The following is a 230686-nucleotide window of genomic DNA, read 5'->3' as shown; positions in this document are numbered from 1 at the left end:
GACGACCTGGAAGATATCGGATCAGTGGAGTCCTTCCCCAAGATGGAAGGTCGCCAGATGATCATGATTCTTGCCCCCAAGAAGAAGTGATCCTGCGGCGAAGTAAACGGGCCGGTCCCTTCCCGGGATCGGTCGGCCCTGGGTTTTCTCAACAATATCGAGCGGAGTTTTTCTCATGCCGAAAATCAAGAGCAACAGCGGTGCAGCCAAGCGTTTCAAGAAAACCGCTAACGGCTACAAGCACAAGCAGTCTTTTCGTAGCCACATCCTGACCAAGAAGTCAACCAAGCGCAAGCGTCAGCTGCGGGGTATGCAGCAGGTTCACGGCGCCGACAAGGCACTGATTCAGCGCATGGTTCCGAATCAGTAATTGGTTGAATTTTCTGGATATCGCAACCCTGCGTAGCTCCAGTTCCTAATGTCAGGAGTGTGTTATGACTCGTGTTAAGCGCGGCGTAGTCGCCCGTCGTCGTCACAAGAAAGTCCTCAAGCAGGCCAAAGGGTACTACGGCGCCCGGTCGCGCGTTTTTCGTGTTGCCAAACAGGCCGTCATCAAGGCCGGCCAGTACGCGTATCGTGACCGCCGTAACCGTAAGCGCCAGTTCCGTGCGCTGTGGATTCAGCGGATCAACGCCGGTGCGCGCCAGAACGGCTTGTCGTACAGCCGTTTTGTCGGCGGCCTGAAAAAAGCCGGTATCGAAATTGATCGCAAGGTGCTGGCCGACCTGGCAGTTCACGAAAAAGAGGCGTTTGCCGCTATCGTGGAAAAAGCCAAGGCTGCCCACTAAGAACATTTCCGGCGCCGTGCGCGCTGGCAATGTCAAGGGTCTCGTGTCACAGGTCTCGTTATGTGACCCGTTCTCGTTATATGACCTGTACAGGGGGAGAGCAGCCGCTCTTCCCCTGTTTTTTTGTCAGTCCTATCTTGTCACTCCTGATACTTGTCATTTCTGACGTCAGGGAAAGCCTAATTCGGAGTCAATCGGATGGACCACCTTCCTACTCTGGTCTCTGACGCACGCTCTGCCATCCAGGCAGCACAGAGCGTCGCGGCACTGGACGAGCTGCGTGTCCGCTATTTGGGTAAAAAAGGCCAGGTAACGGCGCTGCTGAAAGAGCTCGGCGGCCTGCCGGCCGAAGAGCGTCCCGCAGCCGGTGAACGTATCAACCAGGCCAAGAAGACGCTTGCCGACGATATCGAGACGCAGCGCCAACAGCTGCAAAAAGCCGCCCTCGAAGCGCGGCTCGCTGAGGAAGAAATCGACGTGACGCTACCCGGACGCGGTCAGCGTCAGGGAGGGCTTCACCCGGTAACGCGCACGCTGGAGCGTATCGAGGGGCTTTTTACCCGTATCGGTTTCGACGTGGCCGTAGGGCCCGAAATCGAGGACGACTATCATAACTTTGAAGCGCTCAATATTCCCGCCGAGCACCCGGCGCGAGGTATGGCGGACACGTTTTATTTCGATGCCACGCGGCTGCTGCGCACCCATACCTCACCGGTACAGGTGCGCACCATGGAGACTACCGAGCCACCGATTCGCATCGTCTGCCCGGGGCGGGTCTATCGTAGCGATTCGGATCTGACCCATACGCCGATGTTTCACCAGATAGAAGGTCTGCTGGTGGATGAAGACATCAGTTTTGCCGACCTGAAAGGCACCATCGAAGATTTTCTTCACGGCTTTTTCGAGCGCAAGGATCTATCCGTGCGCTTTCGTCCGTCCTACTTCCCCTTTACCGAACCGTCAGCCGAAGTGGATATCGAGTGCGTGATATGCAGCGGTGACGGTTGCCGGGTGTGTTCCCACAGCGGCTGGCTGGAGGTCATGGGCTGCGGCATGGTGCATCCGGAAGTCTTCCGCCATTCGGCGATTGACGCTGAGCGCTACAGCGGCTTTGCGTTTGGCATGGGCGCCGAGCGTCTGGCCATGCTGCGATACGGTGTTGATGATCTGCGCTTGTTTTTTGACAACGATCTGCGCTTTTTGCGCCAGTTTGCCTAAGCCCATCGCTGAATACGGAATAGAACATGAAGTTTTCTGAACAATGGCTGCGCGAATGGGTTTCCCCGCAGCTGGATACACAGGCCCTGGCCGATCAGGTCACCATGGCCGGTCTGGAAATCGATGCTATTGACCCGGTTGCCGGAGCGTTTGACGGCGTGGTGGTGGCCGAAGTTCTGACTCGTGACCCCCATCCCGATGCCGACAAGCTGAGTGTTTGTACCGTCAATGACGGCTCGGCTGACCCCGTTCAGGTGGTGTGCGGAGCCCCCAACGTGGCGGCGGGGCAAAAGGTCCCCTTTGCCCGTGTAGGCGGGGTTTTGCCGGGGGATTTCCGCATAAAAAAGGCCAAACTGCGCGGCGTGGAGTCCCGGGGCATGATCTGCGCCGAATCCGAACTGGGACTCGCGGAAGACGCCTCGCCGGGTATTATGGTGCTGTCGACTTCCGCGCCGACAGGCGAGAATTTCCGCGACTACATGGCGCTCGATGACAACGCCATCGAAGTGGATCTGACGCCCAACCGCGGCGACTGCCTGAGCCTGAAAGGCGTGGCCCGGGAAGTCGGTGCGCTGAACCGTGCGGCGGTCACGCCGCCCGACACGCAGCCGGTAGCAGCGAGCCACGATACGCTACTGCCGGTCGACGTTGAGGCCGAGGCGCTTTGCCCTCGCTATGTCGGGCGGCTGATCCGCAACGTCAACGTGACGGCCGCCACGCCGCTGTGGATGGTGGAGCGCCTGCGCCGTAGCGGTATCCGCTCCATCGATCCCGTCGTGGATATTACCAACTATGTGATGCTGGAGCTGGGCCAGCCGCTGCATGCGTTTGACCGCGACAATCTTGCGGGTGGCATTGTGGTTCGTCAGGCCCGGGACGGCGAGCAGCTGACGCTACTCGACGGGCAGACCATCACGCTGCGCCCGGAAACCCTGCTGATCGCCGATCACGACAAACCGCTGGCGATTGCCGGCGTGATGGGCGGCGAGCATTCCGGCGTCAGCTCGTCTACAAGCAGCATTTTTCTCGAATCGGCGTTTTTTACCCCGTTGGCCGTTGCCGGTCAGGCGCGTTCCTACGGGCTGCATACCGACGCTTCCCATCGCTTTGAGCGCGGTGTCGACCCCCAGCTCGCTGCCACAGCCATTGAGCGAGCGACGTCGCTGCTGCTGGAGGTATGCGGCGGTGAGCCGGGCCCGCTCGTCGACAGGACCAGCGCAGCGCACCTGCCCGAGCCATCGCGGATGACCCTGCGCGCTTCCCGGCTGGAGAAGGTGCTGGGCAAGGCGCTGGAGGATCATCACGTCAGTGACATTCTGACCCGCCTGGGCTTTGCGGTAAGCGATGCAGACCACGGCTGGAATGTCACCGCGCCGAGTTGGCGCTTCGATGCCACCATCGAGGAAGACCTGATCGAGGAAGTGGCGCGCATCCACGGCTACAACAACCTGCCGGTACGCCGGCCGGCGGCGCGTCTGGGACTGCGGCCGGACAACGAAGCCGGTGTAACCGGGTCGCAGCTGCGCCGGCAAATGGTGGCGCGCGGCTATCAGGAAGCGATCACCTACAGTTTTGTGGCGCCCGAGTTGCAGGATGTGTTGCTCCCGGACGCGGTGTCGCCAACGCTGGCCAATCCCATTTCCACCGACTTGTCGGTGATGCGTGCGAGTCTCTTCCCCGGACTGGTACGCGCGCTGATGCATAACCTGAACCGCCAGCAGTCCCGGGTGCGTCTGTTCGAAACCGGCCTGGTATTCAACGGCCACCTGGATCATTTGACCCAGACGCCGATGCTGGGTGCGATGGCATGCGGAGCACGCCACCCGGAAAGCTGGAGCGGGCACCCCGAAACGGTGGACTTTTATGACGTCAAGGGCGACCTGGAAAGCCTTTTCGCCCTGGGCGGCTGTCCCGACGACTGGCGCATGGAGTCGGCGCGGCATCCGTCGCTGCATCCCGGGCAATGCGCCCGGATCCTGCACAGGCAGCGTGAAGTCGGCTGGCTGGGAACGCTGCATCCCGACGTGGGGCGCCAGCTGGGGCTCAAGGTCGACGCGGTGGGCTTTGAGGTGAGCCTTGAAGCCTTGAGCGACGGCGGTATCCCCGGTTTCAAACCGTTGTCACGCTATCCCGAAGTGCGTCGTGATCTCGCGTTCATCATCGACCGGGACGTGCCGGTACAAGCGCTGTTGGATACCGCCGTCGCCAACGCCGGTGAACACCTGAGCGATACGCGGCTATTTGACGTCTACGCGGGGCAGGGGGTGGCTGACGGCCACAAGAGCATTGCGCTGGGCTTGACCTGGCAGCACCCGTCGCGCACGCTAAACGATGAAGAAATCAATCAGTTGGTGGCTTCCATCGTGGAGCAGATGCAGCACGAGTTTAACGCCGAATTGCGAGGCTGAGCGCATTGTTCGGCCGGTTGGGCGTTAACCCCGTTTGCCGCCGAGGTTTGGCGCCACTCTTGCGGGTGGCGCCCGGTACAAGGAGAAACCTGATGGGTGCGTTGACCAAGGCAGACCTGGCCGAGCATTTGCACGGCGAGCTTGAGCTGTCCAAACGGGAAGCAAAATCCGTTGTCGAGACCTTTTTTGAAGAAATCCGCACTTGCCTGCGTGAAAACGAGCAGGTCAAACTCTCCGGGTTTGGCAACTTTGACCTGCGCGACAAGCGCGAACGTCCGGGACGCAACCCCAAGACCGGTGAAGAAATTCCCATCTCGGCCCGGCGGGTGGTGACGTTTCGCCCCGGTCAAAAGCTCAAGCAGCAGGTGGAAGACAGCACGAGCCCCGCCAACCGGCGTTAGCACAAAACGTCGTCGGCCCCTGGTTGGCAGGCGCGGGTAACGGCGGCGCGTGCTTCCGGGGTATGCGGTGAAGGCATGCACTTAATACATGCATTGAAGACATGAAGTGAAGAAAAGGGGAGTGCCTGACGGCGCTCCCTTTCCTGGTTGTCGCATCGCGCGCTGCCATCTGCTACCGAGTGGCGGGTGTTTTGTGACAGACCTTTTTCTTCCGAATGTATTTGCCTGCTTCGCCTGCCGGGCGTCACTGACTATCCGAGACCGCCTTCCAGTAGCCAGGTAATCACCACTTTCAGCACATAGCCGAACATGCCGGCTCCCAGCACGATAAACAGCATGATGGTGCCAAAGCGGCCGGCGTTGGACTTTTTCGCCAGATCCCAGATGATAAAGCACATGAAGACGATCAGGCCGCCGATCATCAGCGGCGTGATCCAGGCTTGAAAGGTCTGTTCCAGAGTGGGTTCCATCAGTTACCTCGGTTTGTACGGGCGCGCGATACGGCGGGTCGACGTGCGTCGATGAATGAATACATGGTAATATTTGACCAAATTACTCGGGTATTTGTCGACTTCTTTGTTGGCAATACTCCCATTCAGGTAATGGCGACAGGGGGAGCGGTTCGTGTCTCATTTGAATATTTTCGTTGGAACCATGTATGGCGGTGCGCTGGATGTCGCCGAGCAGGTCAAGCCGCTGTTTGAAGAGGCGGGCTACCAGGTCGAGATCAGAGAGCAGCCCACGCTGGAGGTGCTCACGGAGCATGTCTCCGATCTGGCGCTGTTTTGCGTTTCCACCACGGGAAACGGCGATTTTCCCGGTGACTTTGTGCCCTTTGTGCGCGAGCTGCAGGCGCAAAGTCCATCGCTGGTGGCGCTGTGCTACGGCCTTGTGGCTCTGGGCGACAGTTCCTACGAGACCTTTTGTGGCGCCGGGCGCTCGCTGGATGAACTGCTTGAAGGCCTGGGCGCCACGCGGCTGGGCGAGCGTCTCGAGGTTGACGCCATGGAGACGTTCATGGCCGATGACGACGCCGTCCCCTGGGCGGAACAGTGGATCGAAGCACAGCAGCTAAAGGTGGACTGAATGGGCCAGCGCATGACAACGCCCGAACGCATCAGTCTGGGGGCGGGGCTGGGCCTCATCATGCTGGCGACGCTGCCGCGCTATTTTCTGGGGGGGCACGAGACGCGGCTAACGCTGGTGCTCATGGCCATCGCCGCGATCCTGGTGGTGACGCTCATCCAGTGGCGCCTCTTGCCGTCGGCTGACAGGAAACGTCTGCCGGGGCTGCTGCAGCGCCTCATGGGCCTGCTGGTGCTGGGAACAGCGCTGGGCTTTGCCTGGTACGCGGTGACCGGTACAGGCAATGGCTGGCCCCTGTCGCTGTCGCACGGCGCAACGGCGGGGCTTTTGCTCTTTGCCCTGTCGCTCTGGCATCGCTGAGGCGGCCAGCTGTACCCGAATGGCAGGGCCTTATTCGGTCCTGTCCGCCGTCCGGGGCGAAGGCGCCGCCGGTTTGCGGTCAGCGTTCAGCAGAGTCGCCAGCGAATCCGGCGGCATGGGGCGCGCAGTATAAAATCCCTGAATCAGATCGATGGCATAGTGCCCCAGCTGATCCCACTGCTGTTGGGTTTCGACGCCTTCCGCTATAACGCTGAGGCCCAGCTCGTGGGCCAGGCTGGCAATGGCGGCGATAATGGAACGACTGCTGCGGGTGTTATCGTCCAGCGCGACAATAAAGCTGCGATCGATCTTGAGGCTGTCGGCCGGGATGGTCTGTAGATAGCTCAGCGATGAATACCCCGTGCCGAAGTCGTCAAGTGAGATATGGAAGCCGCGCCGGCTCAGCGAACGCAGAATGGCGATGCCCTGTTCCTGCTTGTTCAGCAGCATGCTTTCGGTCAGCTCGAATATAATCAGCTCGGGTGCTATGCCCGCTGCATCGAGCTTTTCCGCGACGGTTTTGGCAAAACCGGCCTGCCAGAACTGTGCCGCCGAGAGGTTGATGGCGACCGGCACCGGCGTTTGTCCTTCGGCCTGCCACCGGGTCATGTCGCTGATGATGCGATCGAGAATGCGATCGCCCAGCGGCAGTATCAGCCCCGAGCGTTCCGCCAGCGGGATGAAATCCCCCGGCGACACGAGGCCGCGATCAGGATGCTGCCAGCGCACCAGCGCCTCGGCACTTTGAATCGTGCCGTCCCGGCGACTGACAAGCGGCTGGTAGTGCATCACCAGACCGTCGCCCTGCTCCAGCATGTTGCGCAGCTCGGTTTCCAGCGTCAGGTGATCGCGTGCCCGGGCATCCATTTCCGACCGGTACAGGCGATAGGTGTTGCGGCCCTCATCCTTGGCCCGGTACATGGCGGCATCGGCGTTCTGGATAAGCGCCTCGGCCGTTGTGCCGTCATCCGGATAAAGGCTGATGCCCAGGCTGCAGCCGATACGAAACGTATGCCGCTCGATGCAAAAGGGTGCGCTGACGGTCTCGATCAGGCGCTGGGCAATGCGCGTTGCTTCGGAAAACTCGCTGATATCGGGAAGCAGGGCGATAAACTCATCGCCGCCCAGGCGCGCCAGAGTATCGTCCTCGCGCAGGTTTTGTCCCATGCGCTCGGATACCTGCAACAGCAGCTCGTCGCCGAGGGCGTGTCCCAGCGTATCGTTGACCTGCTTGAAATGGTCCAGGTCGATAAATACCAGAGCCAGCGGAGCCTTCGAGCGATGGGCGTGGCGAATGGCCAGGGTGATCCGGTCTTCCAGCAGGCGACGATTGGGCAGCCGTGTCAGGGCGTCGTAGTACGCCAGGTGACGAATTTGCTGCTCGTTTTCCCGCATGTGGGTAATGTCGGTAAACAGACCGGCGTAGTGCTGGGTGTTGCCCTGGTCGTCGGTAATTGCCGTAATGGTCAGCAATTCGAGATACAGCTCGCCGGATTTTTTGCGGTTCCAGACTTCGCCGCGCCAGAAGCCGGTCTGCTGGAGCGTCTCCCACATCTTGCGGTAAAACGCCGCGTTCTGGCGGCCCGACGACAGCACGCCGGGGTTGCGCCCGGCCACGTCTTCAAGGGTATAGCCGGTCAGATGGGTAAACGCCGGGTTGACGAACTCGATGCGTACCTCGGGATCGGTAATGATGATGCCTTCGAGCGACGAGTCGATCACCTTTTCGGCGAGCTGCAGGTGCTGGCGCGATCGGGACAGCGCCGAGTCGCGCTGTTCCAGGGCGTCACGCAGGTCCTTGAGGTAAAACTGCTCGGCGCCTACCAGCATGTCGCGGAAACCCAGCAATCCCTTGATCCGGCCCTCGCCATCCAGCACGGCCAAATGCCGGACGCGATGATTGAGCAGCATGTCGCGCGCTTTCAGCAGCGGCGAATCCTCGTCGATGGTCAGCAGCGGCTGGCTGGCCAACTCCTCGATGGCGGTGTTGCCCGGGTGTCGGGCAATAAAACGTACAAGGTCGCGTTCGGTGAGAATGCCCAGCTCATCGCCGCAGAAGACCACAACGGCCTCGTTCGCCTGGCTGCGCATTCTCACGGCGGCATCGGCCAGCAGAGTCTTGCCGGGCAGGGCGATGGGCGTGGTACGCATCGCGGCCTGAACTTCTCGCAGCCGCAAATACGGTTCGAGGCCCTGGTTCAGGGCAATATCGGTTTGCGAGAGAATGCCCACCGGCTCATCGTCATCGATCACCAGCAGGTGACGGTACCCCAGTGCCTTGAGCGACAGCGCCGCTTCTCCCAGGGTTTCCTGAGCTCCAATGGTGGCGACCGGCGAATTCATGCGCTCACCGATGGGGCAGCGCATTTCCGACTTGTCGCTGAAGTCGATCGCCAGGGCATCGTGCTCAGTCCAGATGCCGGCGGGGCGGCCGTCATCGACAACCAGAATCGAACTGCACTGGCGCTCTGCCATCCGGCTGGCGGCTTCGCTGAGCGGTGTCTGCGGCGAGCACTGGAGCATCCCCGTCTGCATGATGCGCGAAATGGAAAGATCTTGATTCATAGGCGTGATGGCTGGCGTTCGTGGGCACATACTGGAAAACGGCTGGTCTGTCAGCTTAACATGCACGGCCGTATTGCGCAGTGGCGTCGAGAAAAACCGCTGTCGTCAGCCGCCCGGGCTTGTATTTACGCGATAAGCCCCCATCCTTTGCGCATGGCGCTTGCCAGCGCACGACAGGGTTCTTAAAATCGGCTCCTTGTCTTTGTTTTGTGTATCACCACTTTTTCCGTATCACCACAACTGCCCAGCCGCTTAGAGGACATTTCATGCAAGTTTCCGTCGAGACGACCTCCCCGATTGAACGCCGCCTGACCATTCAAGTGCCGGCCGCCGAGATCGACGAGGCTGTCAGTGCTCGCTTGAAAGACACCGCCAAAAACGTGCGCCTGAATGGCTTCCGCCAGGGCAAGGTGCCAATGTCCGTGGTGGAAAAGCGCTACGGCCCGAGCGTGCGCGATGACGTCGTCGGTGAAGTCATGCGCGAGCGCTACGTTCGCGCGATTACCGACGAGTCGCTGAACCCGGCGGGCTATCCCTCCATTGATGCCACCATCAACGAGGCGGGCAAGGACCTGGAATTCGTGGCCACGATGGAAACCTACCCCGAAGTGGAGCTGGCATCCATCGAAGGCACCGATATCGAGCGCCCGGTGGTAGAAATCACCGACGCCGACGTCGAGGAAATGATCGAGACGCTGCGCAAGCAGAACGCTGACTGGCAGACCGTCGAGCGTGCAGCGGCCAATGGCGACCAGGTCAATATCAATTTTCAGGGCTACATCGATGGCGAGCCCTTTGAAGGCGGCAGCGCCGAAGGGCACGAACTGGTGCTGGGTTCAGAGAGCTTCATTCCCGGCTTTGAAGGCCAGCTCGAAGGCGCCGCTGCGGGAGACGAAAAGACGGTCAGCGTCACCTTCCCCGAGGACTACCAGGCCGAGCACCTGGCCGGCCGCGAAGCCACGTTTCAGGTCAAGGTCAACCAGGTCAGCGCCCAGGTGCTACCCGAGCTGGATGCCGAGTTTATCCAGCGCTTTGGCGTGGAGAGTGGCGATGAAGCCGCCTTCCGCGACGAAGTCGGGAAAAACATGCACCGCGAAGCCGACCAGGCAGTCGAGAACCGCGTCAAGCAGCAGGTGCTCGATGCGCTCAAGGCGGCCAACGACATCACCGTGCCGAGCGCGCTGGTACAGCAGGAAACCGACGGCATGAAGCGTCAGGCCGCGCAGCAGTTTGGCCTGGGCGAAGACTTTGACGTCAGCCAGCTGCCCAACGAGCTGTTTGCAGACCAGGCCCGGGGTCGTGTTCAGGTAGGGCTCCTGCTCGCTGAAGTCATCAAGCAGAACGAGCTTGAAGCCAGCGACGACGAGATCAGGGCCAAGGTGCAGGAGCTGGCCGCACAGTACGAAGACCCGCAGGAAGTGGTCGACTATTACATGGACAACGACCAGCTCAAGACCCAGGTACAGTCCGCCATTCTGGAAGAAAAAGCGGTAGACAAGCTGCTTGAACAAACCCAAGTCGCGGATGTCGAAATGAGTTACCAGCAGGCGCTGGCCGCCGCGCAGCAGCAGGCTGAACAGGGCGGGGACGACAGCGAGAGCGAACAGGAAAGCGCCTGATTTGTTTCTTCGAGACGTGCTTTTAAACGGCGGTGCGCTCCAAAAGCGCGCTGCTTCCCTGACCGGACGCGAGGAATCACCCGAATGAGTGAGTTGGATATTCAAAACGCCGGCGGCCTGGTGCCCATGGTAGTTGAGCAAAGCGCCAAGGGGGAAAGGTCCTACGATATCTATTCCCGCCTGCTCAAGGAGCGCGTGATCTTCCTGGTGGGACCGGTGGAAGATTACACGGCCAACCTGATTGTGGCGCAGATGCTGTTTCTTGAGTCGGAGAATCCTGACAAGGATATCCACCTGTATATCAACTCTCCGGGCGGCTCGGTAACCGCCGGCATGTCGATTTATGACACCATGCAGTTTATCAAGCCGGATGTGTCCACGGTCTGTATCGGCCAGGCAGCGAGCATGGGCGCGCTGCTGCTGACCGGCGGCGCAGCCGACAAGCGCTTCTGCCTGCCCAACTCGCGGATGATGATCCATCAGCCGCTGGGCGGTTACCAGGGCCAGGCATCGGATATCGAAATCCATACCCGGGAAATTCTGGGCATCCGTGAGCGCCTGAATCAGATTCTCGCTCATCATACCGGCCAGGAAATCGACACGGTTGCGCGTGATACCGATCGCGATAATTTCATGAATGCGGAACAGGCTCGGGACTACGGGCTGATAGACGCAGTGCTGGAACAGCGCCCGACATCCTGATAGCGTGACGGATTTCCGCTTTTCCAGCGAGCTTTTCAGGCGGCCGCAATGGCCGCCGCAGTGACAGAGGTACGCTAATGGCCGACGGCAAAGGCAATGACGAAGAAGGCAAGCTGCTTTACTGCTCGTTTTGCGGCAAAAACCAGAACGAAGTACGTAAGCTGATTGCCGGTCCGTCCGTGTATATCTGCGATGAGTGTGTCGATCTGTGTAACGACATCATTCGTGAGGAAGTGCTCGAAGCCGATGCCGAGAGCGATGACGAGCGTCTGCCGACGCCTCGCGAGATTCGTACGACCCTGGACGACTATGTCATCGGGCAGGATCGCGCCAAGGTGGTGCTGTCCGTGGCCGTCTACAACCACTACAAGCGGTTGCAGTCCGGCGTGTCCGAAGACGACGTGGAGCTGGGCAAGTCCAACATCCTTCTGATTGGCCCCACGGGTAGCGGCAAGACGCTGCTGGCGGAAACCATGGCACGGCTGTTGAACGTACCCTTCACCATCGCTGATGCGACGACGCTGACGGAAGCCGGCTATGTGGGCGAGGACGTCGAAAACATCATCCAGAAGCTCCTGCAGAAATGCGACTACGATGTCGAAAAGGCAGAGCGCGGGATCGTGTATATCGACGAAATCGACAAGATTTCACGCAAGTCGGAAAATCCCTCGATTACCCGTGACGTTTCCGGGGAAGGCGTGCAGCAGGCGCTGCTCAAACTGATTGAAGGCACTACGGCGTCGATACCGCCCCAGGGCGGACGCAAGCATCCCCAGCAGGAGCTGGTTCAGGTCAATACCGCCAACATGCTGTTTATCGTCGGCGGCGCCTTTGCCGGCCTGGACAAGGTTATCAGCGACCGTTCGGAGAAGGCCGGCATCGGCTTCAATGCCACCGTCAAGAGCAAGGATACCGAGCGCGGCGTGGGTGAAGTGCTGGCCGACGTGGAGCCGGATGATCTGGTCAAGTTCGGCCTGATCCCCGAATTTGTCGGCCGTCTGCCCGTGATTGCCACGCTGACCGAGCTGACCGAAGACGCCCTGATCCAGATTCTGACCGAGCCGAAAAACTCCCTGATCAAGCAGTACGTCAAACTCTTCGAGATGGAAGACGTCACGCTTGATTTTCGTGAGGATGCCCTGCGCGCCGTGGCGGCCAGAGCCATGGAACGCAAGACCGGTGCGCGCGGTCTGCGCTCGATTCTGGAGGCCGTGCTGCTCGACACCATGTATGACCTCCCGTCGCTGGAAAGCGTCAGCAAGGTGGTCATCGACGAGTCGGTAATCGGCCGGGAAAGCGATCCGCTGCTCATCTATGCCCAGCAGGAGCAGGCGCAGAGTGACGGCACCGACGGCTGATCGCCGATCATCATGCCGGCCGGGCTCACGCCGCTGCGCCATCTGAAGGGGTCGCCTTGGCGGCCCCTTTTGCTTAGGTGATTGATCCCCTGGGCGAGTGGTCTTGCCTGTTGAGTGGACATTTTCTGAATGCCCGACAGGGCGGCGCCTGCGCTGCCGACACGCCAACCCGGTAAAGCAACATTCTTACGTATTTCCCGAGTCACGGTTCCCGTGCTCACCCCGATTGTTGAGGAACGGCTGCCATGCAGCAAAACGCTGAAAAGACAGAGTGTTTCCCCTTATTGCCGCTGCGGGACGTAGTGGTTTATCCGCAGATGGTCATGCCGCTGTTCGTCGGACGCGAAAAGTCCATCCAGGCGCTGGAAGCGGCGATGGAAGCCGGCAAGCGCGTGCTTCTGGTCGCCCAGCGAGAAGCGAGCCAGGATGAACCGGACAACGATGACCTCTATAACATGGGCACCGTGGCGGACATCATGCAGCTGCTCAAGCTGCCCGACGGCACGGTCAAGGTGCTGATAGAAGGCAGCTTCCGGGCGGATGTAACCCGTATTGACGAGCATGACGATGGCTATACGCGGGCAGAGGTTGTCGCGCGCGAGAGCGAACCGTTGACCGAGCGTGAGCGCGAGTCGCTGGTGCGAGTGCTGCTGAATCAGTTCGAGCAGTACGTCAAGCTGTCCAGGAAGGTGGCCAGCGAAGTGCTCAATTCGCTCTCGGGTATCGAGGATCCCAGCCGCCTGGTCGATACCATCTGCGCACACCTTTCGCTGAAAATCGGCGACAAGCAGGAACTGCTGGAGATGGATCGCGTGCGCGATCGTATCGAGCACCTGATGGCGCTGATTGAATCGGAAATCGACCTGCTGCAAGTGGAGAAGCGCATCCGCTCGCGGGTCAAGGAGCAAATGGAAAAGACCCAGCGCGAGTACTATCTGAATGAGCAGATGAAAGCGATTCAGAAGGAAATGGGCGAGCTGGACGATGTGCCCAACGAGGTCGAGAAGTACGAAAAGGCCATTGAAGAAGCCGGCATGCCCCGTGAGGCCAGGGAAAAGGCCGACCAGGAGCTGAACAAGCTCAAGATGATGTCGGCCAACTCCGCCGAAGCCACGGTGGTGCGCTCCTATCTGGACTGGCTGGTGGCCGTGCCGTGGAAAAAGCGCACGCGCATCAAGCACGACCTGACCCGGGCCCAGCAAGTGCTGGATGAAGATCACTACGGTCTGGATGAGGTCAAGTCGCGTATTCTTGAATATCTGGCCGTCCACAAGCGCGTGCGCCGGATGAAAGGGCCGGTGCTTTGCTTGGTCGGTCCGCCGGGGGTGGGCAAGACCTCGCTGGGGCATTCCATTGCCCGGGCAACCAACCGCAAGTATGTGCGCCTGGCGTTGGGCGGCGTGCGCGACGAGTCCGAAATCCGCGGTCATCGGCGTACCTATATCGGCTCGCTGCCGGGCAAGCTGATTCAGCGCATGAGTCGTGCCGGCGTCAGGAACCCGCTGTTTCTGCTCGATGAAGTCGACAAGCTGGGTATGGACCATCGCGGCGATCCCTCTTCCGCGCTGCTGGAAGTGCTGGATCCCGAGCAGAACAACAGCTTCAGCGACCACTACCTTGAGCTGGACTACGATCTGTCCGAGACGCTGTTTATCTGTACGGCGAACTCGATGAATATCCCCGAGCCGCTGCTCGACCGCATGGAGATTATCCGCCTTCCCGGCTATACCGAGGACGAAAAGCAGGCGATTGCCAAACGCTACCTGCTGCCCAAGCAGCTGGACGCCAACGGCCTGAAAAAATGGGAGTTGTCCTTCAACGACGATGCCCTGCTCGAGCTGATCCGCTACTACACGCGGGAAGCCGGCGTGCGCGAGCTGGAACGCCAGATCGCCAAGGTGGCGCGCAAGGTGCTGCGTGAGCGGGTCGAGCCGGAGCGCAAGGGGCAGGACCGGCTGCCCGGCTTTGACCTGAAGGCGGAAGATATCGAGACGTATGCCGGCGTACGCCGCTACAGCTACGGCCTGGCCGACCAGAGTGACCAGGTGGGCCGGGTCACCGGGCTGGCCTGGACCTCGGTGGGCGGCGAGCTGCTGACCATCGAATCCGTGGTAACGCCGGGCAAGGGCCGGCTGGACAAGACCGGCTCGCTGGGCGACGTAATGAAGGAATCAGTAAGCGCGGCACAGACGGTGGTGCGTGCCCGTGCAGAAGCGTATGGTATCGATCCCGAGCGTTTTGAGCAGGAAGACCTGCACATTCACGTTCCCGAAGGGGCCACGCCCAAGGACGGGCCAAGCGCCGGCGTTGCCATGGTAACGGCGATGATTTCGGCGTATACCCGGCGCACCGTGCGCTGCGATGTCGCCATGACCGGCGAGGTCAATCTGCGTGGTGAAGTCATGCCCATTGGCGGCCTCAAGGAAAAATTGCTGGCCGCTCGGCGCGGTGGTATAAAGACCGTACTCATACCCGGGGAAAACCGCCGTGACCTCAAGGAGGTGCCGGACAACATCAAGGAGGCGTTGGATATTCGTCCCATGCACTGGGTCGACGACGTCCTTGAGGTTATTCTCAACGAGGCCGGCGAGGACAGCACCGTTGCCGACCAGGGTGACAAGGCGCCGACGCCCGAGGCGGTTGCGCATACGCATTGAACGAAACCGCTCGCCATTGGCTCGAAAAGCCTCCCGAGCCTTGCATGGCGGGCATTTAGCGGCACGGTCGCTTGACAGTCATTTTGCTGCGTTGCTATAAAACGCAGCTATGCTTTGAACGTCTGGCCAAGCGTTAACCGTGCCTTTCAGAGCCATTTTTTGAAACAGTCAAGGGGTGAAGTGTGAATAAGTCCGAGCTGATTGAAGCCATTGCGGCGTCTGCCGATATTCCCAAGGCAGCGGCCAGTCGCGCGCTGGATGCCATGGTGGAATCTGTCACCGATAGCCTCAAGCAAGGCGAAAGTGTGTCTCTGGTGGGCTTTGGTACGTTCACGATCAAGGAACGTGCAGCGCGTACCGGCCGCAATCCGCAAACAGGCCAGCCGATTGAAATCAGCGCGGCCAGGGTGCCGAACTTCAAGGCCGGCAAGGCCCTCAAGGATGCCGTCAACTAGGATGTGTCGGGCGTTGCGGTGATACTTGAGCGCGACTTCGCTGTTCAAAACGCTCTCAAGACATGGTGACATGGGCGCATCGCGGACTGCGGTGCGCCCATGTCATTTTTTTATGCGGAAAAACGCGGAACCGGCCGTGTTGATTTGAGGCAAGCATGCTGCAAAGTATACGAAACGGGGCCAAATCCTGGGCCGCGAAAATCATCATCGGCGTCATGGTCGCGGCCATGGCGCTATTTGGCGTTGAGTCGCTGTTCAGCGTTTTCGGTGAAGATCCCGATCAGGCGGCCAGCGTCAACGGCGAGACCATCACCCGCCAGGAAGTTCAGCTCGAGGTGCAGCGCGCCATGCGTTCCGGCCAGGTGCCACCCGAGCAGGAACGCGCGCTGCGCAGCGACATGCTGGACCAGCTGATCGGCCAGCGCCTGCTGACCCAATACGCTGAAGACGGTCGGTTCAGGGTGTCCGACGAACAGCTGGATCAGCTGATCGTGAGCCTCGACGAGTTCAAGGATGCCGACGGCAACTTTTCGTCCGAGCTGTTTCGTAACCGGCTTTCCAGTGCCGGCTATACCCCGCTGGCGTTTCGCGATGAACTCGCCGGAGACATCATGCGCCGGCAGCTGCAGCAGGGGCTGGCGCTCAGTGAGTTTACCCTGGACGCCGAACAGCAACGGCTCACCGAGCTCCAGCGTCAGGCGCGGAGTTTTCACTACGCCGTGCTCACGCCGGACAATACCGGCATCGATGTCACTCCCGAAGAGGCCGACATCAGGGACTACTACGATTCGCACCAGCAGCAGTTCCGCCGCCCCGAACAGGTCAGGCTCAACTACGTGGTGCTCGATCGCCAGGCGATGGCCGATGAAGCAGACGTCAGCGAGGATGAACTGCGCCAGGCCTGGCGTGAGCAAAACGACAAGGCCGATCGACGTATCTCGCATATCATGATCGGCTTTGGCGACGAACGCAGCCGTGAAGAGGCCGAGACGGTAGCCGGCGAGGCGCTTGAAGACCTCGACGAGGGCAAAAGCTTTGCCGATACCGCCGCGCGCTATTCCGATGATACGGCCAGCGCCCAGAACGGCGGCGACCTCGGTGAAATCAGCCGCGGCTTTTTTGGCGAGGCGTTTGACGAAGCCGCGTTTTCCCTGGATGAAAATGCCGTGTCAGAGCCGGTCGCCATGGACGACGCCCTGCACATCATCAAGGTCACCGATATCCAGCGCCCGGCGTTTGACGAACAGCGCGACCGGCTGCGCCGCCAGGTCGCTCGGCGCCAGGTCGAGGACCGTTTCAACGAGCGTGCCCAGCACCTGATCGATGAGAGCTTTGCCGCCGATGACCTGCAGGAGGTTGCCGACGATATCGATGCCGGGGTAGAGCAAAGCGGCTGGCTGGCCCGCGACGGGGGGCAGGGTGTGCTCTCCGAGCCCGGCGTCATGGACAAGGCCTTCAGCGACGACGTACTGGAAGAAGGTTACAACAGCGACGTCATCGAGCTGGATGAGGATCGCCGGCTGGTACTGCGAGTGGCGGACCACCGCGCCGCGACGACTTTGCCGCTCGCGGATGTGCGCGACGAGGTTGAACAGCGGGTTCGGGCGCAGCAGCAGCAGAAAGCGCTGGCCCGGCGTGCCACCACGCTGATGGATGAACTCGGGGAAGGCGACGGCAGCGAGCAATCCCTGGCCGGCCTTGACGGTAGCCTCGAATGGCGTCAGGCCAACGAGGTGTCGCGTCAGGCGAAAACCTCGGTGTCACGGGAGATTGTCAATGCCGCGTTTCGCCTGCCGAGGCCCGGTGACGGCGACAAGCGCTCGTACGGACAGGTCGGCGTGCCGGACGGTGTAGCCATTATTGCGCTGGATCGTGTATCCCGGGGTGAAGCCAACGACGAGATCGAAGGTTTTGTTAACCGGATGACCGAGCAGTTACGCGCCCAGGCCGCCGTCCAGGGGTTGAGCGAGTATCTTCACAGCGAAGCGGCTATCGATACCCGCGAGTAGAACGCTGGTCGTCAAGCTGCACCCACCGACAAAAGCCGGCCTCTAACGAGGCCGGCTTTTTTCAGGTCTGATTGTCAGAGACTGATTTTCCGAATCTGTTATTCAGGGCCGTTTTCCAGGACCTTTTTTTCCGAGGCTGCGGCAGAGTATCAGGTGTCGGTGGGCGGCTCTGCCAGGGGAAACTGGCGCAGACGTATTTGCGCGCTGTGGGTATCGCCATCCTCTTCGACGATGATATCCCAGCCGTTCTCATCGTCCCAGTCGCCGAGCACATAGCGTTTGGCCGGCACATCTTCCACGGTGAAGTCGTGGACCCCGGGGCGATGGGTATGGCCGTGGATCATGGTGGCAACGCCGCGCTCTCGCATCAGACTGACCACTTCCGAGAGCGTTACGTCCATGATCTCGTTGGTCTTGCCGGCATTGGCCTCACCGGATTGTTGGCGCATTTGCTGCGCCAGCACGGCACGCTCGGTCAGCGGCATGGCCAGCATCTTATTCTGCCACTCGGCACTGCGTGCCTGCCGGCGAAAAGCCATGTAGTCGCTGTCGCGGGTGCAAAGGCTGTCGCCGTGCAGCATCACCACGGGAATGTCGTGCAGTTCGACTTCCTGCACTTCGGGCAGCAGCGTCGCCTGGCAGGCATCGACAAAGCGATTGCCGATGAGAAAATCGCGGTTCCCGTGCATGAAGTAGATGCGCGTACCGCTGTTGGCCAGGTGGCGCAGCGCGGCAATAATCGGGTTGGCCACCTCGGTCAGCGGGTGCGAATGGTCGAGCAGGTCGTCGCCCACCCAGGCGTCGAACAGGTCGCCGAGTATATACAGGGCGCGGGCACCCGGCGCCGTGACTTCCAGGTACCGGATGAACCCCCGGGTCATGGCCGGTGTGTTCTCACTCAGATGCAGATCGGCGACCAGTAGCGTGCGCATGGCAATCTCCGTCTCAGTCGGTATCCTTGTCCGCGTCCCTGAATCGGGCGCGCTCGATAATGACATCCTCGGCGGGCACATCGGCGTGCATGCCGCGGCGCGTTGTGGCCACGGTTCTGATGGTGTCGACCACGTCCATGCCGTCCACGACTTCGCCGAAAACGGCATATCCCCAGCCCTGTGGCGTTTGCCCGGTGTGGTCGAGGAAGCTGTTATCGCCGACGTTGATGAAAAACTGCGAAGTGGCCGAGTGGGGATCCTGGGTGCGCGCCATGGCCAGCGTTCCCTTGACGTTTTTCAGCCCGCTGTCGGCCTCGTTGTCGATGGGAGCATGGGTGGCTTTCTGATTGAAATCCCGGTCGAACCCGCCGCCCTGTACCATGAAGCCGTCGATGACCCGGTGGAACAGCGTGTCGTTGTAGAAGCCTTCGCGCACATAGCGTTCAAAGTTGGCCGCGGTTTTCGGTGCCTTGTCGTGATACAGCGTCAGGGTAATATCCCCCAGGCTGGTTTCCAGTACGATCATGGATAAATTCCTGTTCAATAAAGGCGTTCGCCCGGTGGCCGGGTTTCATGGAATAACGCCATGGGCCTTGGCGCCAGGCAGCAGCGTCACGTTATAATACCGCTTTTGCCCGGCACCGCGAAGTCCGGCACGCCATCGACCATGAGGTTTTTCAAACGCCACCATGACCACTGAGACCACACCGGCGCCCAACTTTATTCGTAACCAGGTACGTGAAGAGCTGGAGGGCGGCCAGGTTGCGAGCATCGTGACGCGCTTTCCCCCGGAGCCGAACGGCTTTCTGCATATTGGGCACGCCAAGTCGATCTGCCTGAACTTCGGCCTTGCCGAGGAGACCGGCGGGCAATGTCATATGCGCTTTGACGATACCAACCCGGCGAAGGAAGAGCAGGTCTACATCGATGCGATCAAGGCGGACGTCAACTGGCTGGGCTTCGAGTGGGCAGGCCCGGTGCGCTTTGCCTCGGATTACTTCGACCAGCTCTACGCCTGGGCGCAGCACCTGGTGCGCGAAGGGTTGGCCTACGTCGATGATCTGTCGCCGGATGAAATCCGCGAATACCGCGGTACGCTTACCGAGCCGGGCACCCCGAGCCCGTACCGCGAGCGTGACGCGGACGAAAGCCTCGACCTGCTGGAGCGCATGCGCCAGGGCGAATTTGCCGAAGGCGGCAGGGTACTGCGGGCCAAAATCGACATGGCCTCGTCCAACATCAACCTGCGCGACCCGATTCTGTATCGCATTCGCCACGCCACCCATCACCAGACCGGCGATAACTGGCACATCTATCCGTCCTACGACTTCACCCACGGCCAGTCCGATGCCATCGAAGGCATCACCCACTCGCTGTGCACCCTGGAGTTCGAGGACCACCGGCCGCTGTATGAATGGTTTTTGCATAACCTGCCGGTTCCCGCCAGGCCGCGGCAGATCGAATTTGCCCGCCTTAACCTCAACTACACCCTGACCTCCAAGCGCAAGCTCAAGCTGCTGGTGGACGAGGGCATCGTCGACGGCTGGGATGACCCGCGCATGCCGACCATTTCGGGCATGCGTCGCCGGGGCTATACGCCGGCCTCGATCCGCAAGTTCTGCGATATGGTCGGCGTCAGCCGCTCGGATAGCGGGCTGGTGGATATCGCCATGCTGACTCACGCTATCCGCTCGGACCTGGAAGACAACGCCCCCCGCGCCATGTGCGTACTGCGGCCGCTGAAGGTGGTGTTGACCAACGTGGCCGATGACTTCGAGGAAACCTACGATGTCGCCGGCCACCCCGCGCGCGACGATATGCCGGTACGCAAGGTGCCACTGACTCGTGAGCTGTACATCGACCACCACGACTTCATGGAAGAGCCGCCGAAGAAGTTCTTCCGCCTGGCGCCGGGCAAGGAAGTGCGCCTGCGCAATAGCTACGTTATCCGCTGCGACGAAGTGATCAAGGATGACGCCGGCGAAGTGGTTGAGCTGCGCTGCTCGGTGGACTTCGACACCCTGGGCAGGAATCCCGAAGGGCGCAAGGTCAAGGGCGTGCTTCACTGGGTCAGCGCGGTGCACGGGATTCCCGTGGAAGTGCGCCTGTACGATAACCTCTTTACGGTGGAGCAGCCCGACCGCGACAAGGATGCCGATTTTTTCGACCACCTGAATCCCGAGTCGCTGATTACCTGCCGCGCGATCGCCGAGCCGAGCCTGGCCGGCACTGCCCCTGAAACCCGCTTCCAGTTCGAGCGCGTGGGCTACTTCTGTACCGATCGCTACGCGTCAACGCCGGAAAAACCGGTATTCAACCGCACGGTCGGGCTCAAGGATACCTGGGCCAAGATCAGGAAAAAGGGTTAGGCAGCAACAGCCGAGGAGACAGCAGTGCAGCTTTACAACACCCTGACCCGGCGCAAGGAACCGCTTGCGCCCCGGGAGCCGGGGCATATCAGCATGTACGTATGCGGCATGACGGTGTACGACTACTGCCATCTGGGCCATGCTCGCGTCATGGTGGCGTTTGACGTGATCAGCCGCTATCTTCGCGAACGCGGCTATAACGTGACCTATGTGCGCAATATCACCGATATTGACGACAAGATTCTCAAGCGTGCCGCTGACAATGGCGAAAGCATCGAGGCGTTGACCGAGCGCATGATTGCCGCCATGCACGAGGATGAAGCCCGACTCGGCGTGCTGCCACCCGACCGGGAGCCCCGGGCGACCGGCCACGTCGACGCCATCATTGCCATGATCCGGGTGCTGATCGACAAGGGATATGCCTATCCGGCGGCCAACGGTGATGTCTATTACCGCGTGCGCGAATTTGCCGATTACGGCAAGCTCAATAATCGCGACCCCGACGACATGCGCTCGGGGGCACGGGTCGACGTGGACGATCACAAGGAAGATCCGCTCGATTTCGTGCTCTGGAAAGCCGCCAAGCCCGACGAAGCCAGGTGGCCGTCTCCCTGGGGAGATGGGCGGCCCGGCTGGCACATTGAATGCTCGGCCATGTCGACCGGGTGCCTGGGCAACACCTTCGATATTCACGGCGGCGGGCCGGATCTGACCTTTCCGCACCATGAAAACGAAATTGCCCAGTCGGAAGCCGCCACCGGCCAAACCTACGTCAATACCTGGATGCACGCCGGCGCGGTTCGCGTGGACGAGGAAAAAATGTCCAAATCGCTGGGCAACTTCTTCACCATTCGCGATGTGCTCGTCGAGCACGATCCGGAAGTGGTGCGTTACCTGCTGGTGGCCAGTCATTACCGCAGTCCGATCAACTATTCGGTAGACTCGCTGAGCGAAGCGCGCCGGTCGCTGACGCGGCTCTACACCGCGCTGGAAAACATCGACCCGGAGCCGGAACCGGTAAGCTTGAGCCTGGCGGAGCCCTCCAGCGGCCATGCTCGACGCTTTGCCGAGGCCATGGACGACGACTTCAATACCCCGGAAGCGCTGGCGGTCCTTTTTGAGCTGACCCGAGAGTTGAATCGCGCCCGGGCCAACGATACCGCCGACGTCCCCCGGCTGGCCGGCGAGCTGCGAGCCCTGGGCGGCGTGTTGGGGCTGCTGTCGCAGTCTCCCGCCACTTTCCTGAAGGGAGAAACGGCGCTGGACGAGGCCAACATTGAAGCGCAGATTGCGCGTCGCGCCGAGGCCAAGGCCGCCAGGGACTTCGCCACGGCCGATAGCATCCGGGACGAACTCGCTGCGCAGGGGATTATCCTGAAAGACTCGCGCGAAGGGACGCGCTGGGTGGTACAGTCGTCATCGGGCTGATACCGAGCGACTGATATCGAGCGATAGAGGGAAGAGAAACAATGCGTTGGCTAAAACACGGGGTGCTGACGGCACTGGTCGTCACGTTGCCGGCGGTTGCCGAGCCGGACGACAGGACGGTTGTCGTGGGCTCCAAGATCGATACCGAAGGCGCGGTGCTCGGCGAGCTGATTCTGCAGACGCTGGCGCGTCAGGACATTCCCGTGGAAAATCGCCTGCAGCTGGGCGTGACCAGCGTGGTACGTGAGGCGCTGGACGCCGGCGAAATCGACCTCTATCCCGAATATACCGGCAACGGGGCGTTTTTTCGACATGGCCGGCAGCCCGGTATGGCAGGATGCATCGAGCGCCTGGCAGACCGTGCACGACAAGGATGCCGCCAACGGCCTTGTCTGGCTTACGCCTGCCAGCGCCAATAACACCTGGGCGATAAGCGTGCGGCAGGATCTGGCGCAGGAGAACGAGCTGGAAAGCCTGGACGACCTCGCGGATTACCTGGCCGACGACGGTGACTTCAAGCTTGCCGCCAGCGCCGAATTTGTCGAATCGAAACAGGCGCTGCCGGCGTTTCAGCAGGCCTACGACTTTACCCTCGGCGAAGACCAACTACTGGTGCTGTCCGGCGGCAATACGGCCGCCACCATGCGCGCCGCGGCTCGCCGCACCAGCGGCGTCAACGCTGCCATGACCTACGGTACCGACGGTGGCCTGGTCGCTCTGGGGCTCAAGGTGCTCGAAGATACCCGCAACGTCCAGCCGGTCTATCAGCCCGCGCCGGTCGCGCGCGAATGGGTGCTGGACGCCTATCCCCGGCTCAAGCCGGCGCTGGCGCGGGTATTTTCCGGCCTTGATCTGACCACACTGCAGCGTCTTAATGCCGAGGTCGCGGTCAAGGGTCGGGCGGCTGACGAGGTCGCCGGCGATTATCTTGACCGGCATTCCGCCAACGCCAGCCTGCCCAACAGCACGGACCCTTGATCCATGGCCTTGATGGATGCTCTTCCCCTGCAATCCGCACGCTGGCGTCCGTGGCAACCCAACCCGGTCCTGCTGTGTCTGGCCGTGGCCATGTTGGCAACGCTTGCGGGGCTGGACGTGGTCAGCGTGGCGCCCAATCGCATTGCCGCTCCCACCGGCTATTCGCTGTGGGGCGCGACAGGCATACCGGGCGCGGCGCTGGCGCTCTTGCTGCTGGGGGCCATGACGGGGCTTGCCGCCTACCCGGGGCGTTACCGCTATCCGGCCTTGTTGACCGTGAGCGGGCTGCTGCTGGCGTTGATCCCGTTTGCCATGATGCTGGCTGCTTTCCGGCTGATAGAGCCCGGCGTGGCCCAGGCACGGCTGGGAATTGGCCCGGCGCTGTGGGTGCTGCTGTTCATGCTGATGCTCTGCCTGGTGGAGCTGCGCCTGCGCATGCAGCTGGCCCGGGGCTGGCTGTTGCTGATGCTTCTGCCCATCGTCGGCGTATGGTGGCTGTGTGCGGCGTTCTGGCTGGACCGGCTGGCGCTGGTGCAGGAGTTTCAGGCGCGCCATGACGCCTTTTATCGCGCGCTGGTCGAGCACCTGGCGCTGGTGGGCATCGCGGTCACCCTCAGCACGGTACTGGGGGTTGCGATTGCCATGCTGATTCGTCGCTTTGCGGCCGGCCGGACCACAGCCTTTGCGATTCTCAACTTTTTTCAGACCATTCCCAGCCTGGCGCTGTTCGGGCTGTTGCTGGCGCCGCTTGCCTGGCTGTCGGCGCGATTTGACGCGCTGGCGGCCATCGGCGTGCAGGGCATTGGCTGGACGCCTGCGCTCATCGCGCTGGTGGCCTACAGCCTGCTGCCCATGGTGCGCAATACGCATGTGGCGCTGGAAGCGGTCAGCCCGGCGGCGTTGGATGCTGCTCGGGGCATGGGGATGCGTCCTGCTCAGCGTTTTCTGCTGGTCCGCCTGCCGTTGGCCCTGCCCATCCTGTTGGAAGGGCTGCGGATCACCACGGTACAGGCCATCGGCCTGACCGCGGTGGCCGCGCTGATCGGCGCCGGCGGGCTGGGAACCCTGATTTTTCAGGGGCTCGGTCAGTCCGCCATGAGCATGGTGCTGCTGGGGGCACTGCCGATTATTGTCATGGCGTTTGTGGCCGACACGGCACTCGGCACCCTGGCCGCCAGGCTGCGCCACGGAGATTCAACCCGCCAGGGAGACAGGGCATGATCGAGTTACGCAACGTCTCGAAGGATTTCGGCGATGTGCAGGCCGTCGACGACATCAGTTTCAGCGTGCCCCGGGGAAAATTCTGCGCGCTGGTGGGGGCCTCCGGCTGCGGCAAGTCCTCCACGCTGCGCATGATCAATCGCCTGACGGAACAGAGTCGTGGCGATATCCTGTTGGATGATCAGGCCATCCAGGACTACGACCCGGTCAAACTGCGCCGGCGCATCGGCTACGCCATTCAGGAGACCGGGCTGTTTCCCCACTGGAACGTCATGCGCAACATTGCCACCGTGCCGAAGCTGTTGAAGTGGCCGGCCACCCGGGTGCATCAGCGCGTTGAAGAGCTGATGCACTTTCTGCACCTGCCCGTGGCCGAGTTTGCGCATAAGTATCCCGGCGAGCTGTCCGGCGGCCAGGCGCAGCGCGTCGGGGTCGCCAGGGCGCTGGCCGCCGACCCTGACATTCTGTTGATGGATGAACCCTTCGGGGCGCTGGACCCGATTACCCGGGGCCAGCTCCAGACCATGCTGGCACGACTCCAGGCGCGTCTGCACAAGACCGTGGTGCTGGTTACGCACGACATGGACGAAGCCCTGCGCCTGGCCGATCACCTTGTGGTCATGCGCGAGGGCGCGATCGTACAGCAGGGCAGCCCCCTGGCGCTGTTGCAGAAACCCGCCAACGACTACGTGGATTCCCTGCTGGGCGGGCTCGAACGCGGGCTGAAACAGGCAGCGCTGACCCGGGTGCGCGATCACATGGCGCCGCTGGGGCCGACGCTGCCCGCCCAGTCCCGGGTACCCGACGGCTATACCCTGCGCCAGACACTGTCGGTGATGCTGCGCGACCACAGCGAGCGTGTCACCGTGGTCGATACCAACGACATGCCCGTGGGCGAGCTATCGCTGCGCAAGCTGGTCAAAGAGGCGCATACCCGGGAGGGCGAGGCGCATGAGTCCTGATCTGCAGCGCCTGCCCGGCAACCCGAATCCGCTACGCTGGCTGATGCCGGTAGTGTGGCTGGTGCTGCTGGGGGTTGCGGTCAAGGCCATGCCGCTGGCCACGCCGGCGCTGGAATGGCTGTCCCCGGACACCGACGGCGTGGTCTATGAGCGCACGGCGTTCACGACCCTGCTGTGGCGCCATGCCTTGACGGTGGGCGTTGCGGCGGTGTTGACCGTTATTGTGGGTATCACCGCGGGCGTGGCCGTGACCCGCCCTCGGGGGCGCGATTTTCTGCCGCTGGTGGGGCAGTGCGCCTCACTGGGGCAGACATTCCCGCCGGTAGCGGTGCTGGCGCTGGCGGTGCCGGTTCTGGGCTTTGGCACGCTGCCGATTGTCTGTGCGCTGGTGCTCTACGGGCTCTTGCCGATTGTGCGCAATACCCTGGCCGGTCTGCAAAACGTCGACGACACCCTGATCGCCACGGCCCGGGGCATGGGCATGACCGGACGGCAGCGGCTGTATCGCGTGGAATTGCCGCTGGCCGCGCCGGTGATTCTGGCAGGCGTGCGTACTTCCATCACCGTGAACATCGCCACGGCGGCACTGGGCGCTACCGTCGGCGCGAGCAACCTCGGCGAGCCGATTATTGCCGGTATCGTCAACGGCAACACCGCCTACGTGGTTCAGGGAGCGGTCATTATCGCGTTGCTGGCGCTCAGTGTGGATAGCCTGCTGGATGTGTGGCAACGGCAACTGACGCAGAGCCGGGAGCGCCATTAAGCAAGCAAAGATTTATACCGTTATCTTTTTTTCATTGAAAATCTGCCTCCCGAAAATCCCTGCCCAAAACACACCTCGAGAACCCCGTTCAACAAAACACCGTGAGCGTCGATGCGTTGACGCAGCGCACCATGAGAAAATTGCGTGAGAAAAGCGGGGCGTGAAAAGCCGGGCACAAATCGGCCCGGTGGTAGCCGTTCAATCGGCAGGGCGGGCCAGCGTCTGCCAGGCGGCATAGGTACTGAGGAAAATCCGCCCGGTGAGCTGGTCGGGAAAATCGCTGCGCTTCAGGCGGTCCATGACCGGCCCCTTGACTTCGGCCAGGTTGAGGGTAACGCCGGAATCCTCGAGGCGGGCGTTAATCGCCTCCAGACTCCCCAGCGCCGAAGCGTCGATGAGGTTGACGGCCGAGCAAACGATTACCACATGGTTCAGCGCCGGGCGGTTGGCTACCAGCTCATAGAGCGTATCTTCCAGGTAGCGCGCATTGGCAAAATAGAGACTTTCGTCAATCCGCAGGAGGGCCAGGTGGTCGCGGGTCTCCACGTTGTGGCGCGTGATATTACGGAAGTGCTCGGTATCGGGAACGCGTCCGATCAGCGCGCTGTGAGGGCGGCTGGTGCGATACAGGTAAAGCGCCAGCGAGACCCCGATGCCGCTGATGATGCCGGTTTCTATCCCCTCGGACAGGGTCAGAATGATGGTGATGGCCATCGCGGTAAAGTCGCTGCGGGAGTAGCGCCAGGTGGCTCGCAGCGTGGCGATATCCACCAGCGTCAGGATTGAAACCGTGATAAACGCGGCCAGGGTGGCAACCGGCAGGTAGTACAGCCAGTCCGTGAGCCGATAGGTCACCAGGCCGATGCCCAGTGCCGCCACAGCGCCGGCCATCGGCGTTTGCGCACCCGCCTGATGATTGGCTACGGTGCGGGAGAGTCCGCCGGTTACCGGCATGGCGCCGGAAACGCCGGCGGCCAGGTTGGCGACGCCCAGCCCGACCAGCTCCTGGTTGGGGGCAATGCGCTGTCGCCGCTTGGCTGCCAGCATCTGACCCATGGAGACCGACTCCACAAACCCCACCAGGCTGATCAGAAAAGCCGGAACCAACAGCGTGTGCCACAGCGACGGGTCCGGCCAGGGCAGGCTCAACGGCGGCAGACCGCCGGGAATGCTCCCCACGATGGCGATCCCCTTGTCCTGCAGCTGCCATTGCCGGGTCATCAGGGTGGTCGCCAGCACGGCGACGATGGGCCCGGCTCGGGCCATCAGCCCGGCGGTCGCGGCGGGCAGGCCACAGCGCTGGAGAAGGGCGCTACCCCGGCGGCGCACACCCACCAGAAAGGCCAGCACGCCCAGGCTCATCAGCAGGGTGGCCGGGTGGATATCGGGCAGGCCGGCCCACAGCGACGACAGGCGCTCAAACAGGGTAAAGCCGCCGCTGGGGATGCCCAGCAGTCCGCCGAGCTGGCTCGCAGCGATCAGCAGACCCGAGGCGGTAAGAAAGCCCGAGATCACCGGATGGCTGAGAAAGTTGCTGAAAAACCCCATTTTCAGCATGCCCATGGCCACCAGAATGCCCCCCGAGAGCAGCGCCAGCACCCAGGCGGCTTCAAGATATTCGGCGCTTCCCGGCGCGGCAACGTTCGACAGCGCTGCGCCGGTCATCAGCGCGATAATGGCCACGGGGCCCACGGCCAGGGTGCGGCTGGTACCGAAAATGCTGTATACCAGCTGCGGCAGAATGCTGGCATAGAGCCCGACCACCGCCGGCAGTCCGGCCAGCAGCGCATAGGCCAGCGACTGCGGAATGACCATCACGGTCACGATCATGCCGGCGAGAACATCGGCGCCCAGAAGCTGCCGGGTATACTGCGGCAGCCAGCTCATCAGCGGTAGTTTGTTGTGCCACATTGGGTTAGCCGTTTACGTCCTTGGCGTTGTTGCGGGGCAGGGTCACCGGACTACGGGCACATTGGCCCCGACTGCCGTGCTGGATTAGGGCCTGTTGACGTTTCCCCACAGCCGCGACAGAAGTCCTCCGGGGGCAGAACAAGGCGTGAGGAGCGTCGTTGGGTCGTTCCCAATGAGCGACGAACAACGCCGTGCTGTGCCCGGAGGACCCTGTCCCTTCGGGTTGCGCGCCAATGAACGTCATGCCGCGTTGCGAAACTGGGTAAGGGCACCACCATGACCGGCGTTTCGCGCCTTGCCTGACATCCTTTGGCGCAGCAACGCGGTTTGCGAGGAAACGTCAACAGGCCCTAGTATTGTAAAGCATAAGTAACCGCTTTTGGCTGAGTTCAAGGATATAACATGAAACCCGAGACCGTTGCGCTCCACCACGGCTACACGCCGGATAACCAGAATGCCGTTGCCGTGCCTATACACCAGACCACGTCCTACAGCTTTGACAGCGCTCGGCACGCTGCTGACCTGTTTGACCTCAAGGAAGAAGGCAACATCTACACCCGCATCATGAATCCCACCTGCGGCGTGTTGGAACAGCGTGTGGCCGAACTCGAAGGGGGCATCGCCGGCCTGGCTCTGGCATCGGGCATGAGCGCGATCACCACCGCCATCCAGACGCTCGCCGAAGCGGGTGACAATATCGTTTCCATCAGCGAGCTCTACGGCGGCACCTATAACCTCTTCGCCCACACGCTGCCGCGGCAGGGTATCGAGGTGCGCTTTGCCGACAAGTCGGACCCCGACGCGATCGAGCGGCTGATCGACGGCCGTACCCGGGCCGTCTTCTGTGAAAGCGTGGGCAACCCCTCGGGAGGTGTGGTCGACGTTGCGCGTCTGGCCGAGGTGGCACACCGGCACGGCGTGCCGGTCATGGTCGATAACACCACGGCAACGCCGTTTCTCTGGCGTCCGATCAAAAGCGGCGCGGATATTATCGTGCATTCGGCCACCAAGTACATCGGCGGCCATGGCACAACCCTGGGCGGCATCATTGTCGATTCCGGGCGCTTCCCCTGGGCGACGCATGCCGCGCGCTTCCCGCTGCTCAACGAGCCTGATGCGTCCTATCACGGCATCAGCTACACCCATGACGTGGGTGCCGCCGCCTTCATTACCCGCGCCCGGGTGGTGCCGCTGCGCAACATGGGCGCGGCTCTCTCGGCGCAGGCGGCGTGGAACCTGCTGCAGGGGCTGGAAACCCTGGCGCTGCGCATCGAGCGTATCTGCGCCAACACCCTGGCGATTGCCCGATACCTGGAGACGCATTCCCGGGTCAGCTGGGTACAGTATGCCGGGCTCGACAGCCATCCCGACCATGCGCTGGCAAAACACTACATGAACGGCCAGGCCTCGGGCATTCTGAGTTTCGGCATCAAGGGCGGTCAGGCCGCTGCCGAACGCTTTTATGATGCGCTGGCGCTGATTCTGCGCCTGGTCAATATCGGCGATGCCAAAAGCTGCTCGTCGATCCCCGCCTCGACCACCCACCGCCAGCTGAACCCGGAAGAGTTGGAGAAGGCCGGCGTGACGCCCGACATGGTGCGTCTGTCGATCGGCATTGAACACCTGGATGACCTGATAGCCGATCTGGATCAAGCCCTTGAAGCCAGCGCCGCCGAAACTTGATCTGACACTAATTCACCCAAAGTGCTACTGCCTTAATGTTGACGAAAGGCTACCCTTGTCCTCGGACACGACCGCTGGATGCCGGACCACGAGCCGGGCGGCAGCAGCGGTTCTGTCGAGCAAGGGTGCCTTTCCCATCAGCATAGAGAACCTTAGCCATGCGTTTAGTTTCCATTCTGTCAGCCCTGGTGCTGCTGGCGGCGTCCGTGTTGGCCGTTACGGCGGGCGGTTTCTGGGTATATCCGGGGTTGGTCTTCGCCGCGCTGGGCGGCGCCGCGCTGGTATTCAGCGGCGCCTTGGGTGTGTATTACGGTGATCGCGCCGCGTTGAACAAGGGCGCTTCATGGCTTTGGCCGGTGCGCGACTACCGCTCGCTGCGCAGCATGGCCTACCGGTTGATGAGCCGCGCCAGCAGCACGGCCATCGCGTCCACGGAAGTGTCATTCTATGCCGACCAGATGGACAAGCGCCTGGATGATCAGGAAGCCATGGCCCGGGACGCCGCGGCCAGCATGACGGCGATCAACGCGGCGATTACGCAGGTGTCGAGCAGCGCCGACCAGGTCGCCGCGCTGGCGGAAGACGCCCGCGGCGCCAGCCACGAGAACCGCCACGAGCTGGATGCCATCATCCGCGAAATGAACGATGTCTCCGAGCGCTCGGGAGAGGCGCTGGAAATGCTGGGCACGCTGAATGACAAGATCGAACGTGTCAGAAGTGTCACCTCGATGATCGAGGACATCGCCGAACAGACCCACCTGCTGTCACTCAACGCCTCCATCGAAGCAGCCCGCGCGGGGGAGCACGGGCGCGGTTTTGCCGTGGTCGCCGGCGAAGTGCGCAGCCTGGCGCTGAAAACCTCCACCGCGACGCAGAATGTCGATGAGCTGGTCAAGGACATCAGCCAGAGCGGCCAGAGCGTGGTCGACAGCATGAGCCATCTGATGGGCCGGGTCAGCGAGCGCGCGGCAGGGATCGAACAGGTCGGTACCAGCCTGGGCAAGGTGACCGACAACGTCGAAAACGTCCACCAGGAAATCAAGAGCGTGGCCGAAGCCATGGGCAGCACGCAGCAGCACAGCCAGACGGTGGCGGACAGCCTGCGCCAGCTGGAATACGATGTGGACGAGGGCAACCGCAACATGCACGACCTCGCCGGCCAGGCGCGCGCGCTGATGGAAGCGGCCGAAGGCGTGGATGCCGAGCTCGCCCAGCAGCGGCTTCGGGGGCGCCACCAGGCGGTCTTTGCCGAGGCCCGCCAGGCCGCCAACCGCGTGGGCGCTCTGTTTGAAAAAGCCCTGAAACGCGGCGAGCTGAATGCCTCGGGGCTGTTCAGTTCGCGCTACGAGCCGCTCGCCAATACGCAGCCACCGATGTACAAGACGGCGTTTGACGACTTTACCGACCGTCATCTGCCCGAGCTCCAGGAGCCGCTGCTGGAGTCCCACGGCCTCAGCTATGCGATTGCCTGCGACCGCCAGGGCTATGTGCCCACGCACAACAAAAGCGTCAGCCAGGCGCCCACGGGGGATTACGCTCACGACCTCAAGTTCTGCCGCAGCAAGCGTATTTTTGACGACCCGACGGGGCGGCGCTGCGGCGCTCACGAAAAACCCCTGCTGCTGCAAACCTACAAGCGCGACACCGGCGAGATCATGCACGATCTGTCGGTGCCGATATATGTCGACGGCAAGCACTGGGGCGGGTTTCGGATCGGCTATCAGACCGAAGATACCGCGACACCGGCGCTGGCGTCCGGTGCCTCAAGCGATGCTGCAGCGCTGCCGTCGACCGCCGGCTAACGGGTCTGCGTCTGCTGCCAGGCCGACCACGAATACACGCCCAGGCCCAGCCAGATCAGCGCGAAGGTGCCCAGCTGCACCGTGCTGAGCGGTTCGTGGAATACCAGCAGGGCAATCAGAAACTGAATACTGGGGTTGATATACATTAAAAACCCCAGCGTCGCCAGCCGCAGCCGCCGTGCAGCGCCGGCAAAGGCCAGCAGCGGCAGCGCGGTAATCACCCCGGCCGACATCAGCAGCACCGTGGTCCGGGGCGATTGGGCAAAATGCGACAGGCCCTGGTGGCTGAGCCACGCAAACACCAGCAGCGCCAGCGGCAGCAGGAGCAGCGTTTCCACAAACAGCCCCGAGAGTCCGTCCAGCGGCACCTGCTTGCGGAAAAGGCCGTAGGAACCAAACGAGAACGCCAGCATCAGGCTGAGCCACGGCAGCTCGTTGAGCAGCAGAAACTGCATGCCGATTCCCAGAGTCGCCAGCCCCAGCGCCGCCAGCTGAGCCTTGACCATGGTTTCGCGCAGCACGATAACCCCCAGCCCCACGTTTACCAGCGGCGTCAGAAAGTACCCCAGACTCGCCTGGAGAACGTGCTGTGTCTCCACCGCGTAGATGTAAATCCCCCAGTTGAAGCCGATCAGCAACGCGCAGGCCAGTACCCGCCACAGGCGTTCGGGGTGGCGCAAGGCTGCCGTCACCGGTTCCCACCGCCGCATCAGGGTAATCACCCCCGCCAGAAACAGGCACGACCAGAGAATCCGGTGCAGCACGATCTCGAACGCCGGCACGCCGTTGAACAGCGAAAAGAACAGCGGGAAGCAGCCCCACATGGAGTAGGCAATGAGTCCGAACCCGACGCCCCGGGTGGCATCGCGGTCGTGGAGGAGGTGGCTGGACATGGCGGCCTCGTCAGGGAGAAAGTGGCAGATAAAAGGGAAAATACGGCATCAGGCCCGCCCGGCAGCAGGGAGCGGGCGAGCGTGCCGGCCAAACGGCACCGGCAAGGTATGTTAATTTAGCACATTGATCTGATATGAGGAGAGAAAGCGCCATGAGTCAGCTAACCGTCAGCCTCGTACAGTGCGATTTGCGCTGGGAAGACCCGGCGGCCAACCATGCCCAGCTCGAAGCGCAGCTGGGCGACCTGGGCGGTGACGATACCGATGTTATTGTGCTGCCGGAGATGTTTGCTACCGGCTTTACCATGAACGCCGCTGCCATGGCCGAGCCCATGGAAGACAGCCCCAGCGTGGCCTGGCTACGCCGCCAGGCACGGGAGCGCGACTGCGTGCTCACCGGCAGCGTCGCGGTCAGGGAAGCCGGCGAGCATTATAACCGCCTGCTTTGGGCGCAGCCCGACGGCAAGCTGGTGTGCTACGACAAGCGCCACCTTTTCCGCATGGCCGGCGAGCACGAGCGCTATGCGGCCGGCAGCGAGCGCCCGGTGATCGAATACAAGGGGGTGCGCCTGCTGTTGACCGTCTGCTACGATCTGCGCTTTCCCGTTTGGCTGCGCCAACAGCCCGCCGATAAGCAGACCTTTGAATACGACGCGCTGCTGTGCGTGGCCAACTGGCCGGCACCGCGCCGCCACGCCTGGCGAACGCTGCTGCAGGCCCGCGCCATCGAAAACCTGGGCTACGTCATCGGCGTCAACCGCGTGGGCGAGGGCGGTAACGGCCTGAGCTACAGCGGCGACTCCATGCTCGTCGACTTCAAGGGCGAGCCCGTGCTGGATTCGCCGGCGGATACCGCCTGTATTCAAACCGGCACCCTTGATATGCAGGCGCTGGCGGCGTTTCGCGACAAATTCCCCGCCTGGCAGGATGCCGACCGCTACCGACTGCTGCCGGACGGCGACTCCGACTGACCCGGCCCACAAGAGCCCCGACCCTCATGACTCAAACCGCTACCATGCGTCTTGATCGCTTTTTGAGCGAAACCACCCCGCTGACCCGCAGCCTGGCCAAACGCGCGCTGAAAGCCGGCGAGGTCCGGCTCAACGGCGAGCGGGTCAAACAGCCCGCGGTGCATATTCGCCCCGATGACGATCTGGTGATCTGGCAGGATGAGCCCCTGGCGCTGATAGGCAAACGCTACCTGATGCTGCACAAGCCGCTGGAGGTGGAATGCACGGCGCGACGCGGTCTTTATCGCCGCGCCGTGGATCTGCTGGACGTGCCCGCCGTGGAGCGGCTGCAGCCGGTCGGGCGGCTGGATGTGGACACCACCGGCCTGTTGCTGATGACCGACGACGGCCAGTGGCTGCACCGTATTACTTCACCCAAACATCGCCACGACAAGGTATACCGCGCCACTCTGGCCGAACCGCTGGAAGGCAGTGCCGCCACGCACGCCGTGGCCCAGGTCGCTGAAGGCCTCCGGCTTGACGGCGACGATATGCCGACTCATCCGGCAACCCTGACAATGCACGGCCCCCGGGAGGCGAAGCTCGCCATCAGCGAAGGCCGCTATCACCAGGTCAAGCGCATGTTCGGCGCGCTGGGCAACCGCGTGACCGCGCTGCACCGCGAGGCCATTGGCCCGCTGGCGCTGGACGCGGATCTCGCCCCCGGCGAATGGCGGGCACTGACCGATGACGAGATCGCGCTGTTTTAATACGCTGGTGATCGATCTCAAGTGCCGTCGGCGGCGCGCTGCTGCCCCTTGAGCACCTTGGCGTAGCCTTCCAGCAGCCGCCGGTGGGCCAGCGTCGGGGCGTCGGGGTGCATGGCGTCGAGCCCGGGGAAAACCGCCATGCCGCTGGCGAGCGCCGTGGCTCTGGCCAGAGCATCGCCGTGGTAGAACTGCAGCGCCCGGGCGTAGTCGTCCGGCGACTCGCCGGCCAGGGTCAGCTCCAGCACGCTGGCCAGGGCGTCAAAGCAGCGGATATCGTCTTCCACCAGGTTGCCCGAGGCGCGCACCAGAGCGAGCTGTTCAAACGCCGCCTCCTGTTCGCCCAGCGCGAGCAGCAGCCACAGCTTGAGCTCGCCCACGCGCAGCCGTTCCCAGGCCGTCTCCGGGTCGGGCACGATGCCGGCCCATTCCAGCACGCTCATCTGGTCGTTGACGTTGTCGTCTTCCAGACCGTCGAGTAGCGCCTGCCAGGCATCCGCGCCGGCGTCGGGCAGGGCAAACAGCGTCGCACGATGGGGAACGGCCTGGTTGTTGTTATGCCACTTCAGCTCGTCGGGCAGGTAAATATCCGAAAAGCCCGGCACCAGTATGCGGCTGGCGTAGGCGCCCAGCTCGCGGTGTTCGGCGATATAGACGTCGTGGCCTTCCTGGTGCAGCAGCTCGATGAGGCTGTCGCGCTGTTCGGCATTGCCGCGGGTATCGTCCCAGTCGCAGAAGTCGACGTCCGGCGTTTCACCGATCAGCGCCCAGCTGACGTAGCCGCTGGCGTCGATGAAATGCAGCTCCAGATTGTGCGGGTCGGTCACCAGGTCCAGGTCCGCCGTGGGCGGCGGGAAACCGCCCAGCTCATCCAGCGCGCGCCCCTGAACCAGCTCGGTGAGTGCGCGTTCCAGCGCGACCTCAAAGCGCGGGTGGGCGCCAAAGCAGGCGTAGAGGCCGCCGTCATCCGGGTGCAGCAGCACAATGCTCATCACCGGGTATTGTCCGCCCAGCGAGGCGTCCAGCGCGCGCAGCTGAAAGCCGTTGGCTTCCAGCGCTGCCATGCCGGCCTGAATCCGCGGATAGCGCGCCAGCACTGCCGCCGGCACTTCGGGCAGGGTAATGGCATCGCGGATAATGCGTTCCTTGATCGCACGCTCGAAAATTTCCGCCAACCCCTGCACCTGGCCTTCATCCCGGGTGTTACCCGCCGACATGCCGTTGGATACATACATATTGCCGATCAGGTTGACCGGCACGTCCACGGTGGCGCCGTCGCGCTGGCGCACGTAAGGCAGTGTGCAAACGCTGTGGTCGGCATCGCCGCCGTTCATGTCGCGGAGTTCGGCGAGCGTCAGGTCTTCGCCGTAACGCTGATAAAACACCGGGTCGAGCACCTGGTCGAGCGGGGTGTCCGGCGACCACCACTTTTCTTCGGCCTGATGAATAAAGGGGAAGTCTTTCTGCGCCGGGGTGAGGTAAAAGTCTGCCCAGAGATAGCGCGTGGCCAGACGTTCGAGCATTTCGCCGTAGGCGCTGGCCAGCGCTGCCTTGCGGTTGGCGCCCTTGCCGTTGGCAAATACCTGGGGGCAGTCGCGGTCGCGAATATGCACCGACCAGATATGCGGTGCCGGATTCAGCCAGCGCGCCTCCACAATGTTGAAGCCGAGGCCTTCGATGTGGCCCTTGAGCGTATCCAGCGAGGTTTCAAGGGCGGCATCCTTGCCGGGAATAAACGTATGCGTCATGGGAGGCGTTCCGCGTTTTGATATGAGGTCGTGGAAATAAAGGCGCGAACTGTATCATTCCGCTCGGGCAGCCGCTATCAGCGCAGGGTAAGTGTCTGTGCCATTGCCGTTAGCTTCAATGATACGGGCGAGCCGTTAACAGGTTGGCGAGGGGGCGCTATTAATCCTTCCTGGACGCTATCTACGCCATCCCTGGCGTAGAACCCCCTCTTCAACCTGTTCCCGGCTCCTGGAGTATGAGCAACGGCGATGTTCCGAGCCCCGCTGTCGTCCCCGCAGCGTCGATCAGTCGGCGGGTATAGGCATGGCGGGGCCGGGCAAATAGTGTCTCGGTGTCGTTGGTTTCCACCACGTCGCCGTCCTTGAGCACGATAACGCGGTGGGCCATGGCGCGTACCACGGCGAGATCGTGGCTGATGAACAGATAGCCCAGCCCGCGATCGGCCTGCAGCCGGCGCAGCAGGGTAATCAGCTGTTGTTGCACCTGGCGGTCCAGCGCCGAGGTGGGCTCATCCAGCACCAAAAGCGCCGGCTCCACGATCAGGGCGCGGGCCACGGCAATGCGCTGGCGCTGGCCGCCGGAAAACTCGTGAGGGTAGCGCGCCGCTACGCTGCGGGGCAGGCCTACGTCGTCCAGAGTTTGGTAGACCCGCTGGCTGACAGCTCGGCCGTCCAGGCGCGGGAAGTGAAAGCGCAGGCCTTCGCTGATGATGTCGAATACCGGCATGCGTGGCGAAAGCGCGCCGTACGGGTCCTGAAAGACCATCTGCAGGCGATGACGCTGGCGACGCAGGGCCTTGCCGCTCAGAGTGTCCAGACGGTCCTGGCCCAGGAAGATCTCACCGCGGCTGGCGACCAGACGCATGATCGCGGAGGCCAGGGTGGTCTTGCCCGATCCGGATTCTCCCACGATACCCAGCGTCTCCCCCGGTCGTAACGACAGGTCCAGGGGTTTGACCGCTTCCAGGGGCGGCGGCGGGCGTTTCAGCAGCCCCGTTTTGGCGCGGGCGAAGCTGACGCCCAGCTGCCGTGCCTGTAGCAGCGGCGGGGCATCGGCTATCGGCGCCGGGCGGCCGTCGGGTTCGGCTTCGAGCAGTGCCCGAGTGTAGCGCGTTTTCGGCGTACGGAAGACGCGCTCGACGCTGCCGGTTTCCACCTCGCGCCCGTGGCGCATGACGCAGACGCGGTCGGCGTGGCGGCGCACCAGGTTGAGATGGTGGGTGATGAACAGCAGTCCCATTCCGTCATCGTCGCGGAGCTCGCGCAGCAGCGCCAGAATGTCCTGCTGAACGCTGACGTCGAGCGCGGTAGTGGGTTCGTCGGCAATCAGCAGCCCGGGGCGGTTGGCTATCGCCATGGCGATCATCACCCGCTGGCGCTGCCCGCCTGAAAGCTGGTGCGGCCAGGCATTCATCAGCTCGTCGGCGCGGGGGAGTTTGACGCGGCTCAGCAGCTCGCGGGTCCGCGCTCGTGCTGCCGGACCGCGAAGCCCCTGATGCAGCCGCAGGGTTTCGGCCACCTGGCGGCCGACCCGATGCAGCGGGTTCAGCGACGTCATGGGTTCCTGAAACACAAAGCCCGCCTGGCCGCCGCGCAAGTCGTTCCACTGGCGGGAGCCAAGGCGCGACAGGTCGGTGCCCTTCAGCATGCGGGTGCCGCTGACCCGGGCGTTGGGCGGCAACAGGTTCAACAGCCCGAGCGCGGTCACCGATTTTCCCGAGCCCGATTCACCCACCAGCGCCAGGGTTTCCCCGACGTTGACGCACAGCGAAAGATTCTCCACCACCGGTGTGTCGTCAAAGGCAATGGAGAGACGCTCGACGTCGAGTAGCGGTGCGGTCATGTTGCGCCTCCCTGGACGTGGCGGGGGTCGAAGGCGTCGCGCAGGCCTTCGCCGATAAACACCAGCAGCGAGAGCATGATCCCCAGCGTTAAAAAGGCGGTAATACCCAGCCAGGGCGCCTGGAGGTTGTTTTTCCCCTGGGCGGCAAGCTCTCCCAGCGACGGCGCCCCCGGCGGCAGGCCGAAGCCGAGGAAGTCCAGTGCGGTCAGGGTGCTGATGGCGCCGGTAAACAGAAACGGAATAAACGTCAGGGTGGCGACCATGGCATTGGGCAGAACGTGGCGCCACATGATCAGCCGGGGCGGCAGTCCCATGGCCCGGGCCGCGCGCACGTATTCGAGGTTGCGCGCACGCAGAAACTCGGCGCGGACGATATCCACCAGTCCCAGCCACGAAAACAGCAGCATGACCCCCAGCAGCCACCAGAAGCCCGGCTGGACAAAACTCGCCAGAATAATCAGCAGGAAGAGGACCGGCAGTCCTGACCAGATTTCGGTCATCCGCTGGCCGATCAAATCCACCTTGCCGCCGAAGTAGCCCTGCACACCGCCGATGAAAACGCCGAGAACCAGCGAGCCGGCGGTCAGCGCCAGAGCAAACACTACCGAGAGGCGGAAGCCGTAAATCACCCGCGCGAGGACGTCGCGCCCCTGGTCATCGGTCCCCAGCCAGTGGCGGCTATCCGGCGGAGCCGGCGAGGGGCGCGACATCTGCCGATCCAGCGTCTGGTAGGAGAAACGCACCGGCGGCCACAGCGCCCAGCCGTGTTCGCTGATTTGTTGCTGCATGAACGAACCGGCATAGTTGGCGCGGGTCGGCAGAAAGCCGCCGAACTCGGTTTCGGGATAGTCCACCCACAGCGGGGCATACCAGTGGCCGTCAAACTGCATGACGATGGGTTTGTCGTTGGCGATAAGCTCGGCGCCCAGGCTCAGCACAAACAGCGCGATGAACAGCCACAGCGATAGCCGGGCGCGGCGGTTGGCGTTGAAGGTGGCAACGCGTCGGCGGGACATCGGCGACATCCACCGGGCCGGCCGGCATGCGGACAGTAATGCCATCAGTCAGGCCTCCCGAGTGGCAAAGTCGATGCGCGGGTCCACCCAGACGTACGTCAGATCGGACACCAGCTTCAGCAGCAGGCCCACCAGCGTATAAAGGTACAGGGTGCCGAAAATCACCGGGTAGTCGCGCTGCATGACCGCCTCGAAGCCCAGCAGCCCCAGCCCGTCCAGGGAGAAAATCACCTCGATCAGTAGCGCCCCGGTAAAGAAAATCCCCACCAGCGCGGCGGGCAGGCCGGCAATGATGATCAGCATGGCGTTGCGGAAGACGTGGCCGTAAAGCACGCGCCGGTCATCGGCGCCCTTGGCCCGGGCGGTGAGCACGTACTGTTTGTGGATTTCGTCGAGAAAGCTGTTTTTGGTCAGCATGGTCAGGGTGGCAAAGCTGCCAATGGCCGCAGCCAGCACCGGCAGCGTCATGTGCCAGGCATAGTCCTTGACCTTGCCCCAGGCGCTGAGGTCGGCAAAGTCCGGGGACGTCAGCCCGCGCAGGGGGAACCAGTCAAAATACGCGCCGCTGGCGAAGAGGACCACCAGCAGGATCGCAAAAAGAAAGCCGGGAATCGCGTAGCCGACGATCACAATCCCCGACGAGTAGACGTCAAAGCGCGAGCCGTGGCGCAATGCCTTGCGAATCCCCAGAGGAATGGAAATGCCGTAGACCAGCAGCGTCGCCCAGAGACCCAGCGAAATCGACACCGGCAGGCGTTCGATCATCAGATCGATCACCGGCCGATTGCGAAAGAAACTGGTGCCGAAGTCGAAGGTGGCATAGTCGGCGAGCATGCCGATAAAGCGCTCGTGGGCCGGCTTGTCAAAGCCGAACTGCTGTTCCAGACGCTCGATATAACGCGGATCGATGCCCCGCGCACCTCGGGAATCATCGCTGACCTCGACCTCTCCGCCGCCGGTATCCAGGCGTGTGCTGGAAAGAGCGTCAGCGCTCTCGAAGCGCGCCAGCATCTGGTCGATGGGACCGCCGGGAGCGGCCTGGACAATAATGAAATTGACCAGCAGCACCCCGATCAGGGTTGGAATCATCAGCAGCAGTCGGCGCAGGGTATAGCGGGCCACGAGCAGCTCCTTGGTGAGGGGACGTCAGGATGGCGATTCAGCGCCGCTGTTCCAGCCTGGCGGCACGCTCGGGATCGACCCACCAGGCGTCCAGGTCCATGCCATAGTCGGGGAACGGTTGGGGGTAGCCGAACTTGTCCCATACGGCGATGCGGGTTTCCCCGGAATGATAGTGGGGGATCACGTAAAAGCCCCGGCGCAGCACCCGGTCCAGCGCCTGGGTGACGGTATTGAGCCTTGCACGGCTGTCGGCGCTGATCAACTCATCCACCAGCGCATCCACGGCGGGATTTTTCAGCCCCATGACGTTACGGCTTTGCGGGCGCTCGGCCGCCGCGCTGGTCCAGAAGTCGCGCTGTTCGTTGCCGGGGTTGTTCGATTGGGGAAACCGGCTGATGACCATGTCGAAATCAAACTGGCGCAGGCGGTTGAGATACTGGCTGATGTCGACCACGCGAATCGAGGTCTGGATGCCCAGCCGTGCCATGTTGCGCAGCATGGGCTGCACCACGCGCTCCAGCCCCGAATCGTACAGCAGTACCGTCAGGCTCAGCGGCTTGCCATCGGCATCGACCAGGGTGCCGTCTTCAACGCGATAGCCGGCTTCGCGCAGCAGCGTCAACGCCTTTTTCAGCCGCGCCCGCGGCGCATCCGGCTGGTCGATGGGCAGCGGTTTGTCGAACACATCGGCAGAGCCGAGGGAGTCGACCAGCTCGTCGCGCCAGGGAGTCAGCAGCGCGAGCTCGTCATCCGACGGCAGCCCCTCGGCCTGCATGGGCGAGTTCTGGAAAAAGCTGCGGGTACGCCGGTAGGTATCGTAGAAGATATTGGTATTCAGCCAGGGGAAGTCGAAGGTCAGGCTGAGCGCCTCGCGCACGGCGGGATGGTGAAATTTGTCCTTGCGCAGATTGAACACGAAGGCCTGCATGGGCGAGGGCCTGACATCGGGCACGGTGAGGCGTTTGACCCGGCCGTCGTCAACGGCAGGGAAGTCATACCCGGTGGCCCAGGTGGCGGCGCGGGAGTCGACGCGGTAGTCGGTCAGCCCGGCCTTGAACGCCTCCCAGGCAATGTCGCGGTCACGGTAGTAGTCAAACACCAGGCGGTCGATATTGTAGCGGCCCACGTTGACGGGTAACGCTCGGCCCCAGTAGTCCGGGTCACGGGCGTAGACAATGCGCCGCCCGGGGTCCACCTCGGCAATACGGTAGGGACCCGAGCCGGGATGAGCAGCCAGCGTCGGCGCAGTGAAGTCGCGGTCTTTCCAGTAGTGGCGGGGCAGAATCGGCATCTGCGCGACGATCAGCGGCAGCTCCCGGGAGTCGGTATCGTTGAACGTAAAGCGCACCCGGTGGGGAGACAGCGCAACGGCTTCATCGACGCCGGCGTAGTAGCTCTGATAAAACGGGCTGCCTTCTTCGCGCAGAATATTCAGGCTGAATACCACGTCGTCGGCGGTGAGCGGCTCGCCGTCCTGAAAGCGCGCTGCCGGCCGCAGGTCAAACTCGATCCAGCGGCGATCCGGCGCCACACGCACGCGAGCGGCGATCAGCCCGTAAAGGCTGAACGGTTCGCCGGGATGGGTTTCCATCAGGGTGTCGTAAATCCGGGTGAGATCGCGGGCCGGGGTGCCGCGGACGATAAAGGGGTTGGTGGAATCAAAGCTGCCGCCCGCCGCGCTTTGAATCATCGTGCCGCCTTTGGGCGCCTGCGGATTGACGTAGGGAAAGTGGGCAAAATCCTCGGGAAGCGCCGGCGACCCGTAAAGCGATAGCGCCTGCGTCCAGGGCACGTCGTCCGGCGATGGCGGCGGCGCGGGGTCAGCCAGTGCCGGCAGGGCGCTCATGGCCCAGAGGCACAGCATAAACAGGCCCGGCAGGATGCCGGCGGTCAGCCAGGAGGTGCTGCGGGGTTGTTTGAACGACATGGCGGCCCTGTCTCCCTTGACGGCAAGTAAGGCGCCTCGGCCGTCCATCGGGCGCTGTTAGCCGCCGGAGAGGCTGAGTAGCTGGCCGGGACGCAGCGAGCCGGGGCTTTCAATGGCATTCCAGCGAATCAGGTCCCGGGTGCTGACATTATGGCGCGAGGCAATCCGGGTCAGGTTATCACCGCTTTTCACCCGGTGCGTTGCTTTTGGCGTTTCCGTTTTTGTTTCTCCATCGCTGCCCGACGCTGAATCACTGCCCGCAGAAGAGGCCTCGGCGTTTTCGGTCGACAACGAGGCCAGTGCCTGCCGGTGGGCGCCATGCGGTACCAGTAGCGTCGTACTGTCGGCGGGATCAACGGCGCCTCGCAAAACACCGGGGTTAAGCTTTGCCAGCCGGGGTTGGCTGACATCCAGCCGCCGGGCCAGGTTGTCCAGCGTCGTCGAGCGGTGCAGCTCCACTCTGGCCACGGCGGGAGTGACCTGAATGTCGGGGAGCTCGACTCCGTAGCGCTGTGGATGCGCGATGATTTCGGCAATGGCGTAGAGTTTGGGCAGGTACTGCATGGTTTCCCCGGGCAGGCTCAGCGACCAGTAGTCGTTGCCGCGCCCCTGGCGTTCGGCTCGGCGCCGGGCCTTGTTCACCGTGCCCGCGCCGGCATTGTAGGCCGCCAGCGAGAGCGGGATATCGCCCCCGTACCAGCGTTCCGCCTGGGATTCGATGTAACCCAGCGCCGCGCGGGTAGAAGCGTCAACGTCCAGACGGCCATCGTAGCGGCGGTTACGCGCCAGCCCCAGCGCATCGCCGGTGCGGGGCATGAACTGCCAGAGCCCGGCGGCGCCGCTGTAGTTACGCGCGCCCGGATCAAAGGAGCTTTCGATAAATGGCAGCAGCGCAACTTCACCCGGCAGGTCGCGTTCTTCGACCTGGCGGGTGATCCACGCCAGCCAGGGTTTGGCGTCGCGGGTAATATGGCGAATGTTGCGAGGGCTATCGCGGTAGCGGGCAATCCACTTGTCCACGCGTGCCCGCGCTTCGGGCGACAGCGACTCGATATCCCAGCCGAAGCTGTCGCGCAGGCGGGTCCAGGCATCCTGCGGCCGGGCGTCCAGCGCATCCCAGAATCGAGCGGGACCATCCGGCTCGGCGGCGGTGGATGCTGTCGTCGCTGCGTTGGCGGATGGCGCCCGAGCCGCATCGTCGGGCGCGGCCAGAACATTCTGGCCAAGAGCGGCCATGAGCAGGCCCGCCGTCAGCGCGATGCCGGGAGTCGGGAAAAAACGCCGGGGAAAAGTCGATTGGATCATCAGCAGGTCACGGACATGGGTCGGGAGCCGCTCTTCGCTGGCGCATCGGCGAGCCGGCCGGGGTGAAAGACGGGGCTTGAGACAGCTCAAGGGCCAGCATCAAAAACGGTTTTTCCATTCCCTGAGCGTGGTAAAGGTGGCCAGATCATCGCCGTTGGCGCCCTGAGCGCCGGCAGCGTTGCGCACGCTCTGAGTACGGACCCGGAAATAGGGGTTGATCAGCAATTCGCGCCCAATGGTGCTGGGCAGGGTCGGGCGTTCGGTTTCCCGCGCTTTCCGGCAATCCTCCAGAGCATGAAAGACATCCCGGTTGTCCGGGTCGGCTTCGCAGGCAAAGGTCAGGTTGGCCTGGGTATACTCGTGTGCCGCAAACACCATCGTGTCTTCGGGCAGCGCGGCAAAACGCTCAAGCGCGGTAAACAGTTGCTCGGGTGTGCCTTCAAAAAGCCTGCCGCAGCCGGCGCAGAACAGGGTGTCACCGCAAAACAGCAGCGACGGAATGCCCGGAGCAAAAAAGCTGATGTGGTCCAGCGTATGGCCGGGCGTGGCCATCACATCCAGCAGGCGGCCCATGACGCGGACTTCATCGCCTTCGCCGACGGTCTCGGTGATACCGCCGATGGCGGGATTGTCCGGCCCGATCACCCGGGGCGAGTAGCGGCTGATCAGCTCGTCAAGGCCGCCGGTATGGTCGGGATGATGGTGCGTGATCAGCACCGTTTCCAGGTGCAGCTCCTCGCGCTCGAGCACTTCGAGAACCGGCGCGGCGTCACCGGGATCCACTACGCAGACATTCTGGCTCGCGTCCTGACGCAAAAGCCAAATATAATTGTCGCTAAAGGCGGGGATCGGTGTCACGCTCAACATCGGCGGGATCCTCATGAGCACGGGGCATTCAAAACGCCAATACTCTGGAGGGGAGTGCTTTCCATGTCAACTTCGCAAGCCGGCGTCTCCTGGCGTGAGCGGCGGCAGCAAAGCCGTGGCTACTGGGAGTCCCGGCGGGGCAGAGCACTGGTGGCGGCACAAACCACCTGCCTGACGCAGGCGCTGGCCTCGCGTCGAGAGCACTACGGGCTGGAGCTCACCAGCGGTGCCACCTTGCTCGGCGGCAAAGCGCCGGATAGCGTAGCGTCGTCGCATCTGGCGCATCTCGTGCAATGGGCGCCCGCGAGAGACTGCGCCGAGCAGGACGCCACTCTGATATGCCCGGCCGGCGCGCTGGCGCTACCCGATGCCTGTATGGGCGTAACGCTGCTGCATCATCTGTTGGAAGAAGCGCCCGAGCCCCACCGAACTCTGGCCGAGGCCGCCCGCGTCACTACCGATGACGGCGTGCTGGTTATCTTCGGCTTTCATCCGTTGGGGCCAACACGGCTGGAGCATTGCCTGGGGCAGGCGCGCTATCGCTACCCCGGCAACGGTGCCTGGCAATCGCCGGCCCGGCTGCGCGACTGGCTGACGTTTGTCGACTTTGAAGTCGAGAGCGTAAACTATTGCGGTTTTCGCGCTCCCGGCACAACAGCCTGTCGTCGGCGTGGAGAAGCGCTGGGACAGCGTCTCAATCTGCCCTGGGGCACCAGCTACATGATGCTGGCCCGACGCCGGTGCCGGCATGCGCCCGTTCAGCGGCTCAGGTTCGGCTGGCGCTTGCCGGTTGCCTCACGCCCGCTGGGGGCCACCCGCCTTCAGCCTGTCCCTGATGATCGTGATACCCGTAAAAGGAAGCCGGATTGAATACCCAAGCAGATGCGCCTTTGCCGCGCGTGACGATTTATACCGATGGCGCCTGCCGGGGCAATCCCGGAACGGGCGGTTGGGGTGTGGTGCTGCAAAGCGGCGAGCATGAAAAAACGCTGTACGGTTTTGAGTCGCATACCACCAACAACCGCATGGAGTTGATGGCCGCGATCAGCGCGCTGCGTGCGCTGACCACCCCTTGCGAGGTCGCGCTCTGGACCGATTCGCAGTACGTCCGCCAGGGCATTACCCGCTGGATTCACGGCTGGCTCAAGCGAAACTGGCAAACGGCGGCCAAAAAGCCGGTGAAAAACGTCGAGCTCTGGCAGGCGCTACATGCCGAAACCCGGCGTCACCGGGTTGAATGGCACTGGGTCAAGGGGCATAGCGGCCATCCCGGTAACGAACGTGCCGACGCCCTGGCCAACCAGGCGATTGACGAGAACCGCTAGGGCCTGTTGACGTTTCCTCACAGCCGCGACAGAGGTCCTCCGGGGGCAGAACAAGGCGTGAGGAGCGTCGTTGGGTCGTTCCCAATGAGCGACGAACAACGCCGTGCTGTGCCCGGAGGACCCTGTCCCTTCGGGTTGCGCGCCAATGAACGTCATGCCGCGTTGCGAAACCGGGCAAGGGCACCACCATGACCGGCGTTTCGCGCCTTGCCTGACATCCTTTGGCGCAGCAACGCGGTTTGCGAGGAAACGTCAACAGGCCCTAGCACAAGCACCGCACAGCCACATTGAACAGGAGACTTCATGCGTCAGGTCGTTCTCGATACGGAGACCACCGGCATTGACCCCAAACAGGGGCACAAGCTGGTGGAAATCGGCGCGGTCGAGCTGGTCAACCGGCGCCTGACCGGCCGTACCTACCACCAGTACATCAATCCCGAGTGCCATATCGACGCTGAAGTGGTGGCGGTGCACGGCATTGACGACGACAAGGTCGCCAACGAGCCGATTTTTGCGCGCGTGGCCGATGACTTCTGGGCGTTTATCGACGGCGCCGAGCTGGTGATCCACAACGCGCCTTTTGACGTGGGCTTTATCGACCACGAAACGGCGCTGCTGAACCAGCAGCGGCCGGCGGTGGCCGATCGCTGCGGCATTCTCGATACCCTGACCATGGCCCGCCGGATGCACCCCGGCCAGCGCAACAGCCTGGATGCGCTGTGCAAGCGCTACGATATCGCCAACGCCCACCGCGTGCTCCACGGCGCCCTGCTCGACGCCGAAATCCTGGCCGATGTCTATCTGGCGATGACCGGCGGGCAGACCGCGCTGACGCTGGACGCCGACGGCCAGGACGCTACCGCCGATGCCGGCGACGCTGCCTCGGGGCTCGCCATTCGCCGGCTGTCGCTATCGCCGGGGCAGCTGCGGGTCGTAACGCCCAGCGCCGATGAAGAAGCCGCCCACCGGCAGAAATGCACGGCGCATCAGCTGCGCTGGGAGCAGACAGGCGGGGGGCACGATGCTCAGGCGTGAAATTCCTGCCGGCGCCGATGGCGGTCGCGTGGTGGTCATGTCCCGCGGCCGAATTGCCCCCGCGCCGGGAGAGGACCATGCGTCCATTATCCCGTTGCAGCCGTGGCAGCACTGGGACAACACCATGCAGCCGCTGTGCTACTGGGATGACGAGCCGGTAGCGCTGGCGCTGACCGACGCCCCCGGCGATAGCTGGGTTGACGGGCGCCAGTGGATGGCCGAGCTGTCCGGGCGCTGGTTCAGCCTGCTGTCAACGGCGCTGCAGGTCGGCACCTGGTGGCAGAATCATCGCTTTTGCGGCCGCTGCGGCGCCCGGGCGACCCAGCTATCGGCGGAGTTTGCCATGCACTGTCATGCCTGCGGTCACCGCAACTATCCGCGTATCTCGCCGTGCATCATCACCCTGGTGACGTCCGGCGAAGCCATGCTGCTGGGGCGCAGTCCGCGCTTTCGGCCGGGGCAGTATTCCACCCTGGCGGGATTTATCGAACCGGGCGAGTCGGCCGAGGAGGCCGTACACCGCGAGGTTTACGAAGAGGTGGGGATACACGTTGACAACCTGCGCTACTACCAGAGCCAGGCGTGGCCGTTCCCGCATTCGCTGATGCTGGGCTATTTTGCCGAAGCGACCACCCGGCGCATTCGTATCGACGAGCGCGAAATCAGCGACGCCGCCTGGTTTTCCCCGCGCCAGCTCCCCGGGTTGCCCAAACCCTATTCCATCGCCCGCGAGCTGATCGAGGTCCATCTTTCCAAGTGGTCGGACTGAGCCAAAGGGTCCGATAGAGGCAAGCCGGGGCGGGGCGCCTCGGTATCGGGTTACGCGTCGGGAAAAAGCGTACCCAGCCGGGTCGCCAGCATGACGTTGCCGGTGGCCTTGATCCTGCCGCTCATGAAGGCGCTCATGCCGTTGATCTCGCCGCGCATCAGGCCCTTCAGTGTATCGCTGGAAAGGCTGAGGCTGACCGAGGGGTCGTCGTGCTCGCCGGGGGCCATGTCCAGCGTGCCGTCGTCGACGCTCAGGTAGTAATCGCCGAGATCAGAAAAGTGGAACTGAAATACTTCGTGCATGTTGCGGGCGGCATTCGGATCAAATCGCGCCTGGAGCTTTTCCAGCGTCGTGGAGGACATGGCAAACCTTTCTGATGTGGCCGGGAATGTGAAACGTCTCAAGGACCGGGGAGCGGGCGTTTTGAGACATCAGGACATTAAAACAGAACATTAAAACAGGGCATGAAGAACAGGACGTTGCCCGGTACCGGGATAAACCCAACTCCGTTACCAGGGTAAGGGGTCGCCAGCTTAACAGTAATCGCCGCCTGGTGAAGCCGAATTTTTGCTCAACGCAGGCCCACGAACGCGTCGGGCAGGTTGTTAACGTCAATACGAGGAGAGCACCAGTGGGTGATTGGATCGTCCATATCGTCACATTTTTTATTCAGGCCTTGGTGGTCATCGGGCTCGCCGGGCTGGTGGTGCTGTTGCTGCGGCGCCCCCGAGGCAGTCGTAACGAAGGCCTGACGCTGCACATCGAAACGCTGAATGATCAGCGGCGCCAGCGCCACCGCCAGCTTGACGCCGCCGGCCGGGTCGACGGGCAGGGCAAGAAGCGCTGGCGCGCGCTCTGCCCCTGGCGGCGCCGGCAGCAGAGCAAGGCTGACAAAAGCCGCTCCTCCGAGACATCCCCGGCGCAGGATGGCGACTCGCAGGCGGCGGATACCCCGCGCGTTTGGGTGCTGGACTTTGACGGCGACATCAAGGCGTCGGCTACCGGCCACTTTGCCGAGGAAGTGTCCGCCGTGATCGCGGTGGCCGAGACCCACGACGAAGTCGTCGTGCGGCTGGAGTCCGGCGGTGGCCTGGTGCACGCCTACGGCCTGGCGGCGGCCGAGCTGGAGCGTCTGGCGGCGGCCGGCCTGACCACCACCGTCTGCATCGACAAGGTGGCGGCCAGCGGTGGCTATTTAATGGCCTGTACTGCCAGCCACGTCAAGGCGGCGCCGTTTGCCGTGCTGGGCTCCATTGGCGTCGTGGCGCAGGTGCCCAACGTGCACCGCCTTCTCAAGCGCCACGATATCGACGTGGAAATGCTCACCGCGGGCAAATACAAGCGCACGCTGACCGTGCTGGGCGAGAATACCGACGAGGGCCGCGAGAAGTTTGTCGACGATCTGGAGAATACCCATCGCCTGTTCAAGGATTATGTGCACCGCCATCGTCCGGCCGTTGATATCGAGGCTCTGGCCACCGGCGAAATCTGGTATGGCAGCGAAGCGCTCGACCAGCGCCTGATCGACAGCGTTCAGACCAGCGAGGCCTATCTGGTCGAACGTATGGAGCAGGCGAAGGTGCTGTCTGTCTGGCTGGAGGCGCCGCAAACGCTGGGCGGTCGCCTGGGGATTGCCCTGTCGAGCGGTCTGGAACGCGCCGGCACCCGGGCTCTGGGTGCGCTGGAAGCCACGCGCTGGCAACGGCATTGAGTCGTCGCCGGCGTTGGCGATACGCGAAGTCGCTGGCCGCCGGCGGCTAGGCGACGCTGCCGGAAAGGGCCTGAATAATCGCCTTGACGGTTTGGCTGGTCAACGAATAGTAGATCGTCTGGGACTCGCGCCGGGTACTGACCAGCGCCTGCTGCCGCAGGATGGCCAGATGCTGGGAAAGAGCCGACTGGCTCAGCTCAAGCTGCTGGTTGAGTTGGGTCACCGACAGCTCGCCCTCGGTCAACAGGCAGAGGATACGCAGCCGCTTGGCGTTGGCCATGGCTTTGAGTATCCGGGCGCTGGTGTCGATGGGGCCGCTGTCCTCTTCCAGCAGCTGCAGCGCGGCATGATGGGCGCTAGACATGCTTGACTCCTGTTGTGACTGATACGAACGATGTTGTTGTGGTTTCGTATAACGGATTGGGCGCGGCGTTATTCAGGCCCGACGGTGTCGAGCCGGGCCGTTGTCGGGGCCCTTGTGACCTGCACGCGCTGGCGCCACAATCTGCAATTTTTGTTGATGATTTAATTTTCCGTAAATTAGCGTGGTTTGTCTAAAGTGGATTCCATATTGCATCAATGATTTTTCAACGGTAGCGGTGTTCAGGCATTCCCGCACGCGAAGGATCTTCCTGCTGCGCACCGGGTTCTGTCTTCTTTTCCTGCTCGGCGTTGCGTATAATACTTTTGTCTGCTAACTGACGGCCTGCTAAAGACAGGCTGCAGACAGGAGGGTTCCCTCACCCCTCTGCTTTTCTCATGTAAAAAGGATGCCCACCGATGTTTGTGCTGACCGACACCCAGTACCGCCGCTGCCTGATCCTCATGGTGATGCTGCATATCGTTATCATCGCCGCGAGCAATTATCTGGTGCAGCTGCCCTTTATGCTGCTGGGCCTGCATACGACCTGGGGGGCCTTCAGCTTTCCCTTTATTTTCCTGGCCACCGACCTGACCGTGCGGTTGTTCGGCAAGGCGCCCGCCCGGGCCATTGTCATGCGCGTCATGCTGCCGGCGCTGGTGGTCTCCTACCTGGTATCGGTGGTCTTCCCCCGGGGCGCCTTCGCCGGCCTGTCTGCCCTGGGAGAATGGAATCTTTTTGTCGCCCGCATTGCCCTGGCCAGCTTTGCGGCGTATGTCGTGGGTCAGCTGCTGGATGTAAGCGTGTTCAACCGTCTGCGCCGGCTGGTGTGGTGGGTAGCGCCGCTGTGTTCCACGGTTGTGGGCAATTTCGCCGATACCATGACGTTTTTCTTCACCGCGTTCTACCAGGGGCCGGATGCGTTCATGGCCGCCAACTGGGTGGAAATCGCGCTGGTTGATTACGCCAGCAAACTGGCCATCAGCACACTGCTGTTTCTCCCGCTTTATGGCCTGCTGCTGTCCTGGCTGTCGCGCCGCATGGTGGCCTGGACAGGTGCCGTTGATGCCGCTCCCCGAGCGGCCTGAATTTGCCGGTTTCCGCTTCGATCGCATTTGTAACCCTGCCAAGGAGTCGTTATGCCGTCCGCCCATGCGCCGTCACCGGTGGCGCTTTACTGTATTGACAGCGCTGACCGCGAAGATAGCGCACCCCCGGAAGAAGAGTTGCCGCTGGTTATCATCCACGGCCTGCTGGGTAGCGGGGATAACTGGCGCTCGCATATTCGCGCCTGGCACAGCCAGCGTCGCGTCGTCGCGGTGGATTTGCGCAATCATGGGCGTTCGCCCCATGCCGAGGGCATGAGCTATACGGCCATGAGTCGGGACGTGCTGGCACTGCTCGACCGCCTGGGTATCCAGCGCGCTCACCTGCTGGGGCATTCCATGGGCGGCAAGATTGCCATGACCCTGGCGCGCCGGGAGCCGCAGCGGGTGGCCTCGCTGGTGGTCGCGGATATCGCGCCGGTGGCCTACGGTCATGGCCACGACGCCATTTTTGCTGCGATGCGCGAGATTCAGCTGGGGCATCCGACCAACCGCCGGGAGGCCGATGCGCTGCTCGCCCGGCATATCGAGTCGCGCGCGGTACGGCTGTTTCTGGCCACCAACCTGCAGCGTGGCGATGGCGAACTGACGCTGCGCGTGGGGCTTGAGCAGATTATTACCGGCTATCCCGAGGTGATGACTCCGCCGGGCGGCGACGTGCCCTTTGACGGCCCGGCGATGGTGCTGCGCGGGGCGGATTCCGACTACATCGAGGATGCCATGCTGCCGGCGCTGTACGAGGTGCTGCCCAGAGCCCGGGTCGTCACGCTCAAACAGGCGGGCCACTGGCTGCACGCCGATCAGCCCGAGGCGTTTCGCCAGGCCGTGGAGACCTTTCTGGCGGCGCATCCGGCTTAGACCAGGCGTCAAGCCGTCAAGCCGTCATGGGGCAGTCCAGTCGGCCGGCGGGGCATCCAGCTCAACCACCGTCAGGCCGTGACGTTCGGGGTCGCGTAAAAAGCGGCTGAGAATACGGTAGCTGTCCATGTCGAAGGCCGGCGCTTCAGCGTCCAGCTCTGCTGCTTCCTCGTGGCTTTCGGCACTGCCCAGGTAGCACCAGTGGCGTACCGCATGCCAGGCGCTGTGCCGGCTTTTGGCATGGCGCTCCTTGATGGCAATACGCCCGGACCAGGGCCAGGTATCCAGCTGTAGCGGCAGCAGGGCGTCGCGGGCACGGCGCGCGTGGGCCTCGGCAGATTCCTTCCCGCAGCAGGCGCCCAGGCACTTGCCCAGCTGGCTGGCAAAGCAGCGCCCGCGTCCCGACTCCAGTCCCATTAGCCGGGGGCATAGCCGGTGGCGGTCGACGATGTCGGCCAGCGCCGCGCGGGCATCGCGCGGTGAGCGAAAAAGCCCGTAAAGTGGCGCCGTTGCCAGGGTGTCGGCAAGGTTATCCAGCCGGTCGGGCTGTACCAGTTCGGGGCGCGCTGCGCCGGGTGGCCACTGCCAGGCCGTCAGCCGACGCTGCTTGCGCAGCTGACGGTTGAGGATCGGCATGAGTGTCTTGACCAGCTGGGCTTCGCGCAGCTGGGCGCCTAGATCGCCGGCGGTTTCTTCCCACTCCAGGTGCTGTACCTGCCGCGCCAGGCGCATTTCCCGGTCGTTTTGATGGTCGCTTTGAAAATGCCCAAGAACACGCTGGCGCAGGTTGACGCTTTTGCCCACGTAGAGCGGCAGGCGGTTGTGGCCGTAAAACAGGTACACGCCTGGCGTTGCGGGGAGGTTGTCCAGGGCATCGTCATCCAGCTGGGCGGGCCGGCTTTGCCGCTGTCGCTCCGCTTCCAGAAGCGCCTGCCAGTCGGCGGCGGCGTGATCGGCGCGCCATTGTTGCCAGAGTGCCCACAGCGCTGCGGCATCGTCGGCGGCTCGGTGCGCTGTCCCGGGCCTGATGGCGTGGCGCTGTAGCACCGCCGGCAGGTTGTGTTCGCGGGCGTGAGGCGCCAGCCGTCGGGAGAGCCGGAGCGTGCAGATCAGGCGGGTCGCGTTGAAGCGCAGCCCGGCGCGCTTGAAGGCATTGCGCAAAAAAGCGTAATCGAAGCGGACGTTGTGTGCGACCAGGGTGCAGCCTTCCAGCCAGCTCGCCAGGGGGGATGCCACCTCATCCAGGCAGGCGGCGCCTTCGAGCATGGCGTTGTCGATGCCGGTGAGGCGGGTTACCGCATCGGGAATGCGCATGCCGGGGTCAAACGGCTGTTCCCAGCGGTCGATGATGCGCTCGTTCTGCACTTTCAGCGCGGCCAGTTCGATGATCCGGTCGCGCGTGGTGCGAGTGCCGGTGGTTTCCACGTCAAGAAAAACCAGCGGCGGCTCTGCGGCATTCTGCGGCGAGGCATTTTTCGGTGCGGCGTCAGAGGGCATGAGGATCGACCGCCAGGGCGCGTGTAGGCAGGCGCGTTTCGCTGATGCCGCGTTCTTTCAGGAACGCTTCCAGCCGCTGATAGCGGCGGTTATCGACGGCGGCCGGGCGTAGTGCCATGTGCCGCACGATGTCCGGCCAGGCGGCCTTGTTGGCGCTGTTGTCGAGTACCGGATAGGCCTCGATCAGCGTCTGCCAGGCGCGTTCCGGGTCGTCGGCAATCCAGCCGGCGGCCTGTTCCAGCGCTATATCCAGATGCTGCCAGGTGGTTTTGCGGCGCTCCAGAGTATCTTCCTTGACCATCAGGACCAGGCCATCGTGGCGCGGGATGCCCAGTTCCTCGTAGGGAACAACGCGGGCGTCCATGCCGTCGGTCGAAAGCTGTGCGGGCAGGGTATGGTAGAAGCCGTCGGCCACTACGCTGATATCGCCGTCCTGCAGCTTGCGTTCGCCTTCGTAGTGCACGTTGCGGGCGGGCTCATGGTCGTCGGCCTGGCGTACGGAATCGGGCACCAGCAGCGGTACGATCAGATCGGCCCCCTCGCGGGTGGTATAGCCCTGGGTAAGCGTGGCCAGCGACGCAAGATCCTCCGGCGGCGGATCACCGGTGACGATGGCCGCATTGAGCCCCTTTTCCGTCAGCGTGGCAATGCGCACCAGCTCGGCATCGTCGTGATTGCGCAGGTGCAGCAGCGGCTGGCGCGCCAGCGCCGCATCCACTTCGCCGGCAGCGAGCAGCTTGGCGGGTAGCGAGGGGTCGGCGGGTGGCTTGAGCGTGACATTCAGCCCCTGCTTGCGGTAGAGCCCCCGCGCCTCGGCAATCAGCAGGGGCGCGTGCTGGGGGCTCGGAAACCAGTCGAGCATGATGGTCAGCTGATCCAGCGGCGGCGGCGTCAGGCGAGCCGGCGGATTGACGGCAATGCTGGGCGCCTCGATGACCGCGGGGCCGGCCGCCCCGAGATCGTCGGGAAACAGACCCTCGGGAAGACGCACTTCGCTGTCCAGCGTCAGCGGCTCGTCGGCGGAAGCGGTTTCGTTGGCGCTCGCCGGGGCATCAGTTTCAGCAGCCGCTGCCGGACCGATCAGCCAAAGCCACGGCAGAATACACAACGCCAGGGCGGCGGGATATCGCAACATGATGAAAGCTCTCGATGTCATAAGGCGGAGTGTAGGTGTAGGGCGGCCGGTATTAAACGTCAAGTACGCAATAAGTCACAATAAAACGTTGGCATGGATGGCATAATAGTCGGCGTTACGGGTCAAGACAGGAAAACATGGACGCACTGTATACTTTCTTTTTGTTGGGCGGCGGCCTGATGACGTTGAGCATTCTGGCCAGCCGGCTGTCATCGCTGTTTGGTTTGCCGCTTTTGTTGATTTTTCTCGGGCTGGGCATGCTGGCCGGAGAAGAAGGCCTGCTGGGCATCAGGTTTGACGACTACTCCATGGCCTTTGTTATCGGGCACGTTGCCCTGGCCATGATCCTGCTCGACGGCGGCCTGCGAACCCGGCTGAAAACGTTTCGCGTGGGCTTCAAGCCGGCATTGCTGCTGGCGACCCTGGGCGTGCCGGTGACCGGTGCGATTGTGGGTGCCATCGCCATGCTGGTTTTCAACCTGACGTTGATTCAGGGCCTGCTGGTCGGGGCGATTGTGGGGTCCACCGACGCGGCGGCGGTGTTTTCCATGCTCAAGGGGCAAGGAGTCAACCTTAACGAGCGGGTCGGGGCCACGCTCGAGATCGAGTCCGGGACCAACGACCCCATGGCAATTTTCCTCACGCTCATGCTGGTCGAGATGCTGGCCGGGGATATCGGCGGCATCAGCGAGACGCTGCTGTTTTTTGTTTCCCAGTTCGGCATCGGGCTGGCCGTGGGGGTTGGCGGCGGCTGGCTCAGCGCCAAGCTGCTGCGCTGGCTGGATCTGGCTCCCGGGCTGTATTCGATGCTGGCGCTGGCGCTGGGCTTCAGCGTTTTCGGTCTGACCAGCGTGCTGGGCGGCAGCGGTTTTCTCGCCATCTACCTGGCGGGGCTGATGATCGGTAATCAACCCGGCCGGCATTTGAGCTCGATTCTACCGGTGCACGATGGCCTGGCGTGGCTCAGTCAAATCGGTCTGTTTCTGGTGCTGGGGCTGCTGGTCACTCCCAGCCAGCTGTGGAACGTGGCACTGCCGGCGTCGGGGGTGGCGCTGGCGCTGATTTTTGTTGCCCGGCCCATTGCGGTCTTTGCCATCATCAAGCCGTTTTTCAAGTTTCGCACCCGCGAAGTGCTGTTCATCGCCTGGGTCGGGTTGCGGGGCGCGGTGCCTATTGTGCTGGCCATTTTCCCGCTGATCGGCGGCGTGGAAAACGCTTCGCTGTATTTCAACGTCGCCTTCGCTGTAGTGCTGATGTCGTTGCTGATACAAGGGGGCTCGTTGGCCTGGGTGGCGCGCCGTCTGAAAGTTGAAGTACCCGACGGCACCACGCCCAACCGGCGCGGGGCGCTGGGTATCCTGCCGGAAAACGACTTCGAGATGTTTATTTACGACGTCGAAAACCAGGATCTGGAGGGCGTTCCCATCCGCCTGCTGCGCTTCCCCTCCGGATCGCTGATTTCAGCGCTGTTCCGCAAACGGGCCATGCTTCACCCCAAGGGCAACACGCGGTTGAAACTGGGCGATGTGCTCTGTGTGATCGGCCGCGCCGAGGACGTCGTCGCGCTCAATCGGCTGTTCAACGGCAACGCCAGGCTCAAGCAGGAACGGGCGTTTTTCGGCGCCTTTACCCTTGAAGGCAGCGCGCTGATGCAGGATATCGCCGAAGCCTACGGCCTGACACTGAGCTCGAGCACCCCGGGCATGACGCTAAGCCGTTTCATGGCGCTGCGCCTCGGCGGGAATCCGGTCGTGGGTGACGATGTGGACTGGCATGGCATCCAATGGGTCGTGAGCGAAATGGACGGCAATCGCATCACCCGCGTCGGCCTTCGACTGTACTAAACGCTACCAAAGGCATTGACTTCACGGCGGAAACCGGTATTATACGCAACCAGCCGGAGGGATGGCAGAGTGGTTGATTGCACCGGTCTTGAAAACCGGCGTAGGTTTGTAGCCTACCCAGGGTTCGAATCCCTGTCCCTCCGCCAGAACGCTACGAAAGAGCCCGCCTTGAGCGGGCTTTTTTGTGTGCACGCCACGATAAACCACGGGGCTAATGACATCTGTGATGTAGCCGGTCGGATGAGAAACGTCGACAGGTTTCAGGGGATTAAAACCGGAATGGCATCCATGCCCCGGCGTTTTGGGCTTGCGTATGGAACCTGCTGGCGGCATGCTTGTCAGTTGTTGAGCAAAATGACCAATGGAGCATGTCTACATGGCTTACAACGAATCACGCCTTTCCAGTACCCGGGCTAATCAGGGCGTTGGCGATCTGGAGGCCAACAAGGTATTGCGCAATACCTACGCGCTGTTGGCCATGACGCTGCTGTTTTCTGCGGTTACCGCCGGTGCTGCGGTGGCCATGGGTATTGAGCAAATCAATATTCTGATCTTTTTCGTCGGGGCCTACGGCCTGATGTTTCTGGTGCACAAGACGGCCAACTCGGCTGCCGGGCTGCTGGCGACGTTTGCCTTCACAGGCTTCATGGGCTTTACCCTGGGCCCGATTCTGTCCGCCTATCTGACGCTGCCCAACGGCGCCGAGTTGATCATGACCGCGCTGGCGATGACCGGGCTGACGTTTTTCGGTCTGTCCGCCGTGGCTCTGGTCACCAAAAAGGATTTCGGCTTTTTGAGCAACTTCCTTATGGCCGGCGCCATTGTGCTGATTCTGGCCATGGTCGCAGGGTTGATCTTCCAGATTCAGGCGCTGTCGCTGATGGTCTCTGCCGGCTTTGTGCTGTTTTCCTCGGCGGCCATTTTGTACCAGACCAGTGAAATGGTGCATCGAGCGGGAGAGACCAACTACATCCTCGCCACGATCACGCTGTACGTATCAATTTATAACCTTTTTGTCAGCCTGCTTTCCCTGCTGGGCATCATGAGCAGCGACTGAGTACGGCATGGCCATCCGCTGGCCGAGTGAGAGCTTCGCACAGACCCTGCCATCCTGCGCAGGGTCTGTTCTGTTTTTGATCAGGCTTTTCAGGAGGTGCAGATGCGCTATGCACTGCTGGTCATGGGCGCACCGTATAGCAGCCAAGCGCCGCACTCGGCGTTGCGCTTCGCTCATGCGCTGACCGGTCAGGGGCACAGCCTGGACAGCGTGTTCTTCTACCGTGATGGCGTACACAACGCTTCTTTCCTGCTGACACCGCCCCAGGACGAGGCCAACCTGCACGACTTGTGGCAGGAGCTGCACGAGACGCAGGGCACCAGGCTGGATGTCTGCATTGCGGCGGCCCTGCGGCGTGGCCTGTTGGACGAAGCCGAAGCCCGGCGCCACGGCAAGCCGGGGCATAACGTGGCGGCGCCCTTTGAGCTGACCGGGCTGGGGCAGCTGCTGACCGTGCAGCAGCGCTGCGATCGTCTGATTACCTTTGCGGCCTGAGTCTATTTACCGCCGTACCTTCCGGAGAGCGCCATGAGCCAGTCCGATACCTTGCTGATCGTTATCCGCAGTGCGCCGCACGATGGTATTCGACTACGGGAAAGTCTCGATGCCCTGCTGGTAGGCGCGGCCTTTGGTCAGTCGGTCGTGGCCCTGTTCATGGGGCAGGGGGCATTTGCGCTGAAAACCGGGCAGTCACCCGGGGCACCAGGGCAGAAGTCGACGCTGCCGATGATCGATATGCTCGAAATGTACGATATTGAAACGCTTTATCTGCCGGAAGAAGATGCGACCTGTCGTGGACTTGGCGCCGATGACCTGGTGGCCAATACTCGGCTGGTGGATGCCGGTGAGGTACAGGGCCTGTTTCGTGATGCCGGCCGGATACTAACCTTTTAATCGGATCGCGGAAGCCGGGCGCAGGCTGCGGGGCAGCCGCAAAAAGGGTGAAAAGCATGATGGTACATATTCTTAATCGCGTGCCGGCCGACGGTCCGGCGGCGGCTCAGGCGCTTACCGCCATGGCGCCTGATGATCGGCTGGTATTGATTGAAGACGCCGTGCTGGCTATTCGGGATGAACGCTGGTCGGGATGGCAGGATGCGCCCGGGCGAATCCATGTTCTGGAAGAAGACGCCGACGCCCGTGGTGTCGCGGATGATTCGGCAGCCGACTTGATTGATATCGACACTTTTGTGGCGTTAACGGCCGAGGCCCGGCAAACGGTGAGCTGGTACTGAAACAGGGTTGGGAGTTGATCTATGTCCCATACAGAAATATACCGTTATCTTTTTGAAAACAAAACTGTAGCTCTCGATCCCGAAGGGTATCTTGTCAACATGGAAGAATGGACACCGGCCGTTGCCGGCGCGCTGGCCGACGAAGAAGGAATCCAGCTGACCGATGCCCATTGGGAATTGATCGACGTCCTGCGCGATTTTTATGCCCGGTACGAAATGGCGCCCGCGATGCGGGCCTGGGTCAAGGCGGTCAAGCAGCGCTTAGGGCCCGAAAAGGGCAGTTCGCTATATTTGATGTCGCTTTTTCCGGGTAGCCCGGCCAAGCGGGCAGCCCGGATTGCCGGGCTGCCCAAACCCACCAACTGCCTTTAGCCGGGTGCTTCAAACGGATGCCCCAGCAGCGCGTTGAGATGGGCTTCGGTTGAGCTGGCCAGCGATGCAAGGTGGTAGCCTCCTTCCAGAATCGACACCAGCCGGTTGTCGGCATACAGCGTGGCAATTTCCATTGCCAGCCGCGTTACCCAGTAAAAATCGCTGTCTTCCAGCAGGGTTTCCGACATCGGATCATCCCGGTGGGCATCAAACCCGGATGACAGCAGCACCAGGTCCGGCTTGAACGCATGCAGCGCCGGTAGCCATTGGCACTCGATCAGTCGCCGGAAGGTCTCGCTGTCGGTGCCGGCATCCAGCGGCGTATTGACCACATTGTTGTACTCTTCATGGAGGTAGCGCCAGGGGTAGAAGGGCGACTGGTAACTGGTGCATACCAGCACGTTTGGGTCTTCCTTGAAGATATCAATCGTGCCGTTGCACTGGTGCACGTCGAAATCCAGGATGGCAATGCGGCTGGCGGCATACTTTTCCCGAGCGTAGGCGGCGGCCACGGCGACGTTATTGTAGAAACAAAAGCCCATGGTTTCGGCTTCTTCGGCGTGGTGGCCGGGCGGGCGAACCGCACAGAAAACGTTGTCGGCCTGATGTCGGAATACCTGGTCAACGCCCCGCAGGCCGGCTCCCGCCGCCACGTTGGCCGCCTTGAGGCTGTCGGGATTCATCAGTGTGTCGTTGTTGAGCATCACGATATTTTCATGCGGTACGCAATCTTCCAGAGCTTTCAGGTGCCCGGTGGGGTGCACGCGCTCCAGATCCGCCATGCCGGCCTGTTTGGCATCCGACTGCATGGTCTGCTGCAAAAGCCCGGACAGGGCCAGTCGCGCGCTGATGGCCTCAAGCCGTTCCGGGCTTTCAGGATGTCCCGGCCCCATGTGATGCAGCGAGCAGTAGGGGTGTGTGATATAGGAAGTGATCATTGGGCAGCTCTCGATAAAGCAGGTTTACCCCGTTTCGTTATGGGGCGGAGAAGTAGTCAAGACTAAAGACACCTTAATCAACTGCCCGAGGTGTGTGACAGTGCCCATAGGTCGTAGCAGGCCGGCAGTAGCAAGATACCTTCAGGAGTTTGGCCGCAGGAGACAACAAGGTGAGCACGCAATTTTTGCACCACTTTTTTCAGCCGACGTCCATTGCGGTGATCGGCGCTTCGGAAACGGCAGAGTCGCTGGGCGGACTGGTACTGCGCAACATTCAGGAAGGCGGATTCAGGGGGCCGATATGGGCTGTCGAGCGCGGCGGCGCCAGCGAGGTTTGCGGCGTTCCCTGTGTCTCACGCGTGCGCGAATTGCCCGACGTTCCCGATCTGGCCGTGGTCTGTACGGACATTGACGGCGTCCCCGCCATGATCAAATCGCTGGGCGAGCTCGGCATCAAGGCGGCACTGGTGTTGTCCGGTGGTGTCCACCTGGATCAGGACCATGACAGCCGCGGCTCCATCAAGGAGCGCATGCTGCAGGCGGCACGCGCCTCCGGCATCCGCCTGCTGGGCCCCGAGTGCATGGGCGTGATTGTACCGGGCAGAAAGCTCAACGCCTCCTATGCCAGCCAGCCGATCAGGGCCGGGCGCGTTGCCTATCTGGGCCAGTCCGGGATGCTGGCCAATGCCATGATCGATTGGGCCGCCGGCCGTCATGTGGGGTTTTCCCACGTCATCACCGTGGGTAACAGCGTCGATGTGCTGCTGCCCGACCTGCTCGACTACATCAATCAGTATTCGCCGGCTCAGGCGATTCTGCTGCATCTGGAATATATCCGCGATGCCCAGCACTTCATGACCGCGCTGCGCGATGCCTCACGCAATCACCTGGTGGTGACGATCAAAAGCGGACGCACCGCACCGGCAGAACTTGTCGAGCAGCCGGCTACGCCGGGGATTGCCCACCGCGATGATATTTTCGACGCGGCTTTTTCCCGCGCCGGGGTGGTGCGCGTGGACGACTCGGACGAGCTGCTGGATGCGCTGGAAACGCTGTCGCGCATGCGCCCGAGAAAAGCCGGGCGTCTGGCAGTGGTCTCCAACGGCCTGGGCCCGGCGATGCTGGCCATCGACAAGCTCATCAGCGCCGGGGGCAAGCTGGCACACTTCAGCGAAGACACGCGTCAGGCACTGACTCATCAGCAGCTGGATATCAGCAAACCCGGCGAAAACCCGGTGGACCTGGGCGGTAACGCCACCCCGCAGCGGCTGGTCGATGCACTCTCGATTGTCAGTGCCGACCCGGACGTGGACGCTGTGCTGCTGGTTCACGCGACCACCCGTATGGCGCCGTCGCTGGATACGGCCGAAGCGGTGATTGCCGGTCGTGACAACTATCGCGGCAATCTATTGACCAGCTGGATGGGCCTGAAGGAAGCCCTGAACGCTCGTCATGCCTGCAACCAGGCCGGTATTCCGACCTATATATCCCCCGAAAAAGCCGTCAAGGCGTTCATGCACCTGGTGGACTATCAGCGCGTGCAAAAGCTGCTGCAGGAAACGCCGCCCAGCCTGGCCTTTTCCACCAGCGCCGCGATTCGGGCGCGCTGCCACGAGCTGATCAAGGCCGCCAAAAACGCCGGCCGGCAGACGCTGACACACGCCGAGACAGCCCAGGTGCTGGAGGCCTACGGTATTCCCGCCGCCACCAGCCTCTACCTGCAAACGCCCGACGATGCCATCCAGTCTGCCGGGCAGATTCAGGGTCCCAAGGCGCTGAAAGTGGTACACGAGGGCAACTGCCGGCCGTTCCGCTATCGCAAACACCCGCACAAGATTTCCGCCGGCCTGTTACAGGATCTGGATACTCCCGAGCAGGTTGCCGACGGTATGACCCGGCTTGGCGACAAGGTGCGCGAAAAGTTTCCCGACCTTGCCATTCGTGAGTATTGCCTGCAGCCCATGCAGCGGGGCAAGCACTCCACGCAGATTTGTGCGGGGATTACCCGCGATGCGGTGTTCGGACCGCTTATCGTGTTCGGCATCGGCGGTTACAAGGTCAACGTCCTCGCCGATCGTCAGGTCGCCTTGCCGCCGCTCAATATGAGCCTGGCTGCCGATATGGTGAGCCGCACCCATGCGTGCTCGCTGATACGCGAACATTCCGCCGAGCCGGAACGCGATATCCAGCAGCTGTGCCAGCTGCTGGTAAAGCTTTCGCAGATGGCGACCGACCTGGTCGAGCTGCAGGGGCTGGAACTCAACCCGCTGCTGTTGAATCGCGACGGTATCGAGGCCGTGGATTTTGCCATGGACCTGGGCCAGCCGGCGCGGTTCGCGATCATGCCGTACCCCGAAGAGCTCCGCGAGCGCGCCACCTTGAAAAACGGCTGGGATGTCGAGGTGCGCCCCATCCGCGCCGAAGACGCGCCGCTGATTACGGCGTTTCACCGCCAGCTCTCCGAAGAGAGCATCCGCTTTCGCTATTTCCACAACAAGGCCGACCTGTCGCAGCGCGATCTGTCGACCCTGGCGCACATTAATTACGACCGCCAGATGGCGTTTATCGCCGAGTACGAACCCGAAGACAACAGGAAGCAAATGCTGGGCGTGGTGCGCGTCTGGAACGATCCGGACAATCTGCGCACGGAGTTTTCCGTGATTATCCGCGATGACCTTCAGGGGTTGGGGCTCGGCAGCCTGCTCATGGGCAAGATGATCAGCTATTGCCGCCATATCGGTATCATCGAGATGGAAGGCACTATCATGATCGACAACCATCCCATGCGGGCGCTGATGACCCACCTGGGCTTTACCTGCCGCTATAACATGGAAGAACAGGTCATCGATGCCGTAATGCGTCTGAATGAACCGCAGAACGAATGGCAGCGCCACCGTCTGGAAAACCCGTAACCCTGGAGTGACGCCCCGGTGCAGGGCTTGTGCCGGGTGCTGGATAGAGGTGATGTATCCGGGCAGTTGTCGATGATGCGTGCTACGCCCTCAAACGGCAGCTGCCCGGCGGTGCCGAAAAGGCAGGGATGTCAGGGGGCCAGGCGGAAGCATTGCCAGCTGTCACCGTCGCGGCGCTCGTAGCGGACGCGATCGTGAAGGCGGCTGGGCTGCCCCTGCCAGAACTCGATCATGCCGGGGGTAACGCGATAGCCGCCCCAGTGAAGCGGACGGGGGATTTCCTGGTTGTCGTAGGCGCTTTCAAAGCGTTTCTGGCGTTCTTCAATCCAGTTGCGGTTGGGAATAACCACGCTCTGGGTGGCAATCCAGGTGCTCAGACGGCTGTTGCGGGGGCGGCTATGGAAGTAGCTGTCGGACTCCTCGTCCTCCACCTGCTCAACGCTGCCCTCGATACGCACCTGACGCGAAATGGATGGCCACCAGAAGGTCAGGGCGGCATAGGGCACGTTGTTGAGTTCGCTGCCCTTGTGGCTGTGATAGTTGGTGTAAAACACCATGCCGTTGTCGTCAAACCCTTTCAGCAGCACGATGCGGGCGTGTGGCCGGCCCTGGCTATCGGCCGTGGCCAGCGTCATGGCGTTGCCGTCTTCACCTTCGTTGTCCAGCGCCAGCGACAGCCATTCATCAAACAGGGCAAAGGGGTCGTCGGGCATGTCGGCTTCGTCGAGACGACCGCCTTCATAGTCACGCCTTATATCGGCGATATTGCGTGTCATGGTATGTCTCTCTTGAGTCATTTGCGCCATGTTGGCTGGTATAGCGCCAAAGCTCAAGCGTCTATACCGACCAGCCCAGCTGAACCATGACCATATAGGCCACGGTGCCCAGCACAATCGAAAGCAGGGCGTTATGCCGCCAGACGTGCATGCCGGCGACCAGCAGCGAGGCCAGAATCAACGGCAGGCCGTTGTCTCCCATATTGAGCTGCCAGCCGGCAGTCAGCGGGCTGAAGTCGCGCAGGGCGTAAATCACCAGAATCAGCATCACCGCCGGCGGCAGGTAACGCCCGAGATGCAGAATCAGAGGGTGATCCGCCTGTTTGGACAGCGCGACAAAGGGCAGTATGCGCGTGGCAAAGGTCGCCAGCGCACAGACCAGAATCAGTTGCCAGACCGGATCAGACAGCATGGTGGTTCTCCCGGCGTTGACGATAGCGATAGTGCACCAGCAGCAAGAGACTGGCGCTGCCGATGGCGCCAAGCAGCAAATGACGCTCCGGCAGCAAAAGAACCGCGCTCAGGCCGGTTACCAGCGCGATGATGAAGGGGAGCGCCTGTTTCAGCCGTTTGGCCTGTTCCAGCGTCAGCACGATAAACAGCGCCGTCAGGGCAAACTCGATGCCCTGGCTGTTGAACAGCTGGGCGCTGCCCACCGCGATACCGATGAGAGTACCGCTGATCCACCACAGCTGGTTAAGCAGGCTGATCCGGAACCCCAGCGCGTGAGAGTAGGTCGTCTGGCTGGTCAGCAGCGAGTAGGTTTCATCGGTGAGGGCAAAGATCATGTACGGCTTGCGCCAGCCGGCGCCCTGAAAGCGCTTCAGCAGCGACAGGCCGTAAAAGATGTGCCGCGAATTGAGCATCATGGTGGCAACCGCCACTTCGGTCAGCCCGGCCCCGGCAGCCAGCAGCGTCGTGGCCAGAAACTGCCCGGCACCGGCATAGATAATCAGCGACATCGCTGCCGCGGCGTACCACGGAATTCCCACTTCGATGGCGACAATGCCAAAGGCGGCGCCCAGGGGTAGATATCCGAACAGCACCGGCAGCGTCTGCCGGGCCGCTTCCCGCCATATTGGGCTAATCACTGGCTTGCCTCCTTACGCTGCACCCGATATATGCCTTTAATCCATGCTTCCAATATATGCCTCCAACGTCTGCCTCCACTCGACACAGAACGGTAGAGACGGCTCCGAACGGTAGAACGGTAGATAATCATCCAAAAAGCACGGCCCCGTACACAAAACTGCCGCTTTGGCCCTGAATTCATAGAATAACTGCAGCACTTTGGCCAGCACGGTAGAGGTAGGAGGGTCAGCGCCGGTACCCTTCCTGCTTTACCGACCAAAGTGAAGCAGAGCATGGGATACCAACAGCTGACCCAGACGCAACGATACCAGATTTACGCCCGCCATGACTTGGGTAGAAGCCAGCGACAGATCGCCAGGGAGCTGAGGCTCCACAGCAGCACGATTAGCCGTGAGCTGCGCCGCAACGCGACGGCCGGTGGCTATGATCCCGAACAGGCTCAGGCGTGTAGCGATAACCGACGACGCACCGCCTGGAAGTGGAAAAAGCGTTTGCCTAGCCTGATCGCTGTGGTTGCAGACCGACTGCGTGAGGAGTGGAGCCCAGAGCAGATCAGTGGGTTCATGGCACCGTTGGCCGGCGTCGGCGTCAGTCATCAATGGATCTACTCTCTGATCTGGGATGACAAGGCCAGCGGTGGCACGCTTTGGCAACATCTCCGGCAGCCCAAGAGACGCAGCAAGCACCGTGCACACGCCAAAAGCGCAGGGCTTGGCAAGATACCTGATCGCGTGGGTATCGAGCATCGCCCGGCCGAGGTTGAGAAGCGGCGCTACATCGGCCACTGGGAGGGTGACACGGTACTGCAGGGGCATAAGCAATCAGGCATCGTCACGCTGGTTGAGCGACGCAGCGGTTATCTGCTGGCGGCACGGCTACCCAGCATTACAGCGGCGTTGACGAAAACGGCCATGATCCGCCTGCTGAAGCCTCGTCGAGGGGCGGTGAAAACCATCACGCTGGATAATGGATCGGAGTTTTCGGAGCACCAGACCGTGGCGAGAGCCGTAGCAGCGCGAACCTACTTTTGCGACGCCTACTGCTCGGGACAGCGCGGAACCAATGAAAACACCAACGGCTTGATTCGGCAGTATTTTCCCAAGGGAACCAGCTTCCGCCAAGTCACTGATGCCGAGCTACGCAGGGTGGTGAGAAAGCTAAATGACCGCCCTCGAAAACGACTCGGCTATCGAACACCGGCACAGGTGTTTCTGGGGGAATACTCCGGAGCACTGAATACCGCAGGTGCTGCGCTTATTGGTTGAATTCAGGGCGGCAAGGCCACAGGATATTCTATGAGATGAGCTGAATAAATGCGAAACTGTTATAACGACACACCGTGATGGATTGACGCAAGGAACAACGATGCAGCGTATCTATGTCTGGGACGTCTACGTGCGTCTTTTTCACTGGGCTCTGGTGGCCGCCGTGCTGGTGTCTTTCTACACCATGAAAACCGAGGGAGCGCCTTTCCTGTTTCCCGCGCAAACGCATGCCAAGGCCGGCTATGTAGCGCTGGGCCTCTTGAGCTTTCGCTGGCTATGGGGCTTTGGCGGCAGCTTTTTTGCCCGATTCACGACCTTCCTGCGCTCTCCGCGCACTCTGCTGATCTATGCCGGCAGCCTGCTCAAGCGCCAGCCAAAACCCTATGCCGGGCACAACCCGGTTGGCGGCTGGATGGTGGTCCTGATGCTGCTATCGCTGACGTTTCAGGGGCTGAGCGGGCTGTTTCTCAGCGACGATATCTTTTTTGAAGCGCCGCTTTACGCATCGCTGGGTGAAGATGTCAGCAAAACGCTGCACGCTTTACACCACTACAACAGCACCTTGCTGTTGATTCTGATTGGCCTGCATATTGGCGCCATCGCCTTTCACCGGCTGCTGGGGGAAAAGCTGGTTGGCGCCATGCTGACCGGGCGCAAACGGCTACCGGGCCCGCCCCTGGATGCCAACCCCGGCCACAGGGCGCTATCGATTCCGCTGTGGCGGACGCTGCTGATACTGGCGGTTGCCGGTGCGGTCAGCCTGCTGTGGTGGTATTGGTAGGCGACTGGATTCGCACTGAATACCGATATGCCATTCATGAAAATAGGCCAAAAAAACGGGAAGCCAAGGCTTCCCGTTTTACTTCTCGCTTTACTTCCGGTCCGCGGTTTAATACGGCCCAAGGCGCCGTTATTCGGCGAGGTAATCGTCGTGGCAGCTTTTGCACGTCTTGCCGACCTTGGAAAGCTGGGCGCGTGAGGTCGCGAAATCGCCGTCCTGGGCAACCTCGGCCAGCTTTTGCGCTTCGTCGATCAGATCCTGCTGCTTTTGCTGGAAATCGTCGGGATTGTCGGCAATCTTCGCCAGCGCATCGGTGTCCACGCCGTGGCCGTCATTCTGATAGGTGCCTTCGACAAAGCCTTCCCAGGGCATGTGGGCCATGTCGCTGACGTTCTGCGCGCGGCGCGCAAATTCGTCGGCGTCATAGTCGATGTCGCCCTTGGCCATGTCGGCAATCGGGCCGAAATGCCATGCCATGACGTCCAGCGCCGACTGACGATAGTGGATCGCGTCTTCCGGCTCAACCGCATTGGCGGTCATGCTGGCAGTCAGCAGGGCAGCACAGGCAGCGGCGCTCAGGCCGGCTTTCATCATACGCATCGAGCATCTCCCTCGTGATTGATATCGGGTCTGTCATAATGAAAGCGGCCCGTGATCAGGCCGCTTCGCTACCCTATCATAGCCTACTAAGGTTAGTACCTGGAAATGTAAGGCGCTGAGACCTTCGTGGGACAGAGCGCCGGCTATGGCTCGGCCTGCTCGCGCAGCAGCCGGCTGCGAAAGCGCGCGTAGGCCATGCAGCCGGTAAACAGCGCCAGCGAGACTGCGGCTTCCAGAATACCGCGCAGGTGTTGTTCGGGCAGTGTGGCGACCATAACGCCCTGCATGAAATACAGCAGGCTGACAAACGACAGCCAGGCATGGCCCCGCGGGCGCCGTGCGAGAATCGACGGCAGAAACAGCACCAGCGGCAGTATAAACGCGATGACAGGGCGCCAGTTAAAGCCGTCGTCGCCCTGAAGCAACATGCCGCGATAGACCATCAGCAACAGCAGAACGGTAAAGCTTGCCACGACCAGCTGACGGGCCCGCGCTGTGAGAGGCGCCAGGCCGCGTCGGCGTTCCACGTTTTCCAGCCATTGGCGCATCAGTTGCCCTCCCGCATGGCATGCAGTGCGAGCCCCAGACGGGCCATGCGCTTGCCCTGGGCCACGCAGAGTTCGCGCTCGTGTTCATCCACCGGCCGGTCGCTGCGCGGACCGGCAACGTGGCTGGTGCCGTAAGGAGTGCCGCCGCCCCGGGTTTCCAGCAGGGCCGTTTCGCTGTAGGGAACCCCGGCGTAGACCATGCCATGGTGCAGCAGCGGCAGCAGCATGGACATCAGCGTGGTTTCCTGGCCGCCGTGGAGGCTGGCGGTAGAGGTAAAGGCCGATGCCGGCTTGTCGATCATGGCACCGTTAAGCCACAGCTCGCTGGTGGTATCCAGAAAATGCTTCAGCGGCGCGGCCATATTGCCAAAGCGCGTGGGGCTGCCCAGCACCAGGCCGCCGGCGTGACGCAAGTCATCGTGACTCACGTAGACCGCGCCTTCTTCGGGTATTTCGGGGTCGACCGCTTCACAGGTCGGCGAGACCGGGGGCACCGTACGCAGGCGGGCATCAATTCCCGAAACGCTTTCAATCCCCTCGACCACCTGACGGGCCATGGTAGCGGTCGCTCCGGACCGGGAGTAATACAACACAAGAATATAGGGCCGTTCGGCGCTCATTGGCGGGCTCCCTGATGAGTATCGGTGGAAGGTGGATGCCTTGTACGGCCGCTCATGGTATCAGAGCCCCGGCAGCCAATGGGCACACGGCTGTCACGCCGGTCGTCAAGCCGCCGGTATACCCAGGCGCGACCATGATCGGCAAGGGTGACCTTATGCCGGGTATAGCGCACGCCCAGGCGCTCGTAGTGATCCAGCCGCGCCAGCTCGGCGGCAGAGACCCGGAATACTTCGCCGTCAACGCGGGTCTCCGTGGCCGGAGCGATATTCAACCCGCAGCGGCGATAGCCCGCCAGCGTGGCCGGCTCGGTATCCGTGAAGGCTCCCGTCACCACCAGACGAACCGGCGCATGGCGCAAGGTGCCATAGACAAACACCTGATGCGTGCCCGGGGTGATCGGCGCGGTATTCGGCGGCTTATGGTAGCCCCAGGGGCTGAACCATTGCCACCAGACCCAGCCGGTGGCGACCATCAGGCACAGGGCGATCAGGGCAAGACTCCAGGTTAGCCCGCGCTTAAGCGGACTATCGGGGTTTGTTATGCTATTGATTCGCATGTGCCGTCAGCCGGAGGAAAGAACATGAACCAGCCAGAAGGTAATGACGTCAGCGACAAGGCGGGCGATCGCATGGATTTCGAGGCGTTGATGGACGATGTCACCCCGCTCGAGCAGACCAACCGCGCCGATCCGGGAAAGGCACCGCCGCCGTCGGCCGATGCCGGCCGGGCGCGCCGCGAAGCGGCCGAGGAAGAAACCGCAGAAGGCGCCAATGCCCGCAACTTCCTGTCGGATGACTTTGTTGACCTGGTGCCGCCGGCGGACCCCATGGCGTTTCGCCGCGACGGCATCCAGCAGGGCGTGGCGGATAAGCTCAAGCACGGCGGCTATCCGGTGCAGGCGCAGCTGGACCTGTTGCGCCGCCCGCTGGGCGAATGCCGGCAGCGGCTGTTTGGCTTTATCCGCGACGCCACCGATAACGATTTGCGCTCGCTGCTGATTGTCCACGGCCGCGGGCGTGAAGTTGACAGCCCGGCCAACGTGCTGCGCTCCTATGTAGCCAAATGGCTTGTGCAGTTCGACCAGGTCCAGGCGTATGTGTCGGCCGAATCCCACCGGGGCGGCCTGGGCGCCACCTGGGTGATGCTGCGAAAAAGCCGGCGAGCCAAGGCCCACAACCGCGAGCGCCAACAGAAGCGCCGCGGCTGAAAAATACCGGCTAAAAGGTATCGGCTGGAGAGCCGGATAACGTGCCGGATTACAGTACCGACTAACGCAGTGTAGCTTCCGGCAGCGCCCAGCGGCGGCGCTGCCAGATCCAGAAAAAGCCCAGCGAGTTCAATACCCGGTAGCCCAGCTGCACCAGCCAGATCCCCGAGAGTCCATAGCCCCAGCCCACGCCCACCGCCCAGGCCAGCGGCAGGAATACCAGCCACTGCATGGAAAGCGTCAGCGCCATCACCGTACGCTGTGCACCGGCGCCCATCAGCGCCTGGGCCAGCACCAGCGCGGCGGCATCCAGTACCATCATCGCCCCGGTCAATCTGAGCGGCAGGGTCCCCATAGTGACGAGCTCGGCGCTATCCAGAAAGAGGCCGAGTATGGCCTGCGGAAACATCAGCATGGGCAGCGCAAGGGTTGTCAATAAAAGCCAGGCCAGCCTCAGCGCATCCAGCCCCCAGCGGTGCGCATCTGCGCGCGCGTCACGCCCCAGGGCATCACCCACCAGGCTCATGGCCGCCACGCCCACGCCCACGCCGGGCAACACCAGCAGCAGCGACAGGTTGATCAGCACATGGCCCACCGCCACGCTTTGAGTACCGATCTGACCCAGCATCCAGAATAGCACCGCATAGCCGGCAGCAAACCAGAGCTGCTGTAGCGAATGCGGCCAAACCAGCGCTGCCAGCCGACAAAAGCCGCGCAGGGAGGGCAGGCAGGTCAAAAAACCCTGAGTTCGCGCGCCTTTCACGCTGACGGCCCACCACAGTACCAGCCCCAGGCACAGCGAGAGCGCCGTGCCCGCACCGGCGCCTTCCGCGCCCATGGCCGGCAGGCCGGCCACGCCGAAAATCAGCCCGATACTGGCCGCCACGTTGAAGGCATGCACACAGAGAATGATGCGCAGATACATGCCGGTCTGCTGACGGCCGTTCCAGTAGCCGCGCAGACAGAGCGTCATCGCTACCACGACCAGGGTCGCCACGCGCCAGCGGAAATAGCTCACGCCGAGTGCCTCAACGTCCGCCGCCGGACTGATCCAGCCGATCAACGCCGGCGCCTGCCACCAGGCGAGCAGACTCAGCGGGATCGCCATCAGCGCGGCCAGCATCAGCCCGGCGTTGAGCGGTCGGGCCGGGGCGCTGTCTTCCGCGCCCAGACACCGGGCGGTTTGCGACTGCACCGCCGATGACAGGCCGAAGACCAGCGCGGTCATCATGAACATGACGTAGCCGCCTACGCCCACGCCGGCCAGCGCAACGTCGCCCAGCGAGCCCACCAGCGCAGCGTCGATCAGGTTGAGCACGCTTTGCGACAGCATGCCCAGCATCACCGGCAGCGCCAGGCGCATCACCTTGAGGCGGCGCGGGGCCAGCAGCGTCACTGCTTAGGCCGGGTCGTAGGAGAGCACGGGCGCCAGCCAGCGCTCCATATCGTCGAGCGTGCGCCCCTTGCGCTCGGCGATGGCTTCCACCTGATCCCGTGTGATCTTGCCGGTAGAAAAATACTTCGCTTCCGGATGAGAGAAATACCAGCCGGCCACCGCGGCCGCGGGCCACATGGCAAAATTTTCGGTGAGTTCGAGGCCGGTTTGCTCGGTGGCGTCCAACAGCTCGAACAGCCTGGCTTTCTCGGTATGGTCGGGGCAGGCGGGATAGCCCGGCGCCGGGCGAATGCCCTGATATTTTTCCGCAATCAGCGCGGTGTTATCCAGCGTTTCGTCGGGTACATAGCCCCAGTATTCCTTGCGTACCCGCTCGTGGAGCAGCTCGGCAAAGGCCTCGGCCATGCGGTCGGTAAGCGCCTGCACCATGATGGCGTTATAGTCGTCGCCGGCGTCCTTGTAGGTCTGACTGAGCTCTTCCACGCCGTGTCCGGTGGTCACGGCAAAACCGCCGATCCAGTCGGGCTTGCCGCTGTCTTTGGGTGCGATGAAGTCCGCCAGGCTATAGCAGAGGCCGTCGCGCCCCTTGGTGGTTTGCTGACGAATGTGGAACAGCCGTTCAACGACCTCGGTGCGGCTTTCATCGCGGTAGATTTCGATCTCATCGTCGTCGACGCTGTTGGCCGGCCAGAGGCCGATGACGCCGCGCGCGCGAATACGTTTTTCACTGACCATTTTCTCGAGCATCGCCCGGGCATCGGCAAAGAGGCTGCGCGCGGCTTCGCCCACGACCTTGTCGTCGAGGATTTTGGGGTACTTGCCCGCCAGCTGCCAGCTGAGAAAAAACGGCGTCCAGTCGATGAAATCGATAATCTGCTCGAGATCGTAATCCTCGAACGTCACCCGCCCCTGAACATGGGGCACCGGCGGGGTATAGCTGTCCCAGTCGGTACGGAAGCGGCGCCTGCGCGCCTGTTCGTAGGTCAGGTCGGCGGTCTTGGGCTTGCGCCTGGCGTTGCGCTCGCGGACCTTGTCGTATTCGGCGCGAATATCGGCCACATAGTCGTCCTTGAGGTTATCGGCCAGCAGCCGGCTGGCCACGCCGACTGCCCGGGACGCGTCGGTGACATAGATCACCGGGTTCTGATACTGCGGATCGACTTTCACCGCGGTGTGTGCCTTGGACGTGGTCGCGCCGCCGATGAGAAGCGGCACGTCAAACTCGCGGCGCTGCATTTCCTTCGCCACGCTGACCATTTCGTCGAGCGACGGCGTGATCAGTCCGGACAGTCCGATCATGTCGGCGTTTTCGTCGATGGCCGTCTGCAAAATTTTCTCGGCGGGGACCATGACGCCCAGGTCAATCACCTCGTAGTTATTGCACTGCAGCACCACGCCGACGATGTTCTTGCCGATGTCGTGGACGTCGCCCTTGACCGTGGCCATGACAATTTTGCCCTTGGCCTGGGTGTTTTCATCCTTTTCTTCCTCGATAAACGGCAGCAGATGGCCTACCGCCTGCTTCATCACCCGAGCGGACTTGACTACCTGGGGCAGAAACATCTTGCCCGCGCCGAACAGATCGCCGACGACGTTCATGCCGTCCATCAGCGGGCCTTCGATGACCTCGATGGGGCGGTCAAACTGCTGCCGGGCTTCCTCGGTATCGTCGATGATATGGCTGGTAATGCCCTTGACCAGCGCGTGTTCGATGCGCTTGCCTACTGCGTAGTCGCGCCACGCCAGGTCTTCCTTTTTGGCGCTGCCCCCCGCGGCGGCATCCTTGTAGCTTTCGGCCAGGTCGAGCAGGCGCTCGGTGGCGTCATCGCGGCGGTTGAGTACCACGTCTTCCACGGCGTCGCGCAGCTCGGCGTCCAGGTCGTCGTAAACGCCCAGCTGGCCGGCGTTGACGATGCCCATGGTCAGCCCGGCATGCACCGCATGGTAAAGAAATACCGAGTGGATGGCCTCGCGCACGGCGTTATTGCCGCGAAACGAAAACGAGACGTTGGAAACGCCGCCGGAGAGCATGGCGTGGGGCAGGTTGTCGCGAATCCACTCGGCGGACTGAATAAAGTCCACCGCGTAGTTGTTGTGCTCTTCAATGCCCGTGGCAATGGCGAATATATTGGGGTCAAAGATAATATCCTCGGCAGGGAAGCCGATATCATCGACCAGCAGGCGATAGGCGCGTTCGCAGATTTGCGTCTTGCGGGCAAAGGTATCGGCCTGACCTTCTTCGTCAAACGCCATGACCACCACGGCCGCGCCAAAGCGCTGGCACTTGATCGCCTGGTCACGGAACGGTTCCTCGCCTTCCTTGAGCGAGATGGAATTGACGATGGCCTTGCCCTGAATGCACGCCAGACCCGCCTCGATGATCTCCCATTTGGAGGAGTCGATCATGATCGGCACCCGGGCAATATCGGGCTCGCCGGCGATCAGGTTGAGAAAGCGCACCATGGCATCCCGGGATTCGAGCATGCCTTCGTCCATGTTGATGTCGATGACCTGGGCGCCGTTTTCCACCTGCTCCAGCGCGACTTCCAGCGCCGTGGTGTAGTCTTCTTCCTTGATCAGCCGCTTGAAGCGCGCCGAGCCGGTGACGTTGGTGCGTTCGCCGACGTTGACGAACAACGAGTCGGCCTGGATGTTGAACGGCTCCAGACCCGACAGCCGGCAGGCGGCGGGGCGTTCGGGCACTTCGCGGGGCGCCATGTCGGCCACGGCCTCGGCGATCATGCGGATGTGCTCGGGCGCCGAGCCGCAGCAGCCGCCGATGATGTTGACCAGCCCGCTCTCGGCAAATTCGGCGACGATCGACGACATTTCTTCCGCCGACTGGTCGTATTCGCCGAACTCGTTGGGCAGCCCGGCGTTGGGGTGCGCGGAAACAAAGGTATCGGCCTTGTCCGCCAGCTCGGCCAGGTAGGGGCGCAGCTCCTGCGCGCCCAGCGCGCAGTTCAGCCCCACGGAGAACGGATTGGCGTGGCGCACCGAGTTCCAGAACGCCTCGGTGGTCTGGCCGGAAAGCGTGCGCCCGGAGGCGTCGGTAATGGTGCCCGAGATCATCACCGGGGTGCGCTCGCCGCGCGCCTCGAAAAGCTCTTCCAGGGCATAGATCGCCGCCTTGGCGTTGAGCGTGTCGAAGATGGTTTCCAGCAGAATCAAATCGGCGCCGCCGTCGATCAGCGCCGTTGCCGCTTCGAGGTAGTTTTCCCGCAGGGCATCAAAGGTGACGTTGCGTTTGGACGGGTCGTTGACGTCCGGTGACAGCGAAGCGGTGCGCGACGTGGGCCCCAGTACACCGGCCACGTAGCGCGGCGTGCCGGTTTCCGCCGCCACGCGGTCGCAGACGTCGCGCGCCAGCCGCGCGGCCTCGAAGTTGAGCTCGCCAACCAGCGCCTCCATGCCGTAATCCGACTGCGACAGCCGGGTGCTGTTGAAGGTGTTGGTCTCGATGATGTCGGCGCCGGCGTCGAGATAATCGCGATGAATGCGCGTCACCACGTCCGGGCAGGTCAGCACCAGGAGGTCATTGTTGCCCTTGAGGTTGTCGGACCAGTCGCTGAAGCGTTCGCCGCGAAACTCCGACTCGCTCAGCTGCGCGTTTTGCAGCATGGTGCCCATGCCGCCGTCGAGAATCAGAATGCGTTGCGCAAGGCGTTCTTCAAGGGTCGCGGTCAAAGCACTAGCAGCCATAGCGAGGGGAAATCTCCAGCATCACCGTCAGGGAATCGGATTGTCTTGTTATGCCGTCGGCAGGTGAGCGGGCGCGACGGGCGGGCGCCTATCCTACCAAAGTAACCTCTGGCGCGCAGCTGGCCGGCAAAGCCGAGTAAAATACTCAGGATTGTGTCGGCGCCTGGTTTTGCTTATGATAAGGTCAAATGATTTTCGCAGTGCGCAGCATCGCTGCCTCCGCAGGAGTTAATGCCCATGACGACGACCGCTGAAGCACAAGACGCGACCCTGACGCAGGATACTACCGACGACGACAAGCAGGGCATCGAGATCACCCCGAGCGCGCAGGATTACCTGGCCGAGCTGCTGGAAAAGCAGGAGGTCGACGGTATCGCCGTGCGCATCTTCATTACCCAGCCGGGCACGCCCTACGCTGAGACCTGCCTGGCCTACTGCCGCCCGGGCGAGGAAGAGGCCGATGACGTGGCGCTCGAGCTGGAAAAGCTGCGCGTTTTTCTGGAAAAGAACAGCGTCAACTTCCTCGAAGAGGCGGTGGTCGATTTCAACGCCGACCGCATGGGCGGCCAGCTGACTATCAAGGCGCCCAACGCCAAAATGCCCAAGGTCAACGCCGACAGCCCGCTGGAAGACCGCGTCAACTACGTGCTCTACAGCGAAATCAACCCGGGGCTTGCGGCTCACGGCGGCGAGGTTCGGCTGGTTGAACTGCTCGACGACAACATCGCCGTGCTCTCCTTCGGCGGCGGCTGTCAGGGCTGCGCAGCCGTGGATATCACGCTCAAGCACGGTGTCGAACGTACTCTGCTGGAACGTATCCCCGAAATGGGCGGTATCCGCGACGTCACCGACCACTCGGATACCACCAACGCCTACTATTAATACGTACTATTAACACGTACTATCAATGCCGACTATTTAACGACTATTATTTAATAACTACTATTTAACGCCGAAACAAAACGGCCCGGGCTAGCGCACTAGCCCGGGCCGTTTTATTGGGGATTCACGGAATCACTTTCACAGACCTGCCAGGGTTTGATAAATCAGGAAGACGTTCAGCGCGATAATCACCAGAGCGATCAGCCAGGCAAGCCGGGTGGTCCAGCGGTGGTTGACCAGGGTGCCCATGAGTGTGCGGTTGGAGCAGAACATAATCAGCGGGATCAGCGCGAAAGGGATACCAAACGATAGCACTACCTGGCTCAGCACCAGCGAAGCGCTGGGGTCCAGCCCGAACCAGAGCACAGCCAGCGCCGGCAGCATGGTGATCAAACGGCGCAGGTAGAGGGGGATCCGGCGGTTGATATAGCCCTGCATCACTACCTGCCCGCTCATGGTGCCCACCGACGAGCTGGAAAAGCCGCTGGCCAGCAGGCCGATGCCGAACAGCAGGGCGGCAAAGGGACCAATCTGGTCGCCCAGGCGGGCAAAAGCGCCTTCGATGGACGATACGATATCGCCGCTGCCGAAAAATAACCCCGCCGCCATGACCAGCATTGCGCCGTTGATAACGCCGGCAATGGCCATGGCAATCAGAATATCGACCATCTCAAAGCGGAAAATCCGGCGGCGCTCGGCCTCGTTGCGGCCCGTTACCCGGCGCTGGGTCAGCGACGAGTGCAGGTAGATCACGTGGGGCATGACCGTGGCGCCCAGGATACCCGCAGCCAGCAGCACGCTTTCGGAACCGGCGAAGTGCGGCACCGTCAGCCCGTATAGCAGGGCGCTGCCGTCCGGTTTGGCCATAACCACCTGATAGGCGAACGAGACCACCACGATACCCACCAGACAGGCAATGCCGGCTTCCAGCCAGCGGTAGCCGCGGCGCTGGAGCTCCAGCAGAGCAAACGAAAACACCCCGGTAATCAGCGCGGCGGGAAAAAGCGGGATGCCAAAAAGCAGATTCAGCCCCAGCGCACCGCCGATAAACTCCGCCAGATCGGTGGCAATGGCGATGAATTCCGCCTGAATCCAGAGGCCGATAGTCATCGGCCGGGGAAAGCGCTCGCGGCAGATTTCCGGCAGGTTGCGTCCGGTGGCAATCCCCAGCTTGGCCGACATGGCCTGTACCAGAATCGCCATGACGTTCGACAGCAGCACCACCCACAGCAGCATATAGCCGTGGGTGGACCCCGCGGCGATATTGGTCGCGAAATTACCCGGATCGATATAGGCCACAGCCGCAATAAACGCCGGCCCGAGAAACGGCCATAGCGCCTTGAATCCGCGGGTGTGGCCGTCAAGAGACGCCCGAGCCGCGGAGTCTGTCGCCTGGTCACCGGCCGCCGGGGCATCGCTGGATAACGGCTCCGCACTCATTATTGTCGCGCCCCGGGCGCCGCCGCCCTGATCATGCTGAACCACTCGAAGAGCCGCCGTTCTGCCTCTGTCACGCTCCTGCTCCCTGTCTCTTTTGAATCAACCACCGGCGATCGACAACCACGGACCCTGGGCCTGCCGGCGCCGATGAATGACCCTATCACAACAAATTAAACCTGGGCTTAAATTTAAAACCTGAAGAAAGTCACCGTCAACATTCGGCGTATTTGATAAGCGAAAACTGATATCGAATGGTTTAGAGACCATTTTGCAGTTTTACGCTATGTTGTGTATTAAAAGCGCACGTAACGTATCATCATGTAACGCAGGTTGGGCTTGGCACTGCTCGGCATTTGTGTCGAAACCCGGGCCGCACCTGCGCTTGCGCGGCTTCGCGCCACTGCGAAGGACTCGCGTGTCGATGGACCGATAAAGGAAGCTCTCATGCCGTCCGAATATATCCTTGGCGATTACGATGTACTGGTCAGTCGCACCCGTCCTGACAGTATGATTCTTGAAGCTAACCAGGCATTTATTGATGCCAGCGGATTTGAGCGTGACGAGCTGGTGGGGTCGATGCACAACATCGTGCGCCATCCCGACATGCCCAAAGCGGTGTTTGCCGATATGTGGGCGTCGCTGCAACGCGGAAAATCCTGGTCCGGGGTCATCAAGAATCTGCGCAAGGATGGCGGTTTTTACATCGTCAAGGCCAACGTCACGCCGCTGAGGCAAAACGGGCAAACCACCGGCTATTGTTCGCTGCGCGTCAAGCCCACGGACAGCGAGATAACCCACGCCCTGGCCGTCTATCAGGACATGCGCGAAAACGGCAACCGGTCACGCTGGATCATCCGCAAGGGGACCATCATGCGCCGTTACAGCCTGCGCCGCTTGTTTTCCTTCCGCCTGGATAGCCTGGTGACCAAAAGCCGCCTGGCAATGGCCAGCAGTGTGCTGATACTCACGGCGCTGGTGGCCACCGGGGTGTATAACGGCACCCGCGGTAATGCGGCGCTGGATGACGTCAGAGGTCACCTTGACGCCGTGGAAGCCCTCGGCCGGGTCGGCAATGAGTCGATTGCCGTGCGGCGTAATATCAACCGCGCGCTGGCTCGGGGAGACGACCTGGACACGGCGGCGTTTCAACAGCGTGCCGAGACGCTCAAGGAAGACATGCTCTCCTCATGGAACCGGGCCGTCACCCGTGCCGGCGAGGAAGGCATGGATATCAGCGCAGAGCAGGCACGCATGGAGCGCTATGTCAACCAGGGCGTCGAGCCCATTGCGGCCGCCATCCGTCAGGGCCATTTCGACAAGGCCGGGGCGTTGAATACGCAGTTCCTGCAGGACCTGGCGCCGGCCTGGGACAGAACTTTGGCCTCGTTGGAGGAGGAATACGGCCAGTTTGTTAACCGCACGGCAGCCGATGCGTCGGAGCGCCAGGCGTTGCTGACGCGGATCCTGCTGGCTCTCGGCACCCTCGGGGTGCTGGTGACCCTGGCCTTCGGGGTGAATATGACCCGCCGGCTGGGTCGTAACCTCGGTTCGATTGAAGGCATGGCCATGGAAGTGGCCGGCGGCAACCTGCACTGCAGCGTGGATTTCTCCGGCAATGATGAAGTCGGGCGCGCCATGTACAGCATGGAGCTGTTACGCCGCTCGCTGGAAACCATCGTGCTGGAAATCCGCCAGAGCATGGGGGATGTGCAATCCACGTCACAGCACTTCAGCCAGGGCTCGGAACAGCTGTCGTCGCGCTTTCAGCAGCAGGCCAGTGCCGTTCAGCAGACGGCGGCCAGCGTCGAGGAAATCAGCTCGACCATGAGTACGTCGGCCGACAGCACCGCCACGGCCTCCCGGGTCAGCCTCAGCAACGTGCAGAGCGTAGACGATACCAACGAGAAAATGACGCAGCTCAACGGCGCCATGAACGACATCATGGAGCATACCCGGCAGATGGAAGCGCTGGTCGAAAAAATTGACGGCATCGCCTTTCAGACCAACATTCTCGCGCTTAACGCCTCCGTCGAAGCGGCACGCGCCGGTGAACACGGGCGCGGCTTTTCGGTTGTCGCCGAAGAGGTGCGCAACCTCGCTTCACACAGCGCCGATGCGGCCAAGGAAGTGCAGAAGCGCATCACCCAGGCGCGCGACGTTGTCTCTTCGGGCGCGGATATTTCCGGCTCGGTGGACGATGCGATCAAGACCATCCGCGACAGTTCCCACCGCGTCAACGACCTGATGGACGAGATCAATACGGCATTTCAGGAGCAGCAGGAAGGCGTCAGCCAGATCAACCAGTCCATCCAGGAAATTGACGGGGCCACTCAGTCGTCGACGCATGTGGTAGAGGGATTCAAGGGCGATGCCGTCCAGGTACAGGAAAAAAACGAGCAGCTGTTTGCCAGCGCGGCGATGTTCTCGACCACGCGCAAGCTGACGCCAAACCGGTCTGCGACACCGTTGCCGGCGTCAACCACAGGCAAGGCGGACAGCGAACTGCCCGCGCCGGTACGCAGCCGCTCGCTTTCTGCCGCGTCAGAGTCCGCCGTAGACGACTGGGAAAGCTTTTAGAACCGTTTTCCGGCCTATGCTTTTTCCAACACGCCTCCAACACAGTTCCAGCACATCTTCAGCACACCCCCGGCGCAGCCTCAGGGCTGCGCACCTCCCAAAGCTGTCGCAAGCCGCTTCAGTCGTCGCTTGACGATCCGGACGGAGCGGGCAACTGGTTGTCGTCGTCATTCAGGGTTGAAGCGGGCAGCGTGGCGATTTTCCGGTGTAGCGCGTCCAGACGCTGATCCAGCTCGGTCTGCCAGCCGTCGTCCCGGGCACGCCGGTCGCGCTCGCTGGCCAGCAGTCCCTCCGCACGCTCGAGTTTCTCGCGCAGCTGTCCGGCAGTCTGCTTCTCTCGAGCCGCTGCATCGCGGTGCCGTTGGGCTTCGGCTTCCGCCTGCTCGCAGCGCTGCTGCCAGTAATTCCGCGCCTCTTCGTGACGCCTGAGCTCCTGCTCGGCGTCAGCCTTGGCGGTCGTCGCTTCTTCAAGGCGCGTTTCAAGCTGGCGGTGGCGTCTGGCGTGCGTCTTGTCATCGTTGAGGCGTTCCTGGCGCACGCTATCGAGCAGCGCCAGCAGCTTGCTTTCGGTGGTTTCGTTACGCTGCTGTTCCTCGGCAAGCTGCTTTTCAAACCCGGCCTGACGGTCCTCCAGCGCTTGTTCATGCGTCCGCGCCTGCTGCTGTAGCTGCGTTTCCAGCTCGGCGCGTTTTTGTGCCTCGGCGCGGCGCGACGCTTCGGCGCTGTCGCACCGTTGCTGCAAGTGTTCCTGTTGCGAACCGCTTTCCGCCAGCCGGGTACTCAATCCTTCGATATGCGCTTCGCGGTGCCGCAGGTGCTCCGCCAGCGCGCTTTCCCGCTGGGCGGCATTTTCCGCCTCAAGCGTTGCCTGCTGCTTGTCTGCCTGTGCGGCTTTTACATGACCATCGGCTTCCTCGCGATAGTGGGCCAACCCCTCGTTGGCCGCATGTCGCGCCTGATGCCATAGCTCCGTGGCCAGCGTTACCACGCTCTCGGGCACTTCACCGGCCGGCGGCACGTCGCGGTTGTGTTCGCGCTCATCGCGCCACTGGCGGAAGTGCTCGCTGATGGTGGTGAAACTGCCGGTCCCCAATATCTCGCGAATACGCTGCACGCTCGGGGTATCCCCCCGGGCAATAAGCTCGTCAATCGCCCGGTGAACGTCGGCGTACTGAATACCGTTGCGTGCCATGTCCCGTACTCCCTGATCGCATGATGCTGCCGGTTATTGCCAGCGTATTGTCAGCGTATTACCGTCGAAAGGCAATTATTACATAATACGTATTACGTAATTTATTTATGAATAGCTATATAAATTCAGGATTACCCGCCTTATCTTGAATTTATAGGGCTACAGCGGCAAAATCAGCACACCGTCACCGGTGAAAGCAGAAAAGCATGCGCAACCCCGCTAAATGGCCCGCCCCGGGCACTACCGCCCAGCTGGAAAGGACGCCGGCCGCCACAGCCGACAGCCATACAGCGCCCGTGCTCCCGCCGGCACAGCAGGGCGGCAGCGGCTTGCTGATTAACGCCACAACCGACGCCCAGGCGGTCGCTCAGTGGCTGGCGGAATACCAGGAGACGCCGCAGACCTGGCGCGCCTATCGGCGGGAGGCGCGCCGTTTGCTGCTGTGGCTGGATGAGCAGGGAGCGACGCTGTCCGGCATGGACCGCGAAGCGCTGCGTCGCTTCGAGGTTTTTCTCGCCGATCCGCCGTCAAGCTGGATGGGACCCACGCGGCCGGAAGACCATCCCGACTGGCGGCCGTTTCGCGGAGCGTTGTCGCCGGCGAGCCGCCGACAGGCGCTGGTGATTCTGCAGGGCATGTTCAGCTGGCTGGTGGAGTCGGGATGGGTGCGGCACAATCCGCTCCGGCTGATGCGCGACAAATCCCGGCGGTTGAACAACCGCGCCGAGCGCATCGAGCGCTATCTGGAAAGTGACCTCTGGGCGTGGCTCTGGCAGTGGCTGAACCGGCCGCTGGCTGGCGATGCCACTCGGCGACAGCGCTACGAGAGGGCGCGGCTGCGCTTTGCGTTCGGCTTTGCCTACCTGTTGGCGCCGCGTATCGCCGAAATGGCGGCCGCCCGCATGGCGGATTTTTTTACCCGGGAAGGGCGCATCTGGTGGCGGGTGACAGGCAAGGGCGGCAAGCTCGCCGACGTGCCGGTGCCGGAGGATTTTCTTGACTGCCTCGGCGACTGGCGGCGCACCCTGGGGCTTGAACCGCTGCCCGCCCATGCCGAAGATACGCCGGTGATGCGCGCGCTCGATGGCCAGCGGGGTATCAGCGACAATCAACTTTACCGCCTCATCCGCCGGGCGTTTGCCCACGCCGCCGAGACGCTGGAAAACGAGGGCGGCTCCGCGGTGCAGGTGGACACTCTGCGCCGCGCGACGCCGCACTGGCTCCGCCATACCGCCATTACCCATCAGGCCCAGGCGGGCATCGGCCTGCACTATCTCGCGGAAAGCGCGCGGCATGCCCGGCTGGATACCACCTCGCGCTATCTGCACAGCGAAGACGCCCACTGGCACGCCGAACAGCAGCGCCACCGCCTGACGCCGCAACAATAAGCGCCAATCGACGTTTCTCCCGGGCGCCAAGGCGTTATAATGCGGCCATATTCACCGACAGCACAGGACTCGCCATGAGCGCCGAAGAAGCCCAGCAAGAGCTCGTCGAAGAGTTCGAGATGTTCGACAACTGGATGGATCGCTACCAGTACATTATTGACATGGGAAAGCAGCTACCGGCGTTTCCCGAGGCGTGGAAGGTCGAGGAGTACAAGATTCAGGGGTGTCAGTCCAACGTCTGGATGAACCACGAAGAGCAGGACGGCCGGCTGACGTTTTATGCCACCTCGGATGCGGCGATTGTGTCGGGGCTGATTGCGGTACTCCTGCGCATCTACAGCGAGCGCAGCGCGGACGAAATTCGCGCCGCCGAGCCGCACTTTCTTGCCGACCTGGGGCTGGACAAGCACCTTTCGCCCACCCGCAGCAACGGCTTGAATGCCATGTTGCAGCGGATTTTCCGCGTGGCCGACGCCGCCGGCTGAATGTTGTGACCTGCCGGCGATGGCCCGCCGCCTCAAGGAGCGATCGAAACCATGCCCGAACGCAGGGAAAGCCCGGCAGCGCAGCGTAACCGCGAGCCGATTCTGGCGGTGTTGCGCGAGCATCTACCGTCTCGGGCCCGGGTGCTGGAGCTTGCCAGCGGCAGTGGCGAACACGGCGTGCATTTTGCCCGCGCCATGCCCGGCTGGCGATGGCAGCCCAGCGATACCGCCGACTCGGCGCTTGCCTCCATCGCAGCCTGGCGTCGGCACGAGCACCAGGCAGGGCGGGGCGACAACCTGCTGGCCCCGGTGGCGCTGGACGTTACCGCCGGCTGGCCTGAAACATGGCAGGGCACCGAGTTCGATGCCGTGGTCGCTCTCAACCTGATCCATATTTCGCCCTGGCACCTGACCACCGCGCTGATGCAACAGGCCGGTGACCACCTTGGCGAGGGCGGCGTACTCTTTCTTTACGGCCCTTACCGGCGCGACGGCCGGCACACCTCGGCCAGCAACGAAGCGTTCGACCGGGATCTGCAAGCGCGCAACCCGGCCTGGGGTATACGCGATCTGGAAAAGGTCGAGGCCGAAGCGGCCGCCAACGGCCTGATACGGGAAGCCATCGTGGACATGCCGGCCAACAACCTCAGTGTGATTTTTCGCCGCCGCACCGGGCAGACGGGCTAATCCTCGCGCCGGCGCGGCCGAAAGTGTTCGTCAAGCTCGGGGTCTTCGCGGCAGAGGGTTTCGCTGGGGCCGCCGGGGACCGGATCAATCCCGCCGTCGCTGCCCGGGTGGCAGCGGCCGATGCGCCGGATCGCCATCAGTCCGCCTCTTGCCGGCCCGTGAACCTGCAGGGCCTCGACCGTATAGGCACTGCAGCTGGGCCAGAACCGGCAGCGCGGCCCCAGCAGCGGGCTGATGACCCACTGATAAACACGCACCACCGCGATCATGACGCCGGCCAGGCAGCGGCGCAGCAGACGTATCACGTTTTACTTCCGTAAAGACTGGCCGGATCAACCTGCGGGGCCTGGTTGATCTGTGGGGCCGTGGTGATATCCACGTAGAAGCAGCTGCGCCGACCGCTGTGGCAGGCTGCCCCGGTTTGCTCTACCTGCAAGAGCAGAGTATCGCCATCGCAGTCCAGAGCCGCGGCTTTCAGCCGCTGCTGCTGGCCGGAAGACTCCCCCTTGCGCCAGAGCTTGCCCCGGGAACGCGAAAAATAGCAGACCCGACCGGTAGACAGCGTTTCTTCCAGCGCTTCGCGGTTCATCCACGCCATCATCAGCACCTCGCCGCTGTCGTGCTGCTGGGCAATGGCGGGAATCAGGCCGTCGGCGTTGAAGCCAACGGCATCCAACACCTCGACGGCGGCGGGCAGCGTATCGTCGGGCAGGGCGCCTTCGAGGCGCTTGAACAGCGTGCTGACCGGATCGGACGCAAAATGGGGCATGATGCGGGCTCGCTCTGAAAGATCGGTAGTAGCAGGATTGGTAGTAGAAAAATCGGTAGTAGAAAAATCGGTAGTAGAAAGACCGATAGAAGCATCGGTGACAGGGCGCATCGTCGTCCGGGCTGCTCTTATACCGAACGGCGAGCGGCGGGTGTCACCAGCTCACTCTGGCGGGCAAAGTGTCGCTGTGCAAACGCTACGCGTTCGGCCGGCGGCAGGTTGTTCGGCTGCTCCTCGATCAGATCCAGGCGGCGGCGTAGTCCTTCGCCGTTGGTCATCTGGATAGCCAGCCCCGGGCGGGCGTTGAGTTCCAGCAGCATCGGACCGTGTTCCCGATCCAGCACCATGTCGGTCCCCAGATAGCCCAGCCCGGTCATTTCGTAACAGCTGGCGGCAAGGTTCAGCAGGGTGTCCCACTGCGGCACCACCAGGCTGGCCAGATCATGGCGGGTATCGGGGTGCCGTTGGCAGGGGCGATCAAACTGCACGCCGCGCAGAGCGTGGCCGCTGGCCATGTCGATCCCCACGCCCACGGCCCCCTGGTGAAGATTGGCCTTGCCGTCGGAGGCGGCGGTAGACAGCCGCATCATTGCCATGACCGGATAGCCTTTGAACACGATGACGCGAATATCCGGCACGCCTTCGTGGGTATAGGCCATCATGCTGTCTTCAAAGTTGATCAGCGTTTCCACCACTGCCACGTCGGGGGAACCGCCCAGCGAATACAGCCCTGAGAGGATATTGGACACATGCCGCTGAATATCCGCAAGTGTCAGGCGCGCGCCGCTGGGCTTGGCAAAGCCGCCGTCATCCGCCTTGTCGACGACCAGAATCCCCTTGCCGCCGCTGCCCTTGGCCGGCTTGACCACGAAGCCGGCATGCCTCGGCAACATCGAGGCTATCCGTTTGACGCCAAACTGCGTCCTGACCGTCCCGATGAGCGCCGGGGTGGTGATGTCGTGGGTCTGGGCCAGCAGCTTGGTTTGCAGCTTGTCATCCACCAGCGGATACAGGCGGCGATCGTTGTAGCGGCCGATGTAATAGATATTACGCCGGTTCATCCCGATGATGCCCTTGGCCTTCAGCCGCGACGGCCGCGTCCAGTTGTTCAGCCAGTTCATGTATCCGGCTCGTCATCAGTGATTGGCTTGAAGCGACGCAGCTCTAAAAGCCGGTAGCCGGTATAGTTGCCCAGCAGCAGAATCAACGCCATCAGGATCAGCTGCACGCCCAGAAAGTTGAAGGTGATATGGCGCACCAGCGGGTTATTCATGGCCAGATACACGATGACCGCGGTCATCAGGCTGCCGCCGCCCTGGATCAGCACTTCTCTGGGGCCTTCCTCTTCCCAGAGAATCGACATGCGCTCGATGGTCCAGGACAGAATGATCATGGGGAAGAAGGTAATGGTCAGCCCGGCGTTGAGCCCCATGCGATAGGCGATCACCGAAAATACCGAGATAATCGCGATCACCGTAATAATCACCGCCGACACCCGGGCCACCAGCAGCAGATTGAGATACGACAGATAGTTACGGATGACCAGCCCCACGGCCACGATCAGCAGAAAGCCCAGCAACCCGGTCACCAGCGAGGTCTGGATAAACGCCAGCGCGATCAGTACCGGCATGAAGGTGCCCGACGTCTTGATCCCGATAAGCACACGCAGCAGCACGACCACCAGCGCCCCGATGGGGATCAGCAGGATGGTCTGAAACAGCGCCTGCTCTTCAAGCGGCAGGCTGTGAATGGAGAAATTCAGCAGGGTGTCGTCGGACCCGTGGTTGCGCACCGCGGCGGCCGCCGGCTGCGAATGCGTGAGCATGGAAAAGGTCACGCGCGAGTTGCTGCCGCCCTCTACCTCGAGCACTGCCTGGCCGCCGGCTTCCCAGAGCAGGAAGTTATCGGGCTTGCCGCGCTCGCCGGTTTCCGGATTGAACAGCCACTGTTGGCTTTCGTCCTGGCTGAACACCTGCAGCCAAGGGCTCAGGGTTTGCCGGCGGCGGCCATCCTTGAGTACCAGGCCGCTGACCACGCGCGCCTTGACGTCGGCCTGGTGCAAAAGCCGCACGATCAGCTCGGTGGCATCAAACCGGGTCAGCAACAGCCGGGCGTTTTCTCCCTGCTGTTCGCCGTTGACGTCGCGGATCAGCTCCCGGGCAAAGGTGGCGTTATCCGCGCTGCGCTGCCAGGCACGTTCGATTATCTGGCTGGCAGCGGTTTCGTAGGGGCGCTCCCAGGCGGTGGCGGATGCCAGTTCGGGCGGTGGTTGCGCCTCGGCCCGGGCTTGAGGGGCCACCAGCAGCTGCGCCGAATAGTACAGCTGCTGTTCGCCGGTCGCTTCCCGGGTGGTCCAGTTGGCTCGGCGGCCGAACCTGTCGGCCTGATACGCCAGGCCATAGCCCGACGACGCGGTGTTTTCCGTCAGGACGCGAAATCCCTGCTGCTGCGACGGCAGGGCAAAATCCACCGATACGGGCCCTTCGTCGGCGTTATAGGTGATCATGGCCTCGACTTCCCAGACCTGACGCTGTTCGCCGGGTAGCCAGGGAATCTCGAACTGAAAGTGGCGATGCGCCGTCATGGCAACGCCGGCAATCAGCAGAATACCCACGATCAAATAAAACGGTAGCCGTGACATGCAGGATCCTTGCGGTAGAAAACCCGGGAATAACGTCGCCTCTTAAGCGTTGCAAGCAAGAGTTGCTAGCGTGAGTTGCGAGTAAAAGCTGCGATTAAAAGCTGCGATTAAAAGCTGCGATCAAGAGTTACGAGTCAGAAGTTACGAGCTGCCCTCATTCTCACCGGACGTATTATCGTCGGGTGACTCGTCATTGCTGGATGAGTCGTCACTGTCGGGCGAGTCGTCATCGTCGCGGGCAAAGGAAGGGCGGTCGTGGATGTAGCGCTGCGCGACGTCCACCAGGGCAATATCCAGCAGGAAGCGCCGTCCCAGAAGGACCGGGTAGTCCAGATGCGAGCGATCATTCAGGGTGAAATCGACCTTTTGCCGAATCGGCCCCAGGGTGGTTAGCAGGGAAATAACCGGGCGGGTTTCCTTGCCGGAGGCCTGAATAATGCGCACCTTGCGCTCGACGGGCGCTTCGATCCAGGCGTCGCGCCGGGCATCCACGACCTCATCGTCGTCCTGCAGCGCCAGCTTGAAGCGGACCCAGTCATCGCCGTCGCGTTCAAAGGCGGTAATCTCCTGCGCCGACAGCGAAGCGGTTTTGGCCCCCGAGTCGATACGCGCCTGAAGGTAGGTTTCGAGTTTGGGCAGTCCCACCCATTCGCTGCGGCCCAGCAATGTCTTGGTGCCCAGGATGTCATCGGCCTTGCAGGCCTTGTCGACGACTACCTGCTTGTCGTCGCGGTCCTCCTGGCGCGATGCCATATCGCTGCGCAGGCCCCGTAAAAGGCTGCCCACTTCGCGGACATCGGCGGTCAGATCCTGCTGATGGCGACGCTGACGCTGGAGAACCTCGGCGGGGTCGCACTGACTCGCGAGCCGATCCTCCAGCCCGTTGATGCGCGCCTCGAAAGCGGGTTGAGTCAACGGAGGCGGCGCCTGAGTATCGGTCTGCACCAGAGAGCAGCCGGCAAGCGCGAGCGACGCGGCCAGGCCGATGAAGCCGTAGCGCATAGAGATGCATCCTTGAGACGTAGGAAGAAAGGATAATAAGGACAACGGGGTCCTGTTGTCCATCCATGCGCGCCGGGTATCGGCAATATGCGCGCTTTGTGCACGTTTCCCGATAACACTACAGGACAACGATTATCGGGAAGCCAATACTGTATCCAGAGCATTATTTAACATAATATATATTATGCGAAGAAGTAACCGGGAAGGCACTGCAACGGCTTTGAAGGAATAGCTGCCTGAGATATGCGCGATCAAGCCCCGCACAACGGCGAGGCTTGCGTATTGCCGGACGTCTCCGGCTTTCGAGCGCAGCGGCGTGTACCATCAGCCCAAACATGAAACCGTGTTGAGAATTACTCCCCGGCCGGCGCGTAGGAGCCGTCTTCGCGGTGGACTTCGGTGCCCGTCAGACCCGGCGTGAACACACAGGCCAGGTGCATGGTTTTGGATGCGCGCAGCAGGTGCTCGTCGTGCTGGTCGAGGATATAGATATCGCCCGGCTTGATCGGCCAAACCTTGCCGTCCGCGAGGGTTTCGACTTCCCCTTCGCCTTCGATGCAATACACGGCTTCAAAGTGGTTCTTGTAGTGAATATGGGTTTCGGTGCCTTCGAAGATCCGTGTGATGTGGAAGGAACACTGGCCGCCATCATCGGCCAGCGACAGGCGGGTGCTGTCCCAGTTGCCGTTTTCCGCGGTGACCTTGCGGTCGGTATTGCGTGCTTCGTCAAGGTTACGAACGATCATGAAAGACTCCTGCAAAAAAGACGGCCCGCTTGTCGGGCCGTCGGATCATTGATTAGCAAGCTGATGGTATCAGCGTTACGCCCGTGGGCAAGCTTTGTTGCCGGGCGCTCGATGCGCTATCAGCCGCCAATAACGTGTTTTACCGCCGCTTCGAGGATATCCAGGCCTTTTTGCAGCTCTTCATCGGTGATGGTCAGCGGGCACAGGCACTTGACGACTTCGCCGTCCTGGCCGCTGGTTTCGATGATCAGGCCATGCTCGAAGGCCTTGCCGCTGATGGCATCGGCAATATCGCCGGTTTCCACGTCAAGGCCGCGCATCATGCCGCGGCCGCGTTCACTGGCCGGCATACCCGCGTCGGTCAGCATGGAAGCCAGCTTCTGGAAGCGCTCTTCCACGATGCCGCCCTTGCGCTGAACGTCCCTGGCCAGGGCGTCGTCGGACCAGTAATGCTTGAGCGCCGCCGTCGCCGTGACCATCGCGTAGCTGAAGCCGCGGAAGGTGCCGTTGTACTGGCCGGGCTGCCACTGGTCCAGCTCCGGACGCATGAGGACATGGGAAAACGGCAGCCCCAGGCCGGAGAGCGACTTGGAGTTGGTAACCATGTCGGGTACGACATTGGCATGCTCAAAGCTGAAGAACTTGCCGGTACGTCCGCAACCCGCCTGGATGTCGTCGACAATCAGCAGGATATCGTGGGCGTGGCAAATACCTTCGAGCCGCTTGAGCCAGTCAAGGCCGGCCACGTTGATGCCGCCCTCGCCCTGTACGGTTTCGACAATAACCGCCGCCGGAAGATCGAGACCGCCGGATTTGTCGCCCAGCAGCTTTTCGAAGTAATCCAGCGTATCGGTGGCTTCGCCCATGTAGCCGTCGTAGGGTACGAAGCTGCCGCCAACCGTGGGAACGCCGCCGGTGTTTTCGCGGAACTTGCGATTACCGGTGGGAGCCAGCGCGCCCATGGTGACGCCGTGGAAGCCGTTGGTGAAACCGACGATGTTATGACGCTGCTTGACCTTGCGCGCCAGACGAATCGCCGCCTCGACCGCGTTGGTACCGGTGGGCCCCGGCAGCTGAATCTTGTAGTTCAGGTTACGCGGCTTGAGGATCAGCTCTTCCAGCGTCTTGAAGTAGTCGCGCTTGGCGTTGGTCCACATGTCAAGACCGTGAACAACCCCGTCGGTGGCAATGTAGTCCATCAACGCCTGTTTCAGGTGCGGGTTGTTATGGCCGTAGTTCAACGTGCCGGCACCGGCGAGAAAGTCAATGTATTCATTGCCGTTTTCATCGGTCAGGCGGGCGCCCTGCGCCTTGTTGAAGACGACCGGAAAAGAGCGTGAATAGGTACGGACATTCGATTCCATCCGTTCAAAAATCTCGGTCTGCATGAGCGACCTCCTTTTATGGATCGTGATCCAGTGTAAATCGTATTCCGGACAAAAAACAAAGCCGGAGCGATGACGCCCTGGTGCCCTCGGCTAGATGGCTGCGGTCTGGAAGGGGCCGATGCGTACCAGGTTTTCCGGGTCGTGCTCGCCTCCCAGCTGCTCCGTGGAAAAGTATTCCCGGCTGTTGAGCGGTGCCTGCCAGCGGGCGGCAAGTCGGCGGAACAATCCCCATGATGCCAGATTGTCCGGGGTAATCGTGGTTTCCAGGTGGTGCACGTCCTCGAGTTCCGGCCGCGTCATGATGGCCTCGACCAGCCGGCGCGCGAGCCCCGTGCCGCGGGCCTTTTCGCCCACCGCAACCTGCCAGAGAAAGTAGGTATCCGGGGCGTTGTCCTTGACGTAGCCGGACACAAAACCCACGACTTCACCCTCTTCGTTGGTGGCTACGGCGCAGGTATCACGAAATTGGGTCGCCAGCAAAAGGTAGGCATAGCCGGAGTTCACGTCCAGCGGCGGACATGACTTGATCAGCTCGTAGATACCCCATCCGTCTTCGGCATTGGATTTGCGGATAAACAGCGGCATTTCCGCGCGCCCGACCACGGCATCGGCCACCGTGGGCCTGACGAGATCGGCGGAGGGAGTAAACGGCTGTATGGGTCTGTTCATTGGCATGCTTCGCTGTTGCGATGTCGGACCGATGGTACCAGCAGCCCGAAATGAGTTCAAAAACCCCGGCATTCACCGCCGGGTATCTATAACTTTATCGTATAGTGGCGAGGCGCCACGCGGGCGCTTGCGCTGCGTTACCGAACGGACTCGGCTCAGCGACGGTCCGGGGTACGCAGGGTGACAAACTCTTCGGCCCCGGTGGGATGGATGCCCACGGTGCGGTCGAAGTCGGCCTTGGTCAGACCGGCGCGCACGGCAATGGCAATGCCCTGGATCAGCTCGCCGGCGTCGTCCCCCACCATGTGCGCGCCGAGCACCACATCGCTGGCATCATCCACGACCAGCTTCATCAGCGTGCGTTCCTGGCTGCCGGAGAGCGTATGCTGCATGGCGCGGAAATCGGTGCGATAGACGCGGATGCTGCCGTGCTGCTCCCTGGCGGCCTCTTCGGAGAGTCCCACGGTCCCGATATTGGGATGGCAGAAAACCGCCGTGGGAATACGCGAATAGTCCAGCGGTTCCGGTGGCTCCGGGGTAAAGTGAAGGCCCGTCAGCTGCATCGCTTCCGCCAGCGCGACCGGCGTCAACTCGGGGCCGTCGATCAGATCTCCCAGCGCGAGTATCGACGGCACCGCGGTTTCAAAGCGCTCGTTGACCGGAATCTTGCCCTGGGCATCCAGGGTAATTCCCAGCGTATCCAGCCCCAGGCCTTCCACGTTGGCGCGGCGGCCGGTTGCCGAAAGCACGGCGTCGACTTCCAGCGTTTTGCCGTCGGTGAAGGTGACGCGGTAGCCGTTCGAGCCCTTGTCGATGCGGCTGATATGCGTATTGAAATGCAGGTGGGTGCCCTTGCGTTCCATCTCGTCCCGGGTGAACTCGCGGACCTCATCATCGAAACCGCGGAGAAACAGATCCCGCCGGTAGATCAGGTGGGTCTCGCTGCCCAGTCCGTTGAAGATGCTGGCAAATTCCACGGCAATATAGCCGCCGCCGAGGACCAGAAAACGCTCGGGAAAGCGGTCCAGATCGAAGACTTGATTGGAATCCACCACGTGTTCCGCCCCGGGAAAATCCGGGACCCAGGGCCAGCCGCCGGTGGCCACCAGGATTTTTTCCGCCGTGATGTGCTGCTCGCCCTGGTCACTGAACAGCGTCAGGCTGTGCGCGCCGTCGACTTTGGCCCGGGCATTGCACAGGGTGACGCCGGCGTTTTCGAGCAGACGCTGATAAATTCCGTTGAGCCGTTTGATCTCGCCTTTCTTGTTTTCCCGCAGCGTGCTCCAGTTGAACCTCGCGGGGGCGTCGAGCTCCCAGCCAAACCCTTCGGCGTCGTCGAAGGTGTCGTGAAAGTGGGCGGCGTACGAATACAGCTTCTTGGGCACACAGCCGACGTTGACGCAGGTACCGCCCAGGTAGCGATCTTCGGCAATGCCCACGCGGGCGCCCTGAGCGGCCGCCGTGCGGGCTGCACGGACGCCGCCGGAGCCGGCGCCGATAACAAAAAGGTCATACTCATAGGATGCTGCGTCTGCCATTATATGCTCCTGTGCAATGTGCCTCGGCCGTTACGCCAGCAGCGCCCGTGACTGGCGTCACGCGATTTAACCCGGGGCATTGGCGCGCCGGGAAAAGCGCTGAAGGCCGATCCTGACCGGGTTGTTTCGGCCTTGGCCGGCGTTTTTCAACCTTCTTTTTTCAGCTCTCTTTCAACTTTTCCTGTAACCCTTTCCTGTAATCTTTTTTCCTGTAATCCTTTTTCCTGTAACCCTTATTCACCCTGTCTTGCCACCGCTTACCAACCGAGAGACCCATGCCTGACTCGCTGAATCATCTGCTGGAAAACAATCGTCAATGGGCCGAGCAAATTCGTGAGGAAGACCCCGACTACTTTGCCCGCCTGTCGCGTCAGCAAAACCCCGACTATATGTGGATCGGCTGTTCGGACAGCCGCGTTCCGGCCAACCAGATTATCGCCCTGCCGCCGGGGGAAGTCTTCGTTCACCGCAACGTGGCCAACCTGCTCAACCACACCGACATGAACGCCCTGTCCGTGGTGCAATTTGCCGTGGACGTGCTCAGGGTCAAGCATATCCTCGTGGTCGGGCACTACGGCTGCGGCGGTATCGGCGCGGCCATCGAGGGCGGTGAATGTGGCGTGGTGGATTTCTGGCTGCACTCGGTGCGCGAGCTGTACAACCTGCACCGCAGCTCGCTGGATCACCTGCCGATCAACGAACAGATCGATCGCATGTGCGAGCTCAACGTCAAGGCCCAGGTCAAGAGCCTGTGCCGCACCAAGATTCTCCAGCGCGCCTGGCAGCGCGGCCAGGATGTCGCCGTGCACGGCTGGGTCTACGGGCTTGGCGATGGCCTGGTGAAAAACCTCGACTGCACCGTTTCGGGGCTCGACCAGGTGGAAACCCTTTACCGCATTGACCGCCTGACGCCCGGCGACTGACCGGACCGCCGCCTTCTAGCCCGCGGGGCAGCTGACGCCGGTGCCCTTGAGGCCGCAATAGCCGTCGGGGTTTTGCGCCAGATATTGCTGGTGGTAACCCTCGGCGTAGTAAAACTGCTCCAGCGGGCGAATCTCGGTGGTAATGTCACCGCGCCCGGCCTGCGTCAGCGAGGCCTGAAACGCCGTGGCGCTCTGTTCGGCCGCCTGGCGCTGGGCGCCGGTGGTCGTCAATATCAGCGAGCGATATTGCGGGCCGATATCGTTGCCCTGGCGGTTGCCCTGGGTCGGGTCGTGGTTTTCCCAGAAAATCCGCAGCAGCGCCTCGACGTCAACGGTCGTCGGATCGTAGACAACCTGTACCACTTCGGCATGGCCGGTACGTCCGGTGCAGGTTTCCTCGTAAGTGGGGTTGGGCGTGTCACCGCCGGCATAGCCGGCGGCCGTCACGTAGACGCCGGGAAGCTGCCAGAATAGCTGTTCCACGCCCCAGAAGCAGCCCATCCCCAGCACGATGACCGCATGCCCCTCGGGAAACGGCGGGTGCAGCGAGGCACCGCTGACCCGGTGTGTGGCGCTGGTGCTGATGGGGGCATCGCGGCCCCTGAGTGCGCCGGCAAAGAGTGTCATAACGCTCTCCTTTGTTCCGATATGGCAACCTGGTTCAGGTATAAGAACCTGATTCGGGTATGGCAACTTGTCGAGGGTAACGGCTGCAAGCCTCAATCTCCGGGGTCGAGTATGGCCGGGTTGCCGTCGCGGCTGAATTGGTAAATCAAATCCACGGCCTGATTGGCGCCCGATACGGCCTGGAGGTACAGATCCCGCAGCAGCGTGTAGCGCAGCGTCAGCTCGGCGATGGGCGAGAAAATCCCCACGCCGTAGCTGACCTTGAGCTTGTCGTTGATCTGCCCGCTGACAGCGACCTGGCTATCGTCACCGGAGCCGGCAGTATCCAGGGTGAGATTGTCGATGCCGAAGGCTTCGCCCACCGAACCCACGGCGCCGCCGGCACGCCCCAGCGACATGCCGATCAGTGCGGTGGTCAGGGCGCTGTCGACGCCGTCTCCCGAAGCGTCCGGCGCCCGTCCGCGCAGCAGGTACGACAGCGACCGGGTTTCGTCCATGGCCGGCTCGGAGAAAATCGCGATATCCGGCTCGGCGGCAATGCCGGTCACCCTGACGCCGGCAATCACATCATCCTCGGTCACTTCGGGATTGCGAATCGCCTCGAAGTCCAGCGCCGGCAGCCCCGGCGGCCCGCTGAAGTAGATCTTGCCGCGGCGGATTACCAGGTCCTGACCGAAAGCCTGAAAGCGCCCGTCTTCCAGGTTGACATCACCGAACAGCTGCAGCCCGCCGCTGTTCTGACGGACATCCAGCGAGCCGCCCAGCCCCGAAGTCAGGCCATAGGCGTCGAGCTGCATGTCACGGCCCAGGTTGATGCTGATACGCACATCCATGGCCATGCCGCCGCTTTCGAGCTCGTCGGCGGCGCTGGGCGTATCGGCGGCGGCCTGCTGGCGTTCACGGCGCTCGGCCTCGCGGTCATCCTGCTCGGTAATGATAACTTCATCCGCGCTGGGCGACGTGGCCGATTTGGGAATATCGCCCACTTCCAGCCGCGCCCAGGGCACGTCCACCTTACCCCGGACCTTCAGCCGTTCGGGATTGGCTCGCACGCGGATATCCGGCGCGGCTTCCAGACGCCCGAAGGCGGGCAGCGTGACCAGCAGCGGCGATTCGGCGTCGAGATCCACATCGGCCCGCCAGTCGGCGTCGGCGGGCCAGGCGGCATCGCCGCTGATCGCCAGGCGGCCGCGCTCGGCCTCGACAAAGCCGTCGATGCGGCCGCGTTCACCGTTGAATGACACCTCGACCTGGCCGTCGGGCACCGTTACGGGAATATCCGGCCCGGCCAGGTTCAGGTCGTTCAGCGCGATATTGCCGTTCAGGTCGGGCTTTTGCGTTGAGCCGGCGAGGTTCACATCGCCCTCCAGACGCCCGGCAAGGTCGGACATGCCCACTACCAGCGGCTTGTACGGCGCCAGTGCGATATCGTTGATGGCCAGATTGCCGTCCAGGGTGCCGGTATCCAGCGGGTCGTCCACGGCGACGTTAAGCGTTGCATCGCCGGCGTCGTCCAGCGCCAGTGTTACATCGGCATCGGCGCGACGGGGATCGGCGCCGAGCTTTGCCTCGAGGCTGATCGGCGGCAGCGCGACCGGCTGGCCAAAGTTGTTGAGTGCCGTCACGTTGAGATTGCTGTTGACGTCGCCTTCGGCCTGCCAGCTGTCGCCGCCTTCGGACCAGGACGCCGCGAGATCGGCCGTGGTATCTCCCTCGAGCTTCCAGCCCTCGGGGAGAAACGGCTCGACGGCTTCCATGGGGACCTCGCGCAGCGCCAGGGCCGCTTCGCCCTGCTGCGCCGACGCCTTGACCGCCTGGTCGGCGCACAGGGCGCCGCCCTGCTCCCGGCGCAGGCAAAAAGGCGTCAGCGCGAGTTCACCGGCATCCAGCCGATAGCGAATATCCAGCGGCGATGCCAGGCGAATATCGCCGGCGCCGCTATCGACTTCCAGCGGTGAAAGCGTGGCGTCGTAGCGTTTTTGTTTCTGATGCAGGCCGCCATCCAGTGCCAGGTTGGCCCGCGTCAGCGTATCGTTGTCCGCCTCGCCGTCGGCTTCGAGGGTCAGCCGGTGCTGTGAAAGCTTGCCGTCGAGATCCAGAGTGACGCTATCCAGCGACTGGCCGCCGGCTTCAATCCCGGAGAGCTCGAGGCCGACATCCAGAGCCGGATCGTCAATGCCGCTTACGTCGGCGTCCAGGCGCAGCTTGCTCAGCGTATTGCCGGCAACATCCAGGCCGTCGCCATTGAGCTCGGCCTGAAGCCGGGGCGCCTGAAAACGCCCGCGAGCCTGGATATCGCCGGTGAGGTTGCCGCTCAGCTGCGGGGCGATGCTGCCCAGCTCGCGCAGGTCGATATCGGCGTCCAGGTCAATAGCGTCCTCGCTGACGTGGCCGCTCGCGGTCAGCCGATTGTTGCCCTGAGCGAAGGCCAGCCGGTTGATGTCGAGGTTGAGGTTGCTGTCGGCGTCAAGTGCGGCGTCCAGCGATAGCGGATAGCCCTGAAGCTCGCCGCTGAGCTCCACGCCGGGCACTTGAACGGCCCACTGGTCATCCAGCTGGCGCAGATTGAACTCGGCGTTGCCGTTGAGCCGGCCTTCCAGCGACTCGACAAAACGCCCGGGATCGATGTCATCGAGCGTCAGGGTTGCCCCGGCCTGGAACGGCGCCTGCCATTGTACCCGGCCCTGGCTGGACAACTGGCCGTCACCGCTGCTGACCGACAACGGCTGCCACGCAAAGTGGGTAATATCGCCGCTGCCGGTCAGCGAAACGCGGGTAGCGGGAAGCGTCGGCCCTTGCGCCTGGAAGTCCAGCCGTGCCTCGTAGCCTTCGAGATCGCCGCCGGCTTCGAGATCCAGCGAGCGTAGCCGGTACGCCGCCGTTTCAGCGGGCGCTGCGGCTGTCGCCGGCTCAGCTGCAGGCTGGCGCTCTTCCGGCGACGCGACGCGCGTAGCGGCATCGGCATTGACCGCGGTGCTTTCGGCCAGTGCGACGGCATCCCCCGGCGGCAGCGGCCACTGCAGGGCGTCGCTTTGCAGGCGCAGTTTGAACGGCAGCGTCGGGGCCAGCAGATTGGCGCTGGCGGTTAATCGGGCGTCGACCGCTCCGCTGGCGTTGAGCTCGGCGTGGAGATCATCGGCCGCGCCGGACAGCGCCAGGGTGAGCTCCTCGCCACTGAGTTCGGGCATCAGCTCGGGCAGAAACAGCACCACTTTCAGGTTGGCCGATAGCGGCCAGGCCTGGCTCAAAGTGGTATCGGCATCCAGCCGCGCGCTGGCATCCGGGGTCACCAGGTTGAACTGCGTCAGGGTGACGCGATCCGCCTTGCCTTCGAGCCCCAATCGCAGTTTGTTGACCGTATAGCTTGCCGCCCCGCTAAGGACGAAATCGTTGACGGCCAGCGATTTCAGCTTGACGTTGAGCGGCAGCCGGATTGTCGGAAGCTCCACCGGCTCGCGGGCCGCCAGCTGCTCATCCAGAGGCACGGGGTCTTCCGCCTGCGTATCCGGCTCTTCGGGCTCAGGCGCATGCAGGGCAATGGCGGCATCGATCCCCTCGGCGAACAGCGGCGTCTCCAGATCCTGGGTGAGGCGCACGCCGGGGCTGGGGGGTAAATACAGGCGCGGCTGATCCAGCTGCGTGGGCTCAACGGTTACGCGGCTATCAGCGGCGTTAACGGCGGTGGAAAAGTGCGCCCAGCTCAGCCGGGTGCCGTCGCCCAGCTGGAGGCTGACGTTATCCAGCCGCAGCTCGCGCAGCGCCACGGGAAACGGCAGCGTGATGTTGCCGCCTGAAGCGTCGGCATCTTCCGGCTCCGGCGGGGAGTCTGCCGGCTCGCCGGACGGTGACAGACGAATATCGGCGTCCGCCAGCGTGAGCTTGTCCACGCAGAGTTTGCCGGACAGCAGGCAGTCGTCCGCCCAGGCCAGCTCGAACTCGCCGATGCGAGCCTGGATGCCCGGCACATTCACCGCCAGCCCCTGGAGATGGAAATCATCCAGCAGGCCGCCCGAATGCTGCTCCACGCTGACGAGATCATGTTTTTCCGCCTGGGACAGCAGAAAGCCGGTACCGAAAGGCGCCAGTGCAAGCCCCAGTACCAGCATGATCAGGGCCAGCAACCACAGCGGCAGCCAGAACAGCAGGCGCAATACGGCCCAGGTCAAGCCGCCGAGCCGCTGCCGGCCGCTCATCCGGCGGCGTCCGGACGGCGTGGGTCGAGTGTTGGGCACGGGCGTCTCCTAGAATTCGGGACCGATGGAAAAGTGCAGCCGCCAATCGTCGTCGTCATCGTCGAACGGGTGCGCCACGTCGAGGCGAATGGGACCCACCGGCGACACCCAGCGTACGCCCAGCCCGGCGCCGGTGTTCAGCTCATCGGGCCCCCAGCTGTCAAAGGCATCGCCGGTATCCACAAAGGCCGCGCCCCACCAGTTGCCGGTGACGTTGCGCTGATACTCGGCGGTTGCGGTGAGCATCTGCTGGCCGCCCCGCAGCTTGCCGTCGTCGTTGCGCGGCGCCAGGCTTTCGTAGGAGTAGCCGCGCACGCTGTTGTCGCCGCCGGCGAAAAAGCGCAGCGATGGCGGAATCGTGTCGAAGTCATCGGTGCTGATGGCGCCCACACTGATCCCCCCGACGAAGCGGTTTTTCTCGCCCAGGGTACGGATCCACTGGGTATCGCCGGTCAGGCGGAAAAACGACGCGTCCGACCCCCAGGCGGTATCCGAGTATTCCAGCGACAGCTGCTGGCGGTCTCCCCAGACGGGAAAGCGCTGCTGCCGGGTGCGGGTACGCGTCCACTGGATGCCCGGGTAGTAGATAAAGACCTTGTCGCTCTCCCCGCCCTGGGTAAAATCTTCGTAGGTTGTCCGCACGTACACCGACTGCACCCAGTCGTTGTCGAATTTCCAGCGCCGCGCCAGTTCGACCGTGCCCTCCAGCGAGTGGGTGTCGCCGTCGTCAAGGTTCTTGATGCCGTACTGCAGCCGATAGCTGTCGCGTAGCGGGTCTTCCAGCGGCACGGTATAGGTGCCCGAAAAGCGCTGCTCGGGAGCCGACACGTACAGGTCGTGGTCCAGGCTGTGGCCGTAGCGATTGATCCAGGGCTGATCCCAGCTGAAGCGCATGCGCGGCCCCACGTCGGTAGCAAAGCCGACGCCGGTTTCAAACTGATGGCGCTCGGCCGGTTTAACGGCCACATCAATGGGCAGCCGGGTGTGGTTCTGCCGGTATAGGCGCATGGTGCTTTGCAGCGCCTCGCGTTCCAGCTGCGGGGCCTTGCCCCGGCTCTCTTGAGGTGCGTCCGTATTTTGCCCAGTAGCGCTCTGCCACCAGCCGTTGCGGCTGCCTGACGACGACTGGATCAGCTGCTGAACGCTGTCAAGCCGCGGGCGTACCATCACCGAGCGGAACCAGCCGGTTTCCGCCAGCCGCTGGTTATATTCGGCGACCGAGCGGGCCAGATACGGTTCACCGTTGTCAAAGGGGCGCATGGCCTGTAGCCGCGACGGTTGGATATGACTGCCGCTGATCACGGCATCACCGAAGCGGTAGCGCTGGCCACTGTCAAACGCCAGATAGAGTCGCGCACTCTGCTGATAGGGGCGCACCTCCATGCGCTTGCGGTCAAAGCGCCAGTCAAAGTAGCCGCGTTCCAGCGCCGAGCCGGAGAGCTTGCCCCGCAGCGAATCCCAGGGCGGATGGCGCAGCGGATCGCCCTCCTCCAGGGGAAAGTCCTCGATCGCCTGGATAAAGGGCTCATCCTGGCGGGCGTCGCCGGCCAGGCTAATGTCGAGCGTTTCGATATGCACCCGTTCGCCGGGCTCGACGCTGATGGCCACGCTTTTGTCTGCCGTTTGCGCGCCCTCGTCAGCGTCGGTTTCCTCGCTTTCAGCGTCTTCAGCGTCTTCAGCGTCTTCAGCGTCTTCGATGGTAACCGTGACGCTGATATCGGGCCGGTAATAGCCGTAGACGCGCATGGCCTCGCCGGCGCGGCTCTTGACCTCGTTTTTCAGGCGGGGCGCGGTATATTCGGCGCCATCGAGGTTTTCCAGGTAGGCCTGGATATTGGCCTCGACCCGGTCTTCAACGCCGTCGACCGAGACGTCAATCCCCCATGCCAGCGAGGCGGCGCCCAGCAGCGGCAGCGCGGCCAGGCACGCATGTCGGCGTGTTCCGGTTATGGGGGCTGGTATCCGTGGGCGACTTCCCGGTTGATAGCGTCCCCGGTGGTGGTTGTCCATCGCGTGTATCCTGATCCGTCGAGGGCGTATCGGTTAACGCAGCATTTCCAGCTGCGCGCTGAGGGCCAGCTGTGCCTGTCGCAGCTGGCGCAAATCGTCGTCCAGTTTGGCGTTTTTACGTGCCAGCGCCTCAAGCGTTTGGCTCAGCGCGGCGTAGCGTTTTTCGTTCGCTGCGGTATCGCGGTCGGCACGCCGGTCGACGCTTTTTTCGAGCCGGGCGACGTCATCGTCGAGCGCCGCGTGCTGCGTCTTGGCGGTGTCTTCCAGCGAGTCCAGCGACGCGCTCAGCGCAGACAGCCGGGCATCGCGCATGCTCGCGGTCTGTTGCTGCGCCTCGATCTGCTCCAGCAGCGTGTCGATGGCTTCTGCCGATACCCGGTCTTCGCTGGCGGGTATCATGCTCATGAGCTCCTCGCGGGTAGCGTTGAAGCGCATGGCGAGCTGTTCCTGTTCCTGAAACAGCGTACTGACCTGAGCTTGTACCAGGGTTATCTTGTCTTGTACAGCGTTGTCACCCGAATCCAGACGGGCGTGCATGTTGGAGATCTCGCCGCCCACGCGCTCCAGCTCGCTGCGAAGCTGTTCACGTTCCAGCCAGAATCCCGCCGCCAGCGCGGCGATGGCGACCATCAACGCCAGAATCAGCAGCCATAGCGGCCATAGCCGGGGTTTGACCGGCTGGCGCAGGCGCTGTGCATCAAGGCTTTGATCAACGTCGGGCACTATGCGCGACGCTGCAGCGGATTCAGACATAAGCTCTCCCTCTGGCCGTGTTACCCGGCGCAGGCAGATGACGGATCAGCACGACGACCGATGCCACGATAGTAAAGCCCGCAGCTCGCGACAAAGTCGGGATCATAAATATTGCGCCCGTCGAGTACCAGCCTGTCCTGCAAGGTCCGGGCCAGATACGCCCAGTCCGGGTTCCAGTAGGCTTTCCATTCGGTCACCAGCATCAGCACGTCGGCGCCCTCGCAGGCGTCGTAAGGCTCCCCGGTGAACGTTACCAGATCAGGCCGCGGACCGACCGCTTCGAGCAGCGCGGGAACGGCCGCGGGATCATGGACCTGCACCCTGGCGCCCTGGGCCCAAAGCGCTTCGAGCAGCGTAAGCACCGGGGCGTGGTCGATACGGGCCGTGCCGGGTTTGAAGGCCAGCCCCCAGATCGCCACCGTGCGCCCCTGGAGATTTCCGTCGCAGTGCGTCCAGAGTTTGCGAAACAGCGTCTCTTTTTTCTGCTCGTTGATGTCCATGACCCGATCGAGCAGCGCGGAGGTACGGCCGCTGGATGACTGCACGTCGGCCAGCCTCATCAGGTCGCGGGAAAAATTCGGCCCGCCGAACCCGCAGCCCGGGTACAGATATTCGAACCCGATGCGGGTATCCGCGCCCATGCCCTGACGCACGTATTCCACGTCGACGCCCAGGGTATCGGCCAGACCGGCAATTTCGTTCATGTAGCTGATGCGGGTGGCCAGCATACCGTTGATGGACAGCTTGGTGAGCTCGGCGGCCCGGCGCGGCATGCGCTGAAACACCTCGCTGCGGCGGTTGAAGGCGCGCAGAATCTCGCGTATCTGACGTTCACTGCGGTCATCGTCGCAGCCCAGCAGCCAGCGCGACGGCCGGGTAAACGTCGTCCATGCGCGGCCTTCCTCGAGCATATCGGGCAGCGCCACGCACTGGTGCCCCGCACCCAGCCGCTGCTCCAGCTGTTCGGTCTCGCCGACGGGAAACGTCGAGTTGTTGACCAGTGTCAGCCCCGTACAGCGCTGAATGGCCGGATGCTCCAGCAGCTCGGCGGCATCGCCGCGCTGATCCGGCGACAGGCTCAACCAGAGCGCGTCGGCGCTGGCCAGGGCACCGCCGGTGGCGTCGGGGCTATCCAGCAGGCACAGATGGCCGTTATCCAGACTTTGCTGGATTTGCTCAAACAGCCAGGGCTCACGCCGTAGCCAGTCGGCCTGGCGCAAGGTTGACCAGGGTTGCGACGCGTGGGGCAGCCAGCTTACCCGGTGGCCAACCCAGGACAGCGCTGCCGCTGCCGTGGCCGCCCCCAGCTCGCTGCCGTAAATCAGGATCCGCATGCAGGGTCCTCGGGCATCCGGTAGCGTGACATCAGCGAACGGAAATCCTTGCCCAGGGTGGCATGGCGACGCCCGAACGCCAGGGTCGCCTCAAGGTAACCCAGCGGCTGACCGCAGTCGTAGGTCAGCCCTTCCATGCGATAGGCCTGGACCCCGCGACGGGCGCGCAGCGCTTCGATGGCGTCGGTGAGCTGAATTTCGTCGCCGGCGCCCGGCGGCGTTTCGGCCAGCAGCGGAAAAATACTGCCGGGCAACGCATAGCGGCCGATAACCGCCAGGTTTGACGGCGCCGCCTCGCGCGCGGGCTTTTCCACCATGCCGGCCAGATCCGCTGCGCTGCCTGCTTCCGGTGCCTCGTCGGCCGGTGCCACAATGCCGTAGCGCTCGACGTGCTGCCAGTCGACTTCCTCGACCATCAGCTGGGCTTCCCGGGTTTGCGCATACGAAGCCAGCATGCCGCTCAGGTCGCAGCCCGCTGGGCGGTCGCTGCCGTTATCCACCAGAACGTCCGGCAACAGGACGGCAAAGGGGGCGTCGTCGCCGATCACCGGGCGCGCGCAGAGCACCGCATGACCGAGCCCCAGCGGTTCACCCTGGCGCACGCTGATGATATTGACGTCGTCCGGGACAATATCGCGGATGCTTTGCAGCAGGGTTTCCTTGCCCTTCGCTTCAAGGCTGGCTTCGAGTTCGGCATGGGTATCAAAGTGATTTTCAATCGCGCTTTTGCTGTTGCTGGTGACCAGCACGATATCGCGTATGCCCGCGGCAACGGCTTCCTCGACCACGTATTGAATCACCGGCCGGTCCACCACGGTGATCATTTCCTTGGGAATCGCCTTGGAGGCGGGCAGGCAGCGGGTGCCAAACCCGGCCACGGGAAGTACAGCCTTGCGAATCATGACACTCCTTCTGGCTTCGTGCGTACGGTCAAATACCGGCAGTTAAATACATACAGTCAAATACGTACGGCCAAATACGTTTCTTCATGCCGTCTCTGTTCGGCCAGGGTGATGGGACGAGACCATGCTTTCCCGGCCGGGAATGGGTAGAATGGCCATCATACACGACACACTGCCCCCAAGGAGCCGAAACATGCACGCCAATGCCGGGCAAGCCTCTCGCGGCAACGTCGACGCCGAAGAAGTCGCCAAGTTTGAAGCTCTCGCCGCTCGCTGGTGGGATCGCGACGGCGATTCCAAACCGCTGCACGATATCAATCCGCTGCGTCTGGACTTTATCGATGCGCGCGCCGGCCTGGCCGGCAAGCGGGTGCTCGACGTCGGCTGCGGCGGCGGCATCCTGAGCGAATCGATGGCGCATCGCGGCGCGGACGTCACCGGCATTGACCTGGGCGAAGCGCCGCTGCAGGCCGCCCGGAGCCACGCCGAGGAGCACGGGGTAGCGGTGGAGTATCGCCACCTGGCCGTGGAAACTCTGGCCGACGAACAGCCCGGTCGCTTCGACGTGGTGACCTGCATGGAAATGCTCGAGCACGTGCCCGATCCCGCTGCGATCATTCACGCCTGCAGCCGGCTGGTACGCCCGGGCGGGCATGTATTTTTCTCCACGCTGAACCGCACGCACAAGGCGCGGCTGCTGGCGATTGTCGGCGCGGAATACGTGCTCGGCATGCTGCCCCGGGGCACCCACGACTACCACCGCTTCATCCGCCCCTCGGAAATGGCCGCCTGGTGCCGGCACGCGGGGCTGGACGTCGACGAGCAGACCGGGCTGACCTATAACCCGCTCACACGTCACTACCGGCTGGCGCCCGACGATGTCTCGGTCAACTACATCATGGCCTGTCGTCAGCCGGAGCGCACATGACTTCTCCTGCTCTGCCCGACGCGGTGCTGTTTGACCTTGACGGCACCCTGGTGGATACCGCCCCCGACCTGGCGGCCGCGACCAACATACTGCGCCGCCACCACGGTCTGGCCCCGCTGCCGTACGAGGTGATTCGCGGCCAGGTATCCAACGGCGGTAGCGCGCTGGTCACCCTGGCGCTGGGCCACGATGAGCAGCACCCCGAGCACGACGCCGCCCGGACACGGCTGCTGGATGCCTACGAACAGGCAGTAGCCGAGCACAGCCGGGTGTTTGCTCCGCTGGATGACTGGCTGAAACGCTGGGAAGCACAGCGGCGCCCCTGGGGCATCGTCACCAACAAGCCCCGGCGCTATGCCGAGCCGCTGCTGAACGCGCTTGCCCTGCGCCCCGGAGCGCTGCTGTGCGCCGACGATCTCGCCGTGAAAAAACCCGCGCCCGAGCCGCTATGGGAAGCGGCCGGACGGCTGGGGACCGCGCCGCAAGCGTGCTGGTACGTAGGCGACCATCGACGCGATATGGAGGCTGCCCGAGCCGCCGGCATGACCGCCGTGGCCGTGGGCTATGGCTACATCGACGCCGAGGATGACTATCGCCGCTGGCCGGCCGACGTCTGGTTCAAGGACTGCCGGGCGCTGGTCGACGCCATGACGCTGCCCTGTCGCGAGGCAACGTAAGGACGGATAGCCAGCGCGTTCTCCAGGCCGTTTCTTCGCTGATGGATGGGCCAGCGACGCTGGTCCAGCAACACACCGCTAGGCGCGCGGCGGCTGGGCATCGACCTGTTCGCCGTTGACGCCCTGGCTGTCCGGCCCCATCAGCCACAGGTAGGTGGGCATGATGTCATCGGGGGTGCGCAGCGTTTCGGGATCTTCACCGGGAAAGGCCCCCCGGCGCATTTGCGTCCGCGTGGCGCCGGGATTGAGCGTATTGACGCGAATGGCATACTGGTTGTCCACCTCATCGGCCAGCACCTGCACGAAGCCTTCGGTGGCGAACTTCGACACCGCGTAGGCGCCCCAGTAAGCACGCCCCTGGCGCCCTACACCCGAGGAGGTAAAGATGACCGATGCGTCGTCGGAGGCCTGCAACAGCGGCAGCAGCGCCTGGGTCATCCATATCGGCCCGTTGACGTTGACCTGCATTACCTGCTCCCAGAGCTCGGGATTGTACTGTTCAAAGGGCGTGATGCGCCCCAGCAGCCCGGCATTGTGCAGCAGACCGTCCAGACGGCCGAATTCGTTGTGCAGCGTTTCCGCCATATCCTGGTAGTCACGCAGGCTGGCGCCTTCAAGATTCAGCGGAAAAATCGCCGGCTGCGGCCCTCCGGCGGCTTCGATGGCGTCGTAGGTGCTTTCCAGCTTGTCGACGGTACGCCCCAGCAGAATAACCGTCGCGCCGTGTCGCGCATAGGCCAGCGCAGCGGCCCGACCGATGCCGTCACCGGCACCGGTCACCACCAGGATTCGCCCTTGCAGCAGGTCTTCACGAGGCTGATAGTCAATCTTGCAGTTCATGCTTTTCCTTGAGTTGGCGGCGGTTGCAACAGCCGGTGTTATCGGCGTAACTCATCTTTTGCGAGACTCGCGGCGCTGCTCTGCGGATAGTCTTCCCTGACCTGTTCAAACAGCTCGCGGCCGCGCTCGTCGTCGCCCTGGCGCTGCTTGATCAAACCCAGCTTGTACATGGCATCGGGCACCTTGCTGCTCTCGGGGTGCTGGTCTACCACCCGGGTAAAGGCCTGGTCGGCGTCTTCCAGCGCATCGCCCGCGGCATACAGCTCGCCCAGCCAGTAGTAGCCGTTGGGCGTCAGCCCGGTGTTCGGGTAGTCGCTGACAAAGGCCTGAAAAGCGCTGATCGCCTTGTCGAATTCGCGATCCTGAACGTGGGCAAACGCCGCCTGGTAGGCCTTTTGCGCTTCGGCGTTGTCGGCTTTTCCGGCATCATTTTCGCCTTCGGCGGTATCGCTCTGCCCCGCCGCCGCGCTTTCAGAGTCCCCATCGACGTCGCTGTCGGCGTCACCACCTGCGGCTTCCGCCTCGGACGCCGGGTCATTATCGCTGTCGGGCGCTGTTGACGACTGCGCCGCCTTCGCCAGCCGCTGATCAAGATCCAGGTAGCGCTGCTGCGACTGTCTTTTCAGCTTTTCCAGCGCATGGCGCAGCTCCTCCACCTGGCCCTGCAACTGCTGTAGCCGGCGCTGCTGTTCCTGCACCTGGTTGAACATGACCAGGCTACCCGACGAGCGGGTTTCGGTCTGCTGATAAAGGCTGTCCGATGAACCCGACAGGTCCTCCACGGCGGGCTTTTGCGCCACGGCCCCGAGGGGCAAGGCGGCGCACACGGCCACCAGGCAGCAGAGTCCCCGCGCTTTTGCGGCGCATCGGACGGCATGCGTAAGGCTGTATGACATGATGGCTCCTGCAGGGCCGGCGCTACGCTGCCCGGTTAATAGCTGAACTGAACGCGGCGATTCCGGCCACGGGCCTGGTCGTCGTTACCCCGCACGGCCGGCCGCTCTTCGCCGTAGCTGACCACGCTCATCCGCGAGCTGGAAACACCCTGTACGCGCAAAAAGCGCTTGACCGCGTTGGCACGGCGCTCGCCCAGCGCGAGGTTGTATTCCCGGGTACCGCGCTCGTCGGTATGGCCTTTCAACACGACGTGGGCGTCATCGTTGGTGCGCAGGTAGCGAGCATGGGCCATGACGACCGATTCATATTCGTCCTTGATGGTGTCGCGATCAAAGGCGAAATAGATGGTCCGCACCTCGGGAATACGCGAGTCGGCCTGCTGCCCGACGTCGCTGCGGCCGGCGCCATCGGTACCATACTGGCCGCCACTGCCGGTTCCCGACGTGCTGGCGCCGTTACCCCGGGTGCCGTTGCTACCGGTGGCATCACCGTACGACTCACCGCCCTGGGTGCCGCCGGTGCTGGAACAGCCGGCCGTTACCGCCACGGCCAGCGCCAGGACAAAAAAGCGGGCCAGCGGTTTCAATGGCGTCCGCTGCCGGCCGGCGATGGACGACGCGGCAATGGAGGAAAAGCGGTTGGGCAATGACATGGCGTTGCTCCCTGATTTGAGTAATGGGCCAATAAAACGCGGAGTGCCGAGCCGTGGTCACGGCAGCGGCGCGACGGGGGCGTTACCGCCCCGACGACGGAAACGGCGACCACGCGGGTTCGCGTACATCGCCGCTGGCCGCGGGCAGCCGGAACGACGCACGGCCGTCTACCGAAACGGCGCTCAGCACACCCTTTCCACCCTGCTGAGTGGCAAAGAGTAGCATGGTGCCGTTGGGTGCAATACTCGGCGATTCATCCTGGGTGCTGTCGCTCAGCACCACCAGACGGCCCGACTCCAGATCCTGGCGGGCGACCTGGTAGCCCTGCTTCGAGCGATGCACCATGAAAACTTGCTCGCTATAGGGCCCGATACGCCCCCGAGCATTGTATTGACCGGTGAACGTCAGCCGCTCGGCCTGGCCGCTGTCCAGCGAGTAGCGGTACAGCTGCGGGCCTCCGCTGCGATCCGAGGTAAATACCAGGCTGCGCCCGTCCGGTGCCCAGGACGGCTCGGTATCGATACTTGCGTTGTGCGTCAGGCGCTGAATTTCGCGGTCGGCCAGATTCATCAGATAGATTTCCGGCTGGCCGTCCCGGGACAGCGACATGGCCATCCGGCGGCCATCCGGCGACCAGGCCGGCGCGCCGTTGATGCCGTCGAAGTCGGTCAGCCGGATACGCTCGCCGCTGGAGACCTGCTGGACATAAATCGACGGACGCTCGTTTTCAAACGAGACATACGCGAGTTTTTTGCCATCCGGCGACCAGGCCGGCGAGAGTATGGGCTCGTTGGACGTCAGCACGCTCTGGCTGTTGTGGCCGTCGGCATCGGCGACGTAGAGCCCGTAGTCGATATTATCGCCAACACCCTGGGCGGTCACGTAGGCAATCCGCGTGGAGAAAGCGCCACGAATATCGGTGATGGCCTCGAAAACAGCATCGCTGATGCGGTGTGCCGCGCCGCGCAGATGGTCACTGCCGACCGTGATGCTTTCCTGCAGGATCGGGCGTCCGCCGCTGACATCCAGCAGATCGTAGCGTATTGCGTTGCCGTCAGCGTTTTGTTCGCGACGCCCTACCAGCAGATAACGCACGTCCAGCGAGCGCCAGTCGCCGAAGGCGACATCGTCCGCGCTATGCGGCCGGGCAAACATGGCATCCCGCGCAAGCGGGTCGAAATAGCCGCTGCGCGCCAGATCGTCCTGAACAATGCGTGCCACGTCGCCTGACAGGCTGTCGCTGCCCTGAAACGGCACCACGCCGATCGGGGTAGCGCTGTCGCTGCCACGGGTAATCTCGATCGTCAGGTCATCGGCACGGGCCATGCTCGCGAACAGCACAAGCGCCAATGCCACGGCGGCATGCGCAAGGTATGCAGAGCGCAGCGGTAGATTTTCCGGCATTTTCATCAGCGCACCTCTCCCGGTGTGAAAAGTAGGTTGAATCGACGTAACGCGGGCTGTTGCTCCGGTGCTATATCCCGCAGTTCGGTAAAGGGCGCGGCAGCTTCCACGGCCTGCACGGCCGAGCGATCAAAGCCGCCGTCGCCGCTGGAATTGGCTACCGTAGTCGCCAGTACCTCGCCCGAAGGCCCCAGACGCACGCTGATTTTAGCGGTCATGCTGTCGTTGGCCCGGGGCGGAATGCGCCACGCCTGCTCGACGGCCGCCTTGACGATACTCTTGAAATGATTGGCCGCTTCTTCGGCCTGTTCCGCTTTTGCGGCCGCTGCCTGCCTTTCCCCTTCCAGCTCGCGCTGCATGGCTGCTTCGGCTTCTTCCCGCTTGCGCTTTTCTTCCGCTTCGCGCTTTTTGCGAGCGGCTTCCTCGGCCGCTTGCCGCTGTCGCTCCTTTTCCGCCTCGCGCTCCTGGCGGGCTTCTTCCTCTTTCCGGCGCTGCTCTTCGGCCTTGCGTTTTTTCTCTGCTTCGCGCTCTTTTCGGGCTTGCTCCTGCTGACGCTTTTCTTCGGCCTTGCGCTTCGCCTCTTCCTCGCGCTTCCTGCGCTCCTCTTGCTCGCGTTGCTTTTCGGCCTCGCGCTTTTCTTCTGCTTCGCGCTGCTTTTGCGCCGCTTCCTCGGCCTCTTTCTCGCGGCGGCGAGCGGCCGCGCGCTCCTCTTCCCGGGCTTCTTCCCGCGCCTGCTCCCGACGCTTGTCGGCCATGTCGCTGGCCTGGTCAATCACCGCCTGCTCGAGGTCGCTGGGTGCCTCTTCCCGGGGCGGGTTGTCGGGTTCGGGAGCCGGGTCCGGTTGGGTTTGATTGGCCGCCTGCTGTTCGTCCACCTGCTGGGCTTTATCGGTTCGGGTTTGGGTACTGACCAGCGTTGCCTGAACCACCGAGCGGGTATCGGGTTCGTCCTCTCCCCAGGGGAGATTGATCCAGCCAAGCAGCGCAACCGCCAGGTGCAGAGCAATCGCCAGCACCGCCGGCAGAATATAGCTGCCCGCGCGTTTACTCATCATCACCCGGCCCGGATATCAGCCCCACGTCGACCACCCCCGAGCGCTGCAGCGTGGTCATCAGCGTCACGACCCGGCCGTAGGCAACGTCACGGTCGCCGCGAACCAGCACCGGCGTATCCGGGCGGCGCTGAACAATCGCCCCGACGCGTTTGGCCAGCTCGTCCGACGCGACCGCGGTGGTATCCTCGCCCAGGGTAATAAAGTAGTCACCCGCCTTGTCCACCGAGACGATCACCGGCTCGGTATCGTCCGGGGTATCAATCGGTTCGGCAGGCGCCTGGGGCAGATCCACGTCCACGCCCTGGTTGAGCATGGGCGCGGTAATCATGAAAATGACCAGCAGCACCAGCATGACGTCGATAAACGGGACCACGTTGATTTCCGCCATCGGGCGGCGCTGGCCACTGCGATTAAAGGGTCCTTGCATGGGGAAACTCCCGGTCAGCTCGTGGCCTCACGCCCTTGCAGATTGCGATGCAGAATGGCGTAGAACTCTTCGGCAAAGTCTTCATATTGCCCCAACAGGTGTGTGGCCTGGCTGGACAGGCGGTTGTAGAACACCACCGCCGGAATCGCGGCCAACAGCCCCATGGCCGTGGCGATCAGGGCTTCGGCAATCCAGGGCGCAACGGTCGCCAGAGTCGCCTGCTGGGCCATGGACAGCGACTGAAACGAGCCCATGATGCCCCAGACGGTGCCAAAAAGACCCACGTAGGGGCTGGCCGACGCGACCGTGGCAAGAAATACCAGATGGCGATTCAGGCGCGCTTCTTCCCGGGACCAGGCGACGCGCATGCTGCGCTGCACGCCTTCCAGCACGGTGTCGGCCCGGGAGGTTTTGGCCGCCAGGCGCTGAAACTCACGAAACCCCGACTGAAAAATATGCTCGGCACCGCGACGGTCACCGTCAGCGGGTATCTCGCGGTAAAGGTCATTGAGGTCAACGCCGGACCAGAACGTATTTTCAAAAGCGGCGTGGGCCCGGCGGGCGCGCCCCAGCGCAAAGCTGCGTTGGAAGATCATCACCCAGGATAACAGGGATGCAGCAACCAGCAGCAGCAGTACCAGCTGCACCACCAGGCTGGCGTTGGCTACCAGGTGGGGAATGGACATGGTGTTATCGTTCACGGTCACCCTCTTTGCGTCGTTGCTCTTTGATCTCGATACGCCTGGTCGCGATGCGCCTGGTGTCGATGCTGATTTCGAGTGTTGCGTCCCCTGGCGCGTGGCGCCGAGTTTAAACGCTCACCGGGGCCATCGCGCCCGGTGGCGCGGTATTTCCATGATCATTGCGTAATCCCGGCGAGCGCCTGCGGCCAGGCGCGGGGCCGCAGGCGCTGCGCATCGAGACAGGCTATCTCGACGTTGGCTCGGCACAGCCGCATTCCCTCGCTGTAAACGTCCTGAGCAAACGTCATCCGGCAGCGGCTCTGCTGCGTTACCTGCGCGGTAACGTCCAGCAGATCATCCAGCCGCGCCGGGCGCGCATAGTGGCAATCCAGACGGTGTACCACCAGCTGGATCTGCTCTTCCAGCAGAGAGGCCTGGGTCATCCCCCGTTCGCGTAGCCACTCGCTGCGGGCACGCTCCATGAACTTGAGATAGTTGACGTAATACACAATGCCGCCGGCGTCGGTATCCTCGATGTAAACGCGCACCGGCAGATTGAACAGCATCGGATCAGCGGTCATGGTCGCACCTCGCCGGCGGCATACCGGGCATCCTCATGGGGCACCCGGTCGAAGTGTGTCCAGGCCTGACGGGTCACCATCCGCCCCCGGGGCGTGCGCATCATCAGACCCTGCTGGATCAGGTAGGGTTCAATGACGTCTTCGATGGTGTCGCGTTCCTCGCCGATGGCGGCGGAGAGGGAATCCACTCCCACCGGGCCGCCGTCAAACTTGTCCATCATGGCGAGCAACAGCCGGCGATCCATGTGATCCAGGCCGTGGTGATCGACGTTCAGCATGTTGAGCGCGGCGTCGGCAATCGCCACGTCCACGCGACCGTCTCCCTTGATGTCGGCATAGTCGCGCACCCGGCGCAGCAAGCGGTTGGCGATACGCGGCGTGCCCCGGGAGCGCCGGGCCACCTCGACGGCTCCGTCATCGCTTGTGGCGACGTTCATCAACTCGGCCGAACGCCCCACAATGGTGGATAGCGCCTCCAGGTGATAAAACTCCAGCCGCTGCACAATCCCGAAGCGGTCGCGCAGCGGTGAAGTCAGGAGGCCCGCCCGGGTCGTCGCGCCGACCAGGGTAAAACGCGGCAGATCGAGCTTGATCGAGCGCGCCGCGGGGCCTTCGCCGATCATGATATCCAGCTGAAAATCCTCCATCGCCGGGTAGAGAACTTCTTCCACCACCGGCGAAAGACGGTGAATTTCGTCGATGAAGAGAACGTCGCCTGCTTCCAGGTTGGTGAGGATCGCCGCCAGATCCCCCGCGCGTTCCAGCACCGGGCCGGAGGTCGACTTGAGCCCCACGCCCATTTCCGTGGCGATGATATGGGCCAGCGTGGTCTTGCCCAGCCCCGGCGGGCCAAACACCAGGGTGTGATCCAGACTTTCCTCGCGCAGCCGGGCCGCGCCGATAAAGATTTCCAGCTGTTCCCGGACCGGCGGCTGGCCAATATAGTCGGCCAGCCGCCGAGGGCGGATGGCGTAATCGACCTTGACCTCACCGTCTTCCGGCTCGGCTGCAATCAGCCGGTCGTGTTCAATCATCGTTCTGCTCGGTCATGGTTCAGCTCAATCATGGTGCATTCCCCTACGCTAGCGGCCCATACGCCGGGTCAACGCTGCCTTGATCAGCGACTCCGTGGTATCGGTCGGGTCCAGATCGGCCAGCATCTTCGTCGCCTCGGCAGGCTTGTAGCCCAGGCTGGTCAGCGCCGCTTCGGCCTCGGCGGTATTATCCCGGACGGGACCGGTGGCACTTTCCAGCGGCAGCGGCGCGTCGCGATGCTGCCACTCGGGGAAACGGTCGCGCATTTCGATGACCAGCCGCTCGGCGGTTTTCCTGCCCACCCCCGGCAGCCGGGTCAGGGCTTTACTGTCATCATCGTGGACGCAGCCCATAAAGGCATCTTCGTCCATGCCCGACAGTATCGCCAACGCCAGTTTGGGCCCCACACCGTTGACCCTGATCAGCGCGCGAAACAGCGCCCGCTCGCGCTCGCGGACAAAACCGTAAAGCAGATGGGCATCGTCGCGCACGGTCAGGTGCGTATACAGCATCGCGGTTTCGCCAACAGCCGGCAGCGCAACCAGTGTGGTCATCGAGGCTTCTACCTCATAGCCGACGCCCTGGACGTCAAGCAGCAGCCAGGGCGGCTGCTTTTCCTGTAGCTGTCCGTTTAAACGCCCGATCATGGCATCCTTCCTGTTGTGGTTATCCGGCGGCGCCGCGGCAGCGGACTCGCGCGGGGATTATTCACAGCCGCCAGCGCCCGCCGCCGCGTCGGCCACGCCGGCCGCCGGTGCCGGGCAGCAGGCCGCTTTGGGCGTAGGCGTGAGTCAGCGCAATGCCCAGGGCGTCGGCGGCGTCTTCCTGGGGCGTGGCGGACAGATGCAGCAAAACGGCGACCATCTGCTGTATACGAGCCTTGTCCGCGCTGCCCTGACCGGTCACCGCCTGCTTGACCTGGCGCGCGGCGTATTCGGCCACGTTCAGCCCCTGGTTGGCCAGGCTCACCAGCGCTGCTCCCCGAGCCTGCCCCAGCTTCAGCGCGGAGTCGGGGTTTTTGGCCAGAAACACCCGCTCGATGGCGGCCCGGTCGGGGCGGTATTCGCCGGCAATATCGGCCAGGCAGGCATAAATGCGCGCCAGGCGCTGCTCCAGCTCGCCGTCGCCGGTACGAATACAGCCGCTGGCCACGTAGCGCGGTTTGCCGCTGACCACATCGATCACGCCGTAGCCGGTAATCCGCGAGCCCGGGTCGACCCCCAGAATCCGCGTCGCCGCTGGTGGGCGCTGCGACATGGCCATGTTCCCCGCTGCGCTTCGGCGTTTACACAAAAGCACCGACACCTGAGGGGCGCCGGTGCGGTTACGTCAGTCACGCGCCCGGCGCGGCTATTCGCTGCTGTCTTCGGCCTTTTTGGCCTTTTGCCGCAGGCGGATGTTGAGGTCCTTGAGCTGTTCAGCGGTGACCTCGCCCGGAGCATCGGTCATCAGGCAGGCCGCGCTCTGGGTTTTGGGGAAAGCAATGACTTCGCGGATCGTGTTGGCGCCGGTCATCAGCATCACCAGACGATCCAGGCCGAAGGCCAGGCCGCCGTGGGGCGGCGCGCCGTACTGCAGCGCGTCGAGCAGGAAGCCGAACTTTTCCCGGGCTTCCGCTTCACCGATGCCGAGGATCTCCAGCACCGTGCTCTGCATCTGCCAGTCGTGAATACGGATGGAACCACCGCCCAGCTCGGTACCGTTGAGCACCATGTCGTACGCGCGGGACAGCGCGTTGGCCGGATCGTGCCTGAACTCGTCGGGCGTGCAGGCCGGCGCGGTAAACGGATGGTGGAGCGGACTGAGCCGGCCCTTGTCGTCGGTCTCGAACATGGGGAAGTCCACGACCCAGAGTGGCGCCCAGTCCTGGTTGTATAGTTCAAGGTCGGCGCCCAGACGTACGCGCAGCGCGCCGATGGCCTCGTTGACGGTCTCGGCCTTGTCGGCGCCAAAGAAGATGATGTCGCCGTCCCGGGCGTCCAGGCGGTCGAGCAGGTCGTCAATGATGCCGTCCATGAACTTGACGATGGGCGACTGCAGCCCCTCGATGCCCTTGGCGCGCTCGTTGACCTTGATCCACGCCAGCCCTTTCGCGCCGTAGATGCCCACGAAGTCGGTGTACTCGTCGATGGCCTTGCGCGACAGCGAGGCGCCGCCCGGCACCTTGAGCGCCGCCACGCGGCCGTCGTCGGCATTGGCGGGGCCGGAGAATACCTTGAAGTTGACGTCCTTCATCAGGTCGTCAACGTCAACAAGCTCCAGCGGAATACGCAGGTCGGGCTTGTCCGAGCCGAAGCGGCGCATGGCGTCATGCCAGGTCATGCGCGGAAATTCGGGCAGCGAGACGTTCAGCACCTCGTCAAACAGCTGGCGAATCATCGACTCGGTAATGCCCATGATATCGCTCTCCTCGATAAACGAGGCCTCGATATCGATCTGGGTAAACTCGGGCTGGCGGTCGGCGCGGAGGTCTTCATCGCGGAAGCACTTGGCAATCTGGTAATAGCGATCGAGGCCCGAGACCATCAGCAGCTGCTTGAACAGCTGCGGCGACTGGGGCAGCGCAAAGAATTCGCCCGGATGCGTGCGGCTGGGCACCAGATAGTCCCGCGCGCCTTCCGGCGTGGCCCGGGTCAGCACCGGGGTTTCGATGTCGAGAAAGCCCTGCTGTTCGAGAAAGGCGCGCACGCTATGGGAAATCCGCGAGCGCAGACGCAGCCGGTCGATCATGTCCGGACGGCGCAGGTCCATGTAGCGGTGCTTGAGGCGCACTTCTTCGCCTACCTTGCCGTGATCATCCAGCTGGAACGGCGGCGTGGCGGCGGCGTTGAGAATTTCCACTTCCTGACTCAAAACCTCGATCATGCCGGTGGGCATATCCGGGTTTTGCGTGCCTTCCGGCCGCAGACGTACGCTACCGGTAATGCGCAGCACGTATTCATTGCGCGAACGGTCGGCATTGGCAAACGCCTCGGCGGTATCCGGATCGACCACGAACTGGGCGATGCCGTCGCGGTCACGCATATCCAGAAAGATCACCCCGCCGTGATCACGGCGGCGATGAACCCACCCGCAAACCGTCACCGTTTGGTCTACCAATGTTTCGTTCAGCTGGCCGCAATAATGGCTGCGCATGTCAAATCCTGTTGTGTTGCGTGGCAAGTAAAGAGGTTTGTGGCAATCGGAGTGTCGTCCACGGGCACTACTACGGTGCCGTTTTCCACGCTGGCGGGCCGGGCAGGCGGTTCAGCGTGGTGTTGAAAGCGGCTATTATACCCTTTTGTTACCCTGGGCGGGCAAGGCCACCGAGGCAAAATGCCCGCTGACGTCACCAATCGGAGGAACACCATGACTCATGCCGTTATGCTGGATGCCGACAGCCTCGGGCCGGGCGTCGACTTGACCCCGCTGCGCGAACGCGTCGACCAGCTGACCGTTTATCCCGCCAGCAGCGCCCATCAGGCCCGGGAGCGACTGGCCGAGGCCGATATCGCCATCGTCAACAAGGTGGTGCTGGATGCCGATGCCCTCGCCGCCCTGCCGCGTTTGAAGCGAATCTGCGTACTGGCGACCGGGCTCAACAATATCGCGACGGAAGCCTGCAAGGCTCAGGGCATCACGGTGAAAAACGTCACCGGCTACGGCACCCGCAGCGTCTCCCAGCATACCCTGATGCTGATGCTTTCGCTGGCCAACCGCCTGCCCCGCTATCAGCACGACGTGCAAAGCGGCCAGTGGCAGCAAAGCGACTTTTTCTGCCTGCAGGATCACCCCACGCTGGAACTGAACGGCAAGCATCTGGTCATCGTCGGTCAGGGAGAGCTTGGCAACGCCGTGGCGCAGCTGGCCCGAGCCCTGGGCATGCACGTCAGCTTTGCCGCTCGCCCGGGCAACGAGGCCGGCGATGAGCGCCCGACACTGGATACGCTGCTGCCCGACGCCGACGTACTCAGCCTGCACTGCCCGCTGACCGAAGCGACTCGCCACCTGATTGGTCGCGACGCCCTGACGCGAACCCGCTCCTCGCTGTTGCTGATCAACTGCGCCCGGGGCGGCATCATCGACGAGCAGGCGGCTCTCGAAGCGCTTCGCGACGGCCGGCTCGGCGGCCTCGGCGTCGACACCCTGCCGCTGGAACCGCCCCGGGACGGCCACGCGCTGCTGGATGCGCTGAAGGAACCGCTCAACCTCATCGTCACGCCGCACAACGCCTGGATTACCCCGGAGGCGCGGCAAAAGGTGGTGGCACTGACCGCCGAGAACCTGATCGACTCGGCGCCGTCGGTCAGCCAGTCGTGAAGTCGTCCGGCGCCGGCTCGCTGTCGCCGACCACCGGCGACACATCGGTGACCTGCGCCGCCGGCGGCCCCTGCCAGAGCCAGGATTCCAGCTCGGCCAGAGCGTCGCGGCGGCCGCACATCCGCACCTCTACGCGGCCGTCGGCCAGGTTCAGGGCGTGGCCGACAAGGCCCAGCCACCGTGCCTGCCGGCGGGTCGCCTGACGAAAGCCCACCCCCTGCACGGTGCCGCTGACTGTCGTTGTGTAACACATCATGATGGCAAACTCCTGTTAACGTCTGCGCCGGCCCGGACTTCGCCTTGCTGGAATTCTGTCTCTTCCTGACTACCTACTCCTGCACCAGCTCGCGCTTGACCAGCACGGCGCTGTTGCGCGGCACCAGCTTGCCCCCGCGGCGCAGCAGCAGCGAGCGGGTGAAGGAGGCACCAAACAGGAGAATAAGCGACGAGTAGTACACCCACAGCAAAATCATCACCACCGACCCCGCGGCGCCGTAGGTAGAAGCGGTAGCCGTATACGCCAGATACAGCGCAATCACGCTACGCCCCAGGGTGAACAGTACTGCCGTGACGACTGCCCCAATCAGCACGTCCTTCCACGCCAGCACCACGTCGGGCAATACCTTGAAAATCGTGGCGAACAGCAGCACGACAACCGCCAGCGATACCAGCGACTCGGCCCCCTGGGTCAGCACCACGGTATACGGCAAGAGGTCACTGGCGGCGCGCAGCATGTTGCCGACGATAATTCCCAACGCCAGCGATACCAGCAGAATAAAGCCGATCGACAGCACCACGGTCAGCGACAGCAGGCGATTTTTCAGGAAAACAAAGAGGCTATTGGTAGAGGGTTTGGCCGTAACGCCCCAGATGGTGTTCAGGGAAAACTGCATCTGCGCAAACACCGTGGTAGCACCGATCATCAGCGTTCCCACCCCGAGCAGCGTGGGCAGAATACCCGCCTCTTCAATGCGCGACTGCGCCACGGCCTGCTGAATGGCCTGGGCGGCGCCCCGGCCCAGGGTTTCCTGCAGCTGCGCCACAATCTGGCCCTGCGCGGCTTCTTCACCCATGACCACGCCAATCACGGTCACCGCGATAATCACCGTGGGGGCCAACGAAAACAGCGTATAAAAGGCCAGCGAGCCGGCGTAGCTGAAGGCGTTGCGTTCCAGCCAGACGCTGACCGCATCCTGAAAAACCCTGAACCAGAAAACCATCGTCCGCTTCATTATCTGCCTCCCTGTTGTCGGGGTGACCCGGTCGGGTTGAGTCGGTGAAATGTGTCGAGTCGGGGGTAACCGCTGGCGCTCAACCCGATACCGCAGCGCCATGCGTCAGCGCCCGTATGGATCTGCCCCGGGCGTCTCCCATTCGAGCGGCATGGTACCCGAAGCCAGCATACCTGACACGGGTCTATTTCACAGGCAGCGGCGGGTTACAGAGCCTGCCCCGGCTGACATAATGAGCCGGGTGCAGCGGTACCTGCCGCTTCAGCCCTCGGCACCGAGCCAATGACGGCACCCCGCATCAACGGCACGCAACACTGACAGGAATAAGGACATCGATATGCCTCGTGGGCGCCCGCCTGCCACACACTTTGATTTTGACTGCCTGGTCTTTATCGGTCGTTTTCAGCCGCCGCATCTGGGCCACCTGGCGGTGCTGCGCGAAGCCCTGAAACGCGCCCGCCAGGTCATTGTGCTGGTGGGTTCCGCCTGGCAGGCACGCTCGCTGCGTAACCCCTGGCGCTTCGACGAACGCCAGGCCATGCTGCGCTCGGGATTCGACGACAGCGACAACCGACGGCTGGAAATCAGCCCGCTGCTGGACGCGCTGTATAACGACGACGTCTGGGTCCGCGATGTGCAGAGCCGGGTCCGTGATCTGGCGGCAAACGCCAACGCCCGTCTGCCGCGTATCGGCCTGATCGGTGCCGGGCGGGGCCAGTCCAGCTACTACCTGTCGCTGTTCCCCCAGTGGGAATCCATCAGCGTGCCGCTGGTGGAAGGCATTTCGGCCAGCCGGATACGCGAACGCCTGTTTCACTCGCCGGCATCCGGCGCGGATTACCTGAGCACCAATGCCGAGCATGACCTGCCGCCGGGCGTCGTGGAGCGCCTGAACGATTTTTGCCGCACCGCGTTCTACCACCAGCTGATCGAGGAACAGCGGCTGCTGGACCAGTACCGCCGGGCCTGGGCCGATGCGCCCTACCCGCCGATTTTTGTCACCGTCAACGCGGTTGTCGTCCAGTCCGGCCATATTCTACTCGCTCGGCGCACCGCCGCGCCGGGCAAGGGGCTCTATGCGCTGCCCGGCGGTTTTATCAGCCCCCACGAACGGCTGCTGGATGCCTGCCTGCGCGAGCTGCGCGAACGCATCCGGCTCAAGGTGCCCGACCCGGTGCTCAGAGGCTCGCTGCGGGGCCAGCATCTGTTTGACGAACCCCACCGGAGCTGGCGCGGGCGCACCCTGGCCGAGGCCTTTTACTTTGCCCTGCGCCCTGACCAGCAGCTGCCGCGTATCAAGCCGGTCAGAGGCGGTGACCAGGCCCGCTGGGTGGCGCTGGCCGACCTGGAGCCGGACAGCCTTTTTGAAGATCACTTCTTCATTATCCAGAACTTTCTCGGCCTGCCCGCTGATTTCGGCAACGGTGCCTGACCAACGCGCAGCAAATGCCCCGGATGGCCGGCGTCAGGCCTGCAGAAAGTCCCGCGGCAGCTCCATCATCTGTCGCCAGAGTTTTTCCACCCCGGGCTTGTGTACCAGCGAGCAGCGATACAGACGAATTTCCAGAGGAATATCCCATACCTCGCTGCCGGCGCGCACCAGCCGGCCGGATTTCAGCTCTTCGCGGATACAGAAATCGGGAATCCAGGCGACGCCCACGCCCTGCTGCACCATGCTTTTGAGCCCCTCAGCCATGGCGGTTTCGTACACGGTGCGCAAGCGCAGGCGTAGCGGGTCGTTTTTCAACAGCATGCGCACACTGCGACCCAGAAAAGCGCCCTGGGTGTAAGCCAGATAGGGAATCGGCGCCTCGCGGCTCAGGGCAAAGCGCGGCGCGCCGTGCTCGTCGGGGACGCTGACCGGCAGCATGGTGACCTTGCCGATGGAAAACGACGGAAACACCTTCTGATCCAGCTGCATGGTGGCAAAAGGATCGTAATACGCCAGCATCAGGTCGCACTTGCCCTCGCGCAGCACGTGAATGGCATCGCCGACGTTGGTCGCCACCAGCCGCGTGGGCAGCTCGCCAAGACCCTGCTGCAGCCGCGAAATCCACGGCGGAAAAAAGCTCAGCGCCAGCGAATGAGCGGCCACGATATCCAGCGCCTCGTTGGCAATGGACAGCCCGCGCAGGTGGCCCAGCGACTCGTTGAGCTGCTCGACCAGGTTGCGCGCTGTTACCAGAAACAGCTGCCCTTCCGCAGTGAGCCCCACCGGCGTGGTAGAACGATCGACCAGGGTAACGCCGATGGCCTGTTCCAGCGCGCGGACGCGCCGGCTGAAGGCCGGCTGGGTGACGTGACGCTGATGCGCGGAGCTGGAGAAGCTGCGCGTATTGGCGAGGGTGACAAAATCTTCCAGCCATTTGGTTTCCAGGTTCACCCCTGTCTCCTTTTGCCGGGTTTTGGCTGTCGGCGAATGGCGTTCCGCATCCGCGATGGTTCAGTTTCCGTCTACCCGGCGGTTTTGTTTCGCCGATGGCGCCGGTAGCAGATCAGGCAACTGCAAAGCGGGCATTTTGCCACGAGAGTTACTGAATGGGCGATGTTAAATACGCCGCCCGGGAGATAACTTTTTTCCATAGCGGCTGCCGGCGCAGCTCTTCGAGAGTGACCGTTCGGCAGCGGGTAAAATCCTCCTCCAGCATCCGGCCCACCTGGGTGGCAAATTCAACGCCGGGGATGAACGCGGTAATTTCAAAATTCAGCCGGAAGGAGCGATTATCCAGATTGACCGTCCCTACACTCGCGGCGCTGTGGTCGATAAGAATAACTTTTTGATGTAAAAAGCCTGGAAGATAACGGTATATTTTAACACCGGCACGAATCATGTCGGCCAGAAAGGCAAACGCCGACAGAAACACCAGAAGATGATCCGGACGCTCGGGAATCATCACGCGAACGTCAACGCCGCGCATGGCCGCCAGGCGTAGCGCATCCTGGACGCCCTGATCGGGCACAAAGTACGGGCTGGTCAGCCATAGTCGCTCGTCAGCGCTGTGGATCAGGTTCTGCACCACCAGGCTGGCGGTATCCTGGTCGTCCGCCGGGCCGGAGGGCACAATCACCACCGGCTGGTCTGCCGTAGTGGCGGGCACCGGCTGCCAATCCAGGGTGATGACGTCTTCGGTGGCCCAGTGCCAGTCTTCCCAGAACGCTTCCTGAAGCCCCAGCACGCTGGGCCCTTCCAGCGCCAGATGCGTATCGCGCCATGCCCCGTGGCGCCGGCTTTGCCCCAGGTATTCGTTGCCCACGTTGAGGCCGCCAATCCAGCCACGACAACCATCGACCACGGTGATCTTGCGGTGGTTGCGAAAGTTCAACTGAAAACGATGGCGCAGCCCCCGCGAGGAACGAAACGCGCTGACGGCGACCCCGGCGGCCGTGAGCTCGCGCAGATATTTCTCATTGAGGGCATGGCTGCCGATGCCGTCGTAAAGAAAATAGACCCGCACACCGCGCTCTGCGGCGCTGATCAGCCGCTGATGCAGCTGCCGCCCCAGGGTGTCATCGCGGATGATGAAAAACTGCACCAGGATATACTCACGGGCCGCATCCAGGCCGGCAAACAGGCTGTCGAACGTCGCCTTGCCGTCAATCAGCAAGTCGGCGCGGTTGCCCCGGGTCAGCGGCATCATCGCCAGCTGCTCGACGGCGCGGATATCCGCATTGTCGGGTTTGGCCAAATGCGGCATAACGTTGCCACGGTAGCGCGAGAGAACCTGACGCAGCACGCTGTCCCGCGCCCCTCGCGCCGAAACGTAGCCGTAAAAACGCGGGCGACCGAACAGCCAGTAGGCCGGCACCGCCACGTAGGGAAACGTCAGCAGCGAGATAATCCAGGCTACCGCACCCTGGGAAGTACGGCTCGACATCAACGCCATGACCATCGATATCAAGCCCAGCACATAGCTCAGCGCAATGCCCAGTCCCAGCAGCGAAAATGTCATACGAGCTCCTCAAACAGGCGTAACGGCAGGAAATAATCGAGTAGGAGGGGGAGTTGCCTCCCCCGTCCTCTCACACCACCGGGCATACGGTTCCGTACCACGGCGGTTCACGAAGAACGACTGGGCCCTCTTGCCGTATCCAATACCGAGACTAACCCACGCTGAGCGAACCAGCGGTTGGGCAAGGCGTGGCGCAGGTGCAGCGCACCGGCATTCCACCAGGGGCCTCGCCCGTTTCCCGCTGACTTCCACGCCCGATAGTCGTTCAGACCCAGTGCCGAGAGCTTGCGGCGCCGGGTCCGCGGGCGCTTCCATTGCCGCCATATCAAGTTGCGTAATCGGCGACGTACCCATTGATCCAACACTTCCAGCGGACGCTTCACATCGACGAGACTGAAGTAGCTGGCCCAGCCCCTCAGAACCGGGCTCAACTCCTCGGTCACCCGTTGGATGTGGCGCCCCCTGCCGCGCTTGAGGATCTCGCGGACACGTTGCATCAGACGCTGCAAACTGGCCTTGGCCAGCGTCAGCTTCGGCAGCTTGTGTCGGGTCAGCGTATAGCCCAGGTACCCCCGGTTCCACGGCCGGTCCACTGCACTCTTGTCGCGATTGACCGTCAGCCTGAGCGAGCTCTCGAGAAAATCACTCAGACTGGCCATAACACGCTCACCGGCACGCCGACTCCTGACATACACCTGCATGTCATCGGCATAGCGGCAGAAGCGGTGGCCGCGACGTTCCAGTTCCTTGTCCACGTCGTCCAGCAGGATATTCGCCAGCAGCGGGCTCAGCGGTCCGCCCTGGGGCGTACCCTGCCAGCGTGGCGCGGCCAGGCCATTCTGGAACACCCGGCCTCCAGATAGCGGCGGATCAGGCGCAGCACCCGCTTGTCGCGGACACGGCGCGCGACCCGTGCCATCAGCAGGTCGTGATTAACACGGTCGAAGAAGGCTTTCAGGTCGAGGTCGACCACCCAACGATGGCCGACGGTGACATGGGTCTTCATCGCCGAAACGGCCTGCCGGGCGCTGCGCCTGGGGCGATAACCGTAGCTCGACGCCGAGAACGTCGGATCGAAGAGCGGCGTCAACACCTGCAGCAGCGCCTGCTGGATCAGCCGGTCGCTGACCGTGGGAATGCCGAGCTGTCGAATCCCGCCCTTGGGCTTGGGAATCTCGACGGCTCGGACCGGGCTGGGATGGTACTCACCGGCCAGCAGTCGCTCGCGCAGCGTCGGCCAGTATTGCTTCAGGTGGTCGGCCAACTGATCTACCGGCATGCCGTCGGCACCCGGCGCTCCCTTGTTGGCAACCACCCTACGGTAAGCCCGCGCCATATTGGCCTTCTCTACCACAGCCTCCATGAGCGGGGCGGGCTCCGCTTTCGTCCACGATGACGACGCCGGGACCGTCTCGACGCTCACCGGCCGGGACTCGGGGTACTGCCCCTGCCCCTCTGGATGAGTGACGGTATTAGCGTCAGGGTCTGTCTTCATGATCGATCCTCGAGACGCCATCGCCTACTCGCGGTTCTCCATGTTCGGCCCTTGGTGCCGTGGTGAACCGGCACTTACTATGGCCTCTGCTGACGTCTGGTGGCCCATCCCGTCGCCTCTCGACGCCAGTAGCACCGTGGCAAACCACCAGACCTCCCAGGGTAAGACGCGTGACCTTCCTCCCACCTACCCGCCGCATTTACTGCCGCACCTTCCGGATAGCTATTGGGTTTCGAGGATCCTAGCCCTCTCGCCCAGATGCGGTAGCCTCATATGCGATTCCTGTTCGTCGGGCCAGGAGTTTGCCTTCAGCTTCCTTCAGATTCCGCCTCACGACGGACACCCTTGCTGTTCAGCTAACGGTTCCCGCTATCAGGGTCCGTAGGGGACTTCCACCCCCAGGTCATCCCGAGGCACCACCCTCGGGAACAGCACCTATGGTGCTACGCGCCATGCCTGGCGCACTAGCAAAAAGCCCCGCCGAGCGGGGCTTTCGGGCCATGTTGCATCATGCTGCATGGCGTCCTGGCAATGCCGGTATACTACCCCTGTTCGGCAATAATTGCCTGCCATTTTGCCGGGCCGGTGCGGTGAATCGAGGTGCCCTGGGTGTCGACGGCTACGGTGACGGGCATGTCTTCGACCTCGAATTCGTAGATGGCTTCCATGCCCAGGTCTTCAAAGCCCACCACGCGGGAGCGCTTGATCGCCTGCGCCACCAGGTAGGCGGAGCCGCCCACCGCCATGAGATACACCGCCTGGTTGTCGCGTATGGCGTCAATGGCCGCGTCACCCCGCTCGGCCTTGCCCACCATGCCCAGCAGGCCGGTATCTTCCAACAGCGTGCGGGTAAACTTGTCCATGCGCGTGGCCGTGGTGGGTCCCGCCGGCCCGACCACTTCCTCGCCTACCGGATTCACCGGGCCCACGTAGTAGATAAAGCGCCCTTTCAAATCCACCGGCAACGGCTCGCCGTTGGCCAGCATGTCGAGCATGCGCTTGTGCGCCGCGTCACGGCCGGTCAGCAGTTTGCCGCTGATCAGCAGCGTATCGCCGGGCTGCCAGTCCTTGACGCCTTCCGGCGTGATCTCGTCGATATTGACGCGCTTGACGTTATCGCCGGCTTCCCGGGTGATCTCCGGCCAGTCCTCGAGTTTGGGCGCCGGCAGCGCGGCCGGGCCGGAGCCGTCCAGAGTAAAGTGCGCGTGGCGCGTCGCCGCGCAGTTGGGAATAATCGCCACCGGCTTGTTCGCCGCGTGCGTCGGGTAGTCCTTGACCTTGATATCCAGCACCGTGGTCAAACCGCCCAGCCCCTGGGCACCGATGCCGCTTTTGTTGACCCGATCAAACAGCTCCAGGCGCAGCTCTTCGCCGCGGTTTTGGGCGCCGCGCTGCTGGAGCTCCTGAATATCAACCGGGTCCAGCAGCGATTCCTTGGCCAGAATCATGGCCTTCTCGGCGGTACCGCCAATGCCGATACCCAGCATGCCCGGGGGGCACCAGCCGGCGCCCATTTTGGGCAGCTGTTCCATGACCCAGTCGGTCACGCTGTCGGAAGGGTTGAGCATGGCAAACTTGGATTTGGCCTCGCTGCCGCCGCCCTTGGCCGCGACGTGAATCTCCACGGTATCGCCGGGCACCAGCTGGTGATGGATCACCGCCGGCGTGTTGTCGCGGGTATTCTGTCGTTTGCCGTCCGGATCGGCGAGCACGGAGGCGCGCAGAACGTTATCCGGCAGCTGGTAGGCCCGGCGCACGCCTTCGTTGACCATATCGTCGAGGCTCATGTCGCCGGCTTCAAAGCGCACGTTCATGCCTACGTGGACAAACACCGTCACGATGCCGGTGTCCTGACAGATCGGCCGATGGCCAAAAGCGCACATCCGCGAGTTGATCAGAATCTGGGCGATGGCATCTTTGGCCGCCGGATTCTCCTCGCGCTCGTACGCTTCGGCCATGGCGTCGATGAAGTCTTTGGGATGATAGTAGGAAATATACTGCAGGGCGTCGGCAACGCTTTCAATTACGTCGTCCCGGGCAATCACGGTCATGGAGAAGCAGCTCCTGAATTGGCGTCGTTATACGCTGACGTCGGACATTGCGCGTCAGCAGCGCCCTATCATAACGCACCGCCGGGATGCCCCGCAGCTGACAGCCTCGGCACCGGCTTATGCTTTGGTACCAAACCTGGATTTTTGTCATTCAAGGGGAGGATAGCGTTGAGGTTTTCAAGAAACTTAAGATAACGGTATAAATTTATGGCAGTGTTCTACCCGCTACGCCGCCCGACGAGGACGTGCCGGCGGCTGACAACAGGGGCAGAAATACAGTCGCCGGGAACCGGCCATGACCCGCTCGATGGGCGCAGCACAGCGGTGGCACTCCAGCCCTTCGCGCTCAAAGGCGGCAAAGCGATACTGACGGCGCTTTTCTCCCCGGGCCTTGGCCTTTTTTACCCACTCGGGCGCGTTGGTTACGCCGGCCTGGCGATAGGTTTGCCAGGTCAGCGCGACAATGTAGTGCGCCAGCCGCTCGAGTTCGGTGTCGTTCAGATCCTGCGGTCGAGTTTTATAGTGCAAGCGGGCGAAGAACAGGATTTCGCTGCGCAGGTAGTTGCCCAGCCCCGCCACCAGACTCTGGTCGAGCAGCAGCCCGCCCAGCCCTCGGCGGGCAAAGCGCGAGTCCTCGAGGCGAGCGGCCACATTCCCGGCGCTGACGTCTTCGCTCAGCAGGTCCGGTCCCAGGCGCGCGAGAAACGGATGCTCGTGGAGGCTGGCCTCATCCCAGAGGCTCACATCCGACGCGCTGTAAAGGCTCGCCGCCCGGTCGCCGGCTTCCAGCCGCACCCGCAGCGAGCGTCGAGTATCGGGCGGCGCCCCCGCCGGGTGCAGCTTCCATACGCCGTAAAGCTGATTGTGCGAATACAGCACTCGGCCGTCGTCAAAGCGGGTGAGCATGGCCTTGCCACGGGTGTCTACCCGCTCAACGCGGTGGCCAATCAGCGATTGGGCATGGGGCTTGAGCTCATCAAACGCGAACCAGGCGTCATCCAGCGGCTGCCCTGTCAGCTGCTTTTCCACACGGTCCGCCGCGCGGCGGATTTCCGGACCTTCGGGCATGATCAGCCGATCTCCAGTTGTTTTTCCCTGAGCGTATGGAGTCGGTCGCGCAGCTCGCCGGCCTTTTCAAACTCCAGATTGTGCGCCGCTTCGAACATGGCGTCTTCCACCTTGCCGATGGCTTTGGTGATCTCGCCGGGGCTCATGCCCGCAGGGTCGTAAACCGAATCGGGCTCCGCGACCTTGCGCTCGCTGCCGCGGCGATTGGCTTTTTTGCCCCCCGGCGCTTCGCCGGCTTCGAGAATATCGGCCACCGAACGCGATATGGTGGTGGGCGTAATGCCGTGGGCCTCGTTGTGCGCCATCTGTCTGCTGCGGCGGCGCTCGGTTTCATCCATGGTGCGCTGCATGGAGTTGGTGACTCGATCGCCATAGAGAATCGCCTTGCCCTGGGCGTTACGCGCGGCCCGGCCCACGGTCTGGATCAGCGAGCGCTCGTTGCGCAAAAAGCCTTCCTTGTCGGCGTCGAGTATGGCCACCAGCGACACTTCGGGAATGTCCAGCCCCTCGCGCAGCAGGTTGATGCCCACCAGCACATCGAACTTGCCCAGCCGCAGGTCGCGGATGATTTCCACCCGCTCCACGGTGTCGATGTCGGAATGCAGATAGCGCACGCGTATATCGTGCTCGTCGAGATATTCGGTCAGATCCTCGGCCATGCGCTTGGTCATCACCGTCACCAGCACCCGCTCGCTCACCGCGGTACGCCGGCGGATTTCCGAGAGCAGATCGTCGACCTGGGTGGTGGCGGCGCGCACCTCGATTTCCGGGTCGAGAAGCCCGGTGGGACGCACGACCTGATCGACTACCTGCCCGGCATGTTCGGCCTCGTAGGGGCCGGGCGTGGCCGAGACAAATACCGTCTGGGGGCAGACGGACTCCCATTCCTCGAACTTCATCGGCCGGTTATCCAGCGCCGAGGGCAGGCGAAAACCGTATTCGACCAGGGTTTCCTTGCGCGAGCGGTCGCCCTTGTACATGCCGCCCACCTGGGGAACGCTGACGTGGGACTCGTCGATAAACACCAGCGCATCGTCGGGCAGGTAGTCAAAAAACGTCGGCGGCGCCTCGCCGGGATTACGCCCGGATAGATAGCGCGAGTAGTTCTCGATGCCGTTGCAGTAGCCCAGCTCCAGCATCATTTCGATGTCGTAGAGGGTGCGCTGTTCGAGACGCTGGGCCTCTATCAGGCGGTTATCCTGACGCAGGTTCTTCAGGCGTTCGGCCAGCTCCGTCTTGATCGACTCGATGGCTTCGAGGATCGTCTCCCGCGGGGTGACGTAGTGCGACTTGGGATAAATCGTCATGCGCGGCACCTGGCCGCGCACGTCGCCGGTCAAGGGGTCAAACAGACGGATGCTGTCGATTTCGTCGTCGAAAAGCTCGACCCGCACCGCTTCGTCTTCGGCATCGGCGGGGAAAATGTCGATGACGTCGCCGCGTACGCGGTAGGTGCCGCGGGTAAAATCGACGTCGTTGCGGGTGTACTGCAGCTCGGCCAGGCGGCGCAGGAAGGCGCGCTGGTCGATCTCTTCTCCCCGAGTAAAATGCAGGCGCATTTTCAGGTACTGATCGGGATCGCCCAGGCCGTAGATCGCCGACACCGAAACCACGATCAGCGCGTCGCGGCGCTCCAGCAGCGCCTTGGTCGCAGACAGGCGCATCTGCTCGATGTGGTCGTTGATCGAAGCATCCTTCTCGATGAAGGTATCCGAAGACGGCACATAGGCCTCGGGCTGGTAGTAATCGTAGTAGGAAACGAAGTACTCGATGGCGTTATCGGGGAAAAACGCCTTGAACTCGCCGTACAGCTGTGCCGCCAGCGTCTTGTTGGGCGCCATCACGATGGTCGGGCGCTGCAGCGTCTCGACGATGTTGGCCATGGTGAAGGTCTTGCCCGAGCCGGTGACACCGAGCAGGGTCTGGTGCGCCAGCCCCGAGTCCAGACCGTTGACCAGGCCCTTGATTGCCTCGGGTTGATCCCCGGCGGGGGAAAATTTGGACTCCAGGCGAAACGGTTTACTCATTCGGCTTTCTCATTGAACTCATCTCATTGAACTTATAAACCCAGCTGGCTCAGCGATTTTGACCGTGAAATCATGCACGCCGGCATTACAGCGGTCAGGATACCTTGATACCCAAGTTCAGCGCCTCGACCGCGCGGATCAGCGCGTCGCGCCGGGCCTGCCCGTCGATATCGGCGCCGTAGCGCCCCACTTCGGCATTGTCCACGCCGTCGAGCATCATCAGCGCGGTGGTAATCCGGTTGACCTGATCGGCGTTGGTGACGCCCTCGAATGTCAGTGCCTGATGCGCCATCGGAGCTTCTCCCGAAAAATTGTTAAAACTGTTTGTTACAAAAGCTTTTTCATGAGCCTTTTCGAAGAGCTTTTTTGAAAAGCTTTATTGAAGAGCTGTCCCGGGCCGGGAGGGTGTTAATGTAAACTATACAGAATACTGTACAGAAATGATACAAAAAGACGGACGGGTACCACGCTGCACGCCGGCCGTTAAGACTTACGTCCATACATGGTAGGCTCGGGGGCAATTTTCAAGCGTTGAACACGAGGATAGCCATGCCTTCCTATTCCCATACCGCTGTGCTGCCTCACCTGGCCGCGCTGGATATATCCGGCGATGACGCCGCCGGCTTTTTGCAGGGGCAAACCAGTGCCCAGGTCAATCTGGCCGACGGCAATCTTGCCCCGCTGACCTGCTTTTGCACGCCCAAGGGGCGGATGCTGGCCAACGGCCAGCTTATCCGCATGGCCGAGGGCCACTACCGCCTGGTCATGCACGCCTCGCTGGTGGAGCCACTGATGGCCCACCTGAAAAAGTTCGCACCGTTTTACAAGGTCGAGCTGGCCGCCGCCGACGCCGTGCTGCTGGGCGCCAGCCAGGCGGACGCGCCGGAACTGGCCGAACAGCTGGGTCTCTCGCTGCCGCAGACGGCCTGGCAGCAGAGCAACGCCGCTGACGCTCAGGCGCTTGCCGTCTGCTATCCGCAGGAAAGCGCGGCGGGCGACAACGACAGCTGGCGCTGGCTCTTCATGCTCTCCGCCGCCGAGGCGGAAAACCTCACTTGGGAAGGCGACGCCGCGCGCTGGCAGCTGGCCGACGTGCGCCGGGGGCTGGCGTGGCTGGATGCCGACCAGCAGGACAGCTACCTGCCGCAAATGCTCAACTGGGAGGCGCTGGGCGGTATCAGCTTCAAGAAAGGCTGCTACACCGGTCAGGAAGTCGTCGCTCGCGCGCACTTTCGCGGCCAGGTGAAAAAGCGCCTGCAGCTGGGCTACCTGCAAACCGACGTAGCCCCGGCCAACGGCGCCGGCGTCATCGCTATCCGCGACGTCGACGATGACGGCAAGAATATCGGCGAGGTAGTCGCCAGCGCCCCGGCGAAAAATGGCCAAATCGCGGTACTTGCAGTGCTCAATACTCGGCCGCTGGAAAAGGAGCCGGCGCTTGCGCTTGACGGCGCGACGCTTACGCTCACCGACCTGCCCTACGCCATCGAGCGTCTGGACCCGGAGGCTCTCGCAGACGCCAGCGACTAGCCGCCGGGACCGAACAGCGCCCGAGCGTTGGCGGTAGACTGCGCGGCCACCGTGGCCGCGCTTTCACCGCGCCGCTCGGCGACGTGCTGACACACTTTGGCAACGTTGGCGGGCTCGTTGCGTTGGCCTTGAAAAGCACACAGCGGCATATCGGGGCTGTCGGTTTCCAGTACAAAGCCGTCCGCCGGCAGGCTTTTGACTACGCGGTGAAGTTTTTTCGCGCGCGGGTAGGTAAGCGCCCCGCCCAGCCCCAGGGTATAGCCCAGCTTCAGAAACCGCTGCGCCTGCTCAGGTGAGCCGGCAAAGGCGTGAATCAGCCCGCCCCGGGGTAGCGCCAGCTGCCGCAGGCGCTTGGCCACCTCGTCGTTGGCATGAACGCAGTGAATCACCACGGGTAGCTCTCGCCGTTTGGCCAGGCGCAGCTGGGCGTCAAACAGCCGCCACTGGGCCGCAAGCGTTTGTTCAAAACGGGCGTCGATGCCGCACTCACCCACCGCTGCCACGCCCCTATGCTCGTCGAGCGCCACCTCCAGCGCCTTGATGTCGGCGTCATCTTTCAGCCGGTGAGCGTCCATGAAGTACGGATGCAGCCCGAGACACACGCTGACATCCGCCCGCTCGCCCAGCGCCAGCACGCCGGGCCAGGCGGCTCGAGTCGTGCCCGGCACCACAAAGTGGCTGACTGCCTCGGCTCGGGCGCGGTCAAACACCGCCTCGCGGTCGGCGTCGAAGTCGGCAGCGTCCAGATGGCAGTGGGTGTCGATCAGCATGGAGGCTCCCTTCTTCCATTGCAGGCGGCTTTTACCGGGCACAGAACTCACCGCGAAGGCGCTATGAATCCCTCCCTGGACGCTACCCGATGCCATCCATGGCATCGAACCTTCGCGGCGAGCTGTCCCCGGCGCCGCCTGGCCTTGAAACCCTGATAGACGACCGCTGCAACAGTCTAGTGCTCTCGAGTCGGGCGGAAGTTGACGTCGGGCCAGCGCTCCTCGGTCATCTGCAGGTTGACGCGCGTGGGGGCGATATAGGTCAAACAGCCGCCGCCGTCGACGGCCAGATTGGTGCTGGCCTTGCGCTTGAGCTCATCGAGCTTTTTGGCATCGTCGCAGTACACCCAGCGCGCCGTATGGACGTTCACGGCCTCGTAGATACAGTCGACCTTGTATTCTTCCTTGAGGCGGTGGGCAACCACGTCAAACTGAAGAGTGCCCACCGCGCCGAGAATCAGGTCGTTGTTGTCCAACGGCATGAATACCTGGGTCGCGCCCTCTTCCGATAGCTGCTTCAGCCCCTTTTGCAGCGCCTTCATTTTCAGCGGGTCTTTCAGGCGGACGCGCTTGAAAAGCTCCGGCGCAAAGTGGGGAATGCCGGTAAAGCGCATATCCTCGCCTTGGGTGAAGGTATCACCGATCTGGATGGTGCCGTGGTTGTGCAGGCCGATAATATCCCCCGGCCAGGCCTCCTCGACCTGGGCGCGGTCCGAGGCCATGAACGTCAGCGCATCGGCGATCTTGACGTCCTTGCCGATACGCACATGGCGCATTTTCATGTTTTTCTCGTACTTGCCCGAGCACACCCGCAGAAAGGCGATACGGTCGCGGTGCCTGGGATCCATGTTGGCCTGGATCTTGAACACGAAGCCGGTAAAACGCCCGTCATCGGCAGTCACCTCGCGCACGTCGGTATCCCTGGGCTGCGGCGCCGGGGCGTACTCGACAAAACCGTCGAGCATTTCGCGCACGCCGAAGTTGCCCATGGCGGTACCGAAGTAAACCGGCGTCAGCTCACCGCGACGGTAGGCGTCCAGATCGAACTCGTGGGAGGCACCGCGCACCAGCTCGACTTCCATGCGCAGCTCTTCGGCCTGCTCCTCGCCCAGCAACTCCTCCACCTCGGGGTTGTCGAGCCCCTCGATGCGGTCATCCGCGGGGATGCGATGGCCCTGCCCCTGGGTATACAGGTGCAGCACGTCGTTATACAGGTGGTAAACGCCCTTGAAGTGGCGGCCCATACCGATGGGCCAGGTCATCGGCGCGCACTGGATATTGAGCACGTTTTCCACCTCGTCCATCACTTCGACGGGATCGCGGGTATCGCGGTCCATCTTGTTGATGAAGGTGAGAATCGGCGTGGTGCGCAGCCGGCAGACGTCCATCAATTTGATGGTACGGTCCTCCACGCCCTTGGCACCGTCGATGACCATCAGCGCCGAATCCACCGCAGTAAGGGTGCGGTAGGTATCTTCGGAGAAGTCTTCGTGGCCCGGCGTATCCAGGAGGTTAACCACGCGTCCGCCGTAGGGAAACTGCATCACCGAGGTGGTCACCGAGATGCCGCGCTCCTGTTCCATCTTCATCCAGTCGGAAGTGGCGCTGCGGTCGTTGCGCTTGCTTTTGACCGACCCCGCCATCTGGATGGCGTTGCCGAACAGCAGCATTTTTTCGGTAATGGTGGTTTTACCCGCGTCGGGGTGGGAGATGATCGCGAAGGTGCGGCGCATTTCGGCTTCTTGCGCGACTTGTTGGGCTTGACTCATCGTGCCTCGCAGATTGTCGGACTCGGGGCTGTGTTCGCCGTGACGAATCAGCGGCGGCTTAGCCGGGCAGGAGATAGCATTGGCGCGATTATACCTGCGAGGGGCCTGGCAGGGATAGGCGGGATGGCCGATGCAGCCTGTGGCGCCACATCGCCGATCATGAAACCGGCACAGTATGAATACTTGGCACAAGCAGCAGCGCCGGCGGAAAAGCCGGCGCTGCTGCGGGATCTGCTCTTTGTTCAAGCCTGATTCAGGCCCGGATCATTCAGGCGTAGGTATTGACCTGGGTGCCCTTGCTGCCTTCGGTGGCGAGGTCCATCTGGCCGCCGGTAGAGGCCGATTCCATCAGCTGGGTCACCTGCTGCTGCTGGGTATCCAGCGATTCCCTGAGAATCTGCATCTGAGCCTGCTGAGCGGTCTGCGCCTGATTCAGATACAGTGACTGGCTTACCATGTTGCTTACGGAAGCATCCATAACAGACTCCTTGTATAGGGCAATCGGTAAGGTTTGTAGGTACGGGTTATGGCAACAGTAGCAAAGCGGGCCACAAAGCGCAAAGTCGGCCGGATACTATTTACCTTATCATGATTACCCTGATCGCCTGGCTTGCCCCGATCGTCTTGCCGCCGGGGCATCGCCGGGTGTCGCGCGCCGTTCAAAAACGATCGGCCCTGAAGGGCGCCATATCGATCGCCGTCTGCTCGTTTTCCATCATGCCGGCCAGCAGTTTTCCCGTTGCCGGGCCCAGGGTAAAGCCCTGGTGGCCATGCCCAAACGCCAGCCAAAGCCCCTTGTGACGCGGCGCCGGGCCGATAATCGGCTTCATGTCCGGCAGGCACGGACGCGCGCCCTTCCAGGTTTCCGCATCGCGACGCTCGCCCAGCGGGAACAGCGTACGCGCCACCTTTTCCGCCGAGGCCAGCTGGTCCAGGTGCGGCGGCGCATCGAGATCATCGAGCTCGGCGCCGGTTGTCAGGCGCACGCCGGCATTCATGGGTGCCAGCAAATAGCCAACCTCCGAATCCATGACCCAGTGGTTGAGCCGTGCGTCGCCTTCCCCGGCGTAGTGCATGTGATAGCCACGCTTGACGAAGGTGGGAAAATGATACCCCAGCGGCTTGAGCCAGCGCCCGGCCCAGGGCCCCAGCGCCACCACGACGTCGTCGGCCTCGAGGGTTTGCGTGGTGGTGGTGACCTGCCAGCCGTCATCCGTCTGCGTCATGCCGGTCACATCATCCTGCAGACACTGCCCGCCTTCCGCTTCGAACGCCCGGGCATAAGCGGCCACCAGATCGCCCGGGTCGGCCACGGTCCAGGGGTCGAGCCAGTGTATCGCGCCGATGACATCCTCGCCGATATCGGGCTCCAGAGCGGCGACGGCCTCACGGTCGAGCGCCTTGAAGCGCACCTCAAAGCGTTCACGGCCCTCTTCGGCTTCCTTGACCCGTTTGTCAAAATAGCCCTGGCTGCGAAACAGCTCGAGGAAACCGTCCTTGCGTACAAGGTCGCCGGCACCCGCTGCCTGGATCATCTGATCGTGGGTTTCCAGGCAGCAGCGAATCAGCGAAGCATACTCGGGAACGATATGGCGGTAGTTTTTCGGCGCGGAATTCAGCCAGTACCGCAGCAGCGGCGTGGCGGCGTGCAGCATACCGAACGGCCGATAGCGAATATCCACGCGATGGTTGGGCAGAACGCCCAGCAGGGTTTTCAAATCCCGCGGGAAGGCATAGGGGCGGACGGCTTCACGCTGGATGATACCGGCGTTGCCGAAGGAGGTTTCACGCCCCGGCTCACGACGATCGACCAGTACCACCTCACGTCCGCGTTGGGCCAGATGCCAGGCAATACTGACACCGACCATTCCTGCCCCCAGCACCAGCGTTCGACGCGCCATGTGTTGCTCCTTGTCAAAGGCATTTGACCGCGGCATCGGATGCACCGCCGGTCATATTGTTCAGGTTTTCCGCCGCCGAAATGACGACTCACATACTGCAAAAATATCACTAAAAAATGCGCTTTTGTATAGTGGCGAAATTTGTTTTATAGGCTTAATGTAAACCAATATATCGCCAAATACGAAAATGCAGTTGATATCACTATCTTTAGCGTCGCGTGTAATGACCTCCGAGCGATATACCCGTGCTTCGGGTCGAGGGTAAAGCTGGCTCGCCGCTACCACCGAGTCGGAACCACAGCATCACCCGAAAGGACAAATCGTCGGAGAGAGGTGGCTAGTGGATAGGCTATTCAAAAAACGGGTTAATACGGGTTCGTGAAGAACCAGAACTTGTAACAGAACTTAAAAACAGGACTTAAAAAACAGAATCTGAAGAAACAGAATCCGAAAAATCAGCGCTTCAGAAAGGGGGTAAGTATGAAGGGGGATAGGTGTGAAGGGGACAAGTATGGATCCGGCAGGACGGAATCATCGGTTAATGGGGTGGATGATGGGGATCGAACCCACGACCACCGGAGCCACAATCCGGGGCTCTACCACTGAGCTACACCCACCATAACCGACTGTTGCCTGAAGCAGCGGGAAAGCCGCGCTTCCCATGTATCGACGTATTGGCCTGCCGCTGATGGGGTGGATGATGGGGATCGAACCCACGACCACCGGAGCCACAATCCGGGGCTCTACCACTGAGCTACACCCACCATCAAGGCAGCTTTCAACGTCTATTGTTTCAACGGCTGTTAACCGAATGATCGGGAATCATACAGCTTTACAGCGTTTTTCACTACACAGCGTTTTTCACTACACAGCGTTTTCACTACACAGCGTTTTCACTACGTCGTTGCGTGCTGAGCCTGTCACCATTACGGCTGGTACGCCCAGCGGGACTTGAACCCACAACCTACGGCTTAGAAGGCCGTTGCTCTATCCGGTTGAGCTATGAGCGCGCTGAACCAAGGCCAATGCCTGGATAGGCAAGACGCCAACTTCCGCGCCGGGCGTGGTCGGGATGGAGGGATTCGAACCCCCGACATCCTGCTCCCAAAGCAGGCGCGCTACCAGGCTGCGCTACATCCCGAACCCGAAGTCTGCTGCTCGTGGCATCGTGCTTCGGATTGATCGCCCTGACGCCGCCGCATGGCTCGTCTCAAGCGGGGCATATAATACGGTTTCCAAAGGCAAAGTCAACCGCTAACGGACGCGCACTTTGCTTTGCCTGGCCGCGCGGGCATGCGAACATTACGCTCGATCCCGGCTTCATGGCCCGGATTTCATCGCCTTGATCTCATTCACGAAGGAATGTCCTGATGACTGCCCAACTGATCGATGGCAAAGCCATCGCCGCCGACGTCCGCCAGCAGGTAGCCGACAAGATCGGCCAGCGCTTCCGCGTTGGTGCCCGCGCCCCGGGGCTGGCCGTGGTGATTGTCGGCGACGACACGGCGTCGCAAATCTACGTCAAGCACAAACACCGCGCCTGCGAACAGGCCGGGATTATTTCCTTCCAGCACGAGCTGCCGGAAGATACCCAGCAGCACACCCTGGAAGCGCTGGTGGACACGCTCAACGATGATCCGCGCATCGACGGCATCCTCGTCCAGCTGCCGCTGCCAGAGCATCTGAACGCCCGTCCGATTCTCGAGCGCATTCTGCCGCACAAGGACGTCGACGGCTTTCATCCGTATAACCTGGGGCGTCTGGCCCAGCGTATTCCTGCTCTGCGTCCCTGCACGCCCCGGGGCATCATGACGCTACTGGAAAAGAGCGATCTGCCGGTGCGCCGCCTGGATGCCACGGTGGTGGGCGCCTCCAACATTGTCGGCCGCCCCATGGCCCTGGAGCTCATGCTCGCCGGTTGCACCACCACGGTATGCCACCGCTTTACGCAGAATCTGGAAGAGCATGTCCGCCGCGCCGACGTGCTGGTGGTCGCCGTGGGCAAGCCGGGGCTGGTCAAGGGCGAATGGATCAAGCCCGGCGCCATTGTTATCGACGTGGGCATCAACCGCCAGCCGGACGGCAAGCTGGCCGGCGACGTTGACTTTGAGACTGCGTCACGGCTTGCCGGCCACATCACCCCCGTACCCGGCGGCGTGGGGCCCATGACGGTTGCCACGCTGCTGGAAAACACCCTGGAAGCCGCCGAGCTCCATGACCCCTCAAGCGCGCATCACGACCCCGAGCCCGCATAGCCCGTATAGCCCGCACAGAAAGGAGAACGCCTTGCAGCGTATAGGAATCATCGGCGCCATGGCGCAGGAAGTCCGCATTCTCGCCGACCAGCTGGACAACGCCGAGCGTCACGAACACGCCGGCGGCGTCTTTTATCACGGCCGCTGCCACGGCCTTGAGGTGGTGATACTTCAGTCCGGCATCGGCAAAGTCAACGCCGCCGTGGGCACCGCCATCATGCTGGAGCACTACCGCCCCGACGCCATCATCAATACCGGCTCGGCGGGCGGCTTTGCCGAGGACATGCGTATCGGGGACGTGGTGGTATCCAGCGAGGTCCGCCACCACGACGCCGACGTTACCGCCTTCGGCTATGAACTCGGCCAGCTACCCGACATGCCGCCGGCCTTTGCGGCCGATGCCGAACTACGCCGCGTGGCGCAACAGGCGATTGACAGCCTGAACGACGTCAAAGTCCGCGACGGATTGATTACTACCGGCGACAGCTTCATGGCCGACCCCGAACGGGTAAACGCCACCCGGGCGGCGTTTCCCGACATGCTCGCCGTGGACATGGAAGCCGCCGCCATTGCCCAGACCTGTCACCTGTTTGGGTGCCCTTTTGTGGTCATTCGGGCGCTGTCCGACATTCCCGGCAGCGGCGATAATCACCTGTCGTTTGACGAATTTCTGGAGCTCGCCGCACAGCAATCGTCGCGCATGGTCGAACGCATGCTGCAGCGGCTGGCCGACGCCTGATCGCCGGCGCATAACGGCGACGACCGAAGGGCTCGTTGCCCGGAGTGGATGGCTCAGGTCATCAGCTTCCAGCCCAGGGTTTCCCCCGCTTTCATCGGCACGATGCGTTGGCCGCCGGCGTAAGCGTAGCTTTCCGGCAGCTGCCAGTCGCGACGCTCGAGGGTCACGGTGCCGGTGTTGCGCGCCATACCGTAGAAGTCGGCGCCGTTGTGGCTGGTAAAGGCTTCAAGCTTGTCGAGCGCTCCCGCCTTCTCAAACGCCGTGGCGTAGAGCTCCAGCGCCGCCGGAGCGCTGAACACGCCGGCACAGCCGCAGGCGGATTCCTTGTCGCCCCGGGCATGGGGCGCGCTGTCGGTGCCGAGGAAAAACCGGCGGCTACCCGACGTTGCCGCCGCCACCAGCGCCTCGCGGTGGCGCTCGCGCTTGAGAATCGGCAGGCAGTAATAATGCGGACGCATACCGCCCACCAGCATGTCGTTACGGTTCAGCAGCAAATGCTGGGGTGTGATGGTCGCCGCGACGTTATCGCCTGCCGCCATGACAAAATCGGCCGCCTGAGCGGTCGTGATATGCTCACATACCACCTTGAGCGTCGGATGACGCGCCAGCAGGGGCTTGAGCACGCGTTCCAGAAACACCGCTTCGCGATCAAAAATATCCACGTCGGCGTCGGTAACTTCGCCGTGCACCAGCAGCGGCATACCGCACTCGGCCAGGGCCGCAATGGTGGCATCGCAGCGTGTCAGGTCGGTCACGCCGGAGGCCGAATTGGTGGTCGCGCCGGCGGGATACAGCTTGACCGCCTTGACCACGCCGCTCTGCCGCGCGCGCTCGATTTCTTCCGGCGGCGTCGTGTCGGTCAGATACAGCGTCATCAGCGGCTCAAGGGTCGAGCCTTCGGGCAGTGCCACCAGAATGCGCGCGCGATAGGCCAGCGCCTGCTCGGTGGTGGTCACCGGCGGCTTGAGGTTGGGCATGATGATCGCCCGGCACATCTGGGCGGCGCTATGCGCGACCGTCGCTTCCAGCACCGCGTCATCGCGCAGATGCAGGTGCCAGTCGTCCGGGCGGGTCAGGGTAATAGCGTCCACAAAGGCTCCTTTTCAAACACCGGGTTGTCGGGCGTGGTGTGTATTAACCGGGGGAAATCGGCCTGTCAGAGTATACCGCATCGCCACCGACGGAAAATCCGGCGTATCATGGGCCGCCGTTCGGGTAGGGAACGGCTTGGTTATCAGGACATCGAGTATCAGGAAATAATCTATGCATAACGTACGCCGCTTCGCCGATGTCATGGCAGGCCTTGAAGGGCTGATGTGGCTGGGGCTGGGCTGGTCGATTTCGCTGTCCGCCTGGCAGGCCCGCAACGAGCCGGTCCTCGCTGCCGTGCTGCTGGTCGCCACCGCTATTCTGTTCAGCCGGATACACCGCCCGCTACGCTTTTTTCTGCGGCGTTACCACGTACGCAAACGCCGCACGGATATGTGGCTGCACCTGCTGGCGCTGCCGCTCCTGCTGGCGATGGTGCTGTACCTGATGCTGGAAGCGCTGCTGGGAGATGCCTGGCTGCCGCCCAAGATGCTGCTGGTCAACGTGCTGGCCAGCGCCGGCTGGCTGACCTTCATGCTGACGCTGTTTATCAAGTTTCTGATTCACGGTTTGAAAGGCCGGGGCAATGGCGACACCGGCACCAACGACACCGCCGACGCGGACAACAACCGCCAGGATAGCCTTCACAACGACACCGACAGCGCGAGCTGAGCCCAATGCCCACCGAACTTCCTCTGCCGCTGTCCACGCCCAACCGCAACCTGGTGCGTCTGACCATTGTGCGCGGCATTACCTGGACGGGGTTTCTGCTCGCCATCGTCATCGGCGTGGAGCTGCTGGATTTTGATATGGCGGTGCCCGCCGTGGTGGGCGTGGTCATCGCCATGGGGGTTCTCAACATAGCGACCTGGTGGCGGCTGGGGCGCCCCCGGGACGTGGCGCATATTGAATACCTGCTGCACTTGCTGGCCGATATTGCCGGCCTGACGCTGCTGTTCTACTTTACCGGCGGGGCCACCAACCCGTTTATTACCTACTACCTGGTGCCCGTGACCATAGCCGCCGCCACCCTGCCCTGGCGGCACACCTGGATCATCGCCGCCTGCGCCTTGGGCGGCTACAGCTTTCTGATGTTTAATTATCACCCGCTGCCCCGGCTGTACATGACCGGGGATTCGCCACTTAGCCTGCATATTCTCGGCATGTGGCTGAACTTCGGGCTATCCGCGGGGCTGGTCACGTTTTTTATCTACAAGATGGCGCATGCGCTGCGTCGCCGCGACCGCGCGCTTTCGCGCACCCGCGAAGCCGCGCTACGTAACGAGCAGGTGCTGGCCGTGGCCACCCAGGCCGCCGGTACCGCCCACGAGCTGGGCACGCCCCTATCCACCATGGCGATTCTGCTCAACGAAATGGAAGACGAAGCGGACCCCGACACGCCCATGCACCATGACGTCCGGCTGCTGCGCCAGCAGGTGGAAATCTGCAAGGCACGGCTGCAACATCTGGTGGACAGCGCGGACCGCCGACGCATGGCCGAGCCGGCGGTGCGCGACGGCAGCGAATGGCTGGCGGGGGTGGTGCAGCGCTGGCTGGTGCTGCGTCCGGATGTCAGCCATCGGCTGACACTCGCCGAACGTCGGGGGCGCCCCTGGCTGGCCGTTGATGCTACGCTGGATCAGGCGCTGACCAACCTGCTCAACAACGCCGCCGATGCCAATCCCGAAGACATCCATATCAGCCTGGAATGGCAGGACGATAGCGTGATCATTGATATTCGCGACCACGGCCCGGGCGTCGAGCTGGCCATTGCCGACCAGCTGGGCGAGACCTTTGTCTCTACCAAAAGCAAGGGCATGGGCATCGGGCTGTTTCTGACGCATGCCACCATCAACCGTTTTGGCGGCGGCGTCAGCCTGTACAATCACCCCCGGGGCGGCACGCTGACCGAAGTGACCCTGCCGCGCAGCTCGCCGCCGGCCTCACGGGATACCAGCCGAGGGTAATAACGCCATGCCAACACAACGCCTGTTGATTATCGACGATGACGACATGTTCTGCCATGTGCTCAGCCGTGCGCTGTCCCGGCGCGGCTTCGATATCAGCGTCGCCCGGGACGCCGATGAGGCGCTCGCTCTGGCCGTGGAGCTCAAGCCGACCATGGCCACTCTCGACCTCAAGCTCGAACACAGCTCGGGGCTGAAGCTGCTGCCCGACCTGCTGGCCACCGTGCCCCAGTGCCGCGTGGTAGTACTCACCGGCTACTCCAGCATCGCCACGGCGGTCGAAGCCATCAAGCTCGGCGCGGTGAACTACCTGTGCAAACCCGCCGATGCCGATGACGTCCTCGGGGCATTCGAGCATCAGCAGGGCGACCCGGATACCGAAGTGGCCGACAACCCGCCGTCGGTCAATCGCATTACCTGGGAGCACATTCAGAAGGTGCTGCAGGAACACGACGGCAACATCTCCGCCACCGCGCGGGCGCTGGGCATGCACCGCCGCACCCTGCAACGCAAGCTGCAAAAGCGCCCGGTACGCCACTAGCGCGCCCTCGGCTCAGGCTTCCATCAGCCGCGCCATGAGCTGCTGCGCCAAACGCGCGGCATCTTCCATGCTGTCCAGCTCTGCCAGGTCATCGAGAACGCATCGCTGATACCACCATCGCTCGCCAAAGGCGTGGTACGTCAGACGGTAATCTCCCGAAGGCAGCGACAGCCGGTAGTCGTCTTCCTGGCGTAAATGGGTGTCGGCATCGGCTGCCAGCGCCACCAGCCATAGCGCGCAGGGGGTGATCAACGCCCCCACCAGCAGAGGCTCGTCATCCGCGGCGGACAAACGCTGAAAGCACAGCGCATCAACGCCCAGGCACGGATTGTAGTGCGCCTGACGCTTGAGCTCGACGATATGCGTATCGCGGTACTCGCGTGCCATATCGGCCAGGGTGGCATAGTTATCCCCGGTGGGCGTTTCTGTGAGCATTGGCTGATCTCCGTGGGCGGTACAAGACTGACTCGGCAATGTAATGGTAACGGCCCGGACTCGTGACCGCGCGGCTACGCTGGCCGCATAACCGCTACCCGAATGGCGCCCCGTCGCTGATAACACGGCTTAATCGTCGGCGTAGCGGGGCTCTATTGGCGTACCGGGCACGACCAGGTCAGACTCTTTCATTAACATTTTCCAGTTCATTAACATTTTCCAGATCACGCTTTTAGCGCATCGTCACCGCCGGGCGCACTGTTATTCCGAGTGCATTGTCATTCGTAGCGCACCGTCATCCCGAGCACAGTGCACTCGCCGGTCGATAAGTGTCCGCTAAAGCTGTTCGCCAAAGCCTTTCACAAAAGCTTTTAACCAAAGCTTTTAACCAAAGTGCGACTCTGGTTCGAGGCCATACCGATTTATTGCAAGCTAACACAGGAGATACCGCCATGTTTGTGGTGATTTACGGACGCATGTCCTGCCCTTTTTGCGTACAGGCCAGAATGCTCGCCGAAAAACTCGAAGAAAGCGGCCGAATCGAGGGGCTGCGCTACATTGATATGCCCGGCGAAGGCATCACCAAGGATGATATCGCCAAAATCGCCGGCACGCCGGTGCATACGGTGCCGCAGGTGTTCGTCGACGAGGAGCACGTCGGCGGCTTCACCGAGTTCCAGACCTTTGTCAGCCATCACCCGGCCCTAAGCGCCTGATCAAGGTCTCCTGGCGCCTCGCGCCCCGACCGTTTTTCCTGTTATATTCCGATGCCAACCGTGCTTTAACGGCGCCGTGACTCACGACTCCGTACGTCAAGACAGCGCCGACACGCGACGAAGCCGGCGCCCCTGCCAAGTCAAGGCGCTGGCAGGGGCATCATCACCACAGGGAAACGGGTATGCCAATTGCTATCGGGCTGGCCAGCGTTCTGCTGCTGACAGTTAATACGCTGTTCTGGGCACTGCCGCTCATACTCTTGACACTGATCAAGCTGGCCCTGCCGCGTGCCTGTCAGCCCCGGGTTCTTGACGGCCTCAACGCCATTGCGCTCAACTGGATCGGGTTCAATCTGTGGTGGATGCGCCACCTGCTGAAGCCCGATCTTGACGCCTCGATCCCCGACGGGCTCAGCCCCGACCAGTGGTGGCTGGTGATCTCCAACCACCGCAGCTGGACCGATATCTTCATGCTGCTGATGGTGCTGCACCGCCGGATTCCCATGCCCCGGTTTTTTCTCAAGACCCAGCTGTTCTGGATTCCGGTAGTGGGCCTGGCGTTCTGGGCGCTGGAGTTTCCCTTCATGCGCCGCTACAGCCGCGAACAGCTGGCGCGCAAACCGGCCCTGGCCGACATCGATCGTCGGGCGACCCAGCGCATGTGCCACCGGGCTCGGCAGCGCCCCATTGCGATTTTCAACTTTGTCGAAGGCACGCGCTTCACCCCCGCCAAGCGCGATGCCCAACAGGCCGACACCCCGCCGAACCGGTATCATCACCTGCTGCGCCCCCGCGCGGGCGGCGTCGCCCAGGTGCTCAGTCTTCTGGGCGACCGTCTTGACGGCATTCTTGATGTCACCATCAGCTACGGCAACGCCGCGCCGAGTTTCTGGCGCTTTCTCTGCGGCCGGGAAGGCCCCATCTATCTCAGCGCGCGCCGCCTCGATATTCCGGCATGGATGTACGGCGCGGCCGACCACGCCGACCCGCAGCACAAGGAACGCTTCCACCTATGGATCAACGCACTCTGGCAGGAAAAGGATCGCCGGCTGGACGCCCGTTATGGCAACGCTTCCGCGCACCGGGACTAATGATTGCGCTGGCGCTGCTGGCCCTGCTGGCGGGCTGTAGCGCCAGGGAAATCCAATCCACCCGCACGGATGCCGGAGCCAACCAGCTGAGCGGCTACTGGGTCAGCATTCAACGCGGCGATACCCTGGGCTCGCTGGCCCAGCGGGCGGAGGTTCCCCTGGTACGCCTCAAGCGTTTCAACCCCGGCGTACAGGCCCGCCACCTGGCCGTTGGTCAGCGCATTCTGGTGCCAACGCAGCGCGAGCGCGCACCGTCGGGCGGCCCCTATCGCTATCAGATACGTCCGGGCGATACCTATACCGGCATCGCCCGGCACTTCAACACACGCGCCGGGCGCCTGGAAGCCGCCAACCCCGGCACGCCGGCCAGCGATCTGGGCATCGGTCGGCTGATTCAGATCCCCGTGGGCACATCCGGCACGGCTTCAGGCCAAAGCGCGCGCTCGGGCGGTGGAAGCGCCTCCACCAGCGCCGGCAGCCAGGGCCAGCAGAGCGGTGGCAACCGTTCATCCCGAGCGTCAAACGCCACGCCCGACCTGCCCGACTCTGCCGGCAGCTGGCCCTGGCCGCTTGATGATTACCGCGTGGTGCGCGCCTACGGCAAGGACGATCGCGGCCGCCTGCAGCCCACGCTGCTGGAAGCCAAAAGCGACCCCAACGCTCGGGCCGTGGCGTCGGGCAAGGTCAGCTTTGCCAACACCATGCGCCAGCTGGGCGAAGTCGTCATCATCCAGCACCCCGGCAACCTGCAAAGCGTGTATGCGCTCTGCGACGAGGTCAGCGTCACCACGGAGCAAAAAGTCGACAGGGGCGACAGCCTTTGCCGAGTCAGCGAAAACGACAGCGGGCGCTCCATCCTGCTGTTCGACATGCGTCGCAACGGCAAGCCGATGAATCCGGCGCGCCTGATGGAATAACTCCGGCAGCTCCTTGATTCATCGCGCTTTGCCTGAAAAATAAGCCTTAATAACAATCGCCCCGCACGGCTTGCCGTACGGGGCGAACATTCAGGCACCAGCGATTCAGCGGGTAAGCCGCGCTGATCTTTAATCGCGCTAACCTTTAACCACGCTGACCTTTAACCGCACTGCCCTTCAACCACGAAAGTGGCCGGGGGCGACAAACGGCATCTTGCTCACCGTCATGGCGCGTTTCTTGCCGCGCACCAGCGCAAACACCGGGGTATCCGGCGCTTCAAAGTCGCGCTTGACGTAGCCCATGGCCACCGGCTTGCCCACGCTGGGGCCAAAGCCGCCGGACGTCACCACGCCAATTTCGTGTTCGGCGTCGTCCACCAGCACGGCCCCCTCGCGTACCGGGGCCTTGCCGTCGGCGACCAGCCCCACGCGCTTGCGCGAATGATCCTTCGCCTCGACCTGATGCAGAATCACATCCGCCCCGGGAAACCCCCCCGAGCGCTCACCGCCGTGGCGGCGCGGCTTGCTCACCGCCCAGATCAGCCCGGCTTCCACCGGCGTGGTCGTGGTGCTCATATCGTGGCCATACAGGCACAGCCCGGCTTCGAGACGCAACGAATCCCGAGCGCCCAGGCCAATGGCTTCCACCTCCGGCTCGGCGAGCAGACGCCGCGCCATGGTGTCGGCGGCACCGGCGCGCATGGACAGCTCGAAGCCGTCTTCGCCGGTATAGCCGCAGCGGCTGACCCAGACATCTTCGCCATCGATCTCGAAGCGCGCGTGCTGCATGAAGACCAGATCGCAGGCCGCCGGACACAGCCGCGCCATCACGTCGGCAGCATCCGGGCCCTGCAGCGCCAGCAGGCCACGGTCGAGGTAGTCGATCTCGTGAGTCTCGCCCAGGTTGGCCCGCAGATGCGCCAGATCCTGCTCCTTGCACGCGGCGTTGACCACCAGATAGAAGTGATCACCGGCGTTAACCACCATCAGGTCGTCCAGAATCCCCCCGTCGGTGCCGGTCAGGATGGCATAGCGCTGGGCACCGGGCTTGAGGTCGACAAAGTTGGCCGGCATCAGCGTTTCCAGCGCTTCGGCGACGTTATCGCCGGCAATGTTGACCTGCCCCATGTGCGATACATCAAACAGCCCACAGCTGGCGCGCGTATGCTCGTGCTCCTTTTTGACGCCAAGCGGGTACTGCACGGGCATTTCATAGCCGGCAAAGGGCACCATTTTGGCCCCCAGCTCGGTATGCAGGTCGTAAAGGGGCGTGTGTTTGGATTCCGTCATGCGGCGTTCCTCCTGGGACGTTGTTATCAACCGGCGGTTATTCACCGGTTGCCATCAACTACATGAAAAAACTATATAAAAAACCAAATGAAAAGCCGGAAAGTCACCCCCTGGGTGGCTTCCCGGCTTTCAGGGTGCACACAGCATAACACTGCCGTGCATCGGCGTTTACGAGTTGTCGTGGTCCAGCTCTTCGCCGGGCCGCACCTCTTCGCCGTTGAAGTAGGCTTTGGCCAGCTTGAACACGACCGGCGACAGCAGCGCCAGCGCGATCAGGTTGGGGATCGCCATCATGGCGTTGAAGATATCGGCCAGCAGCCAGATCAGCCCCAGGTTGGCTACCGCACCCAGCGGAATGGCGAGTACGTAAATCACCCGGTAGACCGGAATCGAGCGCGTACCGAACAGGAACTGGCAGCACTTCTCGCCGTAAAACGCCCAGCCCAGAATCGTGGTAAAGGCAAACACCGCCAGCGCAATGGACACGATTTCATTGCCGATACCCGGCAATGCGGCATCGAACGACATCGCGGTCAGCGAGGCGCCCTCCTCGCCGGTTTCCCAGACCGTCGCCGTCAGAATCACCAGCGCGGTGATGGTGCACACCACGATCGTATCGATGAAGGTGCCCAGCATGGCGATCAGGCCCTGGCGCACGGGGTTTTTGGTCTTGGCTGCCGCGTGGGCAATGGGCGCGCTGCCGAGACCGGCTTCGTTGGAGAAAATACCCCGCGCCACGCCAAAGCGTACGGCTACCATGACCGCGGCACCGGCAAAGCCGCCGACCGCTGCATGGGGGTTGAAGGCGTAGTAGAAAATCATGCCCAGGGTATCCAGCAGCTCGCCGGCGTTAACGGCCAGCACCACGATACCGCCGATGATATAGGTCACGCCCATGATCGGCACCAACTTGCCCGCCACCTTGGCGATACGCTTGATGCCGCCGAGAATCACCGCCCCGGACAGCACCATGATCACCAGGCCGGTAACCCAGCCGGGAATGCCGAAGGTGGAATCCATCACGTCGGCCATGGAGTTGGACTGCACGGTATTGCCGATGCCGAACGCCGCTACCCCGCCAAAGAAGGCAAAGGCGCCACCCAGCCAAATACCCTTGGGCCCCAGGCCGTTCTTGATGTAAAACATCGGCCCGCCGATGTGATAGCCGGTGCTGTCGGTTTCACGAAAGCGCACGGCGAGCACCGCCTCGGCAAACTTGGTGGCCATCCCCACCAGCGCGGTAATCCACATCCAGAACACCGCGCCGGGGCCACCGAGCGCGATGGCGGTCGCCACGCCGGCGATGTTGCCGGTGCCGATGGTCGCCGACAGCGACGTCATCAGCGCGTTGAACGGCGAGATTTCGCCGTCGTCTTCACTCTTGGCCTTGCCGCCGGGCGTGGAGCCGGGATCACGACCCTGCCACAGCAGCCGGATACCGGCACCCAGCTTGCGGATGGGCATGAATTTCAGGCCCACCAGCAGGTAGATGCCGACGCCCAGCAGCAGCACCAGCACGATCGGGTCCCACAAGGCACCGCTGATGGCGTTCAGCACGCGGGTAATTGCTTCCATTGTTCTCCTCCTTATGCCCTTAACGCAGCGTTGCGTTGGTATTGTAATCGGGCAGCTTGCGTTGAATGCCGACCGCTCCGCGGCGACACAGGCTTATTGTGATTATCTACACGAGCGATGTCACGCAGGGATTTCAACGCTTAAGCATTTGACCTGGCAGTGCATCCTGCCCGCTTAACGCGACCTTGAACGTCGAGTTGCCTGAAGGCATCAGGGCTTTGCATGAGAAGTATAAAAGCAAGGATTCATGGAAGGACCGACGCACAGCCATTCGGCCGTCGCGGACAATTTGTTTCCCCGTGCAAACGCGGTAATATGGCACCACTTTTGTCGTGCATGTCAGGCGTGCTTGCGCGCCCGCGTGCCGAAACTTCCACCAAGCTGACTACAGGAAAACCAATGACCCAGGTTCCCACCGACCGCCAGTACGCCGAAAGTCACGAATGGGTGCAGGATAACGGCGACGGCACCGTTACCGTCGGCATTTCCGACCATGCCCAGCAGTCGCTGGGCGATGTCGTCTTCGTCGAACTGCCCGAAGCCGGCCAGACGCTGGCCAAAGGCGACGAGTTCGGCGTCATCGAATCGGTCAAGGCCGCCTCCGACCTCTACGCCCCGATTGCCGGCGAGATTGTCGCGGTCAACGAAGACCTCGAAGACGCGCCGGAAAACGTCAACGAAGCGCCCTACGAAGACGGCTGGATCATGAAGGTCCGTCTGGATGGCACGGTCGAAGGCCTGATGGACGCCGATACCTACCAGGCCAACATCGACGCCGACGCCTGATACCGGCTATTCCTTGCTTGCCTGCCTGCGGGCAGGCCTCTGCTCCCTCGTCTGTTCCTGCCCGGCTATATTCTTTCGTCTGGAATACTCTTTTATGTCCGATTTTTCTTCCCAGCATTCTTCGCCAGCGCCTTCCGGGACGACGCCCCGCCTGGCCGAACTGGCTGACCATGACGCCTTTATCCAGCGCCATAACGGCCCTGGCCCACGGGATGTCACCACCATGCTCAACGCGCTGGACATGACGAGCATGGCGGAGCTGATCGACAGGACCGTGCCCGACGACATCCGCCTCGGGCGTGAACTGGACGTTGAAGAGCCGTATGGCGAAGCCGAAGCGCTGGACTATTTGGCCGGCCTGGCCGAGCGCAACTGTGTGGCGCGCAACTTTATCGGCCAGGGCTACCACGGCACCCACATGCCCGCCGTGATTCAGCGCAACGTGCTGGAAAACCCCGGCTGGTACACCGCCTACACCCCCTACCAGCCGGAAATTTCCCAGGGCCGGCTCGAAGGGCTGCTCAATTTCCAGCAGATGGTGATGGACCTGACCGGCATGGAGCTGGCCAACGCCTCGCTGCTCGACGAGCCCACCGCCGCCGCCGAAGCCATGGCGCTGTGCAAGCGTGCCAATAGAAAGAACAAGTCCCGGGCTTTTTTCGTCGCCGACGATGTCTTCCCGCAAACGCTGGACGTGCTCCGGACCCGGGCCGAATACTTCGATTTCGAGCTGATCATTGCCCCGGCCGACAGCGTCGCCGAGCACGACGTTTTCGGCGCGCTTCTGCAGTACCCCGGCAACGGCGGCGAAGTGCGCGACATCGCCCCGCTGCTGGCGGCGGCAAATGAGCGTGGCATCATGACCTGTGTGGCCGCCGACCTGTTGAGCCTGGTAATGCTCAAGGAACCGGGCGCGCTGGGCGCCCATATCGTTCTCGGCAACTCCCAGCGCTTTGGCGTGCCCATGGGCTTTGGCGGCCCGCACGCGGCGTTTTTTGCCACCACCAGCAAGCTCAAGCGCTCCATCCCCGGGCGCATTATCGGCGTCTCACGGGACAGCCGCGGCGACACCGCACTGCGCATGGCCATGCAAACCCGCGAGCAGCACATCCGCCGGGAAAAAGCCACGTCCAACATCTGCACCGCCCAGGCGCTGCTGGCCAACATTGCCGGTTTTTACGCTGTTTACCACGGCGCTGAAGGCCTGCGCAAAATCGCCCGTCGGGTTCACCGGCTGACCAGCATTCTCGCCCGGGGGCTCGAGCAATCCGGCGTTAGCCTGGTTCACCGGCACTTTTTCGACACCCTGCGCCTGACCGGTGTAGACGTGGAGAGTATTCACGCCCGGGCGAAAAGCGCCAACGTCAACCTGCGCTACGGCTTTCACGATGGCAGCGATGATATCGGCATCAGCCTGGATGAAATCTCGACTGCCGAGGACGTCAGCCTGCTCTGGGATATCCTGCTGGGCGACGGCCACGGCCTTTCGGTTACCGCGCTGGACGAAACCGTGGCAGCCGACGATGACGTGGGTAACGGCGCCATTCCCGCCGCCTGCCGGCGCGAAAGCGACTTCCTGACGCATCCGACCTTTAGCCGCTACCGCAGCGAAACCGAAATGCTGCGCTACCTGAAACGCCTGGAAAACAAGGACCTGTCGCTGACCCACGGGATGATTCCGCTGGGCTCGTGCACCATGAAGCTCAACGCTACCAGCGAGATGCTGCCCATCTCCTGGCCGGCGTTCGCGCATATTCACCCCTATGCGCCGAGCGACCAGGTCAGCGGCTATCAGCAAATGATCGATGAGCTGGCGGAATTTCTGGAGGAAATTACCGGCTACGACCACGTTTCCATGCAGCCCAATTCCGGCGCCCAGGGCGAATACGCCGGCCTGCTGGCCATCCGCCGCTACCAGGCGGCCCAGGGGCAGCAGCATCGCGATGTCTGCCTGATTCCCAGCTCGGCCCACGGCACCAACCCGGCCTCGGCGGCGATGGTAGGCATGAAGGTGGTGGTCACCGAATGCGATGCCGAAGGCAACGTCGATCTCGATGACCTGACCACCAAGGCCGAGCAGTACAGCGACCGACTTTCAGCGATCATGCTGACCTATCCGTCCACCCACGGCGTCTTTGAAACCCACGTCCGTGCGGTATGCGACGTGGTGCACCGCAACGGCGGCCAGGTCTACGTCGACGGCGCCAACATGAACGCCCAGGTCGGCCTGTCGCGCCCCGGCGACTTTGGCGGCGACGTCTCGCACCTGAACCTGCACAAGACGTTCTGCATCCCCCACGGCGGCGGCGGACCGGGCATGGGGCCCATTGGCGTCAAATCGCACCTGGCGCCCTACGTGGCCAACCATAGCGTAACGCCCATCGACGGCGTCGACCCGTCAAGCACGGCGATTGCTGCCACGGCGTTCGGCAGCGCTTCGATCCTGCCGATCTCCTGGGCGTACATCAAAATGATGGGCGCCCGCGGGCTGCGCGAGGCGACCGAGCTGGCCATTCTCAACGCCAACTACATCGCCAGGCAGCTGGAAGATCACTTTCCGATCCTCTATCGCGCCGCCAACGGCACGGTGGCTCACGAGTGCATTATCGACATCCGCCCGTTGAAAAACACCACCGGCATCAGCGAGGAAGACGTCGCCAAGCGCCTGATGGACTACGGTTTTCACGCGCCGACCATGTCCTTCCCGGTGCCGGGCACGCTGATGATCGAGCCCACCGAGTCCGAGTCACGCTACGAGATCGACCGCTTCTGTGACGCCATGATCGGCATACGCCGGGAAATCGACCGGGTGGCAAGCGGCGAATGGACGCTGGAGAACAACCCGCTGGTCAACGCCCCGCACACCATGAGCGACCTGGCCGATGCCGAGTGGAACCGCCCCTACTCCCGCGAGCTGGGCGCCTTCCCCACCGCAGCGGTCAAGGCCGCCAAATACTGGCCCGCCGTCAACCGGGTGGACAACGTCGCCGGCGACCGCCAACTGATCTGCTCCTGCCCCAGCATCGACGAGTATCGCGACGACTGAACGCCACGATTGCCGGATGCCGGCCGCGCCGTAACGCTACGCCCCGTGCTCGCCGAGCGCGGGGCGTTTTGCTTGAAACGAGCCCCTACAGGGCGGCGCCAGCGCTGTATCACCGCAGGCAGCATGCTAATATGGCCGCCGATTCGACCCCGCTGAATGCAGCACCCAACGCAAGGATGGACAGCCCCACGATGAGCGATACCGCCCCGCAGCGCCCCACGCTTTCCAGCATCATTTCCCCGGAAGGCAGTCTGGAAGTGCTCTCGCAACACGAAGTCAACCGGCTCAAGCACACCTCCAGAACGGGGCTCCACGAGCTGCTGCGCCGCTGCTCGCTGGCGGTCCTCAACAGCGGCATGCCCACCGATGACAGCCTGGCGCTGCTGGAAGCGTACAAGGACTTCGACATTGAAGTGCTGCAACAGGATCGCGGCGTCCGCCTCAAGCTCAGCAACGCCCCGGCCGAGGCGTTTGTCGACGGCCGCATGATTCGCGGTATCCGCGAGCATCTGTCCGCCGTTATCCGCGATATTGTCTACGTTTACAACGAAATTCAGGAACACGACCGCTTCGACCTGTCGACTGCAGAAGGCACCACCAATGCGGTGTTCCACATTCTGCGCAAGGCCGGCGCGTTCCGGCCCGAACATGACCCCAGCATGGTGGTCTGCTGGGGCGGGCACTCCATTTCCCGAGAGGAATACGAATACACCAAGGACGTGGGCTACCAGCTGGGCCTGCGCGAGCTCGATATCTGCACCGGCTGCGGCCCCGGCGCGATGAAAGGCCCGATGAAAGGCGCCAACCTGGCCCACGCCAAGCAGCGCCGCTCCGACAGCCGCTACCTGGGCATTTCGGAACCTGGCATCATCGCCGCGGAAGCGCCCAATCCCATTGTCAACGAGCTGGTCGTGATGCCGGACATCGAAAAGCGTCTGGAAGCGTTCGTGCGTCTGGGGCACGGTATTATCGTCTTTCCCGGCGGCGTGGGTACGGCCGAGGAAATCCTCTACCTGCTGGGCATCCTCCTCCACCCGGACAACGCCGATATTCCCTACCCGCTGATTCTCACCGGCCCGGCCAGCGCGGCCGACTACTTCCGCACCATCGACGAATTTCTGGTCTGCACCCTGGGCGAAGACGTGCGCCGCTACTACCGCATCGTTACCGGCAACCCGGCGGAAGTGGCCCGCGTCATGCGCCAGGGCGTTGACGACATTACCCGGTTTCGTCGTACCCACCAGGATGCCTTTTACTATAACTGGCGGCTGACCATTGCACGGGGCTTTCAGGCGCCCTTCGATGCCAGCCACGAGGCCATGCGCAACCTGAAGCTCCACCGGGACCAGCCCACCCACGAGCTTGCCGCCAACCTGCGCTGCGCGTTTTCGGGCATTGTCTCGGGCAACGTCAAGGAAGACGGTATCCGCGCGATTGCCGCCAAAGGCCCGTTCCAACTCAGCGCCGAGCCGGATATGATGCAAAAACTCGATACCCTGCTCACGTCCTTCGCCGCCCAGGGCCGCATGAAGCTGGGCGACCAGCCGTACACCCCCTGCTACACTCTCGAATAAGCCACCCCAATCATCCGGGTCACTCATCCATTCATCGACGCAAGGAAGACTGTATGTCCTGCCTGATTACCATGGACTATACCGCCGTATGGAAGGAAATGTTGGCGGACGCGCAGCGCTGGGTCAGCGAGCAATACCCCGCGTTGGATACCCAACAAGCTGCCGAGAAAACCATCGATACCTGCTTTCCCGGTTATCTGCTGGCCTGTTTCGGACAGGAAGCCCGCCAAACCCGCGCCGCCCCCTGGGCCCCGCTGCCCGGACGCGAGATACTCGAACTGATGGTCATGGAAAAGTACAGCTGGACACCGGAAACCGCCCGTCACCTGAGCGATAACGACATGCTGCTGGCGCTGCACAAGGAAATAAGCCGCTTCAAACTGCCCGATGAAGCCCGCGACGCCTGCCGCCCCGCACTGGAAGCCGCCGGACTGGAAACCTTTATCGAGCAGGGGCTATCGCCGTTTTTCAAACACGATGATGACTGAAGCGGTCCTGATGCTGCCCAACAACATCAGATACCTTGTTGAGGCAGTTATTTAAAAAGTAGAAAAATCGATCCGCCCGACAGCTATTACAGGAGCATCGGTGCTACTCATCGCATAGGCCTTGCTTTTTTGTCAGCTATCAATGTCAATTACTCACCAGCAGCTTAACCAGCTTGCCGGGCAGCGGCGTGCGGCTGATGCTGCCCTGCTTGATCAGGTTGTCCGTTAGTGTCTCGATAAAGCTGTGAAACACCGGCTGTTGGTGCGGCGCGTCAACTGCCTGAAGCTGGGTTTTACCCTGGCGCTGGGGCTCAAGCACCTGCCAGCTGATCAAGGGGTTGTTGCGCTTTTCTTTCCCTTGGGCGTTACGCATGGCGCGGATGCCGTGCACTTTCGCGCCTGCAGGCTCCAGCAGCACATCGTATTGGTGCGGTAACGGGATGAGCTGCGCGGCGGCGGCCGGACCGCCTTCATTGGAACGCGCAAGATTGGGCAGCTTTTTATCGCCCTGCTGCGGTCCGTCGCGCAGAATGCGCGTAAAAGGAAAGTCGCGCCACGTGGCGCCCAATAGCTCGGCGCTGCCCCAGCGCTGCTGCTCTACCAGCAGCTGGTTGTCATCCGGCGAGTACACCAGCAGCGCGTCGTTAAGCGGGTGATGCCCTGCTACCATGCCTTCAAGCATCGCCTCCAGCCGCACGGCCGAGGATTGAGGCCAGCTTTCAAGCGCAGCGCAATAGGCTTTATACAGCTGAGTTCTGTTAGCCGCAGCAGCCGAAAACGTCGTGCGCTCCGACCCGGGCAGCCGGCAGGTGCCGGTGGCCCAGCGCAGCACCCGAAGCGTATCACCGCTTAGCGCGTATTCGAGCACGGCGGCTCGGGCCGCCGAGCCCTTGGGCGAGTGGCCGTACAGGCAAACAAAACGCTGGCCTGCGTCTGAACCTTCCAGCTGTTGGCGGGATAGCGCCCGCCAGGCACCGCTCAGCGGGAAATCCTCGCCCTGCTGCAGGCGGTATTTGTATTTCAGCTCGTGGCTGATGTTAGCCAGCTTGTGCTGAAGCTCTCCCCGCTCTTTATCAACCATGAGCTGATCCATATCCGCCGAGGACAGGTTTAGCCCCTGCAGAGCGCGCCAGTCGTCACGGCCAGTGTCGTAAAGCGTTAGCTTGGCTTGGGTATAAGCATCCGCCCGCCAGCCGATTTTTTGCTCGCCGGCGTACTCCCTGGCCGCCAGCGCGTGCGCCGTGGCGTTGCCGGTCAGCGGCCTGCGAGCGTCGCCGCCAAGCGCTACCCAGCCGCTGGTGGCCACACTTGCGCCGCGCGATGTGCGCTCGGCTGTCGGCACTTGCACAACCAGCACGGGGTGATCGCTATCTTGGGTCTGCTTAAGGTTCTCGCATACGCGAATGCGCTGTTTGGACGAGTACTTGGCATCGTGGCCAAAAACGCCGTGGCGTATCAGCGCCCGCTCAAGAGCGGCGTGTAGCTCGCGGCGTTCGGCACTTTTGGGCAGGTTTTCACCGTATACCACCTGCAGGCCGGGCAGCCCTTCGCGCAAAAACACGGGCAGCGCATCCGCTTCTTTGCCCTTGCTGCGCACGGGCACCCGCCGCCCTTCTACGGGCTGAAAACGACACGGTGTCACGGCATCCTTCCCTAGCGCTTCATCAAGGCAGTGCTCGACCAGATCCTGGGCGCGATTTTTGCGCACAATGCCGCTCTTCAACACGGCTCGGCGGTGCTTGCGCTCTAACTCATCTGCCTGTTCCTGACCGTGCTTGGCGGCCCATTTTTCCCGCCGTTCGTCGCGGGTTGAATCAGCTCCGAGATATACTGCGTGGAAAAAATCCATATCGCTGCAAAAGCGCGTCGCGTCGCGCCGGTGTTGGGGAGCGAGCGCCTGGCATTCCAGCAGCGGCAAACCAGGGTATTCCACAACCCCTCGGCCCAGCGCGTCTGCGACCTCGCGCTGGGCGTTCAGCGAGCCGATCGACTGTGCGCTTTTGATCGTTTTCACGCTGAGCCTACCGCTCTTGTCGATGGCAATCTCAAGGCGGTAGCCCTTGAGCATGCCGGCTTTCAGCGACACGCGCAGCATCAACGTACTGCCCAGCAGCAGCCCCAGCTCGTCTTCCGGAGCGCCGTCCTCTATGCCCTGCCGGCGCAGATAGACGCGCAGCGCCAGCTCCATCAGCTGCTGCAACCGAATGTTGGCCTGAACATGCGCGCCGTAGCGGTACTGGTCGCCCCAGTGGGCCAGAGCGCCGAGCCATTCGCGGCGCGCTTCGGGCGTGTCCAGCGCCACGGTGTCAGGGTCTGACAGCCGTGCGGCCAGTGCAGGGTCAGCGGGCGCCTCGCCGCCCAGCAGCATTAGCCCCGTGGCACGCGGCTTGATATGCCGGCCGTTGCCTACATAGATATCTAACACGCCGGCAAAGCGCTTGCTGCGCACCGCACCCGCTGCCTGGCCGTGGGTAGCCGCCATCAGCTGGGTGAAGCGTTGGGTCGCCTGGCGGTTAAGCCAGCGATAAGGTAGCCGTTCGGGAGCCGGCGCGGCCTTGGGCTGCGGAATCTCACTTGCCTCGGGTGAGGCAAACAGCGAGCCGGTCCGACCAATAGCTTCAAGAGCCTCTGACTCGCCTGGCGCATCGCCACCCTGCTCTTCAAGCGTTTTCAGCACCTCGGACGGGGCATCGGGGTCTGCCGCCACCGGCCCACGGGCGTACATCTCGTCAGCCGACAGCAGCGCAACCGCCATTAGCCGTTCGCCGTGTTCGGTCCGCGCCGCGGCGGCGCAGTAAGCCAACAGCTTCTCGCCCAGATCAAGGGCGCGGTCGCCGGCACCCGGTTTTTCCGGCGCAAGCCCCAGGTCTATCTGGTTGGTGCGCAAATCCATCAGCGGCGTCTCGGCGTCAAGCGCAGCAACGCCGACAGTCGCAGAAGAAATCACGGTCATGGAATATCTCCTTGAACGGCGGCCAGCAAGCGTTCGGCCGCAACGGGATTAACTGCCAACAGCGGTGACTCCAGCGGGGTGCCCGAGGGCACGCTGGTCTCGGCAAACGACACATCACGAGGGGCGTTGACGTCCGTAGGCAGCGTGCGCACAAAGGCGCTGAAAGACAGCAGATCGGCCCGCTGAATGCCGGCGCGGGCCTCTTCCTGCGGGCACGGCCGCGTATTAACGTAGGCCATCACCGTGCGACCATAGCCGTGCTCCCGAGCCCAGCGGCGTACGGCGTCCTGTTTGCCCTGCGCGTCATCGCTTACGGCGGTACCCAGCCGCCGATCTGTGGCGCGGGCGTAGTGCTTGGCATCCAGCGCGATCAGCACGTATTCGCCGTCTGCCGCTCGGCAGCGCCAGTAGCGATCAAACAGCTCGTAGATGCGCTGGGTGTCGATACCGCTCAGGCGTTCAGCGCCCGCTAGCTCGGCCTTCACGTCGGCAAACCAGCCGTCCAGCGCCAGCTCGCCCCAGATGCCGTTGGCGTCCGGCTCCAGTATCGGATGCAGTACGCTGGCGTTATCCACATCGTGTAGCGTGGGAGCCGTCCAGTCCGGATGTGCGATGCCGTGACGCTGCATGTGCTGAAGCATATCGCTCGGCAGACGAAACCCCTGGGCGGCGTGGGGATAAGGCGTGGCGTTATCGGCCTCATCGTCATGGGGCGGCACCAGCGCTATGCCCGCGTAACCGTTGGCCCCCTTGTAAACAGGCAGCCGGCAGTTAGCCGATAGCGGCCACCACATCAGCGCCAGTATCTTTTCCGGCACGCCGGCCGCAAGCGCCTGGTGGCGGTAAGCCTTGCGCGTTTGGGCGAATAGTAGCGCCGGATCTCGCCAGGCTTCCCACTGGCGTATCAGCTCCGCAGCCTCGCTGGACGCAAGCTCACCGGCCTGCATCTGCTTGATACGCTGTAACAAGCGATTTTTAAAGCCGGGCACCGCCGGATTATCGCTGAAGGCCTGCTCCGCCTGGCGCAGCTGAACCTCAGCGGCGGCGCGGTCTTCAGGGGCAGGATAGCCATACATGCGGCGACGATAGCGACGGGCGTACTCCATCAGCGCCAGGCTGTTGAGCGAAGCCGCGTGCTGCTGATCCGCGCGTGAGCCGCCATGGCCGTCATCGCCGTAAAGATAAGGATCTGCCGCTACCAGATCGGTGATTATCTCATCGCACACCAAGAGCGTCTGCGGCTGTGCCGCCTGGGTGCGCTCGCCACGCCCCGCTGCTTGAAATACCGTCCGCGCCAGATCCACGACATGCTGTTCGCGCAGGAAAGCGGGGAATGCCGCCAGGTAGCTGTCCGGATGCAAGCGAATATGGCGGGCGCGATAATGCCGAGCGGGCATATCCTCTTCGCGTCCCCAGCGCTGCTGGTTAAGCCGCGCGGCAAGCTCCATGCCGGTCAGCGCCACGCCGTGAATCACGCGGTTGTTATGCACAAAAGCGCGTCGATTGTGCTCCCCGCGGCTATCGCGCTTGAACTGGGGTTCTTCCGGCTGGCGTTCGCCAGGCGGACCCTGGTAGCGCTCAAAGCGCGGACGCGCCGCGGTAAAGTGCGGCGACATACCCAGCACCAGCATATCCACATCGCGCTCGCCGTCCCGCCCCAGGTGGGTATCCACCTTGAAATTGAGCCCCAATCCGGCGGACTGAAACGCCGTAATGATCGCGGCGTGGTAGCCCATATCGCGGCGCAGCAGGTCGGTCGCCGCGTACTGCTGCGGCGTGCCGGAGGCATCTTCGGCGGGAAAGGCACGTGCCAAATCGAGAGCCGGATTGGCCCGCTGCAAAAACTGCGCAAACGTCTGGCGCTCCTGCTGGCTGCCGCTTCCTTCACCGCGCAGCATCTGGTTAATTCGCGCATCGGTGCCAGACTCTCGGCCGCTGTAGTAGGTCACCAGCAGTACTGGCCGGCTGCCGTCGCGGCGTCCGGTATCATAGCCGTACAGGTGGCCGTCGATAATCGACGTCAAGCGCTTGCCACACAGCTGCTTGAGCACCGCTACCGGCGTTTTCAGCGACTGGATCAGCATCAGCGCCATGCAGGGCTCAGCGTTTTCCACCAGCGCCGGCTGCACTGCCCCATGAATGTCCGCCGTTGACATTGTATCGGGCGCTATACGTCGCGGCGCATGCCCCAGCAGCGTAATTAGCTCGACCACGCGGCGGGTTTCACGGCGCTTGAACGAGTTGGTGGTGGTCTGCGCCAACGTCTCATCAAGCTCAACCAGCAGCGGCCCGCGCGCGTCTTCCGCCAGCAGGCCCGCATGCTCGGGCAGCTGTGCCACGCAGGGCTTGGGCCGGCCCGACTTACCGTCCTGCCCCTGATGGCGTATGTCTCGTGCCTGACGCGCCAGCTCCAGATCCGCTTTTGACATGGGCACATAGCGCACAAAGCGGGAGTGCGCCAACATAGCGCCGGCAAAGCCTCCAAGGTGCGTCGCGGCGAAACCGCCGGTCGCGCTAATAAGCACCAGGCTGTGCGCCGGCCGCTGGCGGCCGGAGACGCTATCCGCCATGTCGGGGCGGCTGAACGCGTAAGCCTGCGGTGAAATCAGCTGCTCCAGATGGTGCTCGGCTGACCAGGCGCGAAAGCCGATCGCGGGCACCACGGACTCCCCCGGCGCACCGGGCACAAAGCGACGGGCAAAATCCGGCACCCACTGCATGATCAGGTGCGGAAAGCGAAAGGCGATATCGTCGTCGATCACCGCCCCGGGGGCGAGATCACGGCGTGCGGTCATCAGCTCGCGCATCTGCACGCCGGCCAGACGCTCAAGCATCTCGGTCAGCGGCGCAGACGAAGTGCGGTTATTGCCACGGTAAGGGGCTTTAAGCAGTCTAAACGCGCGCTGCTCGGCGGTATTTTCCATCAGATGCACAAGGCCGGTCAGCGTCAGCATCAGCTCAAAGCTATCCGCCAGGGCAAAGGTCGTGCCGCTCGTCTCGCCGCCGGAGCGGTGCAAAAATGCCTCGCTGATGATATCCAGCTCATTGACGTCGGCGCTGTCGCGGTGCGCCAGCAGGCCGGCCAGGCGCTCATCGTCAAGGTTGACGAACGCCCAGCTGCCGGCGGTAAAGGTGCCCGTGCTGCCTGCCGCCGCCACAGTGGGATCGCCCAGATTCAGGTTAATCCAGGAAACCCGTTGGCAAAACGCCTTCAGTTGACGCACAAACAGCCCAAGCTTGTCTTCGCCGCTGCCATGAATCACCGCATGTTCGCAATACTGCCGGTCGATCAGTTCCACCAGCCGCTCGCGCAGACGCAGCTGCTGTAGATGATGCGCCGGGCTGCCGGTACCCAGCTTGTGCCGACGCTGATGCTGGCGCAGCGCTAGCTCCGCCTCCGGTGGCAGCGGGCGCAGCTTTTCTACTTTGTCGGGAGTCGTTGCCTCGTTGTGCCCAACAAGGCCTGGATGAGCTTCCTCCAGCGCTTTGTAGCCCTCCCATACCGCGTCGCGGTGCGCCGCCGTGCAAAACACCAACGGCATTTCATTAAGCAGCGTATTGCCAATCTGGGTAGCGCGGGCCTGATCCAACAGCATACCGCTGAGGTAGCGACGCCTCGCTGTTTTACCGACGCTCGCGGCCTGATTCAGCACTTGCTTGACCTCATCGGACTCATCCAGCAGCAGCAAAAAGCGCGTGCGCCCCTCATTCAAGCCGCTAACATCGCTGCCTGCACCGGCGCCGTGAATGGCGTCTTCCACATAGCACTGCGTGGTAGTGAAGTCGCCCTTGTCCGCTGACGCAAGGGCCCGCCGCGGGCACGGAAACCGGTGGCGCGTCATCAGCCGCGAGGCGGTCATGGCGACCATGCCCAGCGGGCCGCCCGGGCGGCGCACCACCTCATACCAAGGGAATAGCTGGCGCTGGAAGAAACGAAACGGCGCAACCAGTGCCTTGTGCCCCAACACGCTCTCCAGCGTTTTGCCGTCCAACGTACTTTGCTTAAGCGCAACGTCCACCGCGCGCTGCAGCTCGCTAAATAGCCGATCATGGGCGTGTTGCAACCGTTCCAGATTGCGCTCCAGTTCGGCCTCGGTGAAGCCTTCCTGGCGCAGCCGCCCAAGCGTTTTTTGCTGGCGCTGGATAAGGCTTCGCGTGATATCCAGCGCGTTTTCGGGCAGCTCCTGTTCTACCGTTTGGGGGCTCTGAAATTGATAGAGCAGCTGCTGCAGGCAACGCACCAGGCTCGGGGCGGCTTTATCATCATAGCTGGATTTCAGGTGCCGCTCGGTCTGGTTAAGATCCTGATACAGATTGTGCGCTTCTTCGGGGTCGGTGAGCAGCGTGCGCGAATTCACCTTGACCGCAGGAATATCCGCCGCGGCCAACAGCGCCTGGGGGCTGCCTGACGGGTGCCGCCCCGCGCGATTTTCAAAGGGAATATGGCGATGCTGCGGCGCTACGTAGACCACAATCAGCGACTCGCCGGCCGCCTTGGCCTGCTCAAGCGCCTCTACGGAGGTCATCAGTGCCTGATAGGTCTTGCCCGTACCCGTCGCCTGATTGCTCTGATGGATATGCGGCTCGGTCGCTTCTCGAACCGCTCGGTGGATCGACCTGTAAATGAGCCCTATTGGATGTTGGTTGGCGTCGTCCTTCATACGCAGCCTGCCTCCTTTACTCTGCCGGAATATGGCTCAAGCTTGGCATATTTAAGCGACAATCCGTGTCGCATAGTGTCTGTTGCATTTTTCTGCAATCACCCCACTTGCGATCCAGCAGGGTCACTACAAGCCGAAATATCCGGTCACCAGACCGCGCGTCCAACCGGCAAACCAGGGCACCATAAAGATAATGCAGCTCCCCTGAGCAACCCACTGAACCTTGCTATTCTTAAGCAGGACCAGCTGCTGATCGCCCGCGAATATCGACCTGTATCGATCAAATGCGATCGTGTTCAGACAATACACTGGCCCGAATCGTCATATAGTTGACCACTCCCGCAACCAGTCCAGCGATAATGCCCAGCACCGTCACCGCCGTCGTCAGCGACACGGTTACCGTTCCACTCGCGTTCTGCCACATAACGGCCCCTGTTACGCAGAGCCCAAACGCAAACATGCCGTGCTTGAAGGTCAGCCAGAGTACCGACGGCCAAAAAGGCTTTTTCGGCGCCTTGAGCGTCGCGTAGGCAACTACCGTCAGGATCATCGCCAGGGAAACCGCCAGCGGCACAGCCGATCCCAACACCGTGTGGCTGTCATTGACGATCTTGTTCACCGACAGCGGAATGGTCGCGCTGCCCCAAAGAAAATAGATCTGGATCGCGCCGTTGATGACGGCATTGACGAAGCCGTTTAAAACCGCGCCCCGCAGGATTTTTCCCTGCGTGGGCATGGGACTTGCCTCTGTCACGGTATCTCCTTCAGGCATTGCATAGGCGCACGGCCGAACCACTGCCGTGCATCGTCATAATCCGGCCGCTGAATCTGCCTATGGCAGCTCTTTGGGGATGGCTCAGTCCAGTTCCTGCACGCCGCCGCCGGATACGGTCAGGATCTGACCGCTGACCCAGCTTGCCGCCGGCGAGCACAGAAACAGCGCGGCGTTGGCCATATCCTCGGGCTCGCCCAGCCGTTTGATCGGCGTATGCGCCAGCATGGTTTGCTCGATCTCGTCGTTGAGCACGGATTTCAGCGCGTCGGTACGCGTCGCACCGGGCGCAACGGCATTCACCCGGATACCCCTGGGCCCCAGGTCAAACGCGATGTTGCGCACCAGGTGGCTTGTTGCAGCCTTGGAGGAGCCGTAAGACGCCATGCGCTGGTTCTTGTTCTCCGCCGACATTGAGGTAGTGGCAAGGATCGCACCGCCCCCGGCCTTTTCCATCTCGGGCGCGGCCAGCTGCGACAGACGAAACAGCGAAAACACGTTCAGCTCATAAGCCCAGCGAAACTCTTCCATCGACATGTCGAAGGGTTTCGGCCCGCCGCCGCCGGCATTGCCGACGAGCGTCGTGAGCTTGCCGAATGCTTCTGTGGTAGCGTCGACCAGCTTGATCAGGTCATCTTCGCTGGTGATATCACAGGCGATGCCCGCGGCTTTGCCGCCCTGCTGCTTGATCTCGTCTGCGACCTGCTGCGCGGTTTCCACCTTCAGGTCGCTGACCATCACCGCAGCGCCGGCAGCGGCAAAGGTCTCGGCAATAGCGCGACCGATACCCGCCCCGGCCCCGGTAACGACGGCGACCTGGCCTTCAAGGGTGAAATTTTTCGGATCGTACATACCAACCTCTCTTTTCATTGCTTGGTTTCATCAGTACTGAAGAATCCTGCATTCATGACCGTGCGCCCAAAGCACACAGAAAAGACACATTCAAAAGACGACACACTCAATCGTGACCACGGCATTATCAACGTACCAGACAACGCCGTGGCGGCCAGCTCATCAGAGCTGATAGTTCAGTGCCAGGCTGCCCAGCCACTGATTCCTGTCACCCACATCATCGACGATCGGGCTGTCGGCTGCGTCGCCCATCAAACGGCTATACCGAGTAATGGCCGACACACTCAGCTTGCGAGTCAACAGGAAGGTCAGGCGACCGTTCATACTGCTCCGAATGTAGCTTCCCCCGGCGTGATAGCGCTGCAAACCCGAGTTCGCCGCGTCCCTGGCGGAAACGTCGAACAGCGCCTGATTCCAGCGCCCGTTACCCCAGGTAACCCCTGGGCCAACGGCAAATTTCAGGCGCTGACTGAACTGGCCTCGATAGCGCAGATAGCCGCGCGCACGCACTCCTTCAAGGTCTCCCGTTACCGGCCCGGCAATATCACCGTTCAGCTGCCAGGGGCCATGCGTCCAGCTGGCCAAAAAACCGGCCATGAGACTGCCATGCACGTCGTCAAAGTCATCCAGGGCGCCCGTGTTATCACGCCCTCGGGCATAAGACAGCGTGGGGGCCAGCGTCCAGTTCTCCTCCGCGAGAAGGTCATAGCTCAGCCCTTCAACGGGGTCCAGGGACAGGCGGCCCTTGTTTGCCTGAATCCAGGGCAGCGCTTCCCAGTCATTGCGATCAGCGCCGCGATATTCCGGCGACCAGGCAGCGCCCACCCCCAGACCGACTGACCATTCATCGTCGGCGCCAGCGGCCTGAGTCGGCCCGGCCAACGCCGTCATGGCCAGTGGCACTACGAGCAGGTTTATCAACAGGTTACTCTGTTTCATTACTTTGATTAGCCATTTTCAATATATAGAGTGATCGGCTAATATACGTTCATGTTTGTATGTATACAAGAAGATTTATTAATTCAGGCTTCGTGGCAGGATAGCTGCCATCGTCGACCGAGCAGATGAGGAAGGGAGCCAGGAGCAGATAGATGGCTTCATGGCACCCTGGTGGCGTAGGTTTTAGCCACCAGAGATTCATTGATCCAGGATAACAAGACGGCCTGCTTACTGGCGCCGGGTGTCAGGTTCTGATTCGGTGAGCGACTCTGGGTCACGGATACGATGCCGGCGGGAAAACCTGCCACTCTCCGCTTGCTCCGCCTGTTTGAGCGCAGACTCGGCCACGGATTCAGGCGAGGCCAGCCCCAATTCCTCCAACACTGCTTCCGCGCGCGCAGCCCGCGCTTCGAAAGCGTGCAAGGCCGCCAGGGTGTTCTCATCGAGGTGCCCTTTTGACTCAAGCCCCTTGGACTCAAAATACTTGAGTCGCGGGTAGCGCCCGGCAAGAGCAACGCCCCAATAAAGCGCCGGGTTCCACCATGAGTTTATTTCGCGGCCCTTGCCGGTACGCTGCTGCTCCAGCACGTCGTCGAGCGCCCCGTTCAACAGCTTCAGATCGAAATCGGCGCCCGGCACCGGCTCGGCCACAGCGCCATCGGACCCAGCATCATAGGCGTCAACGCCCGTGCGAGAAGGCCCGGTACGGGTATCGCGATAGCGTGCCAGCGTCATCATGTCGCTTGCCAGCACCGGCTCGTTGACCGGCAGACGCACGGCCTCGGGGTCGCCCATCAGCTGGCCCCAGGACATGCGAATGAAGGTGTGCTGGTCTTCCATGCCGGGGTGCGTGCAGCGCAGCCCGACGGCGTAGGCTTCCAGCGGTTCATGCATAAACTGAAACCCGCTATAGCGGGCCCAGCGGACTACGAGAAACTCATGTGGTGCGGCGCCGGGCAGGTGAAAGTTCACCTCCTGCAGGTAGTCCCGCACGATCTGCACCTGTTCGTCCGAGAGCTCCAGATCCTCGTGCAGCGGGTACATGCCTTCAAAGGTGTTGCGCACCGGCCTGGGGCGCGCGGCCATAACCCTGGCTTATTCATGAAGCCGGCCTGAAAACGAAGATGGCGAGTGGTTTTCTCTTGTAGAATCAGGATGTTCCTGCCAGAACACGATTCAAGAGGACCACTCGCCATGGGTGAAACCCTAACGACCTGGTCGCCCTCGTGCAACGGCTCCGTCCGTGTCGAGCTGAGCGGCCACCGCACCACTAGTGACAGCGGCGCTCTGCTGCTGCGTGAAGCCCTCGACAACAGCGGCGTGATCGAGGCCCTCGACGACAACCTGGTCGATCGACGACACCCACTGCGTATCCGTCATTCGCTGGCCAGCCAGCTACGCACCGTGGTCATGCAGCGGGCGATGGGCTGGATCGACCTGGACGATACCGACACGCTGCGTCACGATCCGCTCTGGCAGCTGGCTTGCAGCGATGCACGTGGCATGACGCCCCTGGCCCAAGAGCGGCCGTCTCAAGCCACGCTGTCGCGGTTGCTGACTTGTCTCGGGCGCAACGACAACATCGATACCGTGCACGAAGGCCTGCTGCGGCTGGTGCTCTGGCGCCTGACCTCGCTGAAGAACGGTGAACGCCCCAAGCAGCTGACGCTGGATATCGACGGCCTGCCGATCGAGGTCCACGGCCACCAGGGCGGCTCGGCCTATCATGGCCTGTACGGGGCCCGCATCTACTCGCCGCTGGTCGCCTCACTGGCCGAAACCGGTGACATGGTGGGCGGCCTGTTGCGCGAAGGTAACGCTGGCCCCGCCGAGAACGCCGATACCTGGATCCCTCACCTGGTGAAGCGGCTCAACGAAAGCACTGGCGCCCAGGTTCGGGTGCGCATCGACGCCGGCTTCACCGACAACGACACGCTGGAGGCCCTAGAAGAGCGGGACATCGAGTACCTGGGCCGGCTGCGCAGTCACACCGGCCTGCAGAAGCTGGCGGCGCCTTACCTGAAGCGGCCCCGCGGCCGGCCGCCCGAGCAGCCTCGGGAATGGTGCCACGACCTTGAATACCAGGCCGGTACCTGGCCGACGCCACGGCGCGTGGTGTTGGTGGTGCAGGAACGCCCCGATGATCTGCTGCTGCATGCCTTCTTCCTGGTCACCAACCTCGGCAAGTTCGACTGGCCGCCGGAGAAGGTTCTGGCGCTCTACCGCAAGCGCGGCAGCGCCGAGGCGCACATGGGCGAGGTGAAGTCGGCGCTCGACGTACACCTCTCGTCGACCGATCGCGGCGCCTCCACCGTCCAGGACGTGATGGCCCGCAACGAGGTGAGCCTGCTGCTGAGCCTCTACGCCTATCAGGTGCTACATGGCCTGCGCTGCCTGCTGGAGCGGCAGACCCGGCAAGGCTGGAGCCTGAGCCGGATGCGCGAGCAGGTGCTCAAGGTGGCCGCCACGCTGAGGCTGCACGCTCGGCGCATCACGGTTCACCTCGGCGCCGCCGCCGACAAGTGGTGGCCGGCACTGCTGAAGGGGCTGCCGAAGTTGGCCGCGCTGAGCTGACACCCCGCGAGACCACTACAGGACCCGACATCAAGCGACCGCAGCGGCGGCCGGCGGTCTCGGCTGCTTTGACGGTTGGAATTGATTCCCAAAAGCTATAAGAAAGCGGGCTAAAAGACGCGTGTGAGCATTACTCAGCGGCCGCTCGCGTCAGAAATTACGGTCCTAATGAGCAATTCCGTCAACCAGCACCTTCAGACAGCCCGATCAGCCCCCTCGTGAATGAGGCGGGATAACAGCATCGAGCTCGGCCTGGGTACGCGGGCGTGTGTTTTTCTTCAAGGTCATGGTGCGGCCTCCTTTATCTGTTCACAGACGATCAGATCAGCTGGTTGCGGTCGAAAAAGTCCGTGTCCTCGAAGAAGCCGCCGCGACCCTCAAGGATAATATCGTAGCGGTTTACTACCTCGATACGCTCCAGCCACTTGAGGCTGCGAAACCCGGTCGAGGTTTCCAGCCGCAGTCGCACCGGCGCACCGTTTTTGGCCGGAATCTCGCCTTCCTCGTTAAGCTCAAAGGCAATCATCGTCTGGGGCATCCGCGCCTCCACCATCGGCGTGGACGTGTAGTAGGTGCCGCCTTCATACAGGGCGTCATCGCGGCCCATGTTCTGGAAGCTGGTGTAGACGACGTCGGTCGCGCCGGGCAGGGGCCCCGCCATGTCCAGCAGGTCCGCCAGGGCAATGCCGCGCCAGCGCCCAATCGAGGTGAAGCCCTGCACGCAGTGGTGCAGCGTCGTCTGTGAGTAGCCCGCGGCCAGCTCGCGCAGCTCCGCCACCGTCAGCGTCATCGGGCGCTCCACGTAGCCGCCGATCTCGAGCACGTAGTCGTCTTCGTAACCGTTGGCCATCAGCGCCAGGTATTCGTCCGCTTCCGGCGGGCGCCCGCTGCCACGGAAGTGCTGGGTGGTGTTGGCAAGCCCCACGTCCTTGCCGGTGATATTCGAGCGGTCGTAGTGCATGCGCGCGGGCAGCTTATACAGCAGGTTCGACCACGGCCGCACAATCCGGTTGTGCAGCCTCTCAACGGCGCGGCCGTCCGCCAGCGACCATCGCGTAGCCACCACGTGCAGCGTCACCACCAGGGCGAGGCCGAGGGTAAAAATAGCGCCGCCCAACAGCGGGCTGCTGGAGTGCCCCAGCACCATCTTGGACGTCTCGTGCAAATAGCCGTGAGCAAAGACCAGCAGCACGTGTATGGAGAAGAAGGCCAGATACCCCACCAGGCAAAAAAAGTGGACGCTACGAATCACCTGGCGGCCGCCGAGGATACGGTTCATGCGCGAAAAATGGTTGGCAATGGCCGGCGACTGAAAGGCACCGGTCAGAATCACCAGCGGCGTCAGCACCAGTATCACGAAGCCGTAGGACAGCTGCTGGAGAGAGTTGAACACTGAGCCTTCCACGGCGTGGGGCATGGTAAAGGCGAGATAGGCCAGCATATCCTGACCCGCCTGGGGAAACGCGTCCCAGCTGGTGGGCACATAGCGCCGCCACTGGCCGGTTGCCAGCAGCAACACAAAATAGATAAACCAGCAGCTCACAAACCCCGTCACCGTGATGAAGTGCCAATAGCGCCCGAGCCCCAGCAGGCCGCGCCCGGGCAGCGACACGCGCGGGGAGTAGTCGTTGTACTCTTCGCCCACGGTGTAGTACTTATGCTTCGACTCCTCGCGATTGGTAAACTGCGCCCAGGAGGAGCCGGGCACGCTATGCTGCGAGCGGTAAAGTTTGGGGTACGAGCCCAGAATCTCGAGACCCGAGCGCACCAGAAAAGAAATAAAAATGATATTGAGGAAGTGCTCTACGCGAAGCCACCACGGAAATCCGAGATCCATTGCCAAGCCTTATGTCAGTCCAGCTTATGTCAGTCCAAGAAGTGTTGATTGTCGGGAGCGGCGACGATCATCCCGTAGCGCAGTGCCGCAAACAGCACGACGTAGCCGGTAGCGCCTACCAGCGTCAGGTTCCAGATCGCGGCGGCCGCCACGCTGGCCCCGTTCCAGACATACGGCGCATTGCCCACAAGGCCGCCAAGGTAAACCAGCAGGGATGCCAGCGCGATTCCAAGCCCCCAGTTCCACAGGCGAGCTGCGGTCAGCAAACCTACGGCGACAAACACGGCTGATGCGCCGACGACACCCCACAGAACGGGCATCGCGAAGGGAAACGGCGCGTGGCTCGATAGCGCCACGGCCGCCGACGCACCGCCGATAAGCGCCACCATGGCAATCAGCAGCAGCCGCGTGGTTCGCGGGAGGTTGAAGCGCACGTAGCGCAACAGCGGAGCGCGATTTTTGCCCGGCTTGACGTGCCGAAGCACCCGCCGAGTGGCATTTTCGCTGCCGCGAAAGTCCACGCCGGCACGCAGAGCCGGAGAGTTTTCGTCTTCCATTACTATGGGCTGCCTCCATCAAGGATCATCGGAATTGACGCGGGATAATGCGGGTCAGTCTGTTGACCCGGGCGGTGACGGTAGCGACCCGAGCTACGCGCTGCGTGAGCCGGACGTTTCCCTGGCCTTGCGCGTGGCGGGCTTGTCTTCACGCGGGTCGTTGAGAAAGGCTTCCAGCGAGTCGTCCATGGCGTCCAGCCAGCGGGTGTGGTGGGCCGGTGCCTGGGTGCCGGTCATCAGTGAGCGATAGGAGCGGTCGCGGAAGGTCATGATACCGGCGTGCTTGTCGCGCTCCCAGGCGAGGAACGTCTGGTTCACGCCTTCGATGTCGAAGCTGGGGTAGTCGGTCTGCTCGATGAGGTGATGCACGTAGTCGCCCTGAAAGCGGATCATCGCCTCGGGATCGTCAACCCCTTCCTCGCGGGCGCGCCACTCGGCGCTGTCGCGCTGCATTTCGGCTTTTTCCGGCAGCGCAATGCGGCCCAGAATCACGTCGCGCACAAACCAGGCCTGGGCGTCGAACATGTTGAAGGTGTACCACTGATCCTGCATGCCCAGGTAGAACATCTGCGGGTTGTCTTCCCAGACCACACCCTGGTAGAGATCCAGCGGCCAGAGGCGGTTGTTGGTTTTCAGCCGCAGGCTGTCCGGCAGGAAGGGAAAGTGGTGCAGGTAGCCGGTGCACAGGATGATAGCGTCCACGCGCTTGCTGGTACCGTCGATAAAGTGCGCGACGTTGCCGGAAACGCGCTCCAGCAGCGGCTTTTCTTCCCAGTTTTCCGGCCATTCGAAGCCCATGGGGGCGGAGCGGTAACTGGTGGTGATGCTGCGCGCACCGTACTTGTAGCACTGCGAACCGATGTCTTCGGCGGAGTAGCTGGAGCCGATAAGCAGCAGGTCCTTGCCTTGAAATTCCAGCGCGTCGCGGAAGTCGTGGGCGTGGAGTACGCGGCCGTTGAAGTCGGTAAAGCCCTGGAATTCGGGCTTGTTGGGCGTCGAGAAGTGACCGGAAGCGACCACGACATTATCAAAGGTGGACGATTCCACGGTGTCGGTCTCGTGGTCGTGCACGGTCACGGTGAACTGGCTGCTGGCATCGTCGAAGCTGATGTGGCGTACCGGGCAGTTAAAGCGGATGAAGCGGCGGACGTCAGCCTTTTCCACGCGGCCCCGGATGTAGTCCCAGAGCACGGCGCGGGGCGGGTAGGACGCAATCGGCTTGCCGAAGTGTTCTTCAAAGCTGTAGTCGGCAAACTCCAGGCATTCCTTGGGACCGTTGGACCACAGGTAGCGGTACATGCTGCTATGCACGGGTTCGCCGTTTTTATCCAGGCCGGTCTGCCAGGTATAGTTCCACTGGCCGCCCCAGTCGCTCTGGCGCTCATAGCACACCAGTTCAATCTCTTCGGCGCCTTGTTTGGCAGCGGACTGGAAGGCACGCAGCTGGGCCAGGCCGCTGGGGCCGGCCCCAATAATGGCAACGCGTTGGGTCATATCATCATGCTCCGGTCGACGAGTACCGCGCAGGCAGGCTCAGAGCACTGCGCAATAACCGCATGGCTGGATGTCATGGACGCCCGCTGCGTGGTACAGCCTGATTGAAAACACAAAACATACCCGGGCCTGCACGGTGCGGGCAGGCCTAAAGCATCACCGGACCGTATGCCGGCCGGGATAGACAGGCGCTTACGTCACGTATCGTGTGCGGAGGTAGTGCGCAGGCGGCGGCGAAGCGTGCCGAAAACATATCAGGGGGTGGCGCATGGGCCGAAGTGGTATCCTGAACTGCCTGTCCTTGCACTACCTGGCGGCTACCGTGGGGGAAAATTCGCACGGGTAGCCGGAGCCGTTGCGGCATCCATAACTTTCACTTATGAGAGTACTTCTTTTAGGCATTTTCGGCAACTGCGTGTGGCACCACAGTGCTCGCCTACATAGCGCGATTGTCCGTCAGGCCTGTCTCCGGACCCGCCGCTGCCGGGCAATGAACAATCGATCCATTCATTCGCGGGTGTCCGGGAGCACCAGCACGGGTGCAATCACCATGCGACTCGGTATGTCGCATTCGCCATGCATGATGCTGCCCTGTTACTCGCCTGGAGGCACTCACCGCATGTTTGCTACCGCTTCTTCGCAGCGATCACATTCCCCCCGCGCCGCATTGACCTGTGCCTCTGCGTTCGAGACGCCTCTGTTGGCAATGCCGCGCCCCTTTTGCTCCTCGGACGGAACGGACCGATGCTGAAAAAATGGTTTGTTGCACGACGCCGTAAGGTGCCGGTCAACGATGGATGCCACCCTCCCATCAGAACGCTGGACGTCTCCCGGGCCGTGGGCTATCCGTTGACTCTGCACGTAGCCGCGTGGCGTTCGGCGACTCCCTTCACCTGGCACAGTCTGCACGACGGCGAGTTGCTCGCTCGCGGCGACTTTTTGGCGTCACCGGGCATTGAATGGACAATGCTGGAAACGATACAGGGAGAAGAGCTGCTGGCAGGTATGCCGGAAACCGTCCGGGGCGCCATATCGCTGGCGCCTTTTATCGGCGTGGAACTGGCACAGGCATGCGGCCGGTTAAGTGCCGCACGCGACCTCGCGGCCAGCGCGCCGCTTCTACTGATCATGCTCGTCGAGCGTGGCGTTGAGGAAACGTGGACGCCGGAAGTTCTGGCTCACGTATTGGCCAACAAGCAGGCCGACGTATGCAGCGCCGTCGGGATTCTCGGCACAAAATCCTGCGCGCGGCTGATCAGGCGCTGCCGGCTACGCCCGATGACCCGCGGCGATATTGTGGCCATACGCCGTGCGCTGACCCATGAGCCCAACCTGGCCATACTGCGCCATTACGCCACCCCGAGCCTGGATCACCTGCTCTTTCTCGGGCGTTTTAACGGTGACCGCTGGCCTGGCCTGCCCGCCATGATTGATGAGCTTTTCACCTACAACGCGCCGGGCGATCAACAACTGCCGGTGGGCACTACCTCCCGGCTGCAAAGCACGCTGCAGGATGTGGAACGCATGCTGCCGGCAGGCGACCGCAGACCCGAACGCGTAGATTCGCTGGCGACACTCAACCGACTTCACGACCGCCTGGTGGAGCGGCTTAACGCCGCTCGGCATGAAACCGAGCGAACATCGCACCCCATCACCCTGCTGCAGCGGCACGGCTTTTATCCCGACCCGCCGCTGCCCGGCAATAAACACATCGACCCCATCATCAGCTGGGACGGACTGCTGCAGGAAGGGAAAACAATGCGCCACTGCATTGGCGCCTACGACGGTGCCATTGCCGCCGGGCAGATAGCCATTTATCACCTGCATAGCCCGGAGCCGGTCACCGTCGCGCTACGCCCTCAAGGACGTACCTGGCTGCTCAGCGAAGCCAGCGGCAAAGCCAACGCCCGCCCTTCAGCCGCGGCAATGAAGGCGATTCAGGCCTGGCTTGGGCCACAAGCCGAATAGATGTTGCCGATCATGGGCGGCGCACCGGCAGCGCTCACGCACCCGCGGGGGCGCAAGCGATCAGCGCACTGCGTTGGTCCCCCAGTCCTCGGGCAATGACTGGCCTTCCAGCCCCTCGAAGCGGTCCGTCACATAGCGGCTGTGACAGGCCACACAGGATTCGGTCATGCGGCTGAAGGTGCTGACCTGAGCCTGGGTATTCTGCTCTTTGCCCGCTTCGGCCAGAGATGCCGCCAGCTGGTGGAAGTGCGTGTCCATCTGCAGAAACGCCTCGGGAACCGCCGCCTTCAAGTCCTCACGGTCCTGTTTGGTCAATGACTGTTCCAGAATGAAGCTGTCGTGAATGGCCCGGCCCTTCTGCGCGACTTCATCATGACGGCCCTGGATGATGGCGCTATAGGTCTCCTGCATCGTCGCCTCGACCTCGACCATCTCCTTGACCAGAAGCCCACGCAGCTTCTCGGTCAAATCGGGACCTACCGGCTGCGCCGCGAAAACGGTAGCACTCAATGTCAGGCCAGCCAGTGCGGCAGCCGATACAAGGATGCGATGTGTCTGTCGTTTGCTCATGGTTTGTACCTCACGGTCACGTTGGTTGGTTTGTATTCAACAGTTTGTATTTAACAATTAGTATTCAACGGCTTGTATTCACCGGGCAGCGATGCTCGATAAACGAGTCGATACGCCTCAACTCGCCTTCACCTCCTGACGCCAGGCGCCGGGCGCAGCGTCCTCTACCCTTGTCCAGCCCAGGTCATCGAAGATTACATAAAGTGCCGGGATCACCACCAATACCAGCACGGTGGAGGTCAACAGGCCAAACACCACCGCAATAACCAGCGGCTGTACCGCCGTCGCCTGGGCGCTGGTCTCGGCCAGTAGCGGAAGCAACCCGGCAACCGTGGTCGTTGTCGAGATCAGAATGGCGCGCAGGCGATCACGGCTGGCCTGACCCGCCGCGGCAATAGCCGACTCCCCTGAGGTGCGATAGCTTTTGATGAAGTGAATCAGCAGGATGGCGTTGTTGACCACGATGCCGGCCAGCGACGCCGCGCCGATCAGCGAGGGCATCGAGAGGTAGAAGCCCATCGCCACATGACCCCATAGCGCACCGACGAAGGCCAGCGGAATCGACAGCATGACGATCAGCGGCTCGGCGTAGCTCCTGAGCAGGAAGGAGAGAATGACGAAGATGCCGAGCAGCCCGATCAGCAGCGCGCGCCGAATTGAGCCGCCAGTCTCTGCGGAGCGGGCGACCTGCCCCTCGAAGTCGACCGTCACCCGGGGGTGGCGTGAATGGAAGTCGGCCAGCCAGCCTTGCCGGAGGTCATTGACGATCGCCTGGGCATTGGCCGATGTCGCATCCACGCTGGCGGTTACCGTGGCCGTACGCCGGCCGTCGATGCGGCTGATACGCGCCCAGTTTCGCGCCTTGTCGATGTGCGCCACCACCTCCAGGGGCACTCGACCTCCTTCCGGGAGCTGCACGGTCAGGTCCTGAAGGTCATCCAGGCTCTGCCGATCCTTTTCGGCATGGCGTACCAGTATCTCCACATCGCGCTGACCGATGCGCAGGGTATCGCTGACCTCCCCGAGCATGGCGGCGCGCAGTTGTGTGGCGACCTCTTCGGTGCTCAGCCCCAGCCCGTGGGCGCCTTCAGCCAGCGATAGACGGCGTTCGGGCTTGCCGGGACGCAGGTCGTCGATGACGTTGTATACGCCCTTGTAGCCGTTGAGATGCTCGCTGAGCTCCAGAGAAGCGGCCTTCAGCTCATCCAGGTTCTCTCCTTGTAAACGCACCTCGATGGGAATGCCCGCCGGTCCGAAGCCCGGCTCTTGAATGATCAGGCTGAGCAGTCCGGGAATATCGCCGATCTCGTCCTGCCAGGCCGCAGTCAACTCATTCAGGCTCAGGCTGCGCCGCTCGGCGCCAAGCAGATCGACGAACACCGTGGCGACATGGGCACCGGCCTCGCGGGCGCTGGGATTATGATTGAAGCGTACCTGGATGGCGCGCACCAGCGACGCGCCATTGGGCTGCTCGGGGGTCAGCCGCTCATCGATATCGCGCAGGGCCTTCTCGACTCGGGACGCGACCGCCTCGGTGCGTGCCAGCGGCGTCCCCTGGGGCATCAGGATGCGCGCCTCAAGCACGTCGCCGTCGATCTCCGGCAAGGCTTCGCTGCCGACATGGCCCCCGGCGAGGTAGCCGCCGGAGCCCAGCAGCAGGATCAACACGCCGCCCAGTACTGCATACCGCCAGCGAATGCCGGCATCGACCAGGCACCCGACCCGTTCGCGAAACTGCTCGAAACGACGCTCGAAGCCGGCGCGCCGCCGCGACGGATCGGCCTGCAGACGGTCAATACTGCCCTTCAGGTGATGAGGCAAAATGAAGAAGGCTTCGATCAAACTCGCCGCCAGCGCGGCAACCAGAACGACCGGCAGTACCTTGAGTACCTCGCCGAGCTCGCCGACCAGAAAAGCGAGCGGCACGAAGACCGCCGCCGTGGTCAGAAAGGAAGAGACAACCCCGGCAAGCACGCTGCGTGTTCCCGCGACCACCGCCTCCCGAGGATTGGCCGCCGTGCGGGCATGAGTAGCGATGCTGTCGGTGATTACGATGGCGTCGTCCATGACGATACCGATCGCCATCAGCAGCCCCACCAGGGTGATCATGTTCAGCGACAGGCCGCCGAGTCCCATGACCGCGAAGGCACCCAGGAAGGCTACCGGCAGCCCCAGCACCGCCCAGAGCGCCAGCCGCGGTCGGAAGAACAGACTCATCACCAGCATCACCAGCGCAAACCCCATGACGCCGTTTTCGACCAGCATTTGCAGACGGTCGCGCACGATGCTGGTCGTGTCCTGGGTCAGGGTCAGCGAAACGTCGCCGTCCAGGCGGTGCCGCTCGTTTTTGATGACCGTCTGCAAGCCATTCATCACGTCCAGAGCGTCGTCGCGTAGCGTCTTGTGCACCTCCAGAACCAGAGCGCGCCGACCGTCGAACCGAATCTTCGCTTCCTCGCGCTCGGGTGTTTCTCGCAGCGTGGCGATCTGTCCCAGGGTCAGCTCGGCCCCATCGGCGCCGGACACGACCACGACGTCGCGTAGCGCGCGAAGCGTATGGCGCTGGTCGGTAAAGCGCAGCTGGATGTCCTGATCCGGGGTTTCCAGACTGCCCAGCGGCATGTCGATGTTCTGGCGGGCCAGGATTCCCGCCAGCTGATGCGCCGAGAGACCGTACTGACCCAGCACCTCCCGGGGAATCTCGATCTGCCACTGGCGCTGGGAGAGCCCCTGGATATCGACCCTGGCGACTCCCGGCAAGCGATCCAGCCGGTCCTCGAGGGTTTTGGCATGGTCTTCCAGATCGGATAGCGGCATGTCGCCGCCCACGGCCACCGCCGCCACCGGATTGCTGCGGTGCAGCTCGCGGACGACCGGAGGATCGGCGCGCCGGGGAAAGTCGGTAATGGCCTCGACCTCGGTGGAAATATCGTCCAGGAAGCGGGCAATGTCGCCATCGCCTTCCATGGTGGCCGTGGCGCTGGCCAGATTGTCCTGAGCCACGCAGTTGAACTCGTCGAGGAAGTCTACGCCGCTCAGGGCATCGTGAAAGCGACGGCAGATCTGATCCTCGACATCCGCGGCGGTGGCGCCGCGATATTTCATTTCGATACTGACTTCGCCGGGGCGATAATCGGGAAAGGTCTCGCGCTTGAGGTTGGGTACGGCGAGCAGCCCTACCGCCAGCAGCAGAATCAGCAGCAGATTGGCGGCGGTGGGGTGGCCGGCGAACCAGCGAATCATGGTGCTTCTCCCAGCGCTCGCCGGCGCAGACGTCTCGCCGCGCCCTTGTCGCGCTGCGGCTCGATGGCCATGCCGCTTATCGCCGGCACGACATCATCGAGTATAACGTGGTCCCCCTTTTCGAGCCCTTCCGCGATGACGGCCAGGTCGTGCTGCTCGAAGGCCACTCGAACCGGCTGACGCATCAGGCGGTTTTCATCATCGATCAGGTAAACCTCATCCTGATGGACCGCCGACGCCGGCAGCGCCATCCGCGGCGCCGGCGCTCCGGTCGCCAGCCGCACCCGCACGTACATATCCCGCACCAGCGCAGGGTGCGTCAGCGGCGCCACCTGACGGTAGGGGTCGTCAACTCGCACCACGACCCGGGCGGTACGCGTGGTCGGGTCCAGGCCGTTGGCAATGCGCACGACCCGAGCCGGCCAGCGGGCGTTTTTCCCCGCGGCCAGCGTTACCTCGGCATCAATGGCGGAAAAATCCACACGCTGGGCGATATCCAGAACCTCGTCATGGGCATCGCGGACGGTTTGGGTGCCGAGCAGACGGCGCAGCATGTTCATCGGTACCTGGGCCACCACCTCGGCGGCCTCGATACTCTCGGCACGGAACAGCCGCTGACCGGCACTGACATACTGATACCTCTCGGCCTCGACCTCGCCCAGGCGCAGGTCATAGGGCGCCTCGAAACGCGTATCCTGAAGATCCCGGCGTGCCTGATCCAGACGCGTGGCGGCCCGCTCGGTTTCCGCTTTCACACGCTGGCGCCGTGAGGGAACCAGCTGAAGCTCGTTTTCCAGCGACTGCACGGTCTGGCGCTGAGCGAGAACGGTGCGGCGCTCGGCGCCCAGCCGCGAGCGGGATACCGAGCCGCTGTCCGCCAGGCGCCGAATGCGCGTCAGCTCCTGTTCGGCCAGCGCCAGACGCTCGCGCTCCAGAGCGACCAGACGCCGGATGTTCTCGGCTTCCCTCTCCAGCTGCGCCTGCTCCGCGGCCAGGCTCGCCATTTCTGCCTGTGCTTCGGCCCTGGCCAGCCGATAGCGACCGGGATCGATCTGCAGCAACAAGGTGCCCTTCGTCAGTAGCGTGCCGCTCTCCAGGTTCTCATGGCGTTCGACGACCCGCCCCGGCACGTTGGCGGTAGCATCCCAGGTGCGCGCGGGTCGCGCGGTGCCGTAGCCACGGGCTTCAATGACAAAGGGCAACGGCTCGGCCTCGATGGCTCGAACGACGGGGGCGTTTGCAGCGGCCGCATCCCGCGATGGGGCCTGGCGATTGACGACGAAAACCACGATCAGCAGGCTGCCGACTGCCAGTCCCGCGGCGATTAACAGGCCGCGTCCCCAGCGCCTGAGCGAAGATCTCATGTCGCCTCCCCGGCCTGAATGCCGCGGCGGTAGAGCAGAAAGGCACAGGGTGCCCGTTCGGCGATCCGCATGACCTCGCCGTCGACCAACGACTGCACCACCAGCCCCTGCACGGTGCCGATAAACTGAGTGGCCGCCGTCTCGATATGCAGATCGGCACGCAGCTCACCGCTCGCCCTGCCCTCTGTCAGAATGGCCGCGAGTCGTTGACGGTATTTTGCCAGCATGGCGCGTAACAGCCGTGTGGCATCCGTCGGCTCCGCGTGTTGCAGCTGCCCGAACATCAGACGCGGCACTCCGGGATACTCGGCAATGAAGTCGGTATGCGCCATGAACATCGCTTCCAGGGTCGTCAACGGTGTCTCGCGCCAATCAACGGCTGCTTCCAGACGCCGCATGAGCCGCTCGGTAATCCAGGCCACGACCGCCTGCCATATTTCGTCCTTGCCGGCGAAATGACGAAACAGCGCCCCCTGAGTCACCTTCATGCGCTCGGCGATAGCGGCGGTGGTGATGCGGGCGGGGTCCTGTTCGGCGCAAAGCTCCACCACGGTACGCACGGTACGCTCCTTGCGCTCTTCCGCGGGCAGGGAATGCGTTTTTGGCATGGCCGCTCTCCAAAAGATAGTAATTAGTTACTATCCTAGTGGCAAAGATCCTTTCTTGCCAGCAGGCCGCGCTGTTCAATGACGCGCCGTTCAATGACGCACCGCTCAATGAAGAGGCAGCTTGGGTTATTGAGCCAGCACCAACATCTGGAACACCATCATGGCGGCGAACGCCAGGGTGACAACCGTGGCGGCCGACCCACTACTGACACGCTCCAACGCCTCGGGAAACAGCTCCGAGAAGACCATCCAGATCATGGCCCCGGCAGCGAGCCCGAGGCCAACCGGCAGCAGCGGCCTGAAGGTGTCAACGAAGAGATAGGCGGGAACCGCCATCAGCGGCTGTGGAAGGCTGGTGAAGATAGCCCATAGGCCGGCCTTCCAGGCCGGTGTACCGCGCGGCACCATAATCAGTGCGATAGCCAGGCCTTCGGGCACGTTGTGAAAGGCAATGGCGGTGGTAATGAAGGTGGCAAGTCCTTCGCTACCCGCGAAGGAGACGCCCACGCCGACGCCTTCTGCAAAAGAGTGGGCCGTCATAATGCCAAGAATAATCAATGCCCGGGTCGCATTCGCCCCTCTCAACTCCGCTATCTCGACCTCGCCCTTGCTGGACAGCCGTTTATCCGACACCACAATGGCACCCAGCCCGAGCAGTACACCGATAAACGTCAGCGTGACATCCAGCGTGACACCCTCGGTAATCAGGCTGTGGCTCGCAGCCAGCATCAAGCCCGCTGCGGCGGCGTTCGACCAGCCCACAGTACGTTGCCCCAGGCGTTTGACGAACACCAGGGGTAGCGCGCCGACACCCGTCATGACGGCAGTCAGCATAGCGGCGGCGGCGATAAACCAGAGCGAAGTGTCCATGCGTGGCCTCGTTCACGGGGAATAAGGATGTAGCGGAGAACCGAGCCGGGGGAGAGCCGGCTCGCCACGCAGCCCCTGCCAGGCGTCATGGGTGCTCAGAAACACCTGGCCGCTCAATTCGTGGACGAAATTCGTGCCTGCAAGGCAATATCGCCAGGTGGCCGACGGCTCGGCAAACCGAAGGCTACTCATGAGCAACTTCTTCGGTTTAGTTTAGAAGCTATACACCGGGATGGACGAGTCACGCATCATCTCGGCAATCGGCCCGGGCGCTGCGACACCGACGCCTTCACGCAGGTCTGCCTCACCATACTCGCTGTTTGGCAGATAGATGGCGCAAACATCCACTTGGGCACCATTATCGACCAGCTTGCCCAGGATCGCCTCCGGGGTCATCTGATCCACCTCGCTCATGGCAGGCGTCTTGAACGGCTCGGCGCTCTCATGGCCCTGGACAGCCAGGTCGCCGGCGGCATCGCAGAGTAGAACATTCAGGTCAGCACCCTGCTGCTGCATGGCGTTGGAGAGGATCATCGCCATGCCCTGGGTCTGCAGCGAGTCGCTGGTCAATGTCACCAGCGCCTTGTCATCGGCAGCATTCCCGCCAGAAGTGTCGGCCAGGGCAATGCTTCCCAGGCTCATGGTGCCAGCGGCAATGGCTGCGCCAAGAATCGTCTTGAAGCTCATGGTGTTACCTCGAGTCATTGGGGTCAATCAGGGGGAAGCGTGCTCGGCAGTAGCCGAGCACGGTCTCGTGACAATCGCTTATTCGGCCGGGCGCCAGGCAACGTCAGGGGCGATCTCGTAGCTCCAGGGTAGCCCGGAATTGCGCCAGCCGTTGACGGCACGCACGCCTTGAGAGTCGCCTTTCTCAAGTTTGCTGCCCTCGAAGCCGTCGGTTACGGAATAGACGTCACTGAAACCCATCTCGGTGATCACATCCGCACTCGGTGCGCTACGCGTGGAACCGGAACGGCACATGACGATAATCGGGTCATCCTCGGCCACATCGAGCGCTTCCAGCTCGGCACGCACCTGGGCTTCAAAATCGGTGTTCCGGACCATCGACCAGGTGCCGGCCTCTTCATCGAAGTTGTCGCGGTCCGCCAGAACCCAGGGCACGTGAATGTCGGTGGGCTCGGCGAAACCGGTGAACTTGACCTCAACGGGGTCGCGCACATCGATCAGCACGGCTTGCGCGTTCTCCTGCATCAGCTCATAAGCCTCGCTTGCCGTCAGATAGAGCCCCAGTTGCGTCTCTCGATAGGCGGCAGCGTCACCCTCGGCCAGCGCCGGACCGGCCACCAGCGTCGCCGTCAGCAGTGAGCTCGCCAGCAGATGCGTCATTTTCATAACAAAAACCTCTAAGTAAATAACTAATATGCTGAAGACTCTGAATCTAATCCCATAACGAATCTTCTGCATAGGGGCATTTGGACGCACCTGCATAGATGAGTGGCTAGACTATTACGAGGCAGTGAATACCGCTTGTATCACCGGTGTTGGAGACCCTCCGACAAGACCGCTCTCACCTTGTAATATTTGTCACCTGGAGCCAAACGCACAAAAAAACGGCCACTCAGCGAATGCGCCAAGTGGCCGTTTTCTCAACATATTTCTGGTCGGAGCGACAGGATTCGAACCTGCGACCTTTGCAACCCCATTGCAACGCGCTACCAAGCTGCGCCACGCTCCGGCTCTTTGTGTCTTGGGCGGGTGGCCTCAAGACGGGGCGCACTATAGCGCGTTTGGCTGGCAAAGAAAAGCCCTGGCAGCGCTTTCTTTCGTCAGAGCTTCAAGGTTCTAGAAATCACTTGTGTCGCCGCGACAGCTGCCCGGCAGGTACTTCTTTTTGATCGGGCTATCCTTGGCTGACATACACTCCCACGTGATCGCTCCGTCATTGGCTTTCAATTCGATACGCAGCCTCCTACCTTGTATCGCGGAAGCCACCGGAGCTTCATTACGCATCTCCATACCGATCGCAACATCTTGATCGCTATAATAATAGTCCACGCTCTGGATGTAGCGAGCTTGACTGACAAGCTCCTCCTCTCCTAAATCCTTTGCATCACCGAAAGTGCCCTCAAACGCGTATTCCTCTGCCAGCTTGGCCTTGACGCCGCTCAAAACACTCAACGCCTCGGACACCTGTGCCCGCGCGGTGTAGTTCTGGTACTGCGGAATGGCGATGGACGCCAGAACGCCGATGATCGCTACCACGATCATCAGCTCGATCAGAGTAAAACCACGGTTTTTAACTACAGTCACAAAAATGTCCTTTTAGTCTTTTGCGGTGCGGCAAGAGCCGGGGAAATACTTGTCGGGTATGGAGGCATCGTCATTTGATGCAGATTCACAAAACCACTCGATGGTTTTGCCGTCATCGGCGAAGCGGCCAAACATGATCATGGACTTCTCCTGGAGATCCGGATTAATGCCTGAATCCTTGAATGTCAAACGAAACAGACTTCTTTTCCTGGTGCTGCCTCTATAACTGGAATCAAAAACACCATGAGGCGTTACCTCATCCACATACTTACCGCTCATGCCACTTGTCAGGTCCTCAAACTCATCTTCTAATTCATCTGTATCCTTTGGCATATCCCCGGTCAGGGCAACAAATTCGGACAGCGCTGATTTCAGCGGAGCGGTCAGGCTAATCCCTTCTGCCACCTGCGCCCGCGCGGTGTAGTTCTGGTACTGCGGAATGGCGATGGACGCCAGCACGCCGATGATCGCTACCACAATCATCAGCTCGATCAAGGTAAAACCACGCTGAAATTTCTTCATGTCTTTGTCTCCGTTATAAAAAAGGGGCCACTGGCCCCTTTTTTATTCGTGGTTGTTACTTAACTTCAACCTTCGCCTCCATTTCCACCAGTCGAATCATTTTCTTCCTCACAACCGGAAGGCAGCCAGCTTTCATCTGCGTCGCTGCTCCAGGAGCACGTCCAGCCGTTGCCGGGGTTGGCTTCACCGTCATTACCGTCATCTGATATCGGTGCAATTTTCATCTTTTCGTCTTCCAAAGCACTATCAGATCCGAAAATTACATAGATGGCATTGTCTCTATAGTTAAACTTTTAACGTAACTGTAGGGTCCCGGATGATCAAATGAGCTATAGGAGTTATCCTCTGCTCGCAGCCAGAGAGCTTCTACAGCAATTCATTCGGGAGCAGGTTCATGGACATCAAGCTGCATAAGCAGGCCACGACGACACCGAAGATTCGTGCCGAGATCCAGGCGGCACCCTCCAGCATCACGGATAGCGAGCTGGCCCGCCAGTTTGGCGTCTCCACCGCGACCATCCGGCGTTGGCGGTACCGTGAGGATGTTTATGATCGGCCCCATACGCGTCATAACCTGCTGGCCACGCTCACGTCCGAGCAGGAGGAGGTGCTGATCGCCGCCCGCGAATTCCTGCGCCTCGGTCTGGATGACCTGCTTGTCGTGGCACGTGAGTTCTTGAACCCTCGACTGTCCCGCTCAGGCCTGCATCGCATGCTCAAGCGCCGCGAGGTGCCGACACTGGCAGAACTGGCCCGTCAGGATGCCGGAGATGATGACAAGCCCCGGCACAAGCCCTTCAAGGACTACGAGCCCGGGTACGTGCATATCGACATCAAGCACCTGCCCCAGATGCCCGACGAGGAGCAGAAGCGCTACCTGTATGTCGCCATCGACCGTGCCACACGCTGGGTCTATCTGGAGGTCAGGAGCAGCCAGTCCGCCAAGGATGCCAAGGCGTTCATGAAGCGTGTGGAGGAGAAGGCTCCCTTCACGATCCAGACGGTGCTGACTGATAACGGCAAGTCGTTCACCGATCGCTTTACGCGGGCAGGTGAGCGCAAGCCCAGCGGCCGCCACCCCTTCGACCAGCAGTGCCAGACCCATGGTATCGACCATCGCCTGATCAAGCCGGGAAGGCCGCAGACAAACGGTATGGTAGAGCGGTTCAACGGCCGCATCAGCGACGTGCTGGCGACCCGGCGCTATACCTCAGGCGAGGACCTGGAGCAAGACGCTCAAACGCTACGCTTGGCTGTACAATCACCACATCTCTCAGAAGGCGCTGCATCATCAATCACCGATCACGGCGATGAAGGAGTGGCAGGCCAAGCGACCTGAGCTATTTACCAAACGAGTTGTCAATCACACGGGACCCGACACGTAACGACCAGAGATGTTATCCGTTTCAACATCATCATCCCCAGGCATTGATCCCTTGAGCGAGTACTGCTCGGCGATATCAGCTCGCGTTCCGGCGGTAATCGACAGCGCCTCGCTGGCCTGGGCGCGGGCGGTGTAGTTCTGGTACTGCGGAATGGCGATGGAGGCGAGTACGCCGATGATCGCGACCACGATCATCAGCTCGATCAGCGTAAAGCCGGCCTGCTTCGGGAGCTGTACGTTCGGTGTTTCGTGCATAATAGTGACTCCTTGAACGGTAAAGCGGCAGTGATGCGGTATGCGCTGCCGTCTGACTGTTACAATAGATTACGATCGGATATCTTTCAAGCGTTTTCGGTGACCTCAAAATACTCGAACAAGCGCCTTTCGCCCCCGGCGGCCGTGCTGTGGTGCCGGCGCCGAATGTGTTACAAGGGGCTTCACAGCCGGAAGCTGCCACAACATAAATCACTCAGCCATAAGCCATCAGCGAGTTGCGCATGAGCCAACCTTCCTCCGAGTCAACGCTGAGCCACGCGGCTGCCCGGGGCGGGCTGCGCGGTATAGCCGAGCGGCTGGTCAATCACGGCCTGCTGACGGAAACCGAGGTAACCCGAGCCCGAGCGGCCGCCGAACAGCAGGAAATTCCGCTGCTGCGCCATGTGGTGGAACATCGGCTGGTGGATCCGGTCGAGGCGACGGTCGCCGCTGCCCGGGAGTACGGGCTACCGGTGGTGGATCTGGACGCCGTGCGCCTGGGCGCGCTGCCCCCTGCCGAGCACTATCCGGCCAGGGTATTGCGAAACCTGGGCGTGTTGCCGCTGGCTCGGCATGAGCACCGCCTGACGGTTGCGGTGCCCTACCCGGCGACGCTGACCCAGCTGGACGAGCTGCAGTTTGCCACCGGGCTCAGCGTTGACGGCGTGCTGGCGCCCGTCAATCAGCTTGACACCACCCTGCGCTCCTATCTGGCCCAGAGCGAGCGCAAGATGCTCGAGGATCTGGACAACGTCGATGATGCCGTGTCGTCGCTTAACGTCCAGAGTGGGGGCGGGGAAGATGTGCCGCTGGAGGAAACCTCCGACAGCAGCGACGACGCTCCGGTGGTCAAGTTCGTCAACAAGATCCTGCTCGATGCCATCCGCCAGGAGGCGTCGGATATCCATTTCGAGCCGTATGAACACAGCTACCGTGTGCGTTTCCGGGTGGACGGCATGCTGCTGGAAGCGGCCCGCCCGCCGTTTGCCATGCGCCACCGCATCGCCGCGCGGCTGAAAATCATGTCGCGGCTGGATATCTCCGAACGCCGCCTGCCCCAGGACGGCGCCATCAAGCTGAAGCTGTCGCGTACCCGTTCGCTGGACTTCCGCGTCAACTCGCTGCCCACGGTCTACGGCGAGAAGATCGTGCTGCGGCTGCTGGACCCCACCGCCGCTCAGCTGGGCATCGACCAGCTGGGCTTTACCCAGGATCAGAAGGCCCACTATGAAAAGGCGCTGGCCCAGCCCCAGGGCATGATTCTGGTGACCGGCCCGACGGGCAGCGGTAAAACCGTATCGCTGTATACCGGCATCAATATCCTCAACCAGATCGAGCGCAACATCTGCACCGCCGAAGACCCGGTGGAGATCAAGGTGCCCGGCATCAACCAGGTCAACGTGCTGCCCAAAATCGGGCTGGACTTTGCCAGTGCCCTGCGCGCGTTTTTGCGTCAGGACCCCGACGTGGTCATGGTGGGCGAGGTGCGCGACCTGGAGACCGCCGAGATTTCGGTCAAGGCCGCGCAAACCGGCCACCTGGTGCTTTCCACAGTGCACACCAACTCCGCCGCCGAGACGCTGACGCGGTTATCCAACATGGGCGTGTCGCCGTTCAACATTGCCAGCGCGGTGAGTCTGATTATCGCCCAGCGTCTGGTCAGGGTTCTCTGCCCGCAATGCAAGGAGCCGGCGGACATTCCCGCCCGAGCGCTGCGCCATGAAGGCTTCAGCGAGGCCGATATCGAACGCTCGACCATCTACCAGCCGGCGGGCTGCAAGCAGTGTACCCAGGGTTACAAGGGGCGTATCGGCATTTACGAGGTTGTGCCGGTCACCGAGGCCATGCGCCAGCTGATCATGCGCGATGCCAACTCTCTGGATATCGACCGCCAGGCCCGCCAGGAAGGCTTTACCAACCTGCATCACAGCGGTCTGATGAAGGTGATGGAGGGTATTACCAGCCTCGAGGAAGTCAACCGGGTCACGAAGGAATAAGGACACAGCCACCGACAAAGGAACAGGCATGGCGCAATCCCCTCGTCAACGACGCAAACCCGCCAAACTCCACCGCTTCAAGTGGAGCGGCCACAGCACCACCGGGCGCAAGCTCAGCGGTGAAGTCGTCAGCCGCAGCAAGGCCGAAGTCGGCACCGAGCTCAAACGCCATGACATCATCGTTCGCCGCATTCGACGGAAAGGCGGTATGCAGGGCCGCGGCAGCGTCAAACCGCAGGACATCGCCGTTTTTGCCCGTCAGATGGCGACCATGATCCGTGCCGGTGTGCCTTTGCTGCAGTCGCTCGACATCGTCACCGAAAGTGTCGAAAAGCCCGCCATGGTGGTGATCATTCAGCAGATAATGAACGATGTCGCGGCCGGTGCGAGCTTTTCCGATGCCCTGCGGCGCCATCCCCGGCATTTTGACCACCTGTTCATCAACCTGGTGGAAGCCGGCGAGCAATCCGGCTCGCTGGACCAGATGCTGGAGCGTGTTGCCACCTACAAGGAAAAGGTGGAAATGCTCAAGGGGCGAGTAAAAAAGGCCATGTGGTATCCGGCAGCCGTGATGTCGATCGGCATCGGCATCACTCTGCTGCTGTTGATCAAGGTGGTGCCGCAGTTCGAGGAAATGTTCAACAACTTCGGCGCCGAGCTCCCCGCCATGACGCAGGTGACCCTGCACCTCTCGGACCTGGCGCAGCAGTACTGGCTGCACGCCGCGGCAGGGTTGGCGGGTGGCATCTTCCTGTTGCGCCGGGCGGCCCGCCGCTCGCCCCGGGTGGCCTACCGCCTGCATAGCCTGATACTGCGCTTACCGATTATCGGCAATATCCTGCAAAAATCTGCCGTGGCGCGCTTTTCGCGCACCCTGGCGACCACCTTCGCGGCCGGGGTGCCGCTTGTCGAGGCGCTTCAGACCTGCTCCGGGGCCACCGGCAACAAGGTGTATCAGCAAGCGGTGATGCGCGCGCGACAGGATGTGTCCACCGGTCAGCCGCTGCATTTTGCCATGCGCATGACCAACCGCTTTCCCTCGCTGGTGGTGCAGATGATCAGCATCGGCGAGGAATCCGGTGCGCTGGATGCCATGCTCAACCGCGTGGCGGACTACTACGAGGAAGAAGTGGACAACAAGGTGGATGCGCTGACGTCGCTGATGGAGCCGCTGATCATTGTCGTTCTGGGGACACTCGTTGGCGGCGTGGTGATTTCCATGTATCTTCCCATCATCAATCTGGGTACGGCGATCTAAAAGGAACTGCATGACCCCGTCTCTGCTGCTGGTCTGGCTACCGGTGCTGCTCCTGGGACTTTGCCTGGGCAGCTTTCTCAACGTGGTGATTACCCGCCTGCCGGTCATGCTGATGCGCACCTGGCGTAGCGAAGCCCGGGCGGCGCTGGAGCTGCCGGCCGAACCGTCATCGCGCTTTGATCTGGCGGTGCCCGCCTCGATTTGCCCGTCCTGCGAGGCGCCGATTCGCTGGCACGACAACATCCCGCTTGTCGGCTGGCTCAAGCGTCGCGGCCGCTGTGCCGATTGCCAGGCGCGCATCAGCGTGCAGTACCCGCTGGTGGAACTCGCCGGCGGCGTGCTGGGCGTAACCGCCGTGGCGCTGTTTGGCGTGACCGCAGAAGCGGCTTTTATCTTCGCCGCCTGCCTGGCGCTGCTGGCGCTGGCGGTTATCGATTTTCGCACCCGACTGCTGCCCGATGTCATCACGCTGCCCCTGCTGTGGGCGGGGCTGGTCTATCAGCTGCTGTTTCAGCCGCTGATGCTGCCTTCCGCCGTCATCGGCGCGATAGCGGGGTATCTGGTGCTGTGGGGCTTTTACTGGCTTTTCAAGCTGGTCACCGGCAAGGAAGGCATGGGCTACGGCGATTTCAAGCTGCTGGCCGCGCTGGGCGCCTGGCTGGGCTGGAGCTTTCTGCCGCTGCTGCTGGTGATGTCTGCCGGCTTCGGGGCGCTGATCGGCCTGGCGCTGCAAACCAGCCCCGAGCGCCGGGGCCTGCCCATGCCCTTCGGCCCCTTTCTCGCCGTAGCGGGCTGGGCCGGGCTGCTGGCCGGCAATGAGCTGATGGCCGCCTATCTGGGGCTGATGACATGATCATCGGTCTGACCGGCGGCATCGGCTCGGGCAAATCGACCGTCGCGCGCGCCTTTGCCGAACTCGGCGCGGCCTGGGTCGACGCCGACGACGTTGCCCGGGAAATTGTCGCCCCCGGCGAACCGGCGCTTGACGCCATCCACCGTCGCTATGGCCGGGCCGTACTGCACCCGGACGGCACCCTGAACCGCGCCGCACTGCGCGAACGCATATTTTCCGCGCCGGCGGAACGCGAGTGGCTGGAAAGCATCACCCATCCCCGGGTGCGCGAACGCCTGCTGGCGCACCTGCAGCGTCTGGAAGCCGGCCCGGCGCCCTACGTGCTGCTGGTCTCGCCGCTGCTGTTTGAAAGCGGGCAGGACGCGCTGATCGACCGCTGCCTGGTCGTGGATGTGCCCGAAGCGCTACAGCGCGAGCGCACCCTGGCGAGGGACGGCGTCAGCCGGGAACAGGTCGACGCCATTCTTGACGCCCAGCTGTCCCGCGATCAGCGCCTTTCCCGTGGCTGCGACCTGGTGGATAATAGCGGCGATACGCCGTTCATGCGCGAACAGGTCAGCGCTCTGGACGCCCGCTATCGGGCGCCTGTTTGATCCGCCTGCCAAGGAGTTTTTATGCCTTCCCGCCCATCTCGTGACAGCACTTCTCCAACGCCCGGTGAAGTGCCCTGCCCGCAGTGCCATCACCGCGTCGTCTGGTCGGCAGACAACCCCTGGCGGCCGTTTTGCAGCCGGCGCTGCCAACTGCTCGACCTGGGCGCCTGGGCCGACGAAAGCCACCGCATCGGCGGCGAGTCGGCCATGGATGAAGCCGATATCGATGCGCTCCTGCAGCAGGCCGACCGCGATGCGCCGCTGTCCTGACAGCGGCCGTGCCACTCATCCCGGCGAGGAGCCCTGATGCCGCCCGAAGATGCCCGCCCGGTGGACTACCGGCTGCTGCAGCGTCTGGACGCCGCCTTCGACGAGGTGCTGGCCACGCTGAATCAGGTCATCGTTTGCTTTGCCGAAGGGCCCGCCAGCGCCTGGGCGCTGTACGACCCGGCGCCGGGGGTGGAGTGGCTTACCGCGGCGCTGCTGGATATGTGGCACCTGCCCGGCCAGGACGGCCGCGAAACACGCAACCATATCGGTTTGATCGCCGCCGATGAGCGGCTGATGCAGGCAGTCGCCGCCGCCAACGCGGCCAAGAGCGCGTTCAGCGAATGCCTGCAGGCCATCAAGCAGCAATCCCCCGCCCTGCTCAGCGAAAGCCGTTCGCGGCTGCCCGGGCGCCATCCGCAGGTCGAGCAGGTGCTGGAACGCAACGGCCTGGCGCGCCTGCACCTGAAACAGTGCTGGCGCCAGCTGCCCACCGCCGAAGGACCGGTATCGCGGGTGCGCTTTGCCTGGTACAGCAGCGGTCGTTCGATCAAACGACTCGACGTGCCGCAGGCAGAGAAGAAGCTACTGGCGCTGGACAGCGAAGCGGCGCACATCCGCATTCAGCTCAAAAAACTGGCGGGCATTCCCGCCGGCGAGCCGCTGGCGCAGGTGCAGCCCCAGGCACCGCTGATGCGGGCCAACCTGTTCTTTACGACCCCGCTGGAAGACGGCCGCGTTCGGCGTGCGCTCAACGTCGCCATGCCGATTTTCATTCCTCGTGAAGATGGCCGCCTGCCGCATACCAACCAACCGCCCGCCGCGCCGCCGGAAAAACGCACCCGCGCCCGGCGCCGGGACGAGAAGCTGGAAAACGAACCCTTCCTGCCCAGCCTGCGGGTATACCGCTACCGCTAGGCAGCCGGCCCCTCGTCCTGCCAGAGGCCGTTGGCCATCAGGGTATCAATCAGCGCCTTGAGCCCGGCATGGGATATCTGGTAATCGCTGAGCAGCGTTTCTACCTGGCGGCTGAATGCCTGCTGGCGAGCCGTCTCGGCCCGGGCGGCGCTGTCATCTTCTTCCATGGCGGCAAGCGAACGCACGGGAGGGCCGGTGGGAATATCGTCCGCGCTCTGTGGGTCATCCAGGTCCTGTAGCGCCCTGGCAAAATCGTCGTCCAGCTGCTGAAACTGACGCAGCTTATCGCGTTCGCTCTCCGGTTTGGCCGCTTTACGTTGCTTCATGCGTATTCCATTGTCACCTGAGAAAAAGGCTGTATTGATGAAGGTGTGGCATACCGACGCTACCGACTGTCGCAATCAAGCGCTGTCGCAATAGCGTGTCGCTAAAGCTTTTTGCCAGAGCTTTTTCACAGAGCTTTTTGCCCAAGCTTTTCTCTAAAGCCTTTAGCTGAAACCGACACGATAAACGACGATAGCCAACCATCATGGGAATGATCGTTGAATGCTATGGTAAAAACTTATAACAAAATGCAATCAAGAAAAATCTTATAGATTGCTTTATAAAAACTCTTGTTGGATTTCGGTCGGCTGAATCCGGGTCTCGAGTGTTTTGCCGATAAACAGGGGTTAACGCCGCTGTTGGCCGGATTCAGAGCCTGACCTCAGGGGCACAGGAAGCGTTACCCCATGAATGGCAAAACGGGTGGCCCATCTGAGCTGTGCGCCCTGAATATCCCCAGCTGTCGCTGTTGAACCTTCTCGGTCGAGCTTGCTCTGTTGGGCTTTACCAGCAAAGCTTTTCCGGCCAGACCTTCTCTCACTGGCCTTCTCTGCCGAACCTTCCCGGCAATGCCCGGTCAATTTTACCCGGAAAGTGACGTGCAAGCCGGTGAGTTCCAGATTGAAGAGTTGAAGGCCGACCACTGAAAACAATGGCCATTGAAGGCCGAAGCACTGAAGGTCAAGGAACTGGAGGCCGGGTTGAGTGTAACAACACAGGCTCCCGGGCATCGGCTTAACGCCCGGGCGCGCCTGCCAGAGGCCGAGGCGGCCTCAGTCTTCCATGCGTACCAGCCAGGATTCGACGGTTTCATCACCGTATTCGCTCTTCCAGCTGCGCAGCCCCTTGTGGTTACCGCCGCGCGTTTTGATGACATCGCCGGTATGCGGGTTTTCATAGATTTTCAGACGACGCTTGCGACGACCGGTTGTGGTTGTGCTCTTGCTGTTGGCCTGTTCGGGGTCCAGCAGTGCGATGATGTCGGACGGACGCTTGTCGAACTCTTCCATCAGACTTTCGAGTTTGCCCTTGAGCTCCAGCTCGCTTTTGAGACGCTGGTCTTCCTCGAGGCGCACCAGGTCTTGCTGGAGCTGCTTTAGCTGCTGTTCTTTCTGGATATATTCATTGATTAGCGACATGGAAAAATCCTTGCAAAGTAAAAGTGGCCAACCGACAGACCTTGCCGGGAAGGAGCCGCGGTTATTTGCGACCCGGCAAGCGGCTTTGATTATGTCTGCCAAAGGCGTTAAAGGAGGCTTTGAGGGGCAGACTTCAATATGGAAAACGACAGGTCGAATGATCAACGATCCGCTTGTTAATGCTCCATACTGTGCGAGCACATTATTACGCTATAAATGCCAACTCGCAACCTTTCATTATTTATTTAATTATTCAGGCCGTGCCGGAAGCTAATAGACACCCTCTTCCCGACACTCTGTTAAAACGACAAAGCTGCCACAACGCCAGCGGGTGAAAACCGGCGTATCGGGAAATAGCGGAGATGAATCCAATGGAAACTCGATAACAAACGGATACAAAGCCACTGAAATTCCCTTCTTGCACGAAGTTGACACAGTTTAATAAAAACTTTCGATATCGCTGATAAATCAGTTTAATATCGAGTGCCAGGGGATAATAGTTACCACGTTGAAATGATAATACCCGCGCTTCGGCAAGGGCTTTTGTAAGGCGTGAACAGGATACTGTGCCAAAAAAACGCCGCCCCGGTCGGGGCGGCGTTTTATGCGGCAGTCATGAGGCTACCGTCGGGAACCTCTGGAGGTTTAGTCCTGACCCATCTGCTGCTTGATCAGATCGCCGATCGTGGTGGCGCCGCCGGCGGCATCCTGATCTTCCTCGCGCAGTTTCTTCATGTTCTGGCGAGTATCGTCCTGATCCTTGGCCTTGACCGAGAGATTGATCTGGCGGCTCTTGCGGTCAACGCTGACGATGCGGGCTTCGACGCTGTCGCCTTCGTTCAGCGCATTGCGCGCGTCTTCCACGCGGTCGGCGCTGATCTCGGACGCCTTGAGCACGGCAACGACGTCGGTGGCCAGCTCAACTTGCGCCTGCTTGGCATCAACCTCGACCACACGGCCGGTGACGATGGAGCCCTTGTCGTTGACGGACAGATACTCGGCAACCGGATCGGTATCCATCTGCTTGATGCCCAGCGAGATGCGCTCGCGCTCGGGATCGATGGACAGAATAACGGCTTCGGCTTCTTCGCCCTTCTTGAACTGGCGTACCGCTTCTTCGCCGGTTTCGGTCCAGGAGATATCGGACAGGTGAACCAGGCCGTCGATGCCGCCGGGCAGGCCGATGAAGATACCAAAGTCGGTGATCGACTTGATGGTACCGGCAACGCGGTCGCCCTTGTTGTACTCGGCGTTGAAGGTTTCCCAGGGGTTGGCAGTGCACTGCTTGATACCCAGAGAGATACGACGACGCTCCTCGTCGATATCCAGCACCATGACGTCAACATCGTCACCCACCTGCACAACCTTGGACGGGTGGATGTTCTTGTTGGTCCAGTCCATTTCGGAGACGTGAACCAGACCTTCGACACCCTCTTCCAGCTCGGCAAAGCAGCCGTAGTCGGTGAGGTTGGTGACGTTGGCGTGCACCTTGGTGCCTTCCGGGTAGCGACCCTTGATGTTGACCCACGGATCTTCGCCCAGCTGCTTGAGACCCAGCGATACGCGGTTGCGCTCGCGGTCAAACTTCAGCACCTTGACGTTGATCTCGTCGCCGACGGAGACAATTTCGCTCGGATGCTTGATGCGCTTCCAGGCCATGTCGGTGATGTGCAGCAGGCCGTCTACGCCGCCGAGATCGACGAAGGCACCGTAGTCGGTCAGGTTCTTGACGATACCCTTGATCTGCTGGCCTTCCTGAAGCGTGGCGAGCAGCGCTTCACGCTCGGCGCTGTTTTCCGCTTCGAGCACGGCGCGGCGCGATACCACGACGTTGTTGCGCTTGGGGTCGAGCTTGATGACCTTGAAGTCCAGCTCCTTGTTCTCCAGGTGCGTGGTGTCGCGCACGGGGCGAACGTCCACCAGCGAACCCGGCAGGAAGGCGCGAATGGAGTCAACGTCAACGGTGAAGCCACCCTTGACCTTGCCGTTGATCACGCCCTTGACGATTTCTTCCTTCTCGAAAGCGGCTTCCAGCACTTTCCACGCTTCGGCGCGCTTGGCCTTTTCGCGGGACAGGCGGGTAGCACCGAAACCGTCTTCAACGGCTTCCAGAGCGACGTGGACTTCGTCACCCACGGCAATGGCGACGTTGCCGTTTTCGTCGAGGAATTGCGACGCGGGGATCTGACCTTCGGATTTCAGGCCGGCGTTGACGGTAACCCAGTCACCGTCAATGTCGACCACCTGGGCTGCCACAATGGCACCCGGCTCCATATTGATGTCGTTAAGGGACTGTTCAAACAGTTCAGCAAAGCTTTCGCTCATGGTGTTCCTACGTGATCAACGTTGTTTGAGGCATCGCTGCCTTCTCCGTACCACCAGCAAGTACGGGCCTAATGTCACTCTGCTTTCGCGGACGTTAACGCTGGTTGGACCTGAACGGGCTCACCGTGTGCAAGTTGTCTGCCCGGTCACGCCATGACGCCACATCGAAAGCGCCGCAAGGGAGAATCATTCGCCGGAGGCCATGCCCTTTCGGGTCAACCATTCGGTCAGCTGTTCCACCACTTCCGGTATACTCAGGCGCGTGGTATCAAGGGTTACGGCATCGTCTGCCGGCTTGAGCGGTGCCACGCTGCGCTGCGTATCGCGCGCATCGCGTGCCTGAATCTCCTGCAAAAGATTCGGAAGGGTAGCATTCACGCCGGCCTGGCGCAACTGCTCATGGCGCCGCCGGGCGCGCTCCTCGGCGCTGGCCGTGAGGAATATTTTCAGCCCTGCGCCGGGGAATACCACCGTGCCCATGTCGCGGCCGTCGGCGACCAGGCCCGGCCCGACGGCAAAGTCCCGCTGACGTTTGAGCAGCGCTTCGCGCACGACGGGAATGGCGGCGACCCGGGAAGCCCGCTCGCCGGCCTGCTCGGTCCGAATGGCGCGGGTAACGTCTTCGCCTTCGAGCAGCGTCTGCACCGCGCCGTCGGCCACCGGGAAGGCGACGTCGAGGTTTTCGGCCACCCGGGCCAGGCCGGTTTCGTCGTTCAGCTCAACGCCGTGCTTGCCAGCCGCGTAAGCGGTCAGCCGATACAGCGCGCCGCTGTCCAGCAGGTGCCAGCCCAGCCGCTCGGCGATCAGGCTGCTGATGGTGCCCTTGCCCGCACCGCCGGGGCCGTCAATGGTCAACACATTAACGGTCGATGCACTAGCGCTCATGGTCAGCCTCCACTTCCAGCCGGATGCCGGTGTGCGTCGCCATTTCCACAAAGTCGGGGAAAGACGTCGCGACGTTGGCACAGTTGTCGATCATGATATCGTCGCCTGCCCGCAGCGCGGCCACGGCAAAGGCCATGGCAATACGGTGGTCGCCCAGGCTGTCAATGCGTCCACCGCCGTAGGCGGGCGTATCAGTATGGCCGTGGCCGACAATCTCGATACCGTCTTCCCGCAGGCGATGCTCCACGCCGATGGCACCAAGGCCATCAGCCATGACCGCCAGGCGGTCGGACTCTTTCACCCGCAGCTCGGCGGCGCCGCTGAGCCGGGTGGTGCCGGTGGCGTTGGCGGCGGCGATAAACAGCGCGGGGAACTCGTCGATCGCCAGCGGCACCTGCACCTCGGGAATATCGATGCCCTTGAGCGGCGCGTAGCGCACGCGGATGTCCGCCACCGGTTCGCCGCCGATTTCGCGCTCGTTGATCAGTTCAAGGTCAGCGCCCATCAGCTGGAGGATATTGATGATCCCGATCCGGGTAGGATTAACGCCCACGTGTTCGAGGACCAGGTCCGATCCCGGCGTTATCGCCGCGGCGACCATGAAAAACGCCGCCGAGGAAATATCCGCCGGCACGTCGATGGCGCAGGCCGTCAGCGGCTTGCCGCCTGCCAGCCAGCAGGTGTCGCCCTTGCGCGCTATCGGGTAGCCAAAGCCGCCGAGCATGCGTTCGGTGTGGTCGCGCGTCGGCGCCGGCTCGCGCACCCGGGTTTCGCCGTCGGCGTAAAGGCCGGCGAGCAGCAGGCAGGATTTGACCTGGGCGCTGGCCACGGGCATGTCGTAGTGCATGGCGGACAGCGTGCTGCCGCCGTGAATATGCAGCGGCGGGCGGCCGCCCTCGGCGGTATCAATGGTCGCGCCCATCTCGCGCAGCGGCTCCGCCACGCGATTCATGGGCCGCCGGGTCAGCGAGTCGTCGCCGGATAGCTCGCTGGCAAAGCGCTGCCCCGCCAGCAGCCCGGCAAAAAGACGCATGGCGGTGCCGGAATTGCCCACGTAGATCGGCCCCGCCGGCGGTTTTAGACCGTGAAGTCCCACGCCGTGGATCACCACGCGGCCCTGGTGCGGGCCTTCGATGGCCACGCCCATTTCGCGGAACGCCTGCAAGGTAGCGAGGCTGTCTTCGCCTTCGAGAAAGCCGCTTACGGTGGTCACACCGTCGGCCAGAGCGCCGAGCATGATCGAGCGGTGGGAAATCGACTTGTCGCCGGGCACGCGCATGCGCCCTGCTACGCTACCTCCCGGACGCATCCGGTAGGTCACCTGACCCTGTGATTGCATGGCATATTCCGTCTGATAGCTGGTCTTGTTGAGCAGTGATTCAAAATAATGGCGGGCGTGGCCGGCTCGACCCAGGGTGGCGAGCATGGCATCGCCGTCGCCGGCTTCCACAGCGGTACGCAGCCGCGCCAGCCCTGCCTCGAAGTCATCGAGGGAGGCCAGCACGGCGTCGCGGTTGGCGGTAAAGATATCCCGCCACATCACCGGGTCGCTGCCGGCAATCCGGGTGAAGTCGCGAAAGCCGCCGGCGGCGTAGCGGAAGATATCCAGCCGCTCGTCCTGGCGGGCCAGGGTATCCACCAGCGAAAACGCCAACAGGTGCGGCAGGTGGCTGGTTTGCGCCAGCACTTCGTCGTGGCGCTCGACCTCCATTTCCAGCACTCTGGCGCCGCAGGCCTGCCAGAGCGCGCGCACCTCGGCCAGCGCACGGGCATCCGTTTCTCCCCCCGGGGTGACAATGACGTTGCGGCCAACGTACAGCTCGGGGTTGGCGGCCGCCACGCCGCTTTTTTCCGACCCGGCGATGGGGTGTCCCGGCACCAGCGTCGGCGGCATGCAGCCGAATAAGCGCCGAGCCGTATCGCGTATTACCGCCTTGGTACTGCCCACGTCGGTCACCGTCTGCCCGGCCAGGGTCGGGTTCAATGCGGCCAGTTCGCGCATTACCGCTTCCATCGCCAGCACCGGCACGGCGAGCACGATGATGTCGGCCCCGGGAGCGAGCTCGGCCAGCTGCGTGCTGCCGGAGTCGATCAGCCCCATATCAATGCCGCGTTGGATTTCCCGGGCATCCGGGTCGCAGGCGACAATCGTACCGGGGTAGTCGGCGGCGTGCAGCGCGGCGGCCAGCGAGCCGCCGATCAGTCCCAGGCCGACAATCAGCAGGCGCGTTGGCTTACCCGGTGCCTGGCTCACAGCACACCTTGCGGATACGACCCCAGTACTTTCAGGTCGGCCGCGCGCAGGCGGACTTCATCGAGCATCGCGGTGATATGAGGCTCTTCGTGGTGGCCGACAAAGTCGATGAAAAACACATAGTTCCAGACGCCGCTACGCGAGGGCCGGGTTTCCAGCCGGGTCATGTCAATGCGATGGCGGTGGAAGGGTTCCAGGAGGTCATGCAGCGCGCCGGGCTGGTTGCGCATGGCGACGACCAGCGAGGTTTTGTCGTTCCCGGAAAACGGTGCATCCCGGCTGCCGATAATCAAAAAGCGCGTGGAGTTGTCGGGACGATCCTCGACCTTGTCGGCGATCACTTCCAGGCCGTAAAGCTTGCCCGCCATGTCGCCGGCGATGGCCGCGCTGTGCCACTCGGTCCTGACCAGCCTGGACGCTTCGGCGTTGGAAGCCACCGCCACCCGCTCGGCCTGAGGATAGTGGGCGTCCAGCCATTTGCGGCACTGGGCGAAGGACTGCGGATGCGAGTAGATCCGCGAGATTTTGTCGCGCCGAGTGTTCTCGCCCACCAGCAGGTGGTGGTGAATACGCAGTACGACTTCGCCGCAGATATGGATCGACGATTCGAGAAAGGTATCCAGCGTATGGTTGACCACGCCTTCGGTGGAGTTCTCCACCGGCACCACGCCGTAGTTCGCCGCGCCGGCTTCCACCTCGCGAAACACCTCGTCGATCGCGGCCATGGGCAGGCTTACCGCGCTTTCACCGAAGTGCTTGAGCGCGGCCTGCTGGGTAAAGGTGCCTTCGGGGCCCAGATAGGCCACCTTGACGGGTTTTTCCAGCGCCAGGCAGGCCGACATGACTTCACGAAACAGCCGCGCCATTTCTTCATCGGAAAGCGGCCCCTTGTTGGCCGCCATGATCCGGCGCAGCACCTGGGCCTCGCGCTCGGGGCGGTAAAACAGCGCGCCCGGGTCTTCCGCCAGCTTGACCTCGGCAACATCGCTGGCGCACTGGGCGCGCTCGCTGATTTTTTGCAGAATATCGCTGTCCAGCTGATCGATGCGCTCGCGCAACGTATCCAGCCGGGCTGACGCATCAGACATGGTCGTTAGCCTTTTCGTTGTTCAAAATCGGCCATGAACGCGGTCAGGGCGTCCACGGCGGCTTCGGGCACGGCGTTATACAGGCTCGCGCGCATGCCGCCCACGCTGCGATGCCCCTTCAGATTCAACAGCCCGGCGTCACCGGCCTCGCGGAGAAACTCGCCGTCGAGCCGGGCGTCGGCCAGAGTAAAGGGCACGTTCATCCGCGAGCGGTTGTGCGACGCAACGGGGTTGGCATACAGCCCGCTGTCATCGATGGCGGTATACAGTTTATCGGCCTTGCGCTGGTTGATCGCACTCATGGCCGCCAGGCCGCCGATGTCGTTTTTCAGCCACTCGAATACCAGCCCGGCGAGATACCAGGCGTAGGTGGGCGGCGTGTTGACCATCGAACCGGCACTGGCCATGGCCCTGTAGCTGAAAAGCCCGGGCATCACGGCCTGCGCCTGGTCGAGGAGATCATCGCGCACGATTACCAGCGTCAGCCCCGCCGGGCCGATATTTTTCTGCGCGCCGGCGTAAATAATTCCGAACTGCGAAACGTCGATGGGACCGGAAAGAATCGTCGACGACAGATCGCCGACGACGGGCACTGCCGCGCCGTCCGACCGCTGCGTTCGGGGCACGTAGTCAAACGCCAGCCCGCCGATGGTTTCGTTGGCGGCGTAGTGCAGGTAGGCGGCGTCGTCGCTGATATCCAGCGCGTCGGGGCGCGGCACCGCAAGATTGCCTTCGGCGTCGGTATCGGCCGCGACGTGACAGGCCATGCCCAGATTCTGCGCTTCAACCAGCGCCTTTTTGCTCCAGATGCCGGTCTGAATAAAGTTGGCGCGACCGCCACTGCCCAGCAGGTTCATGGGCAGCATGGAAAACTGCATTGTCGCCCCGCCCTGGCAGAACAGCACCCGGTAGTTGTCCGGCACGGCCAGCAGCTCGCGGAGGTCGGCTTCGGCGCGCTCGGCAATGGCGGTAAAGTCGGCGCTGCGGTGGCTCATTTCCATGACGGAAAGCCCGCGCCCGCGATAGTCCAGCATTTCATCCCGAGCGCGCTCGAGAACCGCCGTGGGCAGCGCAGCCGGACCCGCGCAAAAGTTATACTGACGGGTCATCGCTGCCCTGCTCCTTTTGGTTTTCCGGGTTTACCGAATTTTCCTGATTTTCTTCCACTGCCTGGGTGTCTTCGACTTCCCCGTCTTCTTCGCCCGGCTCGGCTGCGTCCTGATCGGCGTCGCCTTCCGCCTCGCTGGGCTCGTCGACGCGGACGGTCTTGACCAGATGTTCTTCCTTGCCCAGACGAATCAGCATCACGCCCTGGGTATTGCGCGAGGTAATCGACACCTCGTCGACGTGGGTGCGCACCAGGGTGCCGCGGTCGGTGATCAGCATCATTTCATCGCTGTCGTAAACCTGCATGCCGGCCACCAGCGCGCCGTTGCGTGAGCTGGTCTGCATGGCGATGACGCCCTGCCCGCCGCGCCCGCGCAGCGGGAATTCGCCCAACGGCGTGCGCTTGCCGTAGCCGTTTTCGCTGGCCGTGAGGATATAAATCGGCGAAGGCGCCTCGTCGGCGACGACGGTCTCGGCTTGCTCGTCCTCGGCGTCGATCTGCTGATGCTGGGGAATAATCAGGCTGATCACCTCGGCCTCGTCGGCCAGGCGCATGCCGCGTACGCCTCGGGCGGTACGCCCCATGGCGCGAACGTCGCGTTCCTCAAAGCGAATGGCCTTGCCGTTGGACGACAGCAGCATGGCGTGGTCGCTGCCCGAGGTGATCGCCGCGCCGACCAGGCGGTCATCGTCGTCGATGTCGATGGCGATCAGGCCCACGCTGCGCGGCCGCGAGAACTGCGCCAGGCTGGTGCGCTTGACCGTTCCCCTGGCCGTGGCGAAGAAGATGTAGTGGTCGGGATCATAGTCGCGCACCGGCATCATGGCGTTGATCGCCTCGTCTTCCGCCAGCGGCAGCATGTTCACCAGCGGCTTGCCCCGGGAACCGCGGCTGGCGTTGGGCATTTCGTAGACCTTGAGCCAGTAGGCCTTGCCGCGGTTGGAGAACAGCAGCACGGTGTCGTGGGTCGAGGCCACCAGCAGATGCTCGATAACGTCCTCGTCCTTCATCGCCGTGGCCGACTTGCCGCGCCCCCCGCGATGCTGGGCCTGATAGTCCGACAGCGGCTGGGTCTTGGCGTAGCCCGACCGCGACACCGTGACCACCATGTCTTCCTCGGCGATCAGGTCCTCGATGGACAGATCCAGATGGCTCGCCTGAATCGCGGTACGACGCGTTTCGCCGTATTGATCGCGCACGGCCACCAGCTCGTCGCGGATGACTTCCATCAGCCGGTCCGGCGAGGCGAGAATCTCGGTGAGCTCGGCAATGCGCTCGAGAATCCCCAGATATTCGTTGAGCAGTTTTTCCGTTTCCAGCCCGGTGAGGCGGTGCAGACGCAGTTCAAGAATCGCCTGGGCCTGCGCCGGCGACAGCTGGTAGGCGGTAGCCGACGTGTTGAGGCCGTAGCCTTCGTCCAGATCCTCGGGTTTGCACGAGGTCGCCCCGGCGCGTTCGAGCATGCCGGTGACCTGCCCCGGCTGCCAGGTGGTCGTCAGCAGGCTCTCCCGCGCCTCTGCGGGGTTGGGCGCGGCCTTGATCAGCTCGATAACCTCGTCGATGCTGGAAATGGCCACGGTCAAACCTTCCAGAATATGGCCCCGCTCGCGGGCCTTTTTCAGATCGAAGATCGTACGCCGGGTGACCACCTCGCGGCGATGGCGGACAAAGGCTTCCAGCAGCTCCTTGAGGTTCAGCAAGTGCGGCTGGCCGTTTTCCAGCGCCACCATGTTGATGCCGAAGACGTTTTGCAGCTGGGTCTGGGCAAAGAGGTTGTTGACCACGACCTCGCCGGATTCGCCGCGCTTGACCTCGATGACCACGCGCATCCCGTCCTTGTCGGACTCGTCGCGCAGCTCGGCAATGCCCTCGATGCGCTTGTCCTTGACCAGCTCGGCAATCTTTTCGATCAGCCGCGCCTTGTTCACCTGGTACGGCAGTTCGGTGATGATGATGTGGTCGCGGCCGGTCTTTTCATCGTGCTCGATGGTATGGTCGGCGCGCACATGGATGCGGCCGCGGCCGGTACGGTAGGCGTCGAGAATCCCCGCGCGGCCGTTGATGATACCGCCGGTGGGAAAATCCGGCCCGGGGATGTATTCCATCAGCTCATCGATGGACAGGGTGTAATCATCGACCAGTGCCAGACAGGCATCGATGATCTCGTTCATGTTGTGCGGGGGAATGTTGGTTGCCATGCCCACGGCAATGCCCGAGGAGCCGTTGATCAGCAGGTTGGGCACCCGGGTCGGCAGCACGTCGGGAATACGCTCGGTGCCGTCGTAGTTGTCGACCCAGTCCACGGTGTCCTTTTCCAGGTCGGCCAGCAGCTCGTGGGCCAGCCGCGCCATACGCACCTCGGTGTAGCGCATGGCGGCGGCGTTGTCGCCGTCGATGGAGCCGAAGTTGCCCTGGCCGTCCACCAGCACGTGGCGCATGGAAAAGTCCTGCGCCATGCGCACGATGGTGTCGTATACCGCACTGTCGCCGTGGGGGTGGTATTTACCGATAACATCGCCAACCACGCGCGCCGATTTCTTGTACGCCTTGTTCCAGTCGTTGTTGAGCTCGTGCATGGCAAACAGCACACGCCGGTGCACGGGCTTCAGACCGTCGCGCACGTCGGGCAGCGCACGGCCGATAATGACGCTCATGGCATAGTCGAGATACGACTGCTTAAGCTCATCTTCTATATTAACGGGCAGAATGTCTCTGGCGATGTCACCCATGAAAGTCAGATCCTTTGCACTGCGTGATGAAGCACTGCGAAACAGCGAGAAGCGCGAACACCGAATAACGGCGCGCAATAACGCGCCATCATACCACTGCTAAGGCGCCAAGGGCAGCCGCCGGTGCATCGGGATCCGACTGGCCCGGATCAATTATCGAATGCCTCGCGCCCAACCGTCAGCGCACCCAGGGCGTCACGCACCTCGCCGTCGATCGTGGCGGCCTGGTTGGCCTTCATGTCCAGCAGCACGAACGTCAGGTCGGCGCTGACCACCGTGGCGCTGTCGCGTCGGCGAATGATCCGGTGATGGCAGATCCCGCTGCGCTCGCCGACCCGGGTAATGCCGGTCAGCACGGCCAGGTCGTCCCCCAGCACCGCGGCGTTGCGGTAATCGATATTGAGATTGACCACGACGAAAGCGCGGCCGACCTGATGCAGGCCCGCCATCAGCTGCGGTTGCTGGTCGAAAAAGGCCCAGCGACCATCTTCCATGAACTCCAGATAGCGGGCGTTGTTGACGTGGCCGTAGCCATCCAGATGGTAGCCACGAACCCGTAGCGCCGTGCGCGAAAGCAAATCGCTCATACGGTTAACTCCCTGATGCAGTGTCATTGAGACGAATGTTTTGGCGGGCCATTCATGCTGAACGGCCTCGACCATAACCGGCTCAATCAAACACAAGTTTGAAACACCTGCAACATGGATAGCAGCCTATCGGACAAGCGCAATATGGCTGGAAGGAAAGCGCGGCTTTCGACATAATAGGCGCCTTTTGCCTTCACCGGCCCCGGTTGCGAGCGGCTTTATCTCTGCCCGGTTTTTTTCTGCCCGGCGCGACGCAGCTTGGCCGGAGCACAATGCAGACCTCGTAACCCCCGGAGCCAACCTCAAGGACAGGCACATGTGGTTTAAAAACCTGCTGCTTTACCGTTTACACGGCGCCTCCGAGCTTGACGGCGCAACGCTTGAAGACGCGCTGGCTGACCACGCCGCCGCGCCGCTGGGCCAGGCGGATGCCCGCCGTCTGGGCTGGACGGCTCCGGCCGGTCGCCTGGGCGGCGGTCGGCTGGTTCACGATATCCAGGGCCAGCGGCTGCTCTCGGTGCTGCGCCAGGAACGCTTGCTGCCGGCCTCCGTGGTTCGCGAAGAAGTGGACGAGCGCGTGGCGGATATCGAGCAGGCCGAGGGTCGCAAGGTCACCCGCAAGGAAAAGACCGCGCTCAAGGAGGAAATCACCGAGGCTCTACTGCCCCAGGCCTTTGTCCGCCGGCAAAAAACCGATCTCTGGTGGGACCTTGACCGGGGGCTGATCGGCATCAATGTGGCGTCGCGCGCCCGGGCAGAGGACATTCTTGATCTGCTGCGCGAGACGTTGGGCAGCCTCCAGGTAACGCCGCTGACGGCGCAGACGCTGCCCATCCGCGCCATGACCGAGTGGCTTGGCAACCCCGCCAGCCGCCCGGGCGACATGACGCTCGGCGATCAGGTCGAGCTCAACGCCAAGGGCGACGACGGCGTGCTGCGCGCCCGCCAGGTCGATCTCGACGGCGACGACATTCAGCAGCTGCTGGAAGGCGGCCGCCAGGCGAGCAAACTGGCGCTGGGGATCGAGAGCCGCCTGAGCTTTGTCTTGACCGACGAACTCACGCTCAAGTCGCTGCGCTTTGGCGACGCGTTGATCGAGGAAGCCGACCAGGCGGATGATGGCGACGATGCCCTGGCGCGGCTGGAAACCGATTTCGTTCTCATGGCGCAGGCGCTTTCCACCGATGTGGTTCGCCTGCTGGAATGGCTCGGCGGCGAAGCGCGCACCGGCGATACCCACTGACGGCCAACACCGGCCGTACCGCCCGCCAGCGGCTGTCTCCTCTACCCGACGGAACGGATTCATGACTGACCACGACACAAGCCATCACACGTCTGCGGACGCCGCCACCGATCCCTGGGCCGACATTCGCCCCTATGAGGACGATGAAGTCGAAGACGTGCTCAAGCGACTGACCCGGGACAACGAGCTGCTCAACGCGCTGACGCGGTTCCGCCTGCCGCGCCTGGCCCGCTTTGCTCCGCCGCTGGCACGCCTGCTGGCCAGCCGCGCGGTCAAGCGTGAAGTCCGGGGCGTGCGCGACGTGCGGGCCTTTCAGCAGCGCATTGCCGGCTACATGGCGCGCATGATCCGCACCAGCACCGATGCCTTCGAGGTATCGGGACTCGAACGCCTGGACGCCAACACCGCGTACCTGTTTATCGGCAACCACCGGGATATTTCGCTGGACCCGGCGTTCGTCAACTACGCGCTGTATCAGGCCGGGCGCGACACGGTGCGCATTGCCATCGGCGACAATCTGCTGAAAAAGCCTTATGTCACCGACCTGATGCGGCTCAACAAGAGCTTCATCGTGCCCCGCAGCGCGCGCGGCAAGCGCGCCATGCTCGCCGCCTACCAGAATCTGTCGGCGTATATTCGCCACTCGATTACCGCCGATAACCACTCGATCTGGATGGCCCAGCGCGAGGGCCGCGCCAAGACCGGCATCGACCTCACCGACCCGGCGATCGTCAAGATGCTGACCATGGCCCGGCGCAAGGAAGACAAGGCAGCAGGTACCGGCGACGCCATTACCGAGCTGCGCATGGTGCCGGTTTCCATCAGCTATGAGCTGGACCCCTGCGACGTTCAGAAAGCCCGCGAGCAGTACGACCTGGATACCCGGGGCGGCTACGATAAAAGCGAGTTCGAGGATATTCAGTCGATTGTCGCCGGCATTACCGGTAACAAGGGTCGCGTCCAGCTCCACTTCGGCACGCCGCTGGGGGCCGAGGCCGGCAGCGCCGAGGAAGTCGCCGCCGAGATCGACCGCCAGGTCATCGGCGGCTACCGGCTGTTTCCGACCCACTATCTGGCGCTTGAGGCCCAGGGCGACGCTCCCGAACTGGTCGCGCACGGGTCCATCAGCCGTCAGGACCGCGAACGCTTCAACCAGCGCCTGAGCGAGGTGCCCGAGGCCCTGCGCCCTTATTGGCTCGCGCAATACGCCAACCCGGTGAAGCACAAGGCCGGGCGCGTGGCCTCTTGAGATCGCCTCTCGTGAGGTCGCCTCTCGTGAGACAGGCGGGGAAAAATGCTATGGTCGAGCGGTTGGGACACTGCCGGTCCCGGCCCGGAGCCGGGTCACGGAGCCAGCCGCGTACCGGGCGTCTACAGGAGAGTCTTTAAGAGTCTTGAGGAGAAGTCTTGATGTCTGCTTCAGAAATTCAAAAAACGCGCGTTATCAATGAACTACAGGGATTTATCCGCAAGTTGCTGCAGGATCCCAAAATCCTCGAGCAGTCGCTGGCGGTGGCCCGGCATGAGCTGGATAACGGCGGCAGCGCCGACAGCATGGCCACCATTGCCAACGAAATCTCGGATATCACCAGCGTTCACATTCCCGAAGACCCGGCCGAACATTCGGAAGCCGACAAGCTGTTTCTCGCCCTGCTGCGTGAGGTAGTGCTCGAAGAGCAGGCGCTGTACTAGCCAGCTGTCTCCCCGACCGCGTTTTTCATCCATTGCCCGACGTTAACGGAACGATCCCCTTTCATGTCTAACACCGCGACGCGCAAGATTCTGGTTACCAGTGCACTTCCCTACGCCAACGGCGACATCCATCTGGGCCACATGCTGGAATACATTCAGACCGACATCTGGGTGCGCTTCCAGAAAAGTCGCGGTCAGCAGTGCCACTACGTCTGCGCCGACGATGCCCACGGCACCGCCATCATGCTGCGCGCCGAGCAGGAAGGTATCACGCCGGAAACGCTGATCGAACGCGTTTCCCGCCATCACCAGACCGACTTCGCGCGCTTCGGCATCCGCTTCGACAACTACTATTCGACGCACTCGGCCGAAAACCGCCACTTCAGCGAGCTGATTTACACCCGCCTGCGCGACGCCGGCCACATTGCCACCCGGGACATCGACCAGATGTATGACCCGGAACGCGGCCTGTTTCTCGCCGATCGTTTTATCAAGGGCACCTGCCCCAAGTGCCACCAGGCCGATCAGTACGGCGACAACTGCGAAGCCTGCGGCGCCACCTACACCCCCGCCGAGCTGATCAATCCGGTCTCGGCGGTATCCGGCGCCACCCCCGAAGAGCGCACGTCCACGCACTTTTTCTTCAAGCTGCCGGATTTTGCCGATTTCATGCAGCGCTGGATCAACGACGACCGTGTCCAGCCGCAGATCCGCAACAAGCTGATGGAGTGGTTCGACGACGGCTTCAACGAGTGGGATATTTCCCGGGATGCGCCCTATTTCGGCTTCGAGATTCCCGATGCGCCGGGCAAGTATTTCTACGTCTGGCTGGATGCGCCGATCGGCTACCTGGCGAGCTTCAAAAACCTTTGCGAGCGTGAAGGGCTGGATTTCGACAGCTACTGGCGACCCGACTCCGACGCCGAGGTCTACCACTTCATCGGCAAGGATATCGTCTACTTCCACGCGCTGTTCTGGCCGGCGATGCTCCACGGCGCGGGCTTTCGCACGCCCACCGCGGTGAACTGCCACGGCTTTGTCACCGTGGACGGCGCCAAGATGTCCAAATCCCGGGGCACCTTTATCAAGGCGGCCACCTTCGCCGACCACCTGAACCCGGAGTACCTGCGCTACTACTTTGCCGCCAAGCTGACCGCCGGGGTCGACGACCTGGACCTCAACCTCGAGGACTTTGAAGCGCGGGTCAATTCGGATCTCGTGGGCAAGGTGGTCAACATCGCCAGCCGCTGTGCGGGCTTTGTCAAAAAGCTGGGCGGCGGCACGCTTTCGGCGCACTGCGCCGAGCCGACCATGCTCGCGCGCTTTATCGAGGCCGGCGACGACATCGCCGACTATTACGAAACCCGGGAGTTTGCCCGGGCCATGCGCCGGATCATGGAGCTGGCCGACGAGGCCAACACCTACATCGCCGAGGCCGAGCCCTGGGTGCTGGCCAAGCAGGAAGGCCGCGATCAGGAGGTGCTCGACATCTGCTCGGTAGGGATCAACCTCTTCCGCCAGCTGGTGGTCTACCTCGCCCCGGTGGTGCCCGCCATGGCCGAGCAGGCGCAGACCTTCCTCGGGCTGGATACCCTGAGCTGGGCCAGCCGCCACGATGTGCTCACCGATCACGCCATCAACAAATTCAAGCCGCTGATGACGCGCATCGAACGCAGCAAAATCGACGCCGTGCTCGACGCCTCCAGGGAAGACATCGCCGAGGAGAAGAAGCTCAAGGACGGCGGCGCCCAGGCTGCCGGCCCGCTGGCCGACGATCCGCTTTCTCGGGATCCGATCGCCGACGAAATCAGCTTTGCCGATTTCAGCAAGGTGGACCTGCGCATCGCCCGGATTGCCAGCGCCTCCTACGTCGAAGGGGCGGACAAGCTGCTGCAGCTGACGCTGGACCTGGGCGGCGAGACGCGCAACGTGTTTTCGGGTATCCGCTCGTCCTACGCCCCGGAGGCGCTGGAAGGCCGGCTGACAATCATGGTCGCCAACCTGGCGCCGCGCAAAATGCGTTTCGGCGTCTCCGACGGCATGGTGCTGGCCTCCGCCAACGACGACGGCATCTACCTGCTCTCGCCCGATGACGGCGCCGAGCCCGGCCAGCGCGTGACCTGATGTCGCGCAGCGACCTGATCGAAGCCGTCGATGCGCTGCTGCCGCAAACCCAGTGCGGCAAATGCGGTTTCGACGGCTGCCGGCCCTACGCCGAGGCGATTGCCGACGGCGAGCCGGTCAACCGCTGCCCGCCCGGCGGCGACGCTACGCTTGAGCAGCTGACGGAGCTCACCGGCCAGACGTATCGACCGCTGGCCGAACCGCCCCAGCCGCCGCTGACGGCGTTTATCCGCGAAAATGAGTGCATTGGCTGCACCAAATGTATCGACGCCTGCCCGGTGGATGCCATCGTCGGGGCGGCCAAGCGCATGCACACCGTGATCACCGACGAATGTACCGGCTGCGAGCTGTGCGTGGCTCCCTGCCCCGTGGACTGCATCGACATGCTGCCGCACCCCGCCTGGCAGGCCGCGTACAGCCGGGATGAACAGGACGCCTATCTGGCGCGCCGCGCCTCCCTGGGGCGCCAACGCCATCGTGCGCGCCAGCGGCGCCTGGCGCGTGACGCCCGGGAAAAGCGTCAGGAAAAACGTCAACGGCGGCTGCAAAAACGCCGCGCGGCGGGCCGTTCCGATAACGCCGGGGATATGTCCTCGGCCGCGCTGCAACGCCAGAAAAAACTCGCTGCTCGGGCCGCCGATCAGGCGCTCAGGCGTGTGGAGCAGCAGCTGGAAAGCGCCATACGCCGCCGGGACAGCGCAGCCGAAGCCACTGCCCGGGAGCAGCTACCCGCCGCGCAGCGCCAGCAGGCCGAAGCCCGGCAGGCGCTGGAACAACTCGGCCGGGAGGCGGCCGCCACCAACGCCGAAGGCACATCATGAACGCCGATAAACGCCATGAGATTTTTGCCCGCTTGCAGGCAGAAACCCCGCACCCGGAAACCGAGCTCCACTGGACTACGCCATTCGAGCTGCTGACCGCGGTACTGCTCTCTGCCCAGGCGACGGACGTGGGGGTCAACAAGGCCACAGCCCGGCTGTTTCCGGTCGCCAATACCCCGGAAGCGATAATCGCGCTGGGCCTTGACGGCCTCAAGGCGCACATCAGAACCATCGGCCTCTACAACACCAAGGCCGAGAACCTGATGAAGACCTGCCACCTGCTGGTGGAAAAGCACTCGGGCGCGGTGCCCCGCACGCGCAAGGCGCTGGAAGCGCTGCCCGGCGTCGGGCGCAAGACCGCCAACGTCATTCTCAATACGGCGTTCGGCATCCCCACCATCGCCGTGGATACGCATATCTTTCGCGTCGCCAACCGCACCGGGCTGGCCCCGGGCAAAAACGTGGTGGAAGTCGAGCAGAAACTCTTGCGCCACGTCCCCCGGGAGTTCAAGCGCGACGCCCACCACTGGCTGATTCTTCACGGCCGCTATACCTGCGTAGCGCGCAAGCCCCGCTGCCCCGGCTGCCTCATCGCCGATCTGTGCGACTACCCGGAAAAAACCGCGCCGTAACAGCGCCCGCGCCTGCCTCCTCTGTCTCTTCTACTTCATTCTGTCTCCTCTGCCTTCGGCAGCCTCTTGCCTGCCTTCGGCCAAGGTCGCCTTGGCCACGGCGCGCCCGATGCCTAAACTCGGTGGCAGGGCGCAACCGGCTTGATCACGCTGGATACACGTCAATAGCTGCACCACAGCAAGCAGCAGGCACGCGATAAACACGACCGTTAAAATAAGCTCAACCGAATACCAAAAACACAACTAAACACAATAAGCACAACAATGCCGAAGGAGAACGCCATGCCTCGGGTACTGGTGGTTGATGACGAAACCAACATCCTGTTGTCGCTGGAATTCCTGATGCAGCAGGCGGGATTTACGGTCACCACGGCCGACGACGGCGAAAGCGCGCTCGAGCGCGTGGATGACACCCCGCCGGACCTGATGCTGCTCGATATCAGTCTGCCCGGCATCAGCGGCTTTGACGTGCTGGAGCGTCTGCGCGCTGCCTCGGCGACCCGCGACATGCCGATTATCATGCTCACCGCCCACGGCCGCGAAGTCGAGCGCGAGAAAGGCCTGGCGCTGGGTGCCGACGACTACATTACCAAGCCGTTTTCGACCCGGGCGCTGGTGGACAAGGTGCAGGCACTGCTAAGCGAGGCCGACGATGACACGCCGTGATCGCCAACGCCTGCCCAAACGCCAGCGGCTGATCGGCCTCTGGCTGCTGCTGGGCGGCATCAGCCTGCTGGGCGGGGCCATTTTTGCCGCCTGGCTGGACGCCGGGATAAACGCCAGCGGCTGGGAACGCGCCGCCATCTGGCTGGGCAGTTTTTCCGGCGGCACCACGATTCTGCTGGTCGGCGTGGCGCTGGAGCGCATGCTCTTTGCCCCGCTGCGCCACCTGCATGTGCAGCTGGCACGCCTGGTCGCCAACCCCGACGCCGGCGACGAGCACCCTCCCGAAGGCTGGCTCACCGGGCTGGGGCCCGACCTGGCGCGGATACGCGAAAGCTGGCGTGCCGACCGCAGCCGTCTGAGCCAGGCGCGCAGCGACGGCGCCCGCGATGCTGCACGCATCAGCCAGCGGCTGGAGGCCGTGCTGCAAATCCTGCAGACACCGCTGCTGCTCTGCGATCGCCATCGGCGGTTACTGCTGCTCAACGCGGCGGCCGACACGTTTTTTGACGGCCATACCGGCCTGGGGCTGGGCAAGCGCATCGACGCGCTGCTGCCCACCGCCACCCTGCAGAACGCCCTTGCCCGGCTGCCCGACGACGGCACCCCGCGCGAGCTGCTGCTCCCCTGCGACGAGCGCTGGCTCAAGGTCACGCTGCGCCGGCTGCCGGAAAGCGACGGCGAAAGCCTGGTCACGCTCAACGACGCGACACACGCCTGGAGCACCGAAATGGGCGTGCGCGCCCAGCTGGGCGCCCGGCTCGCCGAGCTGCGCCGCGAGGCCGCGAGCGTGACCAGCGCCGCCGACGTGCTCAAGACCCTGGGCACCGCCGACACCGACAACAGCGAGCTGCGCGCCCGGCTGGAAAACGCCCTGGACGAAGATGGCCTGGCGCTGAGCCACAGCATCGCGCGCATGGGCGAGCTGATCGACGACATGCAGCGCCGGGGCGAGCAGCTGACGCCGATCTGGTCCAACGATTTCTGGCAGGCGCTCGACGAACGCATCGATCCCTCGCGCCGGCTGATCACACCGGTGGGCATGCCCGCCTGGTTCAAGGGCGATGCCCCCGCGCTGATCGCGCTGATCGATTCGCTGCTGCAACACCTGGAACAGCACCTGCCACCCGGCGGCTTTGAAGGCGAGATATCCCCCGGGAATCAGTGCGTTTATCTGGACATGATCTGGCAGGGCCACCCGCTGCCGGAAGGTGAAATATCCCGCTGGCAGCGCCAGCCGCTCGAAGCCCTGCCGCTCTCCCCCAGCGCCGCCGAAGTCCTGCGACAGCACGCCAGCGAAATCTGGAGCCTGGTCGACAAGGGTGACCCCCGGGCCCGCATTCGCCTGCCGCTGCCGATGATCGACCAGGGCGACACCCCGCCCCGCCGGGTGCCGCCACGACCCGAGTTTCACGACTTCGGCATCGCCAATCTGCCTCCGCCCGACGAAGCGCGCGCCAGGCTCGAGCCGCGCAGCCTCGAAATCGTGGCGTTTGATACCGAAACCACCGGGTTGGCGCTGCGCCAGGGCGATACCGTGATCAGCATGGGCGCGTGTCGTATCGTCAACGCCCAGGCGATGGCGAGCGAAACCTTTACCCAAAAAGTGGACCCGCAACGCCCCATTCCCGCCGAGAGCACGGCCATCCACGGCATTACCGACGCCGATGTGGCCGGCGCGCCGCCGCTGGACACGGTGCTGGAACGCTTTCGCCACTACGTGGGTGACGCCATCCTGCTGGCGCACAATGCGTCTTTTGATATGCTCGCCATCAGCCGCCAGGGCGTCGAATTTACCATGCCGGTACTCGACACCCTGCTTATTTCACGGGCGCTGGACGAGGCGCTGGACGGCCATGACCTGGACAGCCTCGCCCGGCGCTACGACATTACCTTCCCGCCGGGCACGCGCCACACCGCCCTGGGCGACGCCCGGGTGACCGCGGCCCTGTGGCTGGCGCTGCTGCCGCGACTCGAAGCGCGCGGCATCGATAGTCTCGAGTCGCTATTGGCGCTGCAGGCCAGCGCGGTCGATACGGAAGATGCCAACTTATGAGTGCTCCTCGCTCCCTGCATCCGCCATCGCGCCATAACGAGCGCCTGGTCGCGCTGATCATCACCGCCGCCATTTTGTTCTGCCCGCCGCTGCTGCTGGTGGTCGACCGGCTGCCCTCGGTCACCGGCGTCTGGCTGGTGATCTGGCTGTTTGGCGCCTGGGCGCTGGTGATCGGGCTGGCGGCCTGGCTGATGGAAGGCCGCCAGCCGCCTGCGCCTCCCCCCGAGCCCGAGGCTCGAGCCGCAGCGGATCAGGCGACGTCGTCGCACCATGCGTAACGACCTGATCATTCTGGCAGCGGCCTTTGGCTACCTGGCGATTCTCTTTGTGGTCGCCGCCTGGGGCGACCGGCGCGCCGAAACCGGCCGCTCGGCCATCGGCTCGCCCACGGTCTATGCGCTGTCGATTGCGGTGTACTGCACGGCCTGGACGTTCTACGGCAGCGTCGGGCGCGCCTCGTTGCAGGGGCCGCACTTCCTGCTGATCTATCTGGGCCCGACGCTGGCGATGCTCGGTGCCCCCTTCATTATTCGCAAGATGGTGCGCATTGCCGCGCGCCAGCGTATTACCTCGATTGCCGATTTCATCAGCGCGCGCTACGGCAAAAGCTCGGGGCTCGGGGCCATTGTCGCGCTGATGGCGCTGATCAGCAGTACGCCGTACATCGCGCTGCAGCTCAAGGCGATTACCGTCAGCCATGCGGTGCTGGTGAACTACCCGCAGCCGGCGGACGTCGCGGTGGAAGAAGCGCATTTCTGGATCGACAAGTCGTTCTGGGTGGCGCTGGTGCTCGCGGTCTTCATCATCCTCTTCGGCACCCGGCATCTGGACGCCAGCGAACGCCATGAAGGCATGGTCGCCGCCATTGCCGTGGAGTCGCTGGTCAAGCTGGTGGCGTTTCTCGCGGTGGGGATTTTCGTGGTGTTCGTGATGTTCAACGGCCCCGCCGACCTGCTGGCGCAGGTGGCGCGCACGCCCGAGCTGTCGCACGTACTCAGCCTGGAGCAGGTGCCCGGGGGCGCTACCGGCTGGGTGGGCGTACTGATTCTTGCCGTGCTGGCGTTTTTAACGCTGCCCCGGCAGTTTCAGGTGCTGGTGGTGGAAAACGTCGATGAAAATCACATCGACCGTGCCAGCTGGCTGCTTCCCCTTTATCTGCTGCTGATCAACCTTTTCGTTATACCTATCGCGCTGGCGGGGCTGCTGCTGGGGAGCCCCCAGGCCGACCCCGACAGCTTCGTGCTCACCCTGCCGCTCTCGGCGGGCGCCGAAGCGCTGCCGCTTTTCGTGTTTATCGGCGGGCTGTCGGCGGCCACAGGCATGATGATCGTCGAAACCATCGCGCTCTCCACCATGGTCAGCAACCAGCTGATCATGCCGCTGCTGCTGCGCTTCAACCTGCTCCATCTGAGCGGTAGCGGCGAGCTCGCCGCCTGGCTTCTGGGCATTCGCCGGGTTGCCATCGTCCTGATTCTGCTGCTGGGCTACGTCTACCACGCGCTGATCGGCGATGCCTACAGCCTGGTGACCATCGGCCTGGTGGCGTTCGTGGGGGCGGCGCAGTTCGCTCCGGCCATGCTGATCGGCCTTTACTGGCGTGGCGCGACGCGCACCGGGGCACTTATCGGTCTGCTGGCGGGCTTTGCCGTCTGGCTCTATACCCTGCTGATCCCCGGCTTTGCCCAGTCCGGCTGGATCGATATGTCGCTGATCAGGGAAGGCCCCTGGGGCATCGGCTGGCTGACTCCCTACGCGCTGTTCGGCCTCGACGGCTGGGATATCTACACCCACGCGCTGCTGTGGAGCCTGGTAGCCAACATCGGGCTGCTGGTGGGCCTATCGCTTTTCAGCCGGCCTTCCGAGCTGGAACAGACCCAGGCGGCGCTGTTTACCGAAGCGCTGCACCCCAACCTGCCCAGCGCCTCGCTGTGGCACGGGCAAACCACCCGGGGAGAGCTGGGCGAACTGCTCAACCGCTATCTCGGCGAGGGCGCCAGCCGCCGCGTTCTTGGCTCAACAACCGAAACCGCAGCCGCCGAACCTGCGGCCCACCAGCCGGCCTCGCATCAGCTGATTACCCGCGCCGAACAGGAGCTGGCCGGCTCGCTGGGCAACGCCTCGGCCCGGGTGCTGATCAACTCGGTGGTGCGCGGCGAAGCCCTGGACCGGGAGTCGATTCTCAGCCTGCTCGACACCACCTCGCAGACGCTGGAATACAACCGCCGGCTGGAGCAGAAGTCCGCCGAGCTGGAACGCGCCAGCGCGGCGCTGCGCCAGGCCAACGAACGCCTGCGCGAGCTTGACCGGCTCAAGGACGAGTTTGTCGCCATGGTCAGCCACGAGCTGCGCACGCCGCTGACGTCCATCCGCGCCTTTGCCGAGATTCTCCACGAAAATGACGACCTGACGGCCGACAAACGCCACCACTTCCTCGACGTTATCGTTCACGAAAGCCAGCGGCTCTCACGCCTGATTGAAGAAATCCTCGATCTGGCCCGGCTGGAAAGCGGCCGCCTGACGCTGACGCCCGAACGCCTCGACCTGGTCGCGCTGGCCCGGCGCAGCGTGGATGCCGTGGCGCGGCTTCAGCACGATCACGGCATTCGTCTGGAGGTGGAGCTGCCCGAAGGCCCGGCCATGATCGTCGGCGATGTCGACCGCCTGGAGCAGGTCATCATCAACCTGCTGGATAACGCCGGCAAGTTTGCCGACAGCACCGATCCGCGTGTCCTGCTGCGAATGGGCCGGCACAAGGATCATTTTCGCCTGAGCGTCGAGGACAACGGCCCCGGCATCAGCGATGCCGAACGCGAACGGGTGTTTGAAAAATTTCATCAGCTGCAGCAGCAGCGCAAGGACCGCGGACGCCCTCAGGGCAGCGGGCTGGGGCTATCCATCAGCCGCGGGATTATCGCGCATCTAGGCGGGAGACTCTGGGTGGAAAACGGCCAGCAGCTGGCCGGCGCCTGCCTGACGCTGGAACTGCCCGAAGCGCCGGACAACGCCTCGTCGAGCGAGGATGCAGAGGCCCCGGAAAACCCCGGGCGCGATCACTGACCTTCGCTTTCCCCATCGGCAGTCGCGCCCTGCGCCTCCGTTCCGAACATGGCGTCGCCGGTTTCATCGATGAAACGCCGGGCCTTGCTCACCATCATGGCATCGCAGGCCTCGCGGGCGGGCAGCATGTCCGAGCGATCAAACCGGTACTCGCGCACGCTGCCGTCCGCCAGCGGCTGCTGGATCAGGCCGCTGACGCGAAACTGCCCGTTCTGCGGCTCGGGGCAGGCAATAATCCTGAAACCCTTGTGATCCACCGGCTCGGCGGGCGTAATGCCCGTTTGCCCTTCCGGGCGTTTGCCCAGGCCGGCTAACAGTTTTTTCAGCATGGTTCCTCTCTCACCTCTGTTTTTTCCAACCCTGTTTTTTTCCAACCCTGTTTCCTTTAAGCCCTATTTCTTTTCAGCCCTGTTTCCTTCCAACCGTATTTCCTTTCAGCCCTGTTTTCTCTCAACGCTCTACAGAAAACGCCCGACAGAAAACGCCCGACAGAAAACGACGGCAGGAGCCGAGCCCCTGCCGTCTGCCGGGCCGATGCGGTCTTTATACGCGCCGGCCGATGCTTTTCACCGCCGGGTCCGGCGGGCACCGCTTAATCCTGCTTGCGACCCTTGCCGGCGGCAATGCGCAAACGCAGGGCGTTGAGCTTGATGAAGCCTTCGGCGTCTTTCTGGTCGTAGGAGCCGGCATCGTCCTCGAACGTCGCGATGGACTCGTCGAACAGCGAGGCGTCGGACTTGCGGCCCACCACGGTGGCATTGCCCTTGTACAGTTTCATGCGCACCACGCCGTTGACGTTGGCCTGGGTTTCGTCGATGGCCGCCTGCAGCATGCGGCGCTCCGGGCTCCACCAGTAGCCGTTGTACACCACGTCGGCATACTTGGGCATCAGCTCGTCTTTCAAGTGCGCTTCTTCGCGGTCCAGCGTCAGCGACTCTATAGCGCGATGGGCGCTGAGCATGATGGTGCCGCCGGGGGTTTCGTAGCAGCCCCGGGACTTCATGCCCACATAGCGGTTTTCGACGATATCCAGCCGGCCGATGCCGTTGTCGCCGCCCAGCTGATTGAGCTTCGACAGCACCTCGTGGGGCTTCAGGGCTTCACCGTCGATAGCCACGATGTCGCCCCGGTCGTAGGTCAGCTCGATATAGGTCGGCTGGTCCGGCGCGGCCTCGGGCGATACGCTCCAGCGCCACATGTCCTCTTCGGCTTCCGCCCAGGGGTCCTCGAGAATGCCGCCTTCGTAGGAAATATGCAGCAGGTTGGCATCCATGGAGTACGGCGATTTTTTCTTTTTGCCGGAAAAGTCCACCGGAATATCGTGCTTTTCGCAGTACGCCATGAGCTTTTCCCGGGAGTTAAGGTCCCATTCGCGCCAGGGGGCGATGACCTTGACACCGGGCTTGAGCGCATAACCGCCGAGCTCGAAACGCACCTGGTCGTTACCCTTGCCGGTGGCGCCGTGAGAGATGGCGTCGGCGCCGGTTTCGTTGGCAATATCGATCAGGCGCTTGGCGATCAGCGGGCGAGCAATGGAGGACCCCAGCAGATATTCGCCTTCGTAAACGGTGTTGGCGCGGAACATCGGGTAGACGTAGTCGCGCACGAAGGTTTCGCGAAGGTCTTCGATGTAGATTTCGCGGATACCCAGCGCTTCGGCCTTGGCGCGGGCCGGCTCGACTTCCTCGCCCTGCCCGATGTCGGCGGTAAAGGTGACCACTTCGCAGTCGTAGGTTTCCTGCAGCCACTTGACGATAACGGAGGTGTCCAGGCCGCCGGAATAGGCCAGAACCACCTTTTTGACATCGGACATCTTGTGCTCCTTGTTGATGAACCCCTGGCGAGAGTCGATCTGCAGGATACAGTCGGCTCGACCGGAGATCGCTATGCAATACAGCGGGGCAATGGAACCCCGTGAGAGAAACGCAAACCCCAAGTATAGCGCTCTGTACCTCCAACGAATACCGTCAACCCATACCGCCAGCGACGCTCCGGGGTAAAAGCTGCTAGAATTCTCCGCTTGGCTGCCCGGCAAGCAGGCAGCGCGGATGCCGTTGGCGGATTGCCGGCTTACGCTCTGTCTCCATGGGGTATCTCTAAGGGTATTGGCGTAATAGGCGTATCCGCCACGTCGACCACGCGCCGCACCAGGCAACGACTACCGGTTTTAAGGAGAGCAGCATGAGCGAGGCAATTGCCCGCGATTTAATGTCACGGCGTTTTCGCAGCTATCTACCCGTCGTGGTTGACCTGGAAACCGGCGGCTTCAATGCGGCGGGCGACGCACTGCTGGAAATCGCGGCGGTAACGCTCACCATGGATCCGGACGGCAACCTCCTGCCCGATACCACGCACGCCTGCCATGTTCGCCCGTTTGACGGGGCCAATGTTGAACAGGCAGCGCTGGATTTTACCGGCATCAACCTGGACGACCCGCTACGCCAGCAGGTAGCGCTGGACGAAAGCGAAGCGCTGGGCGAGATTTTTCGCCCCGTGCGCAAGGCGATCAAGGCTCACGGCTGTACGCGCGCCATCCTGGTGGGCCATAACGCCGCCTTTGATCACGGCTTTCTCAACGCGGCGGTTGAGCGTTGCGAGATCAAGCGCAACCCGTTTCATCCCTTCTCCAGCTTTGATACCGCCACCCTTGCCGGGCTGGTCTACGGCCAGACCGTGCTGGCGCGGGCCTGCCGGGCCGCCGGCATCGATTTCGACAACAAGGCCGCGCACTCGGCGCGCTATGATACCGAGCGCACCGCCGAGCTGTTCTGCGCCATGGTCAATCGTTACAAGGACCTGGGCGGCTGGCAGCTGGCCCAGCGCGAGCAGGAGATGGACCACCAGGATTAGGCAGGTGCAGCGCCAGGCAGTTTGCGCTAGAATTTGCCCCCATCGAATCGTCAACCGGGCCGCCTGATCGCGCCCGGTGTCTTGTTATGCCCGCTTCGTTATGCCCCGCTTCAGGAGTTCCACCGTTTCCATGACCCAGCACAACGCTTTTTACGCTCAGTCCGGAGGCGTCACCGCCGTTATCAACGCCAGCGCCTGCGGCGTAATCGAAGCCTGCCGTGCCGCGCCGGAACACATCGGCAAGGTCTACGCCGGTCATAACGGCATTATCGGGGCGCTGACCGAAGACCTGATCGACGTCAGCCAGGAAAGCGATGCCACCATCGCCGCGCTTCGCCACACGCCGGGCGGCGCCTTTGGCTCCTGCCGCTACAAGCTCAAGGATATCGAGACCCATCGCGCCCAGTACGAACGCCTGATCGAGGTCTTCAAGGCCCACGATATCCGCTACTTCTTCTACAACGGCGGCGGCGACAGCGCCGATACCTGCCTGAAGGTCTCGCAGCTCTCCGAGAAGATGGGCTATCCGCTAACCGCCATCCACGTTCCCAAGACCGTGGACAACGACCTGCCCGTCACCGACAACTCCCCCGGCTTCGGCAGCGTCGCCAAGTACATTGCCACCTCGACCCTGGAAGCCTCGCTGGACATTGCCTCGATGTGCGCCACCTCGACCAAGGTGTTTGTGCTGGAAGTCATGGGCCGTCACGCCGGCTGGATCGCCGCCGCCGGCGGCCTGGCCGGTGAAGGCGAAGGCGAACCGCCGCACGTGATCATTTTCCCCGAAGTCGCCTTTGACCGCGAAGCGGTCATGGCCCGGGTCGACTACAGCGTCAAGGAATACGGCTACTGCGTCATCGTGGTCTCGGAAGGCGCGCGCTACGAGGACGGCACCTTCCTCGCTGATGCCGGCAATACCGATGCCTTTGGCCACCGTCAGCTGGGCGGCGTCGCCCCGACGCTGGCCGGCATGGTCAAGCAGGATCTGGGCTACAAATATCACTGGGCCGTGGCCGACTATCTCCAGCGTGCCGCCCGCCACCTGGCGTCAAAAACCGATGTGGAGCAGGCCTACGCCGTGGGCCGCGAGGCCGTTGCCCTGGCGCTGGCAGGCAAGAACTCGATGATGCCGGCGATTCGCCGTACGGCCCAGGCGCCCTATCAGTGGGACGTAATCTCCGCGCCGCTGTCGGACGTCGCCAATCGGGAAACCTTCATGCCGCGGGATTTCATCAGCGAGGACGGCTTCGCCATCACCCCGGCCTGCCGAGAGTACCTGGCACCGCTGATTCAGGGAGAAGACTTCCCGCCGTTTGAGCGCGGCCTGCCCGTGGTCGCCAGGCCCCGGCTCGAGACGGTGGAAAAGCGCCTGCCGGCGTTTGACCAGTAACGACGCCCCCGCCTGGGCACAGCCCGGTTTGTATTGACTGTGCCCTACCGCAACACCCAGGACAGCACCAGCAGCAGTAGCAGAATCCCCGCCACGCCCTGCCAGAAGCGCCGGGCATCGGCACGCCGGGCGGCATCCGGCGGCGTGATGTCCTGGCGTTTGCGCAGCGCGTGCAGCAGCTCCGACATGCGCCGAAAGCGCAGCGCGCGTTGCGGATCCAGCGCTCGGCGTAGAATGTCATCCAGCACCGGCGTGATCTGCGGATTGGCGCTGCGAGCGCTGCGATAGCTTAGCGCTTCCAGATCGGTATGGCTGCGCAGCTGGTCGGGCGTCATCCGGGAGTACGGCAGCTGCCCGGTGAGCAGCCAATAAACCGTCGAGGCAAACCCGTACTGGTCGCTGCGATGGCCAATCACGTCGCCTAGCGCGTATTCGGGAGCCGTATGCGGGGTAAAGCCGATGGGCCGCAGAATCTCGCCGGATTGACGATGACCGTTGGCATCGCGCAGGTGGCAGGCGCTGAAGTTCGTCAACACCAGCTTGCCGTGCTCGTCGACCATTATATTATCCGGGTTGATCTGCTGATGGAGCACCTCGCGGTGATGCAGCGCCTGCACCGCCTTGCCCAGCTGGCCGGCCATTTCCAGGCGCTGGGCCAGGGTGGCGCGGGGATGGCGCCCGGCCCACTGGCGCAGGGTTTCACCGCGCAGGCTGCTGAGCAGGTAATACAGGTAGTGGCGCGCCCGCGACGGCTCGACCACGCTGACCACAAACGGCGACCTGATCCGCTCAACGACCCGCTGCTGCAGCAGAAAATGCTCAAGGTAGGCGTTACGCAACGACAGCTCGGGGCTGGGGGCCTTCATGACCCGCTCGGCATGGGTCTGTTGGTCACGCACGCGATACACTCGGGACTGCGCGGTCCGCGACAGCACCTCTATCACTTCCAGTCCGTCCAGGCAGTCGCCCGGGGTCAGCTCCGGGGGAATCGGCAGCTCGCCGTATAGCGGGGCGGGGTCGCTGCTTTGCGCCTCGGGCAGCTCGTCGATGCGCACCAGCTGGAAACAGAACTGGTCCACGGCATAGCCGCGCTGCTGGGCGCGCGTCGTGGCTTCGGCCACCAGACGGTCGCAGGCGGCGTGCAGGTCGCTGGCGTCCTGACGAATCAGCCGGACATAGTCCGACGGCAGCAGCGTGCCGCGCACCGCGCGTGTGGTAAACAGGAAGATATCACCCTGCTTGAGCGGGATGCTGGTGTAGTCGATATCCACGCTGTTATCCAGCCCCAGCGCCCGGGACGGATAGCGATAGCCGCCCAGGTCGGTGATGTGGTCACAGCTGAGCTGCTCGAACTCAGCGCCGCGCAGGCGGAATACCAGGGTATCGCCCATGTGGAACAGGTGGGCGTGCTGACGACGGAATACCATCGCCGAGACCGAGGCCACCAGGCTGCCGGCTTGCAGGTGACGGCTCTGGCTGTAGCACCAGCCGTTCAGCGCGCTGAGTACCCGCGTCGCCGATTTCTTGACGCTCCAGTGATCGGGCGTGGCGAAATAATCCGCCAGAAAGGCCCGGACGCTCAGGTCTCCCGACTGCTTGGCCATGGCATTGCGCGATATCGAGTCGCTGATCATGGCGCAGCCACCCTTGGCGTGCATCAGCGAGGTTTCGGGCACCTGCACCGACATGGAACTGCGCTGCTGCCGCGGGTCAGGCGCGACATACGCCTGGCCGTAACTGATAAGCAACTGTGCGTGCGCCACCTTATGCCTCCCCAGGCTTTCCTCCGGGTTGACCCCGAGCCGGCCGGACCGCCCGGCTCGCTGGCCGGGCTTCATGGATAGCCGGCGATGATACATGCCTGGCGCCGCACCTCACCATGCGACTTATAGCATACCCAGGCACTCAAGTATCACGCCCGGGCCGGCAAGGCATCGTCTCCGGCCTATGTCGCATTGGTAATCCCGGCGCCATATTCGTATAATTCGCCGCCACCATGTTTGATACCGATTCGATACCGATCAGGCTCGGCAACGGTCAGCCAGGCCGTGCCCTGACGATTTGCCCCACGCACAAGCCTCAAGGATCCAACGATGAACTTTGACAACATCCCTGCCGGTAAAGATCTGCCCGACGATATTTACGTGGCGATTGAAATCCCGGCAAATCACGCGCCGATCAAATATGAAATCGACGAAGACATGGGCGCGCTGATGGTGGATCGTTTCATGGCCACGCCGATGTTCTATCCCGCCAACTACGGCTATATCCCTCACACCCTGGCCGACGACGGCGACGCGCTGGATGCCATGGTCGTTACGCCGCACCCGGTCGCGCCCGGCAGTATTGTTCGCGCCCGCCCGGTGGGCATGCTCAACATGACCGACGAAGCCGGCGAGGATGCCAAGCTGGTCTGCGTTCCCCACGCCAAACTGACCTCGCTGTACAACGACGTGAAGGACGTCACCGACCTGCCGGAGCTCCTGCGCCAGCAAATCACCCATTTCTTTGAAAACTACAAGGATCTGGAGAAAGGCAAATGGGTCAAGGTCGAGTCCTGGGACGGGGCCGACGCCGCGCACCAGGCCATCGAGACCGCGGCTGCAACTTATCAAAAGGCCTGATGTCACAGGCCTACGCTGCAGGATGATCGAGCGGGCTGCCTTCGGGCAGCCCGCTTGCGTTTGCAGCCAGGGTTAACACTCAATGAAGGTAGGAATATTCCGTGTTGTTCTCCATGCGCTTGCCTGACCGCTGCCCCCCTCTGTCGCGCAGCACTCCGCTGCTGCCCGCTTGCGTTGCCTGGCTATTCGCCATTTGGATGCTGGCTCTGCCAGTTGGCAGCGCCCAGGCCGACTGGTTTTCCGACGACCAGGGGGATTTCCTCCCCGTCCGCGAAGCGTTTCAACCCGATGCCTGGCATGACGGCGAAACGCTGTACATCGGCGTGGAAGCCGCCAAGGACTATTACCTCTATCGCCAGCGCTTTGCCGTTGAAAGCCAAACGCCGGACGTGGAGCTGGGCGAACCGGATATTCCTCAGGGCACTTTCACCGAGGACGAGTACCTCGGCGAGGTTTACACCTTCCGCGACAGCGTGGTCTTCGAGGTTCCGCTGCAAGAGCCGCATTCGGGCCCGTTTTCGCTGACGCTGACGTTTCAGGGCTGTGCCGATGCCGGGCTTTGCTATCCGCCCGAGGACATGACCCTGGAAGCCGGCGAAACGGACGCCCCTGCCGCTTTTGCCGAAGACCAGGCCGGCGGTGAGGCGACGACTCCCGCTCGGAGCGATATACCCTCTTCGCCGGCGCCTTCGAGCAACGGAGCTTTCGACAGCGCGGCCGAGCCTTCCACTGCGGAATCAGCGGAGGCCGACACGCCCGAAGCACCGGCCGAGAGCAACGCCTTCAGCGCCCCGCAAAGCGAAGATCACCGCTTTGCTACCCTGCTCGATGAAGCCAGCCTGCCGCTGGCGCTGGGGCTTTTCTTCCTCGCCGGGTTGGGGCTGACGTTTACTCCCTGCGTGCTGCCCATGCTGCCGATCATGTCGTCAATTATCGTCGGGCAAAACCCCACCCGGCCCCGAGCCTTTGTGCTCTCGGCCAGCTATGTGCTGGGCATGGCGCTGACCTACGCGCTGGTGGGCGTGCTCATGGGCCTGTTTGGCGCCGGGCTCAATCTTCAGGCGCATTTGCAATCGGCGCCGGTGCTGATCAGCTTTGCGGTACTATTCACGGTCTTTGCGCTGGCCATGTTCGGCGCCTTCGAGCTGCGGCTGTCGCCGCGCATTGCCTCCCGGGTAGACGCCTGGCAAAACCGCGCCCAGCAGAGCGGGCCGCCGGGGCTGGCGCTGGCCGGCGCGCTGTCGGTGCTGGTGGTTTCTCCCTGCGTGACCGCGCCGCTGGCCGGCGCCATGGTGTTTATTTCCTCTACCGGCGACGGCGCCCTGGGGGGCGGGGTGCTGTTTGCCCTGGGGCTGGGCATGGGCGTGCCGCTGTTGCTGGTAGGCACCTTCGGTACCACCCTGCTGCCGCGCTCGGGCGCCTGGATGAACGGCGTCAAAATCGCCTTTGGCCTGCTGCTGCTGGGCGTGGCTATCTGGATGGTCGAGCGGCTGGTCGCGGCGCCTGTTGCCCTGGTGCTCTGGGCGGCGCTGGCCGTGGGCTCGGCGCTGGCACTCGGCGCGCTGCAGTTCAATCAGCCCCAGGGCTGGGGCCGGGCGCGTCAGGCGCTGGGTATTCTACTGCTCGCCTGGGGCATTGCCCTGCTGCTGGGCGCCGCCCAGGGCAACGGCAACCCGCTGCGTCCGCTGCAAAATACACAGCAAGCGGTCAACGGCGGCCCTCGGACAGCCGCCGCCGCGCCCGAATTTACCCGGGTGGAAACGCTGGCAGGCCTGGAGGATGAAATTGAACGCGCCGCTGCCGCCGGCAAGCCCGCGTTTGTCGACTTCACCGCGGAATGGTGCATTTCCTGCCAGGTAATGAAGCGCGAAGTCTATCCCGACCCGCGCGTGGCCCGCGCGCTTGACGACTACGCGCTGATCGAGGCCGACGTTACCGAGACCGACGCCAGCACCCAAAAGCTGCTCCAGGCCTACGACCTGTTCGGCCCGCCGAGCCTGCTGTTCTTTGCCGATAACCGGGAAATCGCCCAGGCGCGCATCCAGGGCGAGGTGGACGCCGACGAATTCAGCGCCCACCTGGAACAGCTGGCGCAATGGCTGAACCGCCGCGCCAGCTGAGCCGAGAGTCGCCGGCAAGCCCGCTTCAAGGCGAACTTGCCGGCATTTTGGCGTCCCGGGCGCCAACGTCGTCAAACATCTGTTTAATTCTGCTATTGAAGCGCATGGCCGGCGTTGCTGGACAGGCGCTTTTTTTTTCGGCAAACTTTCTTCGCGTGCCGCCCGGATGACGCAGCACTGGACGCTAATAAAGCCGCAACATGCACGAACGTGCCGCGTTCTCTTTTATTTATCGTTTGGTTTACTGCGCCGATTATCCGCCCGGCACCGACCGTCAGGCGCATCAACGTACTGCGCCGTTTAAGCGCTGCCGCGATTGAAAACCGGCGTTGATCATGCCCCGTTTTCATCCGTCTGCCGAAGCTACTTAAACGCTGCCGTTACGTTACTGTCGCTCGCTGAACGCGTGCCTGCCGCCGCCCGTCGCGTATCGGCCCCCAAAAGCCGGCGCCCGGGTAGCGGACCCTTTGTGGGGCGTGCACCTGCGGGCCTTTTCATTTTTACTCAGGATCGGGATTCACTCATGGATATTCGCAAGGTCAAAAAGCTCATCGAGCTGTTGGAAGAGTCCAACATCAGCGAGATCGAGATTCAGGAAGGTGAAGAATCAGTGCGCATCAGCCGTCATCCCAACGGCACCTCCCAGGCGCCCCAGGTACTCCCCGAGTACGCTCCCCAGGCGCAGCCGGCGCAGGCGCCCGACCCCGCCACGCCCGGCACCGCCACTCCGGCGCAGGAAGCCCCCGAGGCGCCGACCTACCGGGGCGAAGCGGTGGTATCGCCCATGGTGGGCACCTTCTATCGCAGCCCGGCCCCGGGCGCCAAACCGTTTGCCGAGCCCGGCGATACGGTGAAGAAAGGCGATACCGTGTGCATCGTGGAAGCCATGAAAATGATGAACCAGATCGAGGCCGATCGCGACGGCGTCATCGAAGCGGTGCTGATGGACGACGGCGAGCCGGTAGAGTTCGATCAGCCCATGGTCGTGATTGCTTGATCCTTCATTTTTGACACGGGTGGATTCTCCCATGCTGGACAAGGTCCTTATTGCCAACCGCGGCGAAATTGCCCTGCGCATCCTGCGCGCGTGCAAGGAGCTGGGCATCAAGACGGTTGCAGTACACTCCCAGGCCGACCGTGAACTGATGCACGTACGCCTGGCCGACGAAGCCGTATGCATCGGCCCGGCCTCATCGGCCGAATCATATTTGCACATCCCCGCGCTGATCAGCGCCGCCGAAGTCACCGACGCCAGCGCGATTCATCCGGGGTACGGCTTTCTCTCGGAAAACGCCGACTTCGCCGAACAGGTCGAGCGTTCCGGCTTTCGCTATATCGGCCCGCGCGCGGAAACCATTCGCCTGATGGGCGACAAGGTCAGCGCCATCAGCGCGATGAAAGAGGCCGGCGTGCCCACCGTGCCCGGCTCCGACGGCCCGCTTGGCGACGACGACGAAGCCAACCTGGCTGCCGCACGCCGCATCGGCTATCCCGTCATCATCAAGGCCGCTTCCGGCGGCGGCGGGCGCGGCATGCGCGTGGTACACACCGAAGGCCACCTGCCTTCGGCCATCAGCATCACGCGTACCGAGGCCCACTCGGCGTTCGGCGACGGCACCGTGTACATGGAAAAATTCCTCGAAAAGCCGCGCCACGTGGAAGTCCAGGTGCTGGCCGACGGCCAGGGCAACGCCATTCACCTTTACGACCGCGACTGCTCGCTGCAGCGCCGCCACCAGAAAGTGCTGGAAGAAGCTCCGGCTCCCGGTATCGACCCGGCCGCGCGGGAAAAAGTGCTCAACGCCTGCCGCAACGCCTGCCTCGATATCAACTATCGCGGCGCCGGAACCTTCGAGTTCCTCTACGAAAACGGCGAGTTCTTCTTCATCGAGATGAACACCCGCGTCCAGGTCGAGCACCCGGTCACCGAAATGGTCACCGGCGTGGATATCGTCAAGGAACAGCTGCGCATTGCCTCCGGCCTGCCGCTGTCGGTCAGCCAGGACGATATCGAGCTTGTCGGCCACGCCTTTGAGTGCCGCATCAATGCCGAGGATGCACGCACCTTCATGCCCTCGCCGGGCCGGGTGACGCTGTTTCACCCGCCGGGAGGACTGGGCGTGCGCATGGATTCGCACATGTATACCGGCTACAGCGTACCGCCACACTACGACTCGCTGATAGGCAAGCTGATCACCTGGGGGGAAGACCGGCATATCGCCCTGACGCGGATGCGCAACGGTCTCGATGAGCTGCTGGTCGAGGGCATCAAGACCAACATCGAACTGCACAAGGAGCTGGTCCGCGATAGCCACTTCCAGCAGGGCGGCGTCACCATCCACTATCTGGAAAAGAAACTCGAATCCTGACGGGCTGCCGCAGACGCTACGCCGGTGCCGGGGGCCATGCGCTCCCCGGCATTGGCGTCTTTGGCTGGTAGCCTTGTGTCCTTTATGCCCTTTCTCTCTCCCTTTTATCCCTCAGCCGTGCGGAGAACCCCATGCCCTGGCTACAGCTTAAAGCGCAGGTAGCGCCGGAACAGGCCGAGCACCTGGAAGACCTGCTGCTGGCGGAAGGTGCCACCGCCATCAGCCTGCAGGATGCCGACGACGATCCGGTCTTCGAGCCCGAGCGCGGCACGACACCGCTGTGGCAGGACACCGTGCTCACCGGCCTGTACGACGATCTGGAAGGTCTGGGCGCCATGCTCGAACGCCTCCATGCCGCCTGGGCCGAACAGCTTCCCGGCGAGCCCTGCCCCGAGATTACCCATGAACTTCTCGATGACCGCGACTGGGAACGCGAATGGATGGACGGCTTCGAGCCGCTGAAGATGGGCGAGCGGCTATGGATTGTGCCCAGCTGGCACGAGCCGCCGGTTCCCGGCGCGGTCAACCTGGTGCTCGACCCCGGCCTGGCGTTTGGCACCGGGACCCACCCGACTACCGCCCTGTGCCTGGCCTGGCTTGACGCGCTCGCCGTGGACGACCAGCTTGCCGGCAACCGGGTACTCGACGTCGGCTGCGGCTCGGGGATTCTTGCCATTGCCGCGCTCAGGCTGGGCGCCCGGGCCGCCGTGGGCACCGACATCGATCCTCAGGCGCTGCAGTCGAGCCGGGATAACGCCGAGCGTAATGCACTGGCCGACAGCGCCCTGGCGCTTTACTACCCCGAATCGCTTGACGACGACCAGCCCGAGGCGCGTTTCCCGATCGTCACGGCCAACATTCTCGCCGGCCCGCTGATCGAGCTGGCAGACAGCATTGCCGGCCGCGTCGCTCCCGGCGGGCAGATTGCGCTGTCGGGGATTCTCGAACACCAGGCAGACGACGTGCTGGACGCCTACCGTGAGCGGGGGCTGATCATGGACGACCCCGCCGTCCGTGAAGGCTGGGTACGCCTGAGTGGCTACCGCCCGACGTCCTGATACCTTCGACGTCTTCAACCCGGGCGGGTCTCGGCGTATCATACGCGCCCCGTCTCGCCTGCCGGCTTGCCGCCATCCGGGTCGGGCATACAAGGCTACCGGTTTATTGATTCTGATTGCGCCATGACACCTGCTGATTCCCCCGTCACCATCGGCCCCCACGCGCTCCCCAACCGCGTGATACTCGCGCCCATGGCCGGCGTCACCGACCGCCCCTTTCGCCAGCTGTGCCGCCGCTTGGGCGCCGGCTGGGTCGTGGGCGAAATGGTCACCTCGGATCCATCGCTGTGGAACACGCGCAAATCCCGCCAGCGCATGGACCACCGGGGCGAACCCGCGCCCCGGGTGGTGCAGATTGCCGGCGGCGATGCCGCCATGCTCGCCGAGGCGGCGCGGCTTAACGCCGACCTGGGCGCCGAAGTCATCGACATCAACATGGGCTGCCCGGCCAAAAAGATCTGCCGCAAGGCGGCAGGCTCCGCGCTGATGCGCGACGAACGCCTGGTGGCGAATATCGTCAACGCCGTCGTTGCCGCCGTGGACGTGCCGGTAACGCTGAAAATCCGCACCGGCTGGTGCGCCGAGAGCAGGAACGCCGTGCGCGTGGCCCGCATTGCCGAAGACGCCGGCATTCAGGCGCTGGCGGTACACGGCCGCCACCGCCAGCAGCGCTACGCCGGCGTGGCCGAATACGACACCATCGCCGAGGTCAAATCCCGGGTTAACCTGCCGGTGTTTGCCAACGGCGATATCACCGGCCCCGAAAAGGCCGCGCAAGTGCTGGACTACACCGACGCCGACGCGCTCATGATAGGCCGCGGCGCCCAGGGCAACCCCTGGATTTTCGAGCAGATCAATCACTACCTGGCCCGGGGGACCCACCTGCCGCCGCCCACGCTTGCCCAGCGCCACCGGGTACTCGGCGAGCACCTGTCCGAGCTGCACGGATTCTACGGCGAGGTCATGGGCGTGCGTATCGCACGCAAGCACCTGGGCTGGTATCTTGAAGCCGACTCGCGCTTTACCCCCGCGCAGCAACGTATTCTCAAGCAGCAGTTCAACGCCCTGGACACCCCGTCCGCCCAGTTTGACTGGCTGCTCCCCGTCATGGCACCGGATGCCGCCGAACGCCTGTCAGCCAAGGAAAGACACGCCGCATGACCGATCAACAGCCACCCACGCAGCCCTCCCGGGCCAGCGATGATGATGCTCCCCGCCCGCTGCGCGATGCCGTCGAGGCGTCGATGAAGCGTTATTTTGAACACCTGGACGGTGGCGAAACCAGCGACCTCTACGCCATGGTCATGGCCGAGGTGGAAGCCCCGTTGCTGGCCTCGGTCATGGAATATACCGCGCATAACCAGACCCGTGCGGCTCAGGTGCTGGGGCTCAACCGCGGCACCCTGCGCAAGAAGCTCAAATCCTGCGGGCTGCTGGATCCCGACACGACCTGATTGACGGCGGCGCCCCGGGGCGTCGCTGCTGTCCTCTAAGCGATTCCCTGTAAACCCGTTCCCTGTAAACCGACTGCATACGAGAGTTTGATGGCTACTACCCCTCCCCCCGTTCGCCGCGCCCTGCTCAGCGTTTCCGATAAAACCGGCCTGGTGGATTTTGCCCGCGGCCTGCACGAGCACGGCGTCGAGCTGCTGTCCACCGGCGGCACCTTCCGCCTGCTGCAGGACAGCCAAATTCCCGTGACGGAAGTTTCCGAGCACACCGGCTTTGCGGAAATCATGGACGGGCGGGTCAAGACCCTGCACCCCAAAATCCACGGCGGCATTCTGGGGCGCCGCGGGCAGGACGATGCGATCATGGCCGATAACGACATCGCGCCGATTGACATGGTAGTAGTCAACCTCTACCCCTTTGCCGATACCGTCGCCAACCCCGACTGCACGCTCGACGACGCCATTGAAAACATCGACATCGGCGGCCCGGCCATGGTGCGCGCCTGCGCCAAGAATCACGCGCACGCAAGCGTTGTGGTCAACGTCGAGGACTACGACCGCGTGCTCGAGGAAATGCGCGCGGAGAGCGGCTGCATCGGTGCCGCGACGCGCTTTGATCTGGCCGCCCGGGCCTTTGAGCATACCGCCGGCTACGACGCTGCCATTGCCGACTACCTGGGGCGCCGGGTCCGGGACGAGGACAGCGACTTTCCGCGCACCTTCAACCTGCAGCTGAGCAAAAAGCAGGACATGCGCTACGGGGAAAATCCTCATCAGAACGCCGCGTTCTACGTCGAGCCCAACGCCAGCGAGCCCGGCGTGGCCACGGCGCGGATCCGTCAGGGCAAGCCGCTGTCGTTCAACAACATTGCCGATACCGACGCCGCCTTCGAGTGCGTCAAGTCGTTTGCCGACATCGCCTGCGTCATCGTCAAGCACGCCAACCCCTGCGGCGTGGCCGTGGGCGAGAGCGCGGCGGATGCCTACGACCGCGCCTTCCAGACCGATCCCACCAGCGCCTTTGGCGGCATTATTGCCTTTAACGTCGCGCTGGACGTCGATACCGCGCGGCTCATCGTTGACCGCCAGTTTGTCGAGGTCATCATCGCCCCGGGGATCGACAGCGACGCAGCCGCGGTTGTCGCGGAAAAGCGCAACGTCCGCCTGCTGGATGCCAGCGCCGGCTGGCCGGGCCACAACGCCCCGGCAGCGCTGGACTACAAGCGGGTCAACGGCGGGCTGCTGGTGCAGGAACGCGACCAGGGCATGGTGGGCCGCAACGACCTTGAAGTCGTCAGCAAGCGCGCCCCGACCCAACAGGAGCTCAGCGACCTGGCGTTTGCCTGGCGCGTGGGCAAGTTCGTGAAATCCAACGCCATCGTCTACGCCCAAAACGGCCAGACCATCGGCGTGGGCGCGGGCCAGATGAGCCGCGTCTACTCGGCAAAAATTGCCGGCATCAAGGCGGCCGATGAAAACCTGACGGTGCCCGGCTCGGTCATGGCGTCGGATGCCTTTTTCCCCTTCCGCGACGGCATCGAAGCCGCTGCCGACGCGGGCATTACCGCCGTTATCCAGCCCGGGGGCTCAAAGCGCGACCCCGAAGTGATCGACGCGGCCAACGAGGCGGGCATTGCCATGGTGTTTACCGGCATGCGCCACTTTCGCCACTAGCACCAGTACGAACTCTCTTCAGTACCAGGCACCGCCGCCCGCACTGTCGGCGCCCAACCAAAAAAAGGCCCCGGCGGCCATGCACGGCCGCCGGGGCCTGGTGCGTCAGGAGCGCGACGCTAGCTGATATCCATGCACAGGTACTTGGTTTCCAGATACTCGTCGAGCCCCTGGTGGCCGCCTTCACGCCCCAGTCCCGAGGCTTTCATACCGCCGAACGGCGCCGCGGCGTTGGAAATCGCGCCGGTATTGATACCCACCATGCCGTATTCCAGAGCATCGGAGACGCGCCACACCCGCGCCAGGTTCTGCGAATAGAAGTACGACGCCAGGCCGTAGCGGGTATCGTTGGCCATCTCGATGGCGCTGTCCTCGTCGTCAAACGGGAAGACGGCCGCCAGCGGGCCAAAGGTTTCTTCGCTGGCGACCCGCATCTCGGGGCCGGCAGCGCTGATCAGCGTGGGCGAAAAGAAGTTGCCGCCCAGCGGGTGCGGATGCCCGCCCAGCATCAGCTCGGCGCCCTTGTCGACCGCATCCTGGACGTGTTCGCTGACCTTGCGGACGGCGGCTTCATCGATCAGCGGGCCGATATTGATGCCGTCCTTCTCGCCGTCGCCGACGTGCAGCTCGCTGTGCATGGCCACCGCGAGCTTTTCGCAAAAGGCGTTGACCACGCTGGACTGCACCAGAAAGCGGTTGGTGCAGATACAGGTCTGGCCGGCGTTGCGAAACTTGGCGGCCATCGCCCCCTCCACGGCGGCGTCCAGATCGGCATCCTCGAACACGATAAAGGGCGCGTTACCCCCCAGCTCCAGCGAAATCTTCTGGACGTTTTCGGCTGCCTGCGCCATCAGCCGGCTGCCCACGGCGGTCGAGCCGGTGAAGGTGATCTTGCGCACGCGCGGCGACTCGGTCATGGCACCGGCGATCTCGCCGGCGGTGCCGGGCACCACGTTGAACACCCCACGGGGAATCCCGGCGCGTTCGGCCAGCAGCGCCAGCGCCGTTGCGGAAAACGGCGTCTGGCTCGCCGGCTTGAGCACCATGGTACAGCCCGCAGCCAGCGCGGCGCCGGCCTTGCGGGTAATCATCGCGGCGGGGAAATTCCACGGCGTAATCGCACCCACCACGCCCACCGGGTGCCGGGTCACGACAATGCGCTGGTCGGCTTTGGCCGGCGGAATCGTCTCGCCGTAGACCCGGCGCCCTTCCTCGGCAAACCAGCGGAGAAAGCTCGCTGCGTAGGCAATTTCGCCCTCGGCTTCCTTGAGCGGCTTGCCCTGCTCGTGGGTCATCAGGATGGCCAGATCGTGCTGATGCTCCAGCATCAGGTCATACCACTTGAGCAGCAGATCGCCGCGCTGCTGTGCGGTCATCGCGCGCCAGGCCGGCAGCGCCGCATCGGCCGCCTCAATGGCGCGGTGGGTTTCGGATGCCCCCAGACGCGGCACGTTGCCGACCACTTCGGCGGTGGCAGGGTTGTAAACGCTGATTTGCTCACCGCCGTCGGCGGCGACCCAGCTGCCGTCGATATACGCAAACGGACAGTAAAGCTGGGTTTCTTTAAGCGGTTCCATGACGGACTCCCGACCGGATGATGGTATTGAGCATAAAAACCGTTGACTGCATGCTAAAACGAAATACGGGTATCCACCAAGGCGAACAGTGGCTTTCGCCACCCCGACATAAGGCGCAGACAGCCGCCATCAGCTGATCAGCGTCAGAAATTCCTGGCGGGTAGACGGCTTGTTGCGGAAAGCCCCGAGCATCACCGACGACGACATGCTGGAGTTCTGCTTTTCCACGCCGCGCATCATCATGCACAGGTGCTGCGCCTCGATCACGACCGCCACGCCCCGGGCATTGGTCACCTCTTGCACCGCCTCGGCAATCTGCAGAGCGAGGTTTTCCTGAATCTGCAGCCGGCGGGCAAACATGTCGGTAATCCGGGCAAACTTGGACAGCCCCAGCACCTTGCCGTTGGGCAGGTAGGCAACGTGGCACTTGCCGATAAACGGCAGCAGGTGGTGTTCGCAGATGGAATACAGTTCGATATCCTTGACCAGCACCATTTCATCGGTCCCGGAATCAAATACCGCGCCGTTGACCACTTCGTCCAGCGACTGGTGATAGCCGGCGGTGAGAAACTCCATCGCCCGGGCGGCGCGGTCGGGCGTATCCTTGAGCCCTTCACGGTCGGGATTCTCCCCGAGTTGCTGCATGATATGGCGGTAGTGATGGGCAATGTCATCGGTCATGTGCGGCCTCGTTGATACGCTATCCATGGCTGATCCGTCATGGCGCTTATGTTGGCAATGCGTGTTGGCATTGCGTGCTGTTAATGAATGATGGATGAATAATGCTTCAATGGCTTGATCGTGGCTGATGGCTTGATCAACGGTCGCTGTATGCCGTATGCAGAGATGCCGCAGGCAAACAACGAAGCCATAGGCAAAAATGGTGCCATCGGCAAAAAATAGTGCCGCAGGCAGAAAATCAGGATGCGGCAGAGTGCCGCGACGCCCCCGCGGCAAAACCTCATACTGTGATATTATAACCTTATCATCTCAGGCTTTTCCGCCGTCACCAATCGCGAGAGAACGCTATGCCTTTACCCAGGA

At 62.8% G+C, this 230686-nt stretch carries 201 protein-coding genes, 6 tRNA genes and 3 pseudogenes (2 of these 210 only partly in view); 97 read left to right on the top strand and 113 right to left on the bottom strand.

Annotated elements, in window-relative coordinates; genetic code table 11:
- The 6 genes from infC to C793_RS0108090 all read left to right on the top strand — a co-directional run.
- A protein-coding gene (gene infC / locus C793_RS0108115; protein WP_281103816.1) for a translation initiation factor IF-3 crosses the window boundary here: on the top strand, positions 1 to 90 show its final stretch. It extends 450 nt beyond the left edge of the window; 90 of the gene's 540 nt are visible here — the last part of the coding sequence; its start codon lies beyond the left edge, outside the window; the stop codon is at positions 88 to 90.
- An 85-nt stretch (positions 91 to 175) separates the two neighbouring features.
- Positions 176 to 370: a 50S ribosomal protein L35 gene (gene rpmI / locus C793_RS0108110; RefSeq protein ID WP_017430439.1), complete on the top strand. Its 195-nt coding sequence runs from the start codon at positions 176 to 178 to the stop codon at positions 368 to 370.
- Between the two features lie 64 nt (positions 371 to 434).
- Positions 435 to 788: a 50S ribosomal protein L20 gene (rplT, locus tag C793_RS0108105; RefSeq protein ID WP_017430438.1), complete on the top strand. Its 354-nt coding sequence runs from the start codon at positions 435 to 437 to the stop codon at positions 786 to 788.
- 198 nt (positions 789 to 986) lie between these two features.
- Positions 987 to 2006, top strand: coding sequence for a phenylalanine--tRNA ligase subunit alpha (gene pheS / locus C793_RS0108100; RefSeq protein WP_017430437.1), 1020 nt, complete (start codon positions 987 to 989; stop codon positions 2004 to 2006).
- A 26-nt stretch (positions 2007 to 2032) separates the two neighbouring features.
- The gene (pheT, locus tag C793_RS0108095) at positions 2033 to 4414 is read left to right on the top strand and encodes a phenylalanine--tRNA ligase subunit beta (RefSeq protein ID WP_017430436.1); all 2382 of its coding nucleotides are present in this window, start codon (positions 2033 to 2035) and stop codon (positions 4412 to 4414) included.
- Between the two features lie 92 nt (positions 4415 to 4506).
- On the top strand, positions 4507 to 4815 hold the full coding sequence (locus tag C793_RS0108090) for an integration host factor subunit alpha (RefSeq protein ID WP_017430435.1): 309 nt from the start codon (positions 4507 to 4509) through the stop codon (positions 4813 to 4815).
- 251 nt (positions 4816 to 5066) lie between these two features.
- Here C793_RS0108090 and C793_RS0108085 read toward each other — a convergent pair whose 3' ends face one another.
- Positions 5067 to 5285, bottom strand: coding sequence for a DUF2788 domain-containing protein (locus C793_RS0108085; RefSeq protein WP_017430434.1), 219 nt, complete (start codon positions 5283 to 5285; stop codon positions 5067 to 5069).
- Positions 5286 to 5439: 154 nt separating this feature from the next.
- Here C793_RS0108085 and C793_RS0108080 point away from each other — a divergent pair, with 154 nt between their 5' ends.
- Together C793_RS0108080 and C793_RS0108075 are read left to right on the top strand one after the other, a co-directional pair.
- Positions 5440 to 5901, top strand: a complete 462-nt coding sequence (locus C793_RS0108080) for a flavodoxin domain-containing protein (protein WP_017430433.1) — start codon at positions 5440 to 5442, stop codon at positions 5899 to 5901.
- Positions 5902 to 6261, top strand: a complete 360-nt coding sequence (locus C793_RS0108075; RefSeq protein ID WP_017430432.1) for a hypothetical protein — start codon at positions 5902 to 5904, stop codon at positions 6259 to 6261.
- Positions 6262 to 6291: 30 nt separating this feature from the next.
- On the opposite strand, the gene C793_RS0108070 is transcribed toward C793_RS0108075, so the two are convergent.
- Positions 6292 to 8826, bottom strand: coding sequence for an EAL domain-containing protein (locus C793_RS0108070; protein ID WP_017430431.1), 2535 nt, complete (start codon positions 8824 to 8826; stop codon positions 6292 to 6294).
- A 266-nt stretch (positions 8827 to 9092) separates the two neighbouring features.
- Between C793_RS0108070 and tig the strand changes: the two genes are divergently transcribed.
- From tig to C793_RS0108040, 6 genes are all read left to right on the top strand, one after another.
- The gene (gene tig, locus C793_RS0108065; protein WP_017430430.1) at positions 9093 to 10445 is read left to right on the top strand and encodes a trigger factor; all 1353 of its coding nucleotides are present in this window, start codon (positions 9093 to 9095) and stop codon (positions 10443 to 10445) included.
- Between the two features lie 84 nt (positions 10446 to 10529).
- Positions 10530 to 11147, top strand: coding sequence for an ATP-dependent Clp endopeptidase proteolytic subunit ClpP (clpP, locus tag C793_RS0108060; protein WP_017430429.1), 618 nt, complete (start codon positions 10530 to 10532; stop codon positions 11145 to 11147).
- 77 nt (positions 11148 to 11224) lie between these two features.
- Entirely contained in the window at positions 11225 to 12505 is a 1281-nt protein-coding gene (clpX, locus tag C793_RS0108055) for an ATP-dependent Clp protease ATP-binding subunit ClpX (RefSeq protein ID WP_017430428.1), read from the top strand.
- A 245-nt stretch (positions 12506 to 12750) separates the two neighbouring features.
- Positions 12751 to 15162: an endopeptidase La gene (gene lon, locus C793_RS0108050; RefSeq protein ID WP_017430427.1), complete on the top strand. Its 2412-nt coding sequence runs from the start codon at positions 12751 to 12753 to the stop codon at positions 15160 to 15162.
- Between the two features lie 182 nt (positions 15163 to 15344).
- Positions 15345 to 15617: an HU family DNA-binding protein gene (locus C793_RS0108045; RefSeq protein WP_017430426.1), complete on the top strand. Its 273-nt coding sequence runs from the start codon at positions 15345 to 15347 to the stop codon at positions 15615 to 15617.
- Between the two features lie 155 nt (positions 15618 to 15772).
- On the top strand, positions 15773 to 17626 hold the full coding sequence (locus C793_RS0108040) for a SurA N-terminal domain-containing protein (RefSeq protein ID WP_017430425.1): 1854 nt from the start codon (positions 15773 to 15775) through the stop codon (positions 17624 to 17626).
- A gap of 149 nt (positions 17627 to 17775) precedes the next feature.
- Here the strand turns inward: C793_RS0108040 and C793_RS0108035 are convergent, their stop codons facing one another.
- On the bottom strand, positions 17776 to 18558 hold the full coding sequence (locus C793_RS0108035; RefSeq protein WP_017430424.1) for a UDP-2,3-diacylglucosamine diphosphatase: 783 nt from the start codon (positions 18556 to 18558) through the stop codon (positions 17776 to 17778).
- Between the two features lie 13 nt (positions 18559 to 18571).
- Positions 18572 to 19084 (bottom strand): peptidylprolyl isomerase, encoded by a 513-nt coding sequence (locus tag C793_RS0108030; protein ID WP_017430423.1) that lies wholly within the window; start codon positions 19082 to 19084, stop codon positions 18572 to 18574.
- A gap of 163 nt (positions 19085 to 19247) precedes the next feature.
- On the opposite strand from C793_RS0108030, the gene C793_RS0108025 reads away from it, so the two are divergent.
- The 6 genes and pseudogenes from C793_RS0108025 (at position 19248) to C793_RS0108000 (ending at position 26279) form a co-directional block, all read left to right on the top strand.
- Complete coding sequence (locus C793_RS0108025) at positions 19248 to 20927, top strand: glutamine--tRNA ligase/YqeY domain fusion protein (protein WP_017430422.1); 1680 nt, start codon at positions 19248 to 19250, stop codon at positions 20925 to 20927.
- Positions 20928 to 20951: 24 nt separating this feature from the next.
- Positions 20952 to 22355 carry a cysteine--tRNA ligase gene (gene cysS, locus C793_RS0108020; RefSeq protein WP_017430421.1) on the top strand — a complete coding sequence of 468 codons (1404 nt, stop codon included), beginning with the start codon at positions 20952 to 20954 and terminating at the stop codon, positions 22353 to 22355.
- Positions 22356 to 22396: 41 nt separating this feature from the next.
- Positions 22397 to 23333, top strand: a pseudogene (osmF, locus tag C793_RS13680) (glycine betaine ABC transporter substrate-binding protein OsmF).
- A 3-nt stretch (positions 23334 to 23336) separates the two neighbouring features.
- Positions 23337 to 24554, top strand: a complete 1218-nt coding sequence (locus C793_RS0108010; protein WP_017430420.1) for an ABC transporter permease — start codon at positions 23337 to 23339, stop codon at positions 24552 to 24554.
- Positions 24551 to 25516 (top strand): ABC transporter ATP-binding protein, encoded by a 966-nt coding sequence (locus C793_RS0108005; protein ID WP_017430419.1) that lies wholly within the window; start codon positions 24551 to 24553, stop codon positions 25514 to 25516. Before C793_RS0108010 ends, C793_RS0108005 begins: the two co-directional genes overlap by 4 nt.
- Positions 25506 to 26279, top strand: coding sequence for an ABC transporter permease (locus C793_RS0108000; protein ID WP_017430418.1), 774 nt, complete (start codon positions 25506 to 25508; stop codon positions 26277 to 26279). The genes C793_RS0108005 and C793_RS0108000 overlap by 11 nt, the downstream gene beginning before the upstream one ends.
- Before the next feature lie 198 nt (positions 26280 to 26477).
- Here the strand turns inward: C793_RS0108000 and C793_RS0107995 are convergent, their stop codons facing one another.
- Positions 26478 to 28190: a SulP family inorganic anion transporter gene (locus tag C793_RS0107995; RefSeq protein WP_017430417.1), complete on the bottom strand. Its 1713-nt coding sequence runs from the start codon at positions 28188 to 28190 to the stop codon at positions 26478 to 26480.
- A 402-nt stretch (positions 28191 to 28592) separates the two neighbouring features.
- Between C793_RS0107995 and C793_RS0107990 the strand changes: the two genes are divergently transcribed.
- Positions 28593 to 29873, top strand: coding sequence for an O-acetylhomoserine aminocarboxypropyltransferase/cysteine synthase family protein (locus C793_RS0107990; protein ID WP_017430416.1), 1281 nt, complete (start codon positions 28593 to 28595; stop codon positions 29871 to 29873).
- 158 nt (positions 29874 to 30031) lie between these two features.
- Positions 30032 to 31675: a methyl-accepting chemotaxis protein gene (locus C793_RS0107985; protein ID WP_017430415.1), complete on the top strand. Its 1644-nt coding sequence runs from the start codon at positions 30032 to 30034 to the stop codon at positions 31673 to 31675.
- Here C793_RS0107985 and rarD read toward each other — a convergent pair.
- Entirely contained in the window at positions 31672 to 32568 is an 897-nt protein-coding gene (gene rarD, locus C793_RS0107980; protein WP_017430414.1) for an EamA family transporter RarD, read from the bottom strand. The genes C793_RS0107985 and rarD overlap by 4 nt on opposite strands.
- 152 nt (positions 32569 to 32720) lie before the next feature.
- On the opposite strand from rarD, the gene C793_RS0107975 reads away from it, so the two are divergent.
- Both C793_RS0107975 and C793_RS0107970 read left to right on the top strand, forming a co-directional pair.
- Complete coding sequence (locus C793_RS0107975) at positions 32721 to 33539, top strand: amidohydrolase (RefSeq protein WP_017430413.1); 819 nt, start codon at positions 32721 to 32723, stop codon at positions 33537 to 33539.
- Between the two features lie 44 nt (positions 33540 to 33583).
- Positions 33584 to 34288 carry a pseudouridine synthase gene (locus C793_RS0107970; RefSeq protein ID WP_026106184.1) on the top strand — a complete coding sequence of 235 codons (705 nt, stop codon included), beginning with the start codon at positions 33584 to 33586 and terminating at the stop codon, positions 34286 to 34288.
- A 17-nt stretch (positions 34289 to 34305) separates the two neighbouring features.
- On the opposite strand, the gene ycaO is transcribed toward C793_RS0107970, so the two are convergent.
- The 7 genes from ycaO to gloB all read right to left on the bottom strand — a co-directional run bounded on the left by ycaO (position 34306) and on the right by gloB (position 44113).
- Positions 34306 to 36033, bottom strand: coding sequence for a 30S ribosomal protein S12 methylthiotransferase accessory factor YcaO (ycaO, locus tag C793_RS0107965; protein ID WP_017430411.1), 1728 nt, complete (start codon positions 36031 to 36033; stop codon positions 34306 to 34308).
- A gap of 211 nt (positions 36034 to 36244) precedes the next feature.
- Positions 36245 to 37876, bottom strand: coding sequence for an ABC transporter ATP-binding protein (locus C793_RS0107960; protein ID WP_017430410.1), 1632 nt, complete (start codon positions 37874 to 37876; stop codon positions 36245 to 36247).
- Positions 37873 to 38937, bottom strand: a complete 1065-nt coding sequence (locus C793_RS0107955) for an ABC transporter permease (RefSeq protein ID WP_026106183.1) — start codon at positions 38935 to 38937, stop codon at positions 37873 to 37875. Before C793_RS0107955 ends, C793_RS0107960 begins: the two co-directional genes overlap by 4 nt.
- Positions 38938 to 38940: 3 nt before the next feature.
- Positions 38941 to 40014, bottom strand: a complete 1074-nt coding sequence (locus C793_RS0107950; RefSeq protein WP_017430408.1) for a microcin C ABC transporter permease YejB — start codon at positions 40012 to 40014, stop codon at positions 38941 to 38943.
- A 37-nt stretch (positions 40015 to 40051) separates the two neighbouring features.
- Complete coding sequence (locus C793_RS0107945; protein ID WP_017430407.1) at positions 40052 to 41941, bottom strand: extracellular solute-binding protein; 1890 nt, start codon at positions 41939 to 41941, stop codon at positions 40052 to 40054.
- 57 nt (positions 41942 to 41998) lie between these two features.
- Complete coding sequence (locus C793_RS0107940; RefSeq protein WP_017430406.1) at positions 41999 to 43246, bottom strand: transglycosylase SLT domain-containing protein; 1248 nt, start codon at positions 43244 to 43246, stop codon at positions 41999 to 42001.
- 99 nt (positions 43247 to 43345) lie between these two features.
- Positions 43346 to 44113, bottom strand: a complete 768-nt coding sequence (gloB, locus tag C793_RS0107935; protein ID WP_017430405.1) for a hydroxyacylglutathione hydrolase — start codon at positions 44111 to 44113, stop codon at positions 43346 to 43348.
- 63 nt (positions 44114 to 44176) lie between these two features.
- On the opposite strand from gloB, the gene C793_RS13675 reads away from it, so the two are divergent.
- The 4 genes from C793_RS13675 to nudC all read left to right on the top strand — a co-directional run bounded on the left by C793_RS13675 (position 44177) and on the right by nudC (position 47242).
- On the top strand, positions 44177 to 44983 hold the full coding sequence (locus C793_RS13675) for a class I SAM-dependent methyltransferase (RefSeq protein WP_017430404.1): 807 nt from the start codon (positions 44177 to 44179) through the stop codon (positions 44981 to 44983).
- Positions 44980 to 45438, top strand: a complete 459-nt coding sequence (gene rnhA / locus C793_RS0107925; protein ID WP_017430403.1) for a ribonuclease HI — start codon at positions 44980 to 44982, stop codon at positions 45436 to 45438. The genes C793_RS13675 and rnhA overlap by 4 nt, the downstream gene beginning before the upstream one ends.
- Before the next feature lie 303 nt (positions 45439 to 45741).
- A complete protein-coding gene (gene dnaQ / locus C793_RS0107920) occupies positions 45742 to 46473 on the top strand; it encodes a DNA polymerase III subunit epsilon (protein ID WP_017430402.1) in 732 nt (243 codons plus the stop codon).
- Positions 46460 to 47242, top strand: a complete 783-nt coding sequence (nudC, locus tag C793_RS0107915; protein ID WP_017430401.1) for an NAD(+) diphosphatase — start codon at positions 46460 to 46462, stop codon at positions 47240 to 47242. The genes dnaQ and nudC overlap by 14 nt, the downstream gene beginning before the upstream one ends.
- A 50-nt stretch (positions 47243 to 47292) precedes the next feature.
- Here nudC and C793_RS0107910 read toward each other — a convergent pair whose 3' ends face one another.
- Positions 47293 to 47604, bottom strand: a complete 312-nt coding sequence (locus C793_RS0107910; protein ID WP_017430400.1) for an SCP2 sterol-binding domain-containing protein — start codon at positions 47602 to 47604, stop codon at positions 47293 to 47295.
- A gap of 269 nt (positions 47605 to 47873) precedes the next feature.
- Here C793_RS0107910 and sohB point away from each other — a divergent pair, with 269 nt between their 5' ends.
- Positions 47874 to 48953: a protease SohB gene (sohB, locus tag C793_RS0107905; protein WP_017430399.1), complete on the top strand. Its 1080-nt coding sequence runs from the start codon at positions 47874 to 47876 to the stop codon at positions 48951 to 48953.
- 46 nt (positions 48954 to 48999) lie between these two features.
- Here the strand turns inward: sohB and C793_RS0107900 are convergent, their stop codons facing one another.
- A complete protein-coding gene (locus C793_RS0107900; RefSeq protein ID WP_017430398.1) occupies positions 49000 to 49317 on the bottom strand; it encodes an ArsR/SmtB family transcription factor in 318 nt (105 codons plus the stop codon).
- 416 nt (positions 49318 to 49733) lie between these two features.
- Here C793_RS0107900 and C793_RS0107895 point away from each other — a divergent pair, with 416 nt between their 5' ends.
- Both C793_RS0107895 and C793_RS0107890 read left to right on the top strand, forming a co-directional pair.
- On the top strand, positions 49734 to 50402 hold the full coding sequence (locus C793_RS0107895; RefSeq protein ID WP_017430397.1) for a 7-cyano-7-deazaguanine/7-aminomethyl-7-deazaguanine transporter: 669 nt from the start codon (positions 49734 to 49736) through the stop codon (positions 50400 to 50402).
- Positions 50403 to 50453: 51 nt separating this feature from the next.
- Entirely contained in the window at positions 50454 to 51278 is an 825-nt protein-coding gene (locus C793_RS0107890) for an alpha/beta fold hydrolase (RefSeq protein ID WP_017430396.1), read from the top strand.
- Positions 51279 to 51302: 24 nt separating this feature from the next.
- Here the strand turns inward: C793_RS0107890 and C793_RS0107885 are convergent, their stop codons facing one another.
- Complete coding sequence (locus C793_RS0107885) at positions 51303 to 52775, bottom strand: exonuclease domain-containing protein (protein ID WP_017430395.1); 1473 nt, start codon at positions 52773 to 52775, stop codon at positions 51303 to 51305.
- Entirely contained in the window at positions 52765 to 53910 is a 1146-nt protein-coding gene (locus tag C793_RS0107880; RefSeq protein ID WP_017430394.1) for an ABC transporter substrate-binding protein, read from the bottom strand. Before C793_RS0107880 ends, C793_RS0107885 begins: the two co-directional genes overlap by 11 nt.
- A 137-nt stretch (positions 53911 to 54047) precedes the next feature.
- Between C793_RS0107880 and C793_RS0107875 the strand changes: the two genes are divergently transcribed.
- From C793_RS0107875 to C793_RS0107845, 7 genes are all read left to right on the top strand, one after another.
- Positions 54048 to 55754: a potassium/proton antiporter gene (locus C793_RS0107875; protein WP_017430393.1), complete on the top strand. Its 1707-nt coding sequence runs from the start codon at positions 54048 to 54050 to the stop codon at positions 55752 to 55754.
- A gap of 55 nt (positions 55755 to 55809) precedes the next feature.
- A tRNA-Ser gene (locus tag C793_RS0107870) sits at positions 55810 to 55900 on the top strand.
- A gap of 230 nt (positions 55901 to 56130) precedes the next feature.
- Positions 56131 to 56811, top strand: coding sequence for a Bax inhibitor-1/YccA family protein (locus C793_RS0107865; protein WP_017430392.1), 681 nt, complete (start codon positions 56131 to 56133; stop codon positions 56809 to 56811).
- Between the two features lie 102 nt (positions 56812 to 56913).
- Positions 56914 to 57306, top strand: a complete 393-nt coding sequence (tusD, locus tag C793_RS0107860) for a sulfurtransferase complex subunit TusD (RefSeq protein ID WP_017430391.1) — start codon at positions 56914 to 56916, stop codon at positions 57304 to 57306.
- A 33-nt stretch (positions 57307 to 57339) separates the two neighbouring features.
- Positions 57340 to 57705, top strand: coding sequence for a DsrE family protein (locus C793_RS0107855; RefSeq protein WP_017430390.1), 366 nt, complete (start codon positions 57340 to 57342; stop codon positions 57703 to 57705).
- Between the two features lie 56 nt (positions 57706 to 57761).
- Positions 57762 to 58046: a sulfurtransferase complex subunit TusB gene (gene tusB / locus C793_RS0107850; protein ID WP_017430389.1), complete on the top strand. Its 285-nt coding sequence runs from the start codon at positions 57762 to 57764 to the stop codon at positions 58044 to 58046.
- A gap of 21 nt (positions 58047 to 58067) precedes the next feature.
- Positions 58068 to 58418, top strand: a complete 351-nt coding sequence (locus C793_RS0107845) for a TusE/DsrC/DsvC family sulfur relay protein (protein ID WP_017430388.1) — start codon at positions 58068 to 58070, stop codon at positions 58416 to 58418.
- Here C793_RS0107845 and C793_RS0107840 read toward each other — a convergent pair.
- The gene (locus C793_RS0107840) at positions 58415 to 59356 is read right to left on the bottom strand and encodes a histone deacetylase family protein (protein WP_017430387.1); all 942 of its coding nucleotides are present in this window, start codon (positions 59354 to 59356) and stop codon (positions 58415 to 58417) included. The two genes, C793_RS0107845 and C793_RS0107840, sit on opposite strands and share 4 nt — an antisense overlap.
- A gap of 170 nt (positions 59357 to 59526) precedes the next feature.
- On the opposite strand from C793_RS0107840, the gene C793_RS0107835 reads away from it, so the two are divergent.
- Positions 59527 to 62268, top strand: a complete 2742-nt coding sequence (locus C793_RS0107835) for a bifunctional acetate--CoA ligase family protein/GNAT family N-acetyltransferase (protein ID WP_017430386.1) — start codon at positions 59527 to 59529, stop codon at positions 62266 to 62268.
- A 131-nt stretch (positions 62269 to 62399) separates the two neighbouring features.
- On the opposite strand, the gene pdxH is transcribed toward C793_RS0107835, so the two are convergent.
- From pdxH to C793_RS0107820, 3 genes are all read right to left on the bottom strand, one after another.
- A complete protein-coding gene (pdxH, locus tag C793_RS0107830) occupies positions 62400 to 63044 on the bottom strand; it encodes a pyridoxamine 5'-phosphate oxidase (protein ID WP_017430385.1) in 645 nt (214 codons plus the stop codon).
- A 61-nt stretch (positions 63045 to 63105) separates the two neighbouring features.
- Positions 63106 to 63456: a branched-chain amino acid transporter permease gene (locus C793_RS0107825; RefSeq protein ID WP_017430384.1), complete on the bottom strand. Its 351-nt coding sequence runs from the start codon at positions 63454 to 63456 to the stop codon at positions 63106 to 63108.
- Entirely contained in the window at positions 63446 to 64135 is a 690-nt protein-coding gene (locus C793_RS0107820; protein ID WP_017430383.1) for an AzlC family ABC transporter permease, read from the bottom strand. Before C793_RS0107820 ends, C793_RS0107825 begins: the two co-directional genes overlap by 11 nt.
- 273 nt (positions 64136 to 64408) lie before the next feature.
- Between C793_RS0107820 and C793_RS0107815 the strand changes: the two genes are divergently transcribed.
- Together C793_RS0107815 and C793_RS0107810 are read left to right on the top strand one after the other, a co-directional pair.
- Entirely contained in the window at positions 64409 to 65401 is a 993-nt protein-coding gene (locus tag C793_RS0107815; protein ID WP_017429565.1) for an IS30 family transposase, read from the top strand.
- Positions 65402 to 65501: 100 nt separating this feature from the next.
- The gene (locus C793_RS0107810; protein WP_017430382.1) at positions 65502 to 66182 is read left to right on the top strand and encodes a cytochrome b/b6 domain-containing protein; all 681 of its coding nucleotides are present in this window, start codon (positions 65502 to 65504) and stop codon (positions 66180 to 66182) included.
- 129 nt (positions 66183 to 66311) lie between these two features.
- Here C793_RS0107810 and C793_RS0107805 read toward each other — a convergent pair whose 3' ends face one another.
- From C793_RS0107805 to C793_RS13670, 4 genes are all read right to left on the bottom strand, one after another.
- Entirely contained in the window at positions 66312 to 66782 is a 471-nt protein-coding gene (locus tag C793_RS0107805; RefSeq protein ID WP_017430381.1) for a c-type cytochrome, read from the bottom strand.
- Between the two features lie 143 nt (positions 66783 to 66925).
- Complete coding sequence (locus C793_RS0107800; RefSeq protein WP_017430380.1) at positions 66926 to 67330, bottom strand: DUF2069 domain-containing protein; 405 nt, start codon at positions 67328 to 67330, stop codon at positions 66926 to 66928.
- A complete protein-coding gene (wrbA, locus tag C793_RS0107795) occupies positions 67330 to 67950 on the bottom strand; it encodes an NAD(P)H:quinone oxidoreductase (RefSeq protein WP_017430379.1) in 621 nt (206 codons plus the stop codon). Before wrbA ends, C793_RS0107800 begins: the two co-directional genes overlap by 1 nt.
- Complete coding sequence (locus C793_RS13670) at positions 67947 to 68507, bottom strand: gamma-glutamylcyclotransferase family protein (protein WP_083871910.1); 561 nt, start codon at positions 68505 to 68507, stop codon at positions 67947 to 67949. The genes wrbA and C793_RS13670 overlap by 4 nt, the downstream gene beginning before the upstream one ends.
- Positions 68508 to 68531: 24 nt before the next feature.
- Here C793_RS13670 and smrA point away from each other — a divergent pair, with 24 nt between their 5' ends.
- Entirely contained in the window at positions 68532 to 69158 is a 627-nt protein-coding gene (gene smrA, locus C793_RS0107785) for a DNA endonuclease SmrA (RefSeq protein WP_017430377.1), read from the top strand.
- Between the two features lie 61 nt (positions 69159 to 69219).
- On the opposite strand, the gene C793_RS0107780 is transcribed toward smrA, so the two are convergent.
- Together C793_RS0107780 and metH are read right to left on the bottom strand one after the other, a co-directional pair.
- Entirely contained in the window at positions 69220 to 70554 is a 1335-nt protein-coding gene (locus tag C793_RS0107780) for an MATE family efflux transporter (protein ID WP_017430376.1), read from the bottom strand.
- A 3-nt stretch (positions 70555 to 70557) separates the two neighbouring features.
- The gene (metH, locus tag C793_RS0107775) at positions 70558 to 74256 is read right to left on the bottom strand and encodes a methionine synthase (RefSeq protein ID WP_026106180.1); all 3699 of its coding nucleotides are present in this window, start codon (positions 74254 to 74256) and stop codon (positions 70558 to 70560) included.
- A gap of 237 nt (positions 74257 to 74493) precedes the next feature.
- Here metH and nfuA point away from each other — a divergent pair, with 237 nt between their 5' ends.
- Positions 74494 to 75138, top strand: a complete 645-nt coding sequence (gene nfuA, locus C793_RS0107770; protein ID WP_017430374.1) for a Fe-S biogenesis protein NfuA — start codon at positions 74494 to 74496, stop codon at positions 75136 to 75138.
- A 138-nt stretch (positions 75139 to 75276) separates the two neighbouring features.
- Here the strand turns inward: nfuA and C793_RS0107765 are convergent, their stop codons facing one another.
- A complete protein-coding gene (locus C793_RS0107765; RefSeq protein ID WP_026106178.1) occupies positions 75277 to 76578 on the bottom strand; it encodes an Nramp family divalent metal transporter in 1302 nt (433 codons plus the stop codon).
- A gap of 444 nt (positions 76579 to 77022) precedes the next feature.
- Here C793_RS0107765 and C793_RS0107760 point away from each other — a divergent pair, with 444 nt between their 5' ends.
- Positions 77023 to 79155, top strand: coding sequence for a methyl-accepting chemotaxis protein (locus C793_RS0107760; RefSeq protein ID WP_017430372.1), 2133 nt, complete (start codon positions 77023 to 77025; stop codon positions 79153 to 79155).
- Positions 79156 to 79273: 118 nt separating this feature from the next.
- Here the strand turns inward: C793_RS0107760 and C793_RS0107755 are convergent, their stop codons facing one another.
- Positions 79274 to 80347, bottom strand: coding sequence for a DNA-binding protein (locus tag C793_RS0107755; RefSeq protein WP_017430371.1), 1074 nt, complete (start codon positions 80345 to 80347; stop codon positions 79274 to 79276).
- A 206-nt stretch (positions 80348 to 80553) separates the two neighbouring features.
- Between C793_RS0107755 and C793_RS0107750 the strand changes: the two genes are divergently transcribed.
- The 3 genes from C793_RS0107750 to C793_RS0107740 all read left to right on the top strand — a co-directional run bounded on the left by C793_RS0107750 (position 80554) and on the right by C793_RS0107740 (position 82907).
- Positions 80554 to 81735: a tyrosine-type recombinase/integrase gene (locus C793_RS0107750; protein ID WP_017430370.1), complete on the top strand. Its 1182-nt coding sequence runs from the start codon at positions 80554 to 80556 to the stop codon at positions 81733 to 81735.
- Positions 81736 to 81809: 74 nt separating this feature from the next.
- Entirely contained in the window at positions 81810 to 82220 is a 411-nt protein-coding gene (locus C793_RS0107745; protein WP_017430369.1) for a SufE family protein, read from the top strand.
- Positions 82221 to 82271: 51 nt separating this feature from the next.
- Positions 82272 to 82907 (top strand): DUF938 domain-containing protein, encoded by a 636-nt coding sequence (locus C793_RS0107740; protein WP_017430368.1) that lies wholly within the window; start codon positions 82272 to 82274, stop codon positions 82905 to 82907.
- On the opposite strand, the gene yidD is transcribed toward C793_RS0107740, so the two are convergent.
- The 9 genes from yidD to gorA all read right to left on the bottom strand — a co-directional run bounded on the left by yidD (position 82904) and on the right by gorA (position 91660).
- Entirely contained in the window at positions 82904 to 83176 is a 273-nt protein-coding gene (gene yidD, locus C793_RS13665) for a membrane protein insertion efficiency factor YidD (protein WP_051038355.1), read from the bottom strand. The two genes, C793_RS0107740 and yidD, sit on opposite strands and share 4 nt — an antisense overlap.
- A 32-nt stretch (positions 83177 to 83208) precedes the next feature.
- A complete protein-coding gene (gene hisI / locus C793_RS0107730) occupies positions 83209 to 83676 on the bottom strand; it encodes a phosphoribosyl-AMP cyclohydrolase (RefSeq protein ID WP_017430366.1) in 468 nt (155 codons plus the stop codon).
- Positions 83677 to 83804: 128 nt separating this feature from the next.
- A complete protein-coding gene (locus C793_RS0107725) occupies positions 83805 to 84797 on the bottom strand; it encodes an alpha-L-glutamate ligase-like protein (RefSeq protein WP_017430365.1) in 993 nt (330 codons plus the stop codon).
- Positions 84794 to 86317: an inactive transglutaminase family protein gene (locus tag C793_RS0107720; protein ID WP_017430364.1), complete on the bottom strand. Its 1524-nt coding sequence runs from the start codon at positions 86315 to 86317 to the stop codon at positions 84794 to 84796. Before C793_RS0107720 ends, C793_RS0107725 begins: the two co-directional genes overlap by 4 nt.
- Before the next feature lie 141 nt (positions 86318 to 86458).
- On the bottom strand, positions 86459 to 87319 hold the full coding sequence (locus C793_RS0107715; protein WP_017430363.1) for a putative ATP-dependent zinc protease: 861 nt from the start codon (positions 87317 to 87319) through the stop codon (positions 86459 to 86461).
- A 353-nt stretch (positions 87320 to 87672) separates the two neighbouring features.
- Positions 87673 to 88065 carry an ectoine synthase gene (locus C793_RS0107710; RefSeq protein WP_017430362.1) on the bottom strand — a complete coding sequence of 131 codons (393 nt, stop codon included), beginning with the start codon at positions 88063 to 88065 and terminating at the stop codon, positions 87673 to 87675.
- 119 nt (positions 88066 to 88184) lie between these two features.
- Entirely contained in the window at positions 88185 to 89453 is a 1269-nt protein-coding gene (gene ectB, locus C793_RS0107705; protein ID WP_017430361.1) for a diaminobutyrate--2-oxoglutarate transaminase, read from the bottom strand.
- 90 nt (positions 89454 to 89543) lie between these two features.
- A complete protein-coding gene (gene ectA, locus C793_RS0107700) occupies positions 89544 to 90122 on the bottom strand; it encodes a diaminobutyrate acetyltransferase (RefSeq protein ID WP_017430360.1) in 579 nt (192 codons plus the stop codon).
- Between the two features lie 155 nt (positions 90123 to 90277).
- Positions 90278 to 91660 (bottom strand): glutathione-disulfide reductase, encoded by a 1383-nt coding sequence (gorA, locus tag C793_RS0107695; protein WP_017430359.1) that lies wholly within the window; start codon positions 91658 to 91660, stop codon positions 90278 to 90280.
- Positions 91661 to 91935: 275 nt separating this feature from the next.
- Between gorA and can the strand changes: the two genes are divergently transcribed.
- Positions 91936 to 92583, top strand: a complete 648-nt coding sequence (gene can / locus C793_RS0107685; protein WP_017430357.1) for a carbonate dehydratase — start codon at positions 91936 to 91938, stop codon at positions 92581 to 92583.
- 15 nt (positions 92584 to 92598) lie between these two features.
- Here can and msrA read toward each other — a convergent pair whose 3' ends face one another.
- From msrA to galU, 6 genes are all read right to left on the bottom strand, one after another.
- Positions 92599 to 93210, bottom strand: a complete 612-nt coding sequence (gene msrA, locus C793_RS0107680; RefSeq protein ID WP_017430356.1) for a peptide-methionine (S)-S-oxide reductase MsrA — start codon at positions 93208 to 93210, stop codon at positions 92599 to 92601.
- A 92-nt stretch (positions 93211 to 93302) separates the two neighbouring features.
- Positions 93303 to 97442, bottom strand: a complete 4140-nt coding sequence (gene tamB, locus C793_RS0107675; RefSeq protein WP_026106177.1) for an autotransporter assembly complex protein TamB — start codon at positions 97440 to 97442, stop codon at positions 93303 to 93305.
- Positions 97443 to 97451: 9 nt separating this feature from the next.
- Positions 97452 to 99452 carry an autotransporter assembly complex protein TamA gene (gene tamA, locus C793_RS0107670; RefSeq protein WP_017430354.1) on the bottom strand — a complete coding sequence of 667 codons (2001 nt, stop codon included), beginning with the start codon at positions 99450 to 99452 and terminating at the stop codon, positions 97452 to 97454.
- 33 nt (positions 99453 to 99485) lie between these two features.
- Entirely contained in the window at positions 99486 to 100205 is a 720-nt protein-coding gene (locus tag C793_RS0107665; RefSeq protein ID WP_017430353.1) for a hypothetical protein, read from the bottom strand.
- A 20-nt stretch (positions 100206 to 100225) separates the two neighbouring features.
- Complete coding sequence (locus C793_RS0107660; protein WP_017430352.1) at positions 100226 to 101539, bottom strand: nucleotide sugar dehydrogenase; 1314 nt, start codon at positions 101537 to 101539, stop codon at positions 100226 to 100228.
- A complete protein-coding gene (gene galU / locus C793_RS0107655; RefSeq protein WP_017430351.1) occupies positions 101527 to 102441 on the bottom strand; it encodes a UTP--glucose-1-phosphate uridylyltransferase GalU in 915 nt (304 codons plus the stop codon). The genes C793_RS0107660 and galU overlap by 13 nt, the downstream gene beginning before the upstream one ends.
- Before the next feature lie 193 nt (positions 102442 to 102634).
- Between galU and ubiG the strand changes: the two genes are divergently transcribed.
- Together ubiG and C793_RS0107645 are read left to right on the top strand one after the other, a co-directional pair.
- A complete protein-coding gene (gene ubiG, locus C793_RS0107650) occupies positions 102635 to 103369 on the top strand; it encodes a bifunctional 2-polyprenyl-6-hydroxyphenol methylase/3-demethylubiquinol 3-O-methyltransferase UbiG (protein ID WP_017430350.1) in 735 nt (244 codons plus the stop codon).
- Positions 103366 to 104046 (top strand): HAD-IA family hydrolase, encoded by a 681-nt coding sequence (locus tag C793_RS0107645; RefSeq protein ID WP_017430349.1) that lies wholly within the window; start codon positions 103366 to 103368, stop codon positions 104044 to 104046. The genes ubiG and C793_RS0107645 overlap by 4 nt, the downstream gene beginning before the upstream one ends.
- Positions 104047 to 104124: 78 nt before the next feature.
- Here C793_RS0107645 and C793_RS0107640 read toward each other — a convergent pair whose 3' ends face one another.
- The 12 genes from C793_RS0107640 to aspS all read right to left on the bottom strand — a co-directional run bounded on the left by C793_RS0107640 (position 104125) and on the right by aspS (position 114756).
- Positions 104125 to 104886 carry a YciK family oxidoreductase gene (locus tag C793_RS0107640; protein WP_017430348.1) on the bottom strand — a complete coding sequence of 254 codons (762 nt, stop codon included), beginning with the start codon at positions 104884 to 104886 and terminating at the stop codon, positions 104125 to 104127.
- 38 nt (positions 104887 to 104924) lie between these two features.
- A complete protein-coding gene (gene ybgF, locus C793_RS0107635) occupies positions 104925 to 105782 on the bottom strand; it encodes a tol-pal system protein YbgF (RefSeq protein ID WP_017430347.1) in 858 nt (285 codons plus the stop codon).
- A 35-nt stretch (positions 105783 to 105817) separates the two neighbouring features.
- A complete protein-coding gene (gene pal / locus C793_RS0107630) occupies positions 105818 to 106435 on the bottom strand; it encodes a peptidoglycan-associated lipoprotein Pal (RefSeq protein WP_017430346.1) in 618 nt (205 codons plus the stop codon).
- Positions 106436 to 106517: 82 nt separating this feature from the next.
- Positions 106518 to 107840 (bottom strand): Tol-Pal system beta propeller repeat protein TolB, encoded by a 1323-nt coding sequence (tolB, locus tag C793_RS0107625; protein ID WP_051038354.1) that lies wholly within the window; start codon positions 107838 to 107840, stop codon positions 106518 to 106520.
- Positions 107841 to 107845: 5 nt separating this feature from the next.
- Positions 107846 to 108892, bottom strand: a complete 1047-nt coding sequence (tolA, locus tag C793_RS0107620) for a cell envelope integrity protein TolA (protein WP_017430344.1) — start codon at positions 108890 to 108892, stop codon at positions 107846 to 107848.
- Entirely contained in the window at positions 108885 to 109322 is a 438-nt protein-coding gene (gene tolR / locus C793_RS0107615; RefSeq protein WP_017430343.1) for a protein TolR, read from the bottom strand. The genes tolA and tolR overlap by 8 nt, the downstream gene beginning before the upstream one ends.
- Positions 109323 to 109336: 14 nt before the next feature.
- Positions 109337 to 110023 carry a protein TolQ gene (tolQ, locus tag C793_RS0107610; protein ID WP_017430342.1) on the bottom strand — a complete coding sequence of 229 codons (687 nt, stop codon included), beginning with the start codon at positions 110021 to 110023 and terminating at the stop codon, positions 109337 to 109339.
- 158 nt (positions 110024 to 110181) lie between these two features.
- Positions 110182 to 110586 (bottom strand): tol-pal system-associated acyl-CoA thioesterase, encoded by a 405-nt coding sequence (ybgC, locus tag C793_RS0107605; RefSeq protein ID WP_017430341.1) that lies wholly within the window; start codon positions 110584 to 110586, stop codon positions 110182 to 110184.
- Positions 110583 to 111620, bottom strand: a complete 1038-nt coding sequence (gene ruvB / locus C793_RS0107600; protein ID WP_017430340.1) for a Holliday junction branch migration DNA helicase RuvB — start codon at positions 111618 to 111620, stop codon at positions 110583 to 110585. Before ruvB ends, ybgC begins: the two co-directional genes overlap by 4 nt.
- A 48-nt stretch (positions 111621 to 111668) precedes the next feature.
- Positions 111669 to 112268, bottom strand: a complete 600-nt coding sequence (gene ruvA, locus C793_RS0107595; protein WP_017430339.1) for a Holliday junction branch migration protein RuvA — start codon at positions 112266 to 112268, stop codon at positions 111669 to 111671.
- A gap of 61 nt (positions 112269 to 112329) precedes the next feature.
- Positions 112330 to 112878, bottom strand: coding sequence for a crossover junction endodeoxyribonuclease RuvC (gene ruvC / locus C793_RS0107590; protein ID WP_017430338.1), 549 nt, complete (start codon positions 112876 to 112878; stop codon positions 112330 to 112332).
- A 93-nt stretch (positions 112879 to 112971) separates the two neighbouring features.
- Positions 112972 to 114756 (bottom strand): aspartate--tRNA ligase, encoded by a 1785-nt coding sequence (gene aspS / locus C793_RS0107585; protein WP_017430337.1) that lies wholly within the window; start codon positions 114754 to 114756, stop codon positions 112972 to 112974.
- Positions 114757 to 114969: 213 nt separating this feature from the next.
- On the opposite strand from aspS, the gene C793_RS0107580 reads away from it, so the two are divergent.
- On the top strand, positions 114970 to 115920 hold the full coding sequence (locus tag C793_RS0107580; protein ID WP_017430336.1) for a D-2-hydroxyacid dehydrogenase: 951 nt from the start codon (positions 114970 to 114972) through the stop codon (positions 115918 to 115920).
- On the opposite strand, the gene C793_RS0107575 is transcribed toward C793_RS0107580, so the two are convergent.
- Together C793_RS0107575 and C793_RS0107570 are read right to left on the bottom strand one after the other, a co-directional pair.
- Positions 115907 to 116176, bottom strand: a complete 270-nt coding sequence (locus C793_RS0107575) for an acylphosphatase (protein ID WP_017430335.1) — start codon at positions 116174 to 116176, stop codon at positions 115907 to 115909. The genes C793_RS0107580 and C793_RS0107575 overlap by 14 nt on opposite strands.
- A gap of 73 nt (positions 116177 to 116249) precedes the next feature.
- Positions 116250 to 117152, bottom strand: coding sequence for a YihY/virulence factor BrkB family protein (locus tag C793_RS0107570; RefSeq protein WP_017430334.1), 903 nt, complete (start codon positions 117150 to 117152; stop codon positions 116250 to 116252).
- A gap of 337 nt (positions 117153 to 117489) precedes the next feature.
- Between C793_RS0107570 and C793_RS0107565 the strand changes: the two genes are divergently transcribed.
- Positions 117490 to 118584: a bifunctional nicotinamide-nucleotide adenylyltransferase/Nudix hydroxylase gene (locus tag C793_RS0107565; protein WP_017430333.1), complete on the top strand. Its 1095-nt coding sequence runs from the start codon at positions 117490 to 117492 to the stop codon at positions 118582 to 118584.
- 33 nt (positions 118585 to 118617) lie between these two features.
- On the opposite strand, the gene C793_RS0107560 is transcribed toward C793_RS0107565, so the two are convergent.
- From C793_RS0107560 to C793_RS0107530, 8 genes are all read right to left on the bottom strand, one after another.
- Positions 118618 to 119535 carry a LysR substrate-binding domain-containing protein gene (locus C793_RS0107560; protein ID WP_017430332.1) on the bottom strand — a complete coding sequence of 306 codons (918 nt, stop codon included), beginning with the start codon at positions 119533 to 119535 and terminating at the stop codon, positions 118618 to 118620.
- Between the two features lie 148 nt (positions 119536 to 119683).
- Positions 119684 to 121102, bottom strand: coding sequence for a cardiolipin synthase (gene cls, locus C793_RS0107555; protein ID WP_017430331.1), 1419 nt, complete (start codon positions 121100 to 121102; stop codon positions 119684 to 119686).
- Positions 121103 to 121209: 107 nt separating this feature from the next.
- Positions 121210 to 121950 (bottom strand): group II intron maturase-specific domain-containing protein, encoded by a 741-nt coding sequence (locus C793_RS14785; RefSeq protein WP_017430330.1) that lies wholly within the window; start codon positions 121948 to 121950, stop codon positions 121210 to 121212.
- Positions 121890 to 122597 carry a reverse transcriptase domain-containing protein gene (locus tag C793_RS14720; RefSeq protein ID WP_281103813.1) on the bottom strand — a complete coding sequence of 236 codons (708 nt, stop codon included), beginning with the start codon at positions 122595 to 122597 and terminating at the stop codon, positions 121890 to 121892. Before C793_RS14720 ends, C793_RS14785 begins: the two co-directional genes overlap by 61 nt.
- Before the next feature lie 542 nt (positions 122598 to 123139).
- Positions 123140 to 124648, bottom strand: coding sequence for a fumarate hydratase (locus C793_RS0107545; protein ID WP_017430329.1), 1509 nt, complete (start codon positions 124646 to 124648; stop codon positions 123140 to 123142).
- A gap of 225 nt (positions 124649 to 124873) precedes the next feature.
- The gene (nei, locus tag C793_RS0107540; protein WP_017430328.1) at positions 124874 to 125716 is read right to left on the bottom strand and encodes an endonuclease VIII; all 843 of its coding nucleotides are present in this window, start codon (positions 125714 to 125716) and stop codon (positions 124874 to 124876) included.
- 2 nt (positions 125717 to 125718) lie between these two features.
- Positions 125719 to 127743: an excinuclease ABC subunit UvrB gene (uvrB, locus tag C793_RS0107535; protein ID WP_017430327.1), complete on the bottom strand. Its 2025-nt coding sequence runs from the start codon at positions 127741 to 127743 to the stop codon at positions 125719 to 125721.
- A gap of 94 nt (positions 127744 to 127837) precedes the next feature.
- Positions 127838 to 128035: a hypothetical protein gene (locus C793_RS0107530; RefSeq protein WP_017430326.1), complete on the bottom strand. Its 198-nt coding sequence runs from the start codon at positions 128033 to 128035 to the stop codon at positions 127838 to 127840.
- A gap of 257 nt (positions 128036 to 128292) precedes the next feature.
- On the opposite strand from C793_RS0107530, the gene ygfZ reads away from it, so the two are divergent.
- A complete protein-coding gene (gene ygfZ / locus C793_RS0107525; RefSeq protein WP_017430325.1) occupies positions 128293 to 129273 on the top strand; it encodes a CAF17-like 4Fe-4S cluster assembly/insertion protein YgfZ in 981 nt (326 codons plus the stop codon).
- Here the strand turns inward: ygfZ and C793_RS0107520 are convergent.
- Both C793_RS0107520 and C793_RS0107515 read right to left on the bottom strand, forming a co-directional pair.
- A complete protein-coding gene (locus C793_RS0107520) occupies positions 129270 to 130043 on the bottom strand; it encodes a TatD family hydrolase (RefSeq protein ID WP_017430324.1) in 774 nt (257 codons plus the stop codon). The genes ygfZ and C793_RS0107520 overlap by 4 nt on opposite strands.
- Positions 130044 to 130219: 176 nt before the next feature.
- Entirely contained in the window at positions 130220 to 131812 is a 1593-nt protein-coding gene (locus C793_RS0107515; RefSeq protein WP_026106172.1) for a peptide chain release factor 3, read from the bottom strand.
- Between the two features lie 123 nt (positions 131813 to 131935).
- Between C793_RS0107515 and C793_RS14780 the strand changes: the two genes are divergently transcribed.
- The gene (locus C793_RS14780; protein WP_017430322.1) at positions 131936 to 132064 is read left to right on the top strand and encodes a hypothetical protein; all 129 of its coding nucleotides are present in this window, start codon (positions 131936 to 131938) and stop codon (positions 132062 to 132064) included.
- Positions 132065 to 132080: 16 nt separating this feature from the next.
- On the opposite strand, the gene C793_RS0107505 is transcribed toward C793_RS14780, so the two are convergent.
- The 6 genes from C793_RS0107505 to C793_RS0107480 all read right to left on the bottom strand — a co-directional run bounded on the left by C793_RS0107505 (position 132081) and on the right by C793_RS0107480 (position 134854).
- Complete coding sequence (locus tag C793_RS0107505) at positions 132081 to 132290, bottom strand: putative motility protein (RefSeq protein ID WP_017430321.1); 210 nt, start codon at positions 132288 to 132290, stop codon at positions 132081 to 132083.
- Positions 132291 to 132471: 181 nt separating this feature from the next.
- Positions 132472 to 133713, bottom strand: coding sequence for an NAD(P)/FAD-dependent oxidoreductase (locus C793_RS0107500; protein WP_017430320.1), 1242 nt, complete (start codon positions 133711 to 133713; stop codon positions 132472 to 132474).
- A gap of 542 nt (positions 133714 to 134255) precedes the next feature.
- A tRNA-His gene (locus tag C793_RS0107495) sits at positions 134256 to 134330 on the bottom strand.
- Positions 134331 to 134402: 72 nt separating this feature from the next.
- Positions 134403 to 134477 (bottom strand) — tRNA-His (locus C793_RS0107490).
- Between the two features lie 169 nt (positions 134478 to 134646).
- Positions 134647 to 134723, bottom strand: a tRNA-Arg gene (locus tag C793_RS0107485).
- A 54-nt stretch (positions 134724 to 134777) separates the two neighbouring features.
- Positions 134778 to 134854, bottom strand: a tRNA-Pro gene (locus C793_RS0107480).
- Positions 134855 to 135083: 229 nt separating this feature from the next.
- Between C793_RS0107480 and folD the strand changes: the two genes are divergently transcribed.
- Complete coding sequence (gene folD / locus C793_RS0107475; protein ID WP_017430319.1) at positions 135084 to 135968, top strand: bifunctional methylenetetrahydrofolate dehydrogenase/methenyltetrahydrofolate cyclohydrolase FolD; 885 nt, start codon at positions 135084 to 135086, stop codon at positions 135966 to 135968.
- 31 nt (positions 135969 to 135999) lie between these two features.
- Positions 136000 to 136707 carry a 5'-methylthioadenosine/S-adenosylhomocysteine nucleosidase gene (gene mtnN, locus C793_RS0107470; protein WP_017430318.1) on the top strand — a complete coding sequence of 236 codons (708 nt, stop codon included), beginning with the start codon at positions 136000 to 136002 and terminating at the stop codon, positions 136705 to 136707.
- Between the two features lie 53 nt (positions 136708 to 136760).
- Here the strand turns inward: mtnN and pyrC are convergent, their stop codons facing one another.
- The gene (pyrC, locus tag C793_RS0107465; RefSeq protein WP_017430317.1) at positions 136761 to 137798 is read right to left on the bottom strand and encodes a dihydroorotase; all 1038 of its coding nucleotides are present in this window, start codon (positions 137796 to 137798) and stop codon (positions 136761 to 136763) included.
- 172 nt (positions 137799 to 137970) lie between these two features.
- Between pyrC and C793_RS0107460 the strand changes: the two genes are divergently transcribed.
- The 3 genes from C793_RS0107460 to C793_RS0107450 are packed head-to-tail and all read left to right on the top strand — an operon-like array spanning position 137971 to position 140304.
- Positions 137971 to 138468, top strand: coding sequence for a hypothetical protein (locus C793_RS0107460; protein ID WP_017430316.1), 498 nt, complete (start codon positions 137971 to 137973; stop codon positions 138466 to 138468).
- Positions 138469 to 138473: 5 nt separating this feature from the next.
- Complete coding sequence (locus C793_RS0107455; RefSeq protein ID WP_017430315.1) at positions 138474 to 139763, top strand: ATP-binding protein; 1290 nt, start codon at positions 138474 to 138476, stop codon at positions 139761 to 139763.
- A gap of 7 nt (positions 139764 to 139770) precedes the next feature.
- Entirely contained in the window at positions 139771 to 140304 is a 534-nt protein-coding gene (locus C793_RS0107450; RefSeq protein ID WP_017430314.1) for a response regulator transcription factor, read from the top strand.
- A gap of 12 nt (positions 140305 to 140316) precedes the next feature.
- Here the strand turns inward: C793_RS0107450 and hybE are convergent, their stop codons facing one another.
- Positions 140317 to 140739 carry a [NiFe]-hydrogenase assembly chaperone HybE gene (gene hybE, locus C793_RS0107445; RefSeq protein WP_017430313.1) on the bottom strand — a complete coding sequence of 141 codons (423 nt, stop codon included), beginning with the start codon at positions 140737 to 140739 and terminating at the stop codon, positions 140317 to 140319.
- Between the two features lie 452 nt (positions 140740 to 141191).
- On the opposite strand from hybE, the gene C793_RS0107440 reads away from it, so the two are divergent.
- The 3 genes from C793_RS0107440 to C793_RS0107430 all read left to right on the top strand — a co-directional run bounded on the left by C793_RS0107440 (position 141192) and on the right by C793_RS0107430 (position 143463).
- On the top strand, positions 141192 to 141455 hold the full coding sequence (locus C793_RS0107440) for a GrxA family glutaredoxin (RefSeq protein ID WP_017430312.1): 264 nt from the start codon (positions 141192 to 141194) through the stop codon (positions 141453 to 141455).
- A gap of 182 nt (positions 141456 to 141637) precedes the next feature.
- Positions 141638 to 142546 carry a 1-acylglycerol-3-phosphate O-acyltransferase, YihG family gene (yihG, locus tag C793_RS0107435; protein WP_017430311.1) on the top strand — a complete coding sequence of 303 codons (909 nt, stop codon included), beginning with the start codon at positions 141638 to 141640 and terminating at the stop codon, positions 142544 to 142546.
- Positions 142546 to 143463: a LysM peptidoglycan-binding domain-containing protein gene (locus C793_RS0107430; protein WP_017430310.1), complete on the top strand. Its 918-nt coding sequence runs from the start codon at positions 142546 to 142548 to the stop codon at positions 143461 to 143463. The genes yihG and C793_RS0107430 overlap by 1 nt, the downstream gene beginning before the upstream one ends.
- A 177-nt stretch (positions 143464 to 143640) precedes the next feature.
- Here C793_RS0107430 and gcvT read toward each other — a convergent pair whose 3' ends face one another.
- Together gcvT and C793_RS0107420 are read right to left on the bottom strand one after the other, a co-directional pair.
- Positions 143641 to 144753 carry a glycine cleavage system aminomethyltransferase GcvT gene (gene gcvT / locus C793_RS0107425; protein WP_017430309.1) on the bottom strand — a complete coding sequence of 371 codons (1113 nt, stop codon included), beginning with the start codon at positions 144751 to 144753 and terminating at the stop codon, positions 143641 to 143643.
- Between the two features lie 168 nt (positions 144754 to 144921).
- Positions 144922 to 146328 carry an alanine/glycine:cation symporter family protein gene (locus tag C793_RS0107420; protein ID WP_017430308.1) on the bottom strand — a complete coding sequence of 469 codons (1407 nt, stop codon included), beginning with the start codon at positions 146326 to 146328 and terminating at the stop codon, positions 144922 to 144924.
- A 399-nt stretch (positions 146329 to 146727) separates the two neighbouring features.
- Between C793_RS0107420 and gcvH the strand changes: the two genes are divergently transcribed.
- The 4 genes from gcvH to C793_RS0107400 all read left to right on the top strand — a co-directional run bounded on the left by gcvH (position 146728) and on the right by C793_RS0107400 (position 152222).
- Positions 146728 to 147114, top strand: coding sequence for a glycine cleavage system protein GcvH (gene gcvH, locus C793_RS0107415; protein WP_017430307.1), 387 nt, complete (start codon positions 146728 to 146730; stop codon positions 147112 to 147114).
- A 94-nt stretch (positions 147115 to 147208) separates the two neighbouring features.
- Positions 147209 to 150160: an aminomethyl-transferring glycine dehydrogenase gene (gene gcvP, locus C793_RS0107410; RefSeq protein WP_051038347.1), complete on the top strand. Its 2952-nt coding sequence runs from the start codon at positions 147209 to 147211 to the stop codon at positions 150158 to 150160.
- 191 nt (positions 150161 to 150351) lie between these two features.
- Positions 150352 to 151734 carry a nucleotide 5'-monophosphate nucleosidase PpnN gene (gene ppnN, locus C793_RS0107405; protein WP_017430305.1) on the top strand — a complete coding sequence of 461 codons (1383 nt, stop codon included), beginning with the start codon at positions 150352 to 150354 and terminating at the stop codon, positions 151732 to 151734.
- Positions 151735 to 151787: 53 nt separating this feature from the next.
- Positions 151788 to 152222, top strand: coding sequence for an ECs1072 family phage-associated protein (locus tag C793_RS0107400; RefSeq protein ID WP_017430304.1), 435 nt, complete (start codon positions 151788 to 151790; stop codon positions 152220 to 152222).
- Positions 152223 to 152367: 145 nt separating this feature from the next.
- Here C793_RS0107400 and C793_RS0107395 read toward each other — a convergent pair whose 3' ends face one another.
- The 6 genes from C793_RS0107395 to C793_RS0107370 form a co-directional block, all read right to left on the bottom strand.
- A complete protein-coding gene (locus C793_RS0107395; protein WP_017430303.1) occupies positions 152368 to 155175 on the bottom strand; it encodes a hypothetical protein in 2808 nt (935 codons plus the stop codon).
- On the bottom strand, positions 155172 to 159836 hold the full coding sequence (locus C793_RS0107390) for a hypothetical protein (protein WP_017430302.1): 4665 nt from the start codon (positions 159834 to 159836) through the stop codon (positions 155172 to 155174). Before C793_RS0107390 ends, C793_RS0107395 begins: the two co-directional genes overlap by 4 nt.
- A 280-nt stretch (positions 159837 to 160116) precedes the next feature.
- Complete coding sequence (locus C793_RS0107385) at positions 160117 to 160572, bottom strand: hypothetical protein (RefSeq protein WP_017430301.1); 456 nt, start codon at positions 160570 to 160572, stop codon at positions 160117 to 160119.
- 120 nt (positions 160573 to 160692) lie between these two features.
- Positions 160693 to 161460 carry a 7-alpha-hydroxysteroid dehydrogenase gene (hdhA, locus tag C793_RS0107380; protein ID WP_017430300.1) on the bottom strand — a complete coding sequence of 256 codons (768 nt, stop codon included), beginning with the start codon at positions 161458 to 161460 and terminating at the stop codon, positions 160693 to 160695.
- A 162-nt stretch (positions 161461 to 161622) separates the two neighbouring features.
- A complete protein-coding gene (locus C793_RS0107375; protein ID WP_156804952.1) occupies positions 161623 to 162399 on the bottom strand; it encodes a MipA/OmpV family protein in 777 nt (258 codons plus the stop codon).
- A 228-nt stretch (positions 162400 to 162627) separates the two neighbouring features.
- A complete protein-coding gene (locus C793_RS0107370; RefSeq protein WP_017430298.1) occupies positions 162628 to 163485 on the bottom strand; it encodes a hypothetical protein in 858 nt (285 codons plus the stop codon).
- 69 nt (positions 163486 to 163554) lie between these two features.
- On the opposite strand from C793_RS0107370, the gene C793_RS0107365 reads away from it, so the two are divergent.
- Positions 163555 to 164973: an IS1380 family transposase gene (locus C793_RS0107365; RefSeq protein ID WP_083871872.1), complete on the top strand. Its 1419-nt coding sequence runs from the start codon at positions 163555 to 163557 to the stop codon at positions 164971 to 164973.
- A gap of 319 nt (positions 164974 to 165292) precedes the next feature.
- On the opposite strand, the gene C793_RS0107360 is transcribed toward C793_RS0107365, so the two are convergent.
- The 3 genes from C793_RS0107360 to C793_RS0107350 form a co-directional block, all read right to left on the bottom strand.
- On the bottom strand, positions 165293 to 166810 hold the full coding sequence (locus C793_RS0107360; protein WP_017430297.1) for a molybdopterin-dependent oxidoreductase: 1518 nt from the start codon (positions 166808 to 166810) through the stop codon (positions 165293 to 165295).
- A gap of 29 nt (positions 166811 to 166839) precedes the next feature.
- Entirely contained in the window at positions 166840 to 167367 is a 528-nt protein-coding gene (locus tag C793_RS0107355) for a hypothetical protein (RefSeq protein WP_017430296.1), read from the bottom strand.
- Between the two features lie 93 nt (positions 167368 to 167460).
- Complete coding sequence (locus tag C793_RS0107350) at positions 167461 to 168861, bottom strand: trimethylamine monooxygenase (protein WP_017430295.1); 1401 nt, start codon at positions 168859 to 168861, stop codon at positions 167461 to 167463.
- Between the two features lie 744 nt (positions 168862 to 169605).
- Here C793_RS0107350 and C793_RS0107345 point away from each other — a divergent pair.
- Entirely contained in the window at positions 169606 to 170829 is a 1224-nt protein-coding gene (locus C793_RS0107345) for a PcfJ domain-containing protein (protein WP_017430294.1), read from the top strand.
- Positions 170830 to 170889: 60 nt separating this feature from the next.
- Here the strand turns inward: C793_RS0107345 and C793_RS0107340 are convergent, their stop codons facing one another.
- From C793_RS0107340 to C793_RS14565, 11 genes are all read right to left on the bottom strand, one after another.
- Entirely contained in the window at positions 170890 to 171399 is a 510-nt protein-coding gene (locus tag C793_RS0107340; RefSeq protein WP_083871908.1) for a cytochrome c, read from the bottom strand.
- 117 nt (positions 171400 to 171516) lie between these two features.
- The gene (locus C793_RS0107335) at positions 171517 to 174642 is read right to left on the bottom strand and encodes an efflux RND transporter permease subunit (RefSeq protein ID WP_017430292.1); all 3126 of its coding nucleotides are present in this window, start codon (positions 174640 to 174642) and stop codon (positions 171517 to 171519) included.
- The gene (locus tag C793_RS0107330) at positions 174639 to 176006 is read right to left on the bottom strand and encodes an efflux RND transporter periplasmic adaptor subunit (protein WP_017430291.1); all 1368 of its coding nucleotides are present in this window, start codon (positions 176004 to 176006) and stop codon (positions 174639 to 174641) included. The genes C793_RS0107335 and C793_RS0107330 overlap by 4 nt, the downstream gene beginning before the upstream one ends.
- Complete coding sequence (locus C793_RS0107325; protein WP_017430290.1) at positions 176003 to 176614, bottom strand: TetR/AcrR family transcriptional regulator; 612 nt, start codon at positions 176612 to 176614, stop codon at positions 176003 to 176005. Before C793_RS0107325 ends, C793_RS0107330 begins: the two co-directional genes overlap by 4 nt.
- A gap of 126 nt (positions 176615 to 176740) precedes the next feature.
- A complete protein-coding gene (locus C793_RS0107320) occupies positions 176741 to 177484 on the bottom strand; it encodes a ZIP family metal transporter (protein ID WP_017430289.1) in 744 nt (247 codons plus the stop codon).
- Between the two features lie 213 nt (positions 177485 to 177697).
- Positions 177698 to 178171: a DsrE family protein gene (locus C793_RS0107315; protein ID WP_017430288.1), complete on the bottom strand. Its 474-nt coding sequence runs from the start codon at positions 178169 to 178171 to the stop codon at positions 177698 to 177700.
- Between the two features lie 78 nt (positions 178172 to 178249).
- The gene (locus C793_RS0107310) at positions 178250 to 178837 is read right to left on the bottom strand and encodes a rhodanese-like domain-containing protein (RefSeq protein ID WP_017430287.1); all 588 of its coding nucleotides are present in this window, start codon (positions 178835 to 178837) and stop codon (positions 178250 to 178252) included.
- Positions 178838 to 179103: 266 nt separating this feature from the next.
- Positions 179104 to 179180 (bottom strand) — tRNA-Pro (locus C793_RS0107305).
- Positions 179181 to 179287: 107 nt separating this feature from the next.
- Positions 179288 to 179713, bottom strand: coding sequence for a pilin (locus C793_RS0107300; protein ID WP_156804972.1), 426 nt, complete (start codon positions 179711 to 179713; stop codon positions 179288 to 179290).
- A gap of 54 nt (positions 179714 to 179767) precedes the next feature.
- Complete coding sequence (locus C793_RS13655; RefSeq protein ID WP_017430285.1) at positions 179768 to 180277, bottom strand: pilin; 510 nt, start codon at positions 180275 to 180277, stop codon at positions 179768 to 179770.
- Between the two features lie 65 nt (positions 180278 to 180342).
- On the bottom strand, positions 180343 to 180516 hold the full coding sequence (locus C793_RS14565) for a hypothetical protein (RefSeq protein WP_169330548.1): 174 nt from the start codon (positions 180514 to 180516) through the stop codon (positions 180343 to 180345).
- A 155-nt stretch (positions 180517 to 180671) separates the two neighbouring features.
- Here C793_RS14565 and C793_RS13650 point away from each other — a divergent pair.
- A pseudogene (locus C793_RS13650) lies at positions 180672 to 181662 on the top strand (IS481 family transposase).
- Between the two features lie 55 nt (positions 181663 to 181717).
- On the opposite strand, the pseudogene C793_RS13645 reads toward C793_RS13650, so the two are convergent.
- Positions 181718 to 181916 (bottom strand): annotated as a pseudogene (locus C793_RS13645) (pilin); the annotation flags it as partial.
- Between the two features lie 242 nt (positions 181917 to 182158).
- Between C793_RS13645 and pilB the strand changes: the two are divergent.
- The 6 genes from pilB to C793_RS0107255 are packed head-to-tail and all read left to right on the top strand — an operon-like array spanning position 182159 to position 187802.
- On the top strand, positions 182159 to 183913 hold the full coding sequence (gene pilB, locus C793_RS0107280; RefSeq protein ID WP_017430283.1) for a type IV-A pilus assembly ATPase PilB: 1755 nt from the start codon (positions 182159 to 182161) through the stop codon (positions 183911 to 183913).
- A gap of 28 nt (positions 183914 to 183941) precedes the next feature.
- A complete protein-coding gene (locus C793_RS0107275) occupies positions 183942 to 185171 on the top strand; it encodes a type II secretion system F family protein (RefSeq protein ID WP_017430282.1) in 1230 nt (409 codons plus the stop codon).
- A gap of 10 nt (positions 185172 to 185181) precedes the next feature.
- The gene (locus C793_RS0107270) at positions 185182 to 186024 is read left to right on the top strand and encodes a prepilin peptidase (protein ID WP_017430281.1); all 843 of its coding nucleotides are present in this window, start codon (positions 185182 to 185184) and stop codon (positions 186022 to 186024) included.
- The gene (gene coaE, locus C793_RS0107265; protein WP_017430280.1) at positions 186021 to 186617 is read left to right on the top strand and encodes a dephospho-CoA kinase; all 597 of its coding nucleotides are present in this window, start codon (positions 186021 to 186023) and stop codon (positions 186615 to 186617) included. Before C793_RS0107270 ends, coaE begins: the two co-directional genes overlap by 4 nt.
- Positions 186618 to 186638: 21 nt before the next feature.
- A complete protein-coding gene (yacG, locus tag C793_RS0107260) occupies positions 186639 to 186887 on the top strand; it encodes a DNA gyrase inhibitor YacG (RefSeq protein WP_017430279.1) in 249 nt (82 codons plus the stop codon).
- A gap of 36 nt (positions 186888 to 186923) precedes the next feature.
- Positions 186924 to 187802 (top strand): hypothetical protein, encoded by an 879-nt coding sequence (locus tag C793_RS0107255; protein WP_017430278.1) that lies wholly within the window; start codon positions 186924 to 186926, stop codon positions 187800 to 187802.
- Here C793_RS0107255 and C793_RS0107250 read toward each other — a convergent pair.
- A complete protein-coding gene (locus tag C793_RS0107250) occupies positions 187799 to 188128 on the bottom strand; it encodes a hypothetical protein (RefSeq protein WP_017430277.1) in 330 nt (109 codons plus the stop codon). The genes C793_RS0107255 and C793_RS0107250 overlap by 4 nt on opposite strands.
- A 771-nt stretch (positions 188129 to 188899) precedes the next feature.
- Positions 188900 to 189265: a histone-like nucleoid-structuring protein, MvaT/MvaU family gene (locus tag C793_RS0107245; RefSeq protein WP_017430276.1), complete on the bottom strand. Its 366-nt coding sequence runs from the start codon at positions 189263 to 189265 to the stop codon at positions 188900 to 188902.
- On the opposite strand from C793_RS0107245, the gene C793_RS14465 reads away from it, so the two are divergent.
- Complete coding sequence (locus C793_RS14465) at positions 189264 to 189539, top strand: hypothetical protein (protein ID WP_156804948.1); 276 nt, start codon at positions 189264 to 189266, stop codon at positions 189537 to 189539. The genes C793_RS0107245 and C793_RS14465 overlap by 2 nt on opposite strands.
- Before the next feature lie 371 nt (positions 189540 to 189910).
- On the opposite strand, the gene rpsA is transcribed toward C793_RS14465, so the two are convergent.
- The 7 genes from rpsA to C793_RS0107210 form a co-directional block, all read right to left on the bottom strand.
- Positions 189911 to 191590, bottom strand: a complete 1680-nt coding sequence (rpsA, locus tag C793_RS0107240) for a 30S ribosomal protein S1 (RefSeq protein ID WP_017430275.1) — start codon at positions 191588 to 191590, stop codon at positions 189911 to 189913.
- Positions 191591 to 191776: 186 nt separating this feature from the next.
- On the bottom strand, positions 191777 to 192475 hold the full coding sequence (gene cmk, locus C793_RS0107235; protein ID WP_026106168.1) for a (d)CMP kinase: 699 nt from the start codon (positions 192473 to 192475) through the stop codon (positions 191777 to 191779).
- Positions 192465 to 194729, bottom strand: coding sequence for a bifunctional prephenate dehydrogenase/3-phosphoshikimate 1-carboxyvinyltransferase (locus tag C793_RS0107230; RefSeq protein ID WP_017430273.1), 2265 nt, complete (start codon positions 194727 to 194729; stop codon positions 192465 to 192467). The genes cmk and C793_RS0107230 overlap by 11 nt, the downstream gene beginning before the upstream one ends.
- Positions 194726 to 195817, bottom strand: a complete 1092-nt coding sequence (gene pheA, locus C793_RS0107225; protein WP_017430272.1) for a prephenate dehydratase — start codon at positions 195815 to 195817, stop codon at positions 194726 to 194728. The genes C793_RS0107230 and pheA overlap by 4 nt, the downstream gene beginning before the upstream one ends.
- 5 nt (positions 195818 to 195822) lie before the next feature.
- Positions 195823 to 196926 carry a 3-phosphoserine/phosphohydroxythreonine transaminase gene (gene serC / locus C793_RS0107220; RefSeq protein WP_017430271.1) on the bottom strand — a complete coding sequence of 368 codons (1104 nt, stop codon included), beginning with the start codon at positions 196924 to 196926 and terminating at the stop codon, positions 195823 to 195825.
- The gene (gyrA, locus tag C793_RS0107215; protein WP_017430270.1) at positions 196910 to 199654 is read right to left on the bottom strand and encodes a DNA gyrase subunit A; all 2745 of its coding nucleotides are present in this window, start codon (positions 199652 to 199654) and stop codon (positions 196910 to 196912) included. The genes serC and gyrA overlap by 17 nt, the downstream gene beginning before the upstream one ends.
- A 149-nt stretch (positions 199655 to 199803) precedes the next feature.
- Entirely contained in the window at positions 199804 to 200241 is a 438-nt protein-coding gene (locus C793_RS0107210; protein WP_017430269.1) for an acyl-CoA thioesterase, read from the bottom strand.
- A 316-nt stretch (positions 200242 to 200557) separates the two neighbouring features.
- Between C793_RS0107210 and C793_RS0107205 the strand changes: the two genes are divergently transcribed.
- The 10 genes from C793_RS0107205 to C793_RS0107160 all read left to right on the top strand — a co-directional run bounded on the left by C793_RS0107205 (position 200558) and on the right by C793_RS0107160 (position 212529).
- Positions 200558 to 201484, top strand: coding sequence for a recombination-associated protein RdgC (locus tag C793_RS0107205; RefSeq protein ID WP_017430268.1), 927 nt, complete (start codon positions 200558 to 200560; stop codon positions 201482 to 201484).
- 61 nt (positions 201485 to 201545) lie between these two features.
- A complete protein-coding gene (locus C793_RS0107200) occupies positions 201546 to 202733 on the top strand; it encodes a 1-acyl-sn-glycerol-3-phosphate acyltransferase (RefSeq protein ID WP_017430267.1) in 1188 nt (395 codons plus the stop codon).
- Between the two features lie 161 nt (positions 202734 to 202894).
- Complete coding sequence (locus C793_RS0107195; protein ID WP_017430266.1) at positions 202895 to 203176, top strand: hypothetical protein; 282 nt, start codon at positions 202895 to 202897, stop codon at positions 203174 to 203176.
- Positions 203177 to 203239: 63 nt separating this feature from the next.
- Positions 203240 to 205300: a methionine--tRNA ligase gene (gene metG / locus C793_RS0107190; protein ID WP_017430265.1), complete on the top strand. Its 2061-nt coding sequence runs from the start codon at positions 203240 to 203242 to the stop codon at positions 205298 to 205300.
- On the top strand, positions 205300 to 206121 hold the full coding sequence (rsxB, locus tag C793_RS0107185) for an electron transport complex subunit RsxB (RefSeq protein ID WP_017430264.1): 822 nt from the start codon (positions 205300 to 205302) through the stop codon (positions 206119 to 206121). Before metG ends, rsxB begins: the two co-directional genes overlap by 1 nt.
- Complete coding sequence (gene nth, locus C793_RS0107180; protein WP_017430263.1) at positions 206118 to 206753, top strand: endonuclease III; 636 nt, start codon at positions 206118 to 206120, stop codon at positions 206751 to 206753. Before rsxB ends, nth begins: the two co-directional genes overlap by 4 nt.
- Positions 206754 to 207035: 282 nt before the next feature.
- Complete coding sequence (locus tag C793_RS0107175) at positions 207036 to 207419, top strand: response regulator transcription factor (RefSeq protein WP_017430262.1); 384 nt, start codon at positions 207036 to 207038, stop codon at positions 207417 to 207419.
- Positions 207406 to 209472 (top strand): 3'-5' exonuclease, encoded by a 2067-nt coding sequence (locus tag C793_RS0107170; RefSeq protein WP_017430261.1) that lies wholly within the window; start codon positions 207406 to 207408, stop codon positions 209470 to 209472. The genes C793_RS0107175 and C793_RS0107170 overlap by 14 nt, the downstream gene beginning before the upstream one ends.
- Complete coding sequence (locus C793_RS13640; protein ID WP_017430260.1) at positions 209469 to 209750, top strand: hypothetical protein; 282 nt, start codon at positions 209469 to 209471, stop codon at positions 209748 to 209750. Before C793_RS0107170 ends, C793_RS13640 begins: the two co-directional genes overlap by 4 nt.
- The gene (locus C793_RS0107160; RefSeq protein WP_017430259.1) at positions 209743 to 212529 is read left to right on the top strand and encodes a sensor histidine kinase; all 2787 of its coding nucleotides are present in this window, start codon (positions 209743 to 209745) and stop codon (positions 212527 to 212529) included. Before C793_RS13640 ends, C793_RS0107160 begins: the two co-directional genes overlap by 8 nt.
- On the opposite strand, the gene C793_RS0107155 is transcribed toward C793_RS0107160, so the two are convergent.
- On the bottom strand, positions 212523 to 212858 hold the full coding sequence (locus tag C793_RS0107155; RefSeq protein WP_017430258.1) for an HlyU family transcriptional regulator: 336 nt from the start codon (positions 212856 to 212858) through the stop codon (positions 212523 to 212525). The genes C793_RS0107160 and C793_RS0107155 overlap by 7 nt on opposite strands.
- A 263-nt stretch (positions 212859 to 213121) precedes the next feature.
- Entirely contained in the window at positions 213122 to 214342 is a 1221-nt protein-coding gene (locus C793_RS0107150; protein ID WP_017430257.1) for an argininosuccinate synthase, read from the bottom strand.
- A gap of 368 nt (positions 214343 to 214710) precedes the next feature.
- On the opposite strand from C793_RS0107150, the gene rnt reads away from it, so the two are divergent.
- Positions 214711 to 215379: a ribonuclease T gene (gene rnt, locus C793_RS0107145; RefSeq protein WP_017430256.1), complete on the top strand. Its 669-nt coding sequence runs from the start codon at positions 214711 to 214713 to the stop codon at positions 215377 to 215379.
- 130 nt (positions 215380 to 215509) lie between these two features.
- Positions 215510 to 216769, top strand: a complete 1260-nt coding sequence (locus C793_RS0107140) for a 6-phosphofructokinase (RefSeq protein WP_017430255.1) — start codon at positions 215510 to 215512, stop codon at positions 216767 to 216769.
- A gap of 44 nt (positions 216770 to 216813) precedes the next feature.
- Here C793_RS0107140 and C793_RS0107135 read toward each other — a convergent pair whose 3' ends face one another.
- The gene (locus tag C793_RS0107135) at positions 216814 to 218532 is read right to left on the bottom strand and encodes a bifunctional protein-serine/threonine kinase/phosphatase (protein ID WP_026106167.1); all 1719 of its coding nucleotides are present in this window, start codon (positions 218530 to 218532) and stop codon (positions 216814 to 216816) included.
- 330 nt (positions 218533 to 218862) lie between these two features.
- On the opposite strand from C793_RS0107135, the gene ppa reads away from it, so the two are divergent.
- The 8 genes from ppa (at position 218863) to purH (ending at position 228065) form a co-directional block, all read left to right on the top strand.
- The gene (gene ppa, locus C793_RS0107130) at positions 218863 to 219393 is read left to right on the top strand and encodes an inorganic diphosphatase (protein WP_017430253.1); all 531 of its coding nucleotides are present in this window, start codon (positions 218863 to 218865) and stop codon (positions 219391 to 219393) included.
- Between the two features lie 197 nt (positions 219394 to 219590).
- Positions 219591 to 221513, top strand: coding sequence for a protein-disulfide reductase DsbD (gene dsbD, locus C793_RS0107125; RefSeq protein ID WP_051038353.1), 1923 nt, complete (start codon positions 219591 to 219593; stop codon positions 221511 to 221513).
- Positions 221514 to 222036: 523 nt separating this feature from the next.
- Positions 222037 to 222510, top strand: coding sequence for an acetyl-CoA carboxylase biotin carboxyl carrier protein (accB, locus tag C793_RS0107115; RefSeq protein ID WP_017430250.1), 474 nt, complete (start codon positions 222037 to 222039; stop codon positions 222508 to 222510).
- 31 nt (positions 222511 to 222541) lie between these two features.
- Positions 222542 to 223882, top strand: coding sequence for an acetyl-CoA carboxylase biotin carboxylase subunit (gene accC / locus C793_RS0107110; RefSeq protein WP_017430249.1), 1341 nt, complete (start codon positions 222542 to 222544; stop codon positions 223880 to 223882).
- A 131-nt stretch (positions 223883 to 224013) separates the two neighbouring features.
- Entirely contained in the window at positions 224014 to 224940 is a 927-nt protein-coding gene (gene prmA, locus C793_RS0107105; protein WP_017430248.1) for a 50S ribosomal protein L11 methyltransferase, read from the top strand.
- Positions 224941 to 225063: 123 nt separating this feature from the next.
- Positions 225064 to 226101, top strand: a complete 1038-nt coding sequence (gene dusB / locus C793_RS13635; protein WP_083871907.1) for a tRNA dihydrouridine synthase DusB — start codon at positions 225064 to 225066, stop codon at positions 226099 to 226101.
- Complete coding sequence (fis, locus tag C793_RS0107095; protein WP_017430246.1) at positions 226098 to 226394, top strand: DNA-binding transcriptional regulator Fis; 297 nt, start codon at positions 226098 to 226100, stop codon at positions 226392 to 226394. Before dusB ends, fis begins: the two co-directional genes overlap by 4 nt.
- Before the next feature lie 90 nt (positions 226395 to 226484).
- A complete protein-coding gene (purH, locus tag C793_RS0107090) occupies positions 226485 to 228065 on the top strand; it encodes a bifunctional phosphoribosylaminoimidazolecarboxamide formyltransferase/IMP cyclohydrolase (RefSeq protein WP_017430245.1) in 1581 nt (526 codons plus the stop codon).
- A 119-nt stretch (positions 228066 to 228184) separates the two neighbouring features.
- On the opposite strand, the gene C793_RS0107085 is transcribed toward purH, so the two are convergent.
- Together C793_RS0107085 and folE are read right to left on the bottom strand one after the other, a co-directional pair.
- Positions 228185 to 229642 carry an NAD-dependent succinate-semialdehyde dehydrogenase gene (locus C793_RS0107085; protein WP_017430244.1) on the bottom strand — a complete coding sequence of 486 codons (1458 nt, stop codon included), beginning with the start codon at positions 229640 to 229642 and terminating at the stop codon, positions 228185 to 228187.
- A gap of 129 nt (positions 229643 to 229771) precedes the next feature.
- A complete protein-coding gene (gene folE / locus C793_RS0107080) occupies positions 229772 to 230323 on the bottom strand; it encodes a GTP cyclohydrolase I FolE (protein WP_017430243.1) in 552 nt (183 codons plus the stop codon).
- A gap of 347 nt (positions 230324 to 230670) precedes the next feature.
- On the opposite strand from folE, the gene C793_RS0107070 reads away from it, so the two are divergent.
- Positions 230671 to 230686, top strand: the 5' portion of a protein-coding gene (locus C793_RS0107070; protein ID WP_245550201.1) for a hypothetical protein. It continues 581 nt past the right edge of the window; 16 of the gene's 597 nt are visible here — the first part of the coding sequence; the start codon lies at positions 230671 to 230673; the stop codon falls past the right edge of the window.

This window comes from Vreelandella jeotgali Hwa, assembly GCF_000334215.1.
Taxonomy (GTDB): Bacteria; Pseudomonadota; Gammaproteobacteria; order Pseudomonadales; family Halomonadaceae; genus Vreelandella; species Vreelandella jeotgali.
Note: the sequence above shows the minus strand (reverse complement) of the source record. Positions and strands in the feature narration are given on the sequence as shown.

Excerpts from the sequence above, each read along its gene's own strand:
- rpmI (WP_017430439.1), top strand. The coding sequence starts at position 176 with ATGCCGAAAATCAAGAGCAACAGCGGTGCAGCCAAGCGTTTCAAGAAA.
- rplT (WP_017430438.1), top strand. The coding sequence starts at position 435 with ATGACTCGTGTTAAGCGCGGCGTAGTCGCCCGTCGTCGTCACAAGAAA.
- pheS (WP_017430437.1), top strand. The coding sequence starts at position 987 with ATGGACCACCTTCCTACTCTGGTCTCTGACGCACGCTCTGCCATCCAG.
- pheT (WP_017430436.1), top strand. The coding sequence starts at position 2,033 with ATGAAGTTTTCTGAACAATGGCTGCGCGAATGGGTTTCCCCGCAGCTG.
- C793_RS0108090 (WP_017430435.1), top strand. The coding sequence starts at position 4,507 with ATGGGTGCGTTGACCAAGGCAGACCTGGCCGAGCATTTGCACGGCGAG.
- C793_RS0108085 (WP_017430434.1), bottom strand. The coding sequence starts at position 5,285 with ATGGAACCCACTCTGGAACAGACCTTTCAAGCCTGGATCACGCCGCTG.
- C793_RS0108075 (WP_017430432.1), top strand. The coding sequence starts at position 5,902 with ATGGGCCAGCGCATGACAACGCCCGAACGCATCAGTCTGGGGGCGGGG.
- C793_RS0108070 (WP_017430431.1), bottom strand. The coding sequence starts at position 8,826 with ATGAATCAAGATCTTTCCATTTCGCGCATCATGCAGACGGGGATGCTC.
- tig (WP_017430430.1), top strand. The coding sequence starts at position 9,093 with ATGCAAGTTTCCGTCGAGACGACCTCCCCGATTGAACGCCGCCTGACC.
- clpP (WP_017430429.1), top strand. The coding sequence starts at position 10,530 with ATGAGTGAGTTGGATATTCAAAACGCCGGCGGCCTGGTGCCCATGGTA.
- clpX (WP_017430428.1), top strand. The coding sequence starts at position 11,225 with ATGGCCGACGGCAAAGGCAATGACGAAGAAGGCAAGCTGCTTTACTGC.
- lon (WP_017430427.1), top strand. The coding sequence starts at position 12,751 with ATGCAGCAAAACGCTGAAAAGACAGAGTGTTTCCCCTTATTGCCGCTG.
- C793_RS0108040 (WP_017430425.1), top strand. The coding sequence starts at position 15,773 with ATGCTGCAAAGTATACGAAACGGGGCCAAATCCTGGGCCGCGAAAATC.
- C793_RS0108035 (WP_017430424.1), bottom strand. The coding sequence starts at position 18,558 with ATGCGCACGCTACTGGTCGCCGATCTGCATCTGAGTGAGAACACACCG.
- C793_RS0108030 (WP_017430423.1), bottom strand. The coding sequence starts at position 19,084 with ATGATCGTACTGGAAACCAGCCTGGGGGATATTACCCTGACGCTGTAT.
- C793_RS0108025 (WP_017430422.1), top strand. The coding sequence starts at position 19,248 with ATGACCACTGAGACCACACCGGCGCCCAACTTTATTCGTAACCAGGTA.
- C793_RS0108010 (WP_017430420.1), top strand. The coding sequence starts at position 23,337 with ATGGCCTTGATGGATGCTCTTCCCCTGCAATCCGCACGCTGGCGTCCG.
- C793_RS0108005 (WP_017430419.1), top strand. The coding sequence starts at position 24,551 with ATGATCGAGTTACGCAACGTCTCGAAGGATTTCGGCGATGTGCAGGCC.
- C793_RS0108000 (WP_017430418.1), top strand. The coding sequence starts at position 25,506 with ATGAGTCCTGATCTGCAGCGCCTGCCCGGCAACCCGAATCCGCTACGC.
- C793_RS0107995 (WP_017430417.1), bottom strand. The coding sequence starts at position 28,190 with ATGTGGCACAACAAACTACCGCTGATGAGCTGGCTGCCGCAGTATACC.
- C793_RS0107990 (WP_017430416.1), top strand. The coding sequence starts at position 28,593 with ATGAAACCCGAGACCGTTGCGCTCCACCACGGCTACACGCCGGATAAC.
- C793_RS0107985 (WP_017430415.1), top strand. The coding sequence starts at position 30,032 with ATGCGTTTAGTTTCCATTCTGTCAGCCCTGGTGCTGCTGGCGGCGTCC.
- rarD (WP_017430414.1), bottom strand. The coding sequence starts at position 32,568 with ATGTCCAGCCACCTCCTCCACGACCGCGATGCCACCCGGGGCGTCGGG.
- C793_RS0107975 (WP_017430413.1), top strand. The coding sequence starts at position 32,721 with ATGAGTCAGCTAACCGTCAGCCTCGTACAGTGCGATTTGCGCTGGGAA.
- C793_RS0107970 (WP_026106184.1), top strand. The coding sequence starts at position 33,584 with ATGCGTCTTGATCGCTTTTTGAGCGAAACCACCCCGCTGACCCGCAGC.
- ycaO (WP_017430411.1), bottom strand. The coding sequence starts at position 36,033 with ATGACGCATACGTTTATTCCCGGCAAGGATGCCGCCCTTGAAACCTCG.
- C793_RS0107960 (WP_017430410.1), bottom strand. The coding sequence starts at position 37,876 with ATGACCGCACCGCTACTCGACGTCGAGCGTCTCTCCATTGCCTTTGAC.
- C793_RS0107955 (WP_026106183.1), bottom strand. The coding sequence starts at position 38,937 with ATGGCATTACTGTCCGCATGCCGGCCGGCCCGGTGGATGTCGCCGATG.
- C793_RS0107945 (WP_017430407.1), bottom strand. The coding sequence starts at position 41,941 with ATGTCGTTCAAACAACCCCGCAGCACCTCCTGGCTGACCGCCGGCATC.
- C793_RS0107940 (WP_017430406.1), bottom strand. The coding sequence starts at position 43,246 with ATGATCCAATCGACTTTTCCCCGGCGTTTTTTCCCGACTCCCGGCATC.
- gloB (WP_017430405.1), bottom strand. The coding sequence starts at position 44,113 with ATGTTGAGCGTGACACCGATCCCCGCCTTTAGCGACAATTATATTTGG.
- C793_RS13675 (WP_017430404.1), top strand. The coding sequence starts at position 44,177 with ATGTCAACTTCGCAAGCCGGCGTCTCCTGGCGTGAGCGGCGGCAGCAA.
- dnaQ (WP_017430402.1), top strand. The coding sequence starts at position 45,742 with ATGCGTCAGGTCGTTCTCGATACGGAGACCACCGGCATTGACCCCAAA.
- nudC (WP_017430401.1), top strand. The coding sequence starts at position 46,460 with ATGCTCAGGCGTGAAATTCCTGCCGGCGCCGATGGCGGTCGCGTGGTG.
- C793_RS0107910 (WP_017430400.1), bottom strand. The coding sequence starts at position 47,604 with ATGTCCTCCACGACGCTGGAAAAGCTCCAGGCGCGATTTGATCCGAAT.
- C793_RS0107900 (WP_017430398.1), bottom strand. The coding sequence starts at position 49,317 with ATGTCTAGCGCCCATCATGCCGCGCTGCAGCTGCTGGAAGAGGACAGC.
- C793_RS0107895 (WP_017430397.1), top strand. The coding sequence starts at position 49,734 with ATGTTTGTGCTGACCGACACCCAGTACCGCCGCTGCCTGATCCTCATG.
- C793_RS0107890 (WP_017430396.1), top strand. The coding sequence starts at position 50,454 with ATGCCGTCCGCCCATGCGCCGTCACCGGTGGCGCTTTACTGTATTGAC.
- C793_RS0107885 (WP_017430395.1), bottom strand. The coding sequence starts at position 52,775 with ATGCCCTCTGACGCCGCACCGAAAAATGCCTCGCCGCAGAATGCCGCA.
- C793_RS0107880 (WP_017430394.1), bottom strand. The coding sequence starts at position 53,910 with ATGTTGCGATATCCCGCCGCCCTGGCGTTGTGTATTCTGCCGTGGCTT.
- C793_RS0107875 (WP_017430393.1), top strand. The coding sequence starts at position 54,048 with ATGGACGCACTGTATACTTTCTTTTTGTTGGGCGGCGGCCTGATGACG.
- C793_RS0107865 (WP_017430392.1), top strand. The coding sequence starts at position 56,131 with ATGGCTTACAACGAATCACGCCTTTCCAGTACCCGGGCTAATCAGGGC.
- tusD (WP_017430391.1), top strand. The coding sequence starts at position 56,914 with ATGCGCTATGCACTGCTGGTCATGGGCGCACCGTATAGCAGCCAAGCG.
- C793_RS0107855 (WP_017430390.1), top strand. The coding sequence starts at position 57,340 with ATGAGCCAGTCCGATACCTTGCTGATCGTTATCCGCAGTGCGCCGCAC.
- tusB (WP_017430389.1), top strand. The coding sequence starts at position 57,762 with ATGATGGTACATATTCTTAATCGCGTGCCGGCCGACGGTCCGGCGGCG.
- C793_RS0107845 (WP_017430388.1), top strand. The coding sequence starts at position 58,068 with ATGTCCCATACAGAAATATACCGTTATCTTTTTGAAAACAAAACTGTA.
- C793_RS0107840 (WP_017430387.1), bottom strand. The coding sequence starts at position 59,356 with ATGATCACTTCCTATATCACACACCCCTACTGCTCGCTGCATCACATG.
- pdxH (WP_017430385.1), bottom strand. The coding sequence starts at position 63,044 with ATGACACGCAATATCGCCGATATAAGGCGTGACTATGAAGGCGGTCGT.
- C793_RS0107825 (WP_017430384.1), bottom strand. The coding sequence starts at position 63,456 with ATGCTGTCTGATCCGGTCTGGCAACTGATTCTGGTCTGTGCGCTGGCG.
- C793_RS0107815 (WP_017429565.1), top strand. The coding sequence starts at position 64,409 with ATGGGATACCAACAGCTGACCCAGACGCAACGATACCAGATTTACGCC.
- C793_RS0107810 (WP_017430382.1), top strand. The coding sequence starts at position 65,502 with ATGCAGCGTATCTATGTCTGGGACGTCTACGTGCGTCTTTTTCACTGG.
- C793_RS0107805 (WP_017430381.1), bottom strand. The coding sequence starts at position 66,782 with ATGCGTATGATGAAAGCCGGCCTGAGCGCCGCTGCCTGTGCTGCCCTG.
- C793_RS0107800 (WP_017430380.1), bottom strand. The coding sequence starts at position 67,330 with ATGCGCCAATGGCTGGAAAACGTGGAACGCCGACGCGGCCTGGCGCCT.
- wrbA (WP_017430379.1), bottom strand. The coding sequence starts at position 67,950 with ATGAGCGCCGAACGGCCCTATATTCTTGTGTTGTATTACTCCCGGTCC.
- C793_RS13670 (WP_083871910.1), bottom strand. The coding sequence starts at position 68,507 with ATGCGAATCAATAGCATAACAAACCCCGATAGTCCGCTTAAGCGCGGG.
- smrA (WP_017430377.1), top strand. The coding sequence starts at position 68,532 with ATGAACCAGCCAGAAGGTAATGACGTCAGCGACAAGGCGGGCGATCGC.
- metH (WP_026106180.1), bottom strand. The coding sequence starts at position 74,256 with ATGGCTGCTAGTGCTTTGACCGCGACCCTTGAAGAACGCCTTGCGCAA.
- nfuA (WP_017430374.1), top strand. The coding sequence starts at position 74,494 with ATGACGACGACCGCTGAAGCACAAGACGCGACCCTGACGCAGGATACT.
- C793_RS0107765 (WP_026106178.1), bottom strand. The coding sequence starts at position 76,578 with ATGAGTGCGGAGCCGTTATCCAGCGATGCCCCGGCGGCCGGTGACCAG.
- C793_RS0107760 (WP_017430372.1), top strand. The coding sequence starts at position 77,023 with ATGCCGTCCGAATATATCCTTGGCGATTACGATGTACTGGTCAGTCGC.
- C793_RS0107755 (WP_017430371.1), bottom strand. The coding sequence starts at position 80,347 with ATGGCACGCAACGGTATTCAGTACGCCGACGTTCACCGGGCGATTGAC.
- C793_RS0107750 (WP_017430370.1), top strand. The coding sequence starts at position 80,554 with ATGCGCAACCCCGCTAAATGGCCCGCCCCGGGCACTACCGCCCAGCTG.
- C793_RS0107745 (WP_017430369.1), top strand. The coding sequence starts at position 81,810 with ATGAGCGCCGAAGAAGCCCAGCAAGAGCTCGTCGAAGAGTTCGAGATG.
- C793_RS0107740 (WP_017430368.1), top strand. The coding sequence starts at position 82,272 with ATGCCCGAACGCAGGGAAAGCCCGGCAGCGCAGCGTAACCGCGAGCCG.
- yidD (WP_051038355.1), bottom strand. The coding sequence starts at position 83,176 with ATGATCGCGGTGGTGCGTGTTTATCAGTGGGTCATCAGCCCGCTGCTG.
- hisI (WP_017430366.1), bottom strand. The coding sequence starts at position 83,676 with ATGCCCCATTTTGCGTCCGATCCGGTCAGCACGCTGTTCAAGCGCCTC.
- C793_RS0107725 (WP_017430365.1), bottom strand. The coding sequence starts at position 84,797 with ATGAACTGGCTGAACAACTGGACGCGGCCGTCGCGGCTGAAGGCCAAG.
- C793_RS0107720 (WP_017430364.1), bottom strand. The coding sequence starts at position 86,317 with ATGTCACGGCTACCGTTTTATTTGATCGTGGGTATTCTGCTGATTGCC.
- C793_RS0107715 (WP_017430363.1), bottom strand. The coding sequence starts at position 87,319 with ATGCGCTACGGCTTCATCGGCCTGGCCGCGTCGCTCGCGCTTGCCGGC.
- C793_RS0107710 (WP_017430362.1), bottom strand. The coding sequence starts at position 88,065 with ATGATCGTTCGTAACCTTGACGAAGCACGCAATACCGACCGCAAGGTC.
- ectB (WP_017430361.1), bottom strand. The coding sequence starts at position 89,453 with ATGCAGACCGAGATTTTTGAACGGATGGAATCGAATGTCCGTACCTAT.
- ectA (WP_017430360.1), bottom strand. The coding sequence starts at position 90,122 with ATGAACAGACCCATACAGCCGTTTACTCCCTCCGCCGATCTCGTCAGG.
- gorA (WP_017430359.1), bottom strand. The coding sequence starts at position 91,660 with ATGGCAGACGCAGCATCCTATGAGTATGACCTTTTTGTTATCGGCGCC.
- can (WP_017430357.1), top strand. The coding sequence starts at position 91,936 with ATGCCTGACTCGCTGAATCATCTGCTGGAAAACAATCGTCAATGGGCC.
- msrA (WP_017430356.1), bottom strand. The coding sequence starts at position 93,210 with ATGACACTCTTTGCCGGCGCACTCAGGGGCCGCGATGCCCCCATCAGC.
- tamA (WP_017430354.1), bottom strand. The coding sequence starts at position 99,452 with ATGGACAACCACCACCGGGGACGCTATCAACCGGGAAGTCGCCCACGG.
- C793_RS0107665 (WP_017430353.1), bottom strand. The coding sequence starts at position 100,205 with ATGTCTGAATCCGCTGCAGCGTCGCGCATAGTGCCCGACGTTGATCAA.
- C793_RS0107660 (WP_017430352.1), bottom strand. The coding sequence starts at position 101,539 with ATGCGGATCCTGATTTACGGCAGCGAGCTGGGGGCGGCCACGGCAGCG.
- galU (WP_017430351.1), bottom strand. The coding sequence starts at position 102,441 with ATGATTCGCAAGGCTGTACTTCCCGTGGCCGGGTTTGGCACCCGCTGC.
- ubiG (WP_017430350.1), top strand. The coding sequence starts at position 102,635 with ATGCACGCCAATGCCGGGCAAGCCTCTCGCGGCAACGTCGACGCCGAA.
- C793_RS0107645 (WP_017430349.1), top strand. The coding sequence starts at position 103,366 with ATGACTTCTCCTGCTCTGCCCGACGCGGTGCTGTTTGACCTTGACGGC.
- C793_RS0107640 (WP_017430348.1), bottom strand. The coding sequence starts at position 104,886 with ATGAACTGCAAGATTGACTATCAGCCTCGTGAAGACCTGCTGCAAGGG.
- ybgF (WP_017430347.1), bottom strand. The coding sequence starts at position 105,782 with ATGTCATACAGCCTTACGCATGCCGTCCGATGCGCCGCAAAAGCGCGG.
- pal (WP_017430346.1), bottom strand. The coding sequence starts at position 106,435 with ATGTCATTGCCCAACCGCTTTTCCTCCATTGCCGCGTCGTCCATCGCC.
- tolB (WP_051038354.1), bottom strand. The coding sequence starts at position 107,840 with ATGCCGGAAAATCTACCGCTGCGCTCTGCATACCTTGCGCATGCCGCC.
- tolA (WP_017430344.1), bottom strand. The coding sequence starts at position 108,892 with ATGAGTAAACGCGCGGGCAGCTATATTCTGCCGGCGGTGCTGGCGATT.
- tolR (WP_017430343.1), bottom strand. The coding sequence starts at position 109,322 with ATGCAAGGACCCTTTAATCGCAGTGGCCAGCGCCGCCCGATGGCGGAA.
- ybgC (WP_017430341.1), bottom strand. The coding sequence starts at position 110,586 with ATGACCGCTGATCCGATGCTGTTCAATCTGCCGGTGCGCGTTTACATC.
- ruvB (WP_017430340.1), bottom strand. The coding sequence starts at position 111,620 with ATGATTGAACACGACCGGCTGATTGCAGCCGAGCCGGAAGACGGTGAG.
- ruvA (WP_017430339.1), bottom strand. The coding sequence starts at position 112,268 with ATGATCGGGCGTTTAAACGGACAGCTACAGGAAAAGCAGCCGCCCTGG.
- ruvC (WP_017430338.1), bottom strand. The coding sequence starts at position 112,878 with ATGTCGCAGCGCCCACCAGCGGCGACGCGGATTCTGGGGGTCGACCCG.
- aspS (WP_017430337.1), bottom strand. The coding sequence starts at position 114,756 with ATGCGCAGCCATTATTGCGGCCAGCTGAACGAAACATTGGTAGACCAA.
- C793_RS0107580 (WP_017430336.1), top strand. The coding sequence starts at position 114,970 with ATGACTCATGCCGTTATGCTGGATGCCGACAGCCTCGGGCCGGGCGTC.
- C793_RS0107575 (WP_017430335.1), bottom strand. The coding sequence starts at position 116,176 with ATGATGTGTTACACAACGACAGTCAGCGGCACCGTGCAGGGGGTGGGC.
- C793_RS0107570 (WP_017430334.1), bottom strand. The coding sequence starts at position 117,152 with ATGAAGCGGACGATGGTTTTCTGGTTCAGGGTTTTTCAGGATGCGGTC.
- C793_RS0107565 (WP_017430333.1), top strand. The coding sequence starts at position 117,490 with ATGCCTCGTGGGCGCCCGCCTGCCACACACTTTGATTTTGACTGCCTG.
- cls (WP_017430331.1), bottom strand. The coding sequence starts at position 121,102 with ATGACATTTTCGCTGCTGGGACTGGGCATTGCGCTGAGCTATGTGCTG.
- C793_RS14720 (WP_281103813.1), bottom strand. The coding sequence starts at position 122,597 with ATGAAGACAGACCCTGACGCTAATACCGTCACTCATCCAGAGGGGCAG.
- C793_RS0107545 (WP_017430329.1), bottom strand. The coding sequence starts at position 124,648 with ATGACCGTGATTGCCCGGGACGACGTAATTGAAAGCGTTGCCGACGCC.
- nei (WP_017430328.1), bottom strand. The coding sequence starts at position 125,716 with ATGCCCGAAGGTCCGGAAATCCGCCGCGCGGCGGACCGTGTGGAAAAG.
- uvrB (WP_017430327.1), bottom strand. The coding sequence starts at position 127,743 with ATGAGTAAACCGTTTCGCCTGGAGTCCAAATTTTCCCCCGCCGGGGAT.
- C793_RS0107530 (WP_017430326.1), bottom strand. The coding sequence starts at position 128,035 with ATGGCGCATCAGGCACTGACATTCGAGGGCGTCACCAACGCCGATCAG.
- ygfZ (WP_017430325.1), top strand. The coding sequence starts at position 128,293 with ATGCCTTCCTATTCCCATACCGCTGTGCTGCCTCACCTGGCCGCGCTG.
- C793_RS0107520 (WP_017430324.1), bottom strand. The coding sequence starts at position 130,043 with ATGCTGATCGACACCCACTGCCATCTGGACGCTGCCGACTTCGACGCC.
- C793_RS0107515 (WP_026106172.1), bottom strand. The coding sequence starts at position 131,812 with ATGAGTCAAGCCCAACAAGTCGCGCAAGAAGCCGAAATGCGCCGCACC.
- C793_RS14780 (WP_017430322.1), top strand. The coding sequence starts at position 131,936 with ATGGCCGATGCAGCCTGTGGCGCCACATCGCCGATCATGAAACCGGCA.
- C793_RS0107505 (WP_017430321.1), bottom strand. The coding sequence starts at position 132,290 with ATGGATGCTTCCGTAAGCAACATGGTAAGCCAGTCACTGTATCTGAAT.
- C793_RS0107500 (WP_017430320.1), bottom strand. The coding sequence starts at position 133,713 with ATGGCGCGTCGAACGCTGGTGCTGGGGGCAGGAATGGTCGGTGTCAGT.
- folD (WP_017430319.1), top strand. The coding sequence starts at position 135,084 with ATGACTGCCCAACTGATCGATGGCAAAGCCATCGCCGCCGACGTCCGC.
- C793_RS0107460 (WP_017430316.1), top strand. The coding sequence starts at position 137,971 with ATGCATAACGTACGCCGCTTCGCCGATGTCATGGCAGGCCTTGAAGGG.
- C793_RS0107455 (WP_017430315.1), top strand. The coding sequence starts at position 138,474 with ATGCCCACCGAACTTCCTCTGCCGCTGTCCACGCCCAACCGCAACCTG.
- C793_RS0107450 (WP_017430314.1), top strand. The coding sequence starts at position 139,771 with ATGCCAACACAACGCCTGTTGATTATCGACGATGACGACATGTTCTGC.
- hybE (WP_017430313.1), bottom strand. The coding sequence starts at position 140,739 with ATGCTCACAGAAACGCCCACCGGGGATAACTATGCCACCCTGGCCGAT.
- C793_RS0107440 (WP_017430312.1), top strand. The coding sequence starts at position 141,192 with ATGTTTGTGGTGATTTACGGACGCATGTCCTGCCCTTTTTGCGTACAG.
- yihG (WP_017430311.1), top strand. The coding sequence starts at position 141,638 with ATGCCAATTGCTATCGGGCTGGCCAGCGTTCTGCTGCTGACAGTTAAT.
- C793_RS0107430 (WP_017430310.1), top strand. The coding sequence starts at position 142,546 with ATGATTGCGCTGGCGCTGCTGGCCCTGCTGGCGGGCTGTAGCGCCAGG.
- gcvT (WP_017430309.1), bottom strand. The coding sequence starts at position 144,753 with ATGACGGAATCCAAACACACGCCCCTTTACGACCTGCATACCGAGCTG.
- C793_RS0107420 (WP_017430308.1), bottom strand. The coding sequence starts at position 146,328 with ATGGAAGCAATTACCCGCGTGCTGAACGCCATCAGCGGTGCCTTGTGG.
- gcvH (WP_017430307.1), top strand. The coding sequence starts at position 146,728 with ATGACCCAGGTTCCCACCGACCGCCAGTACGCCGAAAGTCACGAATGG.
- gcvP (WP_051038347.1), top strand. The coding sequence starts at position 147,209 with ATGTCCGATTTTTCTTCCCAGCATTCTTCGCCAGCGCCTTCCGGGACG.
- ppnN (WP_017430305.1), top strand. The coding sequence starts at position 150,352 with ATGAGCGATACCGCCCCGCAGCGCCCCACGCTTTCCAGCATCATTTCC.
- C793_RS0107400 (WP_017430304.1), top strand. The coding sequence starts at position 151,788 with ATGTCCTGCCTGATTACCATGGACTATACCGCCGTATGGAAGGAAATG.
- C793_RS0107395 (WP_017430303.1), bottom strand. The coding sequence starts at position 155,175 with ATGACCGTGATTTCTTCTGCGACTGTCGGCGTTGCTGCGCTTGACGCC.
- C793_RS0107390 (WP_017430302.1), bottom strand. The coding sequence starts at position 159,836 with ATGAAGGACGACGCCAACCAACATCCAATAGGGCTCATTTACAGGTCG.
- C793_RS0107385 (WP_017430301.1), bottom strand. The coding sequence starts at position 160,572 with ATGCCCACGCAGGGAAAAATCCTGCGGGGCGCGGTTTTAAACGGCTTC.
- hdhA (WP_017430300.1), bottom strand. The coding sequence starts at position 161,460 with ATGTACGATCCGAAAAATTTCACCCTTGAAGGCCAGGTCGCCGTCGTT.
- C793_RS0107375 (WP_156804952.1), bottom strand. The coding sequence starts at position 162,399 with ATGAAACAGAGTAACCTGTTGATAAACCTGCTCGTAGTGCCACTGGCC.
- C793_RS0107370 (WP_017430298.1), bottom strand. The coding sequence starts at position 163,485 with ATGGCCGCGCGCCCCAGGCCGGTGCGCAACACCTTTGAAGGCATGTAC.
- C793_RS0107365 (WP_083871872.1), top strand. The coding sequence starts at position 163,555 with ATGTTCCTGCCAGAACACGATTCAAGAGGACCACTCGCCATGGGTGAA.
- C793_RS0107360 (WP_017430297.1), bottom strand. The coding sequence starts at position 166,810 with ATGGATCTCGGATTTCCGTGGTGGCTTCGCGTAGAGCACTTCCTCAAT.
- C793_RS0107355 (WP_017430296.1), bottom strand. The coding sequence starts at position 167,367 with ATGGAAGACGAAAACTCTCCGGCTCTGCGTGCCGGCGTGGACTTTCGC.
- C793_RS0107350 (WP_017430295.1), bottom strand. The coding sequence starts at position 168,861 with ATGACCCAACGCGTTGCCATTATTGGGGCCGGCCCCAGCGGCCTGGCC.
- C793_RS0107345 (WP_017430294.1), top strand. The coding sequence starts at position 169,606 with ATGCTGAAAAAATGGTTTGTTGCACGACGCCGTAAGGTGCCGGTCAAC.
- C793_RS0107340 (WP_083871908.1), bottom strand. The coding sequence starts at position 171,399 with ATGAGCAAACGACAGACACATCGCATCCTTGTATCGGCTGCCGCACTG.
- C793_RS0107335 (WP_017430292.1), bottom strand. The coding sequence starts at position 174,642 with ATGATTCGCTGGTTCGCCGGCCACCCCACCGCCGCCAATCTGCTGCTG.
- C793_RS0107330 (WP_017430291.1), bottom strand. The coding sequence starts at position 176,006 with ATGAGATCTTCGCTCAGGCGCTGGGGACGCGGCCTGTTAATCGCCGCG.
- C793_RS0107325 (WP_017430290.1), bottom strand. The coding sequence starts at position 176,614 with ATGCCAAAAACGCATTCCCTGCCCGCGGAAGAGCGCAAGGAGCGTACC.
- C793_RS0107320 (WP_017430289.1), bottom strand. The coding sequence starts at position 177,484 with ATGGACACTTCGCTCTGGTTTATCGCCGCCGCCGCTATGCTGACTGCC.
- C793_RS0107315 (WP_017430288.1), bottom strand. The coding sequence starts at position 178,171 with ATGAGCTTCAAGACGATTCTTGGCGCAGCCATTGCCGCTGGCACCATG.
- C793_RS0107310 (WP_017430287.1), bottom strand. The coding sequence starts at position 178,837 with ATGAAAATGACGCATCTGCTGGCGAGCTCACTGCTGACGGCGACGCTG.
- C793_RS0107300 (WP_156804972.1), bottom strand. The coding sequence starts at position 179,713 with ATGATCGTGGTAGCGATCATCGGCGTTCTGGCGTCCATCGCCATTCCG.
- C793_RS13655 (WP_017430285.1), bottom strand. The coding sequence starts at position 180,277 with ATGAAGAAATTTCAGCGTGGTTTTACCTTGATCGAGCTGATGATTGTG.
- pilB (WP_017430283.1), top strand. The coding sequence starts at position 182,159 with ATGAGCCAACCTTCCTCCGAGTCAACGCTGAGCCACGCGGCTGCCCGG.
- C793_RS0107275 (WP_017430282.1), top strand. The coding sequence starts at position 183,942 with ATGGCGCAATCCCCTCGTCAACGACGCAAACCCGCCAAACTCCACCGC.
- C793_RS0107270 (WP_017430281.1), top strand. The coding sequence starts at position 185,182 with ATGACCCCGTCTCTGCTGCTGGTCTGGCTACCGGTGCTGCTCCTGGGA.
- coaE (WP_017430280.1), top strand. The coding sequence starts at position 186,021 with ATGATCATCGGTCTGACCGGCGGCATCGGCTCGGGCAAATCGACCGTC.
- yacG (WP_017430279.1), top strand. The coding sequence starts at position 186,639 with ATGCCTTCCCGCCCATCTCGTGACAGCACTTCTCCAACGCCCGGTGAA.
- C793_RS0107255 (WP_017430278.1), top strand. The coding sequence starts at position 186,924 with ATGCCGCCCGAAGATGCCCGCCCGGTGGACTACCGGCTGCTGCAGCGT.
- C793_RS0107250 (WP_017430277.1), bottom strand. The coding sequence starts at position 188,128 with ATGAAGCAACGTAAAGCGGCCAAACCGGAGAGCGAACGCGATAAGCTG.
- C793_RS14465 (WP_156804948.1), top strand. The coding sequence starts at position 189,264 with ATGGAAAAATCCTTGCAAAGTAAAAGTGGCCAACCGACAGACCTTGCC.
- C793_RS0107245 (WP_017430276.1), bottom strand. The coding sequence starts at position 189,265 with ATGTCGCTAATCAATGAATATATCCAGAAAGAACAGCAGCTAAAGCAG.
- rpsA (WP_017430275.1), bottom strand. The coding sequence starts at position 191,590 with ATGAGCGAAAGCTTTGCTGAACTGTTTGAACAGTCCCTTAACGACATC.
- cmk (WP_026106168.1), bottom strand. The coding sequence starts at position 192,475 with ATGAGCGCTAGTGCATCGACCGTTAATGTGTTGACCATTGACGGCCCC.
- pheA (WP_017430272.1), bottom strand. The coding sequence starts at position 195,817 with ATGTCTGATGCGTCAGCCCGGCTGGATACGTTGCGCGAGCGCATCGAT.
- serC (WP_017430271.1), bottom strand. The coding sequence starts at position 196,926 with ATGACCCGTCAGTATAACTTTTGCGCGGGTCCGGCTGCGCTGCCCACG.
- gyrA (WP_017430270.1), bottom strand. The coding sequence starts at position 199,654 with ATGGGTGACATCGCCAGAGACATTCTGCCCGTTAATATAGAAGATGAG.
- C793_RS0107210 (WP_017430269.1), bottom strand. The coding sequence starts at position 200,241 with ATGAGCGATTTGCTTTCGCGCACGGCGCTACGGGTTCGTGGCTACCAT.
- C793_RS0107205 (WP_017430268.1), top strand. The coding sequence starts at position 200,558 with ATGTGGTTTAAAAACCTGCTGCTTTACCGTTTACACGGCGCCTCCGAG.
- C793_RS0107200 (WP_017430267.1), top strand. The coding sequence starts at position 201,546 with ATGACTGACCACGACACAAGCCATCACACGTCTGCGGACGCCGCCACC.
- C793_RS0107195 (WP_017430266.1), top strand. The coding sequence starts at position 202,895 with ATGTCTGCTTCAGAAATTCAAAAAACGCGCGTTATCAATGAACTACAG.
- metG (WP_017430265.1), top strand. The coding sequence starts at position 203,240 with ATGTCTAACACCGCGACGCGCAAGATTCTGGTTACCAGTGCACTTCCC.
- rsxB (WP_017430264.1), top strand. The coding sequence starts at position 205,300 with ATGTCGCGCAGCGACCTGATCGAAGCCGTCGATGCGCTGCTGCCGCAA.
- nth (WP_017430263.1), top strand. The coding sequence starts at position 206,118 with ATGAACGCCGATAAACGCCATGAGATTTTTGCCCGCTTGCAGGCAGAA.
- C793_RS0107175 (WP_017430262.1), top strand. The coding sequence starts at position 207,036 with ATGCCTCGGGTACTGGTGGTTGATGACGAAACCAACATCCTGTTGTCG.
- C793_RS0107170 (WP_017430261.1), top strand. The coding sequence starts at position 207,406 with ATGACACGCCGTGATCGCCAACGCCTGCCCAAACGCCAGCGGCTGATC.
- C793_RS13640 (WP_017430260.1), top strand. The coding sequence starts at position 209,469 with ATGAGTGCTCCTCGCTCCCTGCATCCGCCATCGCGCCATAACGAGCGC.
- C793_RS0107160 (WP_017430259.1), top strand. The coding sequence starts at position 209,743 with ATGCGTAACGACCTGATCATTCTGGCAGCGGCCTTTGGCTACCTGGCG.
- C793_RS0107155 (WP_017430258.1), bottom strand. The coding sequence starts at position 212,858 with ATGCTGAAAAAACTGTTAGCCGGCCTGGGCAAACGCCCGGAAGGGCAA.
- C793_RS0107150 (WP_017430257.1), bottom strand. The coding sequence starts at position 214,342 with ATGTCCGATGTCAAAAAGGTGGTTCTGGCCTATTCCGGCGGCCTGGAC.
- rnt (WP_017430256.1), top strand. The coding sequence starts at position 214,711 with ATGAGCGAGGCAATTGCCCGCGATTTAATGTCACGGCGTTTTCGCAGC.
- C793_RS0107140 (WP_017430255.1), top strand. The coding sequence starts at position 215,510 with ATGACCCAGCACAACGCTTTTTACGCTCAGTCCGGAGGCGTCACCGCC.
- ppa (WP_017430253.1), top strand. The coding sequence starts at position 218,863 with ATGAACTTTGACAACATCCCTGCCGGTAAAGATCTGCCCGACGATATT.
- dsbD (WP_051038353.1), top strand. The coding sequence starts at position 219,591 with ATGCTGGCTCTGCCAGTTGGCAGCGCCCAGGCCGACTGGTTTTCCGAC.
- accB (WP_017430250.1), top strand. The coding sequence starts at position 222,037 with ATGGATATTCGCAAGGTCAAAAAGCTCATCGAGCTGTTGGAAGAGTCC.
- accC (WP_017430249.1), top strand. The coding sequence starts at position 222,542 with ATGCTGGACAAGGTCCTTATTGCCAACCGCGGCGAAATTGCCCTGCGC.
- prmA (WP_017430248.1), top strand. The coding sequence starts at position 224,014 with ATGCCCTGGCTACAGCTTAAAGCGCAGGTAGCGCCGGAACAGGCCGAG.
- dusB (WP_083871907.1), top strand. The coding sequence starts at position 225,064 with ATGACACCTGCTGATTCCCCCGTCACCATCGGCCCCCACGCGCTCCCC.
- fis (WP_017430246.1), top strand. The coding sequence starts at position 226,098 with ATGACCGATCAACAGCCACCCACGCAGCCCTCCCGGGCCAGCGATGAT.
- purH (WP_017430245.1), top strand. The coding sequence starts at position 226,485 with ATGGCTACTACCCCTCCCCCCGTTCGCCGCGCCCTGCTCAGCGTTTCC.
- C793_RS0107085 (WP_017430244.1), bottom strand. The coding sequence starts at position 229,642 with ATGGAACCGCTTAAAGAAACCCAGCTTTACTGTCCGTTTGCGTATATC.
- folE (WP_017430243.1), bottom strand. The coding sequence starts at position 230,323 with ATGACCGATGACATTGCCCATCACTACCGCCATATCATGCAGCAACTC.